The 228,217-nt window shown below is 60.6% G+C and carries 199 protein-coding genes and 4 pseudogenes (2 of these 203 running past the window's edge); 69 read left to right on the forward strand and 134 right to left on the reverse strand.

From position 1 onward, the window contains the following. Positions 1-939: the 3' portion of a helix-turn-helix domain-containing protein gene (locus ACS5Q8_RS14415; RefSeq protein WP_276193003.1), read on the forward strand. 117 nt of this gene lie to the left of the window's left edge; the window shows 939 of its 1,056 coding nt (coding positions 118-1,056); its start codon lies beyond the left edge, outside the window; it ends in the stop codon at positions 937-939. Here ACS5Q8_RS14415 and ACS5Q8_RS14420 read toward each other — a convergent pair. The 14 genes and pseudogenes from ACS5Q8_RS14420 to ACS5Q8_RS14485 form a co-directional block, all read right to left on the reverse strand. After that, positions 933-2,210, reverse strand: coding sequence for an MFS transporter (locus ACS5Q8_RS14420; protein WP_465159064.1), 1,278 nt, complete (start codon positions 2,208-2,210; stop codon positions 933-935). The genes ACS5Q8_RS14415 and ACS5Q8_RS14420 overlap by 7 nt on opposite strands. Positions 2,211-2,491: 281 nt before the next feature. Continuing rightward, complete coding sequence (locus tag ACS5Q8_RS14425; protein WP_276193007.1) at positions 2,492-3,562, reverse strand: protein-glutamate methylesterase/protein-glutamine glutaminase; 1,071 nt, start codon at positions 3,560-3,562, stop codon at positions 2,492-2,494. Then, entirely contained in the window at positions 3,559-4,071 is a 513-nt protein-coding gene (locus ACS5Q8_RS14430) for a chemotaxis protein CheD (protein WP_276193008.1), read from the reverse strand. The genes ACS5Q8_RS14425 and ACS5Q8_RS14430 overlap by 4 nt, the downstream gene beginning before the upstream one ends. After that, positions 4,055-4,867 (reverse strand): CheR family methyltransferase, encoded by an 813-nt coding sequence (locus ACS5Q8_RS14435; protein ID WP_426099797.1) that lies wholly within the window; start codon positions 4,865-4,867, stop codon positions 4,055-4,057. Before ACS5Q8_RS14435 ends, ACS5Q8_RS14430 begins: the two co-directional genes overlap by 17 nt. After that, positions 4,864-5,385: a chemotaxis protein CheW gene (locus ACS5Q8_RS14440; RefSeq protein ID WP_276193010.1), complete on the reverse strand. Its 522-nt coding sequence runs from the start codon at positions 5,383-5,385 to the stop codon at positions 4,864-4,866. Before ACS5Q8_RS14440 ends, ACS5Q8_RS14435 begins: the two co-directional genes overlap by 4 nt. A gap of 61 nt (positions 5,386-5,446) precedes the next feature. Then, positions 5,447-5,953 carry a chemotaxis protein CheW gene (locus tag ACS5Q8_RS14445; RefSeq protein WP_276193012.1) on the reverse strand — a complete coding sequence of 169 codons (507 nt, stop codon included), beginning with the start codon at positions 5,951-5,953 and terminating at the stop codon, positions 5,447-5,449. Between the two features lie 3 nt (positions 5,954-5,956). Next, entirely contained in the window at positions 5,957-7,099 is a 1,143-nt protein-coding gene (locus ACS5Q8_RS14450) for a methyl-accepting chemotaxis protein (protein WP_465160363.1), read from the reverse strand. Continuing rightward, a pseudogene (locus ACS5Q8_RS14455) lies at positions 7,076-8,131 on the reverse strand (MCP four helix bundle domain-containing protein); the annotation flags it as partial. The pseudogene ACS5Q8_RS14455 and the gene ACS5Q8_RS14450, both read right to left, overlap by 24 nt. Continuing rightward, positions 8,128-10,266, reverse strand: a complete 2,139-nt coding sequence (locus ACS5Q8_RS14460) for a chemotaxis protein CheA (protein WP_247396045.1) — start codon at positions 10,264-10,266, stop codon at positions 8,128-8,130. The gene ACS5Q8_RS14460 and the pseudogene ACS5Q8_RS14455, both read right to left, overlap by 4 nt. 4 nt (positions 10,267-10,270) lie before the next feature. Next, on the reverse strand, positions 10,271-10,588 hold the full coding sequence (locus ACS5Q8_RS14465; RefSeq protein ID WP_276193014.1) for an STAS domain-containing protein: 318 nt from the start codon (positions 10,586-10,588) through the stop codon (positions 10,271-10,273). 33 nt (positions 10,589-10,621) lie between these two features. Further along, entirely contained in the window at positions 10,622-10,990 is a 369-nt protein-coding gene (locus tag ACS5Q8_RS14470) for a response regulator (RefSeq protein WP_247396048.1), read from the reverse strand. A 13-nt stretch (positions 10,991-11,003) separates the two neighbouring features. Continuing rightward, positions 11,004-12,188, reverse strand: a complete 1,185-nt coding sequence (locus tag ACS5Q8_RS14475) for a methyl-accepting chemotaxis protein (protein ID WP_443693363.1) — start codon at positions 12,186-12,188, stop codon at positions 11,004-11,006. A 163-nt stretch (positions 12,189-12,351) separates the two neighbouring features. After that, on the reverse strand, positions 12,352-12,981 hold the full coding sequence (locus tag ACS5Q8_RS14480) for a response regulator (RefSeq protein WP_465159065.1): 630 nt from the start codon (positions 12,979-12,981) through the stop codon (positions 12,352-12,354). Further along, complete coding sequence (locus ACS5Q8_RS14485) at positions 12,981-15,863, reverse strand: sensor histidine kinase (RefSeq protein WP_443696976.1); 2,883 nt, start codon at positions 15,861-15,863, stop codon at positions 12,981-12,983. The genes ACS5Q8_RS14480 and ACS5Q8_RS14485 overlap by 1 nt, the downstream gene beginning before the upstream one ends. Before the next feature lie 588 nt (positions 15,864-16,451). Between ACS5Q8_RS14485 and ACS5Q8_RS14490 the strand changes: the two genes are divergently transcribed. From ACS5Q8_RS14490 to ACS5Q8_RS14505, 4 genes are all read left to right on the forward strand, one after another. Further along, a complete protein-coding gene (locus ACS5Q8_RS14490) occupies positions 16,452-18,218 on the forward strand; it encodes a sensor domain-containing phosphodiesterase (RefSeq protein WP_426099800.1) in 1,767 nt (588 codons plus the stop codon). Positions 18,219-18,794: 576 nt separating this feature from the next. After that, a complete protein-coding gene (locus tag ACS5Q8_RS14495) occupies positions 18,795-20,450 on the forward strand; it encodes a methyl-accepting chemotaxis protein (RefSeq protein WP_346429956.1) in 1,656 nt (551 codons plus the stop codon). Positions 20,451-20,491: 41 nt separating this feature from the next. Then, on the forward strand, positions 20,492-21,016 hold the full coding sequence (locus ACS5Q8_RS14500; RefSeq protein ID WP_247396053.1) for a chemotaxis protein CheW: 525 nt from the start codon (positions 20,492-20,494) through the stop codon (positions 21,014-21,016). Between the two features lie 30 nt (positions 21,017-21,046). Then, positions 21,047-21,853 (forward strand): CheR family methyltransferase, encoded by an 807-nt coding sequence (locus ACS5Q8_RS14505; protein ID WP_276193020.1) that lies wholly within the window; start codon positions 21,047-21,049, stop codon positions 21,851-21,853. A gap of 103 nt (positions 21,854-21,956) precedes the next feature. Here the strand turns inward: ACS5Q8_RS14505 and ACS5Q8_RS14510 are convergent. The 8 genes and pseudogenes from ACS5Q8_RS14510 to ACS5Q8_RS14545 all read right to left on the reverse strand — a co-directional run. Continuing rightward, a pseudogene (locus ACS5Q8_RS14510) lies at positions 21,957-22,364 on the reverse strand (response regulator); the annotation flags it as partial. Between the two features lie 2 nt (positions 22,365-22,366). Next, positions 22,367-23,653 carry an ATP-binding protein gene (locus tag ACS5Q8_RS14515; RefSeq protein WP_443696977.1) on the reverse strand — a complete coding sequence of 429 codons (1,287 nt, stop codon included), beginning with the start codon at positions 23,651-23,653 and terminating at the stop codon, positions 22,367-22,369. 55 nt (positions 23,654-23,708) lie between these two features. Further along, the gene (locus ACS5Q8_RS14520) at positions 23,709-24,320 is read right to left on the reverse strand and encodes a chemotaxis protein CheC (protein WP_276193024.1); all 612 of its coding nucleotides are present in this window, start codon (positions 24,318-24,320) and stop codon (positions 23,709-23,711) included. Then, positions 24,320-24,679 carry a response regulator gene (locus ACS5Q8_RS14525; protein WP_247396059.1) on the reverse strand — a complete coding sequence of 120 codons (360 nt, stop codon included), beginning with the start codon at positions 24,677-24,679 and terminating at the stop codon, positions 24,320-24,322. The genes ACS5Q8_RS14520 and ACS5Q8_RS14525 overlap by 1 nt, the downstream gene beginning before the upstream one ends. 343 nt (positions 24,680-25,022) lie before the next feature. Beyond that, positions 25,023-26,459 carry an NAD(P)(+) transhydrogenase (Re/Si-specific) subunit beta gene (locus ACS5Q8_RS14530; protein WP_276193025.1) on the reverse strand — a complete coding sequence of 479 codons (1,437 nt, stop codon included), beginning with the start codon at positions 26,457-26,459 and terminating at the stop codon, positions 25,023-25,025. Positions 26,460-26,468: 9 nt separating this feature from the next. Beyond that, positions 26,469-26,810 (reverse strand): NAD(P) transhydrogenase subunit alpha part 2, encoded by a 342-nt coding sequence (locus tag ACS5Q8_RS14535; RefSeq protein ID WP_443693368.1) that lies wholly within the window; start codon positions 26,808-26,810, stop codon positions 26,469-26,471. Beyond that, positions 26,807-27,946, reverse strand: coding sequence for an NAD(P) transhydrogenase subunit alpha (locus ACS5Q8_RS14540; protein ID WP_276193027.1), 1,140 nt, complete (start codon positions 27,944-27,946; stop codon positions 26,807-26,809). Before ACS5Q8_RS14540 ends, ACS5Q8_RS14535 begins: the two co-directional genes overlap by 4 nt. 63 nt (positions 27,947-28,009) lie before the next feature. Further along, positions 28,010-29,392: an NAD-dependent succinate-semialdehyde dehydrogenase gene (locus tag ACS5Q8_RS14545; RefSeq protein WP_276193028.1), complete on the reverse strand. Its 1,383-nt coding sequence runs from the start codon at positions 29,390-29,392 to the stop codon at positions 28,010-28,012. 385 nt (positions 29,393-29,777) lie between these two features. On the opposite strand from ACS5Q8_RS14545, the gene ACS5Q8_RS14550 reads away from it, so the two are divergent. Continuing rightward, on the forward strand, positions 29,778-31,160 hold the full coding sequence (locus ACS5Q8_RS14550; RefSeq protein WP_465159066.1) for a response regulator: 1,383 nt from the start codon (positions 29,778-29,780) through the stop codon (positions 31,158-31,160). Positions 31,161-31,192: 32 nt separating this feature from the next. Here the strand turns inward: ACS5Q8_RS14550 and ACS5Q8_RS14555 are convergent, their stop codons facing one another. Together ACS5Q8_RS14555 and ACS5Q8_RS14560 are read right to left on the reverse strand one after the other, a co-directional pair. Then, positions 31,193-31,873, reverse strand: coding sequence for a BON domain-containing protein (locus ACS5Q8_RS14555; protein WP_465159067.1), 681 nt, complete (start codon positions 31,871-31,873; stop codon positions 31,193-31,195). A 246-nt stretch (positions 31,874-32,119) separates the two neighbouring features. After that, positions 32,120-33,040, reverse strand: coding sequence for a universal stress protein (locus ACS5Q8_RS14560; protein WP_443693372.1), 921 nt, complete (start codon positions 33,038-33,040; stop codon positions 32,120-32,122). A 279-nt stretch (positions 33,041-33,319) separates the two neighbouring features. Between ACS5Q8_RS14560 and ACS5Q8_RS14565 the strand changes: the two genes are divergently transcribed. The 3 genes from ACS5Q8_RS14565 to ACS5Q8_RS14575 all read left to right on the forward strand — a co-directional run bounded on the left by ACS5Q8_RS14565 (position 33,320) and on the right by ACS5Q8_RS14575 (position 36,317). Continuing rightward, positions 33,320-33,967, forward strand: a complete 648-nt coding sequence (locus ACS5Q8_RS14565; RefSeq protein ID WP_276193032.1) for a BON domain-containing protein — start codon at positions 33,320-33,322, stop codon at positions 33,965-33,967. 67 nt (positions 33,968-34,034) lie between these two features. Then, complete coding sequence (gene ftsH, locus ACS5Q8_RS14570; RefSeq protein WP_465159068.1) at positions 34,035-35,858, forward strand: ATP-dependent zinc metalloprotease FtsH; 1,824 nt, start codon at positions 34,035-34,037, stop codon at positions 35,856-35,858. A 33-nt stretch (positions 35,859-35,891) separates the two neighbouring features. Then, positions 35,892-36,317: a potassium channel family protein gene (locus tag ACS5Q8_RS14575; RefSeq protein ID WP_426099806.1), complete on the forward strand. Its 426-nt coding sequence runs from the start codon at positions 35,892-35,894 to the stop codon at positions 36,315-36,317. Between the two features lie 16 nt (positions 36,318-36,333). Here the strand turns inward: ACS5Q8_RS14575 and ACS5Q8_RS14580 are convergent, their stop codons facing one another. After that, positions 36,334-38,703 (reverse strand): phosphoketolase family protein, encoded by a 2,370-nt coding sequence (locus tag ACS5Q8_RS14580; RefSeq protein ID WP_426099807.1) that lies wholly within the window; start codon positions 38,701-38,703, stop codon positions 36,334-36,336. Positions 38,704-38,962: 259 nt separating this feature from the next. On the opposite strand from ACS5Q8_RS14580, the gene ACS5Q8_RS14585 reads away from it, so the two are divergent. Beyond that, the gene (locus ACS5Q8_RS14585) at positions 38,963-39,946 is read left to right on the forward strand and encodes a zinc-dependent alcohol dehydrogenase family protein (protein WP_426099808.1); all 984 of its coding nucleotides are present in this window, start codon (positions 38,963-38,965) and stop codon (positions 39,944-39,946) included. 27 nt (positions 39,947-39,973) lie between these two features. On the opposite strand, the gene ACS5Q8_RS14590 is transcribed toward ACS5Q8_RS14585, so the two are convergent. Next, positions 39,974-40,888: a universal stress protein gene (locus ACS5Q8_RS14590; RefSeq protein ID WP_276193037.1), complete on the reverse strand. Its 915-nt coding sequence runs from the start codon at positions 40,886-40,888 to the stop codon at positions 39,974-39,976. 280 nt (positions 40,889-41,168) lie between these two features. On the opposite strand from ACS5Q8_RS14590, the gene ACS5Q8_RS14595 reads away from it, so the two are divergent. After that, entirely contained in the window at positions 41,169-42,038 is an 870-nt protein-coding gene (locus tag ACS5Q8_RS14595) for an isocitrate lyase/PEP mutase family protein (protein ID WP_276193038.1), read from the forward strand. Positions 42,039-42,058: 20 nt separating this feature from the next. Here ACS5Q8_RS14595 and ACS5Q8_RS14600 read toward each other — a convergent pair whose 3' ends face one another. Together ACS5Q8_RS14600 and ACS5Q8_RS14605 are read right to left on the reverse strand one after the other, a co-directional pair. Further along, positions 42,059-42,553, reverse strand: a complete 495-nt coding sequence (locus ACS5Q8_RS14600; protein ID WP_465160364.1) for a methyl-accepting chemotaxis protein — start codon at positions 42,551-42,553, stop codon at positions 42,059-42,061. A gap of 93 nt (positions 42,554-42,646) precedes the next feature. After that, a pseudogene (locus ACS5Q8_RS14605) lies at positions 42,647-43,414 on the reverse strand (PAS domain-containing protein); the annotation flags it as partial. A 203-nt stretch (positions 43,415-43,617) separates the two neighbouring features. Here ACS5Q8_RS14605 and ACS5Q8_RS14610 point away from each other — a divergent pair. Together ACS5Q8_RS14610 and ACS5Q8_RS14615 are read left to right on the forward strand one after the other, a co-directional pair. Continuing rightward, positions 43,618-43,998 carry a RidA family protein gene (locus ACS5Q8_RS14610; RefSeq protein ID WP_276193040.1) on the forward strand — a complete coding sequence of 127 codons (381 nt, stop codon included), beginning with the start codon at positions 43,618-43,620 and terminating at the stop codon, positions 43,996-43,998. A 116-nt stretch (positions 43,999-44,114) separates the two neighbouring features. Beyond that, positions 44,115-46,103, forward strand: coding sequence for a peptidase U32 family protein (locus ACS5Q8_RS14615; RefSeq protein ID WP_276193041.1), 1,989 nt, complete (start codon positions 44,115-44,117; stop codon positions 46,101-46,103). A gap of 40 nt (positions 46,104-46,143) precedes the next feature. Here the strand turns inward: ACS5Q8_RS14615 and ACS5Q8_RS14620 are convergent, their stop codons facing one another. Beyond that, the gene (locus tag ACS5Q8_RS14620) at positions 46,144-47,040 is read right to left on the reverse strand and encodes a DMT family transporter (RefSeq protein ID WP_276193042.1); all 897 of its coding nucleotides are present in this window, start codon (positions 47,038-47,040) and stop codon (positions 46,144-46,146) included. A 109-nt stretch (positions 47,041-47,149) separates the two neighbouring features. Here ACS5Q8_RS14620 and ACS5Q8_RS14625 point away from each other — a divergent pair, with 109 nt between their 5' ends. Beyond that, positions 47,150-47,590: an Lrp/AsnC family transcriptional regulator gene (locus ACS5Q8_RS14625; RefSeq protein WP_193040203.1), complete on the forward strand. Its 441-nt coding sequence runs from the start codon at positions 47,150-47,152 to the stop codon at positions 47,588-47,590. A 126-nt stretch (positions 47,591-47,716) separates the two neighbouring features. Here the strand turns inward: ACS5Q8_RS14625 and xylB are convergent, their stop codons facing one another. The 6 genes from xylB to ACS5Q8_RS14655 form a co-directional block, all read right to left on the reverse strand. Continuing rightward, on the reverse strand, positions 47,717-49,177 hold the full coding sequence (gene xylB, locus ACS5Q8_RS14630) for a xylulokinase (protein ID WP_276193043.1): 1,461 nt from the start codon (positions 49,175-49,177) through the stop codon (positions 47,717-47,719). Between the two features lie 16 nt (positions 49,178-49,193). Then, a complete protein-coding gene (locus tag ACS5Q8_RS14635; protein ID WP_276193044.1) occupies positions 49,194-50,186 on the reverse strand; it encodes a LacI family DNA-binding transcriptional regulator in 993 nt (330 codons plus the stop codon). Between the two features lie 21 nt (positions 50,187-50,207). Further along, positions 50,208-51,140, reverse strand: coding sequence for an ABC transporter substrate-binding protein (locus tag ACS5Q8_RS14640; protein WP_276193046.1), 933 nt, complete (start codon positions 51,138-51,140; stop codon positions 50,208-50,210). Positions 51,141-51,174: 34 nt separating this feature from the next. Then, positions 51,175-52,143 (reverse strand): ABC transporter permease subunit, encoded by a 969-nt coding sequence (locus ACS5Q8_RS14645; protein ID WP_247407449.1) that lies wholly within the window; start codon positions 52,141-52,143, stop codon positions 51,175-51,177. 13 nt (positions 52,144-52,156) lie between these two features. Continuing rightward, a complete protein-coding gene (locus ACS5Q8_RS14650) occupies positions 52,157-53,689 on the reverse strand; it encodes a sugar ABC transporter ATP-binding protein (protein WP_276193047.1) in 1,533 nt (510 codons plus the stop codon). A gap of 154 nt (positions 53,690-53,843) precedes the next feature. Next, positions 53,844-54,395 (reverse strand): cytochrome b, encoded by a 552-nt coding sequence (locus tag ACS5Q8_RS14655; RefSeq protein WP_276193048.1) that lies wholly within the window; start codon positions 54,393-54,395, stop codon positions 53,844-53,846. 182 nt (positions 54,396-54,577) lie between these two features. On the opposite strand from ACS5Q8_RS14655, the gene ACS5Q8_RS14660 reads away from it, so the two are divergent. Genes ACS5Q8_RS14660 through ACS5Q8_RS14690 form a run of 7 tightly spaced genes read left to right on the forward strand, consistent with a single transcriptional unit; the run spans position 54,578 to position 60,866 of the window. After that, a complete protein-coding gene (locus ACS5Q8_RS14660; RefSeq protein ID WP_276193049.1) occupies positions 54,578-55,255 on the forward strand; it encodes a thermostable hemolysin in 678 nt (225 codons plus the stop codon). Further along, a complete protein-coding gene (locus tag ACS5Q8_RS14665; RefSeq protein WP_276193050.1) occupies positions 55,245-56,723 on the forward strand; it encodes an AMP-binding protein in 1,479 nt (492 codons plus the stop codon). The genes ACS5Q8_RS14660 and ACS5Q8_RS14665 overlap by 11 nt, the downstream gene beginning before the upstream one ends. Beyond that, entirely contained in the window at positions 56,720-57,394 is a 675-nt protein-coding gene (locus ACS5Q8_RS14670; protein WP_443697317.1) for an iron-containing redox enzyme family protein, read from the forward strand. Before ACS5Q8_RS14665 ends, ACS5Q8_RS14670 begins: the two co-directional genes overlap by 4 nt. Beyond that, positions 57,381-58,190, forward strand: a complete 810-nt coding sequence (locus ACS5Q8_RS14675) for an SDR family oxidoreductase (RefSeq protein WP_443697318.1) — start codon at positions 57,381-57,383, stop codon at positions 58,188-58,190. Before ACS5Q8_RS14670 ends, ACS5Q8_RS14675 begins: the two co-directional genes overlap by 14 nt. Next, positions 58,187-58,831, forward strand: a complete 645-nt coding sequence (locus ACS5Q8_RS14680) for a tetratricopeptide repeat protein (protein ID WP_276193053.1) — start codon at positions 58,187-58,189, stop codon at positions 58,829-58,831. The genes ACS5Q8_RS14675 and ACS5Q8_RS14680 overlap by 4 nt, the downstream gene beginning before the upstream one ends. An 11-nt stretch (positions 58,832-58,842) precedes the next feature. Then, the gene (locus tag ACS5Q8_RS14685) at positions 58,843-59,505 is read left to right on the forward strand and encodes a response regulator (RefSeq protein WP_276193054.1); all 663 of its coding nucleotides are present in this window, start codon (positions 58,843-58,845) and stop codon (positions 59,503-59,505) included. Continuing rightward, complete coding sequence (locus tag ACS5Q8_RS14690; RefSeq protein ID WP_276193055.1) at positions 59,502-60,866, forward strand: sensor histidine kinase; 1,365 nt, start codon at positions 59,502-59,504, stop codon at positions 60,864-60,866. Before ACS5Q8_RS14685 ends, ACS5Q8_RS14690 begins: the two co-directional genes overlap by 4 nt. Positions 60,867-60,923: 57 nt before the next feature. Here the strand turns inward: ACS5Q8_RS14690 and ACS5Q8_RS14695 are convergent, their stop codons facing one another. Continuing rightward, positions 60,924-61,997 (reverse strand): NAD(P)-dependent alcohol dehydrogenase, encoded by a 1,074-nt coding sequence (locus tag ACS5Q8_RS14695; RefSeq protein ID WP_276193056.1) that lies wholly within the window; start codon positions 61,995-61,997, stop codon positions 60,924-60,926. A 243-nt stretch (positions 61,998-62,240) separates the two neighbouring features. On the opposite strand from ACS5Q8_RS14695, the gene ACS5Q8_RS14700 reads away from it, so the two are divergent. The 3 genes from ACS5Q8_RS14700 (at position 62,241) to ACS5Q8_RS14710 (ending at position 64,790) form a co-directional block, all read left to right on the forward strand. Continuing rightward, positions 62,241-63,164 (forward strand): universal stress protein, encoded by a 924-nt coding sequence (locus ACS5Q8_RS14700; RefSeq protein WP_276193057.1) that lies wholly within the window; start codon positions 62,241-62,243, stop codon positions 63,162-63,164. Between the two features lie 213 nt (positions 63,165-63,377). Further along, complete coding sequence (locus ACS5Q8_RS14705) at positions 63,378-64,127, forward strand: helix-turn-helix domain-containing protein (RefSeq protein ID WP_276193058.1); 750 nt, start codon at positions 63,378-63,380, stop codon at positions 64,125-64,127. A gap of 99 nt (positions 64,128-64,226) precedes the next feature. Then, complete coding sequence (locus ACS5Q8_RS14710; protein WP_443699467.1) at positions 64,227-64,790, forward strand: GNAT family N-acetyltransferase; 564 nt, start codon at positions 64,227-64,229, stop codon at positions 64,788-64,790. Between the two features lie 304 nt (positions 64,791-65,094). Here the strand turns inward: ACS5Q8_RS14710 and ACS5Q8_RS14715 are convergent, their stop codons facing one another. After that, a complete protein-coding gene (locus ACS5Q8_RS14715) occupies positions 65,095-65,640 on the reverse strand; it encodes a hypothetical protein (protein ID WP_465159069.1) in 546 nt (181 codons plus the stop codon). Between the two features lie 418 nt (positions 65,641-66,058). Here ACS5Q8_RS14715 and ACS5Q8_RS14720 point away from each other — a divergent pair, with 418 nt between their 5' ends. Together ACS5Q8_RS14720 and ACS5Q8_RS14725 are read left to right on the forward strand one after the other, a co-directional pair. Next, a complete protein-coding gene (locus ACS5Q8_RS14720; RefSeq protein WP_247399929.1) occupies positions 66,059-67,468 on the forward strand; it encodes a circularly permuted type 2 ATP-grasp protein in 1,410 nt (469 codons plus the stop codon). Positions 67,469-67,470: 2 nt separating this feature from the next. Continuing rightward, positions 67,471-68,421: an alpha-E domain-containing protein gene (locus tag ACS5Q8_RS14725; RefSeq protein WP_276193062.1), complete on the forward strand. Its 951-nt coding sequence runs from the start codon at positions 67,471-67,473 to the stop codon at positions 68,419-68,421. Here ACS5Q8_RS14725 and ACS5Q8_RS14730 read toward each other — a convergent pair. Next, complete coding sequence (locus ACS5Q8_RS14730) at positions 68,418-69,338, reverse strand: AraC family transcriptional regulator (protein ID WP_276193063.1); 921 nt, start codon at positions 69,336-69,338, stop codon at positions 68,418-68,420. The two genes, ACS5Q8_RS14725 and ACS5Q8_RS14730, sit on opposite strands and share 4 nt — an antisense overlap. Positions 69,339-69,437: 99 nt before the next feature. Here ACS5Q8_RS14730 and ACS5Q8_RS14735 point away from each other — a divergent pair, with 99 nt between their 5' ends. Then, on the forward strand, positions 69,438-69,608 hold the full coding sequence (locus ACS5Q8_RS14735; protein ID WP_247399924.1) for a hypothetical protein: 171 nt from the start codon (positions 69,438-69,440) through the stop codon (positions 69,606-69,608). On the opposite strand, the gene ACS5Q8_RS14740 is transcribed toward ACS5Q8_RS14735, so the two are convergent. Together ACS5Q8_RS14740 and ACS5Q8_RS14745 are read right to left on the reverse strand one after the other, a co-directional pair. Beyond that, entirely contained in the window at positions 69,598-71,862 is a 2,265-nt protein-coding gene (locus ACS5Q8_RS14740) for an ATP-dependent DNA helicase (protein ID WP_465159070.1), read from the reverse strand. The two genes, ACS5Q8_RS14735 and ACS5Q8_RS14740, sit on opposite strands and share 11 nt — an antisense overlap. Next, complete coding sequence (locus ACS5Q8_RS14745) at positions 71,859-73,505, reverse strand: VRR-NUC domain-containing protein (protein WP_465159071.1); 1,647 nt, start codon at positions 73,503-73,505, stop codon at positions 71,859-71,861. The genes ACS5Q8_RS14740 and ACS5Q8_RS14745 overlap by 4 nt, the downstream gene beginning before the upstream one ends. 187 nt (positions 73,506-73,692) lie before the next feature. Between ACS5Q8_RS14745 and ACS5Q8_RS14750 the strand changes: the two genes are divergently transcribed. Continuing rightward, on the forward strand, positions 73,693-73,917 hold the full coding sequence (locus ACS5Q8_RS14750; protein ID WP_276193066.1) for a YgdI/YgdR family lipoprotein: 225 nt from the start codon (positions 73,693-73,695) through the stop codon (positions 73,915-73,917). A gap of 76 nt (positions 73,918-73,993) precedes the next feature. Here the strand turns inward: ACS5Q8_RS14750 and ACS5Q8_RS14755 are convergent, their stop codons facing one another. The 8 genes from ACS5Q8_RS14755 to ACS5Q8_RS14790 form a co-directional block, all read right to left on the reverse strand. Continuing rightward, positions 73,994-75,418, reverse strand: a complete 1,425-nt coding sequence (locus tag ACS5Q8_RS14755; RefSeq protein WP_426099816.1) for a polyurethane esterase — start codon at positions 75,416-75,418, stop codon at positions 73,994-73,996. A 59-nt stretch (positions 75,419-75,477) separates the two neighbouring features. Then, complete coding sequence (locus ACS5Q8_RS14760; RefSeq protein ID WP_426099817.1) at positions 75,478-76,821, reverse strand: TolC family outer membrane protein; 1,344 nt, start codon at positions 76,819-76,821, stop codon at positions 75,478-75,480. Positions 76,822-76,823: 2 nt separating this feature from the next. Then, a complete protein-coding gene (locus ACS5Q8_RS14765; RefSeq protein WP_426099818.1) occupies positions 76,824-78,125 on the reverse strand; it encodes an HlyD family type I secretion periplasmic adaptor subunit in 1,302 nt (433 codons plus the stop codon). Continuing rightward, positions 78,122-79,873 (reverse strand): type I secretion system permease/ATPase, encoded by a 1,752-nt coding sequence (locus ACS5Q8_RS14770; protein WP_465159072.1) that lies wholly within the window; start codon positions 79,871-79,873, stop codon positions 78,122-78,124. Before ACS5Q8_RS14770 ends, ACS5Q8_RS14765 begins: the two co-directional genes overlap by 4 nt. A gap of 104 nt (positions 79,874-79,977) precedes the next feature. Further along, entirely contained in the window at positions 79,978-80,346 is a 369-nt protein-coding gene (locus ACS5Q8_RS14775; RefSeq protein WP_276193072.1) for a protease inhibitor Inh/omp19 family protein, read from the reverse strand. Between the two features lie 49 nt (positions 80,347-80,395). After that, positions 80,396-81,829, reverse strand: coding sequence for a serralysin family metalloprotease (locus ACS5Q8_RS14780; RefSeq protein WP_426099820.1), 1,434 nt, complete (start codon positions 81,827-81,829; stop codon positions 80,396-80,398). 357 nt (positions 81,830-82,186) lie between these two features. Next, positions 82,187-83,290, reverse strand: a complete 1,104-nt coding sequence (locus ACS5Q8_RS14785; protein WP_276193074.1) for a DmpA family aminopeptidase — start codon at positions 83,288-83,290, stop codon at positions 82,187-82,189. Positions 83,291-83,299: 9 nt separating this feature from the next. After that, on the reverse strand, positions 83,300-84,664 hold the full coding sequence (locus tag ACS5Q8_RS14790; RefSeq protein WP_276193075.1) for an APC family permease: 1,365 nt from the start codon (positions 84,662-84,664) through the stop codon (positions 83,300-83,302). Between the two features lie 199 nt (positions 84,665-84,863). Between ACS5Q8_RS14790 and ACS5Q8_RS14795 the strand changes: the two genes are divergently transcribed. Then, positions 84,864-85,658, forward strand: a complete 795-nt coding sequence (locus ACS5Q8_RS14795; RefSeq protein ID WP_465159073.1) for a helix-turn-helix transcriptional regulator — start codon at positions 84,864-84,866, stop codon at positions 85,656-85,658. A 76-nt stretch (positions 85,659-85,734) separates the two neighbouring features. Here ACS5Q8_RS14795 and ACS5Q8_RS14800 read toward each other — a convergent pair whose 3' ends face one another. Further along, positions 85,735-87,141, reverse strand: coding sequence for an NAD(P)/FAD-dependent oxidoreductase (locus ACS5Q8_RS14800; RefSeq protein WP_465159074.1), 1,407 nt, complete (start codon positions 87,139-87,141; stop codon positions 85,735-85,737). Between the two features lie 361 nt (positions 87,142-87,502). Here ACS5Q8_RS14800 and ACS5Q8_RS14805 point away from each other — a divergent pair, with 361 nt between their 5' ends. Continuing rightward, on the forward strand, positions 87,503-87,775 hold the full coding sequence (locus ACS5Q8_RS14805; RefSeq protein WP_247403740.1) for a DUF1652 domain-containing protein: 273 nt from the start codon (positions 87,503-87,505) through the stop codon (positions 87,773-87,775). A 116-nt stretch (positions 87,776-87,891) separates the two neighbouring features. Here ACS5Q8_RS14805 and ACS5Q8_RS14810 read toward each other — a convergent pair whose 3' ends face one another. Next, entirely contained in the window at positions 87,892-90,336 is a 2,445-nt protein-coding gene (locus ACS5Q8_RS14810; protein ID WP_443693404.1) for a UvrD-helicase domain-containing protein, read from the reverse strand. A 219-nt stretch (positions 90,337-90,555) separates the two neighbouring features. On the opposite strand from ACS5Q8_RS14810, the gene ACS5Q8_RS14815 reads away from it, so the two are divergent. Next, positions 90,556-91,251, forward strand: a complete 696-nt coding sequence (locus ACS5Q8_RS14815) for a pirin family protein (RefSeq protein ID WP_465159075.1) — start codon at positions 90,556-90,558, stop codon at positions 91,249-91,251. A 55-nt stretch (positions 91,252-91,306) separates the two neighbouring features. On the opposite strand, the gene pgm is transcribed toward ACS5Q8_RS14815, so the two are convergent. The 4 genes from pgm to ACS5Q8_RS14835 all read right to left on the reverse strand — a co-directional run bounded on the left by pgm (position 91,307) and on the right by ACS5Q8_RS14835 (position 97,665). After that, entirely contained in the window at positions 91,307-92,953 is a 1,647-nt protein-coding gene (gene pgm, locus ACS5Q8_RS14820; protein WP_276193082.1) for a phosphoglucomutase (alpha-D-glucose-1,6-bisphosphate-dependent), read from the reverse strand. A gap of 104 nt (positions 92,954-93,057) precedes the next feature. After that, positions 93,058-94,464: an aminotransferase-like domain-containing protein gene (locus ACS5Q8_RS14825; protein WP_465159076.1), complete on the reverse strand. Its 1,407-nt coding sequence runs from the start codon at positions 94,462-94,464 to the stop codon at positions 93,058-93,060. 36 nt (positions 94,465-94,500) lie between these two features. Further along, positions 94,501-95,937, reverse strand: coding sequence for a hypothetical protein (locus ACS5Q8_RS14830; protein ID WP_465159077.1), 1,437 nt, complete (start codon positions 95,935-95,937; stop codon positions 94,501-94,503). 705 nt (positions 95,938-96,642) lie between these two features. Next, the gene (locus tag ACS5Q8_RS14835) at positions 96,643-97,665 is read right to left on the reverse strand and encodes a zinc-dependent alcohol dehydrogenase family protein (RefSeq protein WP_276193085.1); all 1,023 of its coding nucleotides are present in this window, start codon (positions 97,663-97,665) and stop codon (positions 96,643-96,645) included. Positions 97,666-97,933: 268 nt separating this feature from the next. Between ACS5Q8_RS14835 and ACS5Q8_RS14840 the strand changes: the two genes are divergently transcribed. Continuing rightward, a complete protein-coding gene (locus tag ACS5Q8_RS14840) occupies positions 97,934-98,848 on the forward strand; it encodes a LysR family transcriptional regulator (RefSeq protein WP_276193086.1) in 915 nt (304 codons plus the stop codon). A 384-nt stretch (positions 98,849-99,232) separates the two neighbouring features. Here ACS5Q8_RS14840 and ACS5Q8_RS14845 read toward each other — a convergent pair whose 3' ends face one another. From ACS5Q8_RS14845 to ACS5Q8_RS14855, 3 genes are all read right to left on the reverse strand, one after another. Continuing rightward, entirely contained in the window at positions 99,233-100,600 is a 1,368-nt protein-coding gene (locus tag ACS5Q8_RS14845; RefSeq protein WP_443693409.1) for a glutamine synthetase family protein, read from the reverse strand. A 70-nt stretch (positions 100,601-100,670) separates the two neighbouring features. Next, positions 100,671-102,071: an aspartate aminotransferase family protein gene (locus ACS5Q8_RS14850; RefSeq protein WP_465159078.1), complete on the reverse strand. Its 1,401-nt coding sequence runs from the start codon at positions 102,069-102,071 to the stop codon at positions 100,671-100,673. 275 nt (positions 102,072-102,346) lie between these two features. Continuing rightward, positions 102,347-103,132, reverse strand: coding sequence for an SDR family NAD(P)-dependent oxidoreductase (locus tag ACS5Q8_RS14855; protein ID WP_465159079.1), 786 nt, complete (start codon positions 103,130-103,132; stop codon positions 102,347-102,349). Between the two features lie 97 nt (positions 103,133-103,229). On the opposite strand from ACS5Q8_RS14855, the gene ACS5Q8_RS14860 reads away from it, so the two are divergent. Further along, complete coding sequence (locus ACS5Q8_RS14860; protein ID WP_465159080.1) at positions 103,230-104,135, forward strand: LysR family transcriptional regulator; 906 nt, start codon at positions 103,230-103,232, stop codon at positions 104,133-104,135. Between the two features lie 180 nt (positions 104,136-104,315). Here ACS5Q8_RS14860 and hypE read toward each other — a convergent pair whose 3' ends face one another. The 26 genes from hypE to ACS5Q8_RS14990 all read right to left on the reverse strand — a co-directional run bounded on the left by hypE (position 104,316) and on the right by ACS5Q8_RS14990 (position 129,871). After that, positions 104,316-105,383: a hydrogenase expression/formation protein HypE gene (gene hypE / locus ACS5Q8_RS14865; RefSeq protein ID WP_426099829.1), complete on the reverse strand. Its 1,068-nt coding sequence runs from the start codon at positions 105,381-105,383 to the stop codon at positions 104,316-104,318. Continuing rightward, positions 105,380-106,516 (reverse strand): hydrogenase formation protein HypD, encoded by a 1,137-nt coding sequence (gene hypD / locus ACS5Q8_RS14870; RefSeq protein WP_276193093.1) that lies wholly within the window; start codon positions 106,514-106,516, stop codon positions 105,380-105,382. Before hypD ends, hypE begins: the two co-directional genes overlap by 4 nt. Next, positions 106,513-106,746 carry a HypC/HybG/HupF family hydrogenase formation chaperone gene (locus ACS5Q8_RS14875; RefSeq protein ID WP_276193094.1) on the reverse strand — a complete coding sequence of 78 codons (234 nt, stop codon included), beginning with the start codon at positions 106,744-106,746 and terminating at the stop codon, positions 106,513-106,515. Before ACS5Q8_RS14875 ends, hypD begins: the two co-directional genes overlap by 4 nt. After that, on the reverse strand, positions 106,737-107,900 hold the full coding sequence (locus ACS5Q8_RS14880) for a Kae1-like domain-containing protein (protein WP_465159081.1): 1,164 nt from the start codon (positions 107,898-107,900) through the stop codon (positions 106,737-106,739). The genes ACS5Q8_RS14875 and ACS5Q8_RS14880 overlap by 10 nt, the downstream gene beginning before the upstream one ends. After that, positions 107,893-108,906 carry a hydrogenase nickel incorporation protein HypB gene (gene hypB / locus ACS5Q8_RS14885; RefSeq protein WP_465159082.1) on the reverse strand — a complete coding sequence of 338 codons (1,014 nt, stop codon included), beginning with the start codon at positions 108,904-108,906 and terminating at the stop codon, positions 107,893-107,895. Before hypB ends, ACS5Q8_RS14880 begins: the two co-directional genes overlap by 8 nt. A 23-nt stretch (positions 108,907-108,929) precedes the next feature. After that, a complete protein-coding gene (locus ACS5Q8_RS14890; protein WP_253395577.1) occupies positions 108,930-109,277 on the reverse strand; it encodes a hydrogenase maturation nickel metallochaperone HypA/HybF in 348 nt (115 codons plus the stop codon). After that, a complete protein-coding gene (locus ACS5Q8_RS14895; protein ID WP_276193097.1) occupies positions 109,270-110,352 on the reverse strand; it encodes a HoxV in 1,083 nt (360 codons plus the stop codon). The genes ACS5Q8_RS14890 and ACS5Q8_RS14895 overlap by 8 nt, the downstream gene beginning before the upstream one ends. Then, entirely contained in the window at positions 110,349-110,852 is a 504-nt protein-coding gene (hybE, locus tag ACS5Q8_RS14900) for a [NiFe]-hydrogenase assembly chaperone HybE (protein ID WP_276193098.1), read from the reverse strand. The genes ACS5Q8_RS14895 and hybE overlap by 4 nt, the downstream gene beginning before the upstream one ends. Further along, positions 110,839-111,069 carry a rubredoxin gene (locus ACS5Q8_RS14905; protein ID WP_247408575.1) on the reverse strand — a complete coding sequence of 77 codons (231 nt, stop codon included), beginning with the start codon at positions 111,067-111,069 and terminating at the stop codon, positions 110,839-110,841. Before ACS5Q8_RS14905 ends, hybE begins: the two co-directional genes overlap by 14 nt. A gap of 7 nt (positions 111,070-111,076) precedes the next feature. After that, positions 111,077-111,970: a hydrogenase expression/formation protein gene (locus tag ACS5Q8_RS14910; RefSeq protein ID WP_276193099.1), complete on the reverse strand. Its 894-nt coding sequence runs from the start codon at positions 111,968-111,970 to the stop codon at positions 111,077-111,079. Continuing rightward, a complete protein-coding gene (locus ACS5Q8_RS14915) occupies positions 111,967-112,449 on the reverse strand; it encodes a thioredoxin domain-containing protein (RefSeq protein ID WP_276193100.1) in 483 nt (160 codons plus the stop codon). Before ACS5Q8_RS14915 ends, ACS5Q8_RS14910 begins: the two co-directional genes overlap by 4 nt. Beyond that, a complete protein-coding gene (locus tag ACS5Q8_RS14920; RefSeq protein WP_465159083.1) occupies positions 112,446-112,820 on the reverse strand; it encodes a HypC/HybG/HupF family hydrogenase formation chaperone in 375 nt (124 codons plus the stop codon). The genes ACS5Q8_RS14915 and ACS5Q8_RS14920 overlap by 4 nt, the downstream gene beginning before the upstream one ends. Before the next feature lies 1 nt (position 112,821). Continuing rightward, the gene (locus tag ACS5Q8_RS14925) at positions 112,822-113,457 is read right to left on the reverse strand and encodes a HyaD/HybD family hydrogenase maturation endopeptidase (protein WP_276193102.1); all 636 of its coding nucleotides are present in this window, start codon (positions 113,455-113,457) and stop codon (positions 112,822-112,824) included. Positions 113,458-113,477: 20 nt separating this feature from the next. Next, a complete protein-coding gene (cybH, locus tag ACS5Q8_RS14930) occupies positions 113,478-114,161 on the reverse strand; it encodes a Ni/Fe-hydrogenase, b-type cytochrome subunit (protein WP_276193103.1) in 684 nt (227 codons plus the stop codon). Positions 114,162-114,222: 61 nt separating this feature from the next. After that, entirely contained in the window at positions 114,223-116,079 is a 1,857-nt protein-coding gene (locus ACS5Q8_RS14935) for a nickel-dependent hydrogenase large subunit (protein ID WP_247404769.1), read from the reverse strand. A 6-nt stretch (positions 116,080-116,085) separates the two neighbouring features. Continuing rightward, positions 116,086-117,186, reverse strand: a complete 1,101-nt coding sequence (locus ACS5Q8_RS14940) for a hydrogenase small subunit (protein ID WP_426099839.1) — start codon at positions 117,184-117,186, stop codon at positions 116,086-116,088. A gap of 436 nt (positions 117,187-117,622) precedes the next feature. Then, positions 117,623-118,678, reverse strand: coding sequence for a HoxN/HupN/NixA family nickel/cobalt transporter (locus tag ACS5Q8_RS14945; protein ID WP_426099840.1), 1,056 nt, complete (start codon positions 118,676-118,678; stop codon positions 117,623-117,625). A gap of 221 nt (positions 118,679-118,899) precedes the next feature. Then, positions 118,900-120,225 carry a PAS domain-containing sensor histidine kinase gene (locus ACS5Q8_RS14950; RefSeq protein ID WP_465159084.1) on the reverse strand — a complete coding sequence of 442 codons (1,326 nt, stop codon included), beginning with the start codon at positions 120,223-120,225 and terminating at the stop codon, positions 118,900-118,902. A gap of 5 nt (positions 120,226-120,230) precedes the next feature. Beyond that, a complete protein-coding gene (gene nikR / locus ACS5Q8_RS14955; protein ID WP_247404781.1) occupies positions 120,231-120,686 on the reverse strand; it encodes a nickel-responsive transcriptional regulator NikR in 456 nt (151 codons plus the stop codon). Between the two features lie 12 nt (positions 120,687-120,698). Further along, the gene (locus ACS5Q8_RS14960; RefSeq protein WP_465159085.1) at positions 120,699-122,156 is read right to left on the reverse strand and encodes a nickel-dependent hydrogenase large subunit; all 1,458 of its coding nucleotides are present in this window, start codon (positions 122,154-122,156) and stop codon (positions 120,699-120,701) included. Positions 122,157-122,164: 8 nt separating this feature from the next. Further along, entirely contained in the window at positions 122,165-123,169 is a 1,005-nt protein-coding gene (locus ACS5Q8_RS14965; RefSeq protein WP_276193107.1) for an NADH-quinone oxidoreductase subunit B family protein, read from the reverse strand. After that, the gene (locus ACS5Q8_RS14970; RefSeq protein ID WP_276193108.1) at positions 123,166-124,632 is read right to left on the reverse strand and encodes a sigma-54-dependent transcriptional regulator; all 1,467 of its coding nucleotides are present in this window, start codon (positions 124,630-124,632) and stop codon (positions 123,166-123,168) included. The genes ACS5Q8_RS14965 and ACS5Q8_RS14970 overlap by 4 nt, the downstream gene beginning before the upstream one ends. A gap of 189 nt (positions 124,633-124,821) precedes the next feature. Continuing rightward, positions 124,822-125,370, reverse strand: coding sequence for a cupin domain-containing protein (locus tag ACS5Q8_RS14975; protein WP_010563061.1), 549 nt, complete (start codon positions 125,368-125,370; stop codon positions 124,822-124,824). Between the two features lie 260 nt (positions 125,371-125,630). Further along, the gene (locus ACS5Q8_RS14980) at positions 125,631-126,911 is read right to left on the reverse strand and encodes an NAD(P)/FAD-dependent oxidoreductase (protein ID WP_247405779.1); all 1,281 of its coding nucleotides are present in this window, start codon (positions 126,909-126,911) and stop codon (positions 125,631-125,633) included. A 59-nt stretch (positions 126,912-126,970) separates the two neighbouring features. Beyond that, positions 126,971-128,461, reverse strand: a complete 1,491-nt coding sequence (locus ACS5Q8_RS14985) for an aldehyde dehydrogenase (RefSeq protein ID WP_276193109.1) — start codon at positions 128,459-128,461, stop codon at positions 126,971-126,973. A gap of 33 nt (positions 128,462-128,494) precedes the next feature. Continuing rightward, positions 128,495-129,871: a glutamine synthetase family protein gene (locus ACS5Q8_RS14990; protein ID WP_426099844.1), complete on the reverse strand. Its 1,377-nt coding sequence runs from the start codon at positions 129,869-129,871 to the stop codon at positions 128,495-128,497. A 267-nt stretch (positions 129,872-130,138) separates the two neighbouring features. On the opposite strand from ACS5Q8_RS14990, the gene ACS5Q8_RS14995 reads away from it, so the two are divergent. The 8 genes and pseudogenes from ACS5Q8_RS14995 to ACS5Q8_RS15030 all read left to right on the forward strand — a co-directional run. Continuing rightward, the gene (locus ACS5Q8_RS14995; protein ID WP_443693420.1) at positions 130,139-130,900 is read left to right on the forward strand and encodes a gamma-glutamyl-gamma-aminobutyrate hydrolase family protein; all 762 of its coding nucleotides are present in this window, start codon (positions 130,139-130,141) and stop codon (positions 130,898-130,900) included. 245 nt (positions 130,901-131,145) lie between these two features. Beyond that, positions 131,146-132,288 (forward strand): ABC transporter ATP-binding protein, encoded by a 1,143-nt coding sequence (locus ACS5Q8_RS15000; protein WP_276193112.1) that lies wholly within the window; start codon positions 131,146-131,148, stop codon positions 132,286-132,288. Positions 132,289-132,332: 44 nt separating this feature from the next. Continuing rightward, positions 132,333-133,214, forward strand: a complete 882-nt coding sequence (locus ACS5Q8_RS15005) for an ABC transporter permease subunit (protein ID WP_276197942.1) — start codon at positions 132,333-132,335, stop codon at positions 133,212-133,214. Further along, a complete protein-coding gene (locus ACS5Q8_RS15010; protein ID WP_247398273.1) occupies positions 133,211-134,080 on the forward strand; it encodes an ABC transporter permease subunit in 870 nt (289 codons plus the stop codon). Before ACS5Q8_RS15005 ends, ACS5Q8_RS15010 begins: the two co-directional genes overlap by 4 nt. A 63-nt stretch (positions 134,081-134,143) precedes the next feature. After that, the gene (locus ACS5Q8_RS15015; RefSeq protein WP_426099846.1) at positions 134,144-135,241 is read left to right on the forward strand and encodes a polyamine ABC transporter substrate-binding protein; all 1,098 of its coding nucleotides are present in this window, start codon (positions 134,144-134,146) and stop codon (positions 135,239-135,241) included. A gap of 315 nt (positions 135,242-135,556) precedes the next feature. After that, on the forward strand, positions 135,557-136,081 hold the full coding sequence (locus ACS5Q8_RS15020) for a DUF2867 domain-containing protein (protein ID WP_426099847.1): 525 nt from the start codon (positions 135,557-135,559) through the stop codon (positions 136,079-136,081). A gap of 428 nt (positions 136,082-136,509) precedes the next feature. Next, positions 136,510-138,177: a BCCT family transporter gene (locus tag ACS5Q8_RS15025; RefSeq protein WP_247398282.1), complete on the forward strand. Its 1,668-nt coding sequence runs from the start codon at positions 136,510-136,512 to the stop codon at positions 138,175-138,177. 275 nt (positions 138,178-138,452) lie between these two features. Further along, positions 138,453-138,884: pseudogene (locus ACS5Q8_RS15030) on the forward strand (mechanosensitive ion channel family protein); the annotation flags it as partial. 193 nt (positions 138,885-139,077) lie between these two features. Here the strand turns inward: ACS5Q8_RS15030 and ACS5Q8_RS15035 are convergent. The 3 genes from ACS5Q8_RS15035 to ACS5Q8_RS15045 form a co-directional block, all read right to left on the reverse strand. Further along, positions 139,078-139,800, reverse strand: coding sequence for a 3'-5' exonuclease (locus tag ACS5Q8_RS15035; protein WP_276193115.1), 723 nt, complete (start codon positions 139,798-139,800; stop codon positions 139,078-139,080). After that, positions 139,797-141,677, reverse strand: a complete 1,881-nt coding sequence (locus ACS5Q8_RS15040; protein WP_276193117.1) for a DUF294 nucleotidyltransferase-like domain-containing protein — start codon at positions 141,675-141,677, stop codon at positions 139,797-139,799. Before ACS5Q8_RS15040 ends, ACS5Q8_RS15035 begins: the two co-directional genes overlap by 4 nt. 213 nt (positions 141,678-141,890) lie before the next feature. Then, positions 141,891-143,213: a chloride channel protein gene (locus ACS5Q8_RS15045; protein WP_247398297.1), complete on the reverse strand. Its 1,323-nt coding sequence runs from the start codon at positions 143,211-143,213 to the stop codon at positions 141,891-141,893. 801 nt (positions 143,214-144,014) lie between these two features. Here ACS5Q8_RS15045 and ACS5Q8_RS15050 point away from each other — a divergent pair. The 4 genes from ACS5Q8_RS15050 (at position 144,015) to ACS5Q8_RS15065 (ending at position 147,744) form a co-directional block, all read left to right on the forward strand. Continuing rightward, entirely contained in the window at positions 144,015-144,695 is a 681-nt protein-coding gene (locus ACS5Q8_RS15050) for a response regulator transcription factor (RefSeq protein ID WP_247398301.1), read from the forward strand. After that, entirely contained in the window at positions 144,673-146,070 is a 1,398-nt protein-coding gene (locus ACS5Q8_RS15055; protein WP_276193118.1) for a sensor histidine kinase, read from the forward strand. Before ACS5Q8_RS15050 ends, ACS5Q8_RS15055 begins: the two co-directional genes overlap by 23 nt. Before the next feature lie 80 nt (positions 146,071-146,150). Further along, positions 146,151-147,383, forward strand: a complete 1,233-nt coding sequence (locus ACS5Q8_RS15060; protein WP_465159086.1) for a D-alanyl-D-alanine carboxypeptidase family protein — start codon at positions 146,151-146,153, stop codon at positions 147,381-147,383. Positions 147,384-147,447: 64 nt separating this feature from the next. Further along, positions 147,448-147,744 carry a DUF6388 family protein gene (locus tag ACS5Q8_RS15065; RefSeq protein WP_465159087.1) on the forward strand — a complete coding sequence of 99 codons (297 nt, stop codon included), beginning with the start codon at positions 147,448-147,450 and terminating at the stop codon, positions 147,742-147,744. 111 nt (positions 147,745-147,855) lie between these two features. On the opposite strand, the gene ACS5Q8_RS15070 is transcribed toward ACS5Q8_RS15065, so the two are convergent. The 12 genes from ACS5Q8_RS15070 to ACS5Q8_RS15125 all read right to left on the reverse strand — a co-directional run bounded on the left by ACS5Q8_RS15070 (position 147,856) and on the right by ACS5Q8_RS15125 (position 158,091). Continuing rightward, positions 147,856-148,770, reverse strand: coding sequence for a F0F1 ATP synthase subunit gamma (locus tag ACS5Q8_RS15070; RefSeq protein WP_276193120.1), 915 nt, complete (start codon positions 148,768-148,770; stop codon positions 147,856-147,858). Next, on the reverse strand, positions 148,770-150,323 hold the full coding sequence (locus ACS5Q8_RS15075; protein WP_276193121.1) for an alternate F1F0 ATPase, F1 subunit alpha: 1,554 nt from the start codon (positions 150,321-150,323) through the stop codon (positions 148,770-148,772). Before ACS5Q8_RS15075 ends, ACS5Q8_RS15070 begins: the two co-directional genes overlap by 1 nt. After that, on the reverse strand, positions 150,314-151,093 hold the full coding sequence (locus tag ACS5Q8_RS15080; protein ID WP_276193122.1) for a F0F1 ATP synthase subunit delta: 780 nt from the start codon (positions 151,091-151,093) through the stop codon (positions 150,314-150,316). The genes ACS5Q8_RS15075 and ACS5Q8_RS15080 overlap by 10 nt, the downstream gene beginning before the upstream one ends. 3 nt (positions 151,094-151,096) lie before the next feature. Beyond that, positions 151,097-151,387, reverse strand: a complete 291-nt coding sequence (locus tag ACS5Q8_RS15085; RefSeq protein ID WP_247398855.1) for a F0F1 ATP synthase subunit C — start codon at positions 151,385-151,387, stop codon at positions 151,097-151,099. A gap of 40 nt (positions 151,388-151,427) precedes the next feature. Continuing rightward, the gene (locus ACS5Q8_RS15090; RefSeq protein ID WP_426099852.1) at positions 151,428-152,117 is read right to left on the reverse strand and encodes a F0F1 ATP synthase subunit A; all 690 of its coding nucleotides are present in this window, start codon (positions 152,115-152,117) and stop codon (positions 151,428-151,430) included. Next, entirely contained in the window at positions 152,108-152,434 is a 327-nt protein-coding gene (locus ACS5Q8_RS15095; protein WP_276193123.1) for an ATP synthase subunit I, read from the reverse strand. The genes ACS5Q8_RS15090 and ACS5Q8_RS15095 overlap by 10 nt, the downstream gene beginning before the upstream one ends. Further along, positions 152,427-152,789 (reverse strand): AtpZ/AtpI family protein, encoded by a 363-nt coding sequence (locus ACS5Q8_RS15100; protein WP_276193124.1) that lies wholly within the window; start codon positions 152,787-152,789, stop codon positions 152,427-152,429. Before ACS5Q8_RS15100 ends, ACS5Q8_RS15095 begins: the two co-directional genes overlap by 8 nt. Then, positions 152,786-153,190, reverse strand: coding sequence for a F0F1 ATP synthase subunit epsilon (locus tag ACS5Q8_RS15105; protein ID WP_247398843.1), 405 nt, complete (start codon positions 153,188-153,190; stop codon positions 152,786-152,788). Before ACS5Q8_RS15105 ends, ACS5Q8_RS15100 begins: the two co-directional genes overlap by 4 nt. After that, entirely contained in the window at positions 153,171-154,622 is a 1,452-nt protein-coding gene (gene atpD / locus ACS5Q8_RS15110) for a F0F1 ATP synthase subunit beta (RefSeq protein ID WP_465159088.1), read from the reverse strand. The genes ACS5Q8_RS15105 and atpD overlap by 20 nt, the downstream gene beginning before the upstream one ends. A gap of 504 nt (positions 154,623-155,126) precedes the next feature. Next, positions 155,127-155,900 (reverse strand): cyclic nucleotide-binding domain-containing protein, encoded by a 774-nt coding sequence (locus ACS5Q8_RS15115; protein WP_276193126.1) that lies wholly within the window; start codon positions 155,898-155,900, stop codon positions 155,127-155,129. 28 nt (positions 155,901-155,928) lie between these two features. Then, positions 155,929-156,507: a GNAT family N-acetyltransferase gene (locus ACS5Q8_RS15120; RefSeq protein ID WP_247398834.1), complete on the reverse strand. Its 579-nt coding sequence runs from the start codon at positions 156,505-156,507 to the stop codon at positions 155,929-155,931. 51 nt (positions 156,508-156,558) lie between these two features. Then, on the reverse strand, positions 156,559-158,091 hold the full coding sequence (locus ACS5Q8_RS15125) for an NAD(P)H-hydrate dehydratase (protein ID WP_465159089.1): 1,533 nt from the start codon (positions 158,089-158,091) through the stop codon (positions 156,559-156,561). Positions 158,092-158,726: 635 nt separating this feature from the next. On the opposite strand from ACS5Q8_RS15125, the gene ACS5Q8_RS15130 reads away from it, so the two are divergent. Beyond that, entirely contained in the window at positions 158,727-161,144 is a 2,418-nt protein-coding gene (locus ACS5Q8_RS15130; RefSeq protein ID WP_465159090.1) for a response regulator, read from the forward strand. Between the two features lie 59 nt (positions 161,145-161,203). On the opposite strand, the gene ACS5Q8_RS15135 is transcribed toward ACS5Q8_RS15130, so the two are convergent. The 3 genes from ACS5Q8_RS15135 to ACS5Q8_RS15145 form a co-directional block, all read right to left on the reverse strand. Then, positions 161,204-162,118, reverse strand: a complete 915-nt coding sequence (locus ACS5Q8_RS15135) for an SGNH/GDSL hydrolase family protein (RefSeq protein WP_276193129.1) — start codon at positions 162,116-162,118, stop codon at positions 161,204-161,206. Positions 162,119-162,283: 165 nt separating this feature from the next. Then, positions 162,284-163,138 (reverse strand): MBL fold metallo-hydrolase, encoded by an 855-nt coding sequence (locus tag ACS5Q8_RS15140; protein ID WP_276193130.1) that lies wholly within the window; start codon positions 163,136-163,138, stop codon positions 162,284-162,286. Beyond that, the gene (locus ACS5Q8_RS15145; protein ID WP_276193131.1) at positions 163,135-163,644 is read right to left on the reverse strand and encodes a sugar ABC transporter; all 510 of its coding nucleotides are present in this window, start codon (positions 163,642-163,644) and stop codon (positions 163,135-163,137) included. The genes ACS5Q8_RS15140 and ACS5Q8_RS15145 overlap by 4 nt, the downstream gene beginning before the upstream one ends. 123 nt (positions 163,645-163,767) lie before the next feature. On the opposite strand from ACS5Q8_RS15145, the gene ACS5Q8_RS15150 reads away from it, so the two are divergent. Then, the gene (locus ACS5Q8_RS15150) at positions 163,768-164,655 is read left to right on the forward strand and encodes a LysR substrate-binding domain-containing protein (protein ID WP_276193132.1); all 888 of its coding nucleotides are present in this window, start codon (positions 163,768-163,770) and stop codon (positions 164,653-164,655) included. Between the two features lie 382 nt (positions 164,656-165,037). On the opposite strand, the gene ACS5Q8_RS15155 is transcribed toward ACS5Q8_RS15150, so the two are convergent. The 4 genes from ACS5Q8_RS15155 to pqqA form a co-directional block, all read right to left on the reverse strand. Continuing rightward, the gene (locus ACS5Q8_RS15155; RefSeq protein WP_465159091.1) at positions 165,038-166,243 is read right to left on the reverse strand and encodes an ISL3 family transposase; all 1,206 of its coding nucleotides are present in this window, start codon (positions 166,241-166,243) and stop codon (positions 165,038-165,040) included. 361 nt (positions 166,244-166,604) lie between these two features. Beyond that, positions 166,605-167,186: a putative natural product biosynthesis protein gene (locus tag ACS5Q8_RS15160; protein WP_276193133.1), complete on the reverse strand. Its 582-nt coding sequence runs from the start codon at positions 167,184-167,186 to the stop codon at positions 166,605-166,607. A gap of 208 nt (positions 167,187-167,394) precedes the next feature. Next, positions 167,395-167,784: a DUF2946 domain-containing protein gene (locus tag ACS5Q8_RS15165; protein ID WP_443697963.1), complete on the reverse strand. Its 390-nt coding sequence runs from the start codon at positions 167,782-167,784 to the stop codon at positions 167,395-167,397. A gap of 83 nt (positions 167,785-167,867) precedes the next feature. Then, positions 167,868-167,939 (reverse strand): pyrroloquinoline quinone precursor peptide PqqA, encoded by a 72-nt coding sequence (gene pqqA / locus ACS5Q8_RS15170; RefSeq protein ID WP_108524256.1) that lies wholly within the window; start codon positions 167,937-167,939, stop codon positions 167,868-167,870. A gap of 265 nt (positions 167,940-168,204) precedes the next feature. Between pqqA and ACS5Q8_RS15175 the strand changes: the two genes are divergently transcribed. Next, positions 168,205-169,461 carry an OprD family porin gene (locus tag ACS5Q8_RS15175; RefSeq protein ID WP_465159092.1) on the forward strand — a complete coding sequence of 419 codons (1,257 nt, stop codon included), beginning with the start codon at positions 168,205-168,207 and terminating at the stop codon, positions 169,459-169,461. 111 nt (positions 169,462-169,572) lie between these two features. On the opposite strand, the gene hpaA is transcribed toward ACS5Q8_RS15175, so the two are convergent. Further along, the gene (gene hpaA / locus ACS5Q8_RS15180; RefSeq protein WP_276193136.1) at positions 169,573-170,463 is read right to left on the reverse strand and encodes a 4-hydroxyphenylacetate catabolism regulatory protein HpaA; all 891 of its coding nucleotides are present in this window, start codon (positions 170,461-170,463) and stop codon (positions 169,573-169,575) included. A 189-nt stretch (positions 170,464-170,652) separates the two neighbouring features. Between hpaA and ACS5Q8_RS15185 the strand changes: the two genes are divergently transcribed. The 8 genes from ACS5Q8_RS15185 (at position 170,653) to hpaI (ending at position 177,947) form a co-directional block, all read left to right on the forward strand. Beyond that, positions 170,653-171,318 carry a fumarylacetoacetate hydrolase family protein gene (locus ACS5Q8_RS15185; protein ID WP_465159093.1) on the forward strand — a complete coding sequence of 222 codons (666 nt, stop codon included), beginning with the start codon at positions 170,653-170,655 and terminating at the stop codon, positions 171,316-171,318. Then, a complete protein-coding gene (locus tag ACS5Q8_RS15190) occupies positions 171,315-172,085 on the forward strand; it encodes a fumarylacetoacetate hydrolase family protein (RefSeq protein WP_276193138.1) in 771 nt (256 codons plus the stop codon). The genes ACS5Q8_RS15185 and ACS5Q8_RS15190 overlap by 4 nt, the downstream gene beginning before the upstream one ends. 5 nt (positions 172,086-172,090) lie before the next feature. Beyond that, positions 172,091-173,551 (forward strand): 5-carboxymethyl-2-hydroxymuconate semialdehyde dehydrogenase, encoded by a 1,461-nt coding sequence (gene hpaE / locus ACS5Q8_RS15195; RefSeq protein ID WP_276193139.1) that lies wholly within the window; start codon positions 172,091-172,093, stop codon positions 173,549-173,551. Positions 173,552-173,630: 79 nt separating this feature from the next. Then, positions 173,631-174,488, forward strand: a complete 858-nt coding sequence (hpaD, locus tag ACS5Q8_RS15200; protein WP_276193140.1) for a 3,4-dihydroxyphenylacetate 2,3-dioxygenase — start codon at positions 173,631-173,633, stop codon at positions 174,486-174,488. Positions 174,489-174,567: 79 nt separating this feature from the next. Next, positions 174,568-174,960: a tautomerase family protein gene (locus tag ACS5Q8_RS15205; protein WP_276193141.1), complete on the forward strand. Its 393-nt coding sequence runs from the start codon at positions 174,568-174,570 to the stop codon at positions 174,958-174,960. A gap of 48 nt (positions 174,961-175,008) precedes the next feature. Further along, positions 175,009-176,313, forward strand: a complete 1,305-nt coding sequence (locus tag ACS5Q8_RS15210; RefSeq protein WP_426099856.1) for an MFS transporter — start codon at positions 175,009-175,011, stop codon at positions 176,311-176,313. 12 nt (positions 176,314-176,325) lie between these two features. After that, positions 176,326-177,129 (forward strand): 2-oxo-hept-4-ene-1,7-dioate hydratase, encoded by an 804-nt coding sequence (gene hpaH / locus ACS5Q8_RS15215; RefSeq protein WP_108523999.1) that lies wholly within the window; start codon positions 176,326-176,328, stop codon positions 177,127-177,129. A gap of 17 nt (positions 177,130-177,146) precedes the next feature. Next, entirely contained in the window at positions 177,147-177,947 is an 801-nt protein-coding gene (hpaI, locus tag ACS5Q8_RS15220; protein ID WP_465159094.1) for a 4-hydroxy-2-oxoheptanedioate aldolase, read from the forward strand. 62 nt (positions 177,948-178,009) lie between these two features. Here the strand turns inward: hpaI and hpaR are convergent, their stop codons facing one another. Both hpaR and ACS5Q8_RS15230 read right to left on the reverse strand, forming a co-directional pair. Then, positions 178,010-178,432 (reverse strand): homoprotocatechuate degradation operon regulator HpaR, encoded by a 423-nt coding sequence (gene hpaR, locus ACS5Q8_RS15225; RefSeq protein WP_108523997.1) that lies wholly within the window; start codon positions 178,430-178,432, stop codon positions 178,010-178,012. A gap of 60 nt (positions 178,433-178,492) precedes the next feature. After that, complete coding sequence (locus tag ACS5Q8_RS15230) at positions 178,493-178,630, reverse strand: hypothetical protein (protein WP_276193145.1); 138 nt, start codon at positions 178,628-178,630, stop codon at positions 178,493-178,495. Here ACS5Q8_RS15230 and ACS5Q8_RS15235 point away from each other — a divergent pair. Both ACS5Q8_RS15235 and ACS5Q8_RS15240 read left to right on the forward strand, forming a co-directional pair. Continuing rightward, positions 178,629-179,927: an NAD(P)/FAD-dependent oxidoreductase gene (locus ACS5Q8_RS15235; protein ID WP_276193146.1), complete on the forward strand. Its 1,299-nt coding sequence runs from the start codon at positions 178,629-178,631 to the stop codon at positions 179,925-179,927. The genes ACS5Q8_RS15230 and ACS5Q8_RS15235 overlap by 2 nt on opposite strands. Before the next feature lie 24 nt (positions 179,928-179,951). Then, positions 179,952-180,317, forward strand: a complete 366-nt coding sequence (locus tag ACS5Q8_RS15240; RefSeq protein ID WP_276193147.1) for a cupin domain-containing protein — start codon at positions 179,952-179,954, stop codon at positions 180,315-180,317. A gap of 56 nt (positions 180,318-180,373) precedes the next feature. Here the strand turns inward: ACS5Q8_RS15240 and feaR (ACS5Q8_RS15245) are convergent, their stop codons facing one another. From feaR (ACS5Q8_RS15245) to ACS5Q8_RS15255, 3 genes are all read right to left on the reverse strand, one after another. Continuing rightward, complete coding sequence (gene feaR / locus ACS5Q8_RS15245; protein ID WP_276193148.1) at positions 180,374-181,336, reverse strand: transcriptional regulator FeaR; 963 nt, start codon at positions 181,334-181,336, stop codon at positions 180,374-180,376. 118 nt (positions 181,337-181,454) lie between these two features. After that, positions 181,455-182,027, reverse strand: coding sequence for a DUF3156 family protein (locus tag ACS5Q8_RS15250; protein ID WP_276193149.1), 573 nt, complete (start codon positions 182,025-182,027; stop codon positions 181,455-181,457). Continuing rightward, complete coding sequence (locus ACS5Q8_RS15255) at positions 182,008-183,507, reverse strand: APC family permease (RefSeq protein WP_276193150.1); 1,500 nt, start codon at positions 183,505-183,507, stop codon at positions 182,008-182,010. Before ACS5Q8_RS15255 ends, ACS5Q8_RS15250 begins: the two co-directional genes overlap by 20 nt. A 216-nt stretch (positions 183,508-183,723) precedes the next feature. Here ACS5Q8_RS15255 and ACS5Q8_RS15260 point away from each other — a divergent pair, with 216 nt between their 5' ends. Continuing rightward, positions 183,724-185,052, forward strand: coding sequence for an alginate export family protein (locus tag ACS5Q8_RS15260; protein ID WP_465159095.1), 1,329 nt, complete (start codon positions 183,724-183,726; stop codon positions 185,050-185,052). A 44-nt stretch (positions 185,053-185,096) separates the two neighbouring features. Here the strand turns inward: ACS5Q8_RS15260 and ACS5Q8_RS15265 are convergent, their stop codons facing one another. Next, positions 185,097-186,041: a p-hydroxyphenylacetate 3-hydroxylase reductase component gene (locus ACS5Q8_RS15265; RefSeq protein WP_276193153.1), complete on the reverse strand. Its 945-nt coding sequence runs from the start codon at positions 186,039-186,041 to the stop codon at positions 185,097-185,099. A 65-nt stretch (positions 186,042-186,106) separates the two neighbouring features. Next, a complete protein-coding gene (locus tag ACS5Q8_RS15270) occupies positions 186,107-187,276 on the reverse strand; it encodes a p-hydroxyphenylacetate 3-hydroxylase oxygenase component (protein ID WP_276193155.1) in 1,170 nt (389 codons plus the stop codon). Positions 187,277-187,548: 272 nt separating this feature from the next. Between ACS5Q8_RS15270 and ACS5Q8_RS15275 the strand changes: the two genes are divergently transcribed. Then, complete coding sequence (locus ACS5Q8_RS15275; RefSeq protein ID WP_276193156.1) at positions 187,549-189,036, forward strand: aldehyde dehydrogenase family protein; 1,488 nt, start codon at positions 187,549-187,551, stop codon at positions 189,034-189,036. A gap of 44 nt (positions 189,037-189,080) precedes the next feature. Here the strand turns inward: ACS5Q8_RS15275 and ACS5Q8_RS15280 are convergent, their stop codons facing one another. From ACS5Q8_RS15280 to ACS5Q8_RS15325, 10 genes are all read right to left on the reverse strand, one after another. Beyond that, complete coding sequence (locus ACS5Q8_RS15280; RefSeq protein ID WP_443700224.1) at positions 189,081-189,935, reverse strand: transporter; 855 nt, start codon at positions 189,933-189,935, stop codon at positions 189,081-189,083. Positions 189,936-190,022: 87 nt separating this feature from the next. Beyond that, on the reverse strand, positions 190,023-192,137 hold the full coding sequence (locus ACS5Q8_RS15285; RefSeq protein WP_465159096.1) for a PQQ-dependent dehydrogenase, methanol/ethanol family: 2,115 nt from the start codon (positions 192,135-192,137) through the stop codon (positions 190,023-190,025). 130 nt (positions 192,138-192,267) lie between these two features. Beyond that, entirely contained in the window at positions 192,268-193,209 is a 942-nt protein-coding gene (feaR, locus tag ACS5Q8_RS15290; RefSeq protein ID WP_276193159.1) for a transcriptional regulator FeaR, read from the reverse strand. A gap of 248 nt (positions 193,210-193,457) precedes the next feature. Then, positions 193,458-194,798, reverse strand: coding sequence for an ABC transporter substrate-binding protein (locus ACS5Q8_RS15295; protein ID WP_276193160.1), 1,341 nt, complete (start codon positions 194,796-194,798; stop codon positions 193,458-193,460). A gap of 187 nt (positions 194,799-194,985) precedes the next feature. Then, a complete protein-coding gene (locus ACS5Q8_RS15300; protein WP_465159097.1) occupies positions 194,986-196,110 on the reverse strand; it encodes an NAD(P)/FAD-dependent oxidoreductase in 1,125 nt (374 codons plus the stop codon). Next, positions 196,103-197,725: a methionine--tRNA ligase gene (locus ACS5Q8_RS15305; protein ID WP_276193162.1), complete on the reverse strand. Its 1,623-nt coding sequence runs from the start codon at positions 197,723-197,725 to the stop codon at positions 196,103-196,105. Before ACS5Q8_RS15305 ends, ACS5Q8_RS15300 begins: the two co-directional genes overlap by 8 nt. Positions 197,726-197,729: 4 nt before the next feature. After that, positions 197,730-198,854: an NAD(P)/FAD-dependent oxidoreductase gene (locus ACS5Q8_RS15310; RefSeq protein WP_465159098.1), complete on the reverse strand. Its 1,125-nt coding sequence runs from the start codon at positions 198,852-198,854 to the stop codon at positions 197,730-197,732. Beyond that, positions 198,851-199,204 carry a cupin domain-containing protein gene (locus ACS5Q8_RS15315; protein WP_276193164.1) on the reverse strand — a complete coding sequence of 118 codons (354 nt, stop codon included), beginning with the start codon at positions 199,202-199,204 and terminating at the stop codon, positions 198,851-198,853. The genes ACS5Q8_RS15310 and ACS5Q8_RS15315 overlap by 4 nt, the downstream gene beginning before the upstream one ends. A gap of 16 nt (positions 199,205-199,220) precedes the next feature. Continuing rightward, positions 199,221-200,561 carry a lysine N(6)-hydroxylase/L-ornithine N(5)-oxygenase family protein gene (locus ACS5Q8_RS15320; RefSeq protein ID WP_465159099.1) on the reverse strand — a complete coding sequence of 447 codons (1,341 nt, stop codon included), beginning with the start codon at positions 200,559-200,561 and terminating at the stop codon, positions 199,221-199,223. Between the two features lie 96 nt (positions 200,562-200,657). Continuing rightward, positions 200,658-202,031: an MFS transporter gene (locus ACS5Q8_RS15325; protein ID WP_465159100.1), complete on the reverse strand. Its 1,374-nt coding sequence runs from the start codon at positions 202,029-202,031 to the stop codon at positions 200,658-200,660. A gap of 139 nt (positions 202,032-202,170) precedes the next feature. Here ACS5Q8_RS15325 and ACS5Q8_RS15330 point away from each other — a divergent pair, with 139 nt between their 5' ends. After that, positions 202,171-202,932: an ArsR/SmtB family transcription factor gene (locus ACS5Q8_RS15330; RefSeq protein ID WP_247406470.1), complete on the forward strand. Its 762-nt coding sequence runs from the start codon at positions 202,171-202,173 to the stop codon at positions 202,930-202,932. On the opposite strand, the gene ACS5Q8_RS15335 is transcribed toward ACS5Q8_RS15330, so the two are convergent. Genes ACS5Q8_RS15335 through ACS5Q8_RS15345 form a run of 3 tightly spaced genes read right to left on the reverse strand, consistent with a single transcriptional unit; the run spans position 202,907 to position 205,469 of the window. Then, positions 202,907-203,572, reverse strand: a complete 666-nt coding sequence (locus ACS5Q8_RS15335; protein WP_443694180.1) for a glutathione S-transferase family protein — start codon at positions 203,570-203,572, stop codon at positions 202,907-202,909. The two genes, ACS5Q8_RS15330 and ACS5Q8_RS15335, sit on opposite strands and share 26 nt — an antisense overlap. Beyond that, positions 203,569-205,038: an FAD/NAD(P)-binding protein gene (locus tag ACS5Q8_RS15340; RefSeq protein ID WP_465159101.1), complete on the reverse strand. Its 1,470-nt coding sequence runs from the start codon at positions 205,036-205,038 to the stop codon at positions 203,569-203,571. The genes ACS5Q8_RS15335 and ACS5Q8_RS15340 overlap by 4 nt, the downstream gene beginning before the upstream one ends. After that, a complete protein-coding gene (locus ACS5Q8_RS15345) occupies positions 205,035-205,469 on the reverse strand; it encodes a nuclear transport factor 2 family protein (protein WP_247408599.1) in 435 nt (144 codons plus the stop codon). The genes ACS5Q8_RS15340 and ACS5Q8_RS15345 overlap by 4 nt, the downstream gene beginning before the upstream one ends. A 361-nt stretch (positions 205,470-205,830) precedes the next feature. Here ACS5Q8_RS15345 and mexE point away from each other — a divergent pair, with 361 nt between their 5' ends. Genes mexE through ACS5Q8_RS15360 form a run of 3 tightly spaced genes read left to right on the forward strand, consistent with a single transcriptional unit; the run spans position 205,831 to position 211,679 of the window. Next, positions 205,831-207,072 carry a multidrug efflux RND transporter periplasmic adaptor subunit MexE gene (mexE, locus tag ACS5Q8_RS15350; RefSeq protein ID WP_276193172.1) on the forward strand — a complete coding sequence of 414 codons (1,242 nt, stop codon included), beginning with the start codon at positions 205,831-205,833 and terminating at the stop codon, positions 207,070-207,072. 15 nt (positions 207,073-207,087) lie between these two features. After that, complete coding sequence (locus ACS5Q8_RS15355) at positions 207,088-210,267, forward strand: efflux RND transporter permease subunit (protein WP_276193173.1); 3,180 nt, start codon at positions 207,088-207,090, stop codon at positions 210,265-210,267. Then, positions 210,264-211,679, forward strand: coding sequence for an efflux transporter outer membrane subunit (locus ACS5Q8_RS15360; RefSeq protein WP_426099875.1), 1,416 nt, complete (start codon positions 210,264-210,266; stop codon positions 211,677-211,679). The genes ACS5Q8_RS15355 and ACS5Q8_RS15360 overlap by 4 nt, the downstream gene beginning before the upstream one ends. Positions 211,680-211,765: 86 nt before the next feature. Here the strand turns inward: ACS5Q8_RS15360 and ACS5Q8_RS15365 are convergent, their stop codons facing one another. From ACS5Q8_RS15365 to ACS5Q8_RS15375, 3 genes are all read right to left on the reverse strand, one after another. Continuing rightward, a complete protein-coding gene (locus ACS5Q8_RS15365) occupies positions 211,766-212,155 on the reverse strand; it encodes a hypothetical protein (protein WP_465159102.1) in 390 nt (129 codons plus the stop codon). Between the two features lie 170 nt (positions 212,156-212,325). Continuing rightward, positions 212,326-212,715 carry a hypothetical protein gene (locus ACS5Q8_RS15370; protein ID WP_276193177.1) on the reverse strand — a complete coding sequence of 130 codons (390 nt, stop codon included), beginning with the start codon at positions 212,713-212,715 and terminating at the stop codon, positions 212,326-212,328. Next, positions 212,705-213,652: a hypothetical protein gene (locus tag ACS5Q8_RS15375; RefSeq protein WP_465159103.1), complete on the reverse strand. Its 948-nt coding sequence runs from the start codon at positions 213,650-213,652 to the stop codon at positions 212,705-212,707. Before ACS5Q8_RS15375 ends, ACS5Q8_RS15370 begins: the two co-directional genes overlap by 11 nt. A 283-nt stretch (positions 213,653-213,935) precedes the next feature. On the opposite strand from ACS5Q8_RS15375, the gene ACS5Q8_RS15380 reads away from it, so the two are divergent. Further along, positions 213,936-214,223 carry a hypothetical protein gene (locus ACS5Q8_RS15380; RefSeq protein ID WP_276193179.1) on the forward strand — a complete coding sequence of 96 codons (288 nt, stop codon included), beginning with the start codon at positions 213,936-213,938 and terminating at the stop codon, positions 214,221-214,223. Positions 214,224-214,247: 24 nt separating this feature from the next. Here ACS5Q8_RS15380 and ACS5Q8_RS15385 read toward each other — a convergent pair whose 3' ends face one another. The 3 genes from ACS5Q8_RS15385 to ACS5Q8_RS15395 form a co-directional block, all read right to left on the reverse strand. Next, entirely contained in the window at positions 214,248-215,570 is a 1,323-nt protein-coding gene (locus ACS5Q8_RS15385; RefSeq protein WP_465159104.1) for an ABC transporter ATP-binding protein, read from the reverse strand. A gap of 15 nt (positions 215,571-215,585) precedes the next feature. Then, entirely contained in the window at positions 215,586-217,328 is a 1,743-nt protein-coding gene (locus ACS5Q8_RS15390) for an ABC transporter permease (RefSeq protein WP_276193181.1), read from the reverse strand. Between the two features lie 534 nt (positions 217,329-217,862). Next, on the reverse strand, positions 217,863-218,906 hold the full coding sequence (locus ACS5Q8_RS15395; RefSeq protein ID WP_443694186.1) for an AraC family transcriptional regulator: 1,044 nt from the start codon (positions 218,904-218,906) through the stop codon (positions 217,863-217,865). 167 nt (positions 218,907-219,073) lie between these two features. On the opposite strand from ACS5Q8_RS15395, the gene efeU reads away from it, so the two are divergent. From efeU to efeO (ACS5Q8_RS15415), 4 genes are read left to right on the forward strand one after another with little or no spacing between them, the layout of a single operon-like run. Further along, positions 219,074-219,919 (forward strand): iron uptake transporter permease EfeU, encoded by an 846-nt coding sequence (gene efeU / locus ACS5Q8_RS15400; protein ID WP_465159105.1) that lies wholly within the window; start codon positions 219,074-219,076, stop codon positions 219,917-219,919. A 10-nt stretch (positions 219,920-219,929) separates the two neighbouring features. Next, entirely contained in the window at positions 219,930-221,132 is a 1,203-nt protein-coding gene (gene efeO / locus ACS5Q8_RS15405) for an iron uptake system protein EfeO (RefSeq protein WP_426099884.1), read from the forward strand. 14 nt (positions 221,133-221,146) lie between these two features. After that, positions 221,147-222,451 carry an iron uptake transporter deferrochelatase/peroxidase subunit gene (efeB, locus tag ACS5Q8_RS15410; protein WP_426099885.1) on the forward strand — a complete coding sequence of 435 codons (1,305 nt, stop codon included), beginning with the start codon at positions 221,147-221,149 and terminating at the stop codon, positions 222,449-222,451. Between the two features lie 15 nt (positions 222,452-222,466). Beyond that, complete coding sequence (efeO, locus tag ACS5Q8_RS15415) at positions 222,467-223,285, forward strand: iron uptake system protein EfeO (RefSeq protein WP_276193186.1); 819 nt, start codon at positions 222,467-222,469, stop codon at positions 223,283-223,285. Here the strand turns inward: efeO (ACS5Q8_RS15415) and ACS5Q8_RS15420 are convergent. Continuing rightward, a complete protein-coding gene (locus ACS5Q8_RS15420; protein ID WP_465159106.1) occupies positions 223,282-226,632 on the reverse strand; it encodes a hypothetical protein in 3,351 nt (1,116 codons plus the stop codon). The two genes, efeO (ACS5Q8_RS15415) and ACS5Q8_RS15420, sit on opposite strands and share 4 nt — an antisense overlap. A 246-nt stretch (positions 226,633-226,878) precedes the next feature. Continuing rightward, positions 226,879-228,217: the 3' portion of a CDP-diacylglycerol--serine O-phosphatidyltransferase gene (gene pssA / locus ACS5Q8_RS15425; RefSeq protein ID WP_426099888.1), read on the reverse strand. Its footprint extends 5 nt past the window's final position; the window shows 1,339 of its 1,344 coding nt (coding positions 6-1,344); the start codon falls outside the window, past its right edge; it ends in the stop codon at positions 226,879-226,881.

The raw sequence follows: 228,217 nt of genomic DNA on the forward strand, positions 1-228,217 counted from the left end.
CGGGTCGGGCACGTCATTGACGTGCTGCCTACCTCCCAGGCAACCACCACGCACTTCAACGCGAGCATTGACCGCTACACATTGGGTGATCGGGTCTTTACCGACTGCTCGAGCGACGCCTTGTTGCTGGAGCGTTCGATTGCACGCATCTCGACCGACAAGGTCCGGGACTATGTGTTTCAGGTCTTCACCCAAGGCGCAATCGAGTCCATTCGAGGCGGGCCACAGGAACAAGGCACATCCGCCATCGCGAGCATCGTTGCCATGGACATGAACCAGCCGATCAGAATGAGCCGGGGGTGTTGCCGCGTATTGACCTTCTTTGTCGCGCGCCCGGTCGTAGAGGCGGCGCTGCCACATGCCGAGTCGATCCACGGGCGGGTCTTCGAGAATACGACGCCTATGACCCAGTTGATGATCGACCATGTCGAGGCGTTTTCAAGAAAACTGCCCGCTATGACCAGCGCCGAGGCCGCGTCGACATTCGATACTGCCGTTCAACTCATGCTCGCGGCATTTTCGAAACAGGCCAAGCTGGGTGGGCACGCGCGGGCGGCAGCGCGCAGCGCGATGTTCGATAAAGCCAGGCGTTATGTGCAAAACAACCTGTATCAACCCTGGTTGACGCCAGAGTACGTGCTGATGGCCATGCAGCTACCCCGCGCCACGCTCTACCGTCTGTTCCAGCATGAGGGTGGATTGGGTCGCTATATCCTCAACTGCCGCCTACGCGAAGCGGCAGACGAACTGGTGCGCTATCCGGACCGCCAGGTGATTGAGATCGCCTACAGCCTGGGGTTTAACAGCGCATCGGCGTTTACCCGCGCGTTTCGTCGCCGCTATGACCTGGCGCCGCAGGACCATCGCCTGATGGCGGCACAGCGCATGGGCAAAGTTATGCCGGGTAACCGTAACGTCGCCGGCTGGATTGATCAGTGAGCCGGCGAGCGGGATGGAAACTTCACTAACGCGAACAGGCTGACCAATAGCGCACCCAGCAGATACCAGGCAGGCGCCATTGGGTTCTGGGTAATGCCGATCAACCACGTCACAAAAAACGGACAGAACGCCCCAAAGATCGTCACGCCGAAGCTGTAGACCATCGACATCCCAGTGGCACGATGATGCGCCGGAAAAGCCTCCATAATCATCACGGTGGCGACACCGTTGTTGCCCATCGCTACAGCCGAATAGACGCAGATAATCAGCAAAGAGGCCAGCTCGCCAACACCATGGGTCAAGGCGAGAAATACCGGATAAACCAGCAGGATGCTGATGATCATCGTCACGTATTGGGTGGGTTTGCGTCGCGGCAGCCGATCGGCGAGCCGGGCAAACAATGGCGCGGCGATGAACAGCACCGCACTGGAAAAGCACGCCGAGAGCAAGCTCATCTTCGGCGACATGCCTAACGTGCGGACCAGATAGGTCGGCATATAGAGCACCATCAGGTAGATGCTTGCGGTGGGGGTTGCCATCATCAAAATCCCCAGCAATAGCTGGGCTCGGTGGCTTTTCAGCAAGACACGCAGCGACGGTAGCTGGATACCGCGCCGTGCTGTCTCCACCATATTGCGCCGAATGAACCACCCAAACGGCGCGATCAAAAGCCCCAGCACGAAAGGGATGCGCCAGCCCCAGGCCAACAACTGCTCGGGCGTCAGCAACGAGGTCGTTGCGGCACCGACGACAGCCCCCAACAACACTGCGGCAGCCTGGCTGGCAGAGCGCCAACTGACCAGGTAGCAGCGTTGATTGCGGGCCGCCAGCTCCATCAGCACCACCGACGACACCCCGATCTCCCCTCCGGTCGCGAACCCCTGCAGCAACCGCGAGACGACCAGTAACACCGTTGCGGTGACGCCGATAGAGGCATGAGTCGGCATGAAAGCGATCAAGGCGGTACCGGCTGCCATCAATAAATTGGTGACATTCAAACCGGCTTTTCGCCCTTTGCGGTCTGCAAGGTTGCCGATCACGATTGCGCCCAGCGGGCGCATCGCGAAACCGATGCCAAACGTCAGCAACGCCATCAGCAACGAGGCGAAGGAACTGTCCGATGGGAAAAAAAGTTTGCCGATGATCACGGCAGAAAAGCTGTATACCGTGAAGTCGTAGATCACCAGGCCATTGCCAATGACTGTCGCCAGTATCACTTTCTTCGATTGCCTGGAGGCGACCGGACAATCGCCAGTTTCAAATTTCGACATATAAACGCAAGTCCCGTCGAATAAATCAAAGCACGCTGGGTAGCGAACAGGTGGGCAAACAAGGCCCCTCCTGGGCACGTACCGCGCTAAGAGCCGGAGAGACTGGCTATCGGCCATATAGCGCCGTCCTGGCGCGTGCATCCTACGGAACAATGTCAGGCTTGTATGTAACCTGTTTATAACGCAAGCACACGTGTATCCCCGGTGGCTTAGCATTTTTTACAGCCGCCCCGCGAACCTCCTCGCCTTCATTTGGCGCGCCAGGCCTACAGCCGAAACAGTCAACGACGCTGATGCATGGATTGCAGAATCGCCGCAGCAATATGCTCAAGGGGCAATTCACGCTCCACCGCCCCCAGCTTGAAGGCTTCCTTGGGCATGCCGTACACCACACACGACTCTTCATCCTGGCCGAGGGTGCGGGCACCGTTATCGTGCATCTCCTTCAGGCCACGGGCGCCATCGTCCCCCATGCCCGTCATGATGATGCCCAGCGCGTTGCCCCCGGCACTGCGGGCAACCGAGCGAAACAGCACATCCACCGACGGGCGATGTCGGCTGACGGGAGGGCCGTCGACAATTTCAACCTGGTACTGGGCACCGCTGCGCTTGAGTAACATGTGCCGGCCACCGGGTGCGATCAATGCACAACCCGGGACGACTCGGTCGCCATGCTTGGCCTCTCTGACCTCGATCTCGCACAGCCGATTGAGGCGCTCGGCAAACGCCGCAGTGAAGTGTTCGGGCATGTGCTGCACAATCACGATGCCTGGGCACACCCTGGGCAAGGCGGTCAACACCAGCTCCAGGGCTTGAGTCCCGCCCGTGGACGTACCGATGGCGACGATGTTTTCGGTGGTGCGCGCCATTGCCTGAGTGCTCGCCGGCAGTATGACGTCGGCATTCAGCTTGACGGGGGCTCGCTCCCCGGACGGCACCATACGCTTCATGTTGGCCCGGGCTGCGGCCTTGACGGCACCGGCCAGTTCATCGGAACTGTCGGTCAGAAACTGGCGCAAATTCAGTTGTGGCTTGGTCACGATACTGACCGCACCGGCAGCCAGTGCCTGCATGGTGGTGGCCGCGCCCTTCTCGGTCAACGTGGAGCAGATGACCACCGGTGTGGGGTGTTCTGCCATCAGTTTCTTGAGGAACGTAATGCCATCCATCCGTGGCATCTCGACGTCCAGCACAATGACATCCGGCCATTGCTTGTTCATTTTGTCCATGGCGAACACGGGGTCGGCCGCCGCGCCGATCACCTCAATCGCGGGGTCTTGTCCCAAGGTCGCGGTCAGCACCTGACGCACCACGGCGGAATCATCAATGATCAGCACTTTGATAAGGCTCATGTCGCACGCTCTCCATGAGGGCTGCTTTGGGGTTGCGGCAGGGCCAGGTAGTTGAGCGCAATGTCGCCATTGGCGAGATCGAACACCACGGTCCGATAACCCACGCCTTCCACGTGGAAGTTTTGGCAGTGCAACTGATGTAAATCGAGCAGGTACCTGGCTTGCTCGACATTGCGTTGCCCGACGTAATGATTGTCCGGACGCACAAGCCCTGGAAACATGTTGCCACCGCCAAATACGCTGATTCTGAACTCGGCTGGCTTGGCGTTACTCGCGTGTATTCGACCGAGCAACAATTGGAACGCCTCATCGCCGTAGCGACCATCCAGGCCACCTGAATTCGCCGCTGCGCGCTGGGGCAGCAAGTAGTGACACATGCCCCCCAACAAATGCCGCGGGTGCCAGAACAGCAAGGCCACACACGAGCCCAGCACTGTACGTAGCCGAATCGCGCCTGCACCGAAAAACCAATCGCCGGGATTAAGGAAAATCTCACGGGAGTCGGGCATGTGGCCTCCGGTAGATTGAAGGCTTGACCAGCCGCAGTTCATCGGTGACGCCATTGAGGCTCTCCGAGTGGCTCACCAGAAAGTACCCGCCGGGCTTGAGGTGGCTGACCAGCCGTTTGACGACCTGGACTTTGGTATCGCTGTCAAAATAGATCATCACGTTGCGCAGGAAGATCACGTCAAACATCCCCAGTTTGGGCAACGGATTATTCAAATTGATGGCCTGGAAATCGATCCGCGACGCCAGCGCCGGGTCGACAATGAAGCAACCGTGGTTGGCGCCAACCCCCTTGAGGCAATATTTGTTGAGCAGTGCTTCGGGTATCCCACGTATAGCTTCCAGGGGGTAACGCCCTTCGCGGGCCTTGTCCAACACGCGGCTGCTGATGTCCGACGCCACAATCTCCCAGGGCCGGCCGGCGAGGTTGTCCGCCAGGACCATCGCCAGGGTATAGGGCTCTTCTCCGCTTGAGCAGGCGCCACTCCATACGCGCAAAGGCCCGCTGCCGCGTAGTTCGGGAAGCGCCACGTCGCGCAGGAAGTCAAAATGCTTGGGCTCGCGAAAGAAGTAGGTTTCGTTGGTGGTCAGCATGTCGACCGCCACCTGTAGTTCCGTACTGTCCTTCATCAACACCTTGTAGTAAGCGCCGTAGGTATTGAGCTTGAACACTTGCAGGCGCTTGGCGAGCCGAGCGCTCACCAACTGTTTTTTGGCATCGGACAGGCTGATGCCCGCGATTTGGTGAATGAGGGTGCGAAATTGCTGGAACTCGGCGTCGGAGAGAATCACGTTCATAACGACGTGCCCGAGGATTCAAGGCTTGCCAGCGCATCGACCTGTTCCAGGGACAACACCCGACCGATGTCCAGCAGCAGTACGAAACCGCTCTCCAGTTTGCCGATACCCAACAGAAAATCGGCCCTGACATCGGTACCGAAATTCAACGAGGGTTCGATGTCCTGCTCGGCGATTTCAAGGACTTCGCTGACCGCATCCACAATGATGCCCACCGGCTTGCGCACGGCATTGGTCTGTACCTCAAGGATCACAAAGCAGGTTTTTGAGGTCTGCACCGTGCGTTCGCCGCGAAAGCGCACGCCCAGGTCCAGTACCGGCACCGCAGCGCCTCGCAGGTTAATCACGCCGCGTATGCTGGGGGGTAACAACGGCACGCTCGTAATCGGCCCATATTCGATGATCTCTCGAACATTGAGCGTACCGACGGCGAACATCTCATTGCCCAGCTCAAAGGTGAGGTATTGGCTGGGGCTTGAGGCCGTGGAATTGCGTGGACTTTCGATGGATAGCGCCATGATTCACCTCGGATCAATTACTTTCCGGTCGCGCCTGGAGGCGCGCCCGTATGCGTCACGGTCACATCAAGCCGGCCATCTCATCGACACACAAAACATGCTCAATTTGCAGCAGCGTGACAAACTCGCCTCGCACCTTGGTCATCCCGCGGATGAAGTCGGTACGAATATGGTTGCCGAAAGCTGGGGCGGGTTTGATATCGATATCGAGTATCTCGATCACTTCACTGACCGAGTCCACCACCACGCCCAAGACCTGGGACTCGCCCTCCTTCGCCGCCTCCAGAATGACGATGCACGTTCGGTTGCCCAATACCGTCACCCCCTTGCCGAACCGCGCCTTGAGGTCTACGACCGGCACCACCGAACCGCGAAGGTTAATGACCCCTCGCAGGAACGACGGCATCATCGGCACGGTTGTCACCTGGTTGTATTCGATGATTTCACGAACACTCAGTGTGTTGACCGCATACATTTCCTGAGCAGCCAGGAAGGTCAGGTACTGCAAGGGTTCATCGACTTGCAGCGCTGGCTCACTAGTGCCTGGCGTAACGGCTGAGGCACTCATGGGTCAACTCCCGAAGCGGACGAAACCGCCCTCCGCCGAACGGCTATCCTGGTCAAACGTGGACGCCGCACGGCTGACGACGGGCATCGAGACCGCCCGCCCGGCACGCTTGCTCTGTACGGTGAAAAAGCCCATCAACTCCTGCAACTGCTCGGCCTGGCCGCTCATCTCCTCGGCCGTTGCCGCCAGCTCTTCGGATGCCGACGCGTTTTGCTGCGTCAGTTGGCTCATCTGCGACATCGCGCTGTTGATTTGCTCGGAGCCGATGGATTGCTCTTCCGAGGCGGCCGCAATTTCCTGCACCAGATCCGATGTCTTGGCAATCGACGGCACAATCTCGTCAAGCAGGTTGCCCGCCCGTTCAGCCAAGGCCACGCTGTTCTTGGCCACTTCACTGATTTCCTGCGCGGCAATCTGGCTACGCTCAGCCAATTTGCGGACTTCTGCCGCGACTACCGCGAACCCTTTGCCGTGCTCGCCGGCACGCGCCGCTTCGATAGCCGCGTTGAGCGCCAATAGATTGGTCTGGTAGGCGATGGAATCGACGATGCCGATTTTTTCGGCGATGGTCTTCATCGCCGCCACAGTGTCCTTCACGGCTCGACCACCTTCAGAGGCTTCCTTGTTGGCTTTGCCTGCCATGCCGTCGGTGACCTTGGCATTTTCGGTGTTTTGGGCAATGGACGCCGACATTTGCTCCATCGACGCCGAGGTCTGCTCCACCGATGCGGCCTGTTCGGACGCCGATTGAGCCATGCTTTGGGCCGTGGCGGAGATTTCCTCAGACGCACTGGACAGCGAGTCAGCCGAGCCGCGCACTTCGCCGATGATTTCCGAGAGTTTTTCCACGGTACCGTTGACCGAGTGCTTGAGCTCCAGGAACTTGCCTTGATAGTCGCCGGTAATGGTCCGGGTCAGGTCGCCACTGGAGATCGCCGACAACACATCCATGGCTTCGGTAATCGGCACGATGATCGCATCCAGCGAACCATTGATACCCAGGATGATGCTGCGGAATTCACCCTGATGCCTTGCAACGTCAGGACGGGTGTCCAGTTTGCCGATCAGCGCGCTGTCGCTGATCTGGCGGGTGTCTTCGACGAGCGCCAGGATATTGGCCCGCAGTTGCTCGATGTTCTCGTTGATAAAGGCTTTTTTGCCAGGGAATCGCTCAAGCGGTGCCGACAAATCACCTTCGCCGAAGGAGCGGATACACGCCATGGCTTTTTTCTTGACCGCGATGTGGCCGTTGACCATATCGTTGATGCCCTGGGCCATGGAACGGTAACTACCATGAAAGCGGCCGGCATCGATCTGTACGTCGATGTCGCCCTTATCGTGTTCACTGGACATACGGTCCATCTCAACGGTCAATTCATTCAAGCCCGCTCCCAACTGCTGCATGCTCGCCATCAGGCTGGTGGTGTCACCCGCCTTGAGCGTCGCCTTTGCATTCAGCTCGCCGGCGGTTAGACGTGCAGCAAAGGCTCGAACCACCGAAGGCTCAGCACCGAGCTGGCGCATCAGGTTACGCCCCAGCAAGCCTCCGATGAGTACGCTAGCCAACAGGGTCAGGCCGCTCACCAACAGGATGATGTAGCGCGCTTTTTGCTCGGTGGCGGTGGCGAGCAATTGGCCCTTGCGACCCAGCTCCAGGTTGTAGTCGCGCATGTCATTGATCGTCGCCAGCACCGAGGCCTGTAAGGGCTGGCTTGCCTCAATCAAGGTGCGAGCCGAGGCGTGATCACCGCCATCGATTAACTTGTCGAAATGCGCCTGTAAGGTGGTGAACTCACCCAGACGCCCGCGCAGTTGCGTCAACAGCGACGCGTCATGATCGTCGGTAATCAACTCGGCCTGATACTGATCCAGGGCTTTGCCGATTGAGCTGAGATTCTGTGCCACGCTCTGCGAGTAACTCGGGACGCTATTTTTTTCGGAATCACTCAAGCGCTGCCATTGCAAGGCGCGAAGGTCGGTGAAGGCCGCTGCGGCACGATCTATTCCCAGCAAGCTGGGCACTGTGTTGACGTTGGCATAACTGGCGCTCGTATTGATTTCACCGGCCAGATATAAGCTGGTGCCGCCCAACACGACGACACCCAGCAATGCCGTGAAAACCAACAACATGATGTTTCTGATAACGGTCATGGCGAGGAACTCCTGATGACGCTTCATTGAGTCGATAAAGGACTTTGAATCGAGCGGTGGGTGGCGTCCTTGGCAACGAGTCCTAACAAATTGGGTATATCCAGAATCAGGGCGACAGCTCCGCTGCCAAGGATGGTGAACCCGCCCAGTCCATGGGCCTCACCAAACACTTTGCTCAATGGTTTGATCACGGTTTGGAACTCCCCCTGCAAGCGATCGACCACCAAGCCGGCACGCATGCCTGCGTATTGCACGACGACCACGTTTTCGCGGTTACCTCGAGGCTCTTGCACGTCAAACATGTCGCGTAGCCGCAAGATCGGCAGCACCTCTCCCCGCAGGTCCAGGTAGCCGGTTTCGGCCCCCTGCCCAGGCGCCAGCTCGATGCACTCCTCCACCATGTTCAGCGGAATGACATAGGAGGCCTTGCCCACTCCGATCAGAAAACCGTCGATGATTGCCAGCGTCAGCGGTAGACGAATCCGTACCGTCGTGCCCCGCCCTTCTTCGCTCTCGAGACTCACGCTGCCGCGTAAAGCCGTGATATTGCGCTTGACCACGTCCATGCCCACGCCTCGGCCCGACAGGTTGCTGACCTGGTCGGCCGTGGAAAAGCCCGGCTCGAAAATCAAATTCAGAATGTCTTTATCCGCCGGTTGTTGGCCGTCACCCACTAGGCCACGCTCGCGGGCCTTGGCCAGGATTTTGTCCTTGGCCAGGCCGCCGCCGTCATCCGAGACCTCGATTACAATGCTGCCGGATTCGTGATAGGCATTCAGGCGCACCGTGCCCTGGGCAGGCTTGCCCCGTTGCAGGCGAATCGACGCGGGCTCGATGCCATGGTCCATGGCGTTTCGCACCAGATGCGTCAGCGGGTCGCCGATACGCTCGACGACCGTCTTGTCCAGCTCGGTTTCGCCACCGCCGATGTGCAGCACGATGTCCTTGCCCAGCTCTTTGGAGACGTCCCGTACCACCCGCTGGAAACGCGTGAATGTCGCGCCGATCTGCACCATGCGCAGGGTCAGTGCCGAGTCACGCACCTCCTCCACCAACCGCGATAACAGACTGGTGGCTTCGATCATCTCGCCAATCCCGCTACGCACCGCCACCAGGTTGGCGCCGGCACCGGCAATGATCAGCTCTCCGACCAGGTTGATCAGTTGATCCAGCTTGGCCGCGTCGACCCGAATCAGATTGCCTTCGTTGCTCGCCGCGCTCTTGGCGGCCTTGATCAGCGGCGTGATCGAATCCTGCGGTGCATCAAGCTCGCCGTGCGTCTCGGCCGGTGCTTGCTCGCCCTCTTGAGCGACGAGCAAGGCCTGGGATTCAGTCAATGTGCCGCAACGAACCAGCAGCTCGAGCAGCTCGGCGTTGTCTTCGGGCAACGCGTCGAGATGCGCGCGACACGCTTGGACAGTCGCTTGCGGTGCGAGGATCTGTACGAGCGCGTCATCGCGAACAAAATCAAAGGCGCCGTCGATGACCTCCCGGGAGGCGTCGCTGGCCAGCGCGAGCTCAAACCCCAGGTAGTTGGTTTCCGGGTCCATTGAGGCTATCGGTGGCAACGCCTCGAACAGGGTGACGGTATGTAGCAAACGCCCCAACGTGCTCAGGTAACGCAGGAACGCCAAGGGGTCCATGCCGTTGCGCAACACATCCGGGCCAAAGCGCAGGGACAAATGCCAGTGGCCGGGACTGTCGCCGCGGTCATCCGCCGCAGGCCTATTATGTTGAGGCGCGGGCGAAGCAGTCGGTACCGAGCCTTCCAGATACAGAGCGAGCCGCTCACCCAGGCGTTGGCCCTGGACCTGCAACGGTTCGTCCAATCGATCAAGGTTGCCATCTTCGGCCAGCAGGTCGATCAATTGGCCAATATGGTCACGGGCGTCGAGAAACAACGCACTCAACGCCTCGTCGACGCGCACTTCCAGGCTGCGGACCCGATCCAGGACGCTTTCGGCGACATGGGTGAACTCAACGATGGGCATCAAGCCAAACAAGCCGGCCGAGCCTTTGATGGTGTGGGCCACACGGAACAGGCCGTTGATGGTATCCAGGTCCTGCGGCGACTTCTCGATCTGCAGCAGCGCATCTTCCATTTGCAACAAAAGCTCGCGACTCTCCGCAATGAAGGTCTGCAGCACGTCATCCATGTTCATACGATCATGCTCCAAGCGACTGAGCGAAAGGCGGATTGGCGAAGTAGTCGTCAAGACCGCTGAGCCGTATTGCTTCGATCACGGCCACACTCGGGTTGCTCAGCAACAGCTGCGTGCTCCCTTTGAGCGACTCGCGTTTGATGAGGATCAACAGTTGCAAACCGGCGCTGTCCAGTTCGTCGACATTGGACAAGTCCAACTCGACCTCATGGGCCAGCGGAAACAACGACAACAACAGGTCTTTTTGTTCAGTGGCCGTGTAGATCGTCAGGGGGCCTTCCATGACCTGGATTCGACGCAGCATCGGGACGGTGCTTTTCATGGAAACCTCCTGGTCAGCGGTCGCTGGCCATCGCTATGGCAGGATCAACTTGGAGACGGCGGTGAGCATTTGCGCGGGCTGAAAGGGCTTTACCATCCACGCCTTGGCACCGGACGCCTGGCCTTGCTGCTTCATCGCATCACTGGCTTCGGTGGTCAGCATGATGACCGGGGTGAACTTGTAGGCTGGCAGCAGCTTGGCGGCCTTGACGAAGCTGAAGCCGTCCATGTTTGGCATGTTCACGTCACTGACAATCAGGTGGATTTTGCGTCCATCCAGCTTGCTCAGTGCATCTCTGCCATCACAGCCTTCGATCACGTCGTAACCCGCGCCTTTGAGCGTGATGCTCACCACCTGCCGGATGGAGGCCGAGTCGTCGACAATCAGAATGGTTTTGCTCATCGGAAAAGCTCCTCTAGAAAAAGGTGATTTCGCTGGCGTCAGCCTTGGCGTGCGTGTTGCCGCCATGAATGGCGTGTTGCTCCGGCATCGTGTAAGACGTTGAAAGCTCTTGCAGCCAACGGTCACTGGCCATCGGGGTGAGCGCATGCCCACTCAGGCTCGATGCTTGGCGCTCGTCCAGTTGCTGCTCTAGCTTGCCCAGGTCGCGGGTAATCAGCGTCAACATCTGGCTGACGCGATCCTGAAACTGCAAGGCGACCAGCACCTGGGCAATCTCGTCGGCGACGTTGGCGCTCTGCTGCTGCAAGTCATGGCTGTTGCGCACGATGGTTTGGGCGGTACCGCGAAAATGTTCAATGACCTGCGAGACCACGCGCTCCGAGTCGGCGAGGGTCAAGGTGTCTTGTTCGGCGTGGTGGCGGGACATTTGCACCGTGCGGGCAATGGCCGCGTTGACGGTATTGACGGTTTCACTGATCTTGCGCCCGGTCTCGCCGGACATGCTCGACAACTTGCGCACTTCATCGGCAACCACCGCAAAACCTCGCCCCGCCTCACCGGCTCGGGCGGCTTCGATGGCAGCGTTGAGGGCAAGCAGGTTGGTTTGACTGGCGATGTCACCGACAAACTTGGCCATCTGCTGAAGTTGCTCGGTGAAGCCGGAGAGTTGCAGGACTTCTTTGAGTTCGTTCTCTTTATTCGAGAGCGCGGAGCGCAAGGCCAGAACGATGGAGTTGAGGTCACGCTGGCCGACTTCCAGCAAGTCGACCAATTGTTGGGAAGCGTCTTGCCCGCCGTTGCTGGCTACGCTGTTGCTGATGTTTGATGACAGCGTGCCAAAACGTTCGCTGAGCTTGAGGATGGACGTTTCGCTGATCAGTCGAGCCGCTTCAATCTGCCTGGACCAGATCGGAAGTACGCTCAGACACACATCTGCCAAGCCGTTATCGACGGCCAATGTCGCCGAGGTCTCTGCCGGTTGATCGAGCTGCTGGCGCAGGCGGGTCCAGTGCGCCTGGTAGCCCCTGTTTGCCCAAAGGCCCAGGCCGATACACAACGCCAACAACACGCTCCCCGCCCCTACTGCCCAGGCGCTGAAACCATTGCTGTAAGCGATCGCCAGCCCACCGAGCAGACCGGCCAAGGCCACGGGAAACAGTGTCAAAGCAGCCGAGGGGGGTGTGGTCTGTTCGTTCACGGTCTGTCTCCCAGTCAAAGCCTCTCATCACCGGTTGATCGGCAGTTAGATTGCTTGAGGAGGATGATGGCTCAGTAATGGCACGCCAGCCATCAGACCATCCCTATTCTGGGGTAGGGATACCGGGAACCCGGGTAGGAAAATCCCTACCCAAGGGCGCTGACTATGAAATCCCCAGGGTCATGGCGAAGCGAACAATGTCCGCCGTAGAACTGAAGCCCATTTTTTCCATGAGCCGAGTCTTGTGGGTACTGACCGTCTTGTTGCTGATGACCAACTGCCCCGCAATCTGGTTGACGCTCATGCCATGAGCCAGCAAGCGCAGAATCTGGAACTCGCGATCGGACAGGCTTTCAACGTAGGTATGTTGCTTCAAGCCGCTGCTCTGCAGGGCAATCTGCTCCGCCAGCCCAGGGTCCAGGTAACGTTGACCGCTGACCACGCGTCGCATGGCAATCAACAGGGTCTCGGGGTCGCGGTCCTTGGTCAGGTAGCCAAGCGCACCGGCGCGCAGTGCGCGTTGCGCGATGTGGATTTCGTTATGCATGCTCAACACCAGGATCGGCAGATTCGGGTACTGGGCATGCAGGCGGGCAATCAGAAGTTCGCCGCTGATACCTGGCATATTCATGTCGAGCAGCAGCAGGTCGATCTCGACCTGGCGCAACAGTTCGATCACTTGCGCGCCACTCTCGGCTTCGGCCACCACTTGGACGTCGGCGACCAGCATGAACAACTGCTTGAGCCCTTCGCGCATGATGGTGTGGTCATCGGCAATCAGCATGCGAATCATCAATACGTATCCTTGTGCATCGGAATGAACGCCTGCACCGTAGTGCCCTGTCCGGGATGGCTGAAAATGATCACTTTGCCGCCCAACATCAGGCCGCGCTCACGCATCCCGGCCAACCCCAAGGTCTGGCGGGTGACGGCATCCGGGTCAAACCCCTTGCCGTTATCCTGGACCTCCAGCAGCCAGTGCGTTTCCTGCGGGCTCAGGGTGACGCTGACCTGTGTCGCTTCGGCGTAGCGCGCGATATTGGTCAACGACTCCTGCACGATGCGAAACGCGGCGGTGGTGTGCGTATCGGGGAGCGTCAGGGGAATCAAAGGCAGGTGCAACACGCAGGGAACTCGGGTCAAGGTGACGAATTCGGTTGTCAGCCATTCAAGACCGGAGACCAGCCCCAGGTTCAAGGCGGAGGGTCGCAGGCTGGTAGAGACATCACGCACGACCTGGATCGTCTTATCGGTCAGCACCATCAGCCGCTCGACCTGCGGGGTCAGCTCCGGTGTGGAGGCGCCGAACTGAAACCTCAGCAGCGATATCCCCATGCGCAATGCCGTCAGGTGCTGGCCCAGCTCGTCATGGATCTCCCTGGCGATCAGTTTGCGCTCCTCTTCCCGCGCCGTTTCGCGGCGGGTCGATAGATCACGCAGTTGTGCATTGGAGTTGGCCAGGCGCCGTTCGGCAGCGCGCAGCTTGGAAATGTCGCGCCCCACCGCCAGCACACTCACGACCCGCTGGCCGTCGACCTCTGGCACAAAGTGGATCAGCACCACTTTGGGTGCGGCCTTCAACCCCGAGAGAAAAAACTCTTGCTCCGTCGCTTTATTTTCCTGAATCACTTGGGCCACCAATTCGCGAAACAGCTGAGACTGGTGGTTCAGGGGCGCCACCGCATCCATGGGCATTCCCATCAGTTCCGGCCAGGCCCCGCCCACCCATTTGCGCAGTTGCGCATTGACGTAGAGCACCTCGCCATGAGCACTCAGACGAGCGATAGCATCCGGGCTGTTTTCGACCAGCGCGCTGATATCGTGCTGGCGTCCGAGTTCTTTCTGCCTGGCCCTTGTCAACAGGGTAATGTCGCGACTGATCACCAATATCTGCGGGGCCATGCGCCCCGAATCCGCTACCGGCACCAGAGTAACGTGCAGTTGACGAACTTCGTTGCGAAGCATCACGCCCTCATCGGACTCAACCACCCGCCCGGCGCTCGTGCATTGCTCGCACAGCGCCTGGATTTTTTGCGCGCTCAACCGACCAAAGATCGGCTCCAGGGGCTCACCGATAACATCGGCATGAGCTTTGCCCAGCGCGCGTAACAACGCGGGGTTGACCTCGACACAACGCAGGCAACCGACCTCAGTCATTTCCAGCAGGCAAAGCATGTCCAGGGTGTGGTCAAAAATGTCACGATAACGACGCTCACGCTCCCGAAGTAACGACTCTGATCGCCAGCGTTCGATCGCAATCGCCGCAATGTGACACGTCTGGCGCACGCGCAGCATGTCGCTCTCATCCGGCCCGGTGCCTGGAGACTGGGACAACTCGAAAGTGCCGAGAATGTGTCCTTGTTTGTCCACGATCGGTTCGGACCAGCCGACAGCAGACGCCTTATTCATCACAGTGCCAGTGCCGAGCTGCACCCTGCAGGACCGGTGGGGCAAGGCCAATTGCAGATAACCCACAAGGAGCCCCAGCGTTTCCTCAAGGGGGGCGCCCGTCGACATTTTTTCGAAAATGCCCAAGCGCGCATCTTCCAGGACTTGTTGCTTGCACAACTCCGTAATGTCGTGGGCCAGCGCCAACACGCCGACCACCTCGCCTGTCGGACTGCGCTCGGCCGTCAGGCTGACCGCACAACTGACAGACTCAGTACTGTCCGCGAAGGTCCAACTGTCCAGGAATTGCGCCGTTTCGCCCGTCGCGACGACATGGCGAAGTTGGTTGAGATACTCACCCGCGTCCGCGTCAGGGCTGACGCCTATCGACTCGTCATAAGACATGCCGGTCAAGAGCAAAAATGTCGGGTTGACGTAAGTGCGCAGCAGGTTGCGATCGTAACGAACAATGATGTTGGGTGAATTTTCCGCGAGGGTGAGAAATTTGAGTTCACTGCCCATCAGTGTTTCGCGAAGCTGCCAGTTCTCGGTGATGTCCTCCAGTTGGGACACAAAGCAGATTGGCTGCCCTTGATCATCGCGCACCAGCCCCACGGTCAACCGCACCCACACCACCCGCCCGTCGCGACGGATACAGCGTTTATGCAGCGTCGCGCCAGGCCTTTCACCGCGCTTGAGTTCGTCGATCAACTGCTTGCCAACCTCCCGGTCTTCGGGGTGGGTCAGTGCTATGAACGTGGTGGTTTGCAACTGCGCTTCGCTATACCCAAGCAGGCTGCAAATGACGCCATTGGCCCGTAGCCAACGACCGTCCAACGACACCAACGCCAGGCCGGTACCGGAGGAATCGAAAATCGACCTGAGCGGAATCTGCGAGTAGCTTTCGGTATCGGATTGCGCGGCTGACGGTCCCTGGCGGGCAATGACCTCGACAATAAAATAATCCTCGCGCCACAGCGTCAAGACGATGTCCAGCCCGCACGACAGCCTGCTCAGCGCCGAGAAACCAACTCGCGTTTTCCCCGCTGCCTGTTCCAGTGCCGCGTAAAAAACACCCTGGTCTTCGGACCGCAGGAGGGCGATAAACTCGCCGCCCGCAGTCGGAGAAACACCATTATGAATTTGCAGGTGTGAGAACGCGGGGTTGCCAGCGACAACCCGAGCGGCTCGGTCCAGCGCCACAACCGCAACTGACAGACAGCCGAGCACGCTCTCGAGGGTTCGCAACGTATCGTCGTCAACCATTGCCTGTGTGTCGCGAGCCATACGTCCCTGTACCTAGGTCTTTGACAGTACTTGACATTTGAAAGACGTGTAAAACGCCTAGCAACCTTCTACATAGCGCTGGAAGTCGGAAACGACTGAACATTGACCTTTTCTAGGAGAACGGAACCATTCAATCGCGATTAACCGCCAACTTGTATATATCGTTTTGAGTGTGTCTTCAGACTAACTAATAATGCTTTGCTCGAACTGTAGCTCAATCTCAAGCTTCAAAGAACTACAGCACGATAAATGCGAAGGCATTCGAGTAAATGATCCAGGTCAAAGCACTTGGACCGACGCTGGTTTTGCGTCACTTGTTGTCTATGCTGACCTGCGACGGTGCGGTGATGGGTGCAAGCCGTTGCAGGTCTTGCGCGGCATCGTTGAGCGCACCGATCCAGCGTCTGGCCAAGCGATCAACGCGCGTGTGCTTGCTGATAGCGACAGCCGGCACTGCTCGCTGGAGAGCATCAAGGGAGGCCGCCGACGCGCAGACCTTCGAGCGATCCAGCGAATGAAAAAAATGATATCATAGTGACATCACCGTCTGATACCGTTAATCAGAACCAAGCACTTGCGAGGGTCATCATGGGCGAAGGCGCTCCCATTCCGTCGAATGAAGCTGAAAGGCTAAAAGAGGTCGCGAAATTTTGCCCCGCGGGCGGCGACTCCGACGAAGTCTTCGACAAAATCGTCGCAATGACCTCTGCGTATTTCAACGCGCCGATCACGCTGATCTCAATCGTCGATGAACATCGTCAATGGTTCCGCGCGCGGGTTGGCCTGGAGGCAACCCAAACGCCAAGAGAGGTTTCCTTTTGCGCCTACTCGACGTTGGATAATTCGCGGTTGGAGGTGTTGGACGCCAGCCTTGATACCCGGTTTAAAGACAACCTCTTGGTTACTGGCGCGCCGTATATTCGTTACTACGCCGGTGCGCCACTTATTACCGAAGATGGTTTTACCCTGGGAAGTCTCTGCATCATCGACACCGCCGCCCGCACACCCATGAGCGCGCTCGACGTTGACATGCTCAATGGCTTCGCTGAACTGGTCATGATGCGTATCTGTCATATGCGATCTCGTAACTTCGTAGACCCACCCACAGGGCTATTTAATCGACTGAAGTTTGAGGAGGATATCCATCAAACGATCCGGGTGAAAAGTACGTGCGAGGTTTATGCGATCGACGTCATTGCGCCGAAATTTCTCAACGATATCGTGAAAGCGCTGGGTTATATTTTTGCACAAGACCTGATCCTGGCCATAAAGTCGCGCCTACAAAAACTGCTGCCCGATACCTGCTTGCTTTATAAAATCAGCCCAACGCGATTTGGCTTCATTCTCAAGGAGCAGCAGACGCCTGAGCACATTTGCGAAAATATTCTGCATAACTTCAAAACACCGGTTGCGTGTCACGGCATCCCCATACCCATGCAAGTAGGGATTGGCGTACTGCCTATTTTAAAATCCCAAGAGCTCCAGCAGGACTGGCTACGCCTGGTGGTAAGCGCTGCGGATGAGGCCCGTGACCGCAAGCTCGGATGGTTTCTTTATGAGCCGCAATTTGATGCAGCTCAACAACGGGCTTTTATGCTGTTGAGTGCGTTGCCGGAGGCGGTCAACGCTGACCGACAGTTCAGTCTGGTATATCAGCCAAAAATCAAACTACCCTCGGGAACATGCCATTCGGTAGAAGCATTGATACGTTGGACGCATCCGGTACTCGGCAACATCAGTCCCGCTGAATTCATCCCCTTGGCTGAAAAAACAGCGCTGATAGCCTCCATTGGGTTATGGGTGCTCAAAGCCATTATCCAGCAAGCGGCGGCCTGGAAAGCGCGAGGTTTGCGCCTGCTGATAGCGATGAATATTACTGTCAGTGACATGGAAAGCGCCGAGTTCGTAGACACCCTGATTCATGAAGTCGAAAAACACGGCCTGGAACCTGCCGACTTTGAAGTTGAGCTTACCGAAAGTATGCTCATGACCAACCCGAAAGAAGTCATCCGGCAACTGGAGCGCGTTCGTAAGTTTGGCGTAGCGGTCGCCGTTGACGACTTTGGCACCGGCTACAGTAACTGGGCGTATTTGAAGAAACTTCCGGCCAGCACCGTTAAACTTGACCAGTCGCTGATCAGTGGGCTGTGCACCAATAAAAATGATAAGAAACTGGTTAAAACCCTGATAGAGCTGGCGAAGGGCCTCGGCTACCGAGTCGTTGCAGAAGGTGTAGAAAGCGAAGAAGTTCTAGAGCTTTTAACACAGTGGGGATGCTCTGAAGCGCAGGGTTACTTGATAGCAAAACCTATGAGTTCCAAGGCTTTAGAAGCCTGGATAGGACAAAGAAGCTAGGAGGCACTCGTGATTCTTAAGGATTATCACTCTGCGGTTGCGGGCTTTGTATATAACGCGCTTCCGCCGCTGGTCGACGACCGATTATATAAATGATCAGTGCAACATTACTGCCGTTACTGAGCGCCCCTGTAAAACTGAACTATTTTGCCACTGGCCGACGACTGACCTGTTCTGCGCTCAAGTTGATCCTGGCCTGGGCCGATAGGGATGTGAGAAGGATCGAGGTTTACTGATTCAGGGAGGAACTTATGTCGTCATACGGCAACTTGCAGCCCCTTCCTCAGGCAGGCGCTTTTTTCCGATTACCGCTCATATCCGCCGCCGGTGGTGTGTGCGCCCCGCTATTGAGCGACTCACGCCCCGCTGGGGCTGGGGCTGCTGAGCCTACGCCAGAACGACGGGCGATGGTGAATGAAGTAGCGGCCATCGCCCAGCAGACGAGTCAACGTCAATCAACCCGCCGACCACCAGGAAACGTGCCCGGCGTAAACCCGGGCAGCCCGCTGTTTATTCGTTGAACGATAACAATACCGGCAATTAAGCCGACCGCACCGCACATGGAGAGGCCTTTCAATGAAATGGTTCTACGATTTAAGAATAGCCACCAAGCTCATCACGTCGTTTTTGCTGGTGTTGGTGCTGACGGCCCTGACGGGCGGGTTCGCCATCATCCAACTGGGCATGGTCAACGAGACTGCCACTGAGATGCGCGACAACTGGTTGCCCTCAGTGCGGGTTGCCTCTGGCATCCGTTTTTTTGTCGCCAACTATCGGATCAAGGAACTGCGCCATCTGATGGCCGACAGTCCGACAGAACAGACGCAATATGAACAGGAGGCCGTCGATGCTCGCAAGGAAGTCGATACCCGCATCGCGCGCTATGAAAAAGAGCTGATCTCAAGCCCGGCTGAGCAGGCATTGTTCGATACATTCAAGAACGATTGGAACAACTACCTCAATACCAGCAAGAACCTGTTGGCCGAGTCCCGGCTGGGTGCGAAGGAACAGACCAACGCCATTCTCAAAGGGGACTCGAAACGCGACTTCGAACAAGTCGCCAGCGACCTGGTAAAAATTATCGACTTCAACGACGCCGGGGCGACGGCAGCCAATCAACGGGGTAACGAAATCTACGCGAACGCGCGACTGTCAATCATCGCCGCGGTACTCGTGGCCCTGCTGGTGGGCATCGCGCTGGCTTTGTTTATCTCACGCATCATTTCCAACCCGCTGAGAAGGGCCGTGGATGTCGCCAGCCAACTGGCCGAAGGTAACCTGGCCGTGAAGATCGAAGGGGGTTCCAGAGACGAAACCGGGCAGGTGCTCACGGCGATGCAGGCAATGGTCGGCAAGCTTTCGCAGATTATCGGTGAGGTGCGCAATGCCGCCGACGGTCTGGCCAGCGCGTCGGAGGAAGTCAGCGCTACAGCCCAGTCCATCAGCCAGACCACCAGCCAACAAGCCGCAAGCGTCGAAGAAACCAGCGCATCCATCGAACAAATGAGTGCCAGCATCAACCAGAACACCGAGAACGCCAAGATAACCGACGGCATGGCCAGCAAGGCGGCCAAGGAAGCCGGGGACGGAGGCGACTCTGTTCAGCAGACGGTCCAGGCGATGAAAAAAATCGCGCAACGCATCAGCATCATCGACGACATCGCCTACCAGACCAACTTGCTGGCCTTGAACGCAGCCATTGAAGCGGCGCGAGCCGGCGAACATGGCAAGGGCTTCGCAGTGGTGGCGGCCGAAGTGCGCAAACTGGCCGAACGCAGCCAGGTGGCCGCGCTGGAAATAGGCGAGCTATCCACCAGCAGTGTCGAAATGGCCGAACGGGCGGGCCGTTTGCTTGGCGAGATGCTGCCTTCGATCAACAAGACCTCCGATCTGGTCCAGGAAATCACGGCCGCCTCCGAAGAACAGGCAGCCGGCGTGTCGCAGATCAATTCGGCAATGAACCAACTCAACCAGGTCACTCAGCAAAATGCCTCCAGCAGCGAGGAGCTCGCTTCTACCGCCGAAGAAATGAGTACCCAGGCCGAACAGTTGCAGCAGTCCATGAGCTTTTTCACACTGGAGGCGGGTGAGCGGGCATCGAACGTCACACTTGGCAAGCCTAGCCCGGCAAGCAGTGTGTCGCGCGCGGTGGCGCGGGCACCGCGAGCGGTCCAGCAGAAAACCTTCCTCAAGAGCGCAGGCCCCGACGAAAGCGAGTTCACGCGGTTCTAAGCGCAAACCGGACGCGATGCTTTTTCATGCAGGAGAGCGACATGGGCGCGTTAACCAATACCCGACAAACGGCTGCGATTCAAAAGCAGGAGGCGCAGTACCTGACGCTCCTGCTGGGCGGCGAAATGTTCGCCATAGATATCCTGGGTATCAAGGAAATCATCGAGTACGGACACGTGACCCCGGTGCCGATGATGCCCGACTTCGTGCGCGGCGTGCTCAATCTGCGGGGTGCCGTGGTGCCGGTGCTGGACCTCAAGGCACGGTTCGGACAGCCCTGCACGAAGGTGACCCGACGCAGCTGTGTAGTGATCCTCGAAACCAGCAGTGAAGACCACCAGGCCCAGGATATCGGGCTTCTGGTGGACAGTGTGTCAGAGGTGCTGGCAATTCCGGCGGACGAGATCGCGCCGCCCCCCAGCTTTGGCGCACGCATTCGTCCTGACTTTATCAGCGGCATGGCAAAGGTCGCCGGTAGGTTCGTCATCGTGTTGCAGGTCGACAAGGTGTTATCCGTGGATGAAATATCTCAACTGGCGGACGCCGGCGACAGCCCTACCCTCTAGGCCCAGTGAGTCACGAACAAGGAGTTCGGATTGAAACAGATCAATCTTGAAGATCGCGAATTCACCCAGTTCCAGTCCTGGCTCTATGGCGCGGCAGGCATCCACTTGTCTCCCATGAAAAAGGCCCTGGTTGCTGGACGTCTGTTCAAGCGCCTGCAGTTCCATGAGCTGGAGAGCTACGGCGCGTATTTCAAAATGATAATGGGCAAGGAGAACCCCGACGAGCTGCAGTTTGCCCTGGACCTGTTGACCACCAACGAAACGTATTTCTTTCGTGAACCCAAGCACTTCGAGTTCCTGCGCGAACGGGTATTGCCCTTCGCATCGCCAGGCAAGACCTTCAGGGTGTGGAGCGCGGCCAGTTCCTCGGGCGAAGAACCTTACAGCCTGGCCATGACCCTTGCCGAACACCTGCGCAGTACGCCCTGGGAGGTTATCGGATCAGATATCAGCACCCAGGTCCTGGCCAAGGCCCGGAACGGGCATTACTCGATGGAACGCGCGAACAGGCTGCCGCTACCCTTGCTCAGTCGATACTGCCTCAAGGGCATTGGCCAGCAGGAAGGCACCTTCCTGATCGACAAAACCCTGCGCCACCGGGTCAGTTTCGTTCAAGTCAACCTGATCGAGACCCTGCCCAAATTGGGCGAATTCGATGTGATTTTCCTGCGCAACGTGATGATTTACTTTGATCAGGAGACCAAGCGAAAAGTGGTCAGCCGCCTCCTCCCATTTCTGCGACGTGGCGGCTATTTCATGATCAGTCATTCGGAAAGCCTGAACGGCGTCAGCGATGCGCTCAAGCTGGTGGCGCCTTCGATTTATCAAAAACCATGAGCTGCCAGCGAACATCAACTGACGTTGCGTGGGGGCGCTGAGGTGATAGCCCGATCGCGCGCAATTTTTCGTTCTATTCGCTAATGAGCGCCTTCGGGTTGTCACGGCCACGCAGCACATTCTGCAGGTCCAGAGCCTGATCGAGGGTGAGCTGAAGCTCTTCATCATTCCAGGGCTTGCTGATGTAGCGGAAAATATACCCATCGCTGATTGCCTGAGTGATCATGCTCATGTCGGCATAACCGGTCAGCAGGATATTCATGCATGTTGGATCGCGCTTATGCACCTCCCGGAGTAGGGTCGGACCGTCCATAAACGGCATGCGCGCGTCGCAGACAATCATGTCTATAGGGTGCAGTTCGAAAAGACTCAGCGCCTGCGCCCCACTCGTGGCCAGCAGCAAGTCGTAAGGCTTGCCGCGCAGCAAGCGGCGCAGGCTGTTGAGGATACTTTCTTCGTCGTCCACCAGCATGACGGTGTGGCGTTTTTCGCTCAAGGAAGGGGTGTCCATGATCAGCTACCTTCAACAGCAGAGGCCAAGTGGGCCTGAACCAGGGGCTGGCGCAATGGCAACCACGCGCGAAAGCAACTGCCCCTGCCCGGCTCACTTCTGACGGTGAGCCTTCCATGGTGCTTGACGATGATGCTGTACGACAGCGACAGGCCAAGGCCCGATCCCATGCCCACCGGTTTGGTTGTGAAAAACGGTTCGAATATCCGGTTCTGGATTTCCAGAGGAATGCCATGACCGTTGTCGGTGATCTCGACGAAAACGCCGCCGTCTTCCCTGCCACTGCTGATGATGATTTCGCCGTCGGCGCCGACGGCATGGCTGGCATTGATGAGCAGGTTCAGGAAAACCTGATTGATCTGTGACCCCATGCACTCGATGGGTTCGATATCGCCGTAGTACTTGATTACCTGAGCCTTGAACTTGATCTCGTTCCAGATAACGTTGAGGGTGCTATCCAGCCCCTTGTGCAGATCGGCCAACTGCCATTCGTAACTGTCGACATGGGAGAACTCGCGCAGGTCCTTGACTATACGAGTGACACGGTCCAGCCCGTCGACCGATTCGGTGAGCAATTCGTCGATGTCCTGACGCATGAAGTTGTAATCGGCCTTGTCCCGCATGGCCGCGAGCTCAGGATGAGCATGGGCATGTGTTTCGTCACTGGCCTGCTCATAGGCATCGAGCAGTGCGAAAATATCCACGAGGTAACGGCGCAGGCTGTTGACGTTGGAGCAAACAAAGCCAATCGGGTTATTGATCTCGTGGGCCACCCCCGCAGCCAGTTGCCCTATCGCCGCCATCTTCTCGGACTGCAGCAACTGCGCCTGGGCGTCTTCGAGCCGTGCGATAAGCAGTGCCTGGGCGCTCTTTTCCTCTTCTAGCAACTCGTTAAGGTGCGTCAGTTCGAGTTGGCGGGCCGCGGTGTCGGTCGTATCACTGATGGCTAGGCCTACACCCAGACTGCCGCCATCGGCGTCCTGCACGGGGAAGAAGGTGCAGTTCTGATACATGTGCCGGACCATGCCGCTGATGGGCCGGGTGCTTTCGAAATTGAACAGGTGCGGCCGTTGCTGCCAGGAGGTAAAAGCAAAGTTTTGCAGCGTGAAGACACTGTTGATCTTCTGCCGGGTCCAGCGCTCCGGCAGCTCCGGAAATGCTTCGAACAGCGTGCGCCCCACCAGCTCCTGGGAACTTCGGCCGCTATTGATAGACATAAAGTGGTTGGAGAACAGCACCTTGCAGTCCTGATCGACCAGCAGCACGCCCATATTGATCGCCTTGAGCATCGACTCCAGGGTTTCCCGGGAAATTGCCTTGTTGTCTGTCATGAAGACGCCCTTTTCAAAGCTCGTAAAGCAAACGATCGATGGCCCGAATGACAACACCGGCTGTACGTTCGGTGATGCAGATCAGCAGGTCGCACGAGAATTGATGAGCCTGAACCTCGAAACGGATTTCTAACACCATCGCAAGGTGTTCGTTCAGGTTCAATTCATCCAGTGCGTTCGTGGGCTCTTCTCTGTGGACCAGAATCGACGGCGCGTCATAGCTCACTTGTATCGCCACCTGCCTGGCCAGGCCACTGATGCAGGCGCCGGACAGGATGTTGGTGACATCTAACATGAGCTCTTCCTGCTGCTCAGGGCCGTCGTCGTTATAGCCCAGCAGCTCGGCCAGCTTATCGGCCCCCATCGAGCCAAAGCACACGAACACCTCGCCGCGTAACTCACCCAGAAAAGACTGGCGGGTGACAATCATGAAGCGTCGGCGAAGATGCTCCGGAATCGACAGTTTGTTCTGTTCGCGGATCAGCGGGTGAATGAAAGGAACCGAAAGCGTAACCATGGTATCGGTCAGCAGGGCCAGTCGCTCGGCCGCCTGCCCCATGGCAATATTCATCAGTTCCTGCAGGGCATCACGTTGGTCTTCGGTGAGCGCGGCCAAGGTTTCCATCACAGCACTCCTATGAGATGCAATGCATCGAGTACAGCTTCAGCTGTAACGGGCTTGGCGACGAATGCAGCAGCGCCCAGCTCGAATACTCGCTGCCTGGCCAGCGGCTGGATGTCTGCGCTAATCACTACGACCACCACATTGGCGTCTTCACGCTTGAGGGCCTCAAGCGTCTGGAAGCCGTCCATGACCGGCATGGTCAGGTCGAGAAACAGCAGCTCCACCAACCCGGCGTGATACGCCTCCATCACCTCGGCACCATTACAGGCCTGGCGAATATCTTCGGTCAGTGATTCTGGCAGGGATCGCAAGACCAGCTTGCGGGACATGGATGAGTCATCGGCGATTAGAACTTTCATGGCGCACTCCACATTTATGAAGTGTCTCGCAGCGTCGGTCGAGGCCGCAGAAACTAAGATTCGTTAGAATCTTTTAACCACTCTAGCCTGAAGAATATCAAAGAGCCATCAGCCAATGCTGATACTGCCCTATTGGTTGGAGACGCATGTAGGGCATTCCCTACACGCCGCTATAGACCTGGGGTGTATTTCCCGAACTGGGACCATCAGATCGCTGATTAATTTAATGACGCCTGCTGTTTCTGACCCGCCTGGGCGCCGTTGCAGCCCGGCCCGCAGAGCACCACCGGCGAGCGGGGTGCCCGCCGGCCTGAAAGGTGGCCTGGCCAAGCCCGAAAGCGCGTTATCCCAAACCTCTGACCGCCTCGATCATCTTGACCAGGACGGCCTGCGCATCGCCGTACACCATGTTGCAGTTTTCTGCGTAAAACAGCTGATTCTGAATACCGGCATAACCCTTGCCCTCCCCGCGCTTGACCACATACACGTGATGAGCCTTGTCCACATCCAGGATCGGCATGCCATAGATGGGCGATGCTTTATCGCTGCGTGCAGCGGGGTTGACCACGTCGTTGGCGCCGATCACTAACACCACATCGGTGTCAGCGAAATCGGCATTGATGTCATCCAACTGGAATATCAGGTCGTAAGGCACACCGGCCTCAGCCAGTAACACGTCCATTTGTCCCGGCATACGCCCCGCTACCGGGTGTACCGCGAATCGCACAAGCACGCCGTGGGCTTGCAACAACTTCACGAACTCGTAGAGCTTTTGTTGCCCCTGCGCGACGGCCAGGCCATAGCCGGGCACGATGATGATTTTATTGGCGTAACGCATGGCGACGCCTGCATCACTCGCCGCCGTCGGCTTGAGCTCACCCACGATCGCTGCGCCTTTACGAACCGGCTGATCGCCAAAACGTGCAAACAGCACATGCGCGACCGTGCGATTCATGGCTTTGGCCATCAGCAATGTGAGCAGTACGCCAGCAGCGCCAACCAGCATGCCGGCGATCATCATGGCCGGAACCTGCAACACAAAGCCTTCAAGGCCGACCGCCAGTCCGGTGAAGGCGTTGTAGATAGAGATAACCACCGGCATGTCGGCACCGCCTATGGGCAACGTCATCAGCACCCCGAACAGCAACGCACAGCCGAAGAACACACCGATCAACCACAGGACGTCGTTTAACGAACCGTGTGCGGCCTGCATGACGACCATCAGCCAAGCGCCTACGCAGAGCGTCACCAGCATCAGCAAGGCGTTGATCAGTTGCAGGCCTTTCATGCGCAATGGCTTGTTGATGCGGCCATCCAACTTGGCCCAGGCAATCAAGGAACCCGATAACGAGATGGCGCCGATCAACGCGCCAAACAACGTGCCGACCAATGCGGAAAGGTCGAACACTCGATTCCCGAACAACTCCATGGCGGCGATCGCGGCGGCGGCGCCCCCGCCCATGCCGTTGTATATCGCGACCATCTGCGGCATGGCGGTCATTGCCGCTTTGCGCCCACTCCACCACGCTGCGCCACCGCCCAACAGCAGCGCGCCGAGCGCGAGGCTGACGTTAACAGGCAAATGTGGGCGGGCCGCCTCACTCACGGAGAATGCGTAGAGAAAACTCACGATGACGGCGGCCGCCATGCCCCAACCGGCAACATGAATGCCGCCGGCCGCCGTGACGGGCGAAGACATGCGCCACAACCCGAAAATCAGTAAAAAAGCCGCGAAGAAATACACCAGCCCAATCAGCCACTGCGACGTCATAATCAACATGATCAAACCTCAAGCCTTTTCAGGTTTCCGGGTGGCAGAGTGATGAGCTTTACGCCGCTTGGGCTCCGGCGCGCTGGTCTGGAACATCGCCAGCATCCGGCCAGTGACGGCATACCCGCCTGCGGCATTCCCCGCCCCCAGCAACACGGCGACAAAACCGGCCGCTTGTTCGGGCACGCTCGCGGCATCGAGCAGCCCGATAAGCCCGCCGATCACCACAATGCCATGGATGAAATTCGAGCCCGACATTAACGGCGTGTGCAAAATGGCCGGGACCCGGCCGATGATGACCCAGCCGGCAAACGCGGCGAGCATGAAAATATAAAGCCCGACGAAGCCAGCACTGTTCATGAGGTCTTCTCCTGGGTTGCGGCATCCGTTGGGTTCAGCGCATGCATGAGTTTGCCCGCGTGGGTGAGTACCGTTTGCGCCAGAATCTGATCGTCCCAGTCGATGCTGATGACGTTGTTCTTCAACATCAGCGCCAATAAGTTGAACTGATTTTTTGCGTATAGCAGGCTGGCGTCCTGGCTCAAGGATGAGGGCAGATTCAACGGTGCCATCAGTGTTACCTGGCCGACCATGACAGTCTGTCCGGGCACACACCCTTCGCAATTGCCGCCGCCTTCGGCGCCAAGATCAACGATCACTGCACCGGGCTTCATCCCGGCGAGCTGTGCGGCACTGACCAAGCGTGGTGAGGGCCGCCCCGGCACTGCCGCCGTGGTAATGACCAGGTCCGCTTGTTGGATATGCTCAGTCAAGACTTGAGCCACTTGCGTTTTCTCTGCGTCACTCAGCTCCCGCGCATAACCGCCTTTGCCTCGCGCATCGACCCCCACATCGACAAAGTTGGCGCCCAGGGACCGGGCCTGTTCCGCGGTTTCCGGGCGAACGTCGTACCCCTCTACCACGGCGCCCAGGCGGTGCGCGGTCGCGATGGCCTCCAGCCCCGCCACGCCCAATCCCAGGACCAACACTCGCGCCGGCCCCACGATACCCGCCGCCGTGGTGACTTTTGGCAGGATGCGAGACATCTGTACCGAGCCCAGTTGGACCGCATAGTACCCAGACAACGCTGATTGACTGGAAAGCGCATCCATCGACTGAGCCCGCGTGATGCGCGGCAGGCGCTCCATGGCAAAACACGTGACTTGGCGCTCCAATAAACGCTGCACCAAGGCCGGATTCTTCTGCGCATACACAAAACACAGGAGTACCGACCCAGGCTTCATCTTGCCTACGACCTCAAGCGAAGGCGCCTGCACCGCGAGAAGCACATCGGCCTCATGCAGCCACTGTCCGCCGCTGGACACGAACAACACGTCCGAATAAGCCGCGTCCGGCAAAAAACTCGCGTCACCCGCCCCCGACTGCATATGAAGTTTTGCCCCTAAAGCACTTAACTTCGCGCAGAGGCCAGGCACGAGGGCCACACGTCGCTCGTGCGGGTGGGTTTCTTTTAGTACAGCCACATTGACGTACATCGCGCGCTCCGTTGAAGGCGCCCGCGTATCGCCGGGCACCCGGAATGTAAAAAAGACAAGGCTTCAGACGGGAGCTTGAGCCGACACGTAACGCACGAGTTTTTTATTGACGAACTGCTGGATCCCCATGTCGCCCAGCTCGCGTCCATAGCCTGAGTCCTTGATGCCGCCAAAGGGCAACTCGGCATCGCTCCAGCTGATGTTGTTGATAAACATCATCCCGGTCTCCACGCGACTGGCCACACGACGCCCCCTGTCCAGGTCGCGTGTGAACACCGAGCCGCCCAGGCCAAAGTCAGAATCGTTTGCCAAGGCGATCGCAGCGTCTTCGTCCTTGACCCGGAAAAACAGCGCCACCGGGCCGAAGAACTCATCCCGGAACGCCGGGTTTTCAGGGGCGATATCGCTGAGAATGGTCGGCGTCATAAAGGCGCCGGGGCGATCGATACGTGTGCCCCCCAGCAGAATCCTGGCACCGTGATCGGTCGCCGTGCGAACCTGCCCGAGCAACTGCAACAGTGCCGCTTCCGAAGACAGCGGACCCAGGGTCGTCGCTTCTTCCATGGGATCGCCGGGTTTCAGCGCCGCGAGCCCGGCCTGAAAGCCCTTCAGGAACGCATCGGCCACCTTATCCACGACAATGAAGCGTTTTGCCGCGCAACAGGTCTGCCCGCAGTTATACATCCGCCCCCATATCGCCCATTTGACGGCCAGATCCAGATCCGCGTCTTCCAGCACAATGAAGGCATCGCTGCCCCCCAGTTCCATGGAGGATGGCTTCAAGTTCTGCCCGGCCCAAGACGCCAGGCTGCGACCGGCGGCGACACTTCCGGTGAGCGCAACGCCACGAACACGGGGGTCATCGACCACCTGTTTGGACTGTTCATGGGAGATCGACAGGTTGGTATAGAGCCCGGCAGGAGCGCCGGCTTCGAGCAGGATTTGCTCAAAGGCCATCGCACATTGAGGCACGCAACCGGCATGTTTGATCACCAGCACGTTGCCTGCCATCAAATGCGGGCCGGCCACGCGAGCCAACTGATAGAAGGGAAAGTTCCACGGTTCGACACCGAAGATCACGCCGATGGGACTGCTCTCCATATGCGCTTCACCTTGGGTCGGCTCAAGCGTTTGCGGGGCCAGGAAGCGTTCGGCGTTTTTGGCGTAGTACGCCATGATATCGGCGCTGAACTGCACTTCGCCTCGGGCCTCGTTGATTCGCTTGCCCATTTCCAGCGTGATCTTACGGGCCAGGGCATCGAAGCGCTGATGCATCAATTCACCGGCCTTCGCGATGATCGATGCACGCTGGGCATACGTTGTGTTTTTCCACGTCGCATAGCACTGCGCCGCGGCCGCCAGTTTGTGCTCCAGTTGCTCAGCCGTCAGAGTATCGAATTGTGCGAGCAACTCGCCGTTGTATGGATTGATAGTCGTATAAGCCATAACGGTTGCCTTCCAATGAGATTGAGTTATCCAACGTCTAACCGGCAACGTTCAGTCGCCGTCTCCATGAACCGGCATTACGGTGGCCCGAATGCATGCGGGTGGCTAGCGTCGGAAACTACTGATGGCATCGTCATTCAGTGCGGGCTGGCACTTTAACGGTGCTACGAGCGCACTTCGATGGTGCAAAAACCGACAATTAAAACCCAAAGGCCGCCTTATATAGACGCTTAGCGTGAGCGGTCTGTTTGTTCGCAATAAACTGAGGAATTTAGATTCGTAGAGGCTCGGTAAATACTTACATAGATCAATTAACGCGCCTTAAAAACTGCATAGGATTGCGCAACAGGCAATACGACACCGTGTCTTGTCAGGAGGGCTAATCATGCAAGTCAATCAATCCTTGTCGGAAGATGTGTTGCCACATCAGGCATCAGGCCCTGCATCCGTCTACTGCCCGTCCTCCGCTGAACGGTTGTACGGCATTGATCAGAAACTTCGCCAGACAGCACAGTTGGTTTCACTCGTTGTGGGCCAGCTTGAGGCGTGTGAATTCGACCCCACGACACCTGCGCGCAGGGTGCTCGAACAATTGGATGCCACTGTGGAGAAGTTGTTGAGTCGATTCGGACTCGACCAACCCTCCCCCCCGTCAGTCACTCAACCCTGCGCGCACAAACAACTGAGCGCTCGAGCGTTGAGCACGGCGCGCATTTGCCTGCTGTTGATCGTGGAACCGGACGCCCTGCTGTGCGACATGCTCAGTTGCGGACTAGGTTCCCAGGGCTATCAGACGGTAGCGGTCAGCGATGGCGTCGCTGCGTTGGAATGGATCGCGCGTTCAGGCATTCAGCCGGACCTGATTTTGACGGAGCACACGCTTGACCGGTCCATGGACGGTGTCCAACTGGTGCAAAAAATCCGCGGTCAATTTAATCGAATCACACCCGCGATCATACTGACCGCCGATACGAAAAAGCAGATTACCCAATCAGCCCTGACCGCCGATTGCGTGCTCCTGCGCAAACCTGTGAGCTTGAACGTGTTGCGCGCCACCCTCGGCGCCGCATTAAGTACAAAAGCTGCAGTACCCACCACACACGCCATGCCCTCTTCGCACCCACCCGTCATGTACGTGGTGGACGAGGATGCGGTGCTGCGCAACAACCTGCGCAGCGTATTAGAGTCAGTAGGTTACCTGGTGCGTGACTATTGCACTGCTGAGCAGTTTCTCGGCAGTTATGCCGGTGACAAAAGGGGCTGCCTGATCATTGAGGCACGCCCCTCGGGCATCAACGGGCTCGAGGTGGTTGCCCGTCTTAAAGCACAGGGTGACGAGCTGCCCATTCTCATGATCAGTTGCAACAGCCGCGTAGCAGACGTCGTCGATGCGATGAGGGCGGGGGTGTGCGACTTCATTGAAAAGCCGTTTCGTTATCAGCAGCTGTTAACCAGTGTGACAGCAGCGTTGGCCAATCAAGTCGATACCGAAGATTCCAACGTGCTTCGCAAGGCTGCCATTGACCATATCAGCCACCTCACGGCACGTCAGCGCCAGATTATGGCGATGGTTCTGGACGGCCATCCGAGCAAAAATATTGCGGCTGATTTAGGGATTAGTCAAAGGACAGTGGAAAAGCACAGAGCGTCGATCATGAGCAGGACTGAAGCCAAATCGATTCCCGAGCTCGCCCGCATCGCCCTGGCAGCCGGCGAAAAAACGCCGGTTGCGGCTGCCGATGGTAAGCGCAACGGACTCATCCCATGATCAACATCAACACTGTGGGCAATCCCGCGCGGTTATATCGAGCCAGGCGTATCAGGTCGGATAGGCGCTACCAGCAGATTATCGACAACCTTCAGCACACCCGCAGTGCTCGATGCAGTCAAACGCGCCATCTCCCGTTCCGGGAGCGATCCGACAATCCCCGATAGCGTGACGTCCCCGCCCTCCACGCGCACATCAATACCATGGGCGTCGATGATGGCCTTGCGTCGAAACGCTGACTCGATATCTGTCTTGATGGTTTGTGCAGAGGCCTGCGTCCTGACCACGATATCGTTACTGATCCCCTTGATCCCCTGCAGATAGCGCACTGCATAACCGGCCGTCTGGCGCTGATGCTCAGAATCCACTTCTCCGCCGAGCACCAGCCAGCCATCCGCCACGCTGACTTTGACGCGATGGTCTGCCAGCGAGGTGTTCCATTGCAATGCGGCAACGGCTGCCGCGACGAGATCACTGTCGGTGCGCACATGGCTGGAGGGCAGCACGACATCGATCTGGTTGATCAGATCCACGACACCGGCAACATGCGCGACAGCCTGCTCCGCGTGCCACCGTTCGGCATGACTGACGACGTTGCCGGTGAGCGTGACGATGCCATCAGACACTTGCACTAAAACCTGATCGGCTTTCAGTGCCGAGTCCCAACGCAGTTCTTCAATCACTTGCTGCCTAAGCTTTTCATCGGTGTTCATAAAAAAGCTCCAGTGTTTTTAAAAGTCTCAATCGGCCAAAGCGTATCTCGTTGCGATAATTTTCAGCAGGTCGGAAAGTACCTATCCTTGGGTATAAAGCGGTCGTTCATTTTTGCACTGAACAACCAAACAGTGCGTGCAGGTGTCGATGCTCCAGCAAGTACTTCCTGCCGGTGACGGTGCCGGCCGCCCCCAGAAACGTCATGCGCATGGGTGTCTCCTTGAGACTTCATGGAATCGCCGGTTTCAGTCAACGCAGGGTGATGGCTTGACGATCATCAAACTGCAGGAGGTGCGGTTCAGCACGCTCTCGGCGGTGCTGCCAATCAGCCGGTCAAGCCTGTCGCGATAGACCGTGCCAAGCACCACCACATCGAAAGCATTGCGCCGGGCGAACAGGCTGATCACCTTGTGGGGAACTCCGGTCAGCACATGTTGGCATTTCTGCTCGATGCCATAACGTTCGGCGAGTGCGTCGAAGGCTTCCGCCTGTGCGTCGTTGATCGCGTCGCCCAAACTACTCTCCAGGCTCTGGGTTGGCACACTCGTGGTGGTATCGCCCACCACCGACCAGTTGCTGACATTCAGCAGGTGCAGTTGCGCATCGCAGGCGAGTGCCAATGTCGACGCCAGTTCGAGGACGCGCTCGTTCAGCCCGTATGTCAGCTCTTCAAGATGCGACAAGTCGATGGCCGCGAGGACTTTCAACGGTTTCGGATGCCTGGCGTCGGTGACCAGGTGCAGGCAGGCCGGACAATCGCGCAACAACAGCCAATCCAAGGGTTGATGGAAGGTCCGGTCAAGCGCCGACACATGCTCGACGTCCTTGATCACCAGGTCGGCATGAAACGCGTTCACATACGCCAGCACCTGCGCCAGGCTGGGTTTGGCCCATACCACTTCACAGCTGACCTGCAACCCCGCGCGCCGTTGAAAGCGCACTTGCTGCTCCAGCCAGTGGCGATGGACCTGCAGGTAGCCCTCCCTGGCCTGGGCCATCGCGTCATGGTCAAACAACCCCGCCATCGCCAGCGACGTGACGTAGTCAAACGCCACAATGTGCAACAACGCACCGGCGGCCCTGGCCAGTGCCTGGGCCCGGTCAAAGGCCGGGGTGCGCGTCATCTCGGAGGGTGCAATCAATAAAATACGTTTGAGTGGCAGCATTAGATACCTCGGCCTGAGCGCGTGTAACCGCCTGACTGCACCCGACTTCCTTGCGAGCAGAGTGGCACCCTGCTTTGTGACTGAAAAGCATCGGTCGAGTATCTGACGCCACGAAGCGTGCGATCTGATCTTTGTCAACTAATGGCCGGCTTTCACTCAATCAGCGAATCACTCAGGCCTTGTTGATATAGCTCAATAATTTTTCGCGGTTCGGGCGTAGAAACCAGTAAGCGGCCAGGTAAGGCCCCCTAAGCCACGCACTCGACTGAGGACACCCACATGAGCGACTTGAGTTTGCGCAAAGCCATTATGGAAGAGCTTGAATTCCAACCGCAGATCGATGCAGCCAGCATCGGTGTTGCCGTGGAAAACGGCGTTGTCACGCTCACCGGACATGTCAGTAGCTACGTGCAGAAAATCAGCGCCGAGCGTGCGGTAAAAGGCGTCAAAGGTGTGCGCGCCGTGGCGGAGGAGATTCAGGTCAGGCTGCACAAAGGCGCCGGCACGGCGGACGACACCATTGCCGCCCGCGCCCTGAGCATCATCAACTGGAGTGCTGACGTGCCTGCGAATGCCGTAAAAGTCATCGTTCAGAACGGCTGGATAACCCTTGAAGGCGAAGTCGACTGGCAGTACCAGAAGGAAGCCGTAGAGAAGGCCGTGCGCAAGTTGTCCGGCGTACTCGGGGTGGATAATCGGCTGACCCTGAGCCCCCGGGTGGACATCGTCGATATCCGCAAGCACATCGAAGATGCGCTCAAACGCAACGCTGAAGTGGACGCCAAGGATATTCACGTCAGGGTCGACGGTGACGTTGTCAGGCTCGACGGCAAGGTTCACCTATGGAGTGAGCGCAAAATCGTGGAACGGGCAGCCTGGTCGGTGCCGGGTGTCATGCGGGTGGAGGATCACCTGTTGCTCGCCTGAAATGATGAATGTCCCAGGGAGCCCACCGGGGCATATGCGTTGCGGGCCTTCTTTTTGAGTCAATGTTATGAAAAAGAACCATCAGTGGAACCTGTCTTACTTTCTGACCGCGTTTGTCGTGTTCACCGTTGTGCAGTTTCTGTGGACGGAACACCGCACGGTGCAAAGCATCCCGTACAGTCAGTTTCTGCAACTGTTGAACGATCAAAAGGTCAGCGACTTGCAGGTCGAGAAAGACCAGATCAGCGGCAAGCTGAAAGTGCCGATCGACGGCCACAACCTGTTTACAACGGTGCGGATCGATCCGGTGTTAGCCACGAACCTGGCCCAGTCGGGCGCCAGCTTCACCGGGGTCAATGACAATACGTTTTTGAGCGGTCTACTGGGTTGGCTGCTGCCCTTTATCCTGATCATGGTGGTCTGGCACTTTGTGTTTCGCGGCGTCGCGCAAAAACAGGGCTTGGGTGGGCTGATGAACATCGGCAAGTCCCGGGCCAAGGTGTTTGTTCAACGGGACACGGGGATCACTTTTGCGGATGTCGCGGGCATCGATGACGCCAAGGCCGAACTGGTGGAGATCGTCTCGTTCCTCAAGGACAAGGCCAAGTACTCGCGCTTGGGCGCGCATATTCCTAAAGGCACGCTGCTGGTGGGCCCGCCGGGCACCGGCAAGACCCTGGTGGCCAAAGCCATCGCCGGCGAAGCCGGGGTGCCGTTTTTTTCGATCTCGGGCTCGGAATTCGTCGAGATGTTCGTCGGCGTCGGCGCCGCGCGGGTCCACGACCTGTTCGAACAGGCGCGCGCGGCCGCGCCGTGCATCATTTTCATCGATGAACTGGATGCGCTGGGCAAAATGCGTGGCGTCGGCGTGATGGGGGGCAATGACGAAAAGGAACAGACACTCAACCAGCTCCTGGCCGAACTGGACGGCTTCGACCCCCGCGAGGGCGTGGTGCTGCTGGCCGCGACCAATCGCCCGGAAGTGCTCGACCCGGCGCTGCTGCGCGCGGGTCGGATCGACCGCCAGGTGTTGATCGATCGGCCTGACCGCAAGGGGCGGCAGGCGATCCTCAAGGTTCACCTGCAAAAAATCACCGTGAACGCGGCCCTCGACAGCGAGCGCATTGCCGACATCACCACCGGTTTCACCGGCGCCGACCTGGCGAATCTGGTCAACGAAGCGGCGATTGTCGCCACTCGCCGTGGCGCCGACACAGTCGGCCTGGACGATTTCACCGCTGCCGTGGAACGCCTGATCGCGGGCGTCGAACGCAAGAGCAGCGTGCTGCGTCCCGAAGAACGCCAGGTGGTGGCGTACCACGAGATGGGCCATGCGCTGGCGGCGAGTCACCTGCCGGCCATGGACCCGGTACACAAGGTGTCCATCGTGCCGCGCGCCATTGGCTCCCTCGGCTACACACTGCAGCGCCCGACAGAAGACCACTTTCTGATCAGTTGCCAGATGCTCAAGGACCGCATCGTCGTGCTGATGGCCGGCCGCGCCGCCGAGTTTCTGATGTATGGGCAGATCTCCACCGGGGCCGCCGATGACCTGGCCCGCGCAACCGATATCGCCCGGCAGTTGATTACCCGCTTCGGCATGAGCGCCGAACTGGGGCAGTCGGTGCTGGAGCGACAAAGCATGACCTACCTGGGTGAACAGATGCAGAGCACGGGGCAAAAAGATTATTCGGAACAGACCGCCAGAGAAGTCGACCTGTGTATACGCGCCGTGCTCGACGAGGCCTACGCCCGCGCCAAGACCTTACTCCAGGCGTATAGCGCCGACCTTGAGACCGGCGCGCATCTATTGATGGAAAAGGAAAGCCTGACGCCAGAGGACTTCCCCGCGCTGTTGCCAATGAAACCCGTACCGGTCGCCGCAGGTTGAGCGTCGCCCTGAAACCACCCACTGAGGATCGCCATGCTGGCCGTCACGCTGATTAATACGCTGGTGGTCATCATCGCCGTGATCATTCATTACGAATTCCTGTTGCGCCTGAACGACTTGCTACCGCGCCTCAAGGTCAGGAGCCGTTTAAGGATGATGATTGGCGTATTCGGCGCCCTGCTGGCTCACGCGATCGAAGTCTGGTGCTTCGCCTTGACCTACTACCTGATGATCCGCGACGGCGAATGGGGCAGCCTGTCAGGCAACTTCGATGGTTCGTTCATGGACTGCGTGTACTTTTCGTTCACGACCTACACCACCATCGGTTTCGGTGACATCTCCCCCATCGGCAACCTCAAGTTCCTGACCGGCGTGCAAGCGCTGACCGGTCTGGTGCTGATCAGCTGGACGGCGTCGTTTCTGTTTATCGAAATGCAGAAATACTGGAAGAACAAGTAACGCCGTCCATCAGCCCCTAGGTGGCCGGTGTCCATTGCCAGTTAAGTACCTCGGGCAGGTCTTCACCATGTTCGATCAGGTACAGCTTGTGTTTCTCCATCATCGACCAGTACCGCGCCTGTGCAATGTGGCGCTGTTCGCACAGCCGAGGTACACGCTCGATGACGTCCAATGCCAAGCGGTAGCGATCCAGGTTGTTGATCACCGCCATATCGAACGGGGTGGTGGTGGCGCCCTCCTCCATGAAGCCACGCACATGGAAATTGTCATGATTGGTGCGTTTGTACAGCAGCCGATGCACCAGTGCAGGGTAACCGTGGAAGGCAAAAATCACCGGTTTGTCGGTGGTGAACAACCCATCGAAGGCCGCATCCGCTAGCCCATGGGGATGCTGCGATGACGACTGCAGCACCATCAGGTCCACCACGTTGATCACCCTGACCCGTAGATCCGGTACGTACTCGCGCAGCAACGTCACGGCGGCCAGGGTTTCCAGGGTCGGCACGTCGCCGGCACAGGCCATGACCACGTCCGGGTCCTGATCATCACGGCAGGCCCAGTCCCAGCGGCCGATGCCCGCCAGGCAATGCTGCACGGCCGCGTCGATATTCAGCCACTGCCACTCCGGCTGCTTGCCCACCACGATGACATTGATGTAATTGCGGCTGCGCAGGCAGTGATCCGCCACCGACAGCAGGCAGTTGGCGTCCGGCGGCAGGTAGATACGCGCCACGTCGGACTTCTTGTTCGCCACCAGGTCGATGAAGCCTGGGTCTTGATGAGAGAACCCGTTGTGGTCCTGGCGCCAGACATGGGACGTCAGCAGCAGGTTGAGCGAAGCCACCGGCTTGCGCCAGGGCACGCTGGCGGCGGTTTTCAACCATTTGGCATGCTGGTTGACCATCGAATCGACGATATGGATGAACGCTTCATAACACGACAGCAGGCCATGGCGCCCGGTGAGCAGATAGCCTTCAAGCCAGCCCTCACAGACGTGCTCGCTGAGGATCTCCATGACCCGACCATCCGCGGCCAGGTTCAGGTCGTCGGCCTCCAATGGGTCCATCCACGCCTTGGCGGTGACCTCATACACGGCGTCCAGGCGATTGGAGGCGGTTTCATCCGGGCCGAACAGGCGGAAGTTGCTGGCGCCCCGCGCGTTTTTCATCACGTCGCGCAAAAAACTCCCCAGTGCCCGAGTCGCCTCGGCGCGCTGGCAACCAGGGGCCGGCAGTGCTACCGCGTAGTCGGCAAAGCGTGGCAAGTCGAGCATGCGCAATAACAGCCCGCCATTGGCGTGGGGGTTGGCGCTCATTCGGCGGTGTCCGGTGGGCGCCAGCGCAGCGATTTCCGGGAGCAAGGCGCCGTCGGCATCGAACAGTTCGTCGGGGCGGTAGCTGTTCAGCCATTCCTCCAACTGCTGCACATGCCCCGGCGCCTGAAAGTTCGCCAGCGGCACTTGATGGGCGCGCCAGGTGCCTTCGACCCGACAGCCATCGACAAACTTTGGCCCGGTCCAGCCTTTGGGCGTGCGCAATACCAGCACCGGCCACAACTGGCGCTCCGGCGCCTCGGAGCGCCGGGGCTGGCGCGCCGCCTGCTGAATCTCGCGAATTTTCAGCAGCATGGTGTGAAGGGTACGGGCAAGCGCCTGATGCACCTGCGCCGGGTCATCGCCTTCGACGAAGTACGGATCGTAGCCATACCCATACAACAGGGCTGACAGCTCATCTTCGCTGATCCTGGAGAGCACCGTGGGGTTGGCGATCTTGTAGCCGTTGAGGTGCAGGATCGGCAGCACCGCCCCGTCGCGCGCGGGGTTGATGAATTTATTGGAGTGCCAGCTGGCGGCCAGCGGGCCGGTTTCGGCTTCGCCGTCGCCGATCACGCAGGCGACGATCAGGTCCGGGTTATCGAATACCGCGCCATAGGCGTGGGCCAGGCAGTAACCCAGTTCGCCGCCTTCATGGATCGACCCTGGGATCTGGGCCGAGACGTGGCTGGAAATCCCGTAAGGCCAGGAAAACTGCCGAAACAGCCGCAATAGGCCATTGGTATTGCGCTCCACCGAGGGATAACACTCGGTGTAGGTGCCTTCCAGGTAAGTCTGCGCGACCACCGCCGGGCCGCCGTGACCGGGGCCGGCGACGAAGAGCATGTTCAAGTCGTACTGGTTGATCAGCCGATTGAGGTGCGTATAGAGCAGATTAAGCCCCGGCGTCGTGCCCCAATGCCCCAACAAGCGCGGCTTGATGTGCGCCACGGTCAGGGGTGCCTGTAACAACGGGTTGCTCTTGAGGTAGATCTGCCCGACCGCCAGGTAATTGGACGCCCGCCAATACGCATCCAAGCCGTCCAGCGCCTCTGCACTCAAAAAATCGCTCATACGTCCCTCCGCCAAGGTTCGACCAGTGGATTATCCTTCGTCGATTCTGGGTGCCTCAAATGCGCGAGGCTTGATGTACATCAAGTCTTCAGGCCGACGCTTAAGCTCAATTAGAACGCTGGGTCAGGGATACCGCGCGAAGGTGCGGGAGGCGCATGTTCTTCGTTCGTCTATTACTCACTCGGCCGCAACGTCACGAGCCTGGGCCTGAAACCGTCGGTCGACCTGGCATCACCGCTCGAACACCTGGAGATTTGTTATGCGTGCGATGGTTCTGCACACCCCCGGCCAGCCACTGCAACTTGAGGAGCGCCCGGTCCCGACACCCGGCGCCGGGCAGCTGTTGATCAAAGTCCTGGCCTGTGGCGTGTGCCGCACCGACCTGCACCTGGTGGACGGTGAGTTGCCGCAAGCGCAACTGCCACGGGTGCCGGGCCATGAAATCGTCGGTGAAGTGACGGCCGTGGGCGCCGCTGTCGACGCCCATTGGATCGGCCGCCGCGTGGGGGTGCCGTGGCTCGGCTGGACCTGCGGCGAGTGCGCTTTCTGTCGATCAGGCCGGGAAAACCTCTGCGACCGGGCGCAGTTCACCGGGTGCAATCTGGACGGCGGCTACGCTGAATACACGGTGGCGGACGCACGCTTTTGCCTGCCGATTCCCGACAGGCTGTCAGACGTTCAAGCCGCGCCCCTGCTGTGTGCCGGCCTGATCGGTTTTCGCGCCTTGCAAATGGCCGCAGACGCTCCCCACCTGGGGCTTTACGGCTTCGGTGCGGCCGCCCATCTGGCGATTCAGGTCGCGCTGGGCCGGGGCCAACAGGTGTACGCGTTCACCCGCCCGGGTGACAGTGAAGGCCAGGCCTATGCGCGCTCATTGGGCGCCGTGTGGGCCGGGCCTTCGGACCAGCCGCCCCCGCACCTGCTGGATGCCAGCCTGATATTCGCCCCCGTCGGAGCGCTTGTACCGCTGGCGCTGGCTGCGACCGTCAAGGGCGGTTGTGTGATTTGCGCGGGTATTCACATGAGCGACATTCCGGCCTTCCCCTACCGCTTGCTATGGGGCGAGCGCAGCGTCCGTTCAGTCGCTAACTTGACGCGGCAGGACGGTACGGCGTTTTTTCAAACCTTGCAGCAGACGCCTGTCCACTGCGACGTCACCCGCTTCGCCCTGGAGGATGCGAATCAGGCGTTGGCATACCTACGCACAGGGCAATTTAACGGTGCAATCGTGCTGACCCCGTAGCCTGCCCGGGCTCAACGCGAGGGGTTGTCAGCTGCGCGTCGGCTTAATCGCCCACAGGCTGCACGGCGCGTGGTGCAGCAGACTTTCAGCGGTAGTGCCCAACAGCTTGTTCAAGCCCCAGTGCTGCACGGTGCCCATGACCATGATGTCGCTCTGGTGATCGCGGGCGAAGTCGCAAATATTGAAGAGCGGCGTGCCCTCAATAAAGTGCCGATGTTCGACGGGAATTCCCTGGCGCTCCGCCAGCGCGGCAAATGCCTCATGCTGGGCTTCATTCAGCGCCTCATAGAGCCCGGCGGCCAGGGGCACCGCGCCGAAGCCCATGTCTTTGGCATACACAGCAGCCCAGTCGTACACATGCAGCAACTCGAGCTGTGCCTGGCATTGCTCAGCCAGCTTGACCGCCGCTTCGACAATCTGGTCGTTGAAGATCTGGTCCTGGTCCTCACTGCGCAACACATCGACAATCGCCAGCACCTTGCGTGGCAGCGGGTGGCGCGCGTCGGTGACCAGATGCACCGGCACCGGGCAGTCGCGCAGCAGTTGCCAATCCAGCGGCGTGAAGAACACCCGTTTCAAGGCGGGCTCTTCCTCGGCATCCTTGATGATCAGGGCCAGCGACATCTCGTTGACGAAATGCAGGATTTCCTCATAAGGATGATGCACCCACACCACCTCGCTGGTGACCTCGACCCCGTGCTGGCGCATCACGTCGGCCTGCTCGGTGAGCCAGTGGCGATGAGTGTCCAGGTACGCTTCCCGCGCCCGGTTGATCTGTTCGGGCGCGAACAGCCCGGCGATCGCCAGGGCCTGCAAATAGTCGAACGCCACGATATGCAGCGGCAGCTGCATCGCGCGCGCCAGGGCGGCGGCACGATCGAACGCCGGTGTACGGGTCATGGACGAAGGGGCAATCAACAGTAAACGCTGAGTCTGCAACATGGGGCACCTCGGCACGCGGCCAACTGATTCGGTGGATAGGTCTTCAGATTGAGCGTTCCGGGTCGGCGGCTACTTGATCTTTATCAGTGGAGGCCGCAAAAGTTGATTTTCATCAACCTTCAAGCCAGGGCCACCGCCCAAGACGCCCGCCCCACAGTATGTGCCGTGGGCATACCCCATTCTGAAACGTCATAATCCTGGGTTTGGCGGCGTGGTAATCTCCTACGACTATGAATAGGCATTGATCATCAGTCGACAATCGCCAGAACCAGGAAAGATCATGCCAAAAGTGTCCCACTCAGCTCTGCGTCGTAATTTCCGTGAATTGCTTGCTGCGCCACTGTGCGTTGAGACAGCCTCTGTGTTCGACCCGATGTCTGCGCGTATCGCCGCTGACTTGGGTTTCGAGGTCGGCATCCTGGGGGGCTCGGTCGCTTCGCTGCAGGTACTGGCGGCACCCGATTTTGCGTTGATCACCTTGAGTGAGTTCGTTGAACAGGCCACCCGGATCGGCCGCGTCGCGCAGTTGCCGTTTATTGCGGATGCCGACCACGGCTATGGCAATGCCCTGAATGTCATGCGCACCGTCGAGGAGCTTGAGCGCGCTGGCGTGGCGGCCCTGACGATTGAAGACACCCTGCTGCCGGCACAATTCGGGCGTAAATCGACCGATCTGATCTCCATCGAGGAAGGCATCGGCAAGGTCAGGGCAGCCCTTGAGGCGCGCGTCGACCCCGAACTGTCGATCATCGCCCGGACTAACGCAGCGGTGTTGCCGACCGAGGCCGTGATCGAACGCACCCTGGCCTATGAAAAAGCCGGCGCCGATGGGATCTGCATGGTCGGTATCAGCGACTTCGAGCACCTTGAGCAGATTGCCGAAAAACTCACGGTGCCCTTGATGCTGGTGACCTACGGCAATCCGAAGCTCAATGACAGCCAGCGCCTGGCAAGCCTGGGCGTGCGCATCGTGGTCGCCGGCCATGGCGCCTACTTCGCGGCGATCAAGGCCACCTACGACAGCCTTCGCGCCCAGCGCCAGCTCACCCACAGCACCTCGAACCTCAGTGCCACCGAGCTTACCCATACCTACACCCTGCCAGAGAGCTACGTGGCCTGGGCCAAAGAGTTCATGGATGTAGACGAGTGAGACTGACCCAGGGCGCGCGCCTAGCCGACCCAGCCGACAGCGGCTTTCGGAACGACCTCCGACTCATCCAGCTTTGATGCAAACATGCTCACCGCTTGCACCGCATCGCTGGTGCTGGTGCGGATTTGCAGGATCACCGAACCCGCCTGGTCGGCCAGGCTGACACCCCGTTGCGCGCCTTCCTGGGTCGCGTTCATGCTGGCTACCGCGTCACGGGTTTCCGACAGAATCAAGCCGATCATCTCGGCAATCTCTGCGGTGGAACGGCTGGTGCGCCCCGCCAGTTGCCTGACCTCATCGGCCACCACGGCAAAACCACGGCCCTGATCGCCCGCGCGCGCCGCCTCGATAGCAGCGTTGAGCGCCAGCAGGTTGGTCTGGTCGGCGATACCGCGAATGGTATTGACGATGGCGGTGATCTGCTCGGAGCGATCGCCCAACTGCCCCACCAGCCGTGCGGAGGCGCCGATGCTATCGGCAATCCGGCGCATTTCACTGGCGGTTTCGTGGATCACCTGGGTGCCGTGCTCAGCGAATCGCTCGGTTTCCGAGGAAATATGGTAAGCGCGGGAGGCTCCGCGTGAATCCTCCTCGAACTTCTCGACACGCTCGCTGATGTCGCTGGCGAACTTGACGATTTTGATCAGCTTGCCGTCGCCGTCATACACCGGGTTGTAACTCGCCTCCAACCACACCACGCGGCCGTGCTTGCCGACGCGCTTGAATTGCCCGGTGAAGAATTCACCATTGTTCAAGCGGCGCCAGAAGTCAGCGTACTCAGGGCTGTTGACCTGGGTCGGTTCGCAAAACATACGGTGATGTTTGCCTTTGAGCTCCGTCAGTGAATACCCCATGACCGTGAGGAAATTCTCGTTGGCGTCGAGTACTTGCCCGTTCAAGTCAAACTCGATCACGGCCATCGCACGGTCCAACGCGGCCAGCTTGCTGCGGGTCGCCGCCTCCTGTTCGACTTTGCGCGTGACGTCGAGGGCGTACTTGACCACTTTCGAGACCTGGCCGCGCGCATCCAGCACCGGGTTGTAACTGGCCTCCAGCCAGATGATCTTGCCGTGGGCGTCCACGCGTTTGAATGTGCCCGACACGAACTTCCCGGCCCTGAGTTCCTGCCAGAATTCGGCATAGGCAGAGCTGCCGGTCAGCGCCGGCGGGCAAAAATCACGGTGGGTCTTGCCGGCCAATTGAGCCGTGTTGTAACCCAGGGTTTTCATGAAGTTGTCGTTGGCGCGCAACACCTTGCCGTTCAGGTCGAACTCGACGACGGCCATGGAGCGTTCGAGCGCGGCAATCAATCCTTGGTATTCAGTGACTTCGGCCCTCCTGGCCGCCAGTTCTGTTTTTAGTGCCTGATTGAACATGACGTAGCCTCAGCCGTGCGTGGAATCGGGGGGGTTGCTCTCCCGCGCTATCGGCCAATAAATACGTGACTTGATACACGAAAAATAAATATTACTTGACGTCAAATACTCGTCATTCCTCGAGCATTGCAAGGCCAAAGGGTACTGATCCTCGCACCCCCTGTGTTTAAATTGGCGACCCCTTTCCCTGCCAAGAGACCTTCATGGCCAACCACGACCTGTGCTTCACCCCTGACCCGGATGCCGACTCTATTTCCTCCGACGTGATCGGCTTCAACGGCATCCTGGTCTCCACCCAAATCCCGACCCGCAGCGATGGCAGCCTGGAACTGGGCGACATCACGCTGCAAAGCGAATGCACCCTGCAAGCCCTGAAAGTCGCCCTTGAACGCGCCGGCAGTTCCATGGACCGGGTGATGCACCTGACCATCTACCTCACCGACATGGCCGACCGCGCAGCGTTCAACGAGGTCTACACACGCTTCTTCGCCAAGCCGTGGCCGGTGCGCGCCGCCGTTGGCGTGGCGGCCCTGGCGGTGGAAGGCATGCGCGTGGAAGTTACCGCGATGGCCGCCAAAGCCTGAATCCGCAGCAGCCACTGGCCTTGCACCCTGCAGGCCAAGCCCTGCGGTAGGTGCCGGTCAACCGTTTCACGGCTACAATGCGCGCTTCGACCGTGACAAGCCTGACTAAAAAAACTATGTCCTTGCCCAAGCATCACCTGGAATTGCTCAGCCCTGCCCGCGATGTCGCCATCGCGCGCGAGGCCATCCTGCATGGCGCCGACGCCATCTACATCGGCGGCCCAAGCTTCGGTGCCCGCCACAATGCCTGTAACGAGGTGAGCGATATCGCGCAGTTGGTCGAATTCGCCCGGCGCTACCACGCCCGCGTCTTCACCACCCTCAACACCATCCTGCATGACAACGAACTGGAACCCGCGCGCAAGCTGATCCATCAGCTCTACGACGCCGGCGTCGATGCGTTGATCGTGCAAGACCTGGGCGTGATGGAGCTGGATATCCCGCCGATCGAGCTGCACGCCAGTACCCAGACCGACATCCGCACGCTGGGCCGCGCCAAATTTCTCGACCAGGCCGGCTTCTCCCAGCTGGTATTGGCCCGTGAGCTGAACCTGCAGGAAATCCGCGCCATCGCCGATGAGACCGACGCCGCCATCGAGTTCTTCATCCACGGCGCCCTGTGCGTGGCGTTCTCCGGGCAGTGCAATATCTCCCACGCGCAGAACGGCCGCAGCGCCAACCGGGGCGACTGCTCCCAGGCGTGCCGCCTGCCGTACACCTTGAAAGACGATCAAGGCCGCGTCGTCGCCTTTGAAAAGCACCTGCTGTCGATGAAAGACAACAACCAGAGCGCCAACCTGCGTGACCTGGTCGATGCTGGCGTGCGCTCGTTCAAGATCGAAGGTCGCTACAAGGACATGGGCTATGTGAAGAACATCACTGCCTATTACCGCCAGCGCCTGGATGAAATCCTCGAAGACCGCCCGGCCCTCGCCCGCGCCTCCAGCGGCCGGACTGCGCATTTCTTCCTGCCCGACCCGGAAAAAACCTTCCACCGAGGCAGCACCGACTACTTCGTCAGCGACCGCAAGATCGACATCGGCGCCTTCGACACCCCGACCTTCACCGGCCTGCCGGTGGGCGTGGTGGAAAAAGCCGGCAAGCGCGACCTGCAAGTGGTCACCCATGAGCCGCTGTCCAACGGCGACGGCCTGAATGTGCTGGTCAAGCGGGAAGTGGTGGGTTTCCGCGCCAATATCGCCGAGGCCAAGGGCGAGTTCGAGGAAGACGGCGAGAAGCGCTACCGCTACCGCGTCGAGCCCAACGAAATGCCGGCCGGGCTGCATCAGTTGCGGCCGAACCACCCGTTGAACCGCAACCTCGACCACAACTGGCAACAGGCGCTGCTCAAGACCTCTGCCGAGCGCCGTATCGGCCTGTCGTGGGTCGCCCGTCTGCGCGAAGAACGCCTGGAACTGACCGCCACCAGCGAAGAAGGCATCAGCGCCAGCGTCGCCCTGCCCGGCCCGTTCGGCGTGGCCAACAAGCCGGAACAGGCGTTGGACACCCTGCGCGATTTGCTCGGCCAACTGGGCACCACCGAATACCACGCCACCGCCATCGAACTGGATGCGCCGCACGCGTTCTTCATCCCCAACTCGCAGCTCAAGGCCGTGCGCCGCGAAGTGATCGAAGCCCTGACGGCGGCCCGCATCCACGCTCACCCACGCGGTGGGCGCAAGGCGCAAACCAACCCGCCGCCGGTGTACCCGGAGGCGCACCTGTCGTTCCTGGCCAACGTGTATAACCAAAAGGCCCGCGACTTCTACCATCGGCACGGGGTGAAACTGATCGACGCGGCCTTCGAAGCCCACGAAGAAACCGGTGAAGTGCCGGTGATGATCACCAAGCACTGTCTGCGCTTCTCGTTCAACCTTTGCCCCAAACAGGCCAAGGGCGTGACGGGCGTGAAGACCAAGGTCGCGCCGATGCAGTTGATCCATGGCGATGAAGTGCTGACCTTGAAGTTCGACTGCAAGCCTTGCGAAATGCATGTGATCGGCAAGATCAAGGGGCACATCCTGGGTCTGCCGCAGCCAGGCAGTGTGGTCGGCTACATCAGCCCGGACGACCTGCTCAAGACCATCCCGCGCGCGCCGCATTGATCGAACCGCGGGCGCGCTGCAATGGCGCGCTCGCGGTCAATTACTCCACTTGCATCGCGGTCTTTGCGCGCCACCACCAGCCCCTTTGCAAGCCAGCGGCCGCCAACAGGATCGCCGCCACTCCCAGCCATTGCAGCCAGCCCAGGCGATGCCCGAAGGCAATCCAATCGACCAGGATCGCCGCAATCGGGTAGATGAACGACAACGCGCCGGTGATGGCCGTCGGCAGCTTCTGGATCGCCCCATACAGCAACACATACATCAAACCGGTGTGTACCACCCCGAGCGTCAGCAGGGCCGCCCAGGCATTGTGTGCCACCGGCAAACTGTTCCACGGCACCAGGGGCGCCAGTAACAACGCGCCGGTCGTGACCTGGATCAGCGCCATCAAATGCGGCGGTACCGCCTTCAAGCGTTTGATGATCAGCGCGGCAATCGCATACAGAAACGCCGCGCAGAGGGCCAGCGCGATACCGGCCAGGTAATCCCCATCGCCGGTTGGCTGATCGCCATGGGCGCTGACAATCGCCAGCATCCCCAGGAACGCCACGCTCAACCACGCCAGTTTCTGCACGCTGATCTTTTCACCAAGGAACAGCGCCGCCAGCAGCACCAACATGAATGGCTGCACGTTGTACACTGCCGTGCTGATCGCGATGGAGGCGCGGGAATAGGACTCGAACAACAGCAACCAATTGCCGACGATGGCCACGCCGCTGAGCATCGCCAAGCCGAGCCCGGCCCAACTGAGCAAGTCCCGGCGCAGGTAACCCAGCAGTGCGCACACCAGCAATAACGTCAGCGCCCCGATCACGCAGCGCCAGAACACCACTTCGAGCACCGATACGCCCGACACCAAGACAAACCAGCCAATGGTGCCCGAGATCAGCATGGCGGCGACCATTTCCCACGACCCGCGACGGATGGATGTGTCCATGATTGAAACTCCTCAAGTGAGGCTCAATTATGGCAAGCTGACTGACGCAGGCGACAGCGACTAAGAAAGGCCAAACACTCGGATCACCTTTACTTATTAGGCAAATACCATGATCGACACCATCGACCAACAACTGATCGGCGCTTTGATGGACGACTCCCGGCTATCCCTCAAGGCCCTGGCCGGCATCACCGGGCTGTCGTCGCCCAGCGTCGGTGAACGCCTGCGCCGCCTGGAAGAACGCGGCGTGCTGACCCACTACACCGTCGACATCGACCCCAAGCACTTCGGCTACCTGCTGCAAGCCATCGTGCGCATCCGCCCCCTGCCCGGCCAGTTGCAGGAAGTGGAACGGCAGATCCAGGCCATCCCCGAATTCACCGAATGCGACAAAGTCACCGGTGAGGACTGCTTCATCGCACGCCTGCATGTACGCACCATGGACCACCTCGACAGCCTGCTGGATCGGCTCAATGCCTATGCCGAAACCAACACCGCCATCGTCAAGAAAACCCCGGTGAAGCGGCGCCTGCCGCCGCTGACCGACTGAATGCGCGCACACCCAATGTGGGAGGGGGCTTGCCCCCGATAGCGCAGTGTCAGTCACTGCATGAGTGCCTGAACCACCGCTATCGGGAGCAAGCCCCCTCCCACATGAGCCCTGCGCCGGGTCAAGTCAGTCGTGCAGGGCCTTGGCCGCGCCCAGCAGCCCCTGAAACTTGCGATAACGCGCCTCCAGCACCGGCTGTTGCGCCCCATCCGGCACATACCGAGCCTTGACCGGCATGCCCGCCGCGAGCAAATCCGCGCCCTGGCCGATGGCCAGGAACCCCAGCTTCGCCGCGCCGATGCACGCGCTCAGCTCACTGCCGTGCAGCGTGAAGATTTCCCGCTGCAGGATGTTGGCCAGCAACTGCGCCCAATACTCACTGCGCGCGCCGCCGCCCACCAGCGCACAAGTGGTGACGTCGGCGCCGCTCGCTTGCACCGCGCGCAACGCGTCCAGCAGGCCAAAGCCCACGCCTTCCATCACCGCATACCCGAGCATCGCCGGGGTACAGTCGTGGCCCAGGTTCATGAAGCCGCCGCGCAACAAGGGGTCGTTATGCGGCGTGCGTTCGCCGGCCAGGTAAGGCAGGAACAACGGAGTGGACAGCGGCACCGCTTGGCCGATGGGCAACTGGGCCTGGACCTGGTCCAACAGCGCCTGTTCATCCGGCATGCCCGTCAGGCGCGTGACCCAGCGCAAACAACTGGCGCCGGCCAACATCGCGCCCATGGTGTACCAGCGCTCAGGCAGCGCATGGCAGAAGCTATGCACCGCAGTGGCCGGGTTGCCCGCCGCATGGTCGGTGATGGCGACAAGCGCCGCGCTGGTGCCCAGCGTGATGAAACCGTCACCCGCGTTGATCGCGCCGATGCCCACGGCCGCAACCGGGTTATCGCCACCGCCGCCGGCAATCACCACCTCGGCAGACAAACCCAGCTCGCTGGCGGTCAAAACAGCACTCGCCGCACCGCCCTCCACCAGCCTGGGCATCTGCTCCGGTGTCAGGCCGGTGGCCCGCAGCATGGGGCTAAACCACTGACGATTGGCCACGTCCAACCACAGCGTCCCGGCCGCATCGGACATCTCGCTGATGCGCTCCCCACTCAAGCGCAGGCGCAGGTAATCCTTGGGCGACAGCACGCAATCGATGGCCTTGAACACCTCGGGCTCATGCTGTTGCAGCCAGAGCAGTTTCGGCGCGGTCAACCCGGCCATCGGCAAGCTGCCGGTGACGTCGGCGAACCCTGGGCCGAGCTGTGCCGCTTGGGCTACCGCGCGCGAGTCGTCCCACAGAATCGCCGGGTACAACACGCGGTCGTCGTCCCCCAGCAATACCGCGCCGTGCATTTGCCCGGACAGGCCGATGCACGCCACCCGGGCAAACGACTCATGCGCGCGCAACACATCCAGCGCCTGCAAACAGGCTTGCCACCAGTCTTGCGGCGCCTGTTCGGACCAGCCGGTGTGCCGACGCGAGACGCTCAAGCGCACGCCGGCCTGAGCCAGCACGGCGCCGTGGGTGTCCATCAGGATGGCTTTGAGTTCCGAGGTGCCCAGGTCGATGCCGAGGGAAACAGCACTGTTCATCCGCATGTCATTCCAATCAATCACAGCCACAGGAGTTACGTATTTGCAGGGTCGGCTCCAGACGCACACTCCGGGTCGGGGCGGCGGGCGCAGCCATGCGCTGCAGTAACAGGTTGACCGCCTGAACGCCGAGCGCCTGGACCGGCTGGGCGATCAACGTCAGGCGCGGCACAAAGAAATCCGCCCAATCAAAATCATCGAAGCCCACCAGCGCCATCTGCGCCGGCACCTCGATATGCGCATCGCGCAAGGCCTGCATGGCGCCGAGGGTCATCAGGTTGTTGCCGGCCATGATCGCGGTCGGCGGCGCTGCCAGGCCGAGTAACTGCACCGTGGCCTGGCGTGCCGGCTCGGTGTTGGAGCCCCCGTTGACCAACAGCTGCGGATCAAACGCCAGCCCCGCAGTGTGCAATGCCGCGCGGTAACCGGCGACCCGTTCATCCGTGGTGCTGAACCCCGCGCGCCCGGCGATGAAGCCGATTCGACGATGCCCATGGGCGATCAGGTGGGCGATCAGCGCTTGGGTCGGCTGGGTATTCGCCACCCCGACCTGATCGAATTGCTCACTCATCATCCGATCCACCAGCACCGCCGGAATCTCGCTGGCGCGCAGATACTCCAGGGCCAGCGAGCCGTTCGAGGGCGCCAACACAATGCCGTCGACGCGCCGATGATGCAGCGCCGTGACCACCCGCAGCTCCTGCTCCGGGTCATCGTGGGTATCGACGAACAGCATCATGTAGCCGTGCTTGGCGCACTCGGTTTCGATCGCGTGCACGGTTTCGCTGAAGTAGTGGTTGGACAGCGCCGAGATCGCCACGCCAATCGTGCTGGTGCTCGACCGCGCCAGCGAACGCGCCAGGGTGTTGGGGATATAACCCAGTTCCTGGATCGCGCGCTGCACCGCCTGCACCGTGGCCGGGCTGACCTTGCGGGTGCCGTTCAACACATGGGACACCGTTGACGTCGACACCCCCGCTCTGCTTGCGACGTCATCCATGGTGACCACGGCGCTGTTCCCCTCAGTGACTCAGTGTTTACTCGACCAACCGCTGTACGTCGCGACGGTGTCGCGGGTGATCAGTTTTGGCGTGAGCAGCGTAACCGTTTCGGCGGGCGCCTTGTCGTTGAGAAGGTCATTACCGATGTTCACCGCCGTCTGCGCCATGGCCCATGGGTCCTGGCTGGACGACGCCTGGATCTGGGTGTCGGTCTTCAGCGCATGCTCGATGTCCGGTGCGCCATCCACCGAGGTGATAATGATACCGCCGCGTTTAAGCTGCTTGGCCGCCAAGTCGCTGCCGATGGCCTGGGGGTCGTTGATCGCGAACAGACCGTCGATTTTTGCAAACCGCGTGAGGTAGCCCTGCATCACGTTCAGTCCGCCTTCACGCGAGCCTTTGCCGTCCTGGTCATCGGACAGCACCTTGATCTGCGGCGCAGCGGCCAAGGCGGCCTTGCAACCTTTGACGCGGTCGGTCACGGCGGTCACTTGCGGGCCGTTCTGGATAATCACGTTGCCTTTGCCCGCGAGCTTGTCCACCAGGAATTGGCAAGCCAGTTTGCCGGCTTCGACGTTGTCGGTCTGCACGGTCGCGTTGACCCCCTTGGCGTCCACATCCACCGCCACGACGATAATGCCGGCGTCGCGGGCTTTCTTGATCGCCGAGGCCATGGCGGACGGGTCGACGGCGTTGATCAGAATCAGGTCGACCTTGGACGAGATGAAGTTGTCGATCTGCGAAAACTGCTTGCTCAAGTCATAGTCGGCCGACACCGACGTGACCTTGACGCTGGGGTTCAGCTCCTTGGCACGAGCCGTGGCGCCGTCGGCCAGGGTCACGAAATACGGGTTGCCCAACGAGCCCATGCTGATGCCCAGGGCCTTCAATTCACGCGCTTCCACGGCCTGGGACATCAGGGCAGCCAAGGCAATGACGGGAAAGATGTGTTTTAGGTTCATGCGGGTCTCTCTTGTGATTGTTGTAGGAGTGAACTCAGGTCCGCGCACCGGACTGGCGATAGCGATCCAGCGCCACCGCGCCGATGATCACGATGCCCTTGATGATGTACTGCCAGATATCCGAGACGCCCAGCAGCACCAGGCCATTGGTCAGTACCGCAATGATCAGTGCGCCGATCAGCGTGCCGCCGATGGTGCCGACGCCGCCGGTAAAGCTGGTGCCGCCGAGGATCACTGCGGCGATCGCATCCAGTTCGTAGGATTGCCCCAGTTGCAGGCCATTGGCGGCGAACAGGCGTGAAGCACTCATCACGGCGCCCAGCCCGGCCAACGCACCGGACATCGCGTAGACAAACAGCAGCACCTTCCACACCTTGATCCCGGAGAGCCGCGCCGCTTCCGGGTTGCCGCCCACCGAATAGATCTGCACGCCCATCACCGTGCGGCGCAGGATGAACCACGACAGCGCCACCACCGCCACCGCGATAACCACCAGCCACGGCACGCCGAGGATCGAGTCGTTGCCGATAAAGGCAAACGGCAGGTCGGGGTTGAACACGGTTTTATCGTCGGCCAGCAAACGTGCGAGGCCGCGCATGGCGGTCAGCGCGCCGAGGGTGACGATAAACGGCGGCAAGCGCATGAACGCGATCAACCCGCCGTTGACCAGGCCCAGCAACAGACCAAAGCCAATCCCGGCGGCAATCCCGAACATGCCGAACTGCGGCGACATCGAGGCCTGCAACGCCACCACGGCCGACGCCGCGAGGATCGCGCCGACGGACAGGTCGATGCCGGCGGTCAGGATCACAAAGGTCATGCCCGCCGCCAGCACCACGTTGACCGAGGCCTGTTGCGTGATGATCGACAGGTTCTGCACCGTCAGGAAGTTTTCACTGGCCAGGGCAAAGCCCACCAGCAACAGGACCAGCACCGGCAGCATGCCGACGCTGCGCATCAGTTCCCGGACGCGCTCGGCCTTGCCGATGACGGGGAGGGTCATTGTGTTGTTCGAATCAGCCATGGGCAGCCACCTGATCGCCACCGGTGGCGAGGTCAATAATACGTTCCTGGGAAATGACGTGGCCCGAAGCCCCGCCGACTTCGGCCACCAACTGGCCTTCGCGCATGATCAGCACGCGGTCGCAGGTGCCGATGATTTCCGGCAACTCGCTGGAAATCACCACGATGCCCACGCCGGCCTGCGCCAGTTGATTGATGATGCGGTAGATCTCGGATTTGGAGCCGATGTCCACGCCACGCGTGGGTTCATCGAGGATCAGCACGTGCGGCTTGACCTCCAGCAACCGCGCCAGCAAGACCTTTTGCTGATTGCCGCCAGACAACGCGCCGACGTTGACCTTGCCGGACGCCACGCGAATCGATAGCGACTTGATCGCGTCATTCGAGCGCTGCGCAGCATGCCCGCGATTGAGCACGCCACCGGCATGCGCGTCCGGCACACAGGCACAGACATTGATGTTGTCGGCCACGCTCATGTCCAGGAACAGGCCCTGGGCCTTGCGGTCTTCGGTGAGGTACACCACGCCGGCGCGAATCGCGTCGGCCGGGGTGCGCAGTTGCGTAACCGTCTTGCCCACCACTTCCAGGGTGCCGGCGGTACGCGGGTCGGCGCCGAAGATCAGCCGCGCCAGTTCAGTGCGCCCTGCCCCCACCAGGCCTGCGATGCCCAGCACTTCGCCGGCGTGCAGGTCGAAGCTGCAGTTGCGCACGCGTTTGCCGTCGGCCATGTCGCGCACGCGCATCACCACCGCGCCGGGGTCATAGGCCGCGTGCTCCTTCTTGTAGAAACCGGAGAGGTCGCGGCCCACCATCATCTTCACCAGCACCTCAGCCGACAGCGCGTCGCGGGTCAGTTCGCCGATGTACTGGCCGTCGCGCAGCACCGAAACCCGGTCCGACAGTTCGTAGATCTCGGCCATGCGATGGCTGATATAGATGATCGCCAGGCCCTGGCCGCGCAACTGTTTGATCAGCGCGAACAGGCGGTCGGTCTCACGCGACGAGAGCGGCGTGGTGGGCTCGTCCATGACCAGGATCTTGGCGTGGGCATGCAGGGCGCGGGCGATTTCGACTAACTGGCGCTCGGCAATCGACAGGCTGCTGACCCGCGTCGCCGCCGTGAACTCGGCGCCCAGGCGTTGCAGCACCTCCACGCAACCGGCCAGCATGCCCTGGCGGTCGATGGTCCAGCCACGGCGCAGTTCACGGCCCAGGTAGATGTTCTCGGCCACGCTCAGGTTCGGGCACAGGCTCAGTTCCTGGTAAATCACGGCGATGCCGAGGGCTTTGGCGGTGGCGGGATCGAACGTTGCGACAGGCTGGCCGGCAATGCGGATGGTGCCGCCCGGGTCGGCCTGGTAAGCGCCGGAGAGGATTTTCATCAGGGTGGATTTGCCGGCGCCGTTCTCCCCCATCAAGGCGTGGATTTCGCCGGGGTAGACTTTCAGGCCGACATTCTTGAGCACACGCAAACCGTTGAAGGTTTTGCTGATGCCCTGCATCTCAAGCAAGGGTTCGAGGCTCATGAATGAGCTCCTGATTTTATTATTTTTGTATTCGCGCTCCTTGGATCAGAGCCGATTTCCACCGACTCTAATCAGATACATTTACTTACGCAAGCGCTTGCGCAGCCCGTTTGTCGCCTGATGAAACGTTTCATCAAGCTAGTTGGCCGCGATCTCAGCGTTCGTAGCGTTTAGGCAGCATGCGCACCAAGGTGTTGTCCCGCACCCAGTAGTGATGGAACAACCCGGCGGCGGCGTGCAGGCCGATCAGCCAATACCCGGCGCTGCCCAACCATTCATGCCAGTGCTTGAACTGCCTGGCCAGGTCCGGGTCCGCCGCGACCAGGGTCGGCAAGGAAAACTCGAAATACGGTATCGGCTTGCCCGCGGCGTTGAGCATCAGCCAGGCCAGCAGCGGCGTGACGATCATCAGGCCGTACAGCGCCAGGTGCATCAGGTGCGACGCCCCCGTCTGCCAGGCTGGCGGGCGCGGCACGATCGGTGGACGCGGCATCAGGCGCCCGAGCAGGCGCAGCCACACCAGCAGGAAAATCGCAATACCGAACAGCGCGTGGGCGCCGAGGAACAGCCCCTTGAGTGCGTGCCCGCGAGGCAACAGACCTTTGATTTCAATGCAACCGTATACGCCGACAAACAACGCCAGCATCAACCAGTGCAGAATCATCGACAGCCTTGCATAGCGCGGTGTCATCAGGTTTTCGGTCATAGAAAAGGAACCTTGTGCTGGGGGTGGGGCCGGACCCGGCCTTGATAAAGTCGCGGTCACCCTGCCCGGCTAGCCTTAAGACAATCTGAAGATCGCTGAAACGATCATTTTCACCACCTTCAGACTTCGTTAAGAAATGCCTTCGATACTCCTCCCAACTTCACTTGGGAGGCATAACGCCAATGCCCGGTATTGATTGGAAGATTCCCTTGCCCCTGTTGTTCGGGCAAGCCGACAGTGCGCCGCTGTCCCTTGCCCGCGCCCTGCCCCAAGACCCTCAACGCCCGGCCTTCGAGGCCTTCATCCAACAGCGCTTTCGCATTGCCCACGGTGCCGATATCCGTCATTTCATGCCGCAGCTGTTTGGCGTCAGCCAGGCCAACGGTCAACTGTGTGCCGTCGCCGGTGTGCGCCTGGCGAGCGACGAGCCGCTGTTCCTGGAGCGATACCTGGACCATCCGATCGATCCGCTGATCAGCGCCGCCGCCGAGCAACCGGTAGACCGCCGGGCCATCGCCGAAGTCGGCAACCTGGCTGCCAGCGACACCGGCAGTGCGCGCCTGAGCATCATCGCCATCACCTGGTTGCTGGCCATGGCCGGCCTGGAGTGGGTGGCGTTCACCGGCAATATCGGCCTGGTCAACAGTTTCCATCGCCTCGGTTTGAAGCCCGTCACCCTGTGCGCCGCCGACCCGCAGCGCCTGGGCGATGAGCGCCATCACTGGGGCAGTTATTACGAAAGCCAACCCTGGGTGCATGTCGGCAATATCCGCGCCGGCTTCACCCATCTGCGCAACATGGGCCTGTTCTCGCGCCTGGGGTTGCCTACCACAATTGAGGACGCCAGCCATGTCGCCTGAAACCCGCCGTTTCCACGCTGTTCTTCGCGGCTATGCCGAGCGCAATGACGGCACCGTCGCCCTGTGGGGAGACACCTTGAAGATGGATTACACTGCGCTGTTCGCCGAGGTGACCTATCGACAGGAACGCCTGCGCGATGAAGGCGTGAAGGTGGTGGCCCTGGCCCTGGACAATGGCGTCGAGGCCATGCTGTGGGACCTGGCGATCCTGTTCGAAGGCTTGACCTGCCTGACCCTGCCGCCGTTCTTCAGCCCGACCCAGCGCGCCCACTGCCTGGAACAGAGCCACGCCGAGCGCGTGATCGCCGAACCGTACCTGGACGCCCAATTGCACGCCGGCGGTTACCGCAAAACCGGCGATTTTTGGTGCCGCGCGTTCGAAGGTCGCCCTTCGATGCCCCTGGGCACGGCCAAAGTGACCTTTACCTCGGGCACCACCGGCACGCCCAAAGGCGTGTGCCTGAGCACCGACAGCGTGCTGCGGGTGGCCCGCGAGTTGTACCAGGCCAGCCACACCAGCGACCCGCGTCATCACCTGGCATTATTGCCACTTGCCATCCTGCTCGAGAACCTGGGGTGCTACGCCGCGCTGTATGCCGGCGCCACCTTGAGCTTGCCCAGCCAAAAGAGCCTGGGCATCCAGGGCGCCAGTGCGGTGGACGCTGCGCAATTGCTCGGCTGCCTGGCGGTGCGCCAGCCCCACAGCCTGATCCTGGTGCCGCAGTTGCTGTTGATGCTGGTGGTCGCCGCCGAGCAGAAGGCGTTCAGCCCGCAAGGCCTGCGCTTTGCTGCCGTGGGCGGTGCGCGGGTCTCCAAGACTTTACTGCTAAGGGCGCAGCAACTGGGCGTGCCGGTGTTCGAAGGTTACGGGCTCTCTGAGTGCGCCTCGGTGGTGTGCCTCAATCGTCCCGGTGCACAGCGGCCAGGCAGTGTCGGCCAGCCGTTGCCGCATGTTGAGATCCGCCTCGCCGAGGACGGCGAAGTGCTGATCAAGGGCTCGGCCTTGCTCGGTTACCTGGGCCAGACCGAACAGCCCGAACAATGGTGGCCCAGCGGCGACCTGGGCGCGTTCGATGACGACGGTTTTCTCTACCTCAAAGGCCGCAAGAAGCATCAATTCGTCACCAGTTACGGGCGCAACGTCAACCCGGACTGGGTCGAGGCCGAACTGACCCAGGGCGGCGCCATCGCCCAGGCCTTTGTCTACGGCGAAGCCCTGCCGGAAAACCATGCGCTGCTGTGGCCGCATCGTGCCGACTGCACCGATGCCCAACTGGCCGCCGCCGTGGCCCTGGCCAACAGCGGCCTGCCCGACTACGCGCAGGTGCATCGCTGGACGCGCCTGGAAGAACCGTTTACCGCCGCCAATGGCTTGCTCACCGCCAATGGTCGGCCACGGCGTGACGCCATCGTCGCGCGCTATCAATCCCGCCTTGCCCCTGCACTCAACGAGGAAACTTCATCGTGAACTTTTTTGACACGTTGCAAGACGCTACCCAACAGGAACGCCAGGCACTGTTCAGCCTGCCAATCATCCGTGATGCACTGGAAGGCAAAGTCAGCCTGGAAAGCTACCGTGAGTTCCTGGGCCAGGCCTACTACCACGTGCGACACACCGTGCCGTTGATGATGGCCTGCGGTGCGCGCCTGCCCTCGCGCCTGGAGTGGCTGCGCAAGGCGGTCGGCGAGTACATCGAGGATGAATATGGCCATGAGCAATGGGTGCTCGATGACATCGCGGCCTGTGGCGGCGACCGAGACGCGGTCCGTGACGGCCGCCCCGGCTTGCCCATCGAGTTGATGGTCAGCTACCTCTATGACCTGATCGCCCGTGACAACCCCGTCGGCCTGTTTGGCATGGTCAATGTGCTGGAAGGCACCAGCATCGCCCTGGCCACCCACGCGGCCGGCAGCATCCGTGACCGCCTGCAGTTGCCGGAGACGGCGTTCAGCTACCTGAGCTCCCACGGTGCCCTGGACATCGGACACATGGAGACGTATCGCCGCTTGATGAACAGCCTGGACGACCCCGCCGACCAGGCCGCCGTGATCCATTCATCCAAGGTGGTGTATGCCCTCTACACCGACATGTTCCGCAACCTGTCGCGTATCGGGGAGGCTCCCCATGCAACTGTCTGACGCCCGTGTGGTGCTGACCGGCGCCAGCGGTGGCATTGGCCTGGCGATCGCCACCGCGCTGTGCGCCAGTGGTGCACACGTGCTGGCCGTGGCGCGTCATCGCGCACCGCTGGAAGCCTTGTTGGCCCAGTACCCGGAGCAACTGTGCTGGGTGGGTGCCGACCTGACCTTCCTCAACGACCGGCGCAAGGTGCTGGCCGCCGCTGAAGCCATCGGCGGCGTCAACCTGCTGATCAATGCTGCCGGCGTCAACCACTTCGCCATGCTGGAACAGCTGGACGACAACGAAATCAACGGCATGCTCGCGTTGAACATCACCGCGCCGATCTGCCTGACCAAGCTGCTGCTGCCCATGCTCAAGCACGCCGCGAGCGCGATGGTGGTGAACGTCGGCTCGACTTACGGTTCGATCGGTTACCCCGGCTATGCCACCTACTGCGCCACCAAGTTCGCCTTGCGCGGGTTTTCCGAAGCCTTGCGCCGGGAACTGGCCGACACCCGCGTCGGTGTGTTGTATGTCGCGCCGCGCGCCACCCAAACCCGCATGAACAGCCCGGCGGCGCAGGCCTTGAACGATGCGCTCAAGTCCAACGTCGACGAACCGCACAGCGTCGCCGCCGCCGTGATCAAAGCGATTGCCAACGACCGCCGCGATCTTTACCTGGGCTGGCCGGAGCGCTTCTTTGTGCGCCTCAACAGCCTGCTGCCGAATCTGGTCGACCGTGGTTTGCGTAAACAACTGCCACTGGTACGCCGCCTGAGCGATAAACCCGTTAAAAAGGATCTGAACCCATGAAACGCCTCTTCGCCGCGCTGCTGCTCACCGCCCTGAGCCCGCTCACCTGGGCGCTGGACGCCGCCGACCAGCAACGTCTGACCGATATCCAGACGCGCTGGGCGCACATTCAATACAACCTGCCCGAGGAACAGCGCCCCCAAGCCTTTGAGCAGCTCGCCTCCCAGGCGACGGCCTTCACCCAGGCGCGGCCTCAAGCAGCCGAGGCCTGGATTTGGTCCGGGATTGTCAGCAGCAGTTGGGCCGGTGCCCAGGGTGGGCTTGGCGCGTTGAGCAAGGTCAAGGCGGCCAAGGTCGACCTGGAAAAAGCCCTCGCCCTCGACCCCAAGGCCCTGCAAGGTTCTGCCTATACCAGCCTGGCCGCACTGTATGATCGGGTGCCTGGCTGGCCGATCGGCTTTGGGGATGCCGACAAGGCTGAACCGTTACTCAAGCAGGCCTTGCAACTGAACCCGACGGGCATAGATAGTCTGTACTTCTGGGGTGATCACCTGTACCGGCAAAAACGCTACGGCGAAGCCCGTGATGCCCTGCAAAAAGCGCTGCTCGCCGCCCCACGACCTGGCCGGGAAACGGCCGATGCCGGACGGCGCAAAGAGATCGAAAGCGTGCTCGCCGACATCAACAAAAAACTCAACTGACAGGAGTCCCCATGCGCCTATTACTGATCGAGGATGACGAGGCATTGGGTGAAGGTATTCACCAGGCGCTGGTACGTGAGGGCTACACCGTTGACTGGCTCAAAGATGGCAGCAGTGCATTGCATGCACTGCTCAGCGAAACCTTTGACGTGGCGGTGCTCGACCTCGGGCTACCGCGCATGGATGGGCTGGAGGTGCTGCGCCGCCTGCGTGACAGCGGCTCGAACTTGCCGGTGCTGATCCTCACGGCGCGAGACGCCACCGAAGACCGTATCGCCGGGCTCGACGCCGGTGCCGACGATTACCTGATCAAACCCTTCGACCTGGCCGAGCTCAAGGCGCGCCTGCGCGCGTTGCTGCGCCGCAGTGCTGGCCGTGCGCGGGTCATGATCGAGCACGCGGGCGTCTGCCTGGACCCGAGCACGCAACAAGTCAGCTATCACGGCGAACCGGTGCTGCTCACCCCCAAGGAGTACCAACTGCTGCACGAACTGCTGTCGCCACCTGGCCGCGTCATGACCCGTGACCAGTTGATGCAGTTGCTCTACGGCTGGAACGAAGAAGCTGAAAGCAACACCCTGGAGGTGCATATCCATCACCTGCGCAAGAAATTCTCCAGCGAGCTGATCCGCACCGTTCGCGGCGTCGGCTACCTGGTGGAGGAGCGCGGATGACTTCTATTCGGCGGCGTACCCTGACCCTGATCATTGGCCTGCTGCTCGCCGGGCTGCTGCTGATCAGCGTGCTCAATCTGCATGACAGCAACCACGAAATCGCCGAAGTCTATGACGCACAACTGGCACAGAACGCCCGGCTGCTCCAGGGCGTGATGAGCATGCCGCTGGCCAGCCAAGACCAGGAAGACCTGTACCGTGCCTTCAACAAAGCCTTGGGCGCAGCTGTGCCCAAGGTGGATGGGCACCCCTATGAAAGCAAAGTCGCCTTCCAGGTGTGGAACACCAAGGGCGAACTGCTGGTGTTTACCGCCAGCGCACCCTCATTTGTCCCGGCGCCCAGCCAGCCGGGCTTCAGCAACGTCAGCGACCTGAATGGCCGTCAATGGCGCGGCTTCGTACTCAAGGACAAGGACAACGGCCTGCGGATCTGGGTGGGCGAGCGCGACGATGTGCGCACCGACCTGGTGCAGCGCATCGTGCGGCATACGTTGTGGCCCAACGTACTGGGTAGCCTGATTCTCGCCGCGATGGTCTGGCTGGCAATCGGCTGGGGTCTAAAGCCCCTGGCCGATATGGCCGCCACCCTGCGCGCGCGGCATTCCGGCTCCCTCGAACCGATGCAATTGACCCCGCTGCCCACGGAGCTTGAGCCGATGCAGGCGGCGCTGAACCGCATGCTCGCGCAGATCCAGGAAATGCTCGGCCGCGAGCGACGCTTCATTGCCGATGCCGCCCATGAAATGCGCACGCCACTGGCGGTATTGCGCGTGCATGCCCAGAACCTGCTGGAAGCCGGCACCGAAACCGAACGCCGCGAATCCCTGGCCTTTCTGATCGCCGGCGTCGACCGCAGCAGCCGTCTGGTCAACCAATTGCTGACCATGGCGCGCCTGGAACCCAGCGCCGTGCAACCGTCGATACAGGCCGTCGACCTGGCGACCACGGTGCGCGAAACCCTGATTCAATTGACGCCATGGCTGCTGAGCAAAGGCCTCGAACTGGTATTCGACGTCGAGGATGGTCCGTACCCGGTAAATACCGATGCCGCCGCAATCAATATCGCCCTGACCAACCTGGTGACCAACGCCGCGAACTTCTCCCCGGATCAGGGCGTGATCACCGTGGGCTTGCGCAAAAACGCCGAGCGTTTCGCCCTCACCGTCGACGATCAAGGCCCCGGCATCGACGAGACCGAGCGCGAACGGCTGTTCGAGCGTTTCTACAGCCGTGGCAATGCCCACGGTGCAGGCCTGGGCCTGACCATCGTGCAAACCATCGCCCAGCGCCTGGGAGGCCAGGTGCGCCTGGAAAACCTGGCGACCGGCGGCCTGCGGGCGACCCTGGAAATCCCCGGTTGACGGGACGTTAGCCGGCTAATGTGCCAGCCCTAGGGTCTGCGTCATCTACAGGTGTCTTCAGGGCGTGATCGCGACTTTCATCACACCGTCGCGCTGATGGGCAAACAGCTCATAGGCTGCCTCGATATCGTCGAGTTTGAAACGGTGCGTGACCAGCGGCGACAGATCCACCCCGCCGCTGGCAACCACGGCCATCAAGCGACGCATGCGCTCCTTGCCACCGGGGCATAGGGTCGACACGATGCTGTAGTCCCCCAGTCCGGCGCCAAATGCATCATAGGGAATGCGCAGGTCGCTGGAGTACACACCCAGGCTCGATACCCGGCCCCCTGGACGCAGTACGCGCAATGCCGACTCGAATGTACCTTGGGTGCCCAAGGCCTCGATGGCCACGTCGACCCCTCGGCCATCGGTCAGCGCCAGGATCTGCTCGACCACATCGCCTTTCTTGAAGTCGACGATATGGGTAGCCCCCAGGCCGCGGGCGACGCTCATGCGCTCGCTGACGCCATCGACGCCGATGATCATCGACGCGCCTTTGAGCCGTGCGCCTGCCACCGCGCACAGGCCAATCGGCCCGAGGGCGAATACCACGACGGTATCGCCGATGCTCACCTCGCCGCGCTCGGCACCGGAAAAGCCGGTGGACATGATGTCCGGACACATCAGCACCTGTTCGTCGCTCAGGCCATCGGGGATCGGGCACAGGTTGGCCAGCGCATCGGGGACCAGCACGTATTCGGCCTGGCAGCCGTCGAGGGTATTGCCGAACTTCCAGCCGCCTGCTGCGCGAAAGCCATGGCGGGTGTCGGGGCCGTCCTGGGAACCGCACCCGCACAGGCAGGCATAACTTTGCCCGCTGGGCGTGATGGCGCCCGCGATGACGCGCTGGCCCTCAACGAAACCGCGCACCTGGGAACCCAGCCGCTCGATCACGCCCACCGGTTCGTGGCCCACTGTCAGCCCTTTGGCCACCGGGTACTCACCGCGCAGGATATGCACGTCGGTACCGCAGATGGTCGTGGTGGTGATGCGCACCAAGGCATCCAGTGGGCCGACTTCGGGGATGGGTTTGTCGTCGAGGACGATGCGGTTTTTTTCAACGAAGACAGCTGCTCTCATGGTTGCCATGGTGTGACCTCCTGCGCCTAAAAAAGCCTGAATGGCCCCCAGACTGCACCGCGACGACGCCGCGCAAGTTGATAATGATCAACAATCCCCCAATTGATCGCGGCACCCGACCGGATGTCGCTGACATTGCCTGGGCTCAAGGCGACTTGATGCAAGTCAAACCGGCGCCGGCGCCCGGCGCCATGATCTGAGGCAAGCATCACTGCCCGATGCTACCTGCTGGTTACCCGAGGGAGATTGCCCATGTCTGCTCAAGCACGTTACTTGTTGCTGGTTTCGCCGTTGATGGAACACAGCCCCGCCTTCGACCGGGCCGCCGCCCTGGCCAAGGCTGAAGGCGCCGCGCTGCACATCCTCGCCTTCGACTATCTGGAGGGCCTGGCCACCGCCGGGCTGGTCAACGAGCAAGCCCTGGAACAGATGCGTATTGGCTACGTTGAGCGCCATCACCAGTGGCTGGAAGATCAGGCCAGACCCTTGCGCAAGCTCGGCCTGACCGTCACCACCGAAGTGGCCTGGGTGGAGAGCCCGCTACAGGAACTCCTGATTCGTCTAAAAGAAGAGCCTATGGCCTTGGTGATCAAGGCACTGGAGCACGAGTCACTGTTATCGCGCTTGATATTTACGCCGTTGGACGTCCACCTGATTCGCGAATGCCCGGTGCCACTGCATTTTGTCAGCGGGGCCCAGCACGCGTTACCGCGCAAGATCGTAGCGGCCGTCGACCCGTTCCATCACGACGAGCATTACGACAGCCTTAACGACCGCATCCTGCATGAAGCTGTCAAATTGGCGACAGCGTGTGATGCCGAGGTAGAAGTGATCTACGCCCATGACTTGTCCGATCTGGGGGCCCAGGAGTATGGGTTTGGTAGCGGCGCCGGGTTCTTCTCTTCTGTGGCCGCCAAACGGCTGTTCGACGAACAGGGCAAGGCCTTCAATGACCTGGCCGCACGCAACGGTATTCCGCCAGCACAGCGCCATATGATCCTGGGTAACCCGGCGAAAGTGCTCTCCAGCTATGCCGATGCCTATAACGTCGATGTGATCGTCATGGGCCGGGTCGGTCATCGCGGCCTGTCACGCCTGCTCGGCAGTACCGCCGAAACGCTGCTGTATAAAATGCCATGCAGCGTCTGGATGGTTAAACCGGAAGTGCTCGACTGAACGATCATCGGATCGCACACGCGATAGTTGGCACGCCCTCGCTGTAGCACTCGCAGCGAGGGGCATGCAAAAAGCATCCATTTTGCGACGGCGGCGCTAGACTCATTGCACTCGAAAGCGATCAACGGCTCAATTATATAAAACGTGCATCTATCTTTCTCCGATGTTTGGATGTTTAGTAAAGGGAATATAGGTGTGCAAGAGGCTTGTGTAATGAAGTCAACACCCCGTCTTGTACACGTCCAACATTTAAAAACAACCTGCGCCAGTTGCAGCGTTTTGGAGCTGTGCTTGCCCATAGGCCTGACCGACCTCGAAGTAGGTCGCCTGGACACCCTGATTCCACAACGTCTCAAAGTAAAAAAAGGCGCTTCGCTGTATCGCGCCGCCGATCCGTTGCGCTCGCTCTACGCCGTGCGTACCGGGTTTTTCAAGACCTGCATACTGTCCATGGACGGCCGTGAACAAGTCACCGGTTTTCAGATGGCCGGGGAAATGCTCGGCCTCGACGCCATCAGCGCCGACGCCCATGCCTGCAATGCCATTGCTCTGGAAGACAGCGAGGTGTGCCCTCTGCACTTCAATCAACTTGAGCGACTGGCCGGTCAAATACCGTCATTGCAACATAACTTGAACAAAATCATGAGCCGCGAAATAGTGCGTGATCACGGCATGCTATTGCAGATGGGCAATATGAACGCCGATGAGCGGCTTTGTGCATTTGTATTGAATCTATCGATGCGGATGAGTACGCGTGGCTATTCACCGCGATCATTTGTATTGCGCATGAGACGTGAAGAAATTGGCTCTTACCTGGGCCTGCGACTGGAGACGGTGTGCCGCAGTATTGCGCAGTTGCGCAAACTGGGCCTGGTGCATATCAGCGCACGCAATGTCGAGATTCTCGACATGCCGAAACTCAAGACGTTTATCGCCGGCTGTCATCGCCATGGTGCCGAGTAACAGGGCTTCATCTGATCCAAATCAGATTGACCGGTGAGCAAAGGCGTAGAACCGACGCAACAGGGCGCTGTTCCTGGCGCCCCAACACGGAGGTTTACCATGCCCACCATTGCAGAGCACAACCGGCAAGCCGCTCCCGCCTATGCGGCCGTCCCGCACGAACACTGGATCGAAGCGCTTGATGACGGCCGCCATGTGTTGATCCGTCCGTTGAGGACCGACGACCGGGAACGCGAATATAACTTCATCAAGGGTTTGTCCCGAGAGTCCCGGCACGCGCGCTTCCTCGGTGAAATCAACGAGCCCGGCAAGACCCTGCTTGATCAATTGATGGACGTCGACAATCAGCAACGTGTGGCATTCATTGCTCTGGTGCATGAGAACGGCAAGCTGATCGAGATCGGCGTCGCGCGGTATGCCGCAGCCAAGGAGCATGAATGTGAATGCGCGGTCACCGTGGCTGACCCTTGGCAGCACCTGGGGCTAGGGCGCATTTTGATGCAGCACCTGATGACCGCCGCGCGAAAAAACGGCTTCACGTTGATGTACACGGTTGATGAAGCGACCAACGCCCCGTTACGTGAACTGAACCATGCCTTGGGCTTCCACACCGTAACCGACCCCGATGACGCTACCCAGGTGATCAGTAGCGTGGCGCTCTGAGCATCACAGCCCGGCATCAGGGCGGACAGCCGCCCTGATGCCAGTCAGCTAAGGGAGAACACTGTCACTCAACGTCCTCCGCTTCATCCGGGTCCTTGAGCGGCACTTATGCATCATCCATCAGCGACCCCGGGTCTTCGTTGCCGGGGTCGTTAAGCTCTTCTTCCTGATCTTCTTCCTGATCTGCTGACATGACCGCCTCCTCTAACCACCTTGGGTTGTGTACGCATAGGCCAGCTCCTTTGAAAAACGCAGCCTGCATAAAGATAAGGTTCTGTGTGGGCCGTTAAAGTTCCTATGAATGTTAAGCGCCTGGGTTATCCACCTGGATGTAAAACGCATAGGCGCCGAGCAGCACCCAGAACACCATGAACAGCCACGGCGCGCGCATGGAAAACAGCAGGGACTTGCGATAGCCCTTGTGGGATGACTCCATCTCGGAAAACAGCGGCGATTCGTCGTAGGCCATGCCCATCAGGGGCTCGCTGCGCAACAGTTCGCTCTGCTTGTAATGCCAGTGATCGATGATCTCGTAAGCGGCACGAATCCCCGGCCAGGCATTCAGGGAACTGAGAATGCCGAGCAAGGCCAGGAACACCGGCACCACCAGGGTGAACAGCTTGCCCCATTCCGGGTTGAGGTTGCCCATGCCGGACACGAAGGCAATCACCAGGAACGACTGCGCCGTGAGATACGCGTCCGTGCGGTTGGCCAGAATCGAGGTTTCGTACTGGATTTCGCGGCGATAGAAGTCCAGGCGGTCCTTGGGGGAGCCGAAGATCTTCGCGTTGTGTTCACTGTGATCGGTCAGGCTCGATTCCGGGGTGTCGGGTGAAATGATTCTGGGCACATCAGTGCTCCCTACGGGGCTGAACCCTTTGGAAAACGGTGGCTGGGGTGAAGTTCAAGTTTGCTCGTGCACGGTTCTAGTGCGCAAACCGCTCCATTGTGGTGAGTGAGCTTGCTCGCGCTGGAGTGCGCAGCGCTCCCGTCTTTTGGGGCCGCTACGCAGCCCAGCGCGAGCAAGCTCGCTCGCCACAAGGGAATAGAGACGCTTTGCCGGTTTCGGCACAGGCATTGCTTAATCCATTCATCGTTCACCTGCCATGCCCAGATACAGGAGCATTCGTTACCCCCCGACCCAGAGCCGACCCCATAAGAAAGTAAGGACCTGGCCCGATGGCACCCTGCGCCACGGGCTCATAAAAATGCGTTTTTCAAAGCGGCAGTGCCCCCCGCGCTTCCCTCGGCACTGACAAGGTACTGGAATGGCTCAATCTTTCTTTGATGAAATGAATGACGCACACGGCGTGTGCCGTGCGCACTATCAGGATTTCTCCCGCTGGCTGGCCAATACGCCGCCGGAACTGCTGGCCCAGCGTCGCCGCGAAGCCGACCTGTTGTTCCACCGCGCCGGGATCACCTTCACCTTGTATGGCGACGAGCAGGACACCGAGCGCCTGATCCCCTTCGACATCATCCCCCGCAGCATCCCCGCCAGTGAATGGAGCGTCATCGAGCGCGGCTGTATCCAGCGCGTCAATGCGCTGAACATGTTCCTTGCCGATATCTACCACGACCAGCGCATCATCAAGGCCGGGATCATTCCGGCGGACCAGGTGCTAGGCAACGAGGGTTACCAGAAGGCCATGGTCGGCCTCGACCTGCACCGCGACATCTACTCGCATATTTCCGGGGTGGACCTGGTGCGCGATGGCGACGGCACCTACTACGTGCTCGAAGACAACCTGCGCACCCCCAGCGGCGTGAGCTACATGCTCGAAGACCGCAAAATGATGATGCGCCTGTTCCCCGAAGTATTCGCCAAGCAGCGCATCGCGCCCGTAGACCACTACCCCAACCTGCTGTTGAAAACCCTGAAAAGCGCCAGCCGCCTGGACAACCCCAATGTGGTGGTGCTGACGCCAGGGCGTTTTAACAGCGCATTTTTCGAGCATGCGTTCCTGGCCCGGGAAATGGGCGTGGAGTTGGTGGAAGGCGCCGACTTGTTCGTGCATGACCTCAAGGTGTTCATGCGCACCACCGACGGTCCCAAGGCCGTGGACGTGATCTACCGCCGTATCGACGACGCGTTCCTCGACCCGCAGGCGTTCAACCCGGAGTCGATGCTCGGCGTGCCGGGCCTGGTCGCGGCCTACTGCGCCGGCAACGTGGTGCTGGCCAACGCCATCGGCACCGGCGTCGCGGACGACAAGTCGATCTACCCTTACGTGCCGGAAATGATCCGTTTCTACCTGGACGAAGAGCCGATCTTGCAAAACGTGCCGACGTTCCAGTGCCGCAAGCCCGATGAGCTGTCCCACGTACTGGCCCACCTGCCGGAATTGGTGGTCAAGGAAACCCAGGGCTCCGGTGGCTACGGCATGCTGGTCGGTCCCGCATCCACGGCGGCCGAGATCGAGGACTTCCGCCAACGCATCAAGGCGCGTCCCCACGCCTATATCGCCCAACCGACCCTGAGCCTGTCCACCTGCCCGACGTTTGTCGAAAACGGTATCGCCCCCCGGCATATCGACCTGCGCCCGTTCGTGCTGTCCGGTAAGGAAACCCGCCTGGTACCCGGTGGCCTCACACGGGTGGCGTTGCGCGAAGGCTCGTTGATCGTCAACTCGTCGCAAGGCGGCGGAACCAAGGACACCTGGGTGGTGGAGGGCTGAGTATGTTGAGTAGAACCGCCGCAGATCTGTACTGGATGTCCCGTTACCTGGAGCGTGCCGAGAACCTGGCGCGCATGCTCGAAGTCAGCTATTCGCTGTCATTGATGCCCCAGGCCGGGCACAGCGATGGCCTCGACGAACTGGCGATGTCGCTGCTCAGCAGCGGCACCCTGGATAACTACCTGGAGCGCCACGGCCAACTGGATGCCGAACGCATGTTGCACTTCTTCGCCCTCGACGAAGAAAACCCCGCCAGCATCTACAACTGCCTGCGCGCCGCGCGGGGCAACGCCCATGCCGTGCGCGGGCGTATCACCGCCGACATGTGGGAAAACCTCAACGCCACCTGGCTGGAAATGCGCAGCATCGCCGCCGGCGGGCTGGCGCGGCATGGCATCAGCCACTTCTGTGATTGGGTCAAGCAGCGTTCACACCTGTTTCGCGGGGCGACGTCGGGCACCATCATGCGCAACGATGCCTATCGGTTCATTCGCTTGGGCACCTTTGTCGAGCGCGCCGACAACACCTTGCGTCTGCTGGATGCGCGCTACGAGATGTTCGGCGAGGAATCGGAGGAAGTCAGCGACTTGTCGGCGCGCGGTTATTACCAGTGGAGCGCCCTGCTCCGCGCGCTGTCGTCATTCGAGGCGTACACGGAACTGTATCCGAATGCGTTGAATGCGCGCTCGGTCTCGGAGTTGCTGTTGTTGCGCAGTGATGTGCCGCGCTCGTTGCATGCCTGCATTGAGGAACTGAGCCATATTTTGGCGGATTTGCCGGGCAGTTATGGACGCACCGCGCAGCGCTTGGCCGCCGAGTTCGAAGCGCGGCTGCGCTATACCGGGATCGACGAAATCCTCGAAGAAGGCTTGCACAGCCGCCTGACGGAATTCATCGACACGGTGCGCGAGTTGGCGCGGGCGATTCACAGCTCGTATCTGGAGGTGGTTTAGACATCGAGGTGCGCGCCCTTTCGCTCGCGGTATTCCCGAGGGGAGCAGTTCATCAGGCGCTTGAAGGCACTGCTGAACGCACTGTCCGACTGATACCCGAGTGACTGGCCGATACGGGACACGCTGCTGCCCGAAGTGCTCAAGGCCTGTACTGCCAGGTGCATGCGCCAGCGAGTCAGATACTCCTGGGGCGCCATCCCGACCCGCTGCTTGAAGTGCAGGGCAAAGGTCGAACGGGACTGGCTCGCGACACCGGCCATGTCGCTCAAGGTCCAGCGGCGTGCCGGTGCGGCGTGTATTTGCTGCAGTACCGGTGCCAACCGCGGATCGTTCAACGCCGCCAACCATCCCGTGGTGCTGGCGCCCATGGATGCCTGATAGAGGCGCAGGATCTGCACCAGCATCATCTGCGCCAGATGCTCGGTCATCAACGCCGCGCCTTGCATCGGGCTGGCATATTCCCGAGCCAAGCGCTCCAGGCACCAGCGCAAAACGCTGGCCTGCTCGGACCTGGCGCTGATGCGCACCACCGGCGGCAACCCCTCCAGCAAGAGCCGGGCGTCGTCACCGTAGCTAAAACGCCCGCCTATCAGGAACAGATCAACAGTTTCACCCAGACGGGCAATACCCCCCACCGCGTCACGGTACACCTCGCGCGCATCAACGCCCTCCCGCGCCAGGTTGCTGGACAACCTCCAGGGACGGTTTTGCGTCAACAAAAAGCAATCGCCCTCGCTCAAGGGGATCGGCACCGGCATGCCCTCCACTTCCAGCCAACACTTTCCCTCCACCACAGCGTTGAACTTGATGCCCTCCGGCGGCGGAAAATCCAGGGCCCAATCGCCGCCAGCCTTGAGGCCGGCGAAATAGGCACGATGGCTCTTTAACAGTGCCACCACCTCGGACAGGCTATCCATAAAAAATCTCCGGACGATCGCGATAGAAAAACGGACTTTAGGCCGTTTCGCGTCCGGCCTCTAGGGGAGAACATAGCCGCCCCTCATGGAGAGCGCCCTATGATCCATACACAAAGCCCTATCGAGAGTGGATTCGACGGCACGACAACCGCTTTGCAAGCGTTGGCGGGTAAAGATTTGCACGGTATGACTGCCATCGTCACCGGAGGTTATTCAGGCATTGGCCTGGAAGCCGTGCGCGTATTGGCAGGCGCAGGCGTCACGCTTTAGTCGCTATCGCCCACCACCGTGGCAACAGCTGCCGCACCCGCGCTTCGCCGAACCGATCATCGATCAACATCACCACGCCGGTGTCCTGCTGGCTGCGGATCACCCGCCCCGCCGCCTGCACGACTTTCTGAATGCCCGGGTACAAGTAGGTGTAGTCGTAGCCGGAGCCGAAGATCGCGCCCATGCGCTGCTTCATGTGTTCGTTGACCGGGTTCAGTTGCGGCAGCCCCAGGGTGGCGATGAACGCGCCGATCAAGCGCGCGCCGGGCAGGTCGATGCCTTCGCCAAACGCGCCGCCCAGTACCGCAAAGCCAACGCCCTGGCTGTGTTCGGTGAACTGCTCGAGAAAGGCCTGGCGCTCGGTTTCGACCATACCGCGTGACTGCTGCCACAGTGCGATGTGCGGGTGTCGCTCGGCGAGTAACAGCGCCACTTGTTGCAGATAATCGAAACTGCTGAAGAACGCCAGGTAATTACCCGGTTGGCGGGCGAACTGCTCGGCGATCAATTCTACGATGGGTTCCAGTGAGGCCTGGCGATGCACGAACCGGGTGGAGACCTCATCGACAATGCGCACCCGCAATTGCGCGGCATTGAACGGTGATTCCACATCGACCCAGGCGGTGTCCGCCGGCAGGCCCAGCAGGTCGGCGTAGTAGTGACGCGGGCTCAGCGTGGCGGAAAACAACACGCTGCTGCGTGCCGCCGTCAATCGCGGGCGGATGAATTCGGCGGGCACCACATTGCGCAGGCACAACGTGGAGCCGCTGCGCTTGCCGCGCAGTTGGCGCAGGCTGATATCAAAGATGAAATGTTCGTTGAACAGCTCGGCGACCTTGGCAAATTGCAGTGCTTCAAAATAGAAGGCTTGCAGATCGCCGGTGAGTGCCTCGGGGTGGTCGTTGAAGTAGTCACCCATGGCGCTGGCGCAAAGGCTCAGGGCCTGGAGCAGTTTGTCGGGTTTGGCCGCGTAGGCTTGATAAGGCGCGAGCTGGTCCTTGTGCAAGGCGTTCCACTCACGATTCAGGCGCTGCAAGGGCTTCTTCAACGGCTCAGGCGCCATATCGCGCACGGTCTTGAGGGCGTACTGATCAAGGCTTGCGCTGTACATCGAACGGGCGCGCTCCACCAGGTTGTGGGCTTCGTCCACCAGCACCGCGACGCGCCACTGGTTGAGTTGGGCCAGCCCGAACAACAGCGCGCCAAAGTCGAAATAGTAGTTGTAGTCGGCGACCACCAGGTCGGTCCAACGGGCCATTTCCTGGCTCAGGTAATACGGACAGACGCCGTGCTCCAGAGCGACCTCGCGCAGGTTGCGCTGGTCGAGCAGGCGCACCTTGGCGGCAGCGTTACGCGCGGCGGGCAAGCGGTCGTAGAAACCCTTGGCCAACGGGCAGGATTCGCCGTGGCAGGCCTTGTCCAGGTGTTCGCAGGCCTTGTCCCGCGCCACCAGCTCCAGCACGCGCAGCGGCAACTCGGGACTGCTGGCGTACAGCACGTGTGCGGCGTCGAGGGCCAGTTTGCGGCCCGGGGTCTTGGCGGTGAGGAAAAACACCTTGTCCAATTGCTGGGGCGCCAAGGCCTTGAGCATGGGGAAGATCGTGCCGACGGTTTTGCCGATGCCGGTGGGCGCCAGGGCCATCAGGCAGCGGCCGGTGCTGACAGCCTTGTACACCGACTCTGCGAGGGTGCGCTGGCCGGGGCGAAAGTCGCTGTGAGGGAACGTCAGGGTCTGCGCGGCGCGGTTGCGGGCGTCGCGGTGCTGCATCTCCTGGCGCGCCCAACCGAGAAACAATGCGCATTGCTGGTTGAAGAACTGTTGCAGATCGGCGGCCGCAAAGCGCTGGTTCAGCAAGGTTTCGCCCTCGCCAACGATATCGAAATACACCAGCGCCAAATCGATGTGCGCAAGCCCAAGCTTCTGGCACATCAGCCAGCCGTAGACCTTGACCTGGGCCCAGTGCAATTGCCGATGGTTGGCGGGCTGGGCATCGAGGTCGCCGCGGTAGGTCTTCACCTCTTCGAGGCGGTTACTGTCCGGGTCGTAACCGTCCGCCCTGCCCCGCACCTTGAGCGCCTCGTATTCGCCTTCCAGGGCCACTTCGTTCTGGTAGTGCGCACTGCGCCGGGAGGCGACCGTGCGATGACCGGCGATGCCTTCCTGGGCGCTAGGCGACGGTGTAAAGCGCAGGTCAAGGTCGCCGACCTTGGCCGTGAACTCACACAGTGCGCGCACCGCCACGGTGTAACTCAAGCGGGCTGCACCCAGCGCACATAACAGACGGTGACCGGCATCTGGTACTCGCCACAGAACTCCAGCCAGCGCAGTTGGTTGTCTTGCAGGCGATCGCCAGGGCCTTTGACTTCGATCATGCGGTAGGTTTTCTGGGCGGGCCAGAACTGGATCAGGTCCGGCATACCGGCGCGGTTGGCGCGGATGTCCAGCAACAGCCGCTCGAACCAGTAGTGCAAGTGTTCGGCGGGCAAGCACGCCAAGGCCTGCTCCAGCAGCTCTTCACTGAGCAGGTTCCAGAAGACAAACGGTGACTGGATGCCCCACTTGTCCACGTAGCGTTGGCGGATGGTGTTTTTGTAGCGTTCATCCTGCAGTTGCTCGAAACAGGCGGCGAACAGTGACGCACGGCGCTGATGAAAGTCTTCGCTGTGCAGATCCGCCGGCCCGCGCTGGAACGGGTGAAAGAATGCCCCCGGCAGCGGCGCGAAGATCGCCTCCCAGCACAACAGGCCGAACAGCGAATTGATCAGGCCGTTTTCGACGTAGTACACCGGCGCATCGGGCTCGCTCAGATGGGCCTGCACGCAATACTCCACCGACATCAAGGGTTCCGGCAGTGGCAGCGCCAGGTCCAGGCGCGTGACTTCGCGCGGCTTGACCTTGGGCAAGGCCGGCGCGCCCAATTTGCGCCGCAGGCGTGGCAACACACGCAGCAGGTGTTGCTGCTCGGCGGGACTTTCCGGTGCCTCTTGGGCGGCGCATGCCAGGGCCATGGCCTGGGCGTAGTCTTCCTGGCGCTCCAGCACGCGAATCAAGCGTGAGCGTGCGCCAGGATAAGCACAGGCGCGGTAAATCTGCTCGGCCAGCGCCAACTCGGCACTGCGCTCGCAATACTGGCCGACCTGGAACAACAGCTTGGCCCGGCGTTTTTCCAGCCATGGGTTGTCGGTCTGCAAAGTGGCGATCTGCGCCAGCACACTGTGCAGCGCTTGCGCGGACTCAAAGGCTTGCTGGCACTGGTGCAGGAACAGAAACCCCAGCACGTCATCACGGCTGCGCAAACCACGGGACTCGGCACAAAACTCGACCTTTTCGTAGGTATAGATGCCCAGGTCCGCCAGCACGAACTCCGACCAGTCCTGATGCAGGTTGCCGAAGAACAACAACCGTAGGCGATCACACAAGTCCATCACGGTGAGGCTGTAGAGCACGTCATCCAGCTCGGGGCACCAGTGCGCAAAGCGGCGCTGCTCAGTGAACTGCGGCGCCAACTGCTCAAGCCAATCGGTCTTCTTACCCTTGGGCTGGTCGATCCATGGCTGGAACGCGCCCAGCACCTCGCCCTTTTGCAGCAACCCAAACAGTTCGTCAAAACCCAGCAGGCACTGATCATCGATCCAACCCAATGCCTTCAACGGGTGCGCCGCAGCATGCGGGCAGCCGATCTCCAGATAATTGAGCTTACCCGCCCGAAAATGCACGCCCTTGCGCATCACCATGCGCACCAGCAATGCCTGGGACGCCTGCGGCAACCTGTCAAATTGCTGAATGAAATGCACTTCGTCAGCATCGAGCAAATCGGCATAGCGTTGCCCCAGCCAATCGAGCACCTGGCGGAAGTTATGCAGGTAATACAGGGGGTCTTCGAGGGGGTCGGCCATGGTCCGCAGCGATCAAATACTGGTTATGCATACAGATTGCCGTCGTAGACGCGTTGTTGCAATCGGTAATAGATAAATGGCGCACGCAACTTTTTGCATAAAAGTGATCAGATGGGGGAGTTGATCGCGTAACATTTATGGCCCGCAGCCGCAGGTAGCGGGACTTTTCAGGGTTAAGGTAAGGGTTATGAGCATGAAGAATTTGGGGCTGCCACTGGTTGCACTCACTTTTCTGGTATTGGCCGGTTGCGCGACGCAAACCGTAGTGACATTGCAAAATGGCACGCAGTATTTAACCAAAGACATACCGAAGACCAATACCGCCGACGGTTTTTATGAATTCACCGACATCGCCGGCAAGCACATCCGCGTCAGAGCCGGCGATGTGGCCACGGTTCGCAAGGAAGACTGATCCCTCACTGCCGCCCCCGATCAAACATGTGGGAGCCCGCCGGCTCCCACCCTTTGAACCGCGTGCCAACGCGGTTTCAACCGATCACGACACCCTCCCCCGACCAATTGCTCACGCCCACCAGCGTCACCGAATCCGCGCCAAAACTGATTACCGTATCGCCACCCACTACCTTGGTGTGCTCGCGATAATCCAGGCTGTCCTGCACATCCGTGAACACCAGTTTGTCGGTTGACTGATAGCCGATCACCCGATCCTGACCAAACTGCCCGCCGAACAGAAAGGTGTTATGGCCACTGTTGTCGCGGAGGGTGTCGTTGCCTTTGCCGCCTTCGATGAAGTCCGCGCCCTTACCGCCCTGGATCAGGTCATTGCCGTCGCTGCCGATGATGAAGGTGTTGCCCTTGTGCGGCTCGGCATTGCGGTTGAGGTCCTGCACCCAGGTAGTGGCCCGCGCCGGATCGGACAGGTTGGCGACGATCACCGTAGAGTCCCGGCTCATCTGCTCGTAGAACCCGGATCCGAGAACCCGGGCCAGGCCATCGCCATAGCCGCTGGGCAGGTGTGACACCCAGGTCGGCAGGTTGGCAATGGAAAACGGCAGCACGTTCCACAGCGTCGAGGCGTAGTGATCGTTGAAGCTGACGATGTTGTCGGTGGTCGATTCGTGGGGTTTGTCATGCACGCCCAAGGACGACAGGTTGAAGGATGAACCGTCCAGCGCACGGAATACCGGGTCGTTTTCATAGCCGATATTCAGCACCTTGTCTCCAGCGCTCTGGGTCGGCGACGCGTAGGCCACATAGTTGGCGTCCGTGTAGAACCCCGACCATTGCTGGCCGCTCAACTCCGCCATGCTGTTGACCGCCAGCCCGCCCAGGCTGTGGCCGCTGACCACCACGTCGGAACCGCTCAGGCCATGGGCGCCGGCATAGTCGGCAAGCGTTTTGAGCAAACCGCCAAAGGCTTCGCCGGCGTAGTTCTTCGCGTAATCCTTGGGGCCCAGGGCGGCGAGCAGATCGCTGACCAGATCACCGATGGAATCGCTGATCAGGCTTTCCCGCGGCCCCGACGTGCCGCGAAAGCCGATGCCGATTTCGAGCAAACGGCCCGCGTCATCGTACTTGCCCAGCACCTCGACCTGCGCGGTGGTATAGCCAGCCTTTTCGCCAAAAAACGTGCCTCGGGCGTCGACCTTGCCACCGTAACCCAGGGTGCTCGCGCTGATCGGCGTCCATCCGGCGTGTTGTACCGCTTCCAGGGCGGCTTTTTCCGAGTCGGGATTCCACGGGATACCGGGAATCACGCCTTGGGAGTCGGAACCGCCAAGCAATGCACCGACCAGCGTCGCCGGCAAGCCAACGCCCAAGCCGTTGTGCTGATAACCCACGGCAAAGCCGTTATCCAGGTTGTGGTAGGTATACAGCGTGATCGCCATCGCATCGGTGAACAGCGCCTTGGAACCCTCGGTGCCGAGGTTTTTATAATCAAAGATACCCATCGGTAGTGCCTCTCTGTTGTTGGACTTGTCGAGAAAGCGCAATGACGCCCCAGGTGGCGCTACGGCTGGTTGCGCACCGGCCCAAATGCCTCATCGACTTGCGCCAGGTCGGTATCGCGCAGGTTGCCGGCGTAGTAGTGCAGTTTGGTCCAGGCCATCAGGTAGTCGTAACGCGCCTGGGCCAGGTCGCGCCGGGTGCTGTAGAGCTGCTGCTCGGCGTTGAGCACATCAAGGTTGACCCGCTCGCCGCCGAGGATGCTTTGCCGGGTCGACACCACCAACGCCTCGGCCGAGGCCAGGGCTTTCTGGTACGCGCGTAGCTTGCTGACGCCCGACAGGCAGGCGCTGAACTGGCGACGCAGTTCGATCAGGGTTTCACGGGTCTTGCCTTCCAGCTCGTATTCGGCCTGCTCCATGGCGCGACTGGCCTGGCGCGTGGAGGCAGAGACAGCGCCACCGGCATACAGCGGCAGGCTGACTTCGACGCCAATGGTGTTGGTGTCGTAGCGCTGGTTGTAGGTGTTGCCGCTGTCGGACTCCTGCTGGCGCGAACTGGCATACGCGGTGATCTTCGGCAGGTGCCCGGCGCGGTTGCGCTCCACTTCATAACGCGCCACTTCCAAAGCCTGGCGTTGCGAGGCCAGCGTCGGGTTGTTGCTGATCGCCAACTCGTGCCAGGTGTCGTAGTTGGCCGGCGTCAGGCTAAAGGCGGCGAAGCGCTGATTGAGCGGCGCGAGGTCGTTGATGTTGACACTCTGCACGCCGATCAACGCGCCCAACTCTCTTAACGAGGCGTCCTGTTCATCCAGCGCCTGGATTTCTTCGGCGGTGGCCAGCTCATAGCGTGATTCGGCTTCAAGAATGTCGGTGCGTGTGCCCTCGCCCTGCTGGAACAGGTGCTGGTTCTGCTGAAACTGCTGCTCGAAGGCCTTTTTCTTGGCGCGGGCGATCTCGATTTGGTCTTGGGCGAACAACGCTTGGGTGTAATAGCTCAGCACCCGCACCAACAGCGCCTGGCTCTTGTCGCGAAAACTTTCATCGGCAAACAGCGCCTGGGCCACGCCCTTGCGGTAGTTGGCATAGGCTTCGTAGTCGAACAGCGGTTGCTGCAGGCTGAAGGTTGAACCGTAGCTGTTGTAATTGCGCTCGTCGCGATAGCTGCCGCCACGTCCGTCAGGCAGGTGCGCTTGGGAATTGTTGCGCCCTTTGTTGTAGTTGTAGGACAGCCGCGGCAGCAGCCCGGCGCGGCCGATGGTGCGGTTTTCCAGGCCGGCGTCGCGCGCCTTGATCGCGCCGAGGAACACTGGATCGTTGCGCAGGGCCTGTTCGTACACATCGAACGGGCCCATGGCGGCCTGGGCAGGCGCACAGGTCAACAGCAAGGCAATGAACAGCGGTTTCATGTTCATTCCTCGGTCAACGCAGAGCCGGCGCGGTCGAGCAGCGGCTTGAACAGGTAATTGAGCAACGAGCGCTCGCCGGTGCGCACGAACATCTCAGCGGGCATGCCTGGCTTGATCACCAGGCCGTGGAGTGTTTCCAGCGCGGCCTCGCTGACGGTGGTACGCAGCACGTAGTACGGCGCGCCAGTTTTTTCGTCGAGCAGTTGGTCGGCGGAAATCAGGCTGACCTCCCCCGGCACACGCGGGGTACGGCTCTGATTGAAGGCGGTGAACAGAATATCGACCGGCAGATGGGTGCCTACCTTGTCCACCAGGTGGACCGGCAAATGCCCCTCGACTTCCAACCGCGTGCCCTGGGGCACAATTTCCAGCAAGGTTTCCCCGGCGCGCACCACCGCCCCTTCGGTGTGCACGCCAAGGTTGACCGCAATGCCATCGGCCGGCGCGTTGATTTCGCTGTGTTGCAGGTCGAACCCGGCGGACGTGAGTTGCTGCTCCAGTGTCAGGCTGCGCAGTTGCGCGTCGGCCAGTTGGCTGCGCACTTCCTTCTGGTATTCCTCGCTGTGCTGCTGCAGTTTGAGCCGCGATTCGAGGATGCCCTGCTCCACGCGTCCGCTTTCGCCAGTGTTTTGCGCCAGGTCCTGTTGCACCTGGGACAACTGGCGCTGGTACTCCATCAAGCGGTTGCGTGGGATGTAGCCATTGTCGGCCAAGGGCTGCAGATTGCTCAGTTGGTCGCGCAGGGATTGGGCCTGGGCGGTCAGGTCGCTGCGCGCGCGGCGCATGCCATTAAGCTGCGCCCTGGCGCCGTCGATATTCGCGCGAATCCCCGCCTGTTCACGGGCCAAGGCTTCGCGGCGGCTGCTGAACAGTTGGCGTTGGCCTTCTAACACCAAGGCCAGCGCGGAGTCGGGAGTGGCGCTGAGCTCGGCGGGAAAAACGATGACGGAGAGATTGTCGCGTTCGCTCTGCCAACGCGCCACACTGGCCCAGGCCATGCGGTACTGCGCTTGCAGCGATTGCACATCAGCCTGGTTCTGGGTCTGGTCGAGACGAAACAGCGGCTGGCCCTGTTTGACCGTCTCACCTTCACGCACAAGAATCCGGCTGACCACACCGGGGCTGAAGGTCTGCACCGCCTTGCGCTTGCCCGAGACCACCACGGTGCCCTGTACCGGAATGCCCTGGTCCAGCGGCGCCAGGCTGGCCCAGAGGAAGAACCCACCGGCGCCGAGCACCGTCAGCCACCAGCCCATGCGCACAAAGAAACCAGCGTCGCGTTTTTCAACAGTAAGCATGCTCATGCGCCTGGATTCCTTCCGGCTTGATACTGACGACTGAAACTGACGCCGGTTTTTTCCTTCGGCGTCTCTTGCTGGCCGGACAACGCGCGCAGCACGTCCTGGCTCGGCCCAAACGCCTGCAGGTGGCCTTCGTTGAGCACCAGCAACTTGTCGGCCTGGGCCAGGGCCGAAGAGCGGTGGGTGACAAGAATCACGCTGCTGCCCTGGGCCTTCATCTGCACGATGGCGCTGGCCAGCGCGGCTTCACCGACGGTGTCGAGGTTGGAATTGGGTTCATCCAGCACGATCAGCCGCGGCCCGCCATACAGCGCACGCGCCAGGGCGACCCGTTGCTTCTGGCCGCCGGACAGGCCGCCGCCGTTGTCGCCCAGCACCGTGTCGTAGCCTTGGGGCAGGCGCAAAATCAATTCATGTACGCCAGCCTGTTGTGCCGCCTGGACCACCTGTTGCGGGTCGGCATCGCGAAAGCGCGCGATGTTGTCGGCAATGCTGCCACTGAACAGTTCGATGTCCTGGGGCAGATAGCCAATGTGCGGGCCGAGATCGTCACGGTCCCAGCGGTGGATATCCGCGCCATCCAGGCGCACGGTGCCGGCCAGGGTTGGCCACACGCCCACCAGCACACGGGCCAGGGTGGACTTGCCGGAGCCCGACGCGCCAAGCACCCCCAGCACTTCGCCGGCGCCCAGGTTGAAGCTGACCTGATGCAGCGTCGCCAGGCGTCGACCCGGCGGGCCGGCGCTGACCTGCTCGAAACCCACCTGGCCCTTGGGCGCGGGCAATGCCATCTGCGCGACTTCCGGGGGGAACTCGCGCAGTAACTCGTCAAGCCGCTGATAGGCCAGCTTGGCCGAACTCCACTGCTTCCACACCGCAATCAACTGGTCGATCGGGCTGAGCACCCGGCCCATCAGGATGGAACCGGCGATCATCATCCCGGCGGTCATCTCGCCTTTGATCACCAAAAACGCACCCAGGCCGAGCACCAACGATTGCAGGCACAGGCGCAGGGATTTGCTCAGTGAGGTGATCACCGAACCGGTGTCGCTGGCCGTGTTCTGCAAACCCAAAAACTGTGAATGCACGGCAAACCAGCGCTTGCGCAATGCGCCGAGCATGCCCATGGCCTGGATGGTTTCGGCGTTGTGCAAATGGCTGGTGGCCAATTGGCTGGATTGCTGGGAGTAACCGCCGGCCTCACCCAGGGGCTTCTTGGTCAGGTATTCATTCAGGCAAGCCAGGCCGATCAGCAACAAGGCCCCCGCCGTGGCCAGCACGCCCAGCCACACGTTGAACAGGAAAATCACCAACAGATAGATCGGAAACCACGGCGCATCGAAAAACGCGAACAGCGCCGGTCCGGTGATGAACTGGCGGATATGGGTCAAATCAGCGAGGGATTGCCCGGCATGCCCCTGGCCGCGCTGCAGATTGCGTTCGAAGGCGGCTTTATATACGCGCAAGTTGAAGCGTCGCTCCAACTGGCTACCGATGCGGATCACGATAAAACTGCGGATCACTTCCAGGCAGCCAATAAAGGCGAAGAAGCCTACGACCATCAGTGTCAACATCACCAGTGTGGTTTCATTCTGGGAGGACAACACGCGGTCATACACTTGCAGCATATAAATGGACGGCACCAGCATCAGCAGGTTAATCAATGCAGTGAAACAGCCAACGCTGATCAAAATACTTTTATATTCACCCAACGCCTTGAATAACGGCGCGACGACTTGGGGCTTCGCCATAGTGTTTGATCTTCCTTGAGCCCAATGACCGGCAATAGTTGCCCCAGCCCCTAAATAAGCGGTGGCCAACTAGTAAACTCGAGTTATAGCGTTATAACTGGAAACTAAGGTATTCGTTGCAATATCACGAGAACGCCGGATGGCGTGCGTGCCTGGTATTCACCGTCGCGCTGGCGATTCAAGTGGGTAATCCCTGAGCCTTCGGCATTCATCAACCAGATCCCGTCCGGTGTCGGTGACCACGTCAGGGGTTTGTCCCCCAGCCACTGCTCAACACATGCCACGTCGCCACCCAAGGCGTTGGCCTGCTCCAGCAAATCCAGGGCGCAGACCTGACCCTCTCGGTGCAGTTGCCAATGTCCGGCCAACTGGGCGGCGGTGGGTAAAACAAGACTGCTAGCCATTGCGTGGGCTCCTGCCGACACGAACAACACCTGTAGGACACAGGCGATCAAATGAGAAAAACGCGGCATGTATATGCTCCCTCCTGGAAGCGCGGCGCCGAAGCACCGCGCGCGTGCATCAGGCCACGATGTCGCTGATCGCTGCCTGGCCCACGGTGGTGACGAGGAAATCCGCCACGCCGTGCCCGGAGAAGTCCACGGCCAAGGTACCCAGGTTGGTGCCCGAGGCATAGCTCAATACCGCGTCGCCGGCATGCCCGGTGAACGCGTTGACGAAGCTCAGGCCCGCGCCTTGGGTGATGCCGCTCAGGTCGATCTTGTCGGAGCCGCTGGTGAAGTCGAAGATCTTGTCCGCCGCCCCTGGCTTGGAATCGGAACTGGCACCGAACACAAAGGTGTCGTTACCGGCGCCGCCCCACAGTTGGTCCGCCCCGCCAGCGCCGTAGATGAGGTCGTTGCCGGCGCCGCCCTTGATCAGGTTGGCGGCATTGTTGCCGATGATCAGATCGTTGCCCGCACCGCCGAAGGCGTTTTCCACAGTGACGCCCTTGGCGATGGACACGTTGCCCACCAGGCCGCCAACGTCGGAGAACGAGGTCTCATTGAGGTTGATTTTCTGGTTCTGGGTGAAACCGGAGAAGTCCAGGGTATCATTGCCACCGCCGTCCCAGACCGAAAACACCAGCTTGTCGGCGTTGGAAGTAGCGCTGAGGAAATCACGCCCGGTGTTGGAGTTGAAACCGTAGGTGGTGTCACCCGCGCGGGTGGCGTAGTTGGCGCCGTAGAGCTTCTGGATCGCCGCAATATCGTCGATCAACGGCCCGGAGGCATAGGCTTCGACCCCGCCCTTGCTGAAGTTCTGGTTGGTGTTGCTCTCACTCCAATAACTCATGAGGCTGTAGCCGCGCGTGTCCTGTCCATAGGTCGCGTCGTTGTAGGTCGGGTTGCCATTCCCGGCGTTGTAGTCGCCAGGGTGAGCCAGGCCCAGGGTATGGCCGATCTCGTGGGTCAGGGTCTGCCGGCCGTAGTTGTTCAGGTCCGGGGTCTTGTTGGGCGTGTAGCTGCTGTTGGTCAGGTACCACGAGGTGCCGTCATAGCCCGCGCCGGTGCCGGGCAGATAGGCGAAGGCCGCCGCGCCGTCCTGGCCGCCGCTGTAGTTGCCGAAGGTCATATGCGCATCACCGCCGCTGGCCTTCTCGGTGAAGGCGACGTTGGCGACATCCGACCAGGATTGCATGGCCAGTGCGGCCTGGGCTTTCTGCTGGCTGTTGAACTGGCTAAAGCCCGAGATGCCATGCTTGTTCAGCGTGCTCGAGGAGGCCGAGGTCAGGAAGGTGTAGGTCAGGTCGATCTTGCCGTTGCCGTCAACGTCCCGGTACGCGGCGCCATCGCGCAGCAGTTGGGTGGCTGCCTGGTCAACGGAATAAGAGGGTTTGCCATTGATCGTGAGGTTGCCGCCACGGTCGTACAAATGACTGAAACTATCAATTTGCGTATACGCAGTGCTGGCTTGCGCGGCAGATACAATAGCCTGGTCTTTTACTTTTGACATAAACGTACTTCCTTGTGTGCAAGTGCATCAGTCTTGGGTCGATAGGAACCTCGCTGGCGAGATCGTCCTATCACTCGCCTCTTTTGAAGGCGTCACGAAACTGACACAACTTGAAATCTTTCGTCTACCTCTATTTGCGCAGTAAAACCGACCCATCGGCAACTTAAGCAAGTCGTGTGCAATGTTTGCAGGGGGCTAGTTGCTTTTGTCCTACAAAAAGCAGCGCGCTGTTATTTAAATATTAAATAGCGGTAAAGCCGCTCAACTTGAGCGGCGCACTTATTTAAATGGATCCAATATATTGTTACGGTGTCATTGGCGACATTAAAGAGCCACCACCTTTATAAATACACAGAATTATCGGCAACTGTTCCAGCCCGCCTGGCGCAATGCCTGCAACAGTGTCTCGCCGTCCAAACCCGGCACCTGCACCCCGTCATCGGTGGTCATGCTTTCACCGGCCAGCATGGCATTGATGATCGCCTCCTCCACCGCCTCCGCCGCCGCGAGGAACAACGGGGAAATATGATCGTTATTGACCATCTGTAACGCGGTGCTGAACGCCAGGTCCTTGCGCCCGTAATCCGCCGGGGGCAGCGCCTGATTACCGGTGGCGAAGGCCAGGAATAGGTCACCGCTGGAATCCTCGGTGCCGCCGCCGGTGCGCGCAATCCCGATGGACGCGCGCTGCGCCAGGCGTTGGCATTGATGGGGCAACAAGGGCGCGTCGGTGGCCAGGATCACCACGATCGAGCCCATGCCCGGCGTGCCCCGCTCGGCGAACGGCGACGCGATCTCCATCAAGTGCCGGCCCACCGGGTAGCCGTCGACCCGCAATTCCTGGCGCTTACCATGGTTGGCCTGCACCAGCACCCCGACCGTCCAGCCGCCCTGCTCCGCCGGCAATCGACGCGACGCGGTGCCGATCCCGCCCTTGAATTCATGGCAGATCATCCCGGTGCCGCCGCCCACCGCACCTTCCTGCACCGGGCCGCTCTCGGCGTGCTCCAGCGCTTGGCGCACATGCGCAGGCTTGACGTGCTGGCCCCAGATATCGTTCAGCAGGCCGTCGTAGGTTTCCATCACCACCGGCATGCACCAGTACACGGCCGGATCCGCCAGGCGCTCGCGCTCCAGGGCAATCAGGGTGTCGCGCACAATGCCGATGCTGTGGGTGTTGGTGATCGCCAGTGGCGTGGTCAACAGCCCCGCTTCGCGGATCCACTCCAGGCCCGTGGCATCGCCATTGCCGTTGAGCACGTGATACCCGGCAAAGCACGGCTGGTGCCGCGCCTCGCCGGCACGCGGCTGGATCACCGTGACGCCGGTGCACACCTGTTTACTGTCGACGCGGGTCTTGAGCGTGCTGTGGCCGACCCGGACCCCGGGAACATCGGTGATGGCATTCAACGCGCCGGGTGTGCCCAACCCCAACGTGATGCCCAATTGACGTGCGCGCATAACCACTCCTTACAATTTCTGATACGCCGGACTCGACCGGCCACTGATGCAATACAGAATCACCGACAGCGCCAACAAGCCGATGATGACCATGATGTCGCGCACCGACGCCTCAGCGATCAAGGTCATCAACAGATACCCGGCGCCCAGCACCGCCAGCAATGCCGGCAGCGGCCATAAGGGCATGCGATACGGATGCGCGCGCTCATGCAGCAGCACCCGGCTCATCAGCGCGCTTAGCGCCACGATCAGGTACACCAGCATGATCAGCAGCACGCTGAACGAGGTGAGGTCCGCCAGATTGGAGCTGAAACTCAGCAGCGCCGAAGGGATCGCCAGGAACAGCGTAGCCAACCAGGGCGAATCCCAGCGCGGGTGAATGCGTGTGAACAGCGTGTTGATGGTCGGCGTCCACAGGGCATCGCGGCCGCTGCTGAACACTACGCGGCCGATCTGGATCACGATGGCGACGATGGCGTTGAACACCGAGAGAAAAATCCCGGCACTGACCAGGCGTGACAAGGTTTCGTTGCCGTGGCTGGTCAGCAGGTAGCCGATGGGGTCGGGGCTGCTGATCATCGCACTCAGCGATGGCGCGCCAATCAGCAGCGCCGTGATTGGCACCAGTTCAATCACCACCACCAGCCCCAGGGACCACAACACCGCTTTGTGTACGCCCTTGCCGCCGCATTTCATGTCTTCGGCCAGCAGCACCGCCGGCCCGTAGCCATTGAAGGAAAACAGGCCAATGCCGACCGCGCCAATCACCAGGGCCCAAGGCGCCAGGTGCAACATACCGTTTTCGACGATCTGCGGCTCAAACAACACGCTGACCGGCTGCACCGGATGGCCGAAGCCGAGGAACACGATCACCAGCAAGGCCGCCACTTCCAATAGCAGGCAGGTGCCGGTGATCCAGGCATTGAGCTTGATGTTGAGGATGCCCAGGGCGTAACTGCACACCACAATGACCAGGGCGACGGTTTGTGAGTCGAACTTAGTGCCCAGGGCGTTATTCAAGTAGGTCGCCGCGCCCGTCGCCAGTACCGGCGGGATAAACAGCAACATCACCAGCACCGTCAGGAACGTCGCATAACCCGCCATGCCGCCGAACACCCGCTTGGCATACACGTATTCTCCGCCGGCGCTGTTGTGGGCGCGGCCCAATTCGGCGTAGCAAAAGGCGAACATCAGCGCGAGCAAGGCGGCCATGACAAAAGCCAGGAACACGCCGCTGCCCGCCTGTTGAATGGCGAACGGGGCGATCACGAACACCGAGCTTGCAGGCGTCACCGCCGAAACGGTAATGGCCACCACATCGAAGACGCTCAGGGTGGGCTTGAGCACGCCGTCTGGCGCGGGGGAAGCACTCATATCGTTATCCTCTGTCGTTGTTTTTGGTGTGAGGCAGAAACGAAAAGTCTGAAAGTCGTGGGATATGTTTCCCACTCAATGATGGCGACGTTAAAGCCAGAGGTGTTGTCAGCCAATTCCCCTATTGGCGTACTCCCCTTGACGACACCCGCTAAAAACCGAACCCTTGGCCGATCTTTTGATGACGGGAGACTGTGACATGAGCCTGTTCCGGGAAGTCGGCATGCACGCGGGGCTGGGGCGCACCCTGTCACAGATCGGCACCGAGCGATTCTGGAAACAGCTGGTGCTGTTGTTGCACCAATGCCTGCCGTTCGATAACGCCCTGGCGATTTTCTACCCGCTCGACGGCCTGCCCCAGGCCCTGGAGGAATACGACGCCCAGCCCAGCAGCAAACCGGCGTCGATGCTGGTGTACCTCAACGGCCTGTACGTGCTCGACCCGTTTTTCCAGGCTTGTCGCGAAGGGTATGCCAGCGGCGTGTACCGCCTGGAGGAAGTCGCGCCGGACCATTTTCGCCAGAGTGAATACTTCCTCAACTACTTCCACGACAACGTGCTGGAAGACGAGGTGCAATTGATCCTGCAGTTGCCTGGCGCGGGGACGTTATCGCTGTCACTGGGCATGCAGCGGCGCTTCAGCGTTGAAGAAACCGGGCTGATGACCACGTTGGCGGCGTGGGTGCTGCCGTTGATGCAGCAGCACTGGCAGCAAAGCACCCAGCGTGTACCGGCGGCGCAGGCCATGGCCAGCCAGATTCGCGATGCGCTGAGCCATTTCGGCTGCGGCGTGCTCTCGGACCGCGAGCTGGAGGTCGCCCGTTTGGTATTGCGCGGGTTCTCCTCCAAGGCCATGGCCGAGCGCCTGAGCATCTCGCCGGACACGGTAAAAGTGCATCGCCGGCACCTGTACGCCAAGCTGGATATTTCCTCGCAGCCGGAGTTGTTCTCGTTGTTTATCCAGTCGTTGGGGCATGATCTGGAAAATCCGTAGGCGGGCCGCGCGATTCGCGGTGCGCGCATTCCTTGGGGATCTGGATTGGCCAGGTCGCCGGTGTGGCTGGAGCGGCTCAGTGCATGAAACTTTCCATGAAACCGGCCACGCCGATCGCCAGTTTGCGGCGCCAGGGCGCGGTATCGGGGTTGGCCAATACCTGGTCTTCATGCACAAAACTGCGAATGATCGCGTTGTAACCCAGCCATCGGCACGGCTCCGGCTCCCAGGCCTTGAGCGCCTCCAGGCCGCGTTCGCGGATGACCCAGGGCTGATGGGTCAACGGCGTATCCAGGCCCAGGATCAGGTCGGCCAGGGTGCGACCGCCCAGGTTGCTTGCACCGACGCCCTCCCCGCCGTAGCCGCCGGACAGCGCGATGCCAGTGGTGTGATCGCAGAGCATGTGCGGTCGGAACTGGCGCGACATACCGAGGTTGCCGCCCCAGGAGTGCGTAATCCGCACGTTCTTCAACTGTGGGAACAGTTCGCCGAACAAATAGCGACGCAACTCCACTTCGCTGTCGGTCAAATCGAAGTCCTCGCGTAATTTGCCGGCAAACTGATAACCGCCACGGGCACCGAACACCAGGCGGTTGTCGGCCGAGCGCTGGCCATAGGTGACCTGGCGACTGCTTTCGCCGAAGGCCTGGCCATGCCTCAGGCCGATTTCGTCCCAAGTGCTGGCGGGCAATGGCTCGGTGGCGACGATCAGGCTTTGCACCGGCAGTTGGTAGCGGCCCAACGGCGCCAAGGTCGTTGCGTAGCCCTCGACGGCCGGCACCACCCAAGCGGCGCGCACGCCGGCCTTTGCAGTGCGTAGGCTGCCGGACTGCCAATGGGTCACGGGCGAGTTTTCGTAGATCGCGACCCCCATGCGTTCCACCACCCGCGCCAGGCCGCGGACCAACTTGGCCGGGTTGATCGTCGCTACATGCGGCGCATAGACCGCGCCATAGGGCTTAGCGATACGCAACTGCTCGGCCAGTTGTTGCGGGCTGAGCCAACGGTAGTCGGCCTCGGTGAGGCCTTGGGCGTAGAGCGTGTCCAGGTAAAGACGCAGGCTGCTTTCCTGCTCGGGGTAACGCGCGGCGCAGTACAGGGCGCCGCCCTTGCGGTAGTCGCAATCAATGCGCTCGCGGGCCAGCACCTGGGCCACTTCGTCGGGAATACCGTGCAGCAGGTCAAACGAAGCACGCCGTTGCTCGGGCGTCAGGTCGGCGAGCAAACGGTCTTCACCCAGCAGGTTGCCCATCAGCCAGCCGCCGTTACGCCCGGACGCGCCGAAACCGGCGGTTTGCGCCTCGATGATCGCAATGTTCAGCTCAGGCGCCTGGCGCTTGAGGTAATAGGCCGTCCACAGGCCGGTGTAACCAGCGCCGATGATGGCCACGTTGACGTCCAGCTCGTGCTCCAAGCTAGGCCGCGCCACAAGCGGGTCGTCCAACTGGTCCATCCATAAACTTATCGTGCGCCATGCCGGCATGCCGGGTTCCCCTACCTCGTTTCGATAGGCTGGATACTAAGGCCGGATGTCAGAGGTTGTCTTGTGCGCGTACACACACAAATGTTGGAGCGACCTGCTGCCCCCATCAGCGCCGAATCAATCGGCTTACCGATACAGGCAGCGGCCAGCGGCGGCCTTCAATGGTTCGTCGGAACCTCTGACTAGTGGCCTTTTGCCCGGCCGCGACGAGGATATGACCCACGTCAACCTATAGGAAAAGAACTGCCGAACGGAACGAAAAAACTCCGCAGACGTGCGCAAACGGGTGCTACTTTTAGACTCTCACTCGCCATGATCTGTAACGGTCCTGGCCCCTGCCGCGAGCTAAAGGAAGCGCTCAATGAACAAGGTGGGCAACATGAACAAAGTGACATTCCCCAACGCCTGTCAACTAATGCGCTGGCATTTTCACCCCATGGGCTTCGAAGGGAGTATGGATGCCCCCGGTAGTATGGTCGCGCGTCTGTTCGACCGCGCCAGTGGCGAGACGCTGATCGCCATCGCCGGCATCCCCTGTGCCACGGTGATGAATGCCGCCGATGTAGAGCGCATCATCGAGGCGGTGGAAGCGGAGCTGGAGTGTTTTGTGCCGCCGCATTTGTTGAGGGCTTGAGCGCGCAAAGCAGGCAGGCTCGCTCACTATAGGGGTATCAGTCGCCTGTTTTTTCGACTGATGCGCCGCTATCGCGGGCAAGCCCGCCCCCACACAGGGCCTGTGCCAGACGAGGCTTAGCGCTGATCGTCAAAAAACGCTTTCTTGGCGTCTACCCGTTCCGATGCCTTCGGTACATTCACAGCCTGGCCCTCGGGCTTTTCTACATACCAGTAGCAATGGCTTATGGCGCGGGTAATGCCGACATAGGCGAGGCGCAGCACTTCGTCTTTTTGCGCGTTGTCATACGGTTCAGTGTCGCCAGCCTTGCCCAGGCCGGCCATCCGGTACACCTGGTTCTTGTAAGGCGAACGGGTGACATGCTGGCAATCCCCAAGCAGGAAAACCGCATCCGCCTGCAGGCCTTTAGCGCTGTGATAGGTCAGTTGTTTGAGCCTGCGCGCTGCGGGCGGCAAACTAGAATCAACATTAATTACAGAGTTAATATGCTCTTTAATCAATAGTTTATCGCTGCTTTTTCGATAAAGCATTAACACCGAATCGCCCTTTTCATAGTGTCCCTGCAGTCGACGCCCCAGCGCCGCATCGTCGCGTTCCAACACCGTAACGGGCACCAACGCCTTGGGTGCGCCGCAGGCCTTGGCCTTCTTGCCGGGGATCGCCGGCGCGGCGCGCACAATGTGTTCGGCGGCATCGATGATGTGCTGATGGCTGCGGTAGTTCTCGCCGAGCATGACGCGGGTGGTACTCGGTGACGGAAATTCCTTGTTGAACTCCATGAAATACTTCGGTGAACTGCCGCGCCAGCCATAGATCGACTGCCAATCATCCCCCACGCATAACAGTGACGAACGCTGAGCGCCGCGTCCGACATGCATGGCCGGTCCACGGCTGCGGATTTCACGCAGGCTGGCGCGCAGCCAGGACACGATCTGCGGTGAGACGTCCTGGAACTCATCGATCATCAGGTGTGACAACGGCCGCAACAGGGGGTCGCTGAGCAACTTGAGGTTTTCCGGGGTGTTTTCGCCAAACAACGAGAACATGCGGTTGTAGGTCATGATCGGCGGCGACTGGTCGAGCAGATGGTCTTCCAGGGCTTTCCAGAAAATGCTCAGGGCCTCGAAGAAGTAACGGTCCGGATCGTCCTTGGCGAAGCTCATCTGGCCCACAGCGCCGGGCACATCCAGACCGAGATTCTCGATGAAGCCTGCAGCCATGACAAAGCAGTCCAGCAACGGCGCCGACGCCAGCTCGCCTTTGACCTTGTAATCGAACCCCGGCCCTGCGCTGGCGTCACCGGCCAGGCTGCTCAAAAGACGCTTAGATGACTCATAGCTATCTAACCATATCAAAGGCTTACGACAGAATGCTTGAAATAAGGTGCGCTTTACCGACCACTCCGCACGTACCGACAGCTTGGCATTGGGGCGGCTGACCTGGGCGTTTTCCCGTGAATCGAAGCCCAGCACGACCCAGGCATCCAGCTCGGGAATATAGCCATGGCAATGAAACTGCGCGCCATTGATCTCTACGGTCTGGCGACTTGGCTCAATCCCCTTGATGGGCCAGGCACCCGCGCGAAACCACAGGTCTTCAATCACGTCACACAGTTCTTCATCGCGCTTGGCGGCCAGTTCCGTTACCGCCATGCGTTTCTGCACGTCCGGGTGATCACGCTCCAGCTCCTTGAGCTGCAAGCCATGGCGCGCCAGCGGTGCAATCAGTTCGCGAAAGCGCGCATGCTGGCCGTGCAGTCGGTGGTAGCAGGCGTTCATCTGCTGGCGCTGTGCCTCATTGAGGCGCAGGTCGAACGGGTTGCTGTCCGCGTCCTCGAAGCCCGCGCTGAGGTTCTCGAACGCCTGCAACCGTTCGAAGCCCGGCAGGCTGCGCACCATCGGCAGGATACGCGAGTGAAAGGTCCGCACTACAGCCTGGGCTTGTTTTATATCAATGGGCTGCCCCCACAAGCTAAGTATTTCCATGAGCTTGTGGATGAAGTCCTTGCGCGACTCACGGGTGAACGTCACCACGGTCATCGAACTCAGCTCGAAGCCCAGGTAATGGGTGAGCAGCAGGATACGCAACACCAGCGAGGTGGATTTGCCCGCACCGGCACCGGCGATCACTGAAGTGGACGGCGTGTCGCTGAAGATCATCTTCCATTGCGCGGCGCTGGGCTGCGCGTGAGCCGGCAGCAAGCGCGCCACATCGGCTTTGATACGCTTTTTCAGATCGGCCGTGAGGGGCAGCCGCCAATCATCGAACAGGCTGTCATCCACCCCCGGCGCACGGTGTTCTTGCGGGCGGAAGTCGCGAATCAGCAAAACTTGCCGGCCTTCCTCGATGCCGTCGGCCTTGCCCTCGCGATAGCCGTACTCAACGCCCGCCTCGTGCCCACTGCGAAAACCATCGGCCTGCCCATGCAGCCAGGAGAACCGGTGCTGCGCGCGCAAGCGGGTCAGACCATGCCCGAACAATCGGGCGGCGAGCCGCTTCAACCACGGCATTTCAGCCAGGGGGCGCAATTCAGGGGGCAGATCAGGCTGTTGTTGCGGCACGCGGACTCCTGCGATGAGCTGGGTGTTGACGAGTGCGCCATGGTCGCCGGAATCGCCACGCAGTTCCAGCCAATTGCTTTGCCGTCATGCAGTTAGGCGATGAAGTGAAAGTCAAAGCGCCCGAAACAAATCCATTAAATCGATAGGAATAAGGCACTTTTTACGCTTTTTATCGATCATGCGCTGTTAGATGATAAGCGCCATCAACGGGAGACGATCATGTTCGAATTACGACCTTTCACCGCCCTGGGCGGCGCCCATCATGGCTGGCTTGACGCCCATCATCACTTTTCATTCGCCGAGTACCACGACCCCAAGCGCATGCACTGGGGCAACCTGCGGGTCTGGAACGATGACATCATCGCGCCCGGCACCGGTTTCCCCCAGCACCCGCACCGCGACATGGAAATCATCACGTATGTGCGCGAAGGCGCCATCAGCCACGCCGACAACCTCGGCAACAAGGGCCGCACCGAGGCGGGTGACGTGCAGGTCATGAGCGCTGGCACCGGGATTGCCCACAGCGAATACAACCTGGAAGCCACCCCCACCAAGATTTTCCAGATCTGGATCATCCCCAACGAGGCCGGCCTGCCGCCGTCGTGGGGCGCCAAGCCGTTTCCGAAAGGTGACCGCGAGGGCTTTGTGACACTGGCCAGTGGCAAGGCCGGTGACAGCGAGAGCCTGCGCATTCGGGCGGATGCGCGCCTGGTGGCCGCCAATCTGAAAGCCGGGGAAAGTGCCGAATACCGCCTGGACAGCGGGCGTCGTGCTTATCTGGTGCCCGCGACGGGAGTGATTGAGGTCAATGGCCTGCGCGCACACGCTCGAGACGGTGTCGCGGTAGAAGATGAACAGCTGTTGCACGTCACCGCGATAGAAGACAGCGAGATCGTGCTGGTCGACCTGGCCTGATCTCGAGGCGAAATGTAGGAGCGGGCTTACCCGCTCCTACATTGACGCAGGTGTGTCAGTTAGCGCTGATGGCACCGTCTACCAATACCTGCGCTTCTTCTACCAACTGCTTGAGGTGATCTGCACCGATGAAGCTCTCGGCGTAGATCTTGTAGATATCCTCGGTGCCCGATGGCCGCGCGGCGAACCAGCCGTTTTCGGTCATGACTTTCAAGCCGCCGATCGCCTGGTTATTACCCGGCGCATGGCTGAGGATCTGCTGGATGCGCTCCCCGGCCAGTTCGGTGGACGTCACCTGCTCCGGCGACAGCTTGCCCAACAGCGCCTTCTGCGCCGGAGTGGCCTTGGCGTCGACGCGAATGGCGAACGGTTCGCCCAAGGCGTCGGTCAGGCCACGGTAGATCTGGCTTGGGTCCTGGCCTTTGCGCGAGGTCATTTCTGCCGCGAGCAACGCCGGGATCAAACCGTCCTTGTCGGTGCTCCACACGGTGCCGTCCTTGCGCAGGAACGAGGCGCCGGCGCTTTCTTCACCGCCAAAACCCAGCGAACCGTCGAACAGGCCGTCGGCAAACCACTTGAAGCCGACCGGCACTTCGTACAGGCGCCGCCCAATGCGCGCCGCGACGCGATCAATCAAGCCGCTGCTGACCACGGTCTTGCCCACAGCCGCATCGGCGCGCCAGTCGGGACGGTTCTGGAACAGGTAGTCGATGGACACCGCCAGGTAATTGTTCGGCGCCAACAGGCCGCCGGACGGGGTGACGATGCCGTGGCGATCGTGGTCCGGGTCGCAGGCGAAGGCCACGTCAAAACGCTCCTTGAGACCGATCAACCCTTGCATCGCGTAGCTGGACGATGGGTCCATGCGAATCTGACCATCCCAGTCGACGCTCATGAAACGGAAAGTAGGATCGACTTCGGTGTTGACCACGTCCAGGTTCAAACGATAGTGCTCGGCAATCGCCGACCAGTAGCGCACCCCCGCTCCGCCCAGTGGATCGACGCCCAGGCGCAGGTCGGCGCTGCGAATCGCGTCCATGTCGATCACATTGACCAGGTCGGCCACGTAGCGGTTGAGGTAATCATGGCGATGCGTGGTATCGGCCTTGAGCGCCTGCGCGTGGGTAATGCGTTTAACCCCGGCCAGTCGATTGGCCAGCAGTTCGTTGGCCTTGGCCTCGATCCACTTGGTGACGTGGGTATCGGCCGGGCCGCCGTTAGGCGGGTTGTACTTGTAGCCACCGCTTTGTGGCGGGTTGTGCGACGGCGTGATGACAATGCCGTCGGCCAGGCCGCTGGTGCGACCGCGGTTATAGCAGATGATGGCGTGGGAAATGGCTGGGGTTGGCGTGTATTCATCGCCCTCGGCGAGCATCACATGCACACCATTGGCCGCCAGCACTTCCAGCGCGCTGGCCCCTGCGGGCGTCGACAATGCATGGGTATCGAGGCCGACAAACAACGGCCCATCGATGCCTTGGGCTTCGCGGTACAGGCAAATGGCCTGGCTGATGGCAAGCACATGCCATTCGTTGAAGCTCAGTTCGAACGAGCTGCCACGGTGCCCGGACGTCCCAAAGGCGACGCGCTGGGTGGAGATTGCTGCATCAGGCTGGCCGGTGTAATAGGCCGTGACCAGTCGCGGGATATCGACCAGCAACTGGGCTGGCGCCGGTTTGCCCGCAAAAGGACTGATTGTCATGCATAAACCTCGGAAAGAAGGATTCGGAAAAAATGACAGTTTACTGAGAGTTGGACTACCGCGCGATGTTATCGATCCCACGACAGCAAGAGATTTTTCACACGCTAGGAGGTCTGCGCCTGCAGCAAGGCCTGCGCCAGCGCATCCAATGCCGCGTCCAGGTTCGGGTGCCCGTTGAACACGTGGCTCAGCCGTAGCTGCTGATGATGCAGGCCACTGAGGCTGAACAACTCCCCCGGAGCAATCACCACCTGCTGCGCCAGCATGCGCTGGAACACCTGACGCATGTCCACCGGTGCCGACGAGTGCAGCCAGAAACTCGCCCCGGCCAGCGGCATACGGTAAGTCACCCGCCCTGCCAGGCGCTGATCCAGGCGCTGGCTCATGGCTTCGGCCTGCTCGCGCAGGCGCTGGCGCAGTGTCTGCAGGTATTGATCCAGTCGCCCGCTTTGATACAGGTGGGCAATCGCGCGCTGGCGGATCGACGACAGTCGAAATGAACGCAGCAGGAACTGGCGCTGCAGTTCACTGCTCAGGTGGCGTGACAGCACGTAACCGAACGGCGCTTCCGGGCCGAGTATTTTTTCGAACGACGAGAACACGATCAGCCGTTCCGGGCTGACCAGGTTGCGCAGCGCCGTATGGTTCTGCGCAAAGCCCAACTCGCCAAAGGTGTCATTCTCCAGCAGCCAGCAGCCATATTCTTCCAGCAACTGCGCCACCCGCAGGCGCTCATGGTTGAGCATGGCGCTGCCCGAAGGCATGCCTACCAGCGATGACAGCAACACAAGGTGGACGGATTCATGGCGCAGCAGGTGCTCGAACCTCGCCAAGTCCAGGCGGCCATCGAACTGCCAGGGCAACTCAATGACGCGCACGCCGACAGCCTGCAATAGGCGCAGTATTAGCCAGTCGCAGGGAGACTCGACCATCACCGTGGCGCCCCGGAGCCCCAGCACATCAATGAGAATTTCCAATACGCCGCGCAGATCAGCACCGATATAGACGTCGTCGGCCTGCCAGCAGCGGGTCGGCGATGAGGTGTAACGCGCCGCCAATGCCGTGCGTAGCTCCCACACGCCGCAAGGCTGCGACCAGGGTTGCAACTGACGTGGGTGCCGGCGCACCAGTTGGCGTTCGAGCATCAGCAATGCGCCGTCCAGCGCACCCAGCAGCGCCGGCTCATCACCGCTGAGTACGACCATTCCGGGCCGCCGCGCCGCCGTGTACAAGCGCTCCAGCAGATCGGCACCAGCCGCCATCTGCGGATTGGCTGCCACGGGCCAGGCGAAATAGCCCGATTTGGCTACCGAATACACCCGTCCTTCCTTTTCCAGCAGCGAGTACGCGTATTGAATCGTCGAGATCGACACGTTCAAGAGCGTCGACAGCTGGCGCAAAGAGGGCAGTTTGACGGGCATGTCCAGGCTGACTTCGTTGATCAGGTTGATCATGTAACGGTACACCGCCTGATAGGCGAAATCCGCCTGCCGTTCACCTCGCAGGTTCATGGCTGCCCACCTGGACACACATCCTGGCGCACCCGACTAGCGCCCGAACAACTGAAACGCACGCGCCTCGGCGTTGGTCAGCAGGCGTGCGGCGCGGCGCTTGCGCGCGTCGGCGCCACGCTCAACCTCCAGCGGGCGCTTGCGGTAGAGGTGCTGGAGCAACGACAGCGGCAAGCCGCTGGTGTCGATGGCCCACTGGTGCAGCATCTCGGCAGCCGGCTTGCCCTGGAGCGCCTTGTGCAACTCGGGGAGCGCCACCAGCATGCCGGGATGGCATTCACGCAGGTAACCCTCCAGCCGCTCACCATGATGGATGAAGGGCGAAAACAGCAGACAGGTCAACGGGCCCTCCTCCAAGCCAAAGAACGCTTGGGCGTAGGTAGTCGACAGTGCGCGCCCGTCCTCACTGCCCGCCTCTGCGATCAGATGTTCAGGAATTTGCTGGCGGCACATGCAGTCCATCGCCTGGCGTATAAAACCCGCCACGCCGTCCTCGTAGGACAGCTCGCGCAGGCACTCGGCCTGCAACCCCCGCAGGTGAGCCATGAGTAACGGGCTGGGGTAGGCAGGATGGCTGAACTGAAAACCAAATGGGTCGGGTACATAGCTCAGGAAATCAGTGAGCAGAGGGGTCGAAGCAACATCTACGTTGTTAAACAGGTCGGCGATGCCGATGTAGGCCAAATGGCGATGCCCTCCTCGGCCAGGGCTCTCATGTGCAACGTATTGCTCGCCATAGAGGCTTTGATAACAGCCGTTACTCCATTCCTCCATACGTGCGAACAACCCGGTGAGCGACGCCGGTTTGCCGGGCGGAGTGCTGATGCCGGCCGCTTGGGCCGCGCTTTTCAACCACGCCAGGTACTGGCTCTGCTTGCGTGGCGAGTCACCGCTGACCAGCGCATGCACACCACCGCTCCAAGAGCTGACACGCTGGTAGAAATCCCCCAGGGACAGGTAGGTATCGGTACACAGCGTCGCACGAATATCCCCGGAGGTCAGGTGCCCCACCATCAACACATTGCGCTGACTGACCTCTCTGCCTGCACTTGAGGTCGCGCGCAGGTGGTTGAACGGCTGCACTTCCTGGTTTTCCACCATCAGCAACTCAACCCGCGGGTCGTCATGGAAAAACAGTGTGCTATAGCCGCGCTGGAGGCTGTCCAGCGTGGCCTGGGTCATGCCGACATGTCGTAAAGTCGCCACGCGCAGGTGAAAGGTCCTGGGCGCACGGCCGGCGATGGTCAGTTGCGCCGCACGCAGCAGCGCCAGGGTGTAGCTGCTGACCTCGCCGCCCCCATGGGCAACCAACACTTTGTAATCGCCTACTTGTTCCATGCCGCCGGCAGCGACGACAATTCGCTGGATCAATAATTGAAGTGCGGTACGTTCGGCGCGCGTAAAGTGCCCGACCAAACGTTGCAGAACTTGCTGGTAAACATAGTTCATGGCTTGTTCGTGAGTTGCGCTCATAGTTCTACTACCTGAGTTGAAATATCAGTTTCAAGTAACTGCCGAGATTATTTGCTCGACCCATTAGATGCGTAGAAATGTCGTTCACCGCTCAAGGGTGACGATAAATAAACCTTAGCACGCTGTAACAAATCGACAGGGAACGCCAATTGTGTACCCTTCGCGCCGCCTCTCCTTGAGACCCCTGCGCCAGGGCACACCGGCAACCCTAGGAACGTTCCGACAACGTCCTACACTGACTTGAGCAAGAAACTAAGGACGCATCCGACATAAAGGAAAGATCCAACTTAAAGAATTCAACTTCAATAAATTGGAATTACCTACCCCAACGCCATCACCCTGCCGCCCAGGTATGCATCGCGATAATTTAAGTTCATACGTATCAGGCCGAAAAATCAGACATTCAATCATTGCTCAATCCTTGAGATGACAGTGAAGGCTCGATTATCGGCAATGGCATAATGATTAACAGATACAGAACGCCGCAAGAAACCAGTTCAGATGGCAATTGGGCGAGCCGTTAATTGCGCGCACACACAGATGCCGCGCTGGAATTCAGCGCGGCATCGGGGGCAAACCTCGTATTTTGCGGGGCCTAGCGCCCAAACGGGGGCTTAAACCCTGCGTGGGTTAAGCCCTGACAAATGGCGCATTTGCCCCATCCATTCAGACGCCCGAGTATTCATTTGCGAATACTCCTACAGCTCAAACAGCCTCAACCTGCAATGCGACGCGCTCACGGCACGGGCATTCGTCCATGTAGCGGTGCGCTTCGACGAACTGGCTGAATGGAAACACTCTGGTTTTCAGCGGGATCAGCACACCATCGGCGGTCAGTTGGTTGATATCGCGCAACGCGCGTTGTAATGCCACTTGGTCCTGGACGATGCCCAGTTCCGGTTTGCCGGTGAAGTTGCCGATGCAATGCACAAAGAACTGAATATTCTTCTGGAACGCTGCACAGGCCGGGAATGGCGTCTGGTTACCACCTTGCAAGCCATACAGCACCAGGCTGCCACGCGGAGCCAACACATCGCCGAGTAACGACATCTGTGGGCCGCCCAGGCCATCGAACACCACGTCGACGCCGCGGTTGTCGGTGAACTTGTTAATTTGCATGAGCAGGTCCTGCTCTTCGGTGACGATGACCTTTTCCGCCCCAAGGGACAGCAGGTACTCGCGCTCCGCGCTGTCCTTGGTCGCCGCGATCACCCGCACGCCCAAGGCCTTGCCCAGTTGTACAAAGGATGGACCGGCGCAGTGGCTGGCGTCGGTCACCAAGGCAAACTGGCCGGGTTTGACCCGCGCCAAGTCCACATACGCAAAATACGCAATCAACAGTGGCGTGTAATGCACGCTGGCTTCGATCGGGCTCAAGACATCCGGATAACGGGTCAACGCCGAACGGGGCAAGACGATCTGTTCGCCATACACCGGGTAATCATTGGGGCTCTCGGCGGGAAAGCTGGCGACTTTATCGCCCACTGCCAAGTCATCCACGCCGTCGCCCAGGGCCACAACGACCCCGGCCATCTCATGGCCAAGGCCGGACGGCAAACGTGCGTGGGAAGACGCCAGGTTCTGGCGCCACAAAATGTCGTACCAACTGATGCCAATTGCCTCGACACGCACCTGCACTTCGCCCGGTGCGGGCTGCGCGGCTGCATGCTCTTCGCACTTGAGCACCTCAGCCGGACCAAACTTGTGAAAACGGATCGTGCGGGACATCGCAAACCTCGTCAAAGTAACCTCTATTGCCCTGAACTGTATCTGGGCTTTCCCGGTAAGACCACAGGTCGCCATTAATAGTCGACATGTCTGTCATTGATTCCGCGACTGAGGAATAGACCTCAACTATCGTAGGAAAACTCAATTAGCCGGTGCAGAGTACCAGCCTTTCCCCGTAAGATTCATGCCGGTCATGCTCCGAGACGGAGCCCGCAGGGTTCCTGTGTGGCCGCTCTCGTCAAGTTTAAAGACTCATCCAGGACACAAGATGAACCGTAACGACCTGCGTCGTGTCGACCTTAACCTCTTGATCGTATTCGAAACCTTGATGCATGAGCGTAGTGTGACCCGTGCCGCCGAGAAATTGTTCCTCGGCCAGCCGGCCATCAGCGCGGCGCTGTCGCGCCTGCGCGGTCTCTTCGATGACCCGCTGTTTGTGCGCACCGGTCGCAGCATGGAGCCGTCGGCCCGCGCCGTAGAAATTTTCGCCCTGCTGTCCCCGGCCCTGGACTCGATTTCCACCGCCGTCAGCCGCGCCGCCGAATTCGACCCAGCCACCAGCACCGCCGTGTTCCGCATCGGCCTGTCGGACGACGTCGAGTTCGCCCTGCTCCCCCAATTGCTCAAACGCCTGCGCGCCGAAGCCCCTGGCATTGTGCTGGTGGTGCGCCGCGTCAATTACATTCTGATGCCGGGCCTGCTGGCCTCCGGCGAAATTTCCATCGGCGTCAGCTACACCGCCGACCTGCCGGCCAACGCCAAGCGTAAGGTGCTGCGTCGCAGCCTGCCGAAGCTGCTGCGCGCCGACAGCGTGCCCGGCGCCCTCAGCCTGGACGACTTCTGCGCCCGCCCTCACGCGTTGGTGTCGTTCGCCGGGGACTTGAGTGGGTTTATCGACGAAGAACTCGAAAAGCTCGACCGCAAACGCCACGTGGTGTTGGCCGTGCCGCAGTTCAACGGCCTGGGCACCCTGCTTGCGGGGACCGACATCGTCGCCATCGTGCCGGACTATGCCGCCGAGGCCCTGACGGCAGCGGGCGGCTTGCGCGCGGAGGAACCCCCACTGCCGGTGCGCTCGTTCGAGTTGCACATGGCATGGCGAGGCTCGCAGGACAATGATCCGGGTGAGCGTTGGTTGCGGTCGCGGATTCAGATGTTTTTTGGCGACCCTGATAGTCTTTAGGCGTCGTCGGGCAGCCGGGTCTAATCATGCGGCCTTTTAGTATTCCAATCCCATCAAGTAAAGGTGGACCAGCAGCTCGACAGCGTTCAAATACCAGACAAACAATTTCGCCTGGCCGGTTTGCGGTGATGTTTCGTCGCTGGAGGCAACTAATCTGCGTGATATAAAACTTGAGCGCGTTCTTCATAATTTATCTCTCGTTAACTGGTAACCGAGCGCAAGCATCAGCCGCCACACCGTCAGGTAATGTAATTAGGGTCTTGACTGCCGCCTGCAGCGCGATTTCCACCCGTATATTGTCCGCAACCCTATTGGCTTCGACGGCGGCCGAGCGGGAGTCGGTGCCTCAGCGGTCCATCTCAAGGCATGCTGACGGGCCAACACTCATGCGTGGGTGAGGTACCAGCGCCAGTCCTGCTCTCCGACTTCAGCATTGAATTGACGGAACTCGCGCCATTTGATCGCCAGGAACACCTTTAGGAATTCGGCGCCCAGCGCCTCGCGTGCCCAGGTGGAACGCTCCAGTGCCTGCAACGCTGTCAGCCAGTCGGTGGGTAGAAAATCGGTCGCCTGTTCATAGCCATTGCCCACAATCGCCGCGCCAGGATCGCTTTGATGAGTGATGCCGTGGTGAATGCCCGCAAGTAATGCGGCGGCGGCGAGATAGGGGTTGGCATCGGCACCGCAAATGCGGTGTTCGATGTGCCGACTTATCGCAGGGCCGCCGGGCACGCGGAACGACACCGTTCGATTGTTGACGCCCCAGCTTTTGGCCAGCGGTGCGTAACTACCGGTCTGGAACCGGCGATATGAGTTGGCATGGGGGCAAAATATCGCCAGCGAGTCAAACAAGGTCGCCATCATCCCGCCAATGGAGTGACGCAACAGCGGCGTGCCCTGTGGGTCTTCGCTCGCATACAAGTTGTGACCCTGCTCGTCGGCCAGGCTGACGTGCAAATGCATACCGCTACCGGCCTGATCGCTGAATGGCTTGGCCATGAAGCACGCTTGCAGCCCATGCTTGTTAGCCACGCCTTTGACCAAGCGTTTGTAACGGACGCCTTCATCGATGGCTTGGAGCGCGTCGAAACGATGCTCCAGCGTCAACTCGACCTGGCCCGGAGCGTACTCGGAGATAGCCGTTCGTACCGGTAAACCCTGTAGCGCGCACGCTGCGTAGAGGTCATCAAGAAAAGGTTGAAGCTGCTCCAGTTCGTATACGCCATACACCTGCGGTGCATGAGGGCGTACACCATTGGTCTGCAACGCAGGCTGCGGCCGACCGTTGACGTCGCGCTGTTGGTCCAGCAGGTAAAACTCCAACTCAACGGCCATTACCGGATGGAATCCATCGGCTTTCAGCCGCTCGATGGTGTTCACCAGTACATGTCGCGGGTCGGCCGGTGCGGCAGGAATACCTTGGGTCGGGTGCATGCTCACCTGCACTTGGCCGGTGGGATGGGTGCGCCAAGGTTGCAAGGTCAGGCTTCCCGGTAAAGGGTAGGTCCAGCAGTCGGCGTCAGCGACATCCCAGACCAAGCCTGTCTCGTCGACGTCTTCACCCTGCACGGTCAAGGCGAGAATGGAACTCGGCAGTGGCCGACCATTCTCGTAGATCGCCAGTAACTCGTCGCGATGCAACAGTTTGCCCCGTGGCACACCATTTGCGTCGATAAGGAACAACTCGATGCTCAGTACTTCAGGGTGGGCGGCCAGATAATCTTCGGCCTCTTTTTTATCAGCAAATTGCATGTCAAACCTCTTAGCGCTCATTCAAGCGACTTGGCAGTATTTGAGAAAAACGGGAGCGTCACACATCCGGTTATGAAGGGATAACCCGAGCTCCAGGGATGGCAAGCAGTGTGGTCAGCGCGCTATCCAACTCACCGATTAGCCTGTCGATATCGGCATCACTTGTCTGTGGACAGCACAGGGTCATGTTGTGAAAAGGCGTGATCAGGATTCCGCGGTTGATTAGATACAGGTGCAGCGCCATTTGAAGGCTGTCATGAAAAGCCGCCTCGGCTTGCGCACCGGTTCTGGGCGAGGTGGCACAGAATTGAAACTCACAACGAGCCCCCAACTCGGTGACAGACCAGTTCAGTTGGTGCCGCTTGAACAACGCTCGAAATCCCTGCGCCAGTCTTGAGGCCAGGGGCAGCATGTGCTGGTAGGCAGCCTCTGTCATGACCTCTTCAAGACTGACGCGCATGCAACGCATCGCCAATGCGTTGGCGGACAGCGTCGTTCCCATACCGCTGTGGCCATGCCCGTCGCTCTCTTCGCTGATGGTCTCCTGCGCGTGCTGCATGGCCAACGCAACGTGCTCGGTCACGCCAAACACAGCGCAAGGCACGCCACCTGCGATGGGTTTACCCACCACGAAAAAGTCGGGTTTCAAATCCCATTGGCGAGTGCATCCACCGATGCCGGTAGAAATAGTGTGGGTCTCATCAATGATCAGCAGGCTGCCATATTTATGGGTCAACTCTCGGCACTTTTGCATGAATCCCGGATCTGGCAGGACCATGCCTATGTTCGTCATCGCCGGCTCGCACATCAGCGCGCACACATCGCCCTGGGCTAACGCAGCTTCCAGTGCGGCGACATCGTTGAAGGGGATAGATCGACTGTATTGGGTCAAGTCGTAGGCTTGGCCCACAAGACCCGAACGATGCACTGTTTTGCCGTCGCGGTACCGCACCATCACGTCATCCACCGTGCCGTGATAGCAGCCGTCGAACACCAGCAACACATTGCGTTGGGTGATAGCTCGCGCCCAGCGCAGAACATAACGATTGGCGTCAGTAGCGTTGGCGGTGACCTGCCAATAAGGCAGCCCAAATCGCTGAGCCAGCAACTCGCCGCAGAGCACCGCGTCTTCGCCAGGCAGCATCGTGGTCAAGCCATTATTTGCCTGCTCGGCTACGGCGCGGGCAATAGGATCGGGTGAATGGCCAAACATCGTGCCGGTGTCGCCCAGGCAAAAGTCAATGTACTCATGATCGTCAACATCGGTGAAGCGTGCGCCTTTGGCGCGCTGGACGAAGAGCGGCGACGGCATCGACCAATCGCTCATCCAGTGCATGGGAACACCGTTGAACAGATTCGCCTTGGCACGCTGGGCCAGCGCCATTGACGTTGGGTTGTTTTCTATAAAACGGGCACGCTCGGAGGCAGTAAAAGCAGCAATTGCTGATTCAGAAATTCCACTTCTCGACATGATCAAAACCCTATATTAACTATTACATTGATTAAAAGTCGTCGCCAGCCAGATAGAAAACAATCCATCGCCACATTTATTCCCCTATCGGTTTGCGTACAGCAGGAAACAGCGCCCCAACAACTTATAGCTCAGGCGCTCGCCATCAATATTTTTAGCGTGGATTAACTCATACCCGGGTATATTGCAGTTAACGCAGAAAACCTTACTTTGGATTATTAATTTATCCCGCTGAACTCCCTCATCTTTAGAGGATAAACCGAGGTGATTTAAAATCAGGCTTGAGGTGCTTTGTTCTCGACCAGACAGTTCCCGCCATCCACCACAAGGACTTCACCCGTGATGTAACTGGCGTCAGGCGACGCCAGGAATGCAACCGCCGCCGCCACTTCGCGGGGGCTGCCCGCCCGCCCTATTGGGGTGAAGCGCCCCGCCTCTGCTTCAACGGGCGTGGTTGAACCGGTGGTGATCCATCCGGGAGCCACGCTGTTTACAGTAACCCCCTGCTTGGCGACTTCAAGTGCAAGTCCCATGTTCATACCGACCATCGCGGCCTTAGCGGCGCTATAAGCGGCTTCGCCCGGATTGCTCCCCCGGGTGCCCGTGGTGGAACTAATATTGACAATGCGCCCGTAACTTCGCGCCCGCATACCTGGCAAAACGGCTCGGGTTAGAAGAAAAGCCGTGGTTAAGTTTCTTGCCAGTGAAAGATTCCACTCATGCAGCTCCATAGTTGCCAATTCCGAGAAAACCTCAGGGTTTCCTTGCATGGCCATACCGGCGTTATTCACCAGGATATCGACCCGCCCCCAGACTGACTCTGCCCAGAGGCCGAATTCACGCACCTGGCTTTCATCGGTGAGGTCAGCTGGCCGACCTTCAACTTCAAACCCTTCGAGGCGTAGCTCTTTAACCCGATCCACGATGCGGCTGCTGCTGGCGGTGACGATCAACTTCGCCCCAGATGCACCCAGCCTGCGAGCGATCGCCATACCAATGCCAGCTTCACTTCCAGCACCACTGACCAGTGCCACATGCCCCATCAAATCGGTATTTAACATGGTGTTCCCCACGTACTTAATTTGTAATAGGAGTGGAAATTAGGCTAATGAATCTGATAAATAAAGACGATCATTATCAGAAAATCTGACAACCACGATGGCATTTACCAGCGAGTCACTTAAAATTTTCCTTTCGGTCGTGGACAGCGGCTCCTTTTCAGCCGCAGCCCGAAAGTTAGGCCGGGTTCCCTCCGCTATCAACATGGCAGTGTCACAGCTTGAAGCAGAGCTGGATCTGTTGCTTTTTGATCGATCAACCCGCAAAGCCATTCCGACCGCAGCCGCCAAAGCACTTGAGCCCCAGGCAAGACAGGTCGCGAGCCAGTTAAACCTGCTGGACGCGCATGCCCTCCAGCTTCATCAGGGGTTGGAGGGGCGCTTGGTCCTTGCGATGGCACCGGAGCTACAAACAGGCGTGTGGAATCGTCCGCTGTCCATTATCGCCAAAGAGTTTCCCACGCTTGAAATCGAGATTCGCTCCGCTTCCCATCCGGAGGCGATTCGCATGCTCCATGAAGGACGTGTGCAATTGGCACTAGGATTTGAACGACCAGGGCTTGACGAGCGGGAGACGTTTCTTGAAGCGGGGAGCCAGTTGTTAGTCGCAGTTGCCTCTCCAGATCATCCTGCGGCCGCCGGCAAGAAAAGCCCTTTGGGTGAAGAGCAACTGGTGGACGTTCGGCAGATCATAGTTGCGACTGGAGGACCTACAGACTCTGACCCACGCGTTGTACTGTCGCGGCGGATTTGGCTCAGCGACAGTTATCTGGCAACGCTGGATCTGGTGCAGCAAGGATTGGGCTGGGCTTATCTTCCACAGCCGCTGGTACAACCGCTACTCACTTCGGGCGCATTGACGGAGGTGGTGTTTGACAACATGCCAAGTCAGATGCGGTTATGGGTCGACATCATCTGGGTAAAGAACCGACCTCTGGGGCTGGGAGCGCGTCGTTACCTGAGTCTGATGCGCGAAATTGCCGAGGGCGAGCCTCGTCGTACTTGAGAAGTAAACAATTTTGGGGGGGTTAGTGGCCACCAACGGCCTCCTCTGGCATGACGCGCCCCATCAACCTCTCACGCATCGCAGGTATCGTCCTCGAGATCAACCCAAGGTTCTGCCTTGCACCGCATGGCGGCATCCTCCAGTTGCCGCCGTTCGTTGCTGACTCAAGGTCTCAAGGGCTCAGCAAATTCTCGGCAATTGTTCACCCGACAACCAGTCCACCACCCTACGCCCGCCGAATCGGGTCTGCATCTGCACAAAACCGTGCGCGTCTTCAAGCACCGTGCCGATACGTACCGCATGTTCGCCCAAAGGGTTGCGGCGCATGCAGTCGAGCAGCGGCTGGGCGTCTTCTTCGGCGCAGATTGCGATGAGCTTGCCCTCGTTGGCGATGTACAGCGGGTCCAGGCCCAACAGTTCGCAAGCGGCTTCGACCTGTGGCTGAACAATAATCGCCGCTTCGTCCAACAGCATGCCGACGCCGGATTGACCGGCAATTTCGTTCAGCGTGGTCGCCAAACCGCCTCGGGTCGGGTCGCGCAGTACGCGCAGGTCGGGAGCGACCGCGAGCATCTGCGCCACTAAGCCATGCAGTGCCGCACTGTCTGAGAGGATTTCGGTTTCGAACTCAAGCCCCTCTCGCTTGGACATGATCGCCACGCCGTGTTCGCCGATGCTGCCGGACACCAGGATCGCATCGCCGGGACGTGCGCGATGCCCGCCGGTGTCGACCCCATTGGGGATAATGCCAATGCCGGTGGTGCTGATGAACACGCCGTCGCCACTGCCGCGTTCCACGACTTTGGTGTCGCCGGTGATGATCGGCACCCCGGCATCACGGGAGGCGCGGCCCATCGATTCGACGATGCGCTTGAGGTCGGCCAGGGCAAAGCCTTCCTCGATGATGAAGCTGGCTGAGAGATAAAGCGGCCGTGCGCCGCCCATGGCGACGTCGTTGAGGGTGCCATGCACGGACAAACTGCCAATGTCGCCACCGGGGAAAAACAGCGGCGACACCACGTGCGCGTCGGTGGCCATGACCATGCGTTCGCCGGGTTTGAGTTCGACGCTGAAGGCGGCGCCATCGTTGCCCTGGCGCAACCACGGGTTGTCGAACGCAGCAACGAACAGCTCTTCAATCAGTTGCGCCGACGCACGACCGCCAGCACCGTGGCCCATATCGACCACGCCGTCGCGAAAATTGAGGGGGCGTACATAACCGCGTTTTACGGGAGAGCGGCCGGTCATACTGCAACAACCTCGATGTCTTTATAGCGCCCGTAGGCATAGTGAGCGGCGCAGGCGCCTTCGTTGGAGACCATGCACGAACCCATGGGGTTTTCCGGGGTGCATACGCTGCCGAACAGGCGGCAGTCCGTGGGCTTTTTCTGGCCGCGCAGGATCGGCCCGCATTCGCAGGCTTTGTTATCGGCCACGGCGCGGTAATGCAGGTCGAAGCGTTTTTCTGCATCGAAGGCGGCGAATTCCGCGCGAATGCGCAAGGCGCTGAACGGCACCTCGCCAAGCCCGCGCCATTCAAAGCTCTCACGCAGTTCGAAGATTTCGTCCATCAATGTCAGGGCGGCGCTGTTGCCATTGCGGCCCACGGCGCGGACGAATTCGTTTTCGACCTCGGCACGCCCTTCGTTGACCTGACGCACCAGCATCAAAATCGCCTGTATGACATCCAGCGGCTCGAAACCGGCAATCACCACCGGCTTGCGGTATTGGCGGGCGAACTCGGCGTAGGGTTCGGAGCCAATGATGATGCTCACATGCGCCGGGCCGACAAAGCCGTCCAGTTCTACCGCCGCCGCATCTTGCCCGGGAGCGGCAAGAATATGCTCGATGGCCGCCGGGGTCAGTACATGGCAGCACAAGACGCTGAAGTTTTTCAGGCCGCGAGCGGCGGCGTCGCGGATCACCAGCGCGGTCGGCGGCGTGGTGGTTTCGAAACCAATGGCCAGGAACACCACTTCACGCTCGGGGTTGGCCTCGGCGATTTTCAGCGCATCGCTGGGCGAGTAGATCATGCGGATATCCGCGCCTTGTGCCTTGGCGCGCAGCAGCGAGAGGCCACCGGACGCCGGCACGCGCAGGGTATCGCCGTAGCTGCAGAGGATCGCTCCGTCCTCCAGCGCCAGCTTCACCGCCAGGTCGATACGCCCAATCGGCAAGACGCACACCGGGCAGCCGGGGCCATGGATCATGCGCACATTGGCGGGCAGCAAATCGCTCACGCCGTAACGCGATATCGCATGGGTGTGGCCGCCACAGAACTCCATGAAGCGGTATTGGCGTTCAGGCTGGACTTCGTTGCGGATACGCTCGGCAATGCGTTGCGCCAGTTCGCCGTCGCGGTATTCATCGATGTACTTCATAGGGCTTCCGGTTGCAGGCGGTCCAGCTCTTCGAACATTTCCAGGGTCCGCAGGGCTTCTTGCGGGTCGATCAAACCAAGGGCGTACCCGACGTGGACGATCACGTAGTCGTCGAGCTTGGCTTGCGGCACCAGCGCGAGGGAGATTTCCTTGCGGATACCCCCCAAGTCGACGAGGGCGTTACCGCCGTCGCGTAACTCGATGACGCGTGCGGGAATGGCTAGGCACATGCTTGAGACTCCTCCAATGGCAAGGCGGGTTGGCGCTGCGGGTCGCGCCAGTGCGCGGCAACCCAGGCTTGACCCAGGGCCAGCCCAGCATCGCCGCAAGACACGGCCTGCGCGCTGAAAACCGCTAAGCCCTTGGCGGTCAATCGTTGCGTGAGCCGGGCACTGAGCAGGCGATTGGCAAAGCAACCGCCCCCGAGCAGCACCGGCAGCGTGGTGGATTGGCGCTCGATCCAGTCGGCGAGCGCGGCGGCCAGCGTCAGGTGAAACAGCGCCGCGCCCTCCGCGCTGCGTGCGCCGTCGGCGAGCTCGAACAGACGGGTCAGCAGCGGTAGCAGATCGAGCACGCCGTCAGCGCGGATCTGCCACAGGCCGTCGATGGCGGGCTCGGCGTGGGCTGCCAGGTATTCAGCGGCCAGACGCTCCAGGGCAATGGCCGCTTCGGCTTCGAATTGTTGACGCACGCTGATGCCGAGAATCCCGGCCGCGGCATCGAACCAGCGTCCGGCACCGCTACTCGGCGGGCAGTTGAGAGTGCGCGCGAGCATCTGCGCGACCGTGTTGGCGCTTTGTTGGCCGACCAGCGGCCCGAGACGGCTGAGGATTTCATCCTCGCGCCCCAGCAGGTGCAACGCCGCAGCGGCCAAGCGCCAGGGTTCGCGGGCGGCCACATCGCCACCGGGCAGCGGCAGTGGCAATAGATAGCCGAGCCGGCGCCAGGCATCGCTGGCCACCCAGAGCAACTCGCCGCCCCAGGCCGCGCCATCGCTGCCAAGGCCGACGCCATCCAGCGCCAGCCCGAGTACCGGGCCGTCGAGGCCATGTTCGGCCATCAACGCGGCAATGTGCGCGTGGTGATGCTGCACCGCCACGGCGGGCACGTTGAGTTGTTCCGCCAGCGTCACCGCCAGTTGCGAGCTATAGAAATCCGGGTGCAGGTCGTGGGCGATGGCCTGCGGCGTGATTTCAGCGCACGCCAACAGAGCGTCCAGCGACGCCGTCAGGTCCAGGCAGCTTTGCGGGTCGCCCAAGTCACCGTGCAGCGGCGACCACAGCACCTGATCGCCCTGCACCAGGCAGGCGGTGTTCTTCAGCCACGCGCCACAGGCCAGCACCGGCGGCCAGACCTGCGCGCCGGGCAGTTTTTCGCTACGCATGCGGGGCCTCCGTCTGACCTTTGAGGCGGGCCAGTTCAGCTTCCAGCTCGGCGATGCGCGCGGCGCGTCGGTCAATCTCGGGGGCGCCGGCCAGCAACCAGTCGAGCCAGGCATCCAGCCCGGTGCCGTCGCGGGCGCTGAGCTGGATGATCTGGATCTGCGGGTTGACCTGTCGCGCGTAGTCCAGGCAGCGCTGCACGTCGAAATCCAGGTGCGGCAACAGGTCGATCTTGTTGAGGATCATCAGGCGCGCGGCGGCGAACATGTCCGGGTACTTGAGGGGTTTGTCTTCGCCCTCGGTCACCGACAGGATCGCCACTTTGCCCGCCTCGCCCAAATCCCATAGCGCGGGGCAGACCAGATTGCCGACGTTCTCGATGAACAGCATGCCGGCCGGCTCGCTGGCGTCATGGGCGCGGTGGCTGTGTTGATGCTGTTGAGTATGAACGTGGGCGTGAGGCTGCTGATCAACGTGGCTATGCACAGGCGACTGATGCGCGTGACCGGCTGCATGCAGCGCGTCATGCAGCGGCAGGCGGCTGTAGGCTTCGGTGATCATCCGGGCGTCGAGGTGGCAGCCTTTGCCGGTGTTGATCTGGATCGCAGGTACGCCGGTTTCGCGGATGCGCTCGGCGTCGTGACGGGTTTGCTGATCGCCCTCGATCACCGCCAGCGGCAAGTCGGCGCGGCGCTGGCGCAGGGCCATGAGGGTGCTGCACAGCAGCGTGGTCTTGCCGGAACCGGGGCTGGACACCAAGTTGAGGGCCAGTACGCCGTGGGCGGTGAAGTTTTCCCGGTTGCGCGCGGCGTGCCGGTCGTTTTCGCCGAGTATGTCTTGCTCCAGCCGGATGGTGCGGGCCTGGCTCATGCCGGGCACTGAAACCCGCGCCTCACCCGCGCCGTAATGCAGGTCGCCGGTAGCGTCGACGCGCACATCGCTATCGGTGGCTGGCGCTTCGGTCTTGTCGTGTGAATGCCCGGTTCCGCAACCGCAGACGACGCACATGGTGTACCTCCAAAATCAAACGATTAATGATCCTCGACCTGCAGGTCGAGGATGCGCAGTTCAGTACCGCCGGTAGGTTGCAGCCAGAAACCGCCGCACTGCGGGCAGCCGGCGCCACGCTCGGTCAGCGGCACGCTAATGGCGCAATCCAGGCACCAGGCCTGGCCCGGGGGTTGTTCAATATCGATTTGCGCACCGGCCAGCAAGGTGCCTGGTGCCAGTGCTTCAAGGGCAAAACGCAGCGCCTCGATTTCAACGCCAGCCAGCTTGCCGGCTTCCAGGCGCAAGCGGCTGACCCGCACGAACGGATCGCGCCTGGCCGCCGCCTCGACGGCGCTGAGAATGCCGCCCGCCAGACTCACTTCATGCATGAATAATCTCCTCGCTCGGTGCGGCTTCAAGCTCGAGGGTGAAGCCGATGCAGGGGTCGAAGGCCGCCATCAACAGTTCAGCGCGACGTCGGGTGCGCGGATCGCTGGCGGACAGCTTCGCCAAGCCCTGGGCCAGCGTGCCTTGGGGATGAAGGTTCCATTCGGTCGGCGCGACGACCTGATAGTCGCTGATCAACACACCGGCATTCATTCGCTCCAGACAGACCCGGTGCAGCAGCAGACCACGCGAGGTTTCGCTCCAGGCCAACGCCTCGTTGGGCCCCAGCGCCAATGCGCCGAGTGCCAAACCACTGGACTGTGGCAGCGAGAGCCGCGCCAGTTCGGCGAGACGCGCACCTAGCCGCAACCAGACGCTGGCGTAGCGTTGTGGCTCCGCCTCGCGCTTGCGGGTCCAACTGCCCGTCTCACAGGGTAGCCCTAAGGCCACCGGATGCAACGCGAAATCGCTGGCCTGCCGCAGTTGTTCGGCCACCGCGTGCAGCGCTTGGGTGTTGCCGGCCAGTGTCAGGGCATGCACTGGCAGTTGCAGGGCATGGGCCTCGTCGCGGCACTCGGCCAGGGCGTGCGCCAGCCAATGCGCGCTGCGTTGGCTCCAGTCATTGAGCGCGCTGAACGGCTCGGCGTCCCATTGCTCAAGCCATTGCGCCGCCGATTCGCCCAGCCAGGCCTGCATCGCCTGTTGCGGGGCGTGCTCCCAGGCATGCAGTTGGCTGAGATCGGGGCGCACCGGCGGGTTACCCAACAACTGCGGCCATTCGAGCAGCATACGCCGCAGATGCTCGCGGCGGGTTTCGGCCTCCAGCATGCGCTGGGCGTTTGGGTCGATGGGTGTTTCGCCGTGCAGTGCGGTGTTGACGGCTAACTCTGCGGTCAAACGGTGCGCTTGCCCGCACAGGCTATAGAGCAACGGCAAGTGGTGCGCGGCGGTCTGTGGCGGCTGGCCGCGCAACAACGTAGCGGCCAACGCCGGGCGGCTGCCGACAATGGCGGGCTGCTGACCGGGACGCACCCGCAATGAGCCGCTGAGCCGCGCCAGGGTTGCCGTGGCGGTCATTGCGCGCCCCCGGACCCGCGTCCGAACAACAAGCCACGGCGGCTGATGGCCGGGCGTTCGGGTGGGCGTTCGGGCGCGTCCCGCAACAACGCCAGCACCTGTTCGGCGGTTTGCCGGGCCGCGTCCTGATCGGCGAATTCAAACATCGGTGAAAACAGCGAACAGCTCTCGTAGCCACCAATGTCTTCACCGTCTGCGCCAATAAAGCTCAGGCACTGGCCACCAAATTGATGCTCCCCTGACGCACCCTGGGCCAGGATTGTATCGGTGTTCTCCGGCACCCAGATCAGGTTCATGAACCAAGGGGTGATCAGAATGCCGAGCACCCCGGTTGCCGCGTTTTCCCCAGCGATTTGCGCACTAAAGCCTAACGCCTCGACCACCAGTTGCTGATTGAGAAACGGCAACCCACGCATGCGTGTATCGGCGATGCCCTGGAAGTGCGCGCACAGGGTTCGTGCCTGTTGCGCCGGGCAGTCTTGCCACTCAGACAGGTTCATCGATCACCATGAACTGCTCAGCATCGCCATCGCAATTCGGGCAACGCCAATGGTCCGGCAATGCGGAGAACGGCGTGCCGGGCTCAATCTGCCAGACCGGGTCGCCTTCGCGCGGGTCATACACCCACCAGCAGATTTTGCATTCCAGGCGGGTGGCGTCGCTGATACGGGCGTTGTCGCCGCCGTAGCTGCCTTCGAAGCTGGTTTTTTCGTTCATCTTGACCTCACTGCCCTTCGAACCACTGGATAACGTCTTCGAAGCGCTCCAGCGAGTCGGCCAGGTCTTCGGGGGCGGCGCAGATCACTTCCGGCAGGTCGGTGATTTCGATGGTGTCGAGGATTTGCGCATCCTGTGAGTTGAAGTACGTGATGCGCCAGCAGTTCTGGACCCGGGTCGCGCTGATCAGGCAATTGCCATAGCCACGGGCCAATGCGCGCACGGGGCCGGCGGGCAGATAGGTGTCGAGGAACGCGATGTCTTGTTCGGACAACGGCAGTAAGGTCAGGTTGATGACATGCACCTGATCGCCGGGTTGCCAGTGTTGGCTGCGGTCTTGGACTTCGGTCAGGATCGCCGGGGCGTTCATGACGCCGAGCGGCAACGGGGACGACAAGTCGAAATCCGCTGGCCGGGCCGCAGCGCGAGCATTGCCGCGCAGTTGTGTGGGCGCCGCGCCCACCTCGACGTGATCGTAGCCCTGGCCGTAGATGCGCCAAACGCCGGCGAAGATCGATTCCTGGATGCGCAACGACGGCTGCGCGGCAATGATCGCGCTGACTTCACCTTCGCCCAGCAATTGGTCGAGCAGCTTGCGGTCGCCGATTTCCAGGCCACTGAGGTCGACGCTTTGCGTGGTCAGGCCGTTATTGCAGTCGCGCAGGCATTGCAGCAGCTGTTGCAAGGCTTGCCGAGCGCCGGGCAGCGCCGCAAGCTCTTCAGGTTCGGGCAGCACCGGAATGCTATGGGTATACATGCCCTGAGGCATGCTGATGTATTCGAGCACGTCCTCATCGTCAGGTTGCGAGCCGGGGCCGATATCTACCACGGGGATGTAGTTCAGCGGATCGAACTCCACGGCGTGGCTTTGCGCATCGCGGTTATTGGCATCGTGGTTCATTGGCAACCTCCGGAGGCGCTGACCGGGGCACCGGCCAGCAATGGGATGCGCGCATTGCTTTGGCTCACGGCACTGTCCGCCAGGCGCAGGTATTCGTCCCAGTCGAGCATGCCGCTGAAGGTGGTGACGTAACCGGCATCACGCAGCCAGACCAGCGACGGCCAGCGGCGCACGGCAAAGCGCGCGGCGACGGCGTCTTCATCGGCGCGACTGACCACGCCCAGGCGCAGGGTCACGTGGTGGCGGCGCGCAATTTCCATGCGCAGTTCCGGCAACACCACGGCCACGTCCAGGCATTCGGGATGGCGTACCGGGTCACCGCACAGCAGCAACAGGCAGTCGCCGCCTTCGGCAAGCCAGGCGTCGAGGTTATCGGCGTCGATCCAGGCCGCGTCGAATTGCTCCACCAACCGGCTGATCAAGGCCGGGATGGCGGGCGTCGCGGGAATAGGCGCCATGAAAACAGCGGAGTCGCTCATGTGGGGTCCTTGACTGACTGTTGAGGTGGGGTGAGCGCAGCAGGCTCAAGGGTTGGCGATGCGTGGCCGAGCAAGGCGGCCAGTTGCCCGGCGCTCATTGCCGAGGGCAAGCTGAAACCCGGCGCGCTGTCTGGCTGCGGAGCCGTGCCGAACAGGGCCTCTTCGAGCAGGCGCAGGGTTGAGTCGATTTCACCGGCGCGTTGGGCGTCGAGGCGCTCACGTGCAGCGTCGAGAAAGATCAACAGCCAGTCGCCGACCGCACACGGGCCGACCAGTGAGAGGTCGATGCGCCGTTCTTCGCCGTTGCGGTCGCGGCAGCGGGCAAAGCCCAACTCGGCCTCGATCACTTGCATAGGCAGTCCGATGCACATATCAGGCGCGCCTGGCGAGGATGCGTTCGTCGCCGATCCGGCAGGCTTGCTGTTCGGACGGACGTTCGTTTTCGTAGCGTTGCAGCTCAAGGTGCGGCAGTGTCACGGCCTCTTCGCCCGCGAGCGGCGTAGCGCGTTTTTGCGGCGCCGCGCCCCAACTGTCGAGCACGCGCAGCGCCTCATCCAGCGCGCCTTCCATGGCGGCCCTGACGCTGGCGCGCAGGCTGCCGCCGTAGTCCATCATGTTTTCCGGCTGGCAACCGATCAGCAACACCCGTGTTGGGTAGTGGCCGGTCAATTGCGCGAGCATCAGCACTTCCTGAAAGCCGGTCTGGTGCAGGCTGAGCTTTTTGATGCCGAGGAATTTGGGGACATCGTCGTCGGCGATGAACTTCAGTTCGCCAGGCGTGAGGTTGTAGTCCACGGCGTCGAAAATCAGCAGGTAATCGGCTTGCTGAACATGTTGGATCAAGTACAGGCCTTGCGTGCCGCCATCGATCAGCGCCACGTTGTCGGCGAACTCATAACGCTGTTGCAAGGCTTCGACGCAACGCACGCCGAAGCCTTCGTCGGCCCACAAAAGATTGCCGATGCCCAGCACAGTGATCTGCGGCAGTGTCGGTTGGAGAGGACTCATGGCGGTTTCTACCAATGTGGTCATTTTTTAAAAGTCTTGTAGCCGGAAATCATTGACCCGACCAAGCTCAGGCGCCCGTTGATTTCTTCGCGCACGGCGGCATAGATGTGGGACATGACGAATAGCACAATCACCCACATGCCCAAGTGATGCAGGACATGCACATTGTTGGATTGCCCCAGCAGCGGCAGCACCCAACCGAAGGTGCGTTCCTGCCACGAGCCCATTTGCGCGCCTTCGCCATACAGCGCAAAGCCGGTCAGGATCATGAACAGTGAGGTCAGCAAGAAGATGAAAAACATCGCGAAACGCGACAGCGGGTTGTGGCCGAACATCGGTGTTGGAGTAGGCCCGATAAACAGGTAGTAGCGCATCCAGGCGCTCATGTCGGCCCAGTACGCCTTGCTGGTCAGCGGCACCGAGAACAGTTCGCGGGCATGATGATTGCCCACCAGCGCCCAATAGGCGCGCCCGATCATGGCGAGGGTGAAAATGTAGGCCGCGCTGAAATGCGCAAAGCGGATGTAGCCCATCACGAAATGCTCGCTGGCTTCGCCCGGCTGGGTGGCCAGCGGCGAGCCAATCAAGTAGCCGGTGATGGCCAGCACCACAATGCAGGCGGCATTGATCCAGTGCCACAGGCGCACGGGCGCCTCGTACACGTATTCCGACTGGTCGACGGGGCTTTGAGTAGGTTGGGTCATAGCGTCACCTTTGGATGGGCAGGCGCCGTAGCGCCTGCCAATTGCAGCGTTGAACAAGCGATCAACTGACCTTGACTGTGCTCAGCTCCGCGCCGTCCTCGCTCATCACGTGGGTGGCGCAGGCCATGCACGGGTCGAAGGAGTGCAACGTGCGCAGGATTTCCACAGGCTGATCGGGGATCGCCACCGGCGTGTTCATCAGCGCGGCTTCGAAAGCCCCGATCTGGCCTTTGGCGTCACGCGGGCTGCCATTCCAGGTGCTCGGCACGACGCACTGGTAGTTCTCGATCTTGCCGTCCTTGATCCGAATCCAGTGGCCCAATGCGCCGCGTGGCGCGGCAACGATGCCGACCCCTTTGGCTTCAGCAGGCCAGGTGGACGGGTCCCACTTTTCGACGTTGGCGGTGGCGCGGTCGCCGTTGCGGATGTTGGTCATCAACTCGTTCCAGTCGTCGACCATCATTTCTGCGCAGTACTCGGCTTCCAGGGCGCGGGTCAGGGTTCGGCCAATCGTGCTTGGCAACAGTTGTTTGGCACTCAGGTTGGTTTCCGCCAGGCCCAGGGCTTTTGGCAAGTCGTGGTTGACGGCTCGCAGCGAACCTTCCAGTTGCTCCTTGACCCGTTGGCAATGCGGGTTGCCTTTAAGGGCGTGGGCATAGCCCAGGATGTAACGCGCCAAAGGCCCGACTTCCATGGCATGGCCGCGCCAGCGCGGGGATTTGACCCACGAATACTTGGCGCTTTCGTCGACTTCTTCGATGTTGGTACGGGTGCCCTTGGTCTTCGCGCCCAGCTCGTAGTTCGGCTCGGTGATGCCGTCCCACGGATGCAGGCCCTTGTCGTTGTCCGGGTAGTTGTACCAGGAGTGGGTCACGAACTCCTGCACTTGCTCGGGGTCGCGAGGGTCCACGGGGAGGATTTCGTCCCAGTTGCCATTGAGGATTGCGCCGCCCGGCAATTGGTTGGTGCTGTCGTCGTAATTGACCTTGGCGTAGGTGCCGTAGTCCATCACGTTGGTCGCCGACAAACCGCCACCGTGCAGCCAGCCTTTTTGCTTGTAGATGGTGCCGATGGCCAGCACGTCCGGCACATACACGTTGCGGCAAAAGGTCAGCGCTTCATCGATGCGCGCACGCACGAAGTTCAGGCGCTCCATATTCAACGGCGCACCGGCGGCCAGATCGCCATCGATATTGATCGCGCACGGCACGCCGCCGACCAGGTAATTAGGGTGCGGGTTCTTGCCACCGAAGATGGTGTGGATTTTCACCCACTCTTTCTGCAAGTCGAGGGCTTCAAGGTAATGGGTCACGGCCATCAGGTTGGCTTCTGGCGGCAGTTGGTACGCCGGGTTGCCCCAATAGCCATTCATGAACGGCCCGAGCTGCCCGCTTTCGACGAACTTCTTCAGGCGGTTTTGTACGTCGCGGAAATAACCCGGCGACGACAAAGGGTGAGCCGGCGAAACAGTCTGCTGCAGTTCCGAGGTGCGCTTAGGGTCAGCCTTGAGCGCAGACACCACGTCCACCCAGTCCAGTGCATGCAAGTGATAGAAATGCACGGCGTGGTCATGGACTTGCAGCGTCTTGGCCATCATCTCGCGAATCAAGTGCGCGTTCGGCGGGATGCGGATGCCCAGCGCGTCCTCTACCGAGCGCACCGAGGCCAGCGCGTGGCAACCGGTGCAGACACCGCAGATTCGCTCCACGAATGCCCAGGCGTCACGCGGGTCGCGGCCCTTGAGGATGACTTCGAGGCCGCGCCACATGGTGCCGGTGGAAACGGCGTTGCGGATAATGTTGTTGGCATCGAGGTTAACCTCGACGCGCATGTGGCCTTCGATACGGGTCACAGGGTCGACAACGATACGACGGCCTGTGTTGTTGAGGTCGAAACCCTGAGTCGAATAGGTGCTCATTGGTGCTTATTCCTGTCTTGTCGCTGGGGCGTCGGGCGAGGTAGTGGGCGCCTTGCCGTTACTGGCGCGTTTGAGGGCGGTGACGGCGGCGTGGGCAGTGATCGCTGCGCCTACGGTCACGCCGGCAGCCAGGCCGATTTCATCGGCGTTCGCTTCAACGCCAAACTGGTTGATACCGGTCAGGTGCTGATAGAACGATCCCTTGTCCCAGAACCCCTCCTCCGAGCAACCGATGCAGCCATGGCCAGACTGGATCGGAAAGCTGGTGCCGCCGTTCCAACGCACGGTCGAGCAGGCGTTGTAGGTGGTCGGGCCTTTGCAGCCGACTTTGTAAAGGCAATAGCCCTTGCGTGCGGCGTCGTCGTCCCAGGACTCGACGAACTGACCGGCATCGAAGTTCGGACGGCGGTAGCACTTGTCGTGAATGCGCTGGCTGTAGAACATTTTCGGCCGGCCCTGTCGGTCCAGCTCAGGAATGCGGTCGAAGGTCAGCATGTAGGTGATCACGCCGGTCATGACTTCGGCGATGGGCGGGCAGCCCGGCACTTTGATGATCGGCTTGTCGGTGATGACCTTATGAATCGGTACGGCCTGGGTCGGGTTGGGCTTGGCGGCCTGTACGCAGCCCCAACTGGCGCAGGAACCCCAGGAGATGATCGCCTTGGCATCGCGTGCAACACGCTTCAACTGCTCGACGAAGGGCTTGCCACCAATGATGCAACTCATGCCGTCCTGGTTCAGTGGCGGGTTGCCTTCGACGGCCAGGATGTAGTTGCCCTTGTACTTGGTCATGACCTCGTCAAGGATCGCCTCGGCCTGATGCCCGGCGGCGGCCATCAAGGTGTCGTCGTAATCCAGGGAGATCATCGACAGCACCACGTCCTTGGCCAGCGGGTGCGCGGAGCGGATGAATGACTCCGAGCAGCAGGTGCATTCCAGGCCATGCAGCCAGAGGACGGGGGTGCGCGGCTTGTTCTCCATGGCCCAAGCGATTTTGGGCATGAATGCCGGGCCCAGGCCCAGCGAGGTTGCGGTCAAGGAACAAAATTTGAGAAAGCTGCGGCGCGAGATGCCTTGTCTGCGCATCACCTCGTAAAACGTTTCCATTACTTTATTTCTCCTCCCCGCGAATGTTCTTCAACGGGGGCTGCACTCGGTGTGTTGGAAATCTGTGCCTGACCAGGTGAATCAGGCGCCATGCCGTCGGCTACAAAGGCCATCAGTTCTATGGGGTGTTGAGGCTGCAGCCTGGGTCATGATTGCGACGGCGGCTGGAAACATGCGGATAACCCATGACGTTCAGTTATCTGGTAAGTACAAGACCTGTGCCATTTCGCCGCGGCGTGGATAAATTGCTTACCAATTAACTTATCCATATGTTTTTAAAGAATTTTTTATTGTTTACCGAGTGCACCGATACACGCTGTAACAAAGCTGAAATGGAATGTTTGTTTCCACTATTTATGCAGCCTGGAAACTATGTATCCGGCGGGGAAAGTGACTGGCGAGAGAACCTCGCCAGCCATTGAAAGGAAGAGAAGGCTCAGGCGGGCGTCACGTCCAGGCGGTCGTAGCCTTTGAAGCGGTAGAACAACACGGAAACGGTCCAGGTCAGGATGAATATCCCGACGATCAGGTAGCCGATCATGCCGAAGTTGTCGGTCAGCGCGGTGATGAAGTCCCACACGCCACCGTGCAGATCCCAACGCGCAGCGACCAGCCCGAGCACCTCCACCCCGCCCACCAGCAAGGCCACCAACACCGACATGGAGGTGATAGTCAGGTTGTAATAGAGCTTGCGTGCCGGGTTGACCAGTGCCCAGTGGTAAGCGCCGGTCATCATCACGCTGTCGGCGGTATCGACCAGCGCCATGCCCGCCGTGAAGAGCGCCGGGAACACCAGAATCGACCAGATCGGCAGGCTCTGCGAGGCTTGCACCGCCGCAATCCCCAGCAGGCCGATTTCAGTGGCCGTATCAAAACCCAGGCCGAACAGCAGGCCCAGCGGATAGAGGTGCCAGGGACGGCTGATCAGCCGGAACAGCGGGCGCAATAGCCGAGCAATCGGGCCGCCGCCGGTGAGTATCGCGCTCATTTCTTGTTCGCCGATTCGCTCGCCGCGGCGTACTCGGTTAAACGCCTGGTACACCGAGCGCAGGATGAGCAGGTTGATCAGCGCCACCAGCAACAGGAACGCGGCAGACACCGAAGTGCCAATCAGCCCGCCGATACCGTGAAAGGCTTCGATTTCGCTTTTGAACGCCGTGGCCGTCAGGGCGATACCGAGCGAGGCAAGGATCACCACGGTGCTGTGCCCGAGCGAGAAGAACAGGCCGACACTCGCGGTTTGTCGGCCTTCCTGGATCAGCTTGCGGGTGGCGTTGTCGATGGCGGCGATGTGATCGGCATCCACGGCATGGCGCAGGCCGAAACTGTAGGCCAGAAAAGCGGTGCCCAGCAGCAACGGGTAGTCATGGAAGGCCGTGAAAGCCCAGGCCCAGGCCAGCAGGTTGGCAGCGATCAGGCCGGCGAAAATCGCCAGGACGCGACGCTTGAACGTCATAGGCGCAGGAGCCGGTGAAACAGGATGCAAGGGCATGCGAACTCCAGAACGATGGGTTCAAGTATGAAGAAACTAAAAAACTTCATACAAACCTTGTGCCAGTTTGCATGCCGGGTGCTGCGTAGGCGGTTTTTGAAGAGACAAGCGCGTAGCTGATCGACCGCCTGACGCTCGCAGCACATGCGACTGGACAATGACTGTCCACCCGAACAGATAAGTGGACAGTGAGCTTCCAGCCTGTGTGTCGGCTTATCGGCTCAGGCGGGCCCGGCTTCGGGCAGTGTCACGGTGAACTGCGCACCACCCTCGGGGTGATTGGCGGCCACCATCCGACCGCCGGAGCGCTCAATGATGCCGTAGCTGATCGATAACCCCAGGCCCGTGCCCTTGCCCACGGGCTTGGTGCTGAAGAACGGATCGAACACCTGGCTCAGGTGTTTTTCTGCGATGCCCGCCCCATTGTCGCGCAAACGCAGCGTTACCCACCCCGGCGCCTGGGTCACATCGATCCAGACTGTCGGCAAGGCCTGGTTGGCCGCTTGCGCAGCATCGTAGGCGTTCTGCATCAGGTTCATCAGCACTTGCAGCAGTTGCCCGGCGTTACCGCGCACCGCTGGCGTGTCAACGGCCTGCCAATGCACCTGCAGATCAGGCGCGACGCCGCGACAAACCCAGTGGATGGCGCGCTCAATGACGTCATTGAGGTCGACCTCGCCCAGTGCTTCACGGTCCACGGCCGAGAAGCGCTTCAGGGCACTGACGATATCGGCAGTGCGTTGCGCGCCTTCCATGCTGCCCTCGATCAACGACGGCAAATCGCTCAGCAGAGGATCGATGCGCAGTTGTCGGCGCAAGGCTTGAAGGCCGGTTTGCGACTCGCCGTCGTGGACCGCTTGTAAATACTGCTGCAGGCGCTTGCCATAGCTGTCGAGCACATGCGCGTTGGCCAGCACAAAGCTGATCGGGTTGTTCAGTTCGTGGGCGACACCGGCCACCAGGCGCCCCAGCGAGGCCATTTTTTCCGCGTGCAACAGTTGTTGTTGGGTGCGCTTGAGCGCTTCGTGGGCCTCGTGCAGTTGGCGATACGCGTGCTTGAGCTCGCCCAGCGGTCGCCCCACCAGCACATGCCCCATAAAGCGCCCGTTGCCAGTGCTGCGCACGGTGCAACTGACATCCACGGGCACCGGCGCGCCGCTGGCGTCCCTGAAGTTGACCTCCAGCGAGGCGCTGGCGTTGGGATGGCGCAGGCTGGCGAGGGCCTGGCGCAATTGGGTTTCACTGTGCGGGTCGGCCAACAATGCATAGGCTGGGCTGCCGGACAATGACTGCTCATCGAGGCCAACCAGCGTGCGCAGCGCGCTGTTGCTCTCTTCAATGCGCCCTTCGGGGTCGCAGGCCAGCAACACGTCGGACATCGACGACAGCAGCCCGGCAATGAACTGTTGCGACTGCTCCAGTTCGACGTTCTTCTCTTCCAGGGCGATTTCGTCTTGCACCAGCTTGGAATAGACCTCGTCCATCCTGGCGATGACTTCGATCCAGGCGTCTTCGTCGAGGCTGCCGGGTGGCGGTTTACGGGCCATGGTCGTCAGCTTTTAGGGTGCAGATGCAGGTGACTGTGGGCCTGCTCGTGGGTCGCATCCGGCTCCACCGGGATCAGGTTCAGCGAGCCATGACGCACGCCGCGCTCGGCGCACACACGATGGGCGAAATCGCGCACTTCATCGGACGAGCCTTTGAGCATCAGGCTTTCCAGGCAGTTGTCGTGATCCAGATGCACATGCTGGCTGGCAATGGTCAGGTGATGATGCGCGTGTTGCAGGTCCATCACCCGTTCGGTAAGGGTGCGTGAATGGTGATCGTAAACGAAGCTCAGGTTGGCCACGCAATGCGGCGCCTGGCCCTGCTCCAGACGCGCCTGCTCGATATGCCGGCGCAAAATGTCGCGCATAGCCTCGGAACGGTTGTGGTAACCCTGGTCGCGAATCAGCGCGTCCAGCTCCTCAGCGAGGCCACGGTCCAGGGAAATGGTCAGGCGTTCCATGGGATTTCCTTTTCAATGCACCGTGCAAACCATGCACGGGTCAAAAGAGCGAACAATATGTTGCACCGCTACCGGGCTTTTTTCGCCGGGTAACACTGGAGCACCCTGCAAGGCTTGTTCCAATGCACCGGGTTGGCCCTGGGCATCGCGTGGCGAGAAGTTCCAGGTGGTCGGGGCGATGATCTGGTAGCGCGAGATTTTCCCGTGCTCCACCTCCAGCCAATGCCCCAGCGCCCCACGGGCCGCTTCGGTCAGGCCGACCGCGCGGCCTTTGTCGGGCAGTGCGGCGGCGCGGTAATACGGCTCGCCGGGGCGCAGAGCGATCAGCCAGCTTTCCATCAGCGGCACCACCTGCGCCAGTTCCAACAAACGCGCGAGCAGGCGGGTATAAACGGTTGCCGAACAGCGCGCCACGGCATCGCGCAGCAGCGGTTGGCCGGCAATCAACTGACGCGCAATGGCGCCGGTTTCGAGCACCGCGCCGGCCAGGCGAGGGGCTTTGTTCCAGGTATACGCGTCGGTTTTTTCCAGCAACGGCTGGGTTTGCCCATCGGCCGGGTGGCGCGGGCCGCCAGCGTCGTCGAGCCAGGCATGCGCACTGTCTTCACGGATGGCGTCCAGATCCAGCGGTTGCGCACACTGGGTGACGCCATCCCACAGGCCGCGCGGGAACACGCTCGAGCCATCGGCTCGCGGATACGCCCCGTAGGACAGATACAGCCCCGGCCCCGGCCCTAGATGCTCAAGCCCGGTATCCAGGGCGATGTGCAGAAACTGCCGAAAATCGCCCTGCCCCGGCGCTTCGGCATGCCAGGCCCAGAGTTGGTCCTCGCTGGTGAACGCGTTGATGCGCTCCAGCGGCGCGGCGAACAGCTCGGCTTCAAGAAACTGCCGAAACTCGCGAACGCGGGTCAGCAGGCGCAGGCGCTCGGCAGCATCAACGGCGCGCGTCGAACCACCCGGTTGGATCGAGCCGGTGTGCGGCCACTTGCCGCCGAGTGTGCCAATCAAATCCAGCCAGCGTTTGCGCGCGGAAATCGCCAGGCGCTGCTGGCTGCCCTGCAGCGGGGTAAAGCGCGCCACCGCCTCTGGATACCAAGGTCGGTCGGCGTACACCGGGCGCACGAAATCCGGCATGAAAAACAGGTAGAAATGGCTCAGGTGATCGGCAAGGTTTTCGGTGGCGGCCATCAGGTTGAGTGCCAGCAGACCGTTGTCCGGCGGCTGTACGCCGGCCAGCCCGGCCAAGGCGCGGGCGGCGGCGATCGATTGCGACACCGAGCAGATGCCGCAGATGCGTGGCGCGTAGGTCAGGGCATCGAGCGGCGCGTGTTGCAGCAGGATTTGCTCGAAGCCACGGTACATGGTGGCGTTGACCCGCGCCGACCGCACACGACCCTCTTCCACTTCCAGTTGTACTTCCAGATCGCCTTCAACCCGATTGAACGGGCCGACCACCAAACGTGACATGCAAACTCCTAACGGCGTGGGGTGCGTACCGACGGCGCGATCAGCGGGTGATCGGAAGTCGCATTCTGCTTGACGCGCTTGGGGGTGGCTGATTTGGACAGCGCCGACAGAGCGACGAACCATGCCTTGGGCATGTCGATGGGCAGCCCGATGGGAATGCCCGCCAGTTTCGGCGTGCGCTGAAAAGCGTGGCCAGGCTCTTCGAAGCCCGGGGCGGTGCAGTTGATGCAGGCAAATCCACCACGGGTGCAAGAGCCTTCGCCATTCCACAGGCGGGTATTGCAGTCGCCGTGAGCCTGGGTGCCTTTGCAGCCGAGGTTTTCCATCATGCAGCCCAGGTCCGAGGGTTTTTCCGCACTGGCTTTGTATTCGTAGAACTCGTTGCGCGTGCAGCCCTGATGCACCAGTTGGTCGGCGTAGAAACGCGGACGCCCGAGGATGTCCAGATCGGCCGCCTCGAACAACCCGGCGGCCAGCGCCATCAAGGTGTCGGTCACCCAGCCAGGGTGCGTTGGGCAACCGGCCACGTTGATCACCGGCAAGCCGCGCAACGAGCGATAATCGGCGCCCAGCAGGCCGCCGCGATGCTCACCGTCAAATTGCAGGCCGCAGGCGTCGGTCGGGTTGCTGCCCGCAGCGGTGATGCCGCCGTAAGCAGCGCAGGTGCCGATACCCAAGGTGTATTGGGCCACCGCGGCGAGCTTGCGCACCCAGTCGATCATCGGCGCATCGGTCCCGGCCAGCATGTGAAAACGCCCGGTGCCGTTCGGACCGCGCAGCAATGAGCCTTCTATGCACAAGGCATCGAGGCGGGTGCGACCTTGCAGGCAGTCATCGAGGATATCCAGCACCTGATCACCGCTTTCAAGGGACAGCGACGGATGCCAAAGCAACTCGATCCCCGCACTGCGCCACATCGCGGAAAAGTCCTGGGTGTCGGCGCACAGCAAGGACATGTTGCAGCCGCCGCAACCGCCCGATTGCAACCACAGCACTCTGAATGGGCTATTCATCGGGCCTCCTCCAGGCCAAGACGGCGCAATTTCTGGCGCAGGCCCACGCGCGACAAGCCCAGTTCACGGGCAGCATGGGTTTTGTTCCAGCGGTGACGCAGCAGCGATTCCTTGAGTATGGTCGCTTCGATAGCGTCCAGTTGTTCTTGCAACGTGCCCGTGGGTGGCGAGAGGCGTATGTCGTTGGTGTTGCGCCCCTGGCCCTGGCCTTGCATGACGCGCCAGGAAAACGAATGCGCAGCGATTTGCGCGCCTTCCGACAACGCGGCAGCGCGGTAGATTTCGTTGCGCAACTCGCGAATATTGCCGGGCCAGGGGTAACCAATCAGGCTTGCCAGGGCGTCGTCGGCAAAGTGCAGGTCTGGCAGGTCCAGCTCCAGGCGGGCATCGTCGAGCAGCTTTTTGGCGATGGGCATCAGGTCGGCGGTTCGCTCGCGCAACGGCGGCAAACCCAGGCTGACCGTGGACAGCCGGTAATACAGGTCGCTGCGAAAACGTCCAGTGGCGACATCCTGTTCCAGATCGCGATGGGTCGCCGCAATCACCCGCACATCGACCCGTACCGTGCTGGAGGCGCCGACCGGGCGTAGCTCGCCTTCTTGCAAGACGCGCAACAACTTGACCTGAAAGGCCGGCGAGGTGTCGCCGATTTCGTCGAGCAGCAAGGTGCCGCCATTGGCACGCTGGAACAGCCCGATGTGATCCTGATGCGCGCCGGTGAAGGCACCGCGCTTGTGCCCGAACAGCTCGGACTCCAGCAAGGTGTCGGGCAGCGCGGCGCAGTTCTCCATGACGAAGGCATTGCCCGCGCGTGGGCTGGCGTAATGGATGGCGCGGGCCAGCAACTCTTTGCCCGTGCCCGATTCGCCCAACAGCAGCACCGACAAATCATAGCGGGCGACCCGTGCGGCCAACTCACAGACGGCATCCAGCGGCCCCCCGGGGCTGCGCACGATGCGCGAGAAATCGAAGGTGTCGCGCACCCGCTCCAGCGTTTCCCGGCTGCGGCGGCGCAGCGCTGGCGTGCCGGCGCGCAGTTCCAGGTCCAGTCGCTGCATATGGTTTTGCAACGATTGGCTCTCTACCGCATTGCGCACAGTGTTGAGCAGGTTTTCAGGCAGCCAGGGTTTGAGCAGGTACTGATAGATGCCGGCCTGATTGACGCCCGCAATGATGTCTTCCGAGTCGGTGTAGCCCGATAGCACGATGCGCACCACCCCCGGCCAGCGCTCGCGCACTTCCTTGAGAAATTCGATACCACTGACATGGGGCATGCGCTGGTCGCAGAGGATCACCGCCACCACATGCTGTTCAAGAAGTTCACGTGCTTGCGCGGCTGACTCGGCCAGCAGCACCTGGAATTCCTGATCGAGTACCCGGCGCAACGATTCGCGCGAACGTAGCTCATCGTCCACTACCAGGATCATGGGCAAGTCGGATTGCGAGTCGAATGGGGGAGTCATGAGTCCGCGAAAGGCAGAGTATTGGTGTTCACTGCAACATTATGTTGCAACGAGTCATGGCGTCGATGGTAGCACGGTGCCAAAAAGCCACGAGGCTTTTCCTATTTTGGGGGCCGCTACGGGAGCTTTTTTGTAAACAGCGCCTTGCTCCCCCCCGAGCAGTTCCGGCGCTTTACGCCGCCCCCCGACCTAGAAGTTCGCCGGCGTATTCGCGCTGATGATTTCCGCCTCATCCTGCCCGATATTGCGAAACCTGTGGGGCAAGGTGGTGGGGAAGTAATACCCATCCCCAGGGTTCAAGATGCTGACCTGGCCATCGACAGTGAGTTCGACGGTGCCACGGGTGACAAGGCCGCACTCCTCCCCTTCGACATGCACGATCGGCTCTTCGCCAGAGCTGGCGCCCGGGGCATATTGCTCGCGCAAAAAGCGCATCTGGCGACTGGGGATCGGTGCGCCAACCAGCAGCAGGCGCAGGCCATCGCGGCCCAGGTCAGGCTGTTCGTTGGCGCGGAAGACGTATTGGTGTTCGCGTGGTGGCTGGTCAAAGGTGAAGAAGTCCGCCAGGGACATGGGGATGCTTTCCAGCAGCTTTTTCAGGGAGCTGACGGAGGGACTGACGCGATTCTGTTCGATCAGGGAAATGGTGGCGTTGGTCACGCCGCTACGCCGGGCCAGCTCGCGCTGGGAGAGTTTGTAGCTTTCGCGAACGAGTTTGAGTCGGGTGCCCGTGTCCATAGCTGCCTTATATAAGGGTGACTGAAGCGGCGTTTATCGGTTGCGATAGCTCTGCAGGAGCCGAGGCGGGTGTGGGCAGGCAATGTTGCGAAGTTCGCCGACTGCCTGGCCCAGATACCTGAAAGGCGGCTATTAAATCACGTTTGTGGGTAGAGCTGTAGCCGCGCTGAATACGCCCGAGCGCAAGAAAAAAAGCAAGCCCGCAGCCACTGCCTAAGACGGCATGGACCGGGGCTCGCGGCGCTTATGTACCTGACCGGTCAAATACCGAATCGGTCGCGCAGGGCGTAGTAGGCGGCGCCCATGGCCGTCAGCGGGGCCTGGAAAGTGCGGCCGCCGAACATCGGCATGTGTGGCAGGGAGGCGAAGGCGTCGAAGCGTTCGGCGTCACCGCGGATCACTTCGCTGATCAGCTTGCCCGCCAAATGCGAACAGGTGACACCGTGGCCGCTATAGCCCTGCATGTAGTAGGCGTTCTTTTCGATACGGCCAAATTGCGGCATACGCGACATGGTCAGCAGGAAGTTGCCGGTCCAGCGGTAGTCGATCTTGACGTCTTTCAACTGCGGGAAGGTCTTGAGGATCTTCGGTCGGATCAGTTGTTCGATGTCGTCCGGCTCGCGGGCGCCATAGACCACGCCACCGCCGTATAGCAGGCGGTTGTCAGCGGTCAGGCGGTAATAGTCGAGCAGGTAGTTGCAGTCTTCGACGCAGTAATTGTGGGTAATCAGGCTGCGCGCGACTTTCTCCGACAGCGGCTCAGTGACCACGATCTGCGAGCCGCAGGGCATGCTTTTGCGGGTCACCCTTGGGTCGAGATCTTGCTGCAGGTAGGCGTTGCCGGCGATCAGCAGGTACTTGGCGCGAACCACACCCTTGGCCGTGCGCACCACGTTGGGTTCGCCGTAGGTGATGTCCACGGCCGCCGACTGTTCGAAGATCTTGCCGCCCAGGCCAATAATGGCGCTGGCTTCGCCCAGGGCCAGGTTCAGCGGATGGACGTGGCCACCCTGCTTGTCCAGCAGGCCGCCGATGTAATTTTCACAGCCCACTTCGCTGGCGATGTCCTTGGCGTCGAGCAGTTGCAGGTTGCGGTTGCCATAGCGCTCCCAACTGTTTTTCTGTTCGACCAGGCCTTTGAGTTGCTTTTTGTTCAGCGCGGCGAAGATCCCGCCCGGGCGGTAGTCGCATTGGATGTCATAGTGCTGGATGCGCTGGCGAATGATCTCGGCGCCTTCGAACATCATGCTGCCGAGGATTTCGGCGCTCTTTTCGCCGTAGCGCTGCTCGATAACATCCACGTCACGGCTGTAGGAGTTGACCAGTTGCCCGCCGTTGCGCCCGCTGGCACCAAAGCCGACCTTGGCCGCTTCGAGCACGGTGACGCTGTAGCCGGCTTCAGCCAGGAACAGCGCCGACGACAGGCCGGTGTAGCCGGCGCCAATGACACAGACATCGCACTCGACCGACTCTTCAAGCACAGGGAAGTCGCCGGTGTGGTTGCGGGTTGCGGCGTAGTAGCTGTTTACATGGGGTTGCATGGTTAGGACTCCCTGGCGATTGGCCAGCGCGGGCTGGCAATCGCCGTTGTTAGTTGGGCTTAGAGCTTCACCCAGGTGGCTTTGAGCTCGGTGTACTTGTCGAAGGCGTGCAGCGACTTGTCGCGGCCATTGCCCGACTGTTTAAACCCGCCGAACGGCGCGGTCATGTCGCCACCGTCGTACTGGTTGACCCACACGCTGCCGGCGCGCAGACCCCGAGCAAAGCGATGGGCGCGACTGAGGTTGGCGGTCCACACCGCAGCCGCCAGACCGAAGATGCTGTCGTTGGCGATCGCCAGCGCTTCTTCTTCGGTGTCGAAGCTGATCAGCGACAACACTGGGCCGAAGATTTCTTCGCGGGCAATGGTCATGGCATTGGTCACGCCGTCGAAAATCGTCGGCTCCACGTACTGGCCACCGGTGTCTTGCAGGGTGCGCCGGCCGCCAACCAGCAGTTGGGCGCCCTGCTCCTTGCCGATCTCGATGTAGCGCAGCACGTTGTCCAGTTGCCGCTGATCGACCACCGCGCCGACCTTGGTCGCCGGGTCCAGGGGGTGCCCTGGTTTCCAGGCCTGGAGCGCCTCCAGCAGCAGCGCAATGAAGGGCTCGCGGATCGAACGCTGCACCAGCAGCCGCGAACCAGCCACGCAGACCTCGCCCTGGTTGAAGGCAATCCCGGCCGCCGCCGCTTCGGCGGCAGCGCGCAGGTCCGGGGCATCGGCGAATACCACGTTGGGGCTCTTGCCACCCGCCTCCAGCCATACCCGTTTCATATTGCTCTGGCCGGAATACACCAGCAGTTGCTTGGCCACGCCGGTGGAGCCGGTAAAGGCCAGCACGTCCACATCCATGTGCAGGGCCAGCGCCTTGCCGACGGTGTGGCCGTAACCCGGCAGTACGTTGAATACGCCCGGGGGAATGCCGGCTTCGAGTGCCAACTGGGCCAGGCGAATGGCGGTCAGCGGCGACTTTTCCGAAGGCTTGAGGATGAACGAGTTACCCGCCGCCAGGGCCGGCGCGAACTTCCAACTGGCCATGATCATCGGGAAGTTCCACGGCACGATGGCCGCGACCACGCCGCAGGGTTCGCGTGTGATCAGGCCCAACTGGTCGTGGGGCGTGGGCGCCACTTCGTCGTAGAGCTTGTCGATGGCCTCGGCGCTCCAGCGGATCGCGTTGGCCGTGGCAGGCACGTCGATGGCCATGGAGTCGCCGATCGGCTTGCCCATGTCCAGGGTTTCCAGGAGTGCCAGCTCTTCCTGGTGCTCGAGGATCAGATCGGCGAAACGGATCAGCACGCGCTTGCGCGCCGCCGGGGCTTGCAGTCGCCAGGTCCCAGACTCAAACGCCCGGCGCGCGGCGAGCACCGCCGCGTCGGCGTCGGCCTCATCGGTGCTGGCGACCTTGGCCAGAAAACGCCCGTCCACCGGGCTGATGCTGTCAAAGGTCTCGCCGCTGGCGGCCCAACGGTACTCGCCGTCGATAAAGGCCCGGCCTTCGAGGTTCAGGGACTGGAAGTACTGCTCCCAGTCATTGCGATGCTTGGTCATAGGGTGTGCTCAACGCAAAAAGTGGGAGGGCCGTCAGACCGTGTGCAGGTACCAGTTGTACTCAAGGTCGGAGATCGAGTTCTCGAACTCGGCCAGCTCGCTTTCCTTGCACGCCACAAACACGTCGATGTACAGCGGGTCGATGTACCGGGCCATGACCTCGCTGTCGTCCAGCTCACGCAGGGCGTCGCGCAGGTTGTTGGGCAGGCTCTGTTCGTTCTGCTCGTAGGAGTTGCCTTCGACCGGCGCCCCCGGCTCGATTTTGTTGGTCAGGCCGTGGTGGATACCAGCCAGTACCGAGGCCATCAGCAGATAAGGGTTGGCGTCGGCGCCTGCCACCCGGTGCTCGATGCGCACGGCATCTGACGAACCGGTCGGCACGCGCACGGCGACGGTGCGGTTGTCGATGCCCCAGCTCGGCGAGTTCGGCACATAGAACTGCGCGCCGAAGCGGCGGTAGGAGTTGACGTTCGGGCAGAGGAACGCCATCTGCGCCGGCAGGGTTTCCAGCACGCCGCCGATAGCGTGACGCAGGGCGTCGTTGGTCTCGGGGTCTTCGCTGGCAAAGATGTTAGTGCCCGTTTTGTCGAGGATCGAGATGTGCACGTGCAAACCATTACCCGCCTGGCCCGGATAGGGCTTGGCCATAAAGGTGGTGTCCATCTCGTGGTCGTAGGCGATGTTTTTCACCAGGCGCTTGAGCAGCACCGCGTAGTCGCAGGCTTTGATCGGGTCGCTGACGTGGTGCAGGTTGACTTCGAACTGCGCCGGGGCACTTTCCTTGACGATGGCGTCAGCGGGGATGCCCTGCTCTTTCGCGCCTTCAAGGATGTCTTGCAGGCAGTCGACGTATTCGTCGAGGTCATCAATCAGGTAGACCTGGGTCGAATGCGGGCGCTTGCCCGAGATTGGCGAGCGCGGTGCTTGCGGGCGGCCGTTCACGTTGTCCTGGTCGATCAGGTAGAACTCCAGCTCGAACGCGGCGCAAATGGTCAGGCCCAGGTCGTCGAACTTACTCACCACCTGGCGCAGCACTTCGCGCGGGTCAGCGAAGAACGGCTGGCCTTCGAGTTCATGCATGGTCATCAGCAGTTGCGCGGTGGGGCGCTTCTGCCAGGGCTCGATGCACAGGGTGTCGGGGATCGGGTAGCAGATGCGGTCGGAGTCGCCGATATCCAGGCCCAGGCCGGTGCTTTCCACGGTCGAGCCGTTGATGTCCAGGGCGAACAAGGACGCCGGGAGGTTGATGCCTTTTTCATACACCTTGTGCAGCGCCGTGCGTTCGATGCGCTTGCCGCGCACCACGCCGTTCATGTCTGCAATCAGCAGATCGACGTACAGGACCTCAGGGTGTTTCTTCAGAAAGGCGTTGGCTTCGTTGAGCTGAACGGTACGCAGTGGGACCGACATGATGCACCTATTGTGTTAATTATTATGTTCAAAGCTGTTTCGTAGCTGCAGTCAATCCGAAAGATAAAGTGAAGTCAATAGCGAAAAGCGCGGGCTATTCGTTAATTATATTGATACTGGATAGGCAAACACAGGGCAAAAACCAAGCAAACACGCAGACCAACACCCCGATGCGTCTATAATTTTTTACATGAAGGTTGTTAATTAAAATCAACATGGATAAGCTCTGGAAAAACTCGTTCCAGCGTGAATTTCGAGGTGATAAAAATGGCACTCAAGCCATTGATCGGTGTTACTGCATGCGTCAAAGAGATTGGCTTGCACCCCTACCATGTCAGCGGCGACAAGTATTTGCGTGCTGTCAGCGTCGCGGCCCTGGGGCTGCCGGTGATCATCCCTTCCCTGGCGGACCTCTGCGAGATCAAGGATCTGCTGCACTACGTCGATGGCCTGCTGTTTACCGGCTCGCCGTCCAATGTCGAACCCTTCCACTATCAAGGCTCTCCCAGCGCGCCGGGCACCGCCCATGACCCGCAGCGCGACGCCACCACCCTGCCCCTGTTGCGGGCAGCGGTGGCGGCCGGCGTGCCGGTCCTCGGTATCTGCCGCGGCTTCCAGGAAATGAACGTGGCCTTTGGCGGCAGCCTGCACCAGAAGGTGCATGAATTGCCGGGCTATAGAGACCACCGCGAAGCCGACGACCCACGCCTCGAAGTCCAGTACGCCCCGGCGCACCCGGTGGCGATCCAGCCCGGCGGCGTGTTCGAGGCCATGGGCCTGACCGGCGAGATCCAGGTCAACTCGATCCACAGCCAGGGCATCGACCGCCTGGGTGACGGTCTGCGGGTCGAAGCCGTGGCCCCGGATGGCCTGATCGAAGCCATTTCGGTGGAGCACAGCCAGGCGTTTGCGTTTGGCGTGCAGTGGCACCCGGAATGGCAGGTCCTGTCGAACCCGGTCTACCTGAGTATTTTCCAGGCCTTCGGCGATGCCTGTCGGCAACGCGCCGCGCAGCGTCAGCACCGCTAACACAAGGCGGCCCGCACAGGGCCACCAGTACTCGATTCACCGATTGACACGCCCTGCCCACGCGGCGCGCGCACCTGTGTGCACCCGCCGTGCGGCGTGAACGGCAACACCCAAACAACAACAAGCAAGCCCAGGCAGCCAGGATGGCAGCGCCGAATAAACCTGCACCGCATTGATGACGCAGGTTTGCAATCAACCTTATTAAGTCAGGCCGCATTGGCCCGACGACCTGTTGGGAGTTTCACATGGCAAACGCCTCCAGCATTTATCGCAAGGCTCTGGAAGGTCATCAGCCACCACAAAAGGTGCTGGTGAAGATCGACCGCGTGACCAAGAAGTTTGATGAAACCGTGGCCGTGGACGATGTGTCCCTGGACATCCACCAGGGCGAGATCTTCGCCATGCTGGGGGGGTCCGGTTCCGGCAAATCCACCCTGCTGCGCATGCTCGCCGGTTTCGAACGGCCCACCGAAGGCCGCATCCTGCTGGATGGCGTGGACATTACCGATATGCCGCCCTATGAGCGGCCGATCAACATGATGTTCCAGTCCTATGCCTTGTTCCCGCATATGACCGTGGCGCAGAACATCGCCTTCGGCCTCAAGCAGGATCGCCTGCCGGCCAGCGAAATCGAGGCGCGGGTCGAGGAAATGCTCAAGCTGGTGCACATGACCCAGTACGCGCGGCGCAAACCCCACCAGCTCTCCGGCGGCCAGCGCCAGCGCGTCGCCCTCGCCCGCTCCCTGGCCAAGCGCCCGAAACTGCTGCTGCTCGATGAGCCCATGGGCGCCCTGGATAAAAAGCTGCGCTCGCAGATGCAACTGGAGCTGGTAGAGATCATCGAGCGCGTGGGCGTGACCTGCGTGATGGTGACCCATGACCAGGAAGAGGCCATGACCATGGCTCAGCGCATCGCCATCATGCACTTGGGCTGGATCGCCCAGATCGGTAGCCCGGTGGACATTTACGAAACCCCGGTGAGCCGCCTGGTCTGCGAGTTCATCGGCAACGTCAACATCTTCGAGACCCAGGTGGTCGACGACGCCGAAGGTCACGCGGTGCTCCAGTGCCCGGACCTGGACCGCGACATCTACGTCGGCTACGGCATCGCCACTTCGGTGGAAGACAAGTCGGTGACCTACGCGATCCGCCCGGAAAAACTGCTGGTCACCACCGTAATGCCGACCGGCGAGCACAACTGGTCGAGCGGCAAGGTCCACGACATCGCCTACCTCGGCGGGCACTCAGTGTTCTACGTGGAGCTGCCGAACGGCAAGATCGTCCAGTCGTTCATGGCCAACGCCGAACGCCGTGGCTCCCGACCGTCCTGGGGCGACACCGTGTACGTGTGGTGGGAAGACGACAGTGGCGTGGTACTGCGGGCATGAGTACATCGACCATGAGCACTTTCAATCAAGCGTTGATCCGTGTGCTGCCCAGCGGTCGCAAGCTGGTGATCGGCATTCCCTTCCTCTGGCTGTTCCTGTTTTTCATGCTGCCGTTCTTCCTGGTGATGAAGATCAGCTTCTCCGAAGCGGCCGTCTCGATTCCGCCCTACTCGGAAATCTACACCTTCGTCGACCAGAAACTCCAGGTGCTGCTGAACCTGGGTAACTACAGCCTGCTGGCCGCCGACGATTTGTACATCTCGGCCTACCTGGGCTCGCTGAAGATCGCCCTGCTCAGCACGTTGATGTGCCTGCTGATCGGCTTTCCCATGGCCTATGGGATTTCCAAGACCCGCAAGGAAATGCAAAACGTATTGCTGCTGCTGATCATGATGCCGACCTGGACCGCGATCCTGATCCGCGTCTATGCCTGGATGGGCATCCTCAGCAATAACGGCCTGCTCAACGCCTTCCTGATGTGGAGCGGCCTGACCTCAAGCCCGATTGAAATCCTCAACACCAACACGGCGGTCTACATCGGCGTGGTCTACGCCTACCTGCCGTTCATGGTGCTGCCGCTGTACGCCAACCTGGTCAAGCACGACCAGAGCCTGCTGGAAGCCGCTTCGGACCTGGGATCGAGCAACTTCAACAGCTTCTGGAAAATCACCGTGCCGCTGGCCAAGAACGGCATCATCGCCGGGAGCATGCTGGTGTTCATCCCGGTGGTCGGCGAGTTTGTGATCCCGGAACTGCTGGGCGGCCCGGAGACCCTGATGATCGGCCGCGTGTTGTGGCAGGAGTTCTTCAATAACCGCGACTGGCCGGTGGCGTCCGCCCTGGCGGTGGTGATGCTGGCGATCCTGATTATTCCCATCTTGCTGTTCAACCGCAGCCAGGCCAAAGAAATGGAGGCACGGGCATGAAGCGTTTCAGTTTTTCGACCCTGATGCTGGTGCTCGGCTTGTTGTTCATCTACCTGCCGATGCTGATTCTGGTGATCTATTCGTTCAACGCTTCCAAGCTGGTGACGGTCTGGGGCGGCTGGTCGCTCAAGTGGTACCTGGGGCTGTTGGACAACACCCAATTGATGGGCTCGGTGGCGCGCTCCCTGGAGATTGCCTGCTACACCGCCGTGGCCGCCGTGGCGCTGGGCACCCTGGCCGCCTTCGTGCTGACCCGCGTCACCCGTTTCAAGGGCCGGACCCTGTTCGGTGGCCTGGTGACCGCGCCTCTGGTGATGCCGGAAGTGATCACCGGTCTGTCGCTGTTGCTGCTGTTCGTGGCCATGGCGCAGATGATCGGCTGGCCCATGGAGCGTGGCATCGTCACCATCTGGATCGCTCACACCACCTTCTGCGCGGCCTATGTCGCGGTGGTCGTCTCGGCGCGCCTGCGGGAGCTGGACCTGTCCATCGAAGAAGCGGCGATGGACCTCGGCGCGCGACCACTCAAGGTGTTTTTCCTGATCACCATCCCGATGATCGCGCCGTCGTTGGCGGCGGGCGGCATGATGGCGTTCGCCTTGTCCCTGGATGACCTGGTGCTCGCCAGTTTCGTCTCCGGGCCCGGCTCCACCACCCTGCCGATGGAGGTGTTCTCCGCCGTGCGCCTGGGGGTCAAGCCGGAGATCAACGCCGTGGCCAGCCTGATTCTGCTGGCGGTGTCGCTGGTGACCTTCATGGTCTGGTATTTCAGCCGCAAGGCCGAAATGAACCGCAAGCGGGCGATCCAGGAAGCCATGGACCAGACCACCAGCGAAGCCTGGCAGCCGCAACCCCAACAGTCATAACGAACACCGGCGACGGCCTAGGCCGTCGTGTTTTACCCCACAATAAAAAATGGAGTTGGATGCATGAAAAGGTTTGGCAGGACTCTGCTCACACTGTCCCTGTTGGGCGCCATGGCTGGCGGCGCCCAGGCATCCGACAAGGTGCTGCGTGTGTATAACTGGTCGGACTACATCGCCCCCGACACCCTGAAAAAGTTCGAGGCCGAGACGGGCATACACGTCACCTACGACGTTTTCGACAGTAACGAAACCCTGGAAGCGCGGCTGCTGGCCGGCAAGTCGGGCTACGACATCGTGGTCCCGTCCAACAGCTTCCTGGCCAAGCAGATCAAGGCCGGGGTCTACCAGACCCTGGACAAATCCAAACTGACGAACTGGAAGAACCTGAACCCGGTGCTGCTGAAAAATGCCGCCGCCAGCGACCCCGACAACGCGCATGCCTTCCCGTATATGTGGGGTTCGATCGGCATCGGCTACAACCCGGAGAAAGTCCGCCAGGCACTGGGCACCGACGCGCCGCTGAACTCCTGGGACCTGCTGTTCAACCCCGAGAATGCCGCGAAACTCAAGGCCTGCGGCATCAGCTTCCTCGATTCGCCGACCGAAATGCTGCCAGCGGCCCTGCACTACCTGGGCTTCCCGGTGAACTCCCAGGACAAGCAACAGATCGCCCAGGCCCAGGAAGTATTCATGAAGATCCGCCCTTCGGTGGCGTACTTCCATTCCTCCAAGTACATCTCGGACCTGGCCAACGGCAATATCTGCGTGGCCGTGGGTTACTCCGGCGACGTGCTGCAAGCGCGCGCCCGGGCTGAAGAAGCCAACAACGGGGTGAAGATCGACTACAGCATTCCCAAGGAAGGCGCCGGCAGTTTCTACGACATGGTGGCCATCCCCCGGGACGCGAGCAACGTCGACAATGCCTATGCCTTCATGAACTTTCTGATGCGCCCGGATATCATCGCCGAGGTCACCAACAGCATCGGCTACAGCAACGCCAACGCCGCGGCCACGCCCCTGGTGGACGAGGCGATCCGCAACGACCCGGCGTCCTACCCGCCCCAGGAAGTGCTCGCGACCCTGTACGCGATCCCCGACCAGCCCATTCCCGTGCAGCGCCTGATGACCCGCGGCTGGACCAAGGTCAAGCTCGGCAACTAACACGTGCGCGCCACCACTCGGCGCACCCCGCTTCCGTTCCCGTCGCGCCTTACCACCGCGACCTTTGCTGTGAACGGCTTCACCCGGCTCCCTCGGTTAGGGTGAAACCCTTGGCGCCTTCGGGCGCCTTTTTTGCGTTCAGCCGCCGCCAAAGCGCCCTGCCACTCTGGGCCTTTCATTGGTGCGCGGCACTGAGCAATTAAAACGCTTGAGGATGCCCTGCACTTTCTGGCCCACTTGATCGCGCGCTCGTGTGAAGTGCTAAAGAGCGCGCGGCACCTCGTGGAACCCAAATAACAACTTCGGACAAACCTTATGAACTCCAGCGTCAGCCGCTGCGCGCTCCCGCCCGACTCAAGCATTGCCCGCCATGCCACAGGTGCCAGTTTCATCGATTGCCAGAGCACCTTGACCGATGACCACGCGCGCAGCGCCTTGCGGCATGGACTGCGGCTGATGGCCCGGACACCTATTTGGATCGACCGATTGATGGCGCTGCGCAATCGACTGGTGCAGGTGTTTGGCCTCAAGGACCTCGGCAGGCTGACACGCATCGACCTTGAGCGTGCAGATGCCGACTATCGACCCGGCGACCGGGTGGGGATTTTCACCCTGGTCTCGCAAACCCCCGACGAGGTTCTGCTGGTCGACCAAGACCGGCACCTAGATGTGTACCTGGCCATCAACCTTATGCCGCTCGACGCGCAAGGGACCCGCCGGGCGGTACTTTCCACCGTGGTCCAGCCGCACAACTGGCTGGGCCGCCTGTATATGCTGCCGGTGGCGCCGTTCCATCGCTTTATCGCGCCACGCATGCTGGCCATGCTCAATCAGCGCTAGCGTTGTTCATACCCGCGTTCAAGCTCAGTGCGTTCCACGAGCCGCGGGAACAGACACTCAAGCGCCAAGGCACTTTAGGCGGCCATTCGACGCCCACTTCGAAGCCCATACTGAACAGGGCCCAATCCTCAAAGATAACGGTTTGCCCGTTGGAAGGGTGACCGACGGCCAAGCGCTTTGCTGGCTGGATGGGCAGGTCGCAGGTGTCTTTGAGCTCGGAGCCGAGCACGCACATCACACAGTTTGAAACCGCAAAGAAGTCCGGTGGCGGTCACCTATTCGACCAAGCGGCCTTGAAATAGACAGGTTTTACCGGATTTGTCCGCAAAGCTTGTTAGGATAAAGCGGCTAACATCTCGTTTAACCATAGGAACAGCGGGGATAATGACAACTGCACGTCATGGCGTGCCACCAATAAGGAGATTCTCATGGTTGAAAAGCCTACGGATGATCGGCCAAACATCCCTCACGTCCCCAGTGAGGACGGTATTCCAGCACCGAGCGGAGCTGCCAATCTGATCGACACTGACTATGTGATCGGTCAAGACAACATCAAGGGAGAGTTTTCGTTCTCGCTCGATATCCACGGCAAAGTGTTCATTATTTCAGCGGCCACCATTTTACTGTTCGTGGTTTTGACGCTGGCATTGCAGAACGAAGTTGAACCCCTCTTCAGCTCTATCCGAAACTGGTTAACCAGCCACCTTGCCTGGCTCTTCATGAGCATTGCGAATGTTTTTGTCGTGCTGTGCATTGCGTTGATTTTCTCTCCGCTGGGTAAGGTTCGCTTGGGCGGCAGAGATGCCAAGCCAGACCATAGCTACGTCGGATGGTTTTCAATGCTTTTTGCCGCAGGCATGGGCATTGGTTTGATGTTTTATGGCGTAGCCGAACCCATGTCGCATTACGCTGCGTCCATGGGCGGTGTGACAGTCGATGCCAGCGGCGTGCGCACGGACTGGGCGCCGTTAGGAGGGGCTGCAGGCGACATGAAGGCATCCGCCGATTTGGCGATGGCTGCCACGATCTTTCACTGGGGGCTCCATCCCTGGGCGATATACGCGATAGTGGCGCTGTCCTTGGCGTTGTTTTCTTACAACAAGGGCTTACCGCTTTCGATACGCTCAATTTTCTACCCCCTATTGGGCGAGCGTGTTTGGGGATGGCCAGGGCATATCATCGATATCCTGGCGGTATTCGCCACGCTATTCGGGTTGGCGACTTCGCTGGGCATTGGTGCAGAACAAGCTGCCGCAGGGATTGAATACCTTTTCGGAATCCGATCGACGAATCTCAGCAAGGTCGTGCTGATCGTTGGTATCACCTTGATCGCTCTTTGGTCAGTCCTTGCCGGCTTGGACAAGGGTGTCAAGATGCTTTCCCAGATCAATATGGGACTCGCATTACTCTTGCTGGTGTTTATCATCGTAGTGGGGCCGACGTTGGCCATCTTCACGGGTTTCTTCAAAAACCTGGTGACGTATGTTGAATACCTGCCGGCACTTTCGAACCCATTCGGACGCACTGACACTCAATTCACCCAAGGCTGGACGGCCTTCTATTGGGCTTGGTGGATCAGTTGGTCGCCGTTTGTAGGCATGTTTATCGCGCGCGTCAGTCGTGGTCGAACGGTTAGAGAGTTTCTGATCTCTGTCCTGCTCGTTCCTTCAGTGGTTTCTGTGCTGTGGATGACCACGTTCGGCGGAACGGCCATTGACCAAGCGACGGTACAGGGCGTGATGGGCGTCAAGGACGCTGTGCTGGAACTGAAACTGTTCGCCATGCTGGGAGAACTGCCGCTTAAGGAGATCAGTTCATTCCTGGGCATCATTCTGGTCATCGTGTTTTTTATTACTTCTTCGGACTCCGGTTCGTTGGTGATCGATACGATCACCGCCGGGGGTAAGGTTGATGCGCCGGTGCCTCAACGTGTGTTCTGGGCGGTCATCGAGGGCGTGATTGCGATTGCCCTTCTATTGGGGGGTGGTCTGGTAGCACTGCAGGCGATGGCAGTTTCCACAGGTTTGCCCTTCGCAATCGTTCTGATGTTGGGATGTATCTCTCTCGTGAAAGGATTGATGACTGAGCCTCGTTAGTGAACATGAGCTAAGACATACGTAACTTTCGCTTCAAGTTTCAAGGTGTAACACGTCAATCCGTTTGCACCTTGAAGCTAAAACCGAGGGCAATATGTTCCAACAAATCAATAGTTTCTTCGTCATCCACAACTTTCTGGGAATAGCGTTAGCTAACTGGATTGTCGCTACCTCACTGGCAATGATCAGCTTTATCTTGGCCAGGGCGGCGATTGGCTTTTTTCGGAGAAAACGTCGGACAGTATCTGTACTACCCAATGCCCATATCAGCCACGATACGTCGCTTGGGGGGCGAACAGATCGTCATGGCGAACGCCGCAATGATCGGAAGTACCATACAAAACTATAAAAGGCTTCAAGAACGCCGAGTCGTGTTCGAAATTGCGTTGACCTACCACTGCTCTCCGCAACAAGTTAGAGACGTGCCGCAACGCATAGAACAGATTATCCGCAAGCAAGAAAGAGCACGATTCGATCGCTGTCACTTTCGAAACTTCGGCAATAGTGCGTTAGAGTTCGAGACCGTTTACATCGTGCTCGACCCTAGTTACAACGTTTATATGGATGTCCAGCAAGACATCAATCTTGGAATAATCGACGCGTTCGAGGAACTGGGCGTCAACTTTGCCTATCCGTCACGCACGGTCTACATTGCCTCCGATCCCGGCAAGGATAGGCTTTTGAATGATTCCAAACACCCGATCTAGAGGCTCGTGCCTTGCCTGATCGACATCATTGCCCAGTGCGCTTGGCGGCGTCACTTGGATTTGGATTTGGATCGCACCAGGTCAGGCGAGGTAGCGCGGGATCAACCAAGCGCTTTGAATGCAGGGTTCAAGGAGCGGTTACTATCAAATGGCGTTAGCCTCGCGCGTTAACGCCAGCAGTTGAGCAACTGAGTCAATTCCACAACTCGCCAACCGGGGTGGACGTTGAATAGTGAGTCGCGATCTGCGCCTGCAACAATTCTGCTGTCGCAAGGGCATCGGTTAAAGCGTGGTGGGCATGGTACGCCGGAAGGCCAAGCCGCTTGCGACTATCTGCCAATCGTATGGATTGCTGTGAGCGCCCCATGAGTCGGGCAAACCAACCGAGTTTTTGCCGATGCAGTCGAGCCTCTAACTGCATCGTATCGATGACTGGAAAGTCCAGCCCCTCCCCTAAATATCTACGGACTGCCTGATCCAAGAAGGCGCGCTCGATATTGCGATAATGGACGACCATCACCTTGCCGGTCATAGCCGTCAGCAACGGATCTAGCACCTGTGCAAAGGTGGGAGCATCGAGAATCTCGGTATGGGTTATGTGATGAAAAGTCACTGACTTTTCATTCAGTTCGGAAGATGGGTTTATCACCCAGTAAAGTGAGTTCCCGCAATAAATGCGCTGTAGTGTGAACGGCATCACGCCGATGCTCACAATGCTGTGCGCGTGTGCATCAAGACCGGTGGTTTCCACATCCATTGCGAGCAGTTGCACACTCTCAATGGAGGCCTGGGCTGAGACTGCACCGGCTTGATAGAACTGTCGCAAGCGGCTGTTAACGGCGTTTTGCGCCAATGTCTCAAACCTGGAAGACCAGTCCAGCATTTTACGATTGGGCTGCGCATTCATGTGCTTCATGACGCGAGGCGACCTTTTGGAGGATAGCGGAATCGCAAGAAATTCTGGCCATTACTCAAGACCTGAAACGCCTCTTTTAGATTACGCCGCTCACTGTTGGAAAAACGCTCGGGCTCGACGTAGTTATTGAGCGCAGCACCCTGCTCCAACGCGTCTGCCTGATGTCGGATTCGCACCATCGACAGAAACTCCAGTGCATATCGAAGTTGCTTTAATCCTTCAGGCGGGATGACGTTGCTGCTCGCTATCGCATCCATGCGATCAAACGAATTCTGCGCGGTACTGCCGCACGCAAGCGCATGGATGCGGATAAGGTCAGTCAGCGGAGCGGTGCCCCGCCCCTTGAGATTAATGATCCTTTTGTGCTGCCCGTCTGTCTCGACGACAAAAGTACGGAAAAACCCCAATGGCGGCGTCCGGTCAAGCGCAATTCGAGCCATGGCACTCAGAAAAACAGGGTGTGCGCTGGATTTGCGAGCACACAGAGTTTTTAGCTCTTGTACCAACTCAAGCTGGCCAAAAACACCGTCAAGGTCGAAAAAAATACAGCTATTGAGCAACGTCGTCGGGTTAGGTTTCTCGATCCACTGATCGAAATAACGTCGCCACACATTCAAGGGCTGACGCCACTGATCGTTGGTCGCCATTATCCCGCCCTTACAGTAGCTGTAACCGCACGCGGCCAGGCCATCACTCACAAACGTTGCCAAGGCCCGAAAGTAAGCATCGTGCTGGATCGGATCGAAGCTGTCGTCAAGCACCAATGCGTTGTCCTGGTCAGTCACCAACAACTGCTCATCGCGCGCCATGGAACCGAGCACCATAAAGCAGTAAGGCACCGGAGGCGGCCCCAGTTTCTTCTCTGCCAGTTCCAGCAAACGCTGGGTAAAGGCCCGGCCAATGCCGGAAATTGCGCTGCCGATCATGTGTGCAGTGGCGCCATCACGCACCATGCGGATGTAGGTTCCACGCAGGTCGCGCAAAAGCGATTTCAGGCCTTCGACGGAGGTCTGATTAGAGATTCTGTTTACCAGGTACAAACTGCTGTGCGACTCGTAGCGAATGATATCCGACAGGTTGATCAGACCGATCGGATGGCCATGGTGGACGACTGGCAAATGGTGAATATTGCGGCGCAACATCATCAGCATGGCTTCAAACACTGAGTCATCGGCGCCGATCGCAACCGGGTCGGCAGTCATGATGTCGCTGGCGCTCGTTTCATCAGCGTTTCGGCCAGCAGCAACAACGCGCGTGCGCAGGTCGCGATCAGTCACGATCCCTTGGATTTCAGCCGGCTGCAAGCCCGTAGGCGACATCACCAACACGCAAGAAACACTTTGCTCTGTCATGACTTTTGCCGCGTCGCCGACAGAAGCATCCGACGCGATCCACACCAGGGGTCGTGAGATAAGGGCACGGCATTTGAGCTGAATAAGTTCACTCGCACGGCCCTGCGCCTCAACGGCCGTCTTGAGCCTGGAGTGCCCCTCGGCTTCAACAAAGTCGGCGAAAGCATCATGTTGCGCGCACAGATCAGCGAAGACGTCGGCGGGTATGTAATAGATCAGGCTATCTTCCAATGCTCTGGCAGGAAAACGCACCTTGTTACTGCGCAACAGACCTGCTTGCCCGAATATGTCGCCTTCGACAAGTCGGTTGTAGAGTTCGCCATTACGCCGGTAGATCTCCACGGCACCACTGCGCACATAGTGCAAGTCCTGAATAATCGCACCCGCTTCAAGGATGTCACTGCCGGCCTTGAAATAACTTACTTCTACCCGCCGAGCGATGGCGTCTACCGACTCCTTTGGCAGCGTATCAAATGGGGCGAAACGATAGAGGTGGTCGCTAATCTCCTGTAACTCGATTTGCATGAAACCTCGAAATGCTGGAAAAAATATACGTTGCAAACGCCATAGTTGGCGAAGGGTAATCGTCTTTACAGTGTTAGCCACCACATCACATCCCGGGACGAGGATCAAGCGCTATGCGCTGCACCAACTACTGCGTAACGGCTTACCGTAATGTTTGCGAGGCCAGCAAGTGCGGCATTCACCCAGGGCGCAGCGCAGTTGCGCTGACCCAGCCTATGGTTTGGCTTTTTGCGTGGCGGCGTCATTGCCCTCCGACTGCAGAAAGCCACGCGCCAACTGTTGATAGAGCTCAGGCCCCATCCTGGCACTGACTGCTTTGGCAATCAGCGCAACAGCCATCAGACTGATCACCATGCCATGGCTGTCGATCATCTCCATCACGATGATCGCGGACGTGATCGGCGATTGCGTGACAGCCGCCAGAAAGCCAACCATGCATAAGGCAATGATGGGCTGTGCCGCCAGAGCGAAGAACTCAGCGACGTTGGCGCCTACCGCAGCCCCTACCGCCAGAGACGGGGCAAAAATACCGCCCGGGATACCGGAAAAATAAGTCACTACGGTCGCGAGAAAACGCGTGATCGGCGCGTGCCAGGGCAGACCGATATCAGACACGATGATCTGGGATGTGATCCCATAACCGCTGCCAAAGGACATCCCGCCACTGAGCCAACCGAGAATAGCCACGATCATCCCGCAACCACCTGCGAACCAGACAGGGTGCATGCGACGCCATTCCCATACGAAAAATCGGCGATACCTCTGCGGCCACAGGAGCATCCGACTGAACAACCCTCCCATAAGGCCGCAGCCAATACCAATCGCCAGTACCGGGATAACGATATCGAGATTGACCTCTTGCACGTCGAAATGCCCGAAATAGTTGTAGTTGCCCTGCAAAGCAATCGCGACCATCCCCGACAAGATGATCGTACTGAGCAATACCCCGCTGGTACGGGTTTCCAACTTACGCCCCAACTCCTCCACCGCAAAGGCCACACCGGCCAAAGGCGTGTTGAACGCGGCGGCAATACCCGCTGCACCACCGGCCAGAATGAGGTCTTCGGGGCGGATGATTCGAGCGTTAGGCAGATAACGGTGAAAGAAATGCATGATCGAGGCGGCGACTTGAACTGACGGGCCTTCACGCCCGGCTGAAAAACCACCGGTCAACGCCAGAGTACCTAGCCCTATCTTGGCAACAGCAAGGCGCAAGGACACCAACTTATCCACGGGTTTACCTTGATGGGCCAACCGTGTAGCCGCAATGACCTGAGGAATACCGCTGCCTTGTGCCCCGACAAAAAAGCGGGTGGTCATCCATACGACAAACATGCCGATCAAAGGCGTGTAGATAAACGGCAGCCAAGGCCGGCCGGCGGTTTGTTGAACGAACTGCATCAGCGCCAGGTCGGCCAGCCGGGCGAACAGCACAACCAGTAACCCGGCGAGGGTAGCAGCAGCCCAGAGCGTCACACGAGTACGCCATCGGATCGAGGCAAAGCGACGACGTATGAGTAATATCGGCTTGATCACCCGAGCGGATTCCCGTTGTTGAGGTTAAATAAAACCCAGAAAACAAGACTACCGGGTTAAACGGTCAGGTCCAGCCAGCAGCGGCTAAAGGATTATAGCCATCATCTTCCCCTGCTACCCACTCCACGTGCAGTTACCCCGGCAATCTGATGCAGGGTAGGACTGTCCGCTCGCGACTGTGCTGATCAATCAACTACTGTGGAGTCGCCCTGAATAAAAACAAACAAGACGCAGAGATTCCCATGCGCGTAAAGAACCGCTTCGCCATGCTGGCCGCCGCTGCAACCCTTGCGCCTGGGGCGCACACCGGAGGCTGGCGATTACCCGCTGTGGGTTGATGGCCAGTGTCACGCCCTGAATCCCTGGATTGGCGCGCCAACCGCTCGCCAGCGTTTTATTCAAATATGGACGTGCAAGGCCGGCTGATGGTCGGATTAACACGATCAGCCGGCCCCCTTCTTCGCCCGGCCACGCAGCGTGCGACGACGCACGCAACCGGCAAGCCCGAATGCCTAGGCGCCATCACTGCGCTCTCTCTTTCGGGTCATCCAGCTCGTGTGGGCGCACACCAAGGCAAAAGTCAGCAAGAAGAAAGCCAGATAAGTCGTCACTATGTCCCCCTCATCTAAGTCAGCGCGTTAGGTTGTTATTGCGAATATATCCATGCTGACGAGGTGGGAAGGTTAAGGTGGGTTAAGAAATAGTTAGTATTCGGGCGCGCCTTAGATCAATAGGGTTCACATGCATTGGGTGTCGGCATTGAGTCGGGAGCGCTGAAAACACGTTCAAATGGAGGAAATCATGAGTAGTGCGTTGGTCATAGAGGACGATCAGGTGACTGCTGAAATCATCGTCGCTGAGCTCCAACGCCACGGCTTCAGCTCAAAGTGGGCTGCTACCGGCCGCGACGGACTGGCCTTGGCGATTGCAGGCGGCTACGACGCCATTACCCTGGATCGCATGCTGCCTGACTTTGACGGGCTGACAATTGTCAGCACCTTGCGCAGCCTTGGGATTCAAACACCGGTCTTGATGATCAGCGCACTGTCCGATGTGGATGAGCGCGTCCTGGGGCTCCGTGCGGGCGGCGACGATTACCTGACCAAGCCGTTTTCCGCGGTCGAGATGGTCGCACGCCTGGATGCATTGCTTCGACGCACTGCCGCAGACCCCAGCAACCCCCACCTCAGTTGCGGAAACCTGCGCCTGGACCTGGTAGAGCACAAACTGACTCGAAATGACGAAGACATCCAACTGCTGCCCACCGAGTTCAAGCTGCTCAATTACCTGATGCGCAGTGCCGGCCAGTTGGTCACGCGCACCATGCTGTTTGAAGGCGTCTGGGGATACCACTTCGACCCTGGAACAAACATCATTGATGTGCACATCGGTCGACTGCGCAAAAAGCTGGAAAGCGACGAAAACTCGCCTGTCATCCATACAATACGCGGTGCCGGCTATGTCCTCGTTACCCAAAAATGAGGATTGGCGCTCGTCCGGAAGTCGGCTGATCGGGTTTTACGCAGTGTTTTTCGTGGCCTGGGGCGCACTTTTTACGGGTGTGCTGTACTGGGAAATTTCCCACTATCTCGGAACGGTCGCTGAACGGACGTTGTTGCAACGCGCCCACTATTATCAACAGATCGACGACACCCAATTGCTCGCAGAGCTGGCTGCCAGTGAGGCTTTTTCAACGCCAGGGATCGACGCCTACGGCTTGTTTGCACCCGATGGCAAACACGTCGCCGGCGACCTGCTGAAACTACGCTCCAACCTGCCCGACGATGGCCAAGTCCATTACCTTGAGCGCGGCCTGAGCATTGCGTTACCCAGCACCGAAACCAGAAGCAGCTATGCCCTGATGGCACGACGCCCCGACGGGCATATCCTCATTCTGGCCCGTGACGGAGGGTCAATATCCGCCGTGGGTGGCATTATCGAGCAGGCACTGATGTGGGGGTTGTCATTAACCCTTATCCCCGGATTGATTGGCTGGCGTTTATTACGGCGGCGGCCATTGCGGCGTGTCAAACGCCTGCAGCTGTGTACCGAAAGTATTGTCTCCGGCAACCTGTCTGAACGTTTGCCGTTGTCCGCACGCCGCGATGAACTGGATATGCTGGCCAGCGCCGTCAATACGATGCTCGATCATATTGAGCAACTGATGTATGAAGTCAAAAGCGTCTGCGACGGTATTGCCCATGACTTGCGCACGCCGTTGACACGCTTGCGCGCAAGGCTCTATCAGTTGCAGCAATTGCCGCTGGCGCGTGAACATGAGCAGGCCTTGAACCAGGCGTTTGAGGAGAGCGAGTCGATCATGGTGCGTTTTCAAGGGCTGCTGCGGGTTGCCGAGCTTGAGGATATTCGTCGTCGTTCTGCATTTGCGCCCTTTCCGATCATGGCGCTGTTGAAACAGGCGCATGAATTTTATGAGCCGATGGCGCTGGACCGCTCCCAAACGCTTTCGTTGGCCATTCCCAGCGATTGTCCCAGGGTGTACGGCGACTCTTCGTTGCTGTTCGAAGCGCTGGTCAACCTGCTCGATAACGCCCTTAAATTTACCCCTGAGGGCGGCCATATCGAATTGCGCGGGAGCGTCAAGGATTCATCGGTCATGATTGAAGTCGTCGACGATGGTGCCGGCATCCCTGAAGCGGATCGTACACATGTCATTCGCAGGCTCTATCGCGGTGAGGGAAGCCAGATAAACCCTGGCCACGGCTTAGGCTTATCGTTAGTCGCCGCCATCGTCAAATTGCACGGGTACACACTGGATATCCGCCCTGCCGCCCTGGACAGGGGAACATGCGTATTGATTCATTGCCCGCTGTTCATCGGTCAAGCCACCGATTGATCTGTACCTGAACATTAAATTTAACTTAACACTGGTTAATTTGAGCGCCCCGCCTGCGAGGCCTAATTTGGCAGCACTTATTGCTGACCCAAGGCCTTTTGCTTGTGAGATATCTGCTGTTCCTGCGTGTGTTGACCGTGCTTTGTGTAACGCCACCGCTTCTTTGGGCAAACGACGCGCTGGCTGCCAATGCAACCCTGGGGGCAATGATCCCCGCTGCACCGAAGCTGGGTGCCGAAGCCTGGATACTGATCGACGCGGCAACGGACAGCGTAATTACCAGCCACAACAGTGATGCACGCCTCCCCCCGGCCAGCCTCACCAAATTAATGACGGCTTACGTCACTACACGTGAGCTCAAGTCGGGGCGGATAAGCGCCGATGACCAAGTCGTCGTGAGCGAAAACGCCTGGCGCACTGGTGGCTCACGCATGTTCCTCGAACCTGGCAGTTCTGCTTCGGTTCACGACTTGCTGAGCGGCGTGATCATCGATTCAGGCAACGACGCCAGCGTGGCGTTGGCCGAACATATCGCGGGAAGTGAAGGCGGGTTTGTCGGGATGATGAACTCGACCGCTTCAACGCTGGGATTGATCAACACGCACTTTATGAACTCCACCGGTCTACCGGACCCGGAGCATTACTCCTCCGCGCGAGACATGGCGACCTTAGCTCTGAAAGTCATCAATGAAGGGACCACCTACTACCCTCTCTACGCCAAGAAAACCTTCACCTGGAACGGCATTCAGCAATCCAACCGCAACGCACTGTTGTGGCGCAATTCCATCTACGACGGTTTGAAGACCGGTCATACAGAGGCGGCGGGGTATTGCTTGGTGGCCTCCGCACAGCGGGATGGGCAACGCTTGATCAGTGCAGTACTGGGCGCCAGTAGCACCCGTAAACGTGCGGAAGAAACAGAAAAGCTGATGGGGTACGGTTTTCGCTTCTACGACATCCAAACCTATAAGAAAGGCGGCGAAGTACTCGCACAGGCTGCGCTCTGGAAGGGTAAACAACCGTCCATCAGCGTGGGGTTGCTCGACGACATGACTCTCACGCTGCCTAAAAACGCAAGTCGAAAAATCGAGATGCGCTTGGCGTTTGACGGTCCGATCGAAGCCCCTATCACTGCAGGCACAGTCATCGGAAGGCTAGATCTGTTCGACGCCGAACATAAACTGGGGGAGCGGCCATTGGTCGTCCTTGTGGACGCAGAGCAAGGCTATTGGTGGACACGTTGGTGGGATACCGTGCATCTGTTTTTCACCCGGACGATCCGTAGCTGGTTCGATGAGACCGAGATCGCATGAGTCGCTTCAATACCCGCTGATTACACGGCAAAAGCCGGCCCCCATCGCAGTCGCGGAGACGTTGATGAACTCAGATGAGCTACGCAAAGAACTCGCGCTATCAAAATTCTTCAAAGGTGACTCTTCCCTCAATGAAGCGGTACAGGGACTGAGTCAGGCTGAAAAGAAAGTGTGTATCGAATCGGCCTTTGAGCAAGAGGCAGCACGACTTGGGATAGCGGTATGGGAGCTGACGCTGACCATGATCTCGGAGTCTCCCGAAGAGCTGAAAAGCATGACCCTGGCGTTCCATCGAGAAGTGTCAGAAATGGTTGAGATGGAATGGACGGATTACTGCATGCTCAATGAAATCATCGAATAACACTTGGGGCGCGTGTACAGGCACGCGGGCACTTGTCGATACCGCACAGCAACGGCTGATTAGCGGCAAAGGCAAGGCGGGAGACGCAATGCGACAGCACGCCCCGTCGGTTCAACCCTGGGAGCCGGCATCGGCGTTCGGCGACAGGGCGTCAAAACCTGAAATCACGTCAAAGAGTTCCTCGTCGATACCGGCTTGGCGCAAACGGTGATAGGTGGCGTCAAGGTCTTGCAACAGTTCGCCGATGTTGCGGTCTGCGCGCTGCATCGCGGCAAGACGGCTGGCGTTTTCACTGGCCAACGACTCGGCACTGGCGCGAAACAGCGAGACGAACAGGTGCTCACGGATGAACGCACGCAGCGTCTGTGTGTTCGCGCTCAGGACTTCGGGCAATTGAGGCGTGGGCCAGGGTTGCAAAGCGAGTGCCTGTTGCCATTGCTCATCCAGGGGCAGCAGTCGCTGGCTCACCGGGCTATAGCCGTTACCGCTGGGCCGGTTATAGAAAAGCATCAGCGTGGCACGTTGTGGTTCTCCCGCGCCCTCGCTGTCCGCCATCGGGACTGTTTGCAGGACCTGCCCCACCAGTTGCGTGATTTGCTCCACCGACCCAGGCACGGCAAACACGCCTTCGGGCGCTCTACCGGCATCGAGCAGTCGTTCATGCACACGTTCACCAACCGCCCAAACCTTCACCGGCAAGGACGCGAACTGGGCGATTGCGTAGTCGACCACCTCGTCGTTGAACCGCCCGACCAGTCCCTGATCGGAGCCGAATACCACCGCATGCACAGTGTGACCCTCATCCCGTGCATGGGGTGCCCGGGCGTGTATCGTTGCGGGATCGACCGCACGCAGACAAACGCCCAACCCCAGTTCGACGGTGCGCGCGTAGTCGGCGAGTGCCGCCACTGATCGCTCGTACTGCCCGATGGCCGATGCGGCGGAGGCTTTCATGACCCGGACAACGGACTTGAGGTCAGAGGCGCTGCTGATTTGGCGGCGCAATGCCGTGATGGTGGCAGCCATCAAACCTCCTTGGGCGCAGGCACAAACGCCGCAAGTGCCTGGCGCGCCGCTTCGGTGACCTGCTCGCGATCAGCGTCGGTGAGCGCCTCGGCATCGGCCAGGCGCTTGCCCAGAACAGCCGGGAGGCCATCGGCGGCCGCCTCCACAGCCTGCTGCGCAGCCGTCATGCGCTCAAGCGGCACCGGGTCGAAGAGTGCCGCATTCAAGGCCAGCAAAATCGCGATTTGAGCAGGCACCGTCACCGGTGAAAGCTCCGACTGGCCCAGGCAGGCGCGGATGCGCTGGCCGTGAACGATGGATTGGCGCGTGTCCTCGTCCAGCCTTGCACCGAAGCGCGCAAAGGTCTCCAGCTCCTCAAATTGCGCATAGGCCAGCTTGAGGGCGCCCGCCACGGCGCGATAAGCCGGGCGTTGAGCCTTGCCGCCGACACGCGAAACTGACTGGCCGACATCAATGGCCGGCAGCACGCCGAGTTCAAACAATGACGGCGACAGCACGATCTGCCCATCGGTAATCGAGATCAGATTGGTCGGGATGTAGGCCGATATGTTCTGGGCTTCGGTTTCAATGATGGGCAGTGCTGTCATCGAACCGCCGCCGCGTTCCTGGTTCAGATGGGTCGCGCGCTCCAGCATGCGCGAATGGATGTAGAAAATATCGCCCGGAAAGGCCTCGCGCCCCGGTGGCCGACGCAGCAACAGCGACAGCTCGCGGTAGGCGCGCGCGTGGTGAGTCAGGTCGTCGTAGACAATCAGCACGTCGCGGCCGGCCTCCATAAAATGCTCGGCGATGCTGGTGGCGGCGTAGGGCGCGATATAGGACAGTCCCGGCGCTTCGTTGCCTTCGGCGACCACCACGACGGTGTAGGCCAACGCCCCTCTCTCTCGCAGGTTGGCCACCGCCTTGGCCACGGCCGACGCTCGCTGGCCAATGGCGCAATACACACACAACACGTTCTTGTCGCGCTGATTAAAAATGGTATCGATGGCGATCGCCGTCTTGCCGGTCTGGCGGTCGCCCAGGATCAGTTCGCGCTGGCCTCGGCCGATGGGGATTAGCGCATCGATGACTTTCAGGCCGCTTTGCAGCGGCTCGGTCACGGGTGCACGGTCCATGATCGGCGCCGCCGGCCGTTCGATGGGTAGGCGCGATCGGGTCGCAGGCTGCGCCCCACCATCCAGGGCGCGGCCGAGTGGATCGATCACCCGACCCAGCAACGCATCGCCCACTGCGACGTCCATCACTCGCCCGGTACGTCGGACTTTCTGACCGGCGCGCAGGTGAGCCGAATCGCCCAGCAGCACCACATCGACGCCCTCCTCGTCCAGATTGAACGCGATGCCCGACAAACCGCCGGGAAATGTCAGCAGCTCCTCGAACCCCAAGTGCGGCAACCCTTGGACACGGGCAATGCCGGTGGAGACGCTGACCACTGTGCCCACTTCATGCAGGGTCAGATGCGGCTTGAAGTCCCGGAGTCGTTGGCTGATAAGGCTGAACGCCTCTTCCTCGGCGTGTTGCCGCGTAGCGTCGACAGGCGCGATCATTGGCATGTGCGCCCCGTTGAGGATTGTTGCTCTGGCACATCTGACGACAGCGCTTGAAGGTAGTCAGCAATGCTCCAGGCCAGCGTCAGCCCCTGCACGTTGATTTCAATACCACTGACCAGTTCAGGCGCGGTCTCGAACTTGAGCACAATGGCCTGCCCGGCCCACTCATCCAATGCCGACTGGATCAAGCTCTGCTGCGCGGCCGGCAAGTCGAATGCGCTGCGCAGTCGTGCTGGCTCGTCGTTGGACGTGGCCTTCAAGGCGGCAGCCAATTCGTCTCGCGCAGGTCCGTCAAACGTATGCAGGCGCTGGAGGAAGACCTCACAAGCGCGCTGCTCCAGGCTGGCCGACGCCAAGTCGCCGAGCACCCGGCGTGAGATGTCGTAAACCTGTCGTTGCGTCTGGCGGACTAAATTGGCGTGCAGATCCTGCGTGTGTGCCAACAGTGCTTTTGCGCTCATCTCACGTGCAGCGTCTGCGGCACTGCGCGCCTCGGCCAACAGGCGCACACGTTCATCGTTTGCTTGCGCGACGGCCTTACTCAATAGGGCCGCCCGTTGTTCGTCAAAAGACTGGTTCTTTTTCTCGAACTCGTCTTGCTGCTGGTGGGCTTTGGCCTTGGTGTCGGCAGCGTCTTTGAGCTCGGCAGCAATCTTCGCTTCTCGCGCAGCGATGGCGTTCAGCACCGGCTGGTACAGAAAACGCTTCATCAACCACACCAGGATGAGGAAATTCAGCACTTGGGCGGCGACGGTGAACCAGTCGATGAGCACGGTCTATTTACCTGCCGCCTGGGCAACCGACGCGATAGCGGTATTCCAGAATGGGTTGGCGAAGATCAGGATCATCGACACGACAAAGCAGTAAATGGCGGTTGACTCGATCATCGCCAGGCCGACGAACAAGGTGCGCGTGATGGTCGCTGACGCATCGGGCTGTTGAGCCAGTGACGTGAGCGCCACGGACACCGCCTTGCCCTCGGCCAATGCCGGGCCCATGGTACCGAAGCCGGTGGTCAAGCCGGCCATGACAATCGAAGCAATGGCGATCCAGGTGAGAGAGTCCATAAGGGGCCTTTATGTGAGTTGAAGGAGGTGTCGCAGTGGCTCAGGACCCCGGCTTCGTGGACGCTGTGCTGCTACGGGTGGCCGCAGCGATGTACACCGCCGCCAGAATGGTAAAGATGTAGGCCTGCACCATGCCGGTGAGTAAGCCCAGCACTGTCATCACAATGGGGAAAACAAACGGCGTGATCGATAACAGGATGGCGATGATCATGGCGCCGCTCATCATGTTACCGAACAGGCGTACCGCCAGGGCCAACGTGCGCGAGGCTTCACTGATGAGGTTGAAAGGCAGCATGATCGGCGTCGGCTGCATGTACGACTTCATGTAAGCCCCAAGTCCCTGGCTGTAGATACCAAACATCGGCACCGCCACCAACACGCACAAAGCCAATGCAACGGTGGTCGACAGCGAAGCGGTGGGCGGTTCAAAGCCAGGGACCACGGTGCCCAGCGCCGAAGCCGCGACAAACAGGAACAACGTGCCGAGAAAGCCCAGGTAACGGCGCGGATGCTTCAGGCCGACATCCTTGATCTGGCCGACAATTGCCGTCACCACGATCTCCAGCAGGTTTTGCCAGCGCGAACGCTCGTGGCCTGTGGCTAGGCGGCGTGTGATCAGCGCGGCACCCAACACCAGCACTGCCATCAGTGCCCACGTGAATACAATTGTGGCATTGAGCTTCAAGAAGCCATCCTGCCAAAAGATCCACGCATCAGGCGTCAGGCGCATGGCGGTGCTCCCGGCGAATGCGCTGCCTTGGTGATTGCGGTCGATTGTGTGACGCGCATGACGACAGCACGCGCCACCAGGAAACCCAGCATGCACAGCCCGAGGCGCACAGGTTGGGCGGCACCGACGACATAGAAGCCAAGCAATACGACGGCGGTTCGCAGGATGAGACTGCCAAGGAACCAGCGTGCCGGGGTCGGCGACGAGGCGCCGTGGCGCACGGTCCACCACAGCCCGCCGAAGAAAATTCCACCCAGCGCGCCACCGGCCAACAGCGCGCCCGCCCCAGCCAGTACCCAGTTGCCGTAGTCAATCATCATCCTGCTCCTTCTCATCGAGTTCGTCGTGCATGGCCTGGTCTTCCCTGGCCACCCAGTGCCACGCGTTAAAGCAGCCGATTGTCAGCCCCGCCACCAACAACGCCAGGGTCCACGAACGGCCGCCGGACGGGTGGTGCTGCTGGTCGAGCCACAGTCCCAGGGCTGCGCCCAGTAATGTGGGGACAACCACTGACCAGCCGATCAACCCCATCATGCCCAGCCCAAACCACACGCCAGGTGTAGCGCTGCGGCGCGCCTTGAGTTTACGGGCGGCCTTGGCGCCGACCTGTTCGGCCAGTGTCGGGTCGCCTGGTACAGGCGTGGACGGTGGGCGCTTCGGGTTCTGCTTCATGACCGGCGATCGCGTAATGACGCGAAGCGGCGCATGAAACCGCTCTCCAGGCGAGCCATGGTCGCGCGCATGGCGACTTCTTGCGTATCCAGTGTCAGAAACTCCTGCGCGACTGCGTCGTGTAGCCGGGACAGATCATCGCCACGCACTGCCCGCCGCGCCGAGATCACCACGTCCTGTCCGGTCTTGACCAACACTCCTGCGTCCAGCGCAAAGAACACTTCACCGTGGGCTTCGCTCTGAAAGCTGAGGATGCCTGGCACAAGCGCCGCGACACAGTCCAGGCGCCTGGGCAATAGGCCGAACGAACCTTGCACCGTCTCGACGACGATTCGCGACACGTTCCTTTCAACCGCGAAAATTTCGAACGGCAGCAATACTTTAAGTGTCATCAACGGCATGACTACGCTCCTCGGGGGTCTCAGGCGTGGCCTTCGCCTTGGCTTCATCGACTGCGCCGATCATGTAGAGCGCGCTTTCCGGGAAGCCCTTGAACTCGTCTGCCAGGATGCGCTCACACCCCTCCAGCGCGTCCTGCAGGCTGACGAGCTTGCCGGGCATGTTGGTGAATTGCTCGGTGGTGAAAAATGGCTGGGTCAGGAAGCGCTCCAGGCGACGCGCGCGCGCTACCACCTTGCGGTCATCCGGCGACAATTGCTCAAGCCCGAGCATGGCGATGATGTCTTTGAGTTCAGCGTACTGGGCAAGCGTGTGGCGGATAGCCTGTGCGAGCCGGTAGTGGCGCTCGCCGACAATGCCCGGCGTGAGCATCTTCGAGCTGGACTGCAGGGGATCGATGGCTGGAAACAGGCCTTCGCTCGCGCGTTTGCGCGACAAGACAATCGATGCCGAGAGGTGCGAGAAGGTGTGTACCGCCGCCGGGTCGGTGAAGTCATCAGCCGGCACGTAGACCGCTTGAATAGAGGTGATAGCGCCACTGTCAGTGTTGGCGATACGCTCTTCCAGCGCCGCGAGTTCAGTGCCCATCGTCGGCTGGTAACCCAAGCGAGACGGCATCTGCCCCATCAAGCCGGAAACCTCGGAACCGGCCTGGATAAAACGAAAAATATTGTCGACGAGCAGCAGCACATCGCGGTGTTGGTCGTCGCGAAAGTACTCCGCCATCGTCAATGCCGCATGCCCGACCCGGAAGCGCGCCCCAGGCGGCTCATTCATCTGGGCAAAAATCATTACCATATTGGGCAGCACACCGGCGGCCTTCATCTCTCGATAAAGCTCTTCGCCTTCTCGTGAACGCTCCCCGATGCCGCAAAAGATGCTCACGCCTTCCTGGTGGCCGACCATGTTGTGGATCATCTCGGTCAGCAGCACCGTCTTGCCGACACCCGCGCCACCGAACAAGCCGGCCTTGCCGCCGCGCTCCAGAGGGGCGAGCACATCAATGGCTTTGATGCCGGTCTCGAACACTTCGGATTGGGTGGAGCGGCGTACCAGCGGCGGGGGCGCCTGGTGTACGGAGCGCCACTGCACGGCATCCAGCGCGGGCTGGCGATCGATGGTGTTGCCAAAGACGTCGAACATGCGCGACAGGATCTGATTGCCCACCGGCGCTTTTAACGGGCCTGCGGTGTCTTGCACGCTCATCCCTCGCGCCAACCCCTGGGTGGGCGTCAGTGCAATGCCACGCACGTGGTGTTCGTCGCGCTGGGCCAAAATCTCGATGATCACCTGGCCGGCATCACCGGCGCGCAGCAGGGTATGGATGGGCGGCAGCACCGCATCGAAACGAACATCCACAACGCTGCCGCGCACGGCAGTCACCACGCCGACGTTCACTGCACCGCTCTCGGGCGTCACCTGGCGTTGCGTCATCTCGCAGCTTCCTGTTCGGTTGTCGTGGCGAGCCGGGGTGCAGCCTTGCTCGGTCAATGAGCGCGTGCCGGAGCAGCAGGTTAGCCAGGCCTGTTCAGGGGCGTTGGGCGAGCCACAGTAACCATCAACGACACAGCGACTGGCCGATTGAGTGGAGGAATGACACCCACTCGAGCTGAGGGCACAGACGATGCCGAACGTCGCCCGGGCGTGCGGCGGCCGCGCAACGCCTAAATATCCACCCGGCTCCACAATGGCAGAGCCCCAAGTTAGCGGCCTGACAGGCTACAGAGTAGTTCGGAAACTACCTACAAGCGATCTTGAGTAGCACTACAACGCCGTTGTCAGAGGGCCATCCCACGCCGGGAGAGGGTGGAAAAGGCTCGCGATCGCGCTGCGCAGGTGTCATGCGGGCACAGGAGGTTCGGAAACTACTTAGTGGCTCTTTGCAGTGATGCTCGGGCATTTAATTGATCGGTGGCCCCTTGAGCGCGCCTTTGGCGCTTATGACTCAGGTGTTTGACCACGCTGGCAAAGCGCTTTCAGCAGAGGCAAATCCATGATTTCGACGCTACGCCCTTCGACCGCCATCAAGCTCATTTCGCGCAGACGCGCAATGGCTCGGCAAATCGTTTCGGACCTTACGCCAATGGACAAGGCAATATCCTCACGTGACATACGCAACAGAAAGCGGTGCGCGGAGTACCCCCGCTGCGCAAAGCGCTTGGACAGCCCCAACATGAAGATTGCCAAACGCTCTTCTGCGTTGTAGTGCCACAGCGTGTATAGCCTGCTCTGGCCCTGGGTAATTTCTCGGCTAAGCATTCTGCTCAAGCTCAAGCGTAACGAGGGCACCTCGCGGGCAAGCTGTTCCAAGCGCTGATAAGAGATCATATAAACTTCGCTGTCTTCCAGGGCGACTGCCGAGCACACGTGCGGTTCGCCGGTAATTGCTTCCAGCCCTATCGGTTCTGCGGACATGGGGAATCCGGTGACCAGGCTGAACCCTTGTTCGCCGACTAGAACAGTTTTGAAACTGCCGGACCGCACAAAATATAGATACCGCGCATTGACCCCTGCGTGATAAAGCTCAGCGCCCTTTGCAATGCGCACGGTGTGAGTGATTAATTCATCGAAGCGTTCACACACCTGCTCAGAACACTCCGACGATAAAAACACCTCGCGAATGGCGCAGTGATCAGCGGTTTTTACCGATGGTTGGGGCAGTAATGGAAACGACATCACAGGCCTGGTTTGATGGGTAGTGATCAGCATCATGCACACTCCGGCTTCGTTCACTGAGGCGTTACCCAAAGGCGGGAGTCAGGTCGAGTTCGTAAATAATTTCGTCATCGCCAGTCGCCGGGTATCGGCCATGAAACCCAAGGCTTCGAGCCAGGCGATGCATTCCAAAGTTATTGCTCTGATGAACCGACATCATTTTTTTGAAACCATTTTGCCGGGCCGTAACGATTAGGTGCTGCATCAACAGCGTGCCCACGCCCTGACGCTGCCAACGGTCGGCTACAACCACTGCGCAATCACACTGCTGGGCATCCGCTGCGACGGCATAGCGACTGATGCCAACTTCACACAACAGGCCATTCTCATGAATCATCGCGATGTAAGCGGTACGGTTGCGGTAGTCCACGTCCATCATTTGATCCAGGAGCGGCACCTGCGCCGCCCCTATTACCCCGAAAAAACGCGTTCGAAACGACTCGGCGGACAACTGTCCCATGAACTGGAACTCAAGTTGCCGGTCTTGTGGATGCAACGGGCGAATCAGCACATGGGTGCCGTTGTTCAACGCCTCTATCCAATGCTCGTGGGGTGGTTCATCGCCGAGCGCCGCGAGAATTTTTTCTACTGCATCGTCCGTCATCTGACCAGGCCCTGTATCAATAAGTGAAAGACTCGGGCCGAAGGTTCACGGCTACCGATTTCGCAAAACACTGTCGCGTACCTGACAAGCCTCCACAGAGCTGTACAACCGACGGAAAACGATCGGCAGTAAATCCGGTAAATCCTCTGCCAATAATCCGGGACCACATTCGGCCGCCGCCGCGCCGTGCAGCCAGACACCCGCCGCCGCTGCCGTAAATGCCGACATTCCCTGGGCCAACAACCCCAGAATGATGCCACCCAGAACGGCGCCGGAACCCGCAGTGGCCAAGGATGCAGGCGCATTGTTGTTGATGATTGCCCGCCCATCAGGCGCCGCGATCACGGTGTCACTGCCCTTGAGCACAACCACCGCCGAGCAGCGCAGGGCTGCTGCTCGGGTACGGCTTAGCTTGTCGCCGGCGGGGTCAAATATCCGGCGGAATTCACCGTCATCGGGCGTCAGCACGCACGGGCCCTGTATCGCACGATCGAGGGCCGCAGGGTCATCCTGAAAGACCGTAATGGCATCGGCATCAATCACCGTGGGCCGCGCCGTTGCAAGCATCGCCAAGACGTGGCCAAACGTGTCTTTGTTGACCCCGGCACCAGGGCCGACCAACCAAGCGGAAAAACGACTGCCGTTGAGTAAATGACCAAAGTCTTCCGGCGTCACCCAGGGATGCACCATGATGCTGTTGAGCGTCGCGGCATAGACAGGTAGCGCTATTTCAGGCACGGCAATGCTTGTCAGGCCCGCTCCGGCTCTTGCTGCACCTCGGGCCGCCATGCGAGCGGCCCCGGTCATCGGGTAGCCACCAAATACCAACGCATGCCCGCGAGTGTGTTTATTGGAATCGGCATGAACGCGCGGCAGGTCGGCCAGCCACAACGCGGGATGATTCTCAAAGGCCAACGGTGCGAGGGCATCGAGCACCGACGTGGGCGTGCCAATATCGGCAACAATGACTTCGCCGCACAAGTCCCGCCCCGGCAGCAACAGGTGGCCTGGCTTCTTGCGGAAAAACGTCACGGTCAGCACCGCCTTTACGGCTCCAAGCGCTTCCCCGGTGTCGCCCATCACACCGCTGGGCGTATCGATTGCGACAATCGGTACGCAGCCGCGTCCGGCGGCGGCCAGGGTGTCCAGCGCCTGCCCTTCCAGTGGGCGGCTAAGACCCGCGCCGAATAGTGCGTCCACCACCAATTCGGCCCCTTCAAGTACCGACGGGCTCAATGCCTCGACCTCCCCGACCCAACGCTGTGCATGCTGCCTGGCCTCGGCCTGGAGACTGAACCGGCTACCCAGCATTGCCACCCGCACTGGCCAGCCAGCTTCAGCCAGCAAGTGCGCGACGACAAACCCGTCACCGCCGTTATTGCCAGGCCCGCACAAAACCAACAGCGGCCTGGGAGTCCAGCGGCACCCGATTTCGCGCGCCACAGCCGCTCCGGCATTGCCCATCAACTCGAAAGACGACACGCCGGCAGCAACCGAAAGCCGGTCAGCCTCCGTCATCTGCCGCACGGTTAACACGGCGGTCTGGCGACTGCTCGGTTCAGACTCTGCATTCAACCGGTTCATGTTTTTCACCCTCTTAAACAGCACCCCAATCAATGATCGCCCGCGATGGAACGCCACTGCATTCAGGGCGCTAAAAACGCGGGTTGATCGCCGACAGCGGGCGCCATTCAATAGCGGCCTTGACCTTGCCCTGGGCTACGAAGTCCGCTGCAGAGCCATGCAACTTAGGCGCCTGGTTACGAGTTCATTCGCGACACTGACGCCTCCCCGCGCTACTGGCTACTCATTGGCACGTCCGGCCTTTTTGAAATGAGTCCTCTCATGGTGGCGCTCCTTTTAATCTGAAGAGTCGGGGCTGACTAGGCGCAACTGCGTAGATCACGGTATTCGTTTGCGGGATATCGCAGCAGGCTCGGAAACTACTCAGGTTCCGGTGGTTAGGCAGGCCGACGCAGTTAACAGCGAACCGCTGGTCGCAGATATTGGCGCTGACGGCAACGGAATCAACGGTCTCTCCCCAGCAAAGTCGAGATAGCGTTTAACCGGCCATCTGTTGACGCAATTTAAACGCCCTTAAACACCTTTAAACGCCTTAAACGGCCTAGCCGCACGAATGCGAGATTGCGTAGCACTCAAAGGGGTGTAGTCTCAAAACAGAGGTGTTCCTTCGGAACGCAGTGATACGGAAAATCACAATGCCAGTTCGCCGTCCACTCGATGCGGGAACGGCCACGCCCGAGGTGCTTACACGACCACCTTTAGCTGACGCTGCAACACGGGGCCAGAAAAAGGCATCTACACCTCAAATGACCACGGAGCCCCTTGACCGCCTACGCTCACTTAACAGTGAAAACGAACAGCTGCGGCGTTCACTGGAACAGCAACGGGCTGCCTCACAGGTTGCTTTAGGCGTACTCCACAGCACCCACATTGCAGCCATTCTGCTCGACGCAGATCTGAATATCCGCTTGTTCACGCCCGCCAGTCAGCCGCTGTTCAATATCCTTAGCCAAGACATCGGGCGACCACTGGCAGACCTTCGCCCCATGGCCACTGATCTCAATCTGCTGGATGACGCCAGAACCGTCATGCGCGACAGGGTTGTTTTGGAGCGAGACGTTGAGTCACGTGATGGCATGAGTTTTGTCCGCCGTATTTCGCCCTACAACCTGCAACACGATTGTGTTGAGGGCGTGGTCATCACCTTTACGGAGGTGGGCGAAAAAAAACAGCTGACGCAGGCACTCGAAAGGGCCACGCAACAAGCCAAACAGGCGACGGCCACTCGGTTACGCTTTCTCGCATCGACGAGCCATGATCTGCGCCAGCCTTTGCAGACGCTTAAGTTGTTGCAGGGTCTGTTGCTGGGAATGCTTAAAGATGAGAAACCTCGAAAACTGACCGCGAGAATGGGCGAAACGGTGGGGGCAATCTCCGGAATGCTTAACGCGCTTCTGGATATCAACCACATTGAAACAGACGCTAATGGAGCAAACCCCTCCGACTTTCGCATCAGCGATTTGCTCGATCGGCTCGCCGATGAGTTCAGCTACAAAGCCGGCGCTAAAGGTCTGAAACTCAAGGTAGTACCCTGTCAACTCATCGTAGAAAGTGACCCGCGCCTGCTTGAGCAGATGCTGCGTATCTTGCTGTCCAATGCACTGCAACACACCCATGAAGGCCGCATACTTTTGGGCTGCCGCCGGCACGGCGGGTGGCTCAGCATTGAAGTCTGGAATTGCGGCACCGTGACGCAGACGTCCAAGCCGGTGCCCTCCCTGGATCGCTATGTACCTGTCGACCACGCAGCCCAGGCAGATGCGCCAGGTTTACTTATCGTTAAGCAACTGTGCTCGGTGCTGGGACATCGACTGCGCGCGCAATCGATTCAAGCGAAAGGGTCGGTATTTTCCATTGATGTCACTTTTTCTCGTCCCGTCATCTCGTTACCAAATGCTCAGCTAGAAACTGATCTAAAAGAGAACGCCCTGGCGCACGACGGTGAAATGATCCTGATTGTCGACGATGATGTCGAGGTCCTCGAACTACTGGGCATGCTACTCAAGTCCGAAGGTTATCAAGTGGAGATGGCTGTTGACGGGCTGAGCGCTCTGGAAAGCGTCACCCAAGGCGGCGTGCAACCTGATCTGATACTCGCTGACTTTAATTTGCCGGGCTCGTTGAATGGCTTACAAGTCATCACTCAACTGCGCAAAACACTGCATCGCAGCATGCCTGCGATCATTCTCACGGGTGATATTTCTCATCAAACCGCGCGTGACGTAGCCTTTGAGCACTGTACTCAGCTCAACAAGCCAGCGAAACTTAAAGAGATTATTTTCGTCATTACGTCTCTGCTTGAACAACAGCGTTTGGTGATTGCCCAAGATGAATGCCGCGAGGAAGCCGAAACCGCCGACACCGAAACATCCATCATATTCGTCGTTGATCGTGACGATTTTTTTCGCACTACCATCCGCAGTTTGCTCGAATCCAAAGACTATCAAGTTCAGGACTATGCTTCGTGCGAGGCGTTCCTGGAGGCATACTCTCCCGGCCTACGCGCGTGCTTGCTGGTAGATGCGAACCTGCCTGGAATGCAAAGCCTTGAACTCATCCACCGGCTGAGAAGCAATGGCGATGAACTGCCAACCGTCATGATCAGCGACAGCCACGACGTTTCACTTGCCGTGAATGCGATGAAGGCCGGTGCATCGGACTTCATCGAAAAGCCGTTTAGTCGCAACGAGGTTCTGCAAATAGTTGCGCGCGCTCTGGAGCACTCGCAGGACGCAAACAAAAAAATGGTGTGGACTCAGAACGCAACCCATTGCATTGACAGTCTTACTTTGCGACAGCGTCAAATCATGGACATGGTACTTGCAGGGAAGCCGAGTAAAAACATTGCTGCAGAACTCGGAATCAGTCAGCGCACGGTTGAAAATCATCGCGCTTCAATTATGACGCGCACTCACTCCAAATCGATTCCTGCACTGGCGCGCGTCGCACTTGCGGCCCACTCCAGGGCCGGCACTAATTCGGTCTTCGAGGTGAAGGCGGCACCTAACGTTTTTAACCGTCCGGGCGACACATCTTCCGGACACCAACGCTAAGGGCGATTAGCTGCGTGATTTACCCTGCGCGCGCGTCGGCTAAGGCCGGTTAGAGAACATCAGCGGTTGGCCTTTAACGTTTCAAGCATCGCCTCGGCGGCCAGCGTGTGAACTTTACGGGTCGGGTGCCATTCATCCCAGTAGTAGTGGGCATCTGGATGTTCACACACCGGCTTGACGTCCGGATAGGTGGCTTGGCACGGGCTATCCAGATCCTTCAGGCCCGCAACATCGGGGGCTGTACGAAGCCTGTTGCTGAAGGCCAGGTGGTCAAAGTAACTAATACTGACGTGATGGGCTTTAGCCAGTGTTGTTAACACGGCGGGCAGCTTTTGTTCGAGTATCTGCTGGTATTCTGTTGCGTTCTTGACCTGATTGCCCTGCACCACGGCCGGCACATGACTCAAATCCGTAGTCCCCACGACCATCACGTGCTTCGCGCCGGCTGCAATCAGCGTCTGGGTAGCCTTTTGTATATTCGCCACGCTGTTCTGGCTTAGCACGTCAATCGATTCTGGGTGCGAAAAGTCGGCCCATTCAAAAAAATCGTTTGCTGAGATGAAAATAAAATAGAGCGCATTCGGATCCGCTTTGTGCGTTTTCGCGGCGTTCAGATGATCGGCGATTTGGCCAAAAACCCCGGTGTCGCGAGATGGCTCCATCCAGGCGTAGTAGTTGCCGTTGCCGCTTTTAGCGCCGCCAATCGCGTAGTCGGTCAGGTCGGTTTTCAACGCGCGAGCCAGCTCCTCTACGGCGGTGGGGCCATTGCTCCAGCGTCCCTTCCAGTACAACGAGCCCGGTAGTTCCTGTGCGTCTTTGACCTTCTGCGTGGCCAATAGTCTAGTGAAGGTTTGACCCGCACCATTGTCAGAGTAACTGTCACCGAACGCATAGAGATGATCGTAACTGGGCGCGCCAAATGCAGTTGAAACAGTCAGCGTCAATAAAGCGGCCAAGCAAGCGCGTCGAGTCATTGATATTCTCCCGGGGCATCACCTTAGACTACCGGTCTGCGACGTTTTGCCTTGCAACAGTTGCGACCTATGTTTAGCCGGGTGCGCAAGAACTGTTCTGTTCGCGACAAGGGGTTGAAGCGCCCCGGATTCTCTAGGCACCTTGCCGCTCAGCCGATACTTGACTCACGTTTCGTAAGCAATGGCGTAGGTGTTCCCGGAGCGCTTGATATGAGCAAAGCCGAGCGCTCCCAAGTGCATGCCAGCGACCATCAAGTTGTCTGAACTGGCAACGTCCAGCAGCCTCGTTCGCGTGGCCGCCGATAGCAGCGGGTCCTGGTCGAAGGCAATCGTGACATCAGGGCGCGCAATCTGAATCTGAGGAAAATGAACAATATCGCCCCATATCAGCAGACTGCCTGCCACGGACTCAAATCGGTAGCCGCAATGCCCGACGGTATGCCCAGGCAACGGCATCGCACTGATGCCCGGCAGGACGTCATTGGCGGTGAACGGGCGCAGATTTTTTCGGTACTGATCGAACACCCTTCGTGCAAACAGAAAGTTTCGACGCGCGCGTTCACTGGCCTGGCCAAGGTGGCCATCGTCCTCCCAGAACGCTAGCTCTCGCTGATGCACAACCAACTCAGCATTGGCGAAGGCCATTTGTCCCGCTGCGTTCAACAAGCCACCGATGTGGTCGGGGTGCGCGTGAGTCAGCAGAACCGTATCTATGTCACCGGGTTGCACGCCGGCCAATGCAAGATTGGCCAGCAACTCGCCGCCCCATTGATTGAATCCGCCGGCGCCAGCGTCGATCAGAACCGTTCGGCCACGCCCACGTATCAGATAGCAATTGATATGGATTGACGCTGGCTCGCTGATTCCGGCGGCTAACTGAAGTCGGACCGCCTCCGTTGGCGCGATGTTGGCGAGAAAATCCAGGCTCGCCCCCAAGTAGCCGTCGCTGATGGCGGTGATTGAAAACTCGCCGACTTGCTGGCTGGGGAGTCTCCAGCGAGGGATGTCCACGTTACTCATGACTGTAACTGCACGGTCATGGCGCGATACACATTCAGCCCCTGCAGATCGCAGGCCCTGGCCTGAACGCAATCCAGTTTGGCCAACCAGCGGTGTGCAGGGGTCTTGTCCAACGCAACGGCGTGCAGCGCTACAGGCGTAAGGCCTAACTCAATCAACACGTGAGGGCCTTGTTCACTGATCAACAGGAACTCGTCCGCGCCCACGGCAACTGCCCGGTCCTGCCCGGCATAGAGGTTGCGTCTCCAATCAGTGATGTGCGACTGCCAGCCGGAAAAAGTGCCACCGCCTTTTTCGCGGTACTCGTCGCTCTGCAATACGGTAAGCGTGTCGACTGAATGCAAGGCCAAGTAGGCCGGGCAAGTGCCGCTCAAGGCTTCGAAACGCTGTGAAGCGCTGAAACCGCTCACCGAGATCAGCGCCGGCAGTTTTTCCAGGCTGTAAAACCCATTCCACTCGGCTTCGCTGGCAGGGTCAGCGTAGTTGCATTCGACTGTGTAAATCATAAAGTCACTTCATGGATTGATGTTCCATCATGCTAGTGGCACGGTAGAGCCCCATAAAACGATCTTTCGGCACCCTTCAGTGACTAAACATCAAGGTGGCTGCCTTGGCTACAGGAAAAGACCATGCGTCGAAAGCTACCGAGTAATGCAGCCCTGATTGCCTTTGAAACGGCAGCCCGCCATGGCAGCTTCGCCCGTGCCGCCAATGAATTGGCCTTGACCGAGGGCGCAATCAGTCGGCAGATAGGCCGCCTGGAAGCCTTTCTGGGCGTCACCCTATTCGAGCGCGTGGGCAACCGCGTGCGGCTCTTGCCTAACGGTGAGCGCTACGCGGCGCAAGTGCGCGAACTACTCGACCGCCTCGACAGGGACAGCCAGTATTTGATGGGCCAGCCCAGAAACGGCGCCAGCCTGGATATCGCCGTCAGCCCAACCTTTGCTTTGCGCTGGCTAATCCCTCGGTTGCCTGGCTTTAGCCAGCAACACGCGAATATCTGCGTACATCTCTCGGAACGCATGGAACCGTTCGTGCTTGCCGGTAGCGGCTTTGATGCCGCCATCCATTTTGAGCACCCGGCCTGGACAGGCATGCACACGCACCGCCTGTTGAAGGAAGTGCTCATTCCGGTTTGTCACCCTGCCCTCCTGAATCAGGGCAAACCGGCAACGGCGCTGGATTCACTGCCACGATTACACCGACGACAGCACCCGGATGCGTGGCAGCGCTATGCCCAAGAAACCGGGATTGTGCTGAGCAACCCAGCGATGGGCGCACGCTACGATTTGCATGCGATGTTGATTGAGGCCGCACTGGCTGGTCTCGGTGTGGCACTCGTACCGCGCCTGTACGTGGAGGCAGAGCTGGCGCAAGGTCGACTGGTTGCGCCATGGCCGCAGGAGAAGAATGTGGCCAAGACCTTTTGCCTCGTGTTACCTGAACCCCTAGAGCTGAGCCGCGCGCCCATCCAGGCATTTGCGCATTGGCTGTTGGAGGAGGCGCAGGTCAAGTAGGGGCATGTGGAGGTGCCAGTGCAGAGCCCGCAACCGCCGGTTGAGGCTCGAACACACATTAAAGGAGCGCCAGGAACCTTGCGATTCCTGGCGCTCAGTAACGCGACCAAAACCCTGCCAAGGGAAAATGCCGTGTCGACGCAGAATCTAGCATGCCAGTGCGCGCCACCTGACCTGCGACAAACCACCACAGGCCGCGCCTCATTGCACAATGAAGAACCACGCCTTGGCGCTCTCCCCTCCTGACTGTGGCGGGCTGTCGCACTGGGGCTCCTCGTTCAACGGCAACGAGCGCAGCACCGAACCCGATGAACCGGGCTCATGAACGCCAAACCGGCACGCGGGCGAGTGATGAGCGGGTTTATCAGGCAAAAAAGGTTCTTCACGGATTACCGGGAAAGACGCTCTTGATCTTCATGAAAAAGAATTCGCTATCCCGGTAACCATACGCCATACGCTTGATCACCTTTATTCGATTGTTTATTCCTTCCAACTGACCGGTGTGCATTGGCCAGCGAACCCGACTGACGATGCCTCGCCAGTAACCCTTTAGTCTTTTGGCAAACTGCATCAGGGCAGGTATCTCGCTTTCATGGGCGTGACGCAGCCATTGGTTCCAAGCTGATCTCCAGTCCCAGGCGGTGCTCGGCGTCCAGAGCGTTTTGAGTTCAGCCTTCATTAAATAGACCGTCATCAGCGACTGGTTGGCCGCCAGCAGATCCTGCAAATGAACCTGTTGCTCTGGGTTTTTCAGGTTCTCAGGATTGCGCAGCAGTAACCATCGCGCCTGCTTGATGACTTTGCGTGCAGGCCTGTCATGGCGCAGTCGATTGGCTTCGTCGACACGAACCCGGTCAATTACCTCTCGACCATATTTGGCCACCACATGAAAGAGGTCGTAGACCACTCGCGCTTTGGGGCAGTGGTGACGAACCTCCAGATCAAAAGCGGTGTTCATGTCCATCGCCACCGCTTCGATTAGCGCGCAGCCCTCGGGCCCCAGCTCTTCAAAAAAGGGTCTAACCGCCGCCCGACTACGGCCTTCGCCGATCCACAGCACCCGTCGCGTATCCGCATCCAGGACAACGGTGGCATAACGATGACCTTTGAAGAGTGCGAACTCGTCCATGACCAAGCGTCGCGGTTTCGCCTTTGGCAAAACGCTTAATGCTGCTTGCAGGGCTCGACGCTCCAGTAAACGAACGGTCTCCCAATGCAGGCCAAACATCTGCGCCACGTGCAGCGTTGGAAGGCGCTCGCACGCTTGAATGACGGCATCTGCCAGGCGCCGGGTCATGCGGGCATAGCGATCCAGCCAACTAACCGCCTCCATGCGCTTGCCACAATCGCGGCAACCAACGCGCCGGAGCAAAACGCTCAAGCGCACCGCATGGCCGAGAATAGGCAAGTCACGAATGATGCGCTCGCAATACTCATGAGTGGTTGAGCAGAGCTTTTGACAGCCGCCACAACATGGGAACCGGGTGGCATGGGGGATCAGGTCGATCTGAAGGGCATCGCCGTCAGGCTTGATGTTGACGACAGAAAAGCCCTCCCAAAAGGGAAGGAAAGTATTAATATCTCGCATAAGAACGCCGGTTTGTTAGATGTGTTTGCTCGCACGAACATCATCAACCAAATCGGCGTTCTTGTTTCTGTGTTTCCCGAGATTCCGTGAAGAACCAAAAAAAAGCCCTCTGGGAAGAGGGCCTGGCAACCGGCACATGAACGGGTTCAAATGCCGCGCCTCGAGCTACCGTGGAAGTGTCTGCCTCCGCTCAAAGCCTGCACACTTTATGAGCACAGTCTCAGGGCGACAACTGCGACAATCGGGCACATCGCACGCGCTAATCGACCCGATCCGCGGTGCTGGCGGCGCGCGCGATCAATGCTGATCAGGTGTGGTGCTTTGTCGCAGCTCACTGGCGTCGCCCTGGGTCAACACCGCGTCAAGGAATCGGCAGCCAGCGGCGAAATCCCACGCCGCCCTTGCTGGTCAACGGGCACCAGGCAAAGTCCCAGGGCAGGGGCGGAAACTCCTCCAGATCAGCTTCAAGCCCGGGCACCGGACGAGGCGCCTGCTTCCAATCGAACACCCTTTCCGGCGCGCCCTGCCAGGCCAACACCAGCCCCCGAGCCTGGCTGTCATCGCTATTGATCCAGCGTGCCGCCGCAGCGCACATAAACGACTCGATGTGCTCTTCGTTGATCCGCGCCTGATACTTGGAGCCCAGGAGCCAGCGGCATACGCTCAGGTAATAGGTCCAGTTCAACGGCGGATGATTGCGATAGGCCCAGGTCATGAAGCCGCGAAATATATTCAGGCCATCGGGCGGATCGAGCTTGAGCAAGCCGGGGCACACATCGAACAAGGTGTGCCAGTAAGGCAGCAGTCGGGCATCCAGGTGTACGAAACTGCGCGCATTACCTGGGTAATCCGGAAACGGCAGTAGGAAGTCCGCTTGATTACGCAGACGCGAGGCTTTGCTGACCAATCGCGAAGCCCCCGATGGAACGGCTAGCGCGCACATGGCGACCTCCGGCCGATTGGCGCAGTTGCGGACTTTGCGTGTCTTCTTGCGTAAACGGCCGCAGCCAATCCTGGCAGTAGCCGGCGATTGAGGCGTACCAATACATGAGCCATTGTGTGCTCCTTCCCGTGTCACCTTTAACCGTGGAGCCCCCACAACGCCTAGCTGACCGGGGTCGACAGGCACAAGGGGGCTTAGACAAACGCGGTCATGCGCAAAGTGCGGGGGACGCTCTGGGGTTGGCCGAGGGCCAGGAATAACGCGGGGGCGCCTTGCAGCGCTGTTCGCGGCCAGGCCGGCGTACCTGCCCGATCCGCAGCAACCAGCCCAGACAGAACAGTAACGCGATGCTCAAGGTCACGGACGAGCAGATCGGACAGGCAAAACTCCCGGCCCAGCCACTGGCGGACAGATCGGCGGGACCCGCTTTCGAGGCCGGCGCAGAGCTGCTCTGGGACGAGCAGAACTGCCCGCCTACGCCATTAAGCGCCAGGCCCATCGTCTGTCCGTGCGCCAAACCGCAGGCGAACACATTGAACAGGACGCAGAAATACAACGTCCAGGCAATGAGCGAGCGGTCTGAGCGGGTCAGTTTCATGGCGGCGACTTTACCACCGAACAGCCGGTCGATTGAAGCGCAACCCGGGACGGCAGTACATCGCCCCCATGCCTTCCAGGGCGTTATCGATTGGCGAAGTACATCGTCACTTCAAAACCAATGCGTACATCGGTGTAGCTCGGTTTGGTCCACATGGGCACGTCCTCTTGGGGTCTATTGGGGTTTAACGTTGCGCTGCGCCATTACAGGCGAACGTCACCCGCCCCGCTTGACTGAGTGTGACAACGCTGCTTGTCATTTCGTGCCAATCAGGCCCGCTGAAAAATCATTAACTTCGAAACAAATTGGCAAAAACCCGCGAAACGCTCTATCCGGATTAACGATAACATGTTAACAATATCCCAAGCCCTGACCTAGCAGAGGGCCATACCAACAAAAACAACAAAAGGAACGCCCCTCATGCATTCGTGCCTCTTTCGCACGGCGGCAAGCGCTGGCCTGTGCGCCGCGTTTACCCCTCTGGTTGCCCACGCCGATTTTTTCCAGGACAGCAAAGCCACTCTGGACCTGCGCAATTTCTACATGAACCGCGACTTTCGACAGAGCAATGCGCCGCAGAACAAGGCGGACGAATGGGCGCAGGGTTTTGTATTGCGCATGGAGTCGGGCTACACCGACGGCGTGGTCGGATTCGGCGTGGATGCCTTGGGAGAACTGGGCTTGAAACTCGACTCCAGCCGAGACCGGCGCGGCACCGGGCTGCTGCCGTCCGGCGCAGACGGCGAACCGGCTGATAGCTACAGCGAGCTGGGCCTGACCGCCAAACTGCGGGTGTCAAAAACCGTGCTCAAACTGGGCACCTTGCAGCCGCTGTTACCCGTGGTGGCCTACAACGACACCCGGCTGCTGCCGTCGACCTATAACGGCGGACTGGTCACCTCGCAGGACATCGATGGGCTGACCCTGAACGTCGGTCGCCTGGAAAAACAGAACCTGCGCGACTCCTCCAACAACGAGTCAATGAGTTACGGCGGCGTCACCAGCAGCCACCTGGACCTGGCCGGGGGCACCTACGCGATCAATCCGCACCTGGCGGCGACGTATTACTACGCGCAAATGCAGGACATCTACCGTCAGAACTTCATCGGCCTGGTGCATGACCTGCCCCTGGCCGAAGACGTGAACCTGCGCAGCGACCTGCGCTATTTCGACACCCGCGAGCAAGGCAGCGCGCGGCTGCGCAGCCCTTCGAGGGTTGACGGCGGGCGGATCGACAACCGCTTTTTCAACGGCATGTTCAGCCTGTCGGTGGGCGCGCACAAATTCGGCCTGGGCTATCAAAACCTCTCCGGCGACGGCGACTTTGCCTTCCCGGGCCAAGACCCGTATTCAGTCAATCTGGTGACCATCAATATCTTCACCAAGGCCAACACCGACGCCTGGCAGGCGCGCTACGACTATAACTTCGCAGCCCTCGGCGTACCCGGGCTGACGTTCATGACCCGCTACGTGGACGGCAGCCACGCGCAAACCGCCACCGTGCGTAATGGCCGCGAATGGGAGCGCGATACCGATCTGGTCTACACCGTTCAAAGCGGCCCGCTGAAGAACGTCAACGTGCGTCTGCGCAACGCCAGCCTGCGCTCAAGTAACGGCCTGACCAGCGACATCGACGAGAGCCGGATCATCGTCGGCTACAGCCTGGCCTTGTGGTGACCGCGGCGGTGTGAAATGTGCAATCACTTCCTCGTAAAAGCCATTTTTCGGGGAAGTGACTGCAACCATCATGAGCGCACCGACGCCCATCGAGAACAGACTATGGCGGCTTCACCGCAACCCCGATTGCCGCTGGCGGTATTCCCCCGGCGTCATCTGCGCGTAACGCTGAAAGAACCGGCTGAAATAGGCCGGGTCCTTGAAACCCAGCTGGTAGCAGATTTCGTTGGCCGAACTGCCGGTGAACAACAACAGCCGCTTGGCCTCCTGCATGACCCGCTCGAGAATCAGCCGCTTCGACGGCAGATCGGCAATCCGTCGGCAGACGTCATTGAGTCGCGCCTCGGTGACGCCTACACCGTCGGCATAGCGCGACAGCGGCCAGTGCTGCAGGTAATGGTCCTCGATCAACGCGTTGAAGCGATGGAAGATCCGCAGGTCTTCATGGCGCGCCGGCCGGGCTTGCAGGGAGTTGGAGCAGAGCCGCAGCAAGCTGATCATGATCAAGCGGGTCAGGCTGTCCAGCGCCGCACTGCGCCCAGCGCCGGCAGCGTTGATTTCGTCGCTCAGCGCTTCGAACAGAAACTCCAGCCGCCTGACTTCGCGTGGAAACTGCGCCAGTGCGACACAGGCCGCCGGCAACTGCGAACCGGGCACCAAGGTCGGGTCGGCATCGATCAACCCCCAGACAAGCTGTTGACGCACCGTCAGCACATGCCCATCGGCGTCCGCCTCCGTGACAAAGGCGTGGGGCACCGTCGGCGGCGTCAGAAAGAACATCGGCCCCGACTCCAGATACTGCTGGTCATCCAGGTAAACACGCACCGCGCCGCTCTTCACGTAATGCACCTGGAAGAACCGATCGTGCCGATGGACCGGCATGTTGCGACCGAAAAACTCCGCCAGGTTGCCGAGTTTGTCGTAGTGCACTTCGGCATCACTGTAGCGCTGGTCGTAGACCTGACCGATGTTGATATTGGGGATCGGTTTACGATCGATCATCGCGGATTTCTCTTTTTTATTGGGCTATCAACCAACCTGCAGAGGCCATCCTGCACCGGATTTCAGCGGCTCGCCAGGCGCGAAAGAGTTTGCCACGCTTGACGATAGTTAACATCTTAATTATAACGTTAACAGGTTAACGAATATGCCTCGGAGCAGTCTCTGCCCCGCCACTGCCAGGAGAAAAGCATGAGCCGTGCTCTGCATGATGGTGCGAACGGCACCCTGTTCGGCGTTGCGCTGAACTATCAGGGGTTGCTGAACCAACGTATCGCCGAATTCGAGCAAGCGCCTTACCAGAAGCCGCCGCTCAAACCGGTGCTGTTCATCAAGACCCCCAACACCCGCAATGGCCATGACGGCAGCGTCGTGCAGCCCACCGGCGAACGCCTTCAGCCCGGCCCGGCGCTGGGCGTGGTGATCGGTAAAAGCGCCAGCCGCGTCAGCGTCGAGAACGCGATGGCGCATGTGGCCGGCTACACCATCGTCAACGAGTTCAGCCTGCCGGAAGACAGCTACTACCGCCCGGCGGTGAAAGCCAAATGTCGCGACGGGTTCTGCGCGCTGGGCCCGGAACTGGTGGGGCGCGACCAGATCGACAACCCCAACCAATTGAGCCTCAAGCTGTTCGTCAACGGTGAGCTTCGCCAACAAAACTCGACCGCCAATTGGGTGCGCGATATTCCTCAACTGATCGCCGAAATCAGCGAGTTCATGACCCTGCACGAAGGCGATGTGCTGATCACCGGCACGCCCGAAGGCCGTGTGGATGTGCAACCCGGCGATACCGTTGAAGTCGAGATCAGCGGCCTGGGCCGTCTGATCAACCACATCAAGGCAGAGGAGCTGTCATGAAACACGCCCGTATTCGCTTTGAAGGCGCCGTGCATCAGGTTCTGGTCGAAGCCCAAAACGCCGTGCGCCTGGGCGACGGTCGCCTGCTCGCCGAAGACCAGGTCGAGTGGCTGCCACCGGCCACCGGCAGCATGTTCGCCCTCGGCCTGAACTACGCCGACCATGCCGCCGAACTGGCCTTCACGCCGCCGACCGAGCCGCTGGCCTTCATCAAGTCGCGCGGCACCTACACCGGCCACAACCAAGTGACCTGGCGCCCGGACAATGTCGCCTACATGCACTACGAGTGCGAACTGGTCGCGGTGATCGGCAAGCCGGCGCGCAACGTCAAGCGCGCAGACGCCCTGGACTACCTGGCCGGCTACACGGTGTGCAACGACTACGCGATCCGCGACTACCTGGAAAACTACTACCGCCCCAACCTGCGGGTGAAGAACCGCGACGCGACCACGCCGGTAGGCCCGTGGATCGTCGATGTCGCCGACGTGCCGGACCCGAGCAACCTGAAACTGCGCACCTGGATCAACGGTGAACTGCGCCAGGAAGGCAGCACAAAAGACATGATTTTCGACATCCCGTACCTGATCGAATACCTGTCCAGCTTCATGACCCTGCAACCCGGCGACATGATCGCCACCGGCACGCCGGAAGGCCTGGCCGACGTGGTGCCGGGCGATGAAGTCATCGTGGAAGTCGAAGGCGTGGGGCGCCTGGTCAATCGAATTGTCAGCGAGGCGCAATTCTTCAGCGCCGGTAAAGAGGCTTGAGCAGCATGATCAAACACTGGATCAACGGCCGTGAGGTCGAAAGCAAAGACACCTTCATCAACTACAACCCGGCCACCGGCGAAGCCATCGGTGAAGTTGCCAGCGGCGGCGCCGAAGAAGTCGCGCAAGCGGTTGCAGCGGCCAAGGAAGCCTTTCCAAAGTGGGCAGGCACACCGGCCAAGGAACGTGCCCGCCTGATGCGCAAGCTCGGTGAGCTGATCGAACACAACGTGCCGCACCTGGCCGAACTGGAAACCCTCGACACCGGCCTGCCGATCCACCAGACCAAGAACGTGTTGATTCCACGGGCCTCGCACAACTTCGATTTCTTCGCCGAAGTCTGCACTCGCATGGACGGCCACACCTACCCGGTGGACGACCAGATGCTCAACTACACCCTGTACCAGCCGGTGGGTGTCTGTGCGTTGGTATCGCCGTGGAACGTGCCGTTCATGACGGCCACCTGGAAGACCGCGCCATGCCTGGCACTGGGCAACACCGCCGTGCTGAAAATGTCCGAGCTGTCGCCGCTGACCGCCAATGAACTCGGGCGCCTGGCCGTCGAGGCCGGCATTCCCAAAGGCGTGCTGAACGTGATCCAGGGCTACGGCGCCACCGCCGGTGATGCGCTGGTGCGCCACCCGGACGTGCGCGCGATTTCGTTCACCGGCGGCACCGCCACCGGCAAGAAAATCATGCAGACCGCCGGGCTGAAAAAATACTCCATGGAACTGGGCGGCAAGTCGCCGGTGCTGATCTTCGAGGATGCCGACCTGGAACGCGCCCTCGACGCCGCACTGTTCACCATCTTTTCGCTCAACGGTGAACGCTGCACCGCCGGCAGCCGGGTGTTCATTCAGGAAAGTGTCTACCCGCAGTTCGTCGCCGAGTTTGCCGCCCGCGCCAAACGCCTGATCGTCGGCGACCCGCAAGACCTGAAAACCCAGGTCGGCTCGATGATCACCCAGGCGCACTACGACAAGGTCACCGGCTACATCAAGATTGGTATAGAAGAAGGCGCCACCCTGCTCGCCGGCGGCCTGGAACGTCCGGCCAACCTGCCGGCGCACTTGAGTCGCGGGCAGTTTATCCAGCCCACGGTGTTTGCCGATGTGAACAACACGATGCGCATCGCCCAGGAAGAAATCTTCGGCCCGGTGGTGTGCCTGATCCCGTTCAAGGATGAAGCCGAAGCGCTGCAACTGGCCAACGAGACCGAGTACGGCCTGGCGTCCTATATCTGGACCCAGGACATCGGCAAGGCGCATCGCTTGGCCTACGGCATCGAAGCCGGCATGGTGTTCATCAACAGCCAGAACGTGCGCGACTTGCGTCAGCCGTTCGGTGGGGTGAAAGGCTCTGGTACCGGACGCGAAGGCGGCCAGTACAGCTTTGAAGTGTTCGCCGAAATCAAGAACGTGTGTATCTCCATGGGCAGTCATCACATTCCGCGCTGGGGCGTGTGAGTCAGACCGCTGGCGAGAGCCCTTGCGCCATCGCCACACAATGCTTCCAAGACAAAAACAATTATTCAGGAGAATCATCATGGGCGAAGTCGTCCTGGCCGCAAAGATCTGCCACGTACCCTCGATGTACCTGTCGGAACTGCCCGGCAAGCACCATGGTTGTCGCGAAGCCGCCATTGCCGGGCACAAGGAAATCGGGCGCCGCGCCCGCGAACTGGGCGCCGACACAGTGGTGGTTTTCGACGTGCATTGGCTGGTCAACAGCGGCTATCACGTCAACTGCGGTGAGCATTTCAAGGGCACCTACACCAGCAATGAGTTGCCGCACTTCATCAAGAACATGGAGTACGACTACCCCGGTTGCCCGGAACTGGGGGAACTGATCGCGGCTGAAGCCAACCTGGCCGATGTGCGCACGATGGCTCACAACATCCCGAGCCTGGAGCTGGAGTACGGCACCCTCGTGCCGATGCGCTACATGCACATGGGCGTGCCGGACGAGCAAAAATTCGACGTGATCTCGATTGCCGCCTGGTGCGCCTGGCACCGCCTCGAAGACAGCTTCACGTTTGGCGCCGCCGTGCGCCGCGCGATCGAGAAGAGCGACCGCAAAGTCCTGGTGCTGGCCTCGGGCTCCCTCTCCCACCGTTTCTCCGACGACCGCGAAGCCGAAGCCAACATCCACAACTGGACCCGTGAATTCGACAAGCAGATGGACATGCATGTGGTGGACATGTGGAAGCAAGGCCGCTTCAAGGAGTTCTGCGCAATGCTGCCGGACTACGCCGAGCACTGCTTCGGCGAAGGCAAGATGCACGACACCGCGATGCTTCTCGGCCTGCTGGGCGGCCCGGACTACAACAAACCGGCCGAGATCATCACCCCACCGTTCGGCAGCTCCGGCACCGGCCAGATCAACGCCATTTTCCCCCTCTGACCCAGGGCGAAGAACCCACGTGGGGGCCGACAGCTCCCACAGGACAGATCCGCGTCACCGATCAAGGGAGGAGACACCCATGCCGCACTTCATTGCTGAATACACCGACAACATCGAGCAGCAGGCCGACTTGCCCGCGCTGTTCGAGAAGGTCCACACCGTGCTGGGCGACAGCGGTGTGTTCCCCCTGGGCGGCATCCGCAGCCGCGGCGTGCGCCTGGACACCTGGCGCATGGCCGACGGCAAGCACGATTACGCCTTCGTCCACATGACCCTCAAGGTCGGCCACGGACGCGACCTGGACACGCGCAAAACCGTCGCCGAACGCCTGTTCAACGTGATCACCGAACACTTCGCCGAACTGCAGTCGCAGCGTCTGCTGGCGCTGTCGTTCGAGATGATCGAGCTGCACCCCGAACTCAACTTCAAGCAAAACAACGTGCATGCCTTCTTGAAAAACCAGGCGAGCTGAACACTGCCCGCCTTCCGCCAACGGCCACTCAAAAAAAAGTACAACATCATGAGCACAGCCAATACCGCCAACAGCACCACCCTGCTCGAACACCAGCGTACCCATAGCCTCGTCACCTGGCGCCTGATGCCCTTGCTGCTGATCTGTTATCTGTTTGCCCACCTGGACCGCATCAACATCGGCTTCGCCAAGATGCAGATGAGTACCGACCTGCACTTCAGCGACACGGTTTACGGCTTCGGGGCCGGACTGTTTTTCATTGCCTACGCGTTGTTCGGCGTACCGAGCAACATCGCCCTCGACCGCGTCGGACCACGGCGCTGGATCGCCTGCCTGATGGTGGTCTGGGGCCTGCTGTCCGCCAGCATGCTGTGGATCGAAAGCTCCAGCGGTTTCTACGTGCTGCGCTTTTTGCTGGGGGTGGCCGAAGCCGGCTTCTTTCCGGGGATTCTGGTGTTTCTCAACCGCTGGTACCCAGCCCGTCGCCGCGCGCAAGTCACCGCGCTGTTTGCCATTGCCGTGCCGATGGCCGGTGTGATCGGCGGGCCGTTGTCCGGCGCGATCCTGGAACACTTCCATGATTTTGGCGGCCTGCGCGGCTGGCAGTGGATGTTCCTGATCGAAGGCGCCCCGGTGATCCTGCTGGGCCTGGTGGTGCTCAAATGCCTGCCGGACAGCTTCGAGACGGTGAACTGGCTCAGCACGCTGCAGAAACAGCAACTGCGTACACAACTGAGCAGTGAGGAGCAGCGCAAATCGATCACCTCGTTCGGCGGCATCCTGCGTGACCCGCAGGTCTGGCTGCTGGTGGCGATCTATTTCGCGGTGATGCTCGCGGTCAACACCCTGGCGTTCTGGATGCCCACCCTGATCCACGGCGCCGGCATCGGCCGTGATAGCCAGGTCGGCCTGCTCAGCGCGGTGCCTTACCTGGCCGGGTGTTTCTTCATGATCGGCTGCGGGCGCTCATCCGATCGCAACCGTGAGCGACGCTGGCACCTGTGTGTGCCGCTGCTGATGTCGGCCGTCGGTATCGCGGTGGCCGGGCTGTCGCCCGCCAACCCGACCCTGGTGTTGTGCGGCCTGGTGATCGCCGGCATGGGGGCCAGCGCGGCGCTGCCGATGTTCTGGCAACTGCCTCCGGCCTTCCTGTCCAACGGCACCCAGGCGGCCGGCATTGCCCTGATCAGCTCGTTCGGCAGTATCGCCTCGTTCCTCGCGCCCTACCTGATCGGCTGGATGCGTGACACCACCCAAAGCGCCAGCCTGGCCTTGTATGTGCTGGCGCTGTTTATCGCCCTTGGCGGCTTTTTGGTCCTGCGTACCCCTGCGGCCATCGTCAACCCACAGTAAGAGAACTTCGTCATGCTCGATCAACAGCAGATTCTGCAAGCCGCCGCACACCTGGACCGAGCCGAGCGCTCACGCGAACAGGTCCGGCAATTCTCGCTGGACTACCCGGCGATCACCATTGACGACGCCTACGCGATCCAACGCGCCTGGGTCGCACAGAAAATCAAAGACGGGCGCAAGTTGGTCGGGCACAAGATCGGCCTGACCTCGCGGGCCATGCAGGTGTCGTCGAACATCAGCGAACCGGACTACGGCGCGCTGCTCGATGACATGTTCTTCGACGAAGGCACCGACATTCCGTTCGAGCGTTTCATCGTGCCACGGGTCGAGGTGGAGCTGGCGTTCATCCTGGGCAAACCGCTGAAGGGGCCGAACTGCACGATTTTCGACGTGCTCGACGCCACTGAGTGGGTCATCCCGGCGTTGGAAATCATCGACGCGCGCATCCAACAGATCGACCCGCAGACCCACGCCACCCGTAAAGTGTTCGACACCATCTCCGATAACGCCGCCAACGCGGGCGTGGTCATGGGCGGGCGGGCCGTGCGTCCGACCGAAATCGACCTGCGCAAAGTGCCCGCCGTGTTGTACCGCAACGGGGTGATCGAAGAGTCCGGCGTGTCGGCCGCCGTGCTCAACCACCCGGCCAAAGGCGTGGCCTGGCTGGCGAACAAACTGGCGCCCTACGACGTGACGTTGCAGCCCGGGCAGATCATCCTCGGCGGCTCCTTTACCCGCCCGGTGGCGGCCAATCCCGGCGACACCTTCCATGTCGACTACGACATGCTGGGCTCGATCTCCTGCCGCTTTGTCTGACCCTGGAGGACCGTTCCATGGATATGCCCATCAACCGCTTCAAGCAGCGCCTGTGCAGCGGCGAGACGCAGATCGGCCTGTGGCTCGGCCTGGCCGATGCCTACTGCGCCGAGCTGGCGGCCAACGCCGGGTTTGACTGGCTGCTGATCGACGGCGAACACGCGCCCAATGACCTGCGCGGGATGCTCGGCCAGTTGCAAGCCATCGCGCCCTACGCGAGCCAAGCGATCATTCGTCCGGTGGTCGGCGATAGCGCACTGATCAAGCAATTGCTGGATATCGGCGCGCAAACGCTGCTGGTGCCGATGGTCGAAAGCGCACAGCAGGCGCGGGAACTGGTGCGCGCGATGCATTATCCGCCCCAGGGCATTCGCGGCGTCGGCAGCGCCCTCGCCCGTGCGTCGCGCTGGAACAGCATTGCCGGCTACCTGGATCAGGCCGACGCACAGATGTGCCTGCTGGTACAAATCGAGAACCTCGAAGGCCTGGCCAATCTGGAGGCGATTGCGCAGGTTGAAGGCGTCGACGGGGTGTTCATTGGCCCGGCGGATTTGAGTGCGGCGATGGGCTATCGCGGTAACCCAGGGCATCCCGCCGTGCAGGCCGCGATCGAAGACGCCATTGCGCGAGTTCGCCAGGCCGGCAAGGCGGCGGGGATTCTCAGCGCAGACCAGGCCCTGGCCAGGCGCTACATCGAATTGGGCGCCGCGTTTGTCGCCGTCGGGGTCGATACGACCGTGCTGATGCGCGGCCTGCAAAGCCTCGCGGCAACGTTCAAGGACGGCGTGGCGCCACTCCGGTCCGGCGGTGTGTACTAACCCCCTGCACGCAGCGCCCTCAGCACAACCAGCCCATTCGCCTGTTCGCGATGGGCTGGCACTCAGCGCTTGATAGCCTTCAACTCATCCAGCAACCCCAGCAGCGTCTGCAGCTTCTCTTCGCCGAACTGCGCCTGCAACTTCTGGTAGTTCTCCTCCATGCACTGGCTCATGGAGTCGAAGCTGGCCTTGCCCTTATCCGCCAGGGTCACCAGTACGCGCCGCTGGTCCTGCTCAGCCTTGCGCCGATGCACCAGGCCGGCAGTCTCCATGCGCACCAGCACGCCGGTCATGCTCGGTTTGAGAATGCAGGCCAATTCGGCCAGTTGATAGATTTCCAGCTCATCGTGCTGGCTGAGAATGCGGATAACCCGCCATTGCTGCTCGGTCAGGCCGTGCTCATTGAGCGAGGGGCGGAAAAAACTCATGGCCGCTTCGCGGGCCTGCAACAGGGTCAACGTCAGGGATTGTCGGAGTTTACGCATGGGTCTGGGCATCACAACTCAGTTAGTTAATATTTTAACGAAACTCTACCACTGTCCTCTTCACTGCGCGCTATAACTTGCGGCAGCCGCCAGGCCGCTGGCGCGCAGGATCAAAGCGGCGGCACACAGAATCAAGACAAGTGCGACGCCATGGCCCTTAATAAACACCATCACATCGTCACTTTCAGGCTGCGCCATGATCACTATCGAAACACCCACCTATTACACGGCCACCAAGAAATACAACCTCAGTTTCCCGTGCCTCGAACAGGACATAGACGCCGACGTGGTGATCATCGGCGGCGGTTTTTCCGGCATCAACACGGCCCTTGAACTGGCGGAAAAAGGCATCACCAACATCGTCGTACTGGAAGCGCGCTACCTGGGTTTTGGCGGCACCGGACGCAACGGCGGGCAGATCATGGCCGGGATCGGCCACGACCTGGAAAAGATCAAACAGGAAGTGGGCGAGGACGGACTGCGCCGGATCTTCGAGATCAGCGACCTGGGGGCCGGTATCATCAAGGACCGCATCGCCAAGTACGATATCGATGCCGACTTCTGCCACGGCTATGGCTACATGGGCTTCAACGCGCGTCAGGCCAAGACCCTGCGGGCCTGGGAAAAAGACTTCCAGTCGATCGGTACGGCCCACGAAATTCGTTTTCTCGGCGGCTCGGACGTCAAGCAAATCATCGGTTCCGATGCCTACAGCAGCGCCTTGCTGCACATGGGCGGTGGTCATGTTCACTCACTGAACCTGCTGCTCGGTGAAGCCAAGGCCCTGGCGGGGCACGGCGTGCGGATTTTCGAGAACAGCCCGGCCCTGGAAGTCAGCTATGGCGAACGCATCAACGTGCGTACCGGGCGCGGCTCGGTCAGGGCCAGCAAGCTGCTGTGGGCCTGTGACAGCTTCCTCAACAAACTGGAACCCGAGCTGCACCGATCGACCATCAATACCTATGCGTTCCAGATGATGACCGAGCCGTTGCCGGAACAGTTGATCCAGCGGATCAGCCCGATTCGCGGGGCCTACAGTGATATACGCCCGGTGATCGACTACTACCGTGTCACCAACGAAAACCGCCTGCTGTTCGGCGCTGCCACACCGCTGGTGGAGCATATCCCCCGCGACCTGAAAGCCTGGAACCGCCACCTGATGCTGAAAATTTTCCCGTACCTCAAGGACGTGAAGATCGACCTGGCCTGGGGCGGCCCGATGGCGTGCAGCCCGAACCTATTCCCCCAGGTCGGCACCCTGCCCGGCCGTAGCAACGCTTTCTACGTGCAAGGTTATTCCGGCTTCGGCGTGACCCCCAGCCACATCATTTGCAAGGTGCTGGCCGAAGGCATGAGCGAAGGGTCGGCGCGCTACGACCTGCTCAGTTCGATCCGCCGCCCGACCATCCTCGGCAAAGACGCGATCCGCCCGCTGTTGCTGACCGCCGGCAAGTCCTGGCACCAACTGTCGGGCTATTGGAACGGTCGCCGCTAATTTTTCCCATCAGGAGTACCTGCCATGACCCTCACCCCCCTCAAACACGACATCCAGCTTTCGGAACTCGACGCCTGGGGCACCGTGGCCGACCTCGGCTCGCAGTTGCTCGAAGGCGACGGCAAAGCCTTCGGCAAGATGACCTTCGGCGCGCCCACAGACCCGGTCAGCAGCGCCTATTTCGGTACCACCCAGGGCAAGTTCCGCATGGTCTACCCGTTTACCGAACAAGCCACGGTGGTCACCGGCGAAGTGCTGCTGACCGACGAAACCACCGGCCAGCAGACACGTTTCAAGGCCGGCGACAGCTGGTTCGTGACCAAAGGCACTGCGGTGCTGTGGGAAATCGTCAGCCCCAGCTTCGTCAAACACTACTTCGCCGTCGCGTAGTAGCCTCGGCTGCCGGCGCTCGCCGGCAGCTTCTTCGCTTCATCTTCGTTGAACGCTCACACTCCCTGCGCCACCTGCTGCACGTGGCTGGAGCGAAACGCCTTGGGCGAGACCTCGAACTGCTTCTTGAACGAGCGGCTGAAGTGCGCTGAATCGGTGAAGCCCCACTTGTAGGCAATCGCGGTGATCGACTCGCCGCGCAGGAACGGATTGGCGAGGTCATCTGCACTGCGCTTGAGCCTCGCCCGCTGGATGTAGCGGCATACACTGTCGTCCTGCGCTTCAAACAGCCGGTACAAATGCCGCACCGAGATATTCAGGCGATTGGCCAGGCCCAGCGGGCTCAATCCCGGCTGGCTGAGCGACTCATCGATGACTTTTTGCACGTAACTGCGCAGGTTGACGCCCGGCAGCGCCGCGCAGTCGTCGGTCGCCTCCTCCTGCTGCGCAAAGGCCGAGCCGAGCAGCGAGACCAACGCCGACTGCAACGCCAGGCCCTCCGCCACCGCCGCGTCACCCTCCAGCGCATCCGTGCACAATTGATCCATCAACACATGCAGCATGCGTCCGCAGGCTTTGCTTGAAGAAATTTTGCCGAAGGTACGTGGCCGGGTGCCAAGTTGCTTGCACACTTCATGGCGGGACAGGCACAGGGAGGCGTGCTCGATCAGCCCGAACGGGGTGATCTCGATGGAGCCTACCGAGTCCATCAGCAACAATTCGCCGGGGCCCAGCCGAATGACCTGACCGTCCTGGGCAATCTGGCTGTAGCCACTGCGTTGGCTGACCAGGAAACACTGCTGGTCGTCATCGTGGTCGGCGCGGACCTTGGGGCGCTTGATCAGGCCGGCGTTGGTGCGCAGGTTGGCCAGGGGCAGCCCGCCACGGGAACAGGCCGAGATATCACCGATAAACAGCGAGCGATTGAACGCCAGTTCTGTGTGGAAGTGCCCACAGATCGAGCGCAGATCGCGGGTCCAACTGTCGAGCCCATCTTGTCCAACCGCTTGCATGCTCATGGTTGTGTCCACCTTGGTTTTTTTGTTGTTGTCAGGCAATAGTTAACATGTTATCTAAGCGCCCGCAACACCTCCGTCTCAACCAAAGCGATTGCACTAATGGTGCCAAAACCTGCGATCAGAGTGCCGCCAGCAGGCGCTGAAAATGGAGCAAGGTCGCCAGCAACCCGCTGCGTTGATCGGGGCTCAGCGGGATATAGCGGCGAAACGCGGGCATGCGGTTAATCACCTCGCTACCGCCCATATGCTCCAGGCGCACACACCACTGACGGGCCTGCAGATCGATGCGCAGACGCTTGAAATCCAGCGGCATCAACGCTTGGAGCAATGCCCCGTGGGGCTGTAACAACGCCTGCAGCGCCGGGTCGCCGCTGCGTTGCCGGCAACGAATGCCGGTGCGCCAAACGGCTCCGGTGTGGTGCAGTTCAACACTTGCCGTGCCCTCTCGCGAGGCAGGTAGGCGCAGCACGAACTCAGTCATCACCAGGTGCATCAGCAACTGCGACTCGGCGCGTTCGACGATCTCCACGCGCAAGCGGCCATCGAGCAGGACCGCCTCGGCCACGGTCGAAGCGGTGTGCTGAAAGTGCGCCAGGCCAAGGTTACGGCGCAGGTGTTCCAGGGTCACTCCAGGGCGATACCCCGCCGGGGCGCGCCGGGCACTGAACCGCTCAAACAGGCTTCGCAGCATGGCGCTGATACTCGGTGTGAGGCTGGCTCGGTGCATGGGCGAATTCGTTGGCCAACACCGCTTCGACTGACGCCGGCTTGAACGGATTGACCTTCTGCACCACCAACGTCCAGAACAACGCATACGCCGCCGTGCCGGCCAGCATCACGCCAAACGGAATGTAGATGTCTGCCGGGTTCATCCCCGGCGGCGTGATAAACCAGATGCCCAGCAGGATGCCGACGCTGGACAGGATCTGCGGCAACGGAAACCATGGCGAACGATAGGCGCGCGGCAGGTCCGGACGGCGGATGCGCAGGCTCACCACCGAGATCGTCACCAACAGGTAGGCGAAACTCCAGGCACACACCGCCGCCAGCACCAGGTGCATGATGTTGTCGGTGTTGCCACCCAGGTACAACGCGTGCAGGCACGGAATCAGCATCGCCACCAGGATGCACAGCAGCGGGGTCTTGAAACGCGGGTGCAGGTAGGTGAAGACCTTGGGCAACGCGCCATCGACCGCCATCCCGTAGAGGATGCGCGGCACCCCGGCCATTAAGGTGTTGATGGTCGCGGCCCCGGCAAACAGGAAGCCGATCCCCAGCCACAGCGGGCCGATGCTGCCCATCACCTGTTCGGCGAATTTCGGAATCGCCATCGGTGTGTCTAGCAGGTGTACGCCACTGCCGGCATCGAGCAGCACGTTTTCCACCTGGCGCTTCATTGCCGCGCCGTAGATGAACATGCAACTGGCGACGCCGAGCAGCCCCAGCATCATGGCCTTGGGCATGACCTTGGCCGAGTTGCGCAAGTCCGGTGCCAACGGCGTGACGAATTCGCAGCCGACGAACATGAACATGGCCATGCCCACCAGCGACAGGATGGTGATCAGGTCGGTGCCCACCAACGATGCGCCGAACCAGCCGTCCAGTTGCACCGCCGGTGCCGCGATCAGCCCCAGCACGCCGAACACCGTCAAGGTGGTCCACATGCCGAAGGTGAGGATGATCTCGGCCTTGCCGAATGCGCTGACGCCAAAAGCATTGAGGATGCCGAACACAATCACGAAACCCACCCCCAGCAACCACGAACCGCCGGCCGACTCCGCCAGGGTATTGAGGTGTTCGAAGTTCACCAGCGCCATGACCCCGGAGAGGATGGTTTCCGCCGTACCGGCAAAGACATGCACGATCAGGTAGGCCGACAAGGTGCCGGTGATGGCGAAGAACCGGCCCATGCCGCAATTGATGTAGTCGTAGACCGAGCCGGTGGTGGGCAGGATTGCCGCCGCCTCGGCAAAGGTGGTCGCCTGGGCCAGCATCATCACCACCGCGATCAGCATGGCCACCGCAAAGGCACTGCCGCCGATGCCGAAGCCCATGGTGGCGGTGAGGATCACCGGGCTGGCCATGATCAGGCCGATGGTGCTGGCGAGCGCCGTGGGAAAGCCCACGGTGCCCTGTTTCAAATGTGCGCTAAGCCGGTCGTTGATCAACATGGTGCAGCCCCTCAAGCAGCGGATTTTTAGACGTTGAGCCACTGTGCGCCCTGCCTCGATTGAGCGTCTTGCCCCTGGCTGCCTTGGGTTTTGTTGCTCCCTGCCACCGCCGGCCGGCTGGCGGCCTGGGTCAATTGCCTGGCACGCAGATGAAAGACGCCGCCCGGCCCCGCTCGCCTTAATGCGCCTCCACTCATCCAGTTGGGGACACTGACCATGGAGCACACACACAACACGCGCCGACTGTACCAGGCCGTCGGCATGGGCCTTGCGCTGTTGATCGGCGAATCGTCGGTCCAGGCCTTCGAGCTGTATGCGGACGACGACACGCGACTAAGCGGCAACTTCCTGGCCGTCTACGGGATGTTCAACAGTCGCAAGAACTACGACGGCACCCCGGGCGGTTCCACCTGGCGCGAAGGTTTCATCAAGTATGGCGTCAGCCTGGAGCAGCGCTTGGGCGGCCTGGGCAGCGTCTACGGCACGGCCAACCAGGTCAGTTCCGGCACCTGGGGCGATGGCGATGCCTCCGGCGTGACCACGGGCAGCGAACGCACCAGCCAATTTGACGAAGCCTTCGCCGGCTGGCGTTCTGGCGAACTATTCCCGGTGTTGGGCACGGACGGCGTGGACCTGTCCTTCGGGCGCCAGCTGATCATGCTCGGCGATGGTTTCATCATCAACGATGACGGCACCAACCTCGGCAAGGGCGTGGCAGACGGCGAATTCAATCGGGGCGGCGCCTACTACCTCGCGGCCCGCCATGCCTTCGATCAAACCGCGCTGCTGCGCCTGGGCGGCAAGGAGGGCGTGCATGGCAGCCTGATGTGGATACAGTCGGACAATCGCGCCCAGGCCAACACCGAAATGGCCGCCGGCACCCTGGAATACAGCGCCGCCCCGGGCACCCTGGGGTTGACCTATATCCACGGCATCAGCGTCGACGAGCGCTACGCCAATGACCTGCAAAAACAACGGGCCGGCATGAACCTCTATAGCCTGCGCGGCGCCGGGAATGCCGGCATCGAAAACGCGCACTTCGCCGCCGAATATGCCTGGCAGGACACACGCATCGGTGCGCAAAACGCCTGGTACAGCGAGGCCGGCTACACCTTCACCAGCCTGCCGTGGTCGCCGGACCTGACCTATCGCTACACACGCTATTCGAAAAACTGGGACGCGATGTTCTCGGGCTTCAATCGCGGCTTTGGCACCTGGGTGCAGGGCGAAGTCGCCGGCAATTACGCGGGGCCATTCAATACCAACGCGGTGATCCAACATCTCGCGCTCAAGGTCAAGCCGGCCCAAGCCGTGACCCTCGGCGCCTTGTTCTTCGATTACCAGACCGTCAGCACGCACGGCATGCCAAACCTGAACGGCCGCGAGCTTGACCTGTACGCCGAATGGGCGGTGAGCGAGCACCTGATCGTCACCCCGCTGCTGGGCCTGTACAAACCCGAGCGGGACCAGCACAACGCTGGCAACCAAGTGGGGGGGAATGGCACCAACGTGTACAGCCAACTGACCGTGGCGGTGCCGTTTTGATCGAACCAGGAGCCGCCTTGCGCCGCTCCTGAGCCTTTTCGGGGCTAGCCAGCGTGGCTGATCAATTGCTTCAACACGGTTTTGAAGGTATCGATCTGCTCCGCGCTGAATGCACTGAACACCTTATCCTGCTGCTCCTGGGCAATCGACCAGAGGTCTTCAGCCTGTTCGAGGCCTGCGGCGGTCAGGCGCACGCGGCCGTCAGGGTCACTGACCAGCGCCTTGCGCTTGAGGTTGGCCACGGCTTCGTCGATCTCGCGCACCGGCATTGCCACCTCACGCAGCAATTCAGGCGTGCTCAGGCCGGCATCACTTTCCAGCACCATCAGCATGCGCGCTTCACTGGTGCGCAAGCCGGTGGACAATTGCCGAGGCTGGTAGCCGGATTGATAGGCCCGCACGGCCTGGGTCATCAGGTAATACAGGTTGTGGCTGAGGCGCCCTTGAAAATGACTGCTGGGCGCTTGGCTGTCGTCGCGCCGGGTCATACGTGAGTGCGGCAGGACCATCGAATAGGCGCCCTGGTGATACAGCAACGGCGAGCGGCCGAAATCGTCGAACGCCACCACCTTGCCGATCATGATCCAGTGATCGCCACCGTCAACTTGCTGGTATTTTTCGCAGTGAAAACGCGCCGAGCAGTCGGCGAATACCGGTGATCCGCCCTCGCCCGGTTCAAACTCGATTTCGGCGAAGCGGTCTTCCTTGGGCCGCGCGAAATTATTCGACAGGTCGATCTGGTCGGCCGCCAGCACGTTGACCGCAAAGTGGCTGGCCTGCTCGAACACCTCGTGGCTGTTGGAGCGTTTGTCGATGCTCCACAGCACCAGCGGTGGGTCCAGGGACACCGAGTTGAAACTGTTGGCCGTCACGCCAACCTTGCGCCCGCTGGCGTCGGCGGCGGTCACCACGGTGACGCCGGTGGCAAAATTGCCCAGGGCGCGGCGGAAGGCACGTGGGTCGAAGGGGGTTGGGCTTTTATCAGACATGCAAGACTCCCGGACTGCGTGCACAAGCAGTCCTGATTATTGTGATGGGGCGTGGGGCGAGCGACTCAGATCATGCTGGGATCGGGCTCGAGGCCCATCAGCTCGCGGCCAAGGATCTGCGCGCAGACGTCGTAATCGGTGTACGCGTGGGCGCCGGTCATGTGCGAGTCACGGAACAGGCGCTGCAGTTCGTTGTGCTCGAACCAGGCGTTACCACCGGCAGCTTCGAACAGACGGTCGACGGCCTGGATGCACATCTTGGTCGCATAGGCCTGGTTGGTGCGCCAGAACGCCAGGGTTTCGCGGGTCGGATAGCGATGCTGCTCGCTGTGCTCGGCATGCTCCTGCCAGGTCTTCTCGAGAAAGGCTCGGGCGGCGGCCACCTGGTGCGTCGATTCGGCCAGGCGCATCAACGCCGGCGTCGCCGCGCCCACGGCCGCCCCGGTGTAGGCCCGCACGCGGGTTTTGGTCTTCTCGCGGAAGACATCCAGCATGCGCTCGGCGACCCCCAGGCTTACGGTGGAAAACCCACTGGCGAAGTACGGACGGTACGGCGAGTAGAAAATCTTGCTGTCCGGGTACAGACCGAAACCTGCGGACTTGCCTTCCATCATGTCCTTGGCTTTCTGGATGCGGTGTTCCGGCACAAGCACGTTCTCGATGATCAAGGTCTTGGTGCCGCTGCCTTTCATGCCGGCGGCAAACCAGTCATCGCGAATCGCATAGTCGCTGCGCGGCAGCACCGCGAAGCAATAGTCCTGGGTGCCTTCGGCGTTCTTGCGCCGGAAGCCGACTATCGCCCACTCGGCATGGTCACAGCCGCTGCTCCAGCCCATCTCGCCACTGAACAACACGCCACCGTCGACCTCTTCGGTGCGGCCGAACGGCGCGATACTGCTGCTGGCGGTGGCGTCGGGATTATCGCCCCAGACTTCCTGCTGCAACTGGGCGCAAAACATCGCCAATTGATGACTGTGGGTGCACAGCAGGCTCATCGCCCAGGCCGTGCTGGCGCAGGCGCCGGCAAGTACGGCGATGCAATCGGCAAATTGCGGGAGGGAGATTTCCATGCCGCCGAACTTCCTGGGCTGAAAAGCACGGTGCAGGCCGATGCTTTTGAGCAGCGCAATGTTTTCGTCGGGGACCTTGCGGTCTTGCTCCGCCTGGAACGCATTGGCGGCAATGGTCGGCAGAATGGACTTGAGGTCTTCGAGGAGCGGGTTTGGCTTTTTCATGGACGGCCCTGCTTATTATTGGATGTCCGGCTGCTGTCCAATATCGAGGAGCGGCACCGGCTGCAGGCCCAGTATGGGGTGAGCGGCACGCTGCGAAAATGTACCTTCCAGATGCAAAATTGTACTTTCCATGGGTATTGATCCTGCCCGTCAGCCGCAATAGACGCGGCGTTGGCAGACACAGACATGGCGCCGGGCAGTCACAGTCAAGCCGCCGTGACAGCCCTTGCTTAACCTCAGGGTTTTCTCTTGTTCACCACCAGGAAAACCCCATGACCGACATCCCCCTGTTGCCCCAAGTCGAAGCGTTTTTGCGTCGAAGCCATGCCCTGTTTATCCACGGCGGCTACGTGCAGAGTCAGTCCAGCCAGACCCTCGAAGTGATCAACCCCGCCACCGACCACGTGATTGCCCACGTCGCCGATGCAAACGCGGCCGACGTCGATGCGGCGGTGGAGTCCGCCCGCCGTGGCTTCCAGCATTGGTCCCAGGTCGCCCCGGCAGTGCGCGGCAACGTGCTGCTCAAACTTGCCGACCTACTGGAACAACACCGCGAGGAACTGGCTCAGATCGAGACGTGCCAATCGGGCAAGATCATCCAGATTTCCCGCGCCTTCGAAGTGGACCAGGCCGCGCACTTTCTACGCTACTACGCCGGCTGGGCGACCAAGATCTGCGGCCAGACCATCACGCCGTCCCTGCCCTCCTTCGCCGGCGAACGCTACACCGCGTTCACCCTGCGCGAACCGGTGGGCGTGGTGGTGGGCATCGTGCCGTGGAATTTCTCGACCATGATCGCCATCTGGAAACTCGCCTCGGCGCTGGTCACCGGCTGCAGCATCATTATCAAGCCCAGTGAGTTCACCCCGCTGACGATCCTGCGGGTCGCCGAGCTGGCGGTCGACGCAGGCCTGCCCGCCGGCGTCCTGAACGTGTTGACCGGCGGCGGCCCGGTGGGTCAGGCGCTGATCGAGCATCCCGGCACCGATAAGGTCTCGTTCACCGGCTCGGTGCCGACCGGCATCGCCGTAGGCCGCGCGGCCACGGGTGCCGGGCTGACCCGCGCAACCCTGGAACTGGGCGGGAAAAACTCGGCGGGGTTCCTGCGTGATGTGGACCTCGACAAGGCGGTCAACGGCATCATCGAAGCGGGCTTCCTGCACTCCGGGCAGATCTGCGCCGCCGCTGAACGTTTTTTCGCCCATCGCTCGCAGATCGAGCCGATCATGAGCCGCCTGGCCGAGCGTCTGGGCAAACTGAACATCGGTTCGCCGCTGGATGAGCGCACCGAATTCGGCCCGGTCACCCACCGCCAGCACCAATTGAAGCTCGACGGTTTTTTTGCCAAGGCGCGTGCCGAAAACAACACGATTATCCACGGTGGCCGGTGCATGGATCGCCCTGGGTGTTATGTCGAGCCCACCGTGATCCTCGCCAACAGCATCAACGACAGCGTGCTCAACGAGGAAACCTTCGGCCCGATCGCCACGTTCTTGCCCTATGACAGCGAAGACGAGCTGCTGGAACTGATGAACAACACACCGTATGGCCTCAGCGCCAGCCTCTGGACCAACGACCTGGGCAAAGCCCTGCGCATGGTACCCGCGATCCACGCCGGCACGGTGTGGGTGAACATGCACACGCTGCTCGACCCGGCGGTGCCGTTTGGCGGGGTTAAATCATCGGGCATCGGTCGGGAATTCGGCTCAGCGTTTATCGAGGATTACACCGAACTCAAATCGGTGATGATTCGCTATTGATCCAGCGCCGGCATGGACCGTGTCCATGCCGGACAGCCGTTGATTCAGTAGAAGTACGCCAGGCGAAACTGCAGCGAGTTATCAATCTTCACGCCCTCACGCACCGACGTGTCATGCATCAACTGCCCCATCACCTGCACCTGCTTGCCCAGCATGGTCGCGACGGTAAAACCGAGCGTGCCATTGCTGCGGCTGGTGGCCAGGGTTTCATGGTCGAGGGTCTCGCGCGCGCCCCAGTTATGACGATAAGAGATCGCGGCGTAAGTGTCGGGGGTGAAGTTGTAGCGCAGGTGGTTGTGCAGTTGCAGCAACGGGTCTTTTTTGGCGGCGGTGGAGCGCTGCTCGTCGTAGAACTCGGTTTCGGCGATCACGTCCCAGGTGATTTTATCGGTAAGGCCCTTGATGTAACCGACCTGAAAGTCCAGCGCCCAGCGATTGCTGCTCAAGGCGAAGCCTTGGTTCTTCTCGCTGCCGGTGGGCGCGGTGACGAACACCGACCAGCCCAGGTGTTCGTTTTTGGCCAGGTCGGCGATGGTCCACACCGTCCCACCGAAGGTGATATCACCCAGCCCCGAGTTCTTGCTGTCGGTGGCGCCGGTCTTCTGGTAGCCGAAGGGGATGACGATTTGCGGGTCCCAGGTCAGCCCGGTGTTGAAGAACTCGGTGAAGTGGATCAGACGCAACACCCCGACGGTCATGTCGAGGTCGAGGTTGTCGGCGACTTTCTTGCCGCCCGAATACACCTTATCCCCGCGTGGGTTCTGCTGGTACAACACCACCACATCGGTGCCTTTGGGCAGCGCGGTGTAGTCGCCCGGATCAGGTTTTACATCGGCCTGGGCCAAAGGGGCCAGACCGGCGAAGAGAGCGCTGAGAGTCAGAGTGCTAAGTGTTTTCATGGCGTGTCTCGTTATTTTTATTGGAGGCAGAGCTTCGCCATGACGACGCCGTGGGGCGTCGTCAGGCATGGGTGAAACCGTAGGCGATCAGTGGGTGTCGACGTGCCCGGCGGCCTTGAGGTCGGCCTGCAGATCCTGGTTGCGCTTGACCAGGTATTGACGGATCAATTCCATGTCGTCGCGCTGGAGAATGTCGGAGAAATTCGGCATGCCCTTGGTGATCAGCGCTCCGCTGACAAAGGCCGGGAACGCCGCGTGTTTGTCGTCACTCAGGTAGCGCAGGTCCGGCACCACGCCGCCGCTGATGGCGTTGAGGCCGTGACAACCTGCGCACAGGCCATTGAACAGACCGCGCGCCTGCACCAGTTGCTCAGGCGTTGCCGTGAGTGTCTGGTGGGTGGTCGGTAGCACTGGCGCGACCTTGGGCGGCGGCAGTTCGCCGTGGGCGCCGAGCTTGAAGGCAATCACCCGCGACTCGGCGCGCACCTTGCCCTTGTTGGTCAACGGCCCGGTCAGCAGCGGAATGATCCCGCCCCAACCGACTGAGAACGCCACGTATTGCTCGCCATTGACGGTGTAGGTGACGGGCCCGGCCATGACCCCGGAGTTGGCCCGATGCTCCCAGAGCTGCTCGCCGGTGTCGGCGCGATAGGCGACCACGCGCCCGTCGGCAGTGCCCTGGAACACCAGATTGCCCGCCGTGGCCAGCGTGCCGCCGTTGCCGGCGCTGATGTAGGGCTGCTTCCAGGCCGCTTTCTGTTGGACCGGGTCCCAGGCGATCAGCTCACCACTCCAGGCGTCACGAATTTTATTTAGGATTTTCGGGTCTTCAGGCAAGTCCGGTACATCCAGCCCGAAGTTCACCACTGACTTGTTCGACAGGAACATCGGCGCCTTGGCTGCCTTCAGCTCGGCCAAGGTGTACTGGGCCGGAATATAGACGTAGCCGGTCTTCGGGCTGAACGACATGGGGTGCCAGTTGTGCCCGCCGAGAAAGCTCGGCTGCACCACTTTCGGCTCCTTGGAATAGTCGGCCGCGCCGGTCAGGATCGGGCGGCCGGTTTTCATGTCGATGCCGCTGGCCCAGTTCACCGGCACAAAATTCTTCGCCGAGAGCAACTGGCCGTTGGTGCGGTCGAGCACGTAGAAGAAGCCATTCTTCGGCGCCTGCATGATCACCTTGCGCACTTTGCCGTCCAGCTTGATGTCGGCGAGGATCATGTGTTGGGTCGCGGTGAAATCCCACTGGTCTTGCGGCGTGATCTGGTAATGCCAGACGTATTCGCCGGTGTCCGGCCGCAGCGCCAGGATCGACGCCACGTAGAGGTTGTCGCCCTTGCCATTGGTGCGGAACTGATAGTTCCAGGGCGAGCCGTTGCCCGTGCCCACATACAGGAGATCCAGTTGCGGGTCGTAGGCCATGGAGTCCCAGACCGTGCCGCCGCCACCCCATTTGACCCAGCCGTCGCCGTCCCAGGTTTTCATCGCCTTGGCCATCGCCGCATTTTCCGGCGGCAGTTTCGGGTCGCCTGGCACGGTATAGAAACGCCACACCTGTTTGCCGGTCTCGGCATCGTAAGCCGTCACGTAACCGCGCACGCCGAATTCAGCGCCACCGTTGCCGATCAGCACCTTGCCTTTGACGACGCGCGGGGCGCCGGTGATCGAATAGCTCTTGGTACGATCGATGATCGTGTCGACGCTCCACACCGGCTGACCGCTGGCCGCATCGAGGGCAATCAAGCGTCCGTCAAAACTGCCCACGTAGGCCTTGCCCTGCCAGACCGCCACGCCCCGGTTGACCGGCCCGCAGCAACCTTGGCTGAGGTTTTCGGGCGGCACCTTCGGGTCGTATTTCCAGAGCAACTCGCCGGTAGCGGCATTGATCGCATAGACAATACTGAAGGCCCCCGTGGTGTACATCACCCCATCGACCACCAGCGGCGTGGCTTCGGTGCCGCTGTCGATATCCAGTTTCGTCGTCCAGGCCATGCCCAACTGGCCGACGTTGCTCGCATTGACGCTGTCCAGCGGGCTGTAGCGCTGCTCGTCGTAGGTGCGGCCGTGGCTCATCCAGTTGCCCGGCTCCTGGTCAGCGGCGATGATGCGCCGGCCATCGACCTGAGCCGGACCGGCCAACACCACCGAGCACAACGCAGCCATCAGTAAAGGGCTGCCTATCAGCAAGCTCCGTGTTCTCATTTTTATTTTTCTCCAGCAATAAGCGGCTCGGTATCAACCCCAGCCCAGGCCACCTTATTAGAGGGCCTGCCACGCCCTGCGACTTGACTGAGTCTGCCAAACCGCTTGGCATTCCCTGCCAGGCCGGCACTTAGGAGGCGTGTTGGCGAAAGTCCCGAGGGGCGTACTGGAAATGGCGCTTGAAGGCCCGGCTGAAATGCGCGGCGTCGACAAACCCCCATTTGAAGGCGATTTGCGTAATCGACTCATGCCGCAGGTCTTGGGCGCGCAGGTCCTGAGCTACCCGCTCCAAGCGACGTTGCTGGATGTAGCGCGCAATACTCTCGTGACGCTGCTCAAACAGCCGGTAGAGCTGGCGCACCGAGACGTTCAAGCGTCGGGCCAAATATTCAGGGCCCAGTTCAGTCTCTTGCAGCGAGGCTTCGACCAGCCGGGTGGCCAGTCCGTAGATATCATCATGGCCCACGCAGGCGAAACCGGGTTGGCCCTCGGCCCGCTCGTCCAGGCCGGCGGCGGTCAAACCGATCAGTGCTTGCTCCAAGGCCGGGCCATCGCTTTGGCCGCCATAACCCTCACTCAACTCCACGTCAGCCAGCGAGCGCACCAAGGTGCGAATCATATGAGTGGCCACGCTGTTGCGCGCCAGCTTGCCAAACAGCGCTTGCTGGCTCAGTTGCAGGCTGACTGCCTGGCGTGACAAATGAATCGAGATGTTTTGCACCAAGCCTTGAGGTTCGATCTCGAAGGCCTGCGCCGAGTCCACCAGGGCGATGTCTTCAGGCCCCAGTTCGAGCACCCGGTGTTTTTGGCGAATGCGCTGATGGCCGCTGCTCTGGAGGATCAGAAAGCAGTGTCGATCGTCGTCGCCATCGCCGTGAGTGCGGTGGCGGCTGATCAACCCTGCGTTGGTGCGGATATGCGCCACTTCGAGACCACAGACATCCTGGCCGTGGACGCTGCCGATAAACAGGCGGTGCTGATCGGACATCATCGTGCTGAAGTTACCGCACACCGCACGCAAGTCACGGTTCCAGTTGGCGAACTCAGCGCCAGCGTGAAATAAGGCAGGCATACCCCCTCCACCGATTATTTTTAGTTATACCGTTAACATATTATCTATCTTGCTCAGGCGCAAGCGACTCGCCCCCAGTTTTTCTCAAAGCGCTTACGAAGCTGCACGCATACCAAGGGCCAGTGCCAGGCCTAATGGATGATTGCTGACATGCCCGCGTTTGCCGAGACGGCGACGGACGACACCCCGCTCAATACCGTGACTGTGATTTCAACCGGCTTGCGCGGCCACCGTCGCCTGACCAGGCGCTACTCGGCCGCGCAGTCACGCGCCGCGATGCCTTTCTCCTGGGCATACGCGGCGGACTTGGCCTCGATCAACGGGCGCAAGGTGGCGCGGTCGGCCTGGACCCAGTCGGTCACCAGCAGCCACTTTTGCCCGTCCCACTGCTGCACTCGGGCCGAACCGCCGCCTTCGTGGTCGGCGCAGGACAGCTTCAATGGCGCCAGCAAGCCTTCGAGGCCCAAGGCTTTGATGCGAGCGACGTCGATGTCCAAATGCTCGAACGCCCAGCGCGTTTCCTCACCGTTCAACCCACGGTTGCCGAACTTGGCCTGGCCGGTGCGTAAGGCTTCGACGGCAATGGCCGCGTTGATCAGGCCAATGTTGTAGTAGACCTTGCCAAAGTAACTCGGGTCTTTGAGGTTGCTCTTGCCCGGGTCCAGGATGAACTGCTTGAGTTTGCGGTGGATCTCAAAGTTGTCGCCACCGGGGAATGGCGCCAGCGCCTGGTAGCCTTTGGCGGCGGTGCCCGCAGGGATCACGTCGGCTTCGGAGCCGGCCCACACATCGCCGATCAGGCGGTCCACCGGGATGCCAAAACGCACGGCGGTCTTGATGCCGACCGGGGTGGACACACCCCAGGTGCGCAGGAACACCCAGTCCGGGTTGATCTGGCGCACCTGCCGCCATTGGGTCGACTGCTCGTTGCCGGGGTCCGCCACCGGGATCTGGATATTCTCGAAGCCGTACTTTTGCGCGAGCAATTGCATCGCCGCCTGGGTTTCACGTCCGTAGGCGGAGTCGTGGTAGACCGTGACGATCTTCTTACCCTTGAGTTTGTCCAGGCCGCCTTCGCGCTGGGCGATGTAGTTGATCCCCACCGACGCCTGGCCGTAGTAGTTGAGCAACAGCGGGAAGGCATAAGGGAACACGCGGCCATCGGTCGACTCGGTACGCCCGCCGGCACCGTCAATCAGCGGGATATGGTCGACAGCGGCACGGTCCATCAGCGCATAGGACGCCGGCGTGCTGTGGGTGAAAAAGAAGCCGGTCGGCGCGCCGTCCAGGCCGGTCTTGTAGCGTTCGTAGCATTCGATGATGCGGTCGGTCTTCCACTCGGTCTCACACTCCTGCCAGACCAGTTTGACGCCGTTCACGCCGCCTTCGACCTCGTTGATATAGCGGAAGTAGTCGATCTCCCCCGCCCACCACGGGATGCCGCTGGAGGCATAGGCGCCGACCCGGTAGGTCGCCAGCGGGATGAACTGTTGATCATTGGCCGCCTGGGCCACGGCGGGCAGCAGCCCGCCCAAGGTGCCTATTGCCAGCACGCCGGCGATAAACGTGCGTTGCAAGGTGTTGTGCATGGTCTGGTTTCTTTTGAAAAGTGGGGGTTATTCCTCCCGTTGTCGGGTCAGTGCCAATTGACTGACAACACAATTCATGCCAAACCAATACACCCTTTAATTCAATAGGTTACGTTGGCCCTGGGCCTGCGAAATCGCACAGTTTATTGAACGGCTGTTGCCCCACCAACAGCCGGAGCGCTTCCCGTCAGTCGATAAACCGCTGCGGCGCAAACGGCGCCATCGCCGCCGGCATCTCCCCCGTCAACACCCACTGCGCAATCGCCTGCCCAAACAACGGCGCAAATTTGAAGCCATGCCCGCTCAACCCTGCCGCGACCATCAGCCCCGGCACGCGCGGGTCCGGGCCGAGCAGCGGATTACCATCCGGCGTGTCGTCAAAGAACGACACACGGCGCCCGATGGGCTGCGCACCCAGCAGACGCGTCAAGCGTTGCGCGGCGCGGTCACGGTAGGCCAACACCTGCGTGTCGCTGAAGGTGCGGTCGAAGGCATCCGGGTCGATGGGCGCCCCTTCGGCGCCGCTCAATGCGCCGATCACGTAGCGGCCGGGGCGATCCGGGCGCAGGTAGAAGCCGGCGTCGCGGTCGCAGTAGCCCGGCATCGGCTGATCCGCACCGCAGACCTCGACAATGCCCACGCAGTGCCGTGTGGCGTGGATCGGCAGCGGCGCGCGGCACTCGGCGGCCAATGCGGCGGCCCACGGTCCGGCGGCGTTAATCACGTGGCTGCTGGCGATAAACCCGCTGTCAGTCTGCACGCCGATGACGCGTCCGGCCTGGCGCACAATCCGCCGCACCGCCCGGCCCTCTTCGATCACCGCGCCCATCGCGCTCGCACCGGCGGCAAAGCTGCGTGCGGTCAGACGCGGATCGCAGTAACCGACGTCCGGTTCGTAGACCGCACCCGCCAGGCCGTCGGTGTACAGGTCCGGCACCCGCTCGCGCATCTGCTCAGTGCAAAGCCATTCAAGCGCAGCGCCTGCGGCCTGCAGGTGGGCGACGTTGGCCTGGGCGGCCGCTTGCGCGAGCTCGGCAATCCCGGTCAGGAACCCTGTGCGCTGGTAGCCGCATGCGCCGGGATAGTGCTGCGGCCAATCGCGATAGGCGCGTACACCTTGCGCCGCCAGGTGACTGAGCGCGGGGTCGGCATAATAAGCGCGCACGATCCCCGGCGATGCGCCCGACGACCCGCTGGCAATCGCGCCTTTATCCAGCAACCTGACCGACGCACCGGCCCGCGCCAGGTGCCAGGCCGCGCTGGTGCCGGTGGTCCCGGCGCCGATCACGATCACGTCGGCGTACTCATGCATCGCTGGCGGCCCCGGCAAGTACCACGCTGGCCGGCAAGCACGGCGCCAATGCAGCCGGCGACAGCGGCGCAAAGCGCGGGCGCAGCCAGGCCTGCAGCCGAGGCTGCGAGGCCGCATAGAGCGCCTGGATCAGCGGCAACCCGTCATGGCCCAGACGCTGCCACAGGTACTCGGCCAGGCGCGGCATGATCGGCGCGGCCAGGTACGCCAGGCCCTTGAGCCACAGGTAGGCGTGGCCGGGCTGCGTGACGTCCAGGTCGGGGCGTTGCATCCACTGATGCAGCACCGCCCACGCCTCGCGCACCGACACCGCGTTCAACCGGAAGGCCTGTCCCAACCGGGCGACAGCCACCTCCAGGCCCGGCAACAACGCAGGGTCGATGGACTGCACCCGAGCGTGATCGAGGGCACCCAGCGCCAGGTCGATACGACTGTCGAGCGCCCCGGCCAGGTCCACGTTGACCACCTCGACAAACTCCTCCACGGCGAAATTGGTTTCGCCCTGCTCGGGGCTTTCGCGGCTCAGGAAGTAACGCACGGCGTCGCTGGTCGCCGGGGTCTTTTCGACGATATCGGCGGCCCACACCACATGCAGTCGGCTGGTGGAAAACTTCGCGCCTTGCAGGTTGTAGAAGTAGTTGGTCAGCACGTAATCAAACGACCGGTGATCCTGCAAGGCATCCATCACCGCGACACTGCCGGCCAACAGCAGCACCGCGTTGTCGATGCCAAAACTGACCAGCGTCGTCACCTCGCTGCTGCGCAACATCGCATGGCCGTGCTCGGGGGCGTTCTCTTGGGACCGATCAGCGCAGGTCAGCGCATATTCCCAGCCGGACTCGAACAACACACGCGGGTTGCCAAAGCGGTCCGGGCTCCAGGCGACGCCCCATTCGCCCGGTGCGGTCAGCCGTACCTGGCCGTTTTCGCGTTCGAGGAAGCGCGCAATCACCTCGATGATCGACGCCGGTGCACCGCAGGCGGCCATGCGTTGCAGCAACTGCTCGGGGTGGGCGACGCTCAGAAACAGGCTTTCGACCTCAACCCAGTGCAACGGGCTATCGCCCATGCGCGGTTGCGGGTTGAGCATGGCCTCCGGGCGAAACAGTGCGCCGCAGGCTTCGCAAAAGTAGCCGCCTGCCCCCGCTCGGCAATACGGGCATTGCCCCAGCAGCCAGGCACCCGCCATGTAGCGCCGGGTGTCCGGGCAATACAGCACGCGTTCGACCACGCTTTGCGTCACCCCGAGCGCCACCAGCCGCTCCACCGTGCGCTGGGCATTGCGCGCATGCTGTTGCGCATAGGGGCCTTGCACCAGGTCGAGGAAGTCATCGACCTCGACATCCAGCGCGCGCAGGTCATGGGCGATTTGCGCATGGTAGTCACGCACCACGGCTTCGGGCGCACGCTGCTCTTGCAGCGCCTTCCACACCACATAGGAGTCAAAGCCGTCGACTGCCGAGACCACGTCGACACGATGGCCCTGGCTGCGCAGGTAGCGCCCCAGCATGTCCATGCGCAAGTACGGTCCGGCGATATGCCCCAGGTGCAGCCGGCCGTTCGGGGTCGGCGGGATGGGCATCAGGAAGAAGGTTTGCGCGGCGATAGCGGTCATCTTTTCAATCCATCGAAACAGTAGAAAGGGTGGGTTTGGCGGTAGCGGGCGCATCGGGCCAATGGGCGACAATCAATTCAAGGGCTTCGCGGGCAATGCCCGGCGCCAGGCGGAAACCGGCGCCGCTGCCAGCGCCGGCAAACACCAGATTCTGCGAGGCGTCGACGCTCACCTGCGACTCACCGTCGGGGCTGTAGCTGTCGCAGAACACCCGGCCGCCACGACAGCGTGGCACCAACTCGGGCAGGTAGTGCGCCAGCGTGCGCGTGGCCACTTGCATATCGTGGCGGTTGATTTCCAGTGCATGCTTGCGCGGCGCTACGTCCCATTCATCGCACCGAAAGCTGAACAGCCACTGGTTACGTGCCGCCAACGGCATCAGGTACGCGTCGGCTTGCGGCAGGAACAGCGCTGCGGCGTTGGCCGGCGGCACACCGTCGATATGCAAGGCCACCACCTTCTTCACGCGCAGCCCATGGCGCGCGGCAAGCGCGCCGAACGGCGGCTCGCTGACCCAGGGCCCCGTGGCCACCAGGGTGCGCCGGGCACGCAGCGTGACGCCGTCGGCCAGGGTGATGCGCGTGCCGCTGCCCAGCGCATCGATCTGCTGCACGCCCACGCCTTCGATGCAGCGCACATGGGCACTGGCCAGGCTGTGGCTGATCAGCAACCGCGCCACCAACGGCGGCTCGTAGCTTTCGGCGGTGCCGCCACGCAGCAGGCTTTCGCTCGCGCCCACCGTGAGTGAGGCGCCCAGGCGTGAGGCCAGATCATGCACCGACAGCTCGGCAGGCTGAACCGGCGCATCGACCAGGGCCTGCTCGATGTGCGTGCTAAAGCTGTGCTCGGCCAGCCAGTACACCGGCGCTTGGGTGGTGCGGATGCCCAGGCGATCACGCAACGCCCGATACAGCGCGGCGCTCTCCCCGGCCAGGCGCCGTTCGCGGGCCGAGCGGCCGGTGGCCAGCAGCACGCCCGCCGAATGCGCGGTGGCTCCGTCGCCGATGCGGTAGCGGTCGATCAGCAGAATCTGCCAGTGCGGATAGCGTTGCGTCGCATGATGCAAGGCCCAGGCACCGATGATGCCGCCTCCGACAATCACCAGGTCGAAGTGCTGCTCCATGCTCATGCCCACCACACCGAAAACACCTGGACCTGGGTGGTGCCGTTGTTGCGCGCAAAATGCGGCCGCCAGGGCGCGAAATACACGCTTTCGCCATTTCTGACCGCGTGCCAGGTGCCGTCGTAGAAGACGTCCAGCTCCCCGCCGCTGATAAACCAGATTTCGTTCACGGCGTGCTTGTCTTTGTCGGTCACGCTGCCTGGGTCGAGGGTGAAACGCGATGACTGGATCGGCGCGTTGGCCAACTTGCCGGCAAAATGATGCAGGTACAGGCGCACGCCTGGCTGCGCTACGCGCTCCTCGGTTTCTCGAATCACCGGGGCATTGCCGTTGGGGGCAAGTGTGATGGGGTCCATGACCGGGCTCCTGGGTCTAGTTGGCAAGGGCGGTCAGGCGATCGAAACGTGCATCGCCGACCTCGTCGAATACAGCGTTGGCGCCCCATTGGACGAACGCCTCGGGCTGATCCAGGTCGTACAGGGCTTGCCCGCTGACGCTGTTGATGATGTTCGCGCAGCGCCAAGGGATCAGGCCCAGGTTCGGGTCGGCGATGCCTTTCTGGCTGCGGGCGGCGTTTTGCACGTAGATGGCAGAGCCCTGCGGGCCGTCCCACGCGACGGAATAGTCATCGTTGAAGACGTACTCACCGTTGCGCCGGGTAATCCGTGATTCGAGCGCCTCCAGGCAGGCCGGCATCTGGTAGGCATACCCCGTACACAGCACCGCCGTGTCGGCACTCAGTTCCTCCTGCACCTGGCTGTGCCCATGCGTCATCGACAGGCTCCAGTGATGGGGGCGCTGGTGAATCGCGGTCAGCTCACGCCCCGGTAGCAAACGAACCTGGCAGGGGTGCTGCAAGACATGTTTGAGCTCGTACAGGCGGCGGTAAATCGACTGCAACAACCCTTGGGAAATGCCGTCGCTCGCCAGTTTCTGCTCGGCCAGCAACGGTCGGCGCACGGCCTCGGGCTGGGCGAAAAAGTGCTCGCTGTACTGCGGGGTGTAGAGCTCGTTGGTAAACGGCGACTCATCCAACGGCGAGAAATTCCAGCGCCGCGAGACCCAGGTCACGCTGGCGGGCAAGGCGGCGGTGTCGGACAGCAGGTGCTGGATGATTTCGGCCCCGGTCTGGCCACCACCGATCACCACCACGCGCTGGTCTTTGAGGCTGCGCTTGCGGGTCATGTACTGCGCGGAATGAAACAGCGTATCGCCCAGATGCGCTTGCGCACACGTCGGGATCGACGGTTGCTGCCCGGTGCCCAGCACCAGGTGGCGCGAGGGCTGCACCCAGGTGTCACCCTTGAGCAGGAACAGGCCGTTATCGAACGTCACCGAGCGCACTTCGCTGTTGAAGTGCAGATTCGGCAGTTGGCTGCACGCCCAGCGGTAGTACTGGTTGAACTCGCGGCGCAGCACCTGCTCGAATTGCGCGTTGATAAAACTCAGCAGCTGTTTTTTCTGCGCCAGGTAAGCGAGGAATGACAGCGGGTTGGACGGGTCCACCAGGCTGACCAGGTCCTTGAGGTAATGCACCTGCAGCTTGGCCTCGGGCACCATCATCCCCGCATGCCATTGAAATTCGCTGCTGCGCTCGAAGAACGCGGCGGTAATGCTTGCTTTGGGCTGAGCCAGCGCCGCCAGGCTAAGGTTAGCCGGACCGATGCCGATTCCCGCCATATCGACAACTGCAAGTGCAGAGCGCGCATTCATGATCGTTGTCCTTATTGATGATGTTTTCCAGGTACAGCACCGCCTCGCGAATGTCACGAACACGGGCTGGCAATCGTGTTTACGGGTGCAGATGCATCAGCCTTGGACGGGGTGCGCCGCCGGCGCTTTCAACACCAGGGCGGCCATCAGCATGGCCAACAGCGACAAGCCGATGGCGACGCTGACGGCAACGTCGATGGCCTCGCCCAGCGGGTGAATCGACGTGAGCAAGGCGCCAAAGATCGCCACACCGAAGGCGGAGCCGCTTTGGCGGCTGGCATTGAGTGTGCCGGCCGCCACCCCGGCCTTGGCACGCTCGACCACGCTCATCAGCACGGAGGTAGCGGCCGGGGTAATAATCCCGGCGCCGAACCCCACGGCCGGGTAGCACAGCGCGATACGCCAGTACGGCGCGTCAGTGGCCAGGGCGAACAGGCCGATAAACCCCAGGGTGTACAGGCCAAACCCCGCACACAGCACGGCGCGGGCGCCATACGCGCGGGTCAGCCGGCCGCAGGTGAAGCTGCCCAGGGTGACCATGGCGGTCAACGGCAGGAAGGCCAGCCCGGTGTCCAGCGGCGACCAGCCACGCTCGGTCTGGAAATACACACTCAGCAGGAAAAACAGGCCATAGAACACCAGGGCCGACACCAGCGACAGCAGCGTCGCCCCCGAGAACACCGGGTTGCGGAAATACTGCAGCGGCAGCATCGGGTCCTTGTGGCGGCTCTCGGTCACGAAGAACACGCACCAGGCAATACAGGCCACGAACACGCCGGCGTACACCCATTCGGAGTTCCACCCCAGCTTCGCCCCTTCGATCAGCACCGCCACCGAGGTCGCCAGCGCAATAATCGCGGCGAATTGCCCGGTGATGTCCAAGTGGCGGTCAGGCGCCAACGGTGCGGAAGACGGGATGCGCGAGGTCAGCCACACGCCGACCAGGGCGATCGGCACGTTGATCAAGAAGATGCTGCGCCAGCCGAACAGCTCGATCAGCACTCCACCGACCAGCGGCCCGGCCGCCATGGCGATGCCACCGCAGCCGGCCCATACCCCAATCGCGCCGGCGCGTTGGTGGGTCTGCGGGTAAGCGCTATTGATCAACATCAACGAGCACGGCACCAGCAACGCGGCGCCCAGCCCCTGCAAGACCCGCGCACCGACCAATTCCGGCAGATCGGTGGCCAGGCCGCACAAGGCCGAGGCCAGGGCGAACAGGCCGAGGCCTACCGCGTAGATTTTCTTCGCACCGAAACGATCGCCCAACAGGCCGCCCGTCAGCAGCAGGCTGGCGAAGGTCAGGGTGTATGCGTTGATCACCCACTGCAGCCCGGAGATGCCCGAGCCAAAGGTGCGGGAAATCGATTCCACCGCCACATTGACAATCGAGGTGTCGAGGATCACGACCACATAGCTCAGACTCGTCGCAAGCAGTACTTGGCGTTGGTAGCGGGTGTTGGGGGTCATGACCGCGTGCGTCCGTTGAAAGGGGGCGGCGAGACTATATGCAGCTTTCCGGGATAAACGCTTCGAGCTGTGTCGAAGTGTTTATGTTTATGTCATCCTGAAAATCGACATGACTTGGCACAGCACGGAGTTCGACGGAATGACCCAGCCAAAAATCTCATCCATCGCCTACTTGATCGCCGAGCCCGTGCGCGCAGTGATCCTGATCACCCTGGCAGATGGCAGTTCAATGTCCGCCGGTGCCTTGGCCGGTGCCGCTGGCGTGACCCCGCAGACCGCCAGCTCGCACCTGGCGAAACTGCTCGACGGCGGCTTGCTCACCGTCGAGACCAAGGGCCGCAACCGCTTCTATCAATTGGCCGGTCCCGATGTGTCCCATGTGCTGGAAAGCCTGGCGGCGGTCGCGCCGCAAACCAGTTCGTGGCGCAGCCTGCCCAACCGTTCGGCTCATGAGTTGCGTTTTGCCCGGTGTTGCTACGACCACCTGGCCGGCCAGGTCGGCGTAGCGGTAACCCAAGGCATGCTGCAACAGGGTTTTATCCTTGAGCGTAACGAGCGCGAATACGTGCTCACCCGGTGCGGCATCGAGTGGCTGCAGTCACTCAACCCGCAGGCCGGCGAGCCATGCTTGCACGACCACGTCCAGGCCCGCCGTTGCCTGGATTGGACCGAACGCCAACACCACATCGCCGGGCCGCTCGGCACCCACCTGCTGGAGACTTTCTGCCAGCAGGGTTGGCTGCGTCGAACCGTCGGCTCACGTGCGGTGTATGTAACCAGCCCGGGCTGGCGTGCATTCAAGCTGCATTTAGGGATTGAGCATCTGCGTCATCTCGAAGCGCCGCTGCATGCCGTGACCCCGGCCAGGAAAACCCTTATGCCGGCACCCGTTGCGAGCTGAACAGCCGCTCGATTTCGGCGATCCGGCGCTCCTGGGCCGCCCCGCTCTGCTGCCAGGCGGCAAGCGCATTGATCCGCGCGTACCAGGCCGCCACATGGGGATATTCCAGGAACGGTGCTTGGGTGCGCGGGATATGACTCAGCGGGGCCGCCAGGTCGATGTCCGCCAGGCTCAACGCGTCGCCCACGACAAAGCGCCGGGTGCGCAAGTGCCCGTCGAGCACGGCCGTATAACGGTGGATCGCCTGCAGCGCGTCGGCCACCAGGGTCGGGTTTTCGGCGCGGCCTTTGAGGCGGTCCATGAACCGCTGCTCGATCAGCACGGTGGGCCCACGGCGAAAATGCTCGGCGGCCCAGAACATCCACTTGAGCGTTTCGTACTTGGCATTGCCTGCGGGCAGTAATGACGAACCGGCCTGTTCGGCCAGGTAAATCATGATCGCCGAGGCTTCGAACAGCACCACGTCGCCGTCGACAAAGGTCGGGATCGTGCCGTTGGGGTTGAGCGCCAGGTACGCCGGCGTGCGGTTCTCGCCATTGAACAGGTCGAGGAACACGAATTCGACCTCAAGCCCCAGGTAAGCGGCGGTGGTCAGTACTCGCCGGGTATTGCTCGAACCTCTGTCGCCATACACTTTCATGCCACTGCCTCGGTTGCGTGGTTGTCGATGAATGAAGGGTGCTCGGCGAGCAGCATCACCACCTCGCGGGCCTGGCGCACCGATTGGTACACCGAATTGACCATCGGCGCCGCCAGGTAGGAGGCCACGCCCAGCAGCCAGATGTTTTCCGGCGCCTCGCCGCCGGGCAGGCTGACCTGCAACTGCGGCGACACATAGGGCGGCGTACACGGCGTTGTCGGTGATACCTGCAGCTCAAGGCCGTCGCGGGTGGCATGGAAAAACTGTTTATGAAAGCCGGTGGCGCACACCACCGCATCCACCGCCTCGATGTGCCCGTGGGCGTCGTGAACCTGCCATTGGCCTTGCCACTCAAGGGTTGTCGGCACGTGCGCGGCCAGTTGCAGGCGCCCTTCGTCGATCAGGCGCAGCAACGTGGTTGCGGTCTGCAAGGGCACCGCGAACAGGTAACGCCCGACCGCCTCCCAACAGTTCTGCAGCGCCGCCATGCGCACCGCCGGCGGTGCCGCGCGCAGTTTTACGTCAGCCATGTCCATGCACTGCACCAACAGGTTCTGCCAGTCCGTCGCGCCCCGTCGGGCCAAGGCGACTTCGCCGCGCAGGCGCTGGGTGGGCTCCACGCTGCGATCGACTTGTTCGCGCAGCGAGCGGCCACTGATCGCCTTGGCCGACCGCGCAACGATGCGCAGCAAGTGCCAGTACAGCTTGGGGTTTTCCAGGTCCAGGCGGGCGAATCGCGTTTCATCCAGGGCCACCGCACAACGCCTGGGGGTGGCCGTGCGCACGCCGGGCAAACGCCCGGAAGGCGACGCCATCAGCACCTGATGCCCCGCGCCGCAGAGCAGCAACACGCTGTCGACCGCCGACAGACGACTGCCCAGCACCAAGACCCGTGACGGTTTCCCCAGGCTGTCCAACCAGGCCTTGGTCGGGTATGGCGTCGAGAAAATCCCCGGCGCACCGGCATGCGGGCTGACCAGCGGCGGTACGAACGGCGCGGCACTGCCGGTGCAGACCAGCACCGCACAGGCGCGCAGGTCGCTCCCATCATCCAGCACCAGGCGATAGTCGCTGCGCGCGACCGGCTGGATACGTCGCACCGTTGCACGCACGACCCGATGCTCGATGCCCCGGGCCTGCGCCACATCGCGGTACTCGGCGTAGCGTTGCTTGAGGTAACCCGACACCCAGGCCCGTGGCACAAACGCGTCTTCGCCGGCGTCGATGCCCTGCGCCTGGAGGTAGCGCTGAAAGTCGTGCGGCTCATCGTCCAGCACCGACAGGGTCTGCACCGAGGTATTGCACAACAGCGTGGCCTCACCGGCGTTGAAGGCAATCGACTGAGCCAGCCCCTCGGGATCGATGATGTCGATACGCCGGGCGTTTCCGCTGCGCACCAATTGGATAAACGCCGCGACGCCGGTCACCGACCCGCCAATGATCGCAACCGTCGCACGCGGGTTCACAGCGCTTGCGCCTTCGCCAGTACCGGCGCCAGCAAGCGCACGCCATACCAGCCCCAATACACGCGGTGGCAAGTGATCAAGCCGTTTTCAATCTCCATCATTTCCATCAGGTCGACCTGCTCCCCCGTCGGCGTCTTGCGCGGGTATTCCCACGTCAGATTGCGGCCATTGATGAAGGCCTTGTCGCTGCGATACCACTCAGCCAGGTCATTGGGAAAGCGGCGCTTGCTGTCTTCCATAAACCGCTGGATCACCCCTCGGCCCACCAGCACCCCGCTGCCGTGGTCGGGGTAGATCGCCAGCACCAGCGGCGTTTCGAACACCGCCTGCTCGGCATACAACGCCGCCGTAGCCGCCAGGTCGCCGGCACAAACGGTGGCGTGCCAGGCTTCATAAATAGCCAGCAGACCGGGATCGATGGACGAAGTCATGGCGTTTCCTCGCGTGGCAGCACAACGGCTAATAGAAACCGCAAGTGTAAGGAATTGCCACCCGGCCATGCTTCGACCTGGCCCGAAGTGTCAGGCATGCCGTGCGAGGTGCTTGAGGATTACGACCTGGGCGGTTGGCGACTGACAACACCGCGTAGGCATCGCGACGTTCCTGGCGCCTGCGCAACACACCGTTGTCATCAAGGATATTGATAGCTGCCTAATGAAACCCGCAGTCTAGAGGGCTCATCCCGCGCTTATATCATTCCGAATGATAGTTATCTTTGCTTCATTCGATTCGTGACCTAGCACCTCGCCGCGCATGATCCGCCCATCTCAAATACATTGGCGGATGCACCTCATGGAACAGACACTCAAACACTTGCGCTTGCCCCTGGCGATTCTAGCCGTGGCGGTGATGAGCGCGTGCGGCAAAACCCCGGACCAAGCGGCCGCCATGCCTCCTGCAAAAATCAGCGTGGCCAAGGTGCTTGAACAACCGGTCAACGAGTGGGACGAATTCACCGGTCGCCTGGAAGCACCGGAAACCGTGCAGATCCGTCCACGGGTGTCCGGCCAGATCGATCAGGTGGCCTTCACCGAAGGCGCCCTCGTGAAGAAAGGCGACTTGCTGTTCCAGATCGACCCACGCCCGTTCCAGGCCGAGGTGCGCCGCCTCGAAGCCCAGCTTCAACAGACCAAAGCCGCCGCCAGCCGCAGCGATAACGAAGCACAACGCGGCGAACGCCTGCGCCAGAGCAATGCGATCTCCGCCGAACTGGCCGACTCGCGCACCACCGCCGCCCTGGAAGCCCGCGCCGGCGTTGCCGGCATCCAGGCGCAGTTGGACCTGGCCAAGCTGAACCTGAGCTTCACCCGTGTCACCGCGCCGATCAGCGGCCGTGCCAGCCGTGCCGAGATCACCGCCGGCAACCTGGTCACCGCCGACGTCACCGCGCTGACCAGCCTGGTCTCCACCGACAAGGTCTACGCCTACTTCGATGCCGATGAGCGCGTATACCTCAAGTACACCGAGCTCGCCCGCCAGGGTCGCCGTGGTGCGACCACCCCGGTGTACCTGGGCCTGTCGAATGAAACCGGCAACCCGCACCTGGGCCAGATGAACTTCGTCGACAACCAGGTCAACCCGGCCACCGGCACCATCCGTGGCCGTGCGGTATTCGATAACAGCAAAGGCGAATACACCCCTGGCTTGTACGCCCGCCTGAAACTGGTCGGCAGCGGCACCTACTCCGCCGTACTGATCAACGATGAAGCGGTCGGCACCGACCTGGGCAAGAAGTTCGTGCTGGTGATGGAAGGCGACAAGCCGGCCTACCGCTCGGTGGAACTGGGGCCGAAGATCGAAGGTTTGCGCATCGTGCGCAGCGGCCTGAACAAGGACGACACCATTATCGTCAAGGGCCTGCAGCGCGTGCGCCCGGGCGCGCCGGTCGCCCCGGAAACCATCCCGATGGCCAGCAAGGAAACCCTCGCCGCCTTGGCCCAACAACGACAAGCGCTTGAAGCCAGCAACCTGGAGCAAGTGGCGCCTTCAAAAACCGCGCCCAAGCTCGCAGCTGTCGCGACTCCACGCGGTTAAGGGATACGACTCAAGATGAATTTTTCCAAGTTCTTCATTTCGCGGCCGATCTTCGCAGCAGTGCTCTCGCTGTTGATCCTGATCGCCGGCGCGATCTCGCTGTTCCAACTGCCGATCAGCGAATACCCGGAAGTGGTGCCGCCGACCGTGGTGGTGCGCGCCAACTTCCCTGGCGCCAACCCCAAAGTCATCGGTGAAACCGTGGCGGCGCCGCTGGAACAGGCCATTACCGGCGTCGAGAACATGCTGTACATGTCCTCGCAGTCGACCGCCGACGGCAAACTGACCCTGACCATCACCTTCGCCCTGGGCACCGACCTGGACAACGCGCAGGTGCAGGTGCAAAACCGTGTGACGCGCACGCAGCCAAAACTGCCCGAGGAAGTGACCCGCATCGGTATCACCGTGGACAAGGCCTCCCCCGACCTGACCATGGTGGTGCATTTGACCTCCCCGGATCAGCGCTACGACATGCTCTACCTGTCCAACTACGCCTTGCTCAACATCAAGGATGAGTTGGCGCGCCTGGGCGGTGTGGGTGATGTGCAGCTATTCGGCATGGGCGACTACTCCCTGCGCGTCTGGCTGGACCCGAACAAGACCGCGTCGCGTAACCTGACCGCCACCGATGTGGTGACCGCGATTCGCGAGCAGAACCGTCAAGTGGCCGCCGGTGCGCTGGGTGCGCCGCCTGCACCGAATGCCACCAGCTTCCAGTTGTCGGTGAACACGCAGGGTCGCCTGGTCACTGAAGAAGAGTTCGAGAACATCATCATTCGCTCCGGCGATAACGGTGAAATCACGCGCCTCAAGGACATTGCGCGGGTTGAGCTGGGTTCCAGCCAATACGCCCTGCGTTCGTTGCTCAACAACCAGCCGGCCGTGGCGATCCCGATCTTCCAGCGCCCGGGTTCCAACGCGATCCAGATCTCCAACGAAGTGCGCGACAAGATGGCGGAGCTGAAGAAGAACTTCCCCGAAGGCATGGACTTCAGCATCGTCTACGACCCGACCATCTTCGTGCGCGGCTCCATCGAAGCGGTGGTGCATACCCTGTTCGAAGCGCTGATCCTCGTGGTGCTGGTGGTGATCCTGTTCCTGCAGACCTGGCGCGCCTCGATCATTCCGTTGGTGGCAGTGCCGGTCTCGCTGATCGGTACGTTTGCGGTGATGCACCTGTTCGGCTTCTCGCTCAACGCGCTGTCATTGTTCGGCCTGGTACTCGCCATCGGCATCGTGGTGGACGACGCCATCGTGGTGGTGGAGAACGTCGAGCGCAACATCGAGCTGGGCCTGGCGCCGTTCCAGGCGACTGAAAAGGCCATGAGCGAAGTGACCGGGCCGATCATCGCCACGGCATTGGTGCTGTGTGCGGTGTTCATTCCGGCGGCCTTTATCAGCGGCTTGACCGGGCAGTTCTACAAGCAGTTCGCCTTGACCATTGCGATTTCGACGGTGATTTCGGCCTTCAACTCGCTGACCTTGTCGCCTGCCCTGGCCGCCGTGTTGCTGCGCAGCCATGACGCGCCGAAGGATCGCTTCTCCAAGGTGCTCGACAAGCTGTTGGGGGGCTGGTTGTTCCGGCCGTTCAACCGCTTCTTCGAGAAAGCCAGCCATGGCTACGTCGGCACCGTGCGCCGGGTGATTCGCGGCAGCGGCATCGCGCTGTTCCTGTACGCCGGCCTGATGGTGCTGACGTGGTTCGGTTTTGCCCACACACCGACCGGTTTCGTACCGGCCCAGGACAAGCAATACCTGGTGGCTTTCGCCCAATTGCCGGACGCCGCGAGCCTGGACCGCACCGAAGACGTGATCAAGCGCATGTCCGACATCGCGCTGAAACAGCCGGGCGTGGAAAGCGCCGTGGCCTTCCCGGGCCTGTCGATCAATGGGTTCACCAACAGCCCGAACAGCGGCATCGTGTTCGTGACCCTCAAACCGTTCGACGAGCGTAAAGACCCGAGCATGTCCGCCGGTGCGATTGCCGGTGCGCTGAACGGCAAGTACAGCGACATCCAGGAAGCCTACATGGCGATCTTCCCACCGCCGCCGGTACAGGGCCTGGGCACCATCGGCGGGTTCCGCCTGCAGATCGAAGACCGTGGCAACCTGGGTTACGAAGAACTGTACAAAGAAGTGCAGAACATCATCACCAAGAGCCGCACCACGCCGGAACTGTTCGGCCTGTTCACCAGCTACACGGTCAACGTGCCCCAGGTCGATGCCGCCATCGACCGCGAAAAGGCCAAGACCCACGGCGTGGCGATCAGCGACATTTTCGACACGCTGCAGATCTACCTGGGCTCGTTGTATGCCAACGACTTCAACCGCTTCGGTCGCACCTACCAGGTCAACGTGCAGGCTGAGCAGCAGTTCCGCCAGGATGAAGACCAGATCGGCCAGTTGAAAGTGCGCAACAACAAAGGCGAGATGATCCCGCTGGCGACCTTCATCAAGGTCAGCGACACCTCGGGCCCGGACCGCGTGATGCACTACAACGGCTTCATCACCGCAGAAATCAACGGCAACGCCGCGCCGGGCTACAGCTCCGGCCAGGCCCAGATTGCAATTGAAAAACTGCTGAAAGATGAACTGCCCAACGGCATGACCTACGAGTGGACCGACCTGACGTATCAGCAAATCCTCTCGGGCAATACCGCGCTGTTCGTGTTCCCGCTCTGCGTGTTGCTGGCGTTCCTGGTACTGGCCGCCCAATACGAAAGCTGGAGCCTGCCGTTGGCGGTGATCCTGATCGTACCGATGACGCTGCTGTCGGCCATCACCGGGGTGATCATTTCGGGTGGCGACAACAACATCTTCACCCAGATCGGCCTGATCGTGCTGGTGGGCCTGGCCTGTAAGAACGCGATTCTGATCGTCGAGTTCGCCAAGGATAAACAGCAGGAAGGCCTCGACCCGCTCGCCGCGGTGCTGGAAGCCTGCCGTCTGCGGCTGCGGCCGATCCTGATGACCTCGTTCGCGTTCATCATGGGTGTGGTGCCCCTGGTGCTGTCCAGCGGTGCCGGTGCCGAGATGCGCCATGCCATGGGCGTGGCGGTGTTCTCCGGGATGATCGGGGTGACCTTCTTCGGTCTGTTGCTGACGCCGGTGTTCTACGTACTGATCCGTCGCCATGTCGAGCGCAGCGAAGCGCGCAAAGCGGCCAAGGCCTTGAAGCTGGAGACACAGCAATGAGTGTGAAAGTCTTTCTGCCGAGCTTGCTGGTCCTGGCGCTGAGCGCCTGTGCCGTAGGCCCGGACTACACAACCCAGACCCCGGAGGCGGCCAATATTACGGCCGCCGCCGATGCCAAACGGTACGACCATGGCAAATTCGAAGGCATCTGGTGGCAGCAGTTCGACGACCCGACCCTCAACCAGTTGGTGAGCCAGTCGCTGAGCGGTAACCGCGACCTGCGCGTGGCGTTTGCCCGCCTGCGGTCGGCTCGGGCGATCCGCGATGACGCCAGCAATGATGCGATGCCAACCATCACCAGCCGCGTCAGCAGTGACGTGGGGAAGGGGCAAATCCCCGGCCAGACCACCCAGCGCGTCAACAGCGAGCGTTATGACCTGGGCCTGGACATGGCCTGGGAGCTGGACCTGTTCGGCCGCATCCAGCGCAACCTGGAAGCCAGCGATGCCGACCAGCAGGCCGCCGAAGCCGACCTGTACCAGTTGCAAGTCACGATGATTGCCGAACTGGTGGACGCCTACGGTCAACTGCGCGGCGCGCAACTGCGTGAGCGCATCGCCCTGGACAACCTGAAGAACCAGCAGGAGTCACGCACCATCACCGTCAGCCTGCGCGATGCCGGTGTGGGCGACCAACTCGACGTGGAACGTGCCGACGCCCGCCTCGCAGCGGTGGAAGCCAGCGTGCCGCAACTGCAAGCCGAACAAGTGCGCGAGCGTAACCGCATCGCCACCCTCCTCGGCCAGCGCCCCGACAAGCTGAGCGTGGACCTGAGCCCGAAAGACTTGCCGGCGATTGCCAAGGCCTTGCCGATCGGCGATCCGGGGCAACTGCTGCAACGGCGCCCGGACATTCTGAGTGCCGAACGCAAACTGGCATCCGCCACCGCGCGCATCGGCGTGGCCAAGGCCGACCTGTTCCCCCGGGTCAGCCTCAGCGGCTTTCTCGGCTTCACCGCCGGGCGCGGTTCGCAGATCGGCTCATCGGCAGCGAATGCCTGGGCCCTTGGCCCGAGCATCACCTGGGCCGCGTTTGACCTGGGCAGCGTGCGTGCGCGCTTGCGCGGCGCCGATGCCGAGGCCGATGGCGCCTTGGCCAACTACGAGCAGCAAGTGCTGCTGGCGCTGGAAGAATCCGAGAACGCCTTCAGCGACTACGGCAAGCGTCAGCAGCGCCTGGTTGCGCTGATCCGCCAAAGCGAATCCAGCCGCGCCGCCGCCGACCTCGCCGCGATCCGCTACCGCGAAGGCACCGTGGACTTCCTCGTGCTGCTCGACGCCCAACGCGAACGCCTGGCCGCCGAAGACTCCCAGGCCCAAGCCGAGGTTGATCTGTATCGCGGGATTGTGGCGATCTACAAGGCGTTGGGGGGCGGCTGGCAGCCGGACACCGTCGTCGCTACCGCCAAGTGATGTAAAGAGCTCCTTTGGTTGGTCGCATCCAGCCAATTTTTAGCCCCGTGGTCCGTTTGGTCGCGGGGCTTTTTTTTATGTCGCAGTTACTGATGTAGCCACTTATACAAGATGTCAGCGGTGGCGCTCATTAGAAAAAGCACTCCAACAAGCAGGGTTCCCTGAAGCAATCGCTTGAGGTTACGAGGAAAGGCTTGCACCTGCTGCCAATCCACTGCACCTCGTTTTACATTCCACGTTGGTAGAACAACCGCTGCGGCGACGGCAGATAGTCGAATCATTCTTCCTCGAATCGAATTGCCCCAAACACGTTGATTGGGTGTGATAAGACTGCATTTGTTTAGAAGATCTTCCATTTCGTCGAGTCTTCGATAAGCCAGGTATATCAAAACCACAAAGGCGATGAAGACCCAAAAAAACAAAGCCAAATCAAACCAGAGTTTCAACGGACGATAAATAAAATAATCAATACTCATATGGTTTCTCTCCTACTTACTCACCGAGCTAACTCCCATAACTGCCCCCTACAGCGCCTGCGGTTCCCCCCGTCAGCGCCAAATAATGTAAAGAGTTCTTTTGGTTGGTCGCACCCAGCCAATGGTTAGCCCCGTGGTCCGTTTGATCACGGGGCTTTTTTTGTCACCGATCAGCGTGTTAGCCATTTATACAATGTGTCGGATATGGCAACCGTTATAAAAATCAAGCCTCCAATGGTCATCCCCTGAAGTACGCGCTTGAGGCCGCGAGGAAAATCCTGAACTTGCTGCCGATCCACGGTACCGCGCTTTATGTTCCACCACGGCATGGCAACCGCTGAGATGACGGCACACAGTCGAATCATTCTTCCTCGTATCGAATCGCCCCAGAACCGTTTGTTAGAAGTGACAAGGCTGCATTTATTTAAACGGTCCTCCATTTCATCCAATCGTCGATACATCAGAAAAATGCCTACTACGTCGAAAACAAGAGCAATAAACATGATGCTCGCATCAAACCAGATCTTCTGAGGATGATTGAATAAGTGGTCAATATTCATAAATTTTCTCTCCTACATACTCGCCGAACGCACCCCCAAATCTGCCCCCAACCGCGCCCAAGGTCCCACCTGCGATTAACAGGCAACTCAATGATGCCGGCCCAGTTGTAGGGAGTAGTACGGTGAAGCATAAAGCTGTCGCCATAGACCCACCTGCCATCCCCCCCAGAACCCCTCCTCCTAGCTTGCTCACTTCCACATATTTCGCCTTCCTGCACTGCTCTTCCCTCGCCGTGGAACATGCTTCCTTGATCTCCAGCCCAGTGGACGCAGCGCTCAACGCAATCCCCAACGGCGTCCCAGCCTTGAGCACTTTCGCCACCCTGGAAATCCGCGCAATCCTCTCGGCATATCGACTGATCTCCCCGGTGTGCAGATAACTCTTGGTGGAAATACCGAGCATTTTCTTGATCGAACCTTCATTACGCAAACCCGTGCCATAACGGGCGAACCCGCGCATCTGTGCTTCCAGTTTTTTGAACAGCGTTTGGCGACGCGCCAAAAACTCATCCCGCGCTGCGCCACCGCCTCGGCGCAACGCCTGTTTATGCAGGGCATCGATTTCTTCCAGGGTTTTGACGATCGCCTTCAAGTGGCGGTTCCAAGCATCCCCCGCCGTGCCGATACCGAGCGACGCGTAGCCCAGCAGTTTCTGCAGCAAGTCGTAGTTTTGCAAGGCAAAGGCATCTCCCCCTTCGGCCATCACGCTGTGGCGGATACGCCAGGCGGATTGCATCAGCAGATGCTCTTCCGGCTTGCACAACGCCGTGGAGTCATCACCGATGATGACCAACTGCCCCGGCAGCACCACGACGTTTCGGATATGCGTATTGAGCCTCTCGAACTTGGCTTCGGCGTGCTGGCTCAAGCGCAATCTTGCCTTGAGTTCAACGGAGGTTTGTTGCCAATCATTGATGAACGCGTAAGGCTGAGACATTAAAAACCTCTCAGCAGCAGTGGGCGAAGGGAGCCGGTTGATGTGGGCGTATTGCTTGCCATACGTGCATTCCTGATTGAATGAAGATGGCGTCGTAATCTAATTAATGGCTCAAGCGCTGTCGCGGATTTACCCGATGAATTCGCACTGCGCTGATCAATTTGGGAAATGGACTACTCATCGCTTACCAATCGCCATCAGACACTTCCTAACAGCCATCCCAACTAACGTATTTCATTCAATATTGGGCTGGGTCTTTTGGGCTTGAATTGCGAGGTATTCGATGCTTTATGAACTCACGACACTCAGTTGTCCGCCGCTCACAGAAGGAGAGCCTGGTCAATTACCCGGTGTCTGGCGCTGCGAGATTGGCGATCTTTTCCAAGTCAAACGCCTGCGCGGGTTTGAAACTGCGCAGGCGCTTGAAGACGAACGTCGCCGAGTAGAGCGTGGGCGGCTAAGAGCGCGTTATTACGCTGAAGGTCTTTGGCCGCCGAAAGATGCACCTGCACAAATTGCCAGGGCGAAAACCATGATCTGTCTACCAGAGCCTTACTCCGCCCTGCGCTGAACCGCTGCAATGGCGAAAGAAGGGCTACACGCTGCCTTCAACATCGTCCAGGCTGAACGTCTCGGTGTGGTCGTCATATGAGAAAATTTCAGCGTATCGACCCCAAGTGATCACGCTCTCCAATGTTTTCTCCACAAACGCCTCGGTGAGTGAGTCTTCCAGTTCTTGCTCGAAGCGCACCCGTGGCGCGCGGTGCCCGTTTCGTTCCTGCAGTACCTGGCGAATGCGTGCGGCCAGCGGCACGTGCTTGATCAGGTGCTCGGCAAAGATGGTTTTGCGCTCCTGGGTGCCATACTCGGCGAATAACTTGCCGGCCTCAGTCAGGGTAATGTCGGCGCCCTTGAGTTCAGCGAATCCAAGGTGTTCCAGCATCTCAGCTATCGGGAACAGGTCGTCCACTTCCAGTAGGCGCCGTTCAGCGACGTCTGGCAGACCGGCATGCCCGTTATAGGGTTCGGCAGCGAGGGTTTCGATCAGGCCGGCCATGAGGTTGGTGGAGACTTCCGGCAGCGGACTGCCCATCTTCAGCTCGCCTTTGCCGGTACTGGCGTCAGCGCTGCGCCGGTCGGTCATCAACGCATAGATGTCATCGACCATTTGGCGAAAGGTCGGATCCAGTCGGTTGCGCGGATGGGCGAATGGCACCTTGATTTCCGCCACAACGCGCCCTGGGTTGGTCGACAACACCAGAATGCGGTCGCACATCAAAACGGCTTCTTCGATGTTGTGCGTCACGATCAGGATGGACTTGATCGGCAGATGCTCGTCGTTCCACAGATCCAATAGGTCGGTTCGCAGGGTTTCGGCGGTTAATACATCCAGCGCCGAGAAGGGTTCGTCCATCAATAACAATGTGGGGTTAACCACCAAGGCGCGGGCAAAGCCAACGCGTTGCCGCATCCCGCCCGACAGTTCACGGGGATAGGCGTTTTCGAATCCATCGAGGCCGATCAGGTCGATCGCGGCCAGCGCGCGCTTGCGTGCCTCTTTGCGTTCGACCTGTAACGCCTGAAGGCCCGCTTCTACGTTTTCGAGGACGGTCAGCCAAGGAAACAGTGCAAAGGTCTGAAAGACCATGGCCACGCCTTCGGCCGGCCCCGTCAACAATGAGCCGTTGTACCTGACCTCGCCCGCTGAAGGTTGGATCAGGCCGGCAATGATGCGCAGCAACGTTGATTTGCCCGATCCGGAGCGACCCAGCATGCCCACGATTTCGCCTTCGCGCAGCGTCAGGTCAACATTGCTGAGTACTTGCAACTCTTCTTTGCCCTTGCCGAACGCCCGGCTCACGTTATTGAGCGAGTAGATTTCGGGCGATGCATTGGTGTGTTCGGTATAGATATTCATGAATATCGAATCCCGTTAATTCAGACGGAGTTTGTTTTCAGCAATGGCGTACATCGGTCGCCATACCGCGCGATTGAAGGCCACGACAAAGAGCGACATAACCACCACACCCAGCGTGATTTTCGGGAAGTCCCCTGCCGCCGTGTTCTGGGCGATGTACGCACCCAAACCGTGGGCGACGACCTTGTCTTGTCCCCATGAAACAAATTCGGAAACGATACTGGCGTTCCACGCTCCGCCAGAGGCGGTAATCGCCCCGGTCACGTAATACGGGAAGATCCCTGGCAGCATGACCTTGCGCCACCACAGCCAGCCGCGAATGCGGAAGTTGGCGGCAACTTCCCTGAAATCGTTCGGGAACGCGCTGGCGCCGGCAATCACGTTGAACAGGATGTACCACTGCGTCCCCAGCACGATCAGCGGGCTCAGCCACACATCCGGGTTCAACTGGTAACGCAGAATTACGATCACAAACACAGGGAACAGCAAGTTCGCCGGAAACGCAGCCAGGAACTGGGCCAGCGGCTGGATTTTTTCCGCAAGGTGCGGCCGCAAACCGATCAGCACGCCAAGCGGCACCCAAATCAGTGAGGCGACCACGATCAGCACCACCACGCGTGCCAGGGTAATCAAGCCCAAGCTGAGCACATGGACGACCTCATCGAACGTCACTTCGCTGCTCATATAGAGGGCGATGTGGTACAGCGCGTACAGGGTCAGCACGGCGATCGCCGAGCCCCACAGCCAATCGATGATCCGGGACGTGGCGGGGCTCGATTGCATTACGGTGCGCGTTGAGCGCGGCAGACTGAAGCGACGGTTGCCGATGCGCCCGACGATCCGGGTAATGGGCCGCAAGATGCGCTGGACCAGCCGGGTGCGCTGGATCAACTTCAGCACCCATGACTCCGGTGAGCCCGCCTGAGACGCGGTGTTTTCCATGCGGAACTTGTCGGCCCAGGCCACCAATGGCCGGAACATGAACTGGTCATAAATCAGGATCACCGCGATCATCGCCAGAATCACGTAGCCCACGGCATGCAGGTCCTGCTGCTGGATGGCGATCGCCAGGTACGAACCCACACCGGGCAGCATCACGGTCTTGTCCCCAACCGTGATGGCTTCGGACGCCACAACGAAGAACCAACCGCCGGACATGCTCATCATCATGTTCCAGACCAGCCCCGGAATGGCGAACGGCACGTCGAGCTTCCAGAACTTTTGCCAGCCGGACAGTTGCAGGTTGCTGGACACTTCTTCCAGGTCACGAGGCAACATGCGCAGTGACTGGTAGAAACTAAACGTCATGTTCCAGGCCTGACTGGTGAAGATCGCAAAAATGGCCGCGAATTCAGCGCCGAGCACTCGCCCTGGAAACAGCAGCAGGAAGAACGTCACGGTGAACGAGATATAGCCCAGCACGGGCACCGATTGCAGGATGTCCAGTACGGGCACCAGCAGCTTCTCTGCTCGCCGGCTTTTGGCCGCCAGCGTTCCATAAAGTAGGGTGAACACCAGGGACGCCGCCATCGCGGCGAGCATGCGCAGCGTGGTGCGCATCGCATATTCGGGCAGGTTGGCCGGGTCGAGTGAGATGACTTCACTCTGCAAAGAGGAGATAGGCGCCCAGGTTTCCCGTGCGCCTATCGAGAAAAACAGCAAGAAGCCGATCACCATCGGCAGTGCAACCAGATCCCAGCGGTTGGGCAGCAACCGCAGCGTCGTAGCCGGGATGTAGTGACGGAATACCTTATTCATGTTCAGTGATTCCTACAGCGTTCTGAGGGGAACTCATGACCACAGGCCAACGCATTTTTGAGCGCCAGCGCCTAGGCTGCCAGGCAGGCAGTCAAATCAACCTTCTTGAGGATGGGCAAAACGACGGAGTGAGGTCACACAAACAAATGCTAAAGGCAGAAGCAGAAGCGCACCGCTTACTCAGTAAGGCAGATTACGGAGTAAACACCGTGCACCGGCTATATTACGTTTGGCTTTTCTATGCGTGACCCACCGAGAATAGGCAGGATCCATGGCAGGACGCTCCTTGGGCGGGTGGAAATTCGTATTCGGGCTGGCAGCGTTAAAACGCCATCATTCCATTAGCATGCGTGTTGAAGTTGCAATCGACTCAGAGGCCAATGCAGCGCTTTTTCGCGGGCCAATTATACGTATCAAAATGTTACAAATTCATAAAAATTATGTAATTTATTGAGAATTATTGAGCTGTCGTGGACAGGTGCGGGGCATGCTTGATGTTTGGAAAAAAAGCTCCGCTGCGAATTCCAACCCCTGTCAGACGCTTTTCGATGAGGATGCTTCTTGGTTGTCGTCATTGAGAATCAGGCTACGGTAATGCCCCGGATTCGACCCCGCCCATTTGCGAAATGCCTTGTAGAACGAACTGGCATCGGCGAATCCCAGTCGCGTCGCGATTTCAGCAAAGCTGATCTGCGGCTCGGCCAGCCAGACGATGGCCAACTCCTTACGCACGCTGTCCTTGAGCCCCTGATACGTTTGCCCCTCTTCCGCCAAGCGGCGGCGCAGGGTCGAGGCGGAGATCCACAGGCTGGCGGCCAGGCCGTCGGTTTCCGGCCAGGTGTCGGGCGGCATCTGGCGCAGGTCGTGCTTGATGCGGGTGGCCAGGCTGTCGGGGTCGCGGTATTTGACCAGGATGTTGGCCGGCGCGTGGCCAAGGAAACGCTTGAGTTCTTCGGCACTGCGCTTGATCGGCAGATCGAGGCAATCGGCGGAGAAAATCATGCGGGTGCGCGGCCGGTCAAAACGCAGGTTGTCGGAGAACATCACCCGGTAATCGTCACAAAAATCCGGCTGTGGGCAGCGCAGTTCGATGGCCAGGATCGGTATACGCCGTCCCGCCAGCCAACAGGCGACGCCGTGGACGATCATCCAATACGTGAAATAGCTGAACGCTCGGCGCGGATCGGGCTCGGTTTCGAGCATCACGATTTCCGCCAGGCTTTGCTGGCGCACCAGTTGGGCAGGCAAATGCTCGAACATCAATGACAGGAACGCCAGGCAGGTTTCCAGCCCGGCCGCCACCGTCGGTTGGGCCATGGCCACCCGACACAGAAACGCCAGGCTGCCAGACTTGAGCGGGCGCGGGTCCATGCCAAAAAACTCATCGTCCAACCGCCGCGCCAGCAACCGCCACAGCCGCGCGTAGGTCGTGGCCGAGACACGTGCGCCGGGCTGCAGCAGCAGCTCGGGAGCAATGCCCACCTTGCTCAACGCCTCAATGGTCGCCGCCCCCGGCGCGCAGCTCTGCAACAGCGCTTCGCGCACCAGATGGATGGAGATGGTGTCTTTTTCCGACATGGGTGTGGGGCAATCCAACGGCACAAAAGGTGGCGTGCATCATAAGGGCGCTTGAGCTTTGCCACCACCGTTCAGCCGTCGTTCAGCAAAGGCTAATGTTTCTTGTTTAGCAATGAGTATCATTATGTTACAAATTCGCTTCCTGTCTAGTGACCCTTCGGTGCCGAATGCTTGTTCCCTTTCTCATTATGTTGCGCGAAGGCATTGAAGCCGCATTGATCGTTGGCATCATCGCCAGTTACCTGCAACAAACCGGCCGCGGCCAGTGGATGCCCGCCGTGTGGATCGGTGTCTTCCTTGCCGCCGCCCTGGCCCTGCTGGTCGGCGGCGGCCTGGAACTGATGAGCGCCGAATTCCCGCAAAAACAGCAGGAATTGTTCGAAGGCGTGGTCGGCCTGGTCGCCGTGGGCATTCTCAGTTCCATGGTGTTCTGGATGCGCAAGGTCGCGCGGTCAATCAAGCATTCACTGCACGAATCACTCGACCATGCCCTGGCCGGCTCGCGGCATCAGGTCGCCGCACTGATCCTGATGGTGTTTTTCGCCGTGGCCCGCGAAGGCCTGGAAACCGTGTTCTTCCTGTTGGCGGTGTTCCAGCAGAGTGAAGGCCCCGGCGCCCCGCTGGGTGCCCTGCTCGGCCTGGTGCTGGCGATCATCGTCGGGTTCCTGATCTACAGCGGCAGCATGCGCCTGAACCTCAGCGCGTTTTTCCGCTGGACCGGCCTGTTCATCCTGGTGGTGGCCGCCGGCATCCTCGCCAATTCAGTGCAGGCCCTGCACGAAGCCGGCGTGTGGAACCACCTGCAAACCGTGCTGTTCGATGTCAGCGCCACGTTGCCGATGGACGGCCCGGTAGGTTCGGTGCTGGCCGGGATGTTCGGCTATCAGGACGCGCCGACCGTCAGTGCCCTGGGTGCCTACCTGATCTACCTGGTGGTGGCCCTGGTGATGTTCTTCCTGCCCGCAGCGCCCGCCAAGCCGGTCGCCGCGCCCTCTTCCGTTTCTCACCAGTAAGGACCGTCTCTTGTCCAACCCAACTCCTCAACCGGCCTCGCCGCCCCGCGCCTTGCGTTGGGCGGTGGCCGGCTCGGTGGTCGTGATGATCGCCGCCGGTGGCCTGTTCTACTACGCCTCGCAAATGGCCGCAGCCAAGCGCCAGACCCATCACGATGAAATCGTTGTGACCATTCATGGCCACGCCTGCGAACCCAACGCGCTGACCGTTCCCGCCGGGCGCGCGAGCTTTCGCATCATCAACCGCTCCGACCGCGCGGTGGAATGGGAAATCCTCGACGGCGTGCTGGTGCTCGAAGAACGCGAAAACATCGCGCCGGGCCTGAGCCAGGTGATCAATGCCAAGCTGTTGCCGGGCGACTATGCAATCACCTGCGGCCTGTTAAGCAACCCGCGCGGCACCCTGCATGTGACGCCCACGGCGGAATCCGACGCCCAAGCCCAGGCCAAGCCGTCGATGGTGGCGTTTATCGGTCCGTTGTCGGAATTTCGCGTGTACCTGAGCAGCCAGGGCAACGCACTGGTCAAGGCCGTGACCGCCTTGCAGCAAGCGATCGATGCGGGTGATCTGGCCCAGGCTCAGGCGCTGTACGTGCCGGCCCGCGAGGCTTACCAGCGCCTCGCCGCAGCGTCGCAACGCCTGGCGGAACTGGATAACGCGATCAATGCCCGTGCCGATTATTTCGAAAAGCGTGAGCAGGACCCGTCCTTCAGCGGCTTCCACCGCCTCGAATACAGCCTGTTCCAGCAACGCAGCCTCGATGGCCTGGCCCCGCTGGCGCAGCGCCTGGTGAACGACGTCAGCAGCCTCAAGCAACAGTTGCTGGCGCAGTCGCTGCCACCGGAGCAACTGGTGAGCATTGTGGTGCGCAACCTCAACAGCCTGGCCGACGTGCGCGCCGCCAGTGGTGAGGAAGAACGCTACAGCCATATCGACCTGAACGGTTTCGCCGCCAACCTGGACGCTGCGCGCAAGGTCGTGGACCTGATGCGTCCGCTGCTGAGCAAGTCCGCCGCCGACCTGTTGCCGACCATCGACACGGCCCTTGCAGCGTTCGAGACGCAGCTCAATGGTTTGAAAGTCGACGGCCAGTTCAGCCGCTACGACCGTGTTACCGCCGATCAGCGCAAGCAGATCGCCGACAAGGCCAAGGCACTGGCCGCCGCACTCGATGGAATCGACCCCGCCCTTGGCCTCTCCGGCCTGCAGTAAAGACGAGCGCACACATGAGTGATTCACAACCGTTAGACCTTCAACGCCGCCGCGTCCTGCTGGGCATGGCCGCCACCGGCGCCGCGATTGCCGGCAGCACCTTGAGCTGCCCGGCCATGGCCGCTGCCGCCGAGCAAGTGACCACCGCACCGCGTAGCGACAAGACCCAGGACCATCACGATTTTTTCGGCAAGCACCAGAGCGGCATCGTCACCCCGCGTCCGGCCTGCGGCATGCTGGTGGCCTTTGATGTCCTGGCCAGTGATCGCGAGGATTTGGAGCGGTTGTTCCGCACCCTCAACGAACGGATCAGCTTCCTGATGACGGGCGGCAGCGTGCCGCAGGTCGACCCGAAACTGCCGCCCACCGATTCGGGCATCCTCGGCCCGGTGGTCACGCCGGATAACCTGACCATCACCGTATCGGTCGGCGAATCGCTGTTCGATGAGCGTTTCGGCCTCAGCGCCGTCAAGCCCAAGCGCCTGATCCGCATGCTCGGCTTCCCCAACGATGCCTTGGAAGCGGCGCAGTGCCACGGCGACCTGAGCCTGCAATTTTGCTCCAACACCCCGGACACCAATATCCACGCCCTGCGCGACATCGTGAAAAACCTGCCCGACCTGCTGCTGGTGCGCTGGAAGCAGGAAGGCAGCGTGCCGCCGCAGGCGCCCGCCCGCCCCGGCGAGCCCGCGCAGAGTGCGCGCAACTTCCTGGGTTTTCGTGACGGTTCGGCCAACCCGAATTCCAACGACGCCAAGACCATGGACCAGATTGTCTGGGTGCAGCCCGGCAGCGACGAGCCGGCCTGGGCCGCCAATGGCAGCTACCAGGCGGTGCGGATCATTCGCAATTTTGTCGAGCGTTGGGACCGCACGCCGCTGCAGGAACAGGAAAGCATCATCGGCCGCATCAAGCCCACCGGCGCGCCCATGGGTGGCCAGCACGAAGCCCAAGTGCCCGATTACAGCACAGACCCGCAAGGCAAGCTGACCAAGCTCGATGCGCATATCCGCCTGGCCAACCCGCGCACCCCGCAGACCCAGGCCAACCTGATCCTGCGCCGGCCGTTCAACTACTCCAACGGCGTCAACAAAAACGGTCAGCTCGACATGGGGCTGCTGTTTATCTGCTACCAGGCTGACCTGGAGAAAGGTTTTATCAGCGTACAAACCCGGCTCAACGGCGAGCCCCTGGAGGAGTACCTCAAGCCAGTCGGCGGCGGGTATTTCTTCACCTTGCCGGGTGCGACGGGACCGAAGGATTTCATCGGGCGCACGCTACTTGCTGCAACGCACGTTCAACCTCCTGCCAACACTTAAAGCGGAAACCGTCCCATGAAGAAGTCGACTCTCGCACTGTCGTTGTTAATCACCCTCTCGCCCCTGGCTGCCTTCGCCGCCACGGCGCCGCTGGACCTGGTAGGCCCGGTGTCGGACTACAAGATCTACGTCACCGAACAAATCGCTGAGCTGGCGACCCAGACCCAGGCGTTCACCGACGCCGTGAAAAAAGGCGACCTGGCCACCGCCAAGAAGCTGTATGCGCCGACCCGCGTACATTATGAGGCCATCGAGCCGATCGCCGAGCTGTTCAGCGACCTCGATGCCTCTATCGATTCGCGTGTCGACGACCACGAAAAAGGCGTGAAGGCCGATGATTTCACCGGTTTTCACCGTATCGAGTACAGCCTGTTCGCCGAGAACACCACCCAAGGCCTCGGCGCCCTGGCCGACGGCCTGAACAAAGACGTCAAAGACCTGCAGGCCCGGGTCGCCGGCCTGACCTTCCCGCCAGAAAAAGTCGTGGGCGGTGCCGCAGCCCTGCTCGAAGAAGTCGCCGCCACCAAGATCTCCGGCGAGGAAGACCGCTACAGCCACACTGACCTGTATGACTTCCAGGGCAACATCGACGGTGCGAAGAAAATCGTCGATCTGTTCCGCGGCCAGATCGAGAAACAGGACAAGGCCTTCCTGGCCAAGGTCGACAAAAACTTCGCCAGCGTGGACAAGATCCTGGCCAAGTACAAGACCGCGGATGGCGGCTTCCAGACCTATGACAAGGTCAAGGAAAACGACCGCAAAGCCCTGGTGGGCCCGGTCAATACCCTGGCCGAAGACCTGTCGACCCTGCGCGGCAAACTCGGCCTGAATTAAGCCATTGAGGCCTCGCCCAACCGTCGGTACCCGTCCAGCGGTGTACCGACCGCCAAGCCGTTCTGCGGATTGACCGCGTACCAATGCTCGCCCGCCTGCACCGCTCGAACCGGCACGCCATGATTGTGCCCTTGATGAGCTGTGGCCTGCGGCGAGCCATTGGGGGTCGCCGTGGAACGATCCAACGCCGCTCGCACGCCAAAGAAGGCGCGGAGCTTTTCCTGCGCCACAAGCATGTTCGCGAACGCCGAGACATTCGGCGCGTGGCTCAACACATGGGGCAAGGCGAGCACGCCTTTTGCACCATTGACCAGCAGATCGGCAGCGCCATCGATCGGATTCAAAAACGCGCTGACCACGGTCACCCCCTTTTCCGCCACGCGAAAAGCCTTGGCGCCAAAGGGCGCAACCGCCTTTGTGGATTTGACCAACGCGCGCACCGACGCCCCTGCGCCGCCTAGAAACGCGCCGACAGTATCGATCAACAACCCCCGCGTGCCCTCGATGATATTGCCCTTGGCCAGGTCCACGACGGCCCCGACAAACGGAATCATACTCAGCAAAATGCTGTCGTTGCGTTGCGACACTTCCCGCTGTTGCTCAAGGGGCAATTGGCCCTGGGCATACTTGAGCACACTGTCGCGGTGATGAATGAAATTGCCCTGCATGATCCGGTCGACAATCGCTTGGCTGCGCGGCGACGCAAAGCTGTTCGGGACCGCCGCCTGGACGCTGCCATCTGCGGACGCAGGGGCGGCCGGCAAGGTGTCACCCAACCGGTCGATAATGATGCCGGGGGACGACACGCCCGACCGGGGCAAGGCGTCGCAGGTGTAGGCGGTGAAATCGAACGGTTCCACTGCGCCATTTTGCAACCGAACCGTCGAGGGCGCCCAACGCCCATAGGTTCGCTGCGTCTCCTGGAGGGTGCCACCCAGCGTCAGTTGGTCGGGCAAATCCTCACGCTTAACGATCAGCATCTTGGCCGGGAACACTTCAAAGTAGCTGATCACCCCGTTGTAGTCACAGCGGATCAGCGTGCCTTTGCGCCCTCGGCGCTCTTCGATTTGCGCAGATGTCTGATCCAGCGTGGGCACCCCGTCGACGTGTTCGCGCAGGGCAAACAGCTCGACGGTGCCATATTCCAGGGCCTGGCGATCAGCCAGGGGCAAGTTCGCAAGCATCCTTTTGGTGGTGGTGCCCAACCCTTGCTTGAGCTTCCCCAGGTAGGTGTCGACTTCACTCGCCACTTGCCCCGGCAGACTCGGCAAGCGGTTGATCTTGGCATTCAAGGCGCGCACGTTTTTTACGATGGCGGCTTGTTCGGCGCGGCTGGGGCGTGCGTTTGAAAAGGGCGTTCTTGCGCCGCCAACGACGCCAGGAATGTCTGCGTCCAGCAACATCCAGCGGTCTCTGACCAGATCGCCGGTCATATAAGTCTCGATCAGCGAACGGGTTTTGGGTTCCGACACCTTCATGTTACGGCGCTCGTCCGGGTCCGCAATGTGGACCTTCAACGCTTGCAACTGTGGGCCGCTGAGCGCCGGGAAAACCTTCTGCAAATTTGCAGTCGCCTGATCCCGGCGTGTCGGCAGCGGTGCCTTGAACGTCATTAGGGCTTGCAGCAGTTGCTCGCGCTGGGCCTGAAAGGCTTCGCGGGCTTGCTGGTAGTGCTGCCCTGTATAGCGACCATCTGCCGTCTTGGCGTAGATCCCCTGCATCAGGCCCCAGTCCAGCAATACATCGACACCGTGGTTATCCAATACGGCCGCCTCGTGCGCATTGCGCGGATCCAACCGGGCAAGCGCCATGACCTCCTGGTAACTCATCGCGCGCGAGCTCCCGGTGCCGCCTTGACGCTCGGCAAAGGTCACCCCCAGGCGCAAGTCCGCCCATTCTGCGGAGCCCATGCGCAGCGTGGATGGAACATCCCGAAGCAGAAACTCGGGGGCGGCAGCGGCCAGAAACAGGTGCGCTAACAGGGGCGCGACCTTGGGGTCCAGCGCGGTTTTTTTCCACAGGTGCGTTTCGATATCGGTGCGCACCGAGGCCAGCGTCCGGCCATTGTTGGCAGGTTGATAGATGTCATAACCAGCAACCGTCCCGGGGCGCCCCGGGGCGTCGGGATCAATTTGCAGCATGATGGCCGCCAGCACCCACTGCTTGGCTTCGAGCGTCGAGAGTTGATCGGCGCCGGACGCGCCCTGGAAATGTCGGTTACGCGCCACGGCCCTGCCCCAGTTCAACACCACGGGGCTGCTCAGGACCTCGTCAAGGAAGCGATCGGCGTCGGCACGCAAGGTACCGGCGGTGTTGAGCGCAAGCACCCCGCGGATATCCAGGACACGCAACAGGTTCAGCGCAGGCTTATTGCCAGGAGTGTCGTCATCGCTCAACTCAGCCACGAAACGTTTATCGGCGTCGGACAATACCCCAGGAGCCCACTGGCGCGTGATCAATGGCGCGTAATCGCCCAGGGCCGGCGCCGGCGGCAGCGCAGCGTCGAGCCAGCGCAGGATATTGCGCACCTCCCGCGCCGTCTTCGGCACCGGCAACCCATGGGACGCCAGCACCTCGCTGACCGCCGCCTTGTCGGCGCCGTCAATCGCCAGCGACGAGGTGTAGCTGATCGGCGTTTGCACGCCGGACAGCAGCACCTCGTCCTCATCGGAGAGGTGACGCACGAGGTCACTCAAGCTGCCCGCTAGATGCACACGTTCGTCCATGACGTCGATGGCTTTTCTGGCGGTCAGGGTGCGTTGTTCCAGACGCCCTTTTACCTGCGCCGACAAGGCTGACCAGTCCGCTGTCGAAAGCGAATGGCGCACCGCCCCCAGTTCATCGGCAGTGTTCGGCGGGGTGACGTCGTACCCGTGCAAGACCGTGTTGCGCGACAAGCCTTCGCTCTCTGGATGCACATACGCGAGCCCGTTGCCGGTCACATCCAAGGCGGCTGCCGCAGCGCGCAACCTGGCGCTGACCTGCCACCAGCCGGACGTGTCGCTCAACGTGAAGGTCTTTTGTGTCGCTACGCCGTTATCGACGACCCAACCACTGATCGAGTCCGGTTTCACCACGACGGTATCAAGGCTCAGCCCTTTGCTGGTGATCCAGGCCCGCATTTGGGCAGTATTGAAGGCACTGCGCAGGGCATCGAAACCTGCATAAATCGTGGCGCCATGGGGAATCGGGACGGTCGAGTCCGGCAACTGACGCAAGGCCGAGGAAATCAACGCGGTGTGTAACTGACGATCGGCATCCGCCGACGTTACCGGCGCCGGCGGCAAGGTCCATTGTGGGCCCGTAATGGCCGGTAGATCGGGCGCCGCCGCGCGTCGGGTGCGCACAATAGTCTCGGGGACAGGGCCGCTAATCGGCGCTGGCGCGACAGTCAGCGACGGCACATTTGAGGGATGGGCATGAAGAATTGGGGAGACGGGTGACATTTCTAGTTCCTCTCTACCAGTGAATGGCAAGAGTTCTTGTCCTTAAGAACTGTCGAGAGAAAACATACCCGCCTGGGTCACAGTTGCGTGTAGGCGAACTCTCAAGGCTTTGAAGGCAGCAAGAGAGTTCGTTGCGCGATCCCCGTGTTACAGAATGCGATACAGCAACCGCTCAATCCGCACCCGGCTGACGCGACGCAGGAATTTGCCGACCGCTTGCGGGTAATCCACCAGGGTCTGTAACTGCTGATAACCGTCGATGCGCGTGGTGTGCTGGAAAATCTGCGCCAGCTCGGTCCGTCGTGGCTCCAGCCACTCGCTCTTGGGATCATCGATCAACAAGGCGTTTTCCAGATCAAGACGGAACGCGCGCGGGTTGAGGTTGTTGCCGGTCAGCAACGTATAACGCTGGTCGACCCACATGCCTTTGAGGTGGTAGGTGTTGTCGCCGTCATGCCACAGATGCAGGTTCAACTGGCCGCTGTCGATCATCGGCTGATGGCGCTTGGCGAAGCGGCGCAGGCTGATTTCGTAAAGGTACGGCAGGGCCGCAATCACCTTGAACGGCTCGCTCGGCGGGATGTAGAAGTCGTTGGCCGTCTTGTCGCCGACGATGATGTCGATCTTCACCCCGCGCGCCAGGGCGCGGTTGATTTCCCGGGTCACCGGCAGCGGCAGGTTGAAGTACGGCGTGCAAATGGTCAGTTGGTGCTGGGCGCTGGCGATCAGTTCGAGGATCACCCGGCTCAAGGGGTTGTTCTTACCGACACCGAGCAAGGGGCTGACCGACAGGTGGCCGTTGGGCAACAGGCCGGTCGTGGTGTCGTAGGCAGCGTGCTTGAGGCGACTGCGCAGGTCGCCGATATCATTGCGCAGGCTGCGGGTGGTCGGCGGGTTGGGCAAGTCGAGGCGATGCACCGCCTTGGACGCGATCAGCCCGTGCTCCACCAGGTGTTGCATCGAATCCGCCAGCGGTGCGCTGTGGATCAGGTGGTAACGGTCGAAGCGGTACTTGTCGAACTTGTGCAAATACACGTTGTTCAGGCTGGCGCCGCTGTACAGCACGCTGTCATCGATCACAAAGCCCTTGAGGTGCAATACGCCGAACAGTTCGCGGGTCTGCACCGGCACGCCGTACACCGGCACCTCAGTGGCATGGCTTTGGGTCATGGCCTGGTACCAGGCGCTGTTGCCCGGCTGTTTGCCGGCGCCGATCAACCCGCGCTGAGCGCGCAGCCAATCGACCACCACCACGATGTCCAGCTCCGGGCGTGCCGCCTTGGCCGCGTGCAAGGCGTCGTAGATCTCCTGCCCCGCCTCGTCCTGCTGCAAGTACAACGAGACGATGTAGATACGCCGGGTGGCCTGGGGAATTTTCTCCAGCAGGCAACGGCGAAACGCAGCGGCGCCGGAAAGCACCTCAATCGCCTCGGTGGAGAGTGGGAAACCGCGCAGTTTGGGCAACAGAGAACGTTTGAAGAACGAC

The sequence above is a fragment of the Pseudomonas sp. PAMC25584 genome, assembly GCF_058135675.1.

Bases quoted from the DNA above. Each gene is read 5' to 3' on its own strand.
- ACS5Q8_RS14910 (WP_276193099.1), bottom strand. From the start codon at position 111,970: ATGAACCACGATGCCAATAACCGCGATGCGCAAAGCCACGCCGTGGAG.
- ACS5Q8_RS15010 (WP_247398273.1), top strand. From the start codon at position 133,211: ATGAAGCGTTTCAGTTTTTCGACCCTGATGCTGGTGCTCGGCTTGTTG.
- ACS5Q8_RS15370 (WP_276193177.1), bottom strand. From the start codon at position 212,715: ATGAATATTGACCACTTATTCAATCATCCTCAGAAGATCTGGTTTGAT.
- hypB (WP_465159082.1), bottom strand. From the start codon at position 108,906: ATGTGCGTCGTCTGCGGTTGCGGAACCGGGCATTCACACGACAAGACC.
- ACS5Q8_RS14650 (WP_276193047.1), bottom strand. From the start codon at position 53,689: ATGAGCCTCGAACCCTTGCTTGAGATGCAGGGCATCAGCAAAACCTTC.
- ACS5Q8_RS14770 (WP_465159072.1), bottom strand. From the start codon at position 79,873: ATGGCGAAGCCCCAAGTCGTCGCGCCGTTATTCAAGGCGTTGGGTGAA.
- ACS5Q8_RS15235 (WP_276193146.1), top strand. From the start codon at position 178,629: ATGATCACTATCGAAACACCCACCTATTACACGGCCACCAAGAAATAC.
- ACS5Q8_RS15320 (WP_465159099.1), bottom strand. From the start codon at position 200,561: ATGAATGCGCGCTCTGCACTTGCAGTTGTCGATATGGCGGGAATCGGC.
- ACS5Q8_RS14950 (WP_465159084.1), bottom strand. From the start codon at position 120,225: ATGGCCCGTAAACCGCCACCCGGCAGCCTCGACGAAGACGCCTGGATC.
- ACS5Q8_RS15140 (WP_276193130.1), bottom strand. From the start codon at position 163,138: ATGAGTAACGTGGACATCCCTCGCTGGAGACTCCCCAGCCAGCAAGTC.
- ACS5Q8_RS14530 (WP_276193025.1), bottom strand. From the start codon at position 26,459: ATGTTGATTATGACGTCGCAGTGGCTGATTGGGCTGGTGTATTTCTTC.
- ACS5Q8_RS14575 (WP_426099806.1), top strand. From the start codon at position 35,892: ATGCTGGCCGTCACGCTGATTAATACGCTGGTGGTCATCATCGCCGTG.
- hpaH (WP_108523999.1), top strand. From the start codon at position 176,326: ATGCTCGATCAACAGCAGATTCTGCAAGCCGCCGCACACCTGGACCGA.
- ACS5Q8_RS15090 (WP_426099852.1), bottom strand. From the start codon at position 152,117: ATGCGCCTGACGCCTGATGCGTGGATCTTTTGGCAGGATGGCTTCTTG.
- ACS5Q8_RS14945 (WP_426099840.1), bottom strand. From the start codon at position 118,678: ATGCCCTTGCATCCTGTTTCACCGGCTCCTGCGCCTATGACGTTCAAG.
- feaR (WP_276193159.1), bottom strand. From the start codon at position 193,209: ATGCCTGCCTTATTTCACGCTGGCGCTGAGTTCGCCAACTGGAACCGT.
- ACS5Q8_RS15160 (WP_276193133.1), bottom strand. From the start codon at position 167,186: ATGTGCGCGCTAGCCGTTCCATCGGGGGCTTCGCGATTGGTCAGCAAA.
- nikR (WP_247404781.1), bottom strand. From the start codon at position 120,686: ATGGAACGCCTGACCATTTCCCTGGACCGTGGCCTCGCTGAGGAGCTG.
- ACS5Q8_RS14625 (WP_193040203.1), top strand. From the start codon at position 47,150: ATGATCGACACCATCGACCAACAACTGATCGGCGCTTTGATGGACGAC.
- ACS5Q8_RS14675 (WP_443697318.1), top strand. From the start codon at position 57,381: ATGCAACTGTCTGACGCCCGTGTGGTGCTGACCGGCGCCAGCGGTGGC.
- ACS5Q8_RS15305 (WP_276193162.1), bottom strand. From the start codon at position 197,725: ATGACCGCTATCGCCGCGCAAACCTTCTTCCTGATGCCCATCCCGCCG.
- ACS5Q8_RS14775 (WP_276193072.1), bottom strand. From the start codon at position 80,346: ATGCCGCGTTTTTCTCATTTGATCGCCTGTGTCCTACAGGTGTTGTTC.
- ACS5Q8_RS14595 (WP_276193038.1), top strand. From the start codon at position 41,169: ATGCCAAAAGTGTCCCACTCAGCTCTGCGTCGTAATTTCCGTGAATTG.
- ACS5Q8_RS14790 (WP_276193075.1), bottom strand. From the start codon at position 84,664: ATGAGTGCTTCCCCCGCGCCAGACGGCGTGCTCAAGCCCACCCTGAGC.
- ACS5Q8_RS14695 (WP_276193056.1), bottom strand. From the start codon at position 61,997: ATGGCAACCATGAGAGCAGCTGTCTTCGTTGAAAAAAACCGCATCGTC.
- ACS5Q8_RS14830 (WP_465159077.1), bottom strand. From the start codon at position 95,937: ATGAGCGCAACTCACGAACAAGCCATGAACTATGTTTACCAGCAAGTT.
- ACS5Q8_RS14460 (WP_247396045.1), bottom strand. From the start codon at position 10,266: ATGAACATGGATGACGTGCTGCAGACCTTCATTGCGGAGAGTCGCGAG.
- ACS5Q8_RS15255 (WP_276193150.1), bottom strand. From the start codon at position 183,507: ATGTTGATCAACGACCGGCTTAGCGCACATTTGAAACAGGGCACCGTG.
- ACS5Q8_RS14545 (WP_276193028.1), bottom strand. From the start codon at position 29,392: ATGGCTTATACGACTATCAATCCATACAACGGCGAGTTGCTCGCACAA.
- ACS5Q8_RS14855 (WP_465159079.1), bottom strand. From the start codon at position 103,132: ATGTTAAATACCGATTTGATGGGGCATGTGGCACTGGTCAGTGGTGCT.
- ACS5Q8_RS14980 (WP_247405779.1), bottom strand. From the start codon at position 126,911: ATGCAACCCCATGTAAACAGCTACTACGCCGCAACCCGCAACCACACC.
- ACS5Q8_RS14580 (WP_426099807.1), bottom strand. From the start codon at position 38,703: ATGAGCGATTTTTTGAGTGCAGAGGCGCTGGACGGCTTGGATGCGTAT.
- ACS5Q8_RS15385 (WP_465159104.1), bottom strand. From the start codon at position 215,570: ATGAATATCTATACCGAACACACCAATGCATCGCCCGAAATCTACTCG.
- ACS5Q8_RS14430 (WP_276193008.1), bottom strand. From the start codon at position 4,071: ATGCCCGACTCCCGTGAGATTTTCCTTAATCCCGGCGATTGGTTTTTC.
- ACS5Q8_RS14525 (WP_247396059.1), bottom strand. From the start codon at position 24,679: ATGAAAGTTCTAATCGCCGATGACTCATCCATGTCCCGCAAGCTGGTC.
- ACS5Q8_RS15330 (WP_247406470.1), top strand. From the start codon at position 202,171: ATGACCCAGCCAAAAATCTCATCCATCGCCTACTTGATCGCCGAGCCC.
- ACS5Q8_RS14965 (WP_276193107.1), bottom strand. From the start codon at position 123,169: ATGAATAGCCCATTCAGAGTGCTGTGGTTGCAATCGGGCGGTTGCGGC.
- feaR (WP_276193148.1), bottom strand. From the start codon at position 181,336: ATGAGCATGCAAGCGGTTGGACAAGATGGGCTCGACAGTTGGACCCGC.
- ACS5Q8_RS14840 (WP_276193086.1), top strand. From the start codon at position 97,934: ATGAACCGTAACGACCTGCGTCGTGTCGACCTTAACCTCTTGATCGTA.
- ACS5Q8_RS14960 (WP_465159085.1), bottom strand. From the start codon at position 122,156: ATGTCACGTTTGGTGGTCGGCCCGTTCAATCGGGTTGAAGGCGATCTG.
- ACS5Q8_RS15070 (WP_276193120.1), bottom strand. From the start codon at position 148,770: ATGGCTGCCACCATCACGGCATTGCGCCGCCAAATCAGCAGCGCCTCT.
- ACS5Q8_RS15315 (WP_276193164.1), bottom strand. From the start codon at position 199,204: ATGGACCCCATCACACTTGCCCCCAACGGCAATGCCCCGGTGATTCGA.
- ACS5Q8_RS15265 (WP_276193153.1), bottom strand. From the start codon at position 186,041: ATGTCTGATAAAAGCCCAACCCCCTTCGACCCACGTGCCTTCCGCCGC.
- ACS5Q8_RS15155 (WP_465159091.1), bottom strand. From the start codon at position 166,243: ATGCGAGATATTAATACTTTCCTTCCCTTTTGGGAGGGCTTTTCTGTC.
- ACS5Q8_RS15040 (WP_276193117.1), bottom strand. From the start codon at position 141,677: ATGCAAATCGAGTTACAGGAGATTAGCGACCACCTCTATCGTTTCGCC.
- hybE (WP_276193098.1), bottom strand. From the start codon at position 110,852: ATGAACCTGTCTGAGTGGCAAGACTGCCCGGCGCAACAGGCACGAACC.
- ACS5Q8_RS14680 (WP_276193053.1), top strand. From the start codon at position 58,187: ATGAAACGCCTCTTCGCCGCGCTGCTGCTCACCGCCCTGAGCCCGCTC.
- hpaD (WP_276193140.1), top strand. From the start codon at position 173,631: ATGGGCGAAGTCGTCCTGGCCGCAAAGATCTGCCACGTACCCTCGATG.
- ACS5Q8_RS14485 (WP_443696976.1), bottom strand. From the start codon at position 15,863: ATGGCTCGCGACACACAGGCAATGGTTGACGACGATACGTTGCGAACC.
- ACS5Q8_RS14520 (WP_276193024.1), bottom strand. From the start codon at position 24,320: ATGGAAACCTTGGCCGCGCTCACCGAAGACCAACGTGATGCCCTGCAG.
- ACS5Q8_RS15275 (WP_276193156.1), top strand. From the start codon at position 187,549: ATGACCGACATCCCCCTGTTGCCCCAAGTCGAAGCGTTTTTGCGTCGA.
- ACS5Q8_RS15105 (WP_247398843.1), bottom strand. From the start codon at position 153,190: ATGCCGTTGATGACACTTAAAGTATTGCTGCCGTTCGAAATTTTCGCG.
- ACS5Q8_RS15325 (WP_465159100.1), bottom strand. From the start codon at position 202,031: ATGACCCCCAACACCCGCTACCAACGCCAAGTACTGCTTGCGACGAGT.
- ACS5Q8_RS14970 (WP_276193108.1), bottom strand. From the start codon at position 124,632: ATGACTCCCCCATTCGACTCGCAATCCGACTTGCCCATGATCCTGGTA.
- ACS5Q8_RS15120 (WP_247398834.1), bottom strand. From the start codon at position 156,507: ATGACGGACGATGCAGTAGAAAAAATTCTCGCGGCGCTCGGCGATGAA.
- ACS5Q8_RS15355 (WP_276193173.1), top strand. From the start codon at position 207,088: ATGAATTTTTCCAAGTTCTTCATTTCGCGGCCGATCTTCGCAGCAGTG.
- ACS5Q8_RS14540 (WP_276193027.1), bottom strand. From the start codon at position 27,946: ATGTACGTCAATGTGGCTGTACTAAAAGAAACCCACCCGCACGAGCGA.
- ACS5Q8_RS14845 (WP_443693409.1), bottom strand. From the start codon at position 100,600: ATGCAATTTGCTGATAAAAAAGAGGCCGAAGATTATCTGGCCGCCCAC.
- ACS5Q8_RS14860 (WP_465159080.1), top strand. From the start codon at position 103,230: ATGGCATTTACCAGCGAGTCACTTAAAATTTTCCTTTCGGTCGTGGAC.
- hpaR (WP_108523997.1), bottom strand. From the start codon at position 178,432: ATGCGTAAACTCCGACAATCCCTGACGTTGACCCTGTTGCAGGCCCGC.
- ACS5Q8_RS15285 (WP_465159096.1), bottom strand. From the start codon at position 192,137: ATGAGAACACGGAGCTTGCTGATAGGCAGCCCTTTACTGATGGCTGCG.
- ACS5Q8_RS15050 (WP_247398301.1), top strand. From the start codon at position 144,015: ATGAGTAGTGCGTTGGTCATAGAGGACGATCAGGTGACTGCTGAAATC.
- hypE (WP_426099829.1), bottom strand. From the start codon at position 105,383: ATGACCGGCCGCTCTCCCGTAAAACGCGGTTATGTACGCCCCCTCAAT.
- efeU (WP_465159105.1), top strand. From the start codon at position 219,074: ATGCTTGTTCCCTTTCTCATTATGTTGCGCGAAGGCATTGAAGCCGCA.
- ACS5Q8_RS14805 (WP_247403740.1), top strand. From the start codon at position 87,503: ATGAACAAGGTGGGCAACATGAACAAAGTGACATTCCCCAACGCCTGT.
- ACS5Q8_RS15125 (WP_465159089.1), bottom strand. From the start codon at position 158,091: ATGAACCGGTTGAATGCAGAGTCTGAACCGAGCAGTCGCCAGACCGCC.
- ACS5Q8_RS14685 (WP_276193054.1), top strand. From the start codon at position 58,843: ATGCGCCTATTACTGATCGAGGATGACGAGGCATTGGGTGAAGGTATT.
- ACS5Q8_RS15300 (WP_465159097.1), bottom strand. From the start codon at position 196,110: ATGCATGAGTACGCCGACGTGATCGTGATCGGCGCCGGGACCACCGGC.
- efeB (WP_426099885.1), top strand. From the start codon at position 221,147: ATGAGTGATTCACAACCGTTAGACCTTCAACGCCGCCGCGTCCTGCTG.
- ACS5Q8_RS14435 (WP_426099797.1), bottom strand. From the start codon at position 4,867: ATGAACGTGATTCTCTCCGACGCCGAGTTCCAGCAATTTCGCACCCTC.
- ACS5Q8_RS15270 (WP_276193155.1), bottom strand. From the start codon at position 187,276: ATGAAAAAGCCAAACCCGCTCCTCGAAGACCTCAAGTCCATTCTGCCG.
- ACS5Q8_RS15360 (WP_426099875.1), top strand. From the start codon at position 210,264: ATGAGTGTGAAAGTCTTTCTGCCGAGCTTGCTGGTCCTGGCGCTGAGC.
- ACS5Q8_RS14490 (WP_426099800.1), top strand. From the start codon at position 16,452: ATGGGCGAAGGCGCTCCCATTCCGTCGAATGAAGCTGAAAGGCTAAAA.
- ACS5Q8_RS14465 (WP_276193014.1), bottom strand. From the start codon at position 10,588: ATGAAAAGCACCGTCCCGATGCTGCGTCGAATCCAGGTCATGGAAGGC.
- hpaI (WP_465159094.1), top strand. From the start codon at position 177,147: ATGGATATGCCCATCAACCGCTTCAAGCAGCGCCTGTGCAGCGGCGAG.
- ACS5Q8_RS14705 (WP_276193058.1), top strand. From the start codon at position 63,378: ATGAAGTCAACACCCCGTCTTGTACACGTCCAACATTTAAAAACAACC.
- ACS5Q8_RS15335 (WP_443694180.1), bottom strand. From the start codon at position 203,572: ATGAAAGTGTATGGCGACAGAGGTTCGAGCAATACCCGGCGAGTACTG.
- ACS5Q8_RS14880 (WP_465159081.1), bottom strand. From the start codon at position 107,900: ATGCGTAGCGAAAAACTGCCCGGCGCGCAGGTCTGGCCGCCGGTGCTG.
- ACS5Q8_RS15020 (WP_426099847.1), top strand. From the start codon at position 135,557: ATGAACTCCAGCGTCAGCCGCTGCGCGCTCCCGCCCGACTCAAGCATT.
- ACS5Q8_RS14535 (WP_443693368.1), bottom strand. From the start codon at position 26,810: ATGAACAGTGCTGGCTTCGTCGGGCTTTATATTTTCATGCTCGCCGCG.
- ACS5Q8_RS14905 (WP_247408575.1), bottom strand. From the start codon at position 111,069: ATGAACGAAAAAACCAGCTTCGAAGGCAGCTACGGCGGCGACAACGCC.
- ACS5Q8_RS14890 (WP_253395577.1), bottom strand. From the start codon at position 109,277: ATGCATGAAGTGAGTCTGGCGGGCGGCATTCTCAGCGCCGTCGAGGCG.
- ACS5Q8_RS14735 (WP_247399924.1), top strand. From the start codon at position 69,438: ATGATCCATACACAAAGCCCTATCGAGAGTGGATTCGACGGCACGACA.
- ACS5Q8_RS15025 (WP_247398282.1), top strand. From the start codon at position 136,510: ATGGTTGAAAAGCCTACGGATGATCGGCCAAACATCCCTCACGTCCCC.
- ACS5Q8_RS14585 (WP_426099808.1), top strand. From the start codon at position 38,963: ATGCGTGCGATGGTTCTGCACACCCCCGGCCAGCCACTGCAACTTGAG.
- ACS5Q8_RS14975 (WP_010563061.1), bottom strand. From the start codon at position 125,370: ATGGACACGGGCACCCGACTCAAACTCGTTCGCGAAAGCTACAAACTC.
- ACS5Q8_RS14690 (WP_276193055.1), top strand. From the start codon at position 59,502: ATGACTTCTATTCGGCGGCGTACCCTGACCCTGATCATTGGCCTGCTG.
- ACS5Q8_RS14835 (WP_276193085.1), bottom strand. From the start codon at position 97,665: ATGTCCCGCACGATCCGTTTTCACAAGTTTGGTCCGGCTGAGGTGCTC.
- ACS5Q8_RS14480 (WP_465159065.1), bottom strand. From the start codon at position 12,981: ATGATTCGCATGCTGATTGCCGATGACCACACCATCATGCGCGAAGGG.
- ACS5Q8_RS15065 (WP_465159087.1), top strand. From the start codon at position 147,448: ATGAACTCAGATGAGCTACGCAAAGAACTCGCGCTATCAAAATTCTTC.
- ACS5Q8_RS15035 (WP_276193115.1), bottom strand. From the start codon at position 139,800: ATGAAGCACATGAATGCGCAGCCCAATCGTAAAATGCTGGACTGGTCT.
- ACS5Q8_RS15260 (WP_465159095.1), top strand. From the start codon at position 183,724: ATGGAGCACACACACAACACGCGCCGACTGTACCAGGCCGTCGGCATG.
- efeO (WP_276193186.1), top strand. From the start codon at position 222,467: ATGAAGAAGTCGACTCTCGCACTGTCGTTGTTAATCACCCTCTCGCCC.
- ACS5Q8_RS14555 (WP_465159067.1), bottom strand. From the start codon at position 31,873: ATGAACACCGATGAAAAGCTTAGGCAGCAAGTGATTGAAGAACTGCGT.
- ACS5Q8_RS15150 (WP_276193132.1), top strand. From the start codon at position 163,768: ATGCGTCGAAAGCTACCGAGTAATGCAGCCCTGATTGCCTTTGAAACG.
- ACS5Q8_RS14445 (WP_276193012.1), bottom strand. From the start codon at position 5,953: ATGAGTGCCTCAGCCGTTACGCCAGGCACTAGTGAGCCAGCGCTGCAA.
- ACS5Q8_RS15075 (WP_276193121.1), bottom strand. From the start codon at position 150,323: ATGCCAATGATCGCGCCTGTCGACGCTACGCGGCAACACGCCGAGGAA.
- ACS5Q8_RS14440 (WP_276193010.1), bottom strand. From the start codon at position 5,385: ATGGCGCTATCCATCGAAAGTCCACGCAATTCCACGGCCTCAAGCCCC.
- ACS5Q8_RS14610 (WP_276193040.1), top strand. From the start codon at position 43,618: ATGGCCAACCACGACCTGTGCTTCACCCCTGACCCGGATGCCGACTCT.
- ACS5Q8_RS15380 (WP_276193179.1), top strand. From the start codon at position 213,936: ATGCTTTATGAACTCACGACACTCAGTTGTCCGCCGCTCACAGAAGGA.
- ftsH (WP_465159068.1), top strand. From the start codon at position 34,035: ATGAAAAAGAACCATCAGTGGAACCTGTCTTACTTTCTGACCGCGTTT.
- hpaA (WP_276193136.1), bottom strand. From the start codon at position 170,463: ATGATCGATCGTAAACCGATCCCCAATATCAACATCGGTCAGGTCTAC.
- ACS5Q8_RS14700 (WP_276193057.1), top strand. From the start codon at position 62,241: ATGTCTGCTCAAGCACGTTACTTGTTGCTGGTTTCGCCGTTGATGGAA.
- ACS5Q8_RS14795 (WP_465159073.1), top strand. From the start codon at position 84,864: ATGAGCCTGTTCCGGGAAGTCGGCATGCACGCGGGGCTGGGGCGCACC.
- xylB (WP_276193043.1), bottom strand. From the start codon at position 49,177: ATGAACAGTGCTGTTTCCCTCGGCATCGACCTGGGCACCTCGGAACTC.
- ACS5Q8_RS15055 (WP_276193118.1), top strand. From the start codon at position 144,673: ATGTCCTCGTTACCCAAAAATGAGGATTGGCGCTCGTCCGGAAGTCGG.
- ACS5Q8_RS14920 (WP_465159083.1), bottom strand. From the start codon at position 112,820: ATGTGCATCGGACTGCCTATGCAAGTGATCGAGGCCGAGTTGGGCTTT.
- ACS5Q8_RS14590 (WP_276193037.1), bottom strand. From the start codon at position 40,888: ATGTTGCAGACTCAGCGTTTACTGTTGATTGCCCCTTCGTCCATGACC.
- ACS5Q8_RS14425 (WP_276193007.1), bottom strand. From the start codon at position 3,562: ATGAGCCTTATCAAAGTGCTGATCATTGATGATTCCGCCGTGGTGCGT.
- ACS5Q8_RS14640 (WP_276193046.1), bottom strand. From the start codon at position 51,140: ATGAACCTAAAACACATCTTTCCCGTCATTGCCTTGGCTGCCCTGATG.
- ACS5Q8_RS15390 (WP_276193181.1), bottom strand. From the start codon at position 217,328: ATGAATAAGGTATTCCGTCACTACATCCCGGCTACGACGCTGCGGTTG.
- ACS5Q8_RS14765 (WP_426099818.1), bottom strand. From the start codon at position 78,125: ATGAGCATGCTTACTGTTGAAAAACGCGACGCTGGTTTCTTTGTGCGC.
- ACS5Q8_RS14550 (WP_465159066.1), top strand. From the start codon at position 29,778: ATGCAAGTCAATCAATCCTTGTCGGAAGATGTGTTGCCACATCAGGCA.
- ACS5Q8_RS15145 (WP_276193131.1), bottom strand. From the start codon at position 163,644: ATGATTTACACAGTCGAATGCAACTACGCTGACCCTGCCAGCGAAGCC.
- ACS5Q8_RS14500 (WP_247396053.1), top strand. From the start codon at position 20,492: ATGGGCGCGTTAACCAATACCCGACAAACGGCTGCGATTCAAAAGCAG.
- ACS5Q8_RS14785 (WP_276193074.1), bottom strand. From the start codon at position 83,290: ATGCGCGCACGTCAATTGGGCATCACGTTGGGGTTGGGCACACCCGGC.
- ACS5Q8_RS15165 (WP_443697963.1), bottom strand. From the start codon at position 167,784: ATGAAACTGACCCGCTCAGACCGCTCGCTCATTGCCTGGACGTTGTAT.
- ACS5Q8_RS14800 (WP_465159074.1), bottom strand. From the start codon at position 87,141: ATGCCGGCATGGCGCACGATAAGTTTATGGATGGACCAGTTGGACGAC.
- ACS5Q8_RS14750 (WP_276193066.1), top strand. From the start codon at position 73,693: ATGAGCATGAAGAATTTGGGGCTGCCACTGGTTGCACTCACTTTTCTG.
- ACS5Q8_RS15295 (WP_276193160.1), bottom strand. From the start codon at position 194,798: ATGCACAACACCTTGCAACGCACGTTTATCGCCGGCGTGCTGGCAATA.
- ACS5Q8_RS14875 (WP_276193094.1), bottom strand. From the start codon at position 106,746: ATGTGCCTAGCCATTCCCGCACGCGTCATCGAGTTACGCGACGGCGGT.
- ACS5Q8_RS15210 (WP_426099856.1), top strand. From the start codon at position 175,009: ATGAGCACAGCCAATACCGCCAACAGCACCACCCTGCTCGAACACCAG.
- ACS5Q8_RS14730 (WP_276193063.1), bottom strand. From the start codon at position 69,338: ATGGATAGCCTGTCCGAGGTGGTGGCACTGTTAAAGAGCCATCGTGCC.
- ACS5Q8_RS15375 (WP_465159103.1), bottom strand. From the start codon at position 213,652: ATGTCTCAGCCTTACGCGTTCATCAATGATTGGCAACAAACCTCCGTT.
- ACS5Q8_RS15100 (WP_276193124.1), bottom strand. From the start codon at position 152,789: ATGAAGCAGAACCCGAAGCGCCCACCGTCCACGCCTGTACCAGGCGAC.
- ACS5Q8_RS14620 (WP_276193042.1), bottom strand. From the start codon at position 47,040: ATGGACACATCCATCCGTCGCGGGTCGTGGGAAATGGTCGCCGCCATG.
- ACS5Q8_RS15310 (WP_465159098.1), bottom strand. From the start codon at position 198,854: ATGAGCATGGAGCAGCACTTCGACCTGGTGATTGTCGGAGGCGGCATC.
- ACS5Q8_RS14470 (WP_247396048.1), bottom strand. From the start codon at position 10,990: ATGAGCAAAACCATTCTGATTGTCGACGACTCGGCCTCCATCCGGCAG.
- ACS5Q8_RS15230 (WP_276193145.1), bottom strand. From the start codon at position 178,630: ATGGCGCAGCCTGAAAGTGACGATGTGATGGTGTTTATTAAGGGCCAT.
- hypD (WP_276193093.1), bottom strand. From the start codon at position 106,516: ATGAAGTACATCGATGAATACCGCGACGGCGAACTGGCGCAACGCATT.
- ACS5Q8_RS14655 (WP_276193048.1), bottom strand. From the start codon at position 54,395: ATGACCGAAAACCTGATGACACCGCGCTATGCAAGGCTGTCGATGATT.
- ACS5Q8_RS15365 (WP_465159102.1), bottom strand. From the start codon at position 212,155: ATGAGTATTGATTATTTTATTTATCGTCCGTTGAAACTCTGGTTTGAT.
- ACS5Q8_RS14915 (WP_276193100.1), bottom strand. From the start codon at position 112,449: ATGAGCGACTCCGCTGTTTTCATGGCGCCTATTCCCGCGACGCCCGCC.
- ACS5Q8_RS14850 (WP_465159078.1), bottom strand. From the start codon at position 102,071: ATGTCGAGAAGTGGAATTTCTGAATCAGCAATTGCTGCTTTTACTGCC.
- ACS5Q8_RS15185 (WP_465159093.1), top strand. From the start codon at position 170,653: ATGAGCCGTGCTCTGCATGATGGTGCGAACGGCACCCTGTTCGGCGTT.
- ACS5Q8_RS14725 (WP_276193062.1), top strand. From the start codon at position 67,471: ATGTTGAGTAGAACCGCCGCAGATCTGTACTGGATGTCCCGTTACCTG.
- ACS5Q8_RS14420 (WP_465159064.1), bottom strand. From the start codon at position 2,210: ATGTCGAAATTTGAAACTGGCGATTGTCCGGTCGCCTCCAGGCAATCG.
- ACS5Q8_RS14710 (WP_443699467.1), top strand. From the start codon at position 64,227: ATGCCCACCATTGCAGAGCACAACCGGCAAGCCGCTCCCGCCTATGCG.
- ACS5Q8_RS15240 (WP_276193147.1), top strand. From the start codon at position 179,952: ATGACCCTCACCCCCCTCAAACACGACATCCAGCTTTCGGAACTCGAC.
- ACS5Q8_RS14515 (WP_443696977.1), bottom strand. From the start codon at position 23,653: ATGCTCAAGGCGATCAATATGGGCGTGCTGCTGGTCGATCAGGACTGC.
- ACS5Q8_RS14665 (WP_276193050.1), top strand. From the start codon at position 55,245: ATGTCGCCTGAAACCCGCCGTTTCCACGCTGTTCTTCGCGGCTATGCC.
- ACS5Q8_RS15000 (WP_276193112.1), top strand. From the start codon at position 131,146: ATGGCAAACGCCTCCAGCATTTATCGCAAGGCTCTGGAAGGTCATCAG.
- ACS5Q8_RS15395 (WP_443694186.1), bottom strand. From the start codon at position 218,906: ATGTCGGAAAAAGACACCATCTCCATCCATCTGGTGCGCGAAGCGCTG.
- ACS5Q8_RS15250 (WP_276193149.1), bottom strand. From the start codon at position 182,027: ATGCTGCGAAGCCTGTTTGAGCGGTTCAGTGCCCGGCGCGCCCCGGCG.
- ACS5Q8_RS14560 (WP_443693372.1), bottom strand. From the start codon at position 33,040: ATGCTGCCACTCAAACGTATTTTATTGATTGCACCCTCCGAGATGACG.
- ACS5Q8_RS15135 (WP_276193129.1), bottom strand. From the start codon at position 162,118: ATGACTCGACGCGCTTGCTTGGCCGCTTTATTGACGCTGACTGTTTCA.
- cybH (WP_276193103.1), bottom strand. From the start codon at position 114,161: ATGACCCAACCTACTCAAAGCCCCGTCGACCAGTCGGAATACGTGTAC.
- ACS5Q8_RS15175 (WP_465159092.1), top strand. From the start codon at position 168,205: ATGCATTCGTGCCTCTTTCGCACGGCGGCAAGCGCTGGCCTGTGCGCC.
- atpD (WP_465159088.1), bottom strand. From the start codon at position 154,622: ATGACGCAACGCCAGGTGACGCCCGAGAGCGGTGCAGTGAACGTCGGC.
- ACS5Q8_RS14815 (WP_465159075.1), top strand. From the start codon at position 90,556: ATGTTCGAATTACGACCTTTCACCGCCCTGGGCGGCGCCCATCATGGC.
- ACS5Q8_RS14985 (WP_276193109.1), bottom strand. From the start codon at position 128,461: ATGACCAAGCATCGCAATGACTGGGAGCAGTACTTCCAGTCCCTGAAC.
- ACS5Q8_RS14720 (WP_247399929.1), top strand. From the start codon at position 66,059: ATGGCTCAATCTTTCTTTGATGAAATGAATGACGCACACGGCGTGTGC.
- ACS5Q8_RS14495 (WP_346429956.1), top strand. From the start codon at position 18,795: ATGAAATGGTTCTACGATTTAAGAATAGCCACCAAGCTCATCACGTCG.
- ACS5Q8_RS14615 (WP_276193041.1), top strand. From the start codon at position 44,115: ATGTCCTTGCCCAAGCATCACCTGGAATTGCTCAGCCCTGCCCGCGAT.
- ACS5Q8_RS15280 (WP_443700224.1), bottom strand. From the start codon at position 189,935: ATGAAAACACTTAGCACTCTGACTCTCAGCGCTCTCTTCGCCGGTCTG.
- ACS5Q8_RS15345 (WP_247408599.1), bottom strand. From the start codon at position 205,469: ATGACTTCGTCCATCGATCCCGGTCTGCTGGCTATTTATGAAGCCTGG.
- ACS5Q8_RS14895 (WP_276193097.1), bottom strand. From the start codon at position 110,352: ATGACCGCCACGGCAACCCTGGCGCGGCTCAGCGGCTCATTGCGGGTG.
- ACS5Q8_RS15095 (WP_276193123.1), bottom strand. From the start codon at position 152,434: ATGATTGACTACGGCAACTGGGTACTGGCTGGGGCGGGCGCGCTGTTG.
- ACS5Q8_RS14925 (WP_276193102.1), bottom strand. From the start codon at position 113,457: ATGAGTCCTCTCCAACCGACACTGCCGCAGATCACTGTGCTGGGCATC.
- hpaE (WP_276193139.1), top strand. From the start codon at position 172,091: ATGATCAAACACTGGATCAACGGCCGTGAGGTCGAAAGCAAAGACACC.
- ACS5Q8_RS14760 (WP_426099817.1), bottom strand. From the start codon at position 76,821: ATGAAACCGCTGTTCATTGCCTTGCTGTTGACCTGTGCGCCTGCCCAG.
- ACS5Q8_RS14645 (WP_247407449.1), bottom strand. From the start codon at position 52,143: ATGACCCTCCCCGTCATCGGCAAGGCCGAGCGCGTCCGGGAACTGATG.
- mexE (WP_276193172.1), top strand. From the start codon at position 205,831: ATGGAACAGACACTCAAACACTTGCGCTTGCCCCTGGCGATTCTAGCC.
- ACS5Q8_RS15130 (WP_465159090.1), top strand. From the start codon at position 158,727: ATGCCAGTTCGCCGTCCACTCGATGCGGGAACGGCCACGCCCGAGGTG.
- ACS5Q8_RS14745 (WP_465159071.1), bottom strand. From the start codon at position 73,505: ATGGCCGACCCCCTCGAAGACCCCCTGTATTACCTGCATAACTTCCGC.
- ACS5Q8_RS15015 (WP_426099846.1), top strand. From the start codon at position 134,144: ATGAAAAGGTTTGGCAGGACTCTGCTCACACTGTCCCTGTTGGGCGCC.
- ACS5Q8_RS15190 (WP_276193138.1), top strand. From the start codon at position 171,315: ATGAAACACGCCCGTATTCGCTTTGAAGGCGCCGTGCATCAGGTTCTG.
- ACS5Q8_RS14755 (WP_426099816.1), bottom strand. From the start codon at position 75,418: ATGGGTATCTTTGATTATAAAAACCTCGGCACCGAGGGTTCCAAGGCG.
- ACS5Q8_RS15115 (WP_276193126.1), bottom strand. From the start codon at position 155,900: ATGATGCTGATCACTACCCATCAAACCAGGCCTGTGATGTCGTTTCCA.
- pgm (WP_276193082.1), bottom strand. From the start codon at position 92,953: ATGACAATCAGTCCTTTTGCGGGCAAACCGGCGCCAGCCCAGTTGCTG.
- ACS5Q8_RS14780 (WP_426099820.1), bottom strand. From the start codon at position 81,829: ATGTCAAAAGTAAAAGACCAGGCTATTGTATCTGCCGCGCAAGCCAGC.
- ACS5Q8_RS14935 (WP_247404769.1), bottom strand. From the start codon at position 116,079: ATGAGCACCTATTCGACTCAGGGTTTCGACCTCAACAACACAGGCCGT.
- ACS5Q8_RS15205 (WP_276193141.1), top strand. From the start codon at position 174,568: ATGCCGCACTTCATTGCTGAATACACCGACAACATCGAGCAGCAGGCC.
- ACS5Q8_RS14565 (WP_276193032.1), top strand. From the start codon at position 33,320: ATGAGCGACTTGAGTTTGCGCAAAGCCATTATGGAAGAGCTTGAATTC.
- ACS5Q8_RS14825 (WP_465159076.1), bottom strand. From the start codon at position 94,464: ATGAACCTGCGAGGTGAACGGCAGGCGGATTTCGCCTATCAGGCGGTG.
- ACS5Q8_RS14995 (WP_443693420.1), top strand. From the start codon at position 130,139: ATGGCACTCAAGCCATTGATCGGTGTTACTGCATGCGTCAAAGAGATT.
- ACS5Q8_RS15085 (WP_247398855.1), bottom strand. From the start codon at position 151,387: ATGGACTCTCTCACCTGGATCGCCATTGCTTCGATTGTCATGGCCGGC.
- ACS5Q8_RS14990 (WP_426099844.1), bottom strand. From the start codon at position 129,871: ATGTCGGTCCCACTGCGTACCGTTCAGCTCAACGAAGCCAACGCCTTT.
- ACS5Q8_RS14660 (WP_276193049.1), top strand. From the start codon at position 54,578: ATGCCCGGTATTGATTGGAAGATTCCCTTGCCCCTGTTGTTCGGGCAA.
- ACS5Q8_RS14940 (WP_426099839.1), bottom strand. From the start codon at position 117,186: ATGGAAACGTTTTACGAGGTGATGCGCAGACAAGGCATCTCGCGCCGC.